This window comes from Kitasatospora sp. MAA4 (genome assembly GCF_029893355.1).
Classification (GTDB): domain Bacteria; phylum Actinomycetota; class Actinomycetes; order Streptomycetales; family Streptomycetaceae; genus Kitasatospora.
In genome coordinates, this window is sequence record NZ_JARZAI010000013.1 from 1 (window position 1) to 226146 (window position 226146).

The 226146-nt window shown below is 71.3% G+C and carries 211 protein-coding genes, 1 rRNA gene, 2 pseudogenes and 1 riboswitch (1 of these 215 only partly in view); of the genes and pseudogenes, 90 read left to right on the forward strand and 124 right to left on the reverse strand.

Annotation, left to right across the window (positions count from 1 at the left end; all coding sequences use genetic code 11):
* The 3 genes from P3T37_RS18385 to P3T37_RS18395 form a co-directional block, all read right to left on the reverse strand.
* Nucleotides 1–90: ribosomal RNA gene (locus P3T37_RS18385) — 16S ribosomal RNA — on the reverse strand; the annotation flags it as partial.
* A 662-nt stretch (nucleotides 91–752) separates the two neighbouring features.
* Nucleotides 753–2018 carry a tyrosine--tRNA ligase gene (gene tyrS, locus P3T37_RS18390; RefSeq protein WP_280724789.1) on the reverse strand — a complete coding sequence of 422 codons (1266 nt, stop codon included), beginning with the start codon at nucleotides 2016–2018 and terminating at the stop codon, nucleotides 753–755.
* A gap of 105 nt (nucleotides 2019–2123) precedes the next feature.
* Nucleotides 2124–2732 carry a DNA-3-methyladenine glycosylase gene (locus tag P3T37_RS18395; RefSeq protein ID WP_280724995.1) on the reverse strand — a complete coding sequence of 203 codons (609 nt, stop codon included), beginning with the start codon at nucleotides 2730–2732 and terminating at the stop codon, nucleotides 2124–2126.
* Between the two features lie 131 nt (nucleotides 2733–2863).
* Between P3T37_RS18395 and P3T37_RS18400 the strand changes: the two genes are divergently transcribed.
* Nucleotides 2864–3379 (forward strand): HNH endonuclease, encoded by a 516-nt coding sequence (locus tag P3T37_RS18400; RefSeq protein WP_280724790.1) that lies wholly within the window; start codon nucleotides 2864–2866, stop codon nucleotides 3377–3379.
* Between the two features lie 8 nt (nucleotides 3380–3387).
* Here the strand turns inward: P3T37_RS18400 and P3T37_RS18405 are convergent, their stop codons facing one another.
* The 7 genes from P3T37_RS18405 to P3T37_RS18435 form a co-directional block, all read right to left on the reverse strand.
* The gene (locus P3T37_RS18405) at nucleotides 3388–5163 is read right to left on the reverse strand and encodes a PQQ-binding-like beta-propeller repeat protein (RefSeq protein WP_280724791.1); all 1776 of its coding nucleotides are present in this window, start codon (nucleotides 5161–5163) and stop codon (nucleotides 3388–3390) included.
* 110 nt (nucleotides 5164–5273) lie between these two features.
* Nucleotides 5274–5576 carry a 4a-hydroxytetrahydrobiopterin dehydratase gene (locus P3T37_RS18410; RefSeq protein ID WP_280724792.1) on the reverse strand — a complete coding sequence of 101 codons (303 nt, stop codon included), beginning with the start codon at nucleotides 5574–5576 and terminating at the stop codon, nucleotides 5274–5276.
* Nucleotides 5577–5593: 17 nt separating this feature from the next.
* The gene (locus tag P3T37_RS18415; RefSeq protein ID WP_280724793.1) at nucleotides 5594–5776 is read right to left on the reverse strand and encodes a DUF1272 domain-containing protein; all 183 of its coding nucleotides are present in this window, start codon (nucleotides 5774–5776) and stop codon (nucleotides 5594–5596) included.
* Nucleotides 5777–5788: 12 nt separating this feature from the next.
* Entirely contained in the window at nucleotides 5789–6547 is a 759-nt protein-coding gene (locus tag P3T37_RS18420; RefSeq protein ID WP_280724794.1) for a sulfite exporter TauE/SafE family protein, read from the reverse strand.
* A gap of 142 nt (nucleotides 6548–6689) precedes the next feature.
* A complete protein-coding gene (locus tag P3T37_RS18425) occupies nucleotides 6690–7703 on the reverse strand; it encodes an SPFH domain-containing protein (protein WP_280724795.1) in 1014 nt (337 codons plus the stop codon).
* Nucleotides 7704–7713: 10 nt separating this feature from the next.
* Nucleotides 7714–8148 (reverse strand): NfeD family protein, encoded by a 435-nt coding sequence (locus tag P3T37_RS18430; RefSeq protein ID WP_280724796.1) that lies wholly within the window; start codon nucleotides 8146–8148, stop codon nucleotides 7714–7716.
* A gap of 86 nt (nucleotides 8149–8234) precedes the next feature.
* Nucleotides 8235–9026 (reverse strand): ABC transporter ATP-binding protein, encoded by a 792-nt coding sequence (locus P3T37_RS18435; RefSeq protein WP_280724797.1) that lies wholly within the window; start codon nucleotides 9024–9026, stop codon nucleotides 8235–8237.
* Between the two features lie 207 nt (nucleotides 9027–9233).
* Here P3T37_RS18435 and P3T37_RS18440 point away from each other — a divergent pair, with 207 nt between their 5' ends.
* On the forward strand, nucleotides 9234–10034 hold the full coding sequence (locus P3T37_RS18440) for a hypothetical protein (RefSeq protein ID WP_280724798.1): 801 nt from the start codon (nucleotides 9234–9236) through the stop codon (nucleotides 10032–10034).
* A gap of 8 nt (nucleotides 10035–10042) precedes the next feature.
* On the opposite strand, the gene P3T37_RS18445 is transcribed toward P3T37_RS18440, so the two are convergent.
* The 6 genes from P3T37_RS18445 to P3T37_RS18470 form a co-directional block, all read right to left on the reverse strand.
* Complete coding sequence (locus P3T37_RS18445; protein WP_280724799.1) at nucleotides 10043–10690, reverse strand: response regulator transcription factor; 648 nt, start codon at nucleotides 10688–10690, stop codon at nucleotides 10043–10045.
* Entirely contained in the window at nucleotides 10683–11831 is a 1149-nt protein-coding gene (locus P3T37_RS18450) for a GAF domain-containing sensor histidine kinase (RefSeq protein WP_280724801.1), read from the reverse strand. Before P3T37_RS18450 ends, P3T37_RS18445 begins: the two co-directional genes overlap by 8 nt.
* Nucleotides 11832–11975: 144 nt before the next feature.
* A complete protein-coding gene (locus P3T37_RS18455; RefSeq protein WP_280724802.1) occupies nucleotides 11976–12488 on the reverse strand; it encodes a hypothetical protein in 513 nt (170 codons plus the stop codon).
* Between the two features lie 113 nt (nucleotides 12489–12601).
* Complete coding sequence (locus P3T37_RS18460; RefSeq protein ID WP_280724803.1) at nucleotides 12602–12823, reverse strand: hypothetical protein; 222 nt, start codon at nucleotides 12821–12823, stop codon at nucleotides 12602–12604.
* Nucleotides 12824–13209: 386 nt separating this feature from the next.
* On the reverse strand, nucleotides 13210–14739 hold the full coding sequence (locus P3T37_RS18465; protein WP_280724804.1) for a UDP-N-acetylglucosamine 1-carboxyvinyltransferase: 1530 nt from the start codon (nucleotides 14737–14739) through the stop codon (nucleotides 13210–13212).
* Between the two features lie 83 nt (nucleotides 14740–14822).
* Nucleotides 14823–17435 carry an FHA domain-containing protein gene (locus P3T37_RS18470; protein ID WP_280724805.1) on the reverse strand — a complete coding sequence of 871 codons (2613 nt, stop codon included), beginning with the start codon at nucleotides 17433–17435 and terminating at the stop codon, nucleotides 14823–14825.
* A gap of 220 nt (nucleotides 17436–17655) precedes the next feature.
* Here P3T37_RS18470 and serB point away from each other — a divergent pair, with 220 nt between their 5' ends.
* Nucleotides 17656–18897 (forward strand): phosphoserine phosphatase SerB, encoded by a 1242-nt coding sequence (gene serB / locus P3T37_RS18475; RefSeq protein ID WP_280724806.1) that lies wholly within the window; start codon nucleotides 17656–17658, stop codon nucleotides 18895–18897.
* Between the two features lie 47 nt (nucleotides 18898–18944).
* Here the strand turns inward: serB and P3T37_RS18480 are convergent, their stop codons facing one another.
* From P3T37_RS18480 to P3T37_RS18490, 3 genes are all read right to left on the reverse strand, one after another.
* Nucleotides 18945–19472 (reverse strand): histidine phosphatase family protein, encoded by a 528-nt coding sequence (locus P3T37_RS18480; RefSeq protein ID WP_280724807.1) that lies wholly within the window; start codon nucleotides 19470–19472, stop codon nucleotides 18945–18947.
* Nucleotides 19473–19574: 102 nt separating this feature from the next.
* The gene (locus P3T37_RS18485) at nucleotides 19575–19697 is read right to left on the reverse strand and encodes an SGM_5486 family transporter-associated protein (protein ID WP_280724808.1); all 123 of its coding nucleotides are present in this window, start codon (nucleotides 19695–19697) and stop codon (nucleotides 19575–19577) included.
* Nucleotides 19698–19748: 51 nt separating this feature from the next.
* The gene (locus P3T37_RS18490; RefSeq protein WP_280724809.1) at nucleotides 19749–21020 is read right to left on the reverse strand and encodes an MFS transporter; all 1272 of its coding nucleotides are present in this window, start codon (nucleotides 21018–21020) and stop codon (nucleotides 19749–19751) included.
* A gap of 133 nt (nucleotides 21021–21153) precedes the next feature.
* On the opposite strand from P3T37_RS18490, the gene P3T37_RS18495 reads away from it, so the two are divergent.
* On the forward strand, nucleotides 21154–21846 hold the full coding sequence (locus P3T37_RS18495; RefSeq protein WP_280724810.1) for an FCD domain-containing protein: 693 nt from the start codon (nucleotides 21154–21156) through the stop codon (nucleotides 21844–21846).
* 58 nt (nucleotides 21847–21904) lie between these two features.
* On the opposite strand, the gene fabI is transcribed toward P3T37_RS18495, so the two are convergent.
* The gene (gene fabI, locus P3T37_RS18500) at nucleotides 21905–22672 is read right to left on the reverse strand and encodes an enoyl-ACP reductase FabI (protein WP_280724811.1); all 768 of its coding nucleotides are present in this window, start codon (nucleotides 22670–22672) and stop codon (nucleotides 21905–21907) included.
* A gap of 4 nt (nucleotides 22673–22676) precedes the next feature.
* Complete coding sequence (fabG, locus tag P3T37_RS18505; protein WP_280724813.1) at nucleotides 22677–23396, reverse strand: 3-oxoacyl-[acyl-carrier-protein] reductase; 720 nt, start codon at nucleotides 23394–23396, stop codon at nucleotides 22677–22679.
* 274 nt (nucleotides 23397–23670) lie between these two features.
* Between fabG and P3T37_RS18510 the strand changes: the two genes are divergently transcribed.
* The 6 genes from P3T37_RS18510 (at nucleotide 23671) to P3T37_RS18535 (ending at nucleotide 29464) form a co-directional block, all read left to right on the forward strand.
* Nucleotides 23671–24822, forward strand: a complete 1152-nt coding sequence (locus P3T37_RS18510) for an MBL fold metallo-hydrolase (protein ID WP_280724814.1) — start codon at nucleotides 23671–23673, stop codon at nucleotides 24820–24822.
* A 120-nt stretch (nucleotides 24823–24942) separates the two neighbouring features.
* Nucleotides 24943–26496: a TldD/PmbA family protein gene (locus P3T37_RS18515; protein ID WP_280724815.1), complete on the forward strand. Its 1554-nt coding sequence runs from the start codon at nucleotides 24943–24945 to the stop codon at nucleotides 26494–26496.
* Nucleotides 26496–27890 carry a metallopeptidase TldD-related protein gene (locus P3T37_RS18520; RefSeq protein ID WP_280724816.1) on the forward strand — a complete coding sequence of 465 codons (1395 nt, stop codon included), beginning with the start codon at nucleotides 26496–26498 and terminating at the stop codon, nucleotides 27888–27890. The genes P3T37_RS18515 and P3T37_RS18520 overlap by 1 nt, the downstream gene beginning before the upstream one ends.
* Before the next feature lie 22 nt (nucleotides 27891–27912).
* Nucleotides 27913–28476, forward strand: a complete 564-nt coding sequence (locus P3T37_RS18525; RefSeq protein WP_280724996.1) for an RNA 2'-phosphotransferase — start codon at nucleotides 27913–27915, stop codon at nucleotides 28474–28476.
* Nucleotides 28477–28584: 108 nt separating this feature from the next.
* Complete coding sequence (locus tag P3T37_RS18530) at nucleotides 28585–28953, forward strand: DUF3099 domain-containing protein (RefSeq protein ID WP_280724817.1); 369 nt, start codon at nucleotides 28585–28587, stop codon at nucleotides 28951–28953.
* Nucleotides 28954–29230: 277 nt separating this feature from the next.
* A complete protein-coding gene (locus P3T37_RS18535; RefSeq protein ID WP_280724997.1) occupies nucleotides 29231–29464 on the forward strand; it encodes a hypothetical protein in 234 nt (77 codons plus the stop codon).
* Nucleotides 29465–29469: 5 nt separating this feature from the next.
* Here P3T37_RS18535 and trxA read toward each other — a convergent pair whose 3' ends face one another.
* From trxA to P3T37_RS18560, 5 genes are all read right to left on the reverse strand, one after another.
* Complete coding sequence (gene trxA, locus P3T37_RS18540) at nucleotides 29470–29796, reverse strand: thioredoxin (RefSeq protein ID WP_280724818.1); 327 nt, start codon at nucleotides 29794–29796, stop codon at nucleotides 29470–29472.
* A 109-nt stretch (nucleotides 29797–29905) separates the two neighbouring features.
* The gene (gene moaA, locus P3T37_RS18545) at nucleotides 29906–30895 is read right to left on the reverse strand and encodes a GTP 3',8-cyclase MoaA (RefSeq protein ID WP_280724819.1); all 990 of its coding nucleotides are present in this window, start codon (nucleotides 30893–30895) and stop codon (nucleotides 29906–29908) included.
* An 85-nt stretch (nucleotides 30896–30980) separates the two neighbouring features.
* Nucleotides 30981–32603 (reverse strand): cation acetate symporter, encoded by a 1623-nt coding sequence (locus tag P3T37_RS18550; RefSeq protein WP_280724820.1) that lies wholly within the window; start codon nucleotides 32601–32603, stop codon nucleotides 30981–30983.
* Entirely contained in the window at nucleotides 32600–32992 is a 393-nt protein-coding gene (locus P3T37_RS18555; RefSeq protein WP_280724821.1) for a DUF485 domain-containing protein, read from the reverse strand. Before P3T37_RS18555 ends, P3T37_RS18550 begins: the two co-directional genes overlap by 4 nt.
* 318 nt (nucleotides 32993–33310) lie before the next feature.
* Nucleotides 33311–34354, reverse strand: a complete 1044-nt coding sequence (locus tag P3T37_RS18560; RefSeq protein ID WP_280724822.1) for a zinc-dependent alcohol dehydrogenase family protein — start codon at nucleotides 34352–34354, stop codon at nucleotides 33311–33313.
* Nucleotides 34355–34499: 145 nt separating this feature from the next.
* On the opposite strand from P3T37_RS18560, the gene P3T37_RS18565 reads away from it, so the two are divergent.
* The 3 genes from P3T37_RS18565 to P3T37_RS18575 are packed head-to-tail and all read left to right on the forward strand — an operon-like array spanning nucleotide 34500 to nucleotide 37089.
* Complete coding sequence (locus P3T37_RS18565) at nucleotides 34500–35498, forward strand: DEDDh family exonuclease (protein ID WP_280724823.1); 999 nt, start codon at nucleotides 34500–34502, stop codon at nucleotides 35496–35498.
* Nucleotides 35499–35529: 31 nt separating this feature from the next.
* Complete coding sequence (locus P3T37_RS18570; protein WP_280724824.1) at nucleotides 35530–36297, forward strand: SURF1 family protein; 768 nt, start codon at nucleotides 35530–35532, stop codon at nucleotides 36295–36297.
* Nucleotides 36298–36327: 30 nt separating this feature from the next.
* The gene (locus P3T37_RS18575) at nucleotides 36328–37089 is read left to right on the forward strand and encodes an SDR family oxidoreductase (protein WP_280724825.1); all 762 of its coding nucleotides are present in this window, start codon (nucleotides 36328–36330) and stop codon (nucleotides 37087–37089) included.
* 11 nt (nucleotides 37090–37100) lie between these two features.
* On the opposite strand, the gene P3T37_RS18580 is transcribed toward P3T37_RS18575, so the two are convergent.
* From P3T37_RS18580 to P3T37_RS18620, 9 genes are all read right to left on the reverse strand, one after another.
* Entirely contained in the window at nucleotides 37101–37742 is a 642-nt protein-coding gene (locus P3T37_RS18580) for an alkaline shock response membrane anchor protein AmaP (RefSeq protein WP_280724827.1), read from the reverse strand.
* Between the two features lie 18 nt (nucleotides 37743–37760).
* On the reverse strand, nucleotides 37761–38306 hold the full coding sequence (locus P3T37_RS18585; RefSeq protein ID WP_280724828.1) for a DUF6286 domain-containing protein: 546 nt from the start codon (nucleotides 38304–38306) through the stop codon (nucleotides 37761–37763).
* On the reverse strand, nucleotides 38303–38740 hold the full coding sequence (locus P3T37_RS18590) for an Asp23/Gls24 family envelope stress response protein (protein ID WP_280724829.1): 438 nt from the start codon (nucleotides 38738–38740) through the stop codon (nucleotides 38303–38305). Before P3T37_RS18590 ends, P3T37_RS18585 begins: the two co-directional genes overlap by 4 nt.
* Nucleotides 38740–38931, reverse strand: coding sequence for a hypothetical protein (locus P3T37_RS18595; protein ID WP_280724830.1), 192 nt, complete (start codon nucleotides 38929–38931; stop codon nucleotides 38740–38742). The genes P3T37_RS18590 and P3T37_RS18595 overlap by 1 nt, the downstream gene beginning before the upstream one ends.
* Nucleotides 38932–38964: 33 nt before the next feature.
* The gene (locus P3T37_RS18600; protein ID WP_280724831.1) at nucleotides 38965–39435 is read right to left on the reverse strand and encodes an Asp23/Gls24 family envelope stress response protein; all 471 of its coding nucleotides are present in this window, start codon (nucleotides 39433–39435) and stop codon (nucleotides 38965–38967) included.
* Nucleotides 39436–39581: 146 nt separating this feature from the next.
* Entirely contained in the window at nucleotides 39582–40400 is an 819-nt protein-coding gene (locus P3T37_RS18605) for an enoyl-CoA hydratase/isomerase family protein (RefSeq protein WP_280724832.1), read from the reverse strand.
* A 208-nt stretch (nucleotides 40401–40608) separates the two neighbouring features.
* Complete coding sequence (locus tag P3T37_RS18610) at nucleotides 40609–40842, reverse strand: helix-turn-helix domain-containing protein (protein WP_035794854.1); 234 nt, start codon at nucleotides 40840–40842, stop codon at nucleotides 40609–40611.
* A gap of 378 nt (nucleotides 40843–41220) precedes the next feature.
* The gene (gene abc-f, locus P3T37_RS18615; protein WP_280724833.1) at nucleotides 41221–42819 is read right to left on the reverse strand and encodes a ribosomal protection-like ABC-F family protein; all 1599 of its coding nucleotides are present in this window, start codon (nucleotides 42817–42819) and stop codon (nucleotides 41221–41223) included.
* A gap of 279 nt (nucleotides 42820–43098) precedes the next feature.
* On the reverse strand, nucleotides 43099–44022 hold the full coding sequence (locus P3T37_RS18620; RefSeq protein WP_280724834.1) for a hypothetical protein: 924 nt from the start codon (nucleotides 44020–44022) through the stop codon (nucleotides 43099–43101).
* 252 nt (nucleotides 44023–44274) lie between these two features.
* Here P3T37_RS18620 and P3T37_RS18625 point away from each other — a divergent pair, with 252 nt between their 5' ends.
* On the forward strand, nucleotides 44275–45558 hold the full coding sequence (locus P3T37_RS18625; RefSeq protein WP_280724835.1) for a glycosyl hydrolase: 1284 nt from the start codon (nucleotides 44275–44277) through the stop codon (nucleotides 45556–45558).
* On the opposite strand, the gene P3T37_RS18630 is transcribed toward P3T37_RS18625, so the two are convergent.
* The 9 genes from P3T37_RS18630 to P3T37_RS18670 form a co-directional block, all read right to left on the reverse strand.
* Nucleotides 45539–46687 (reverse strand): GNAT family N-acetyltransferase, encoded by a 1149-nt coding sequence (locus P3T37_RS18630; protein ID WP_280724836.1) that lies wholly within the window; start codon nucleotides 46685–46687, stop codon nucleotides 45539–45541. The genes P3T37_RS18625 and P3T37_RS18630 overlap by 20 nt on opposite strands.
* Complete coding sequence (locus tag P3T37_RS18635) at nucleotides 46684–47346, reverse strand: lipopolysaccharide biosynthesis protein (protein ID WP_280724837.1); 663 nt, start codon at nucleotides 47344–47346, stop codon at nucleotides 46684–46686. Before P3T37_RS18635 ends, P3T37_RS18630 begins: the two co-directional genes overlap by 4 nt.
* A gap of 2 nt (nucleotides 47347–47348) precedes the next feature.
* Nucleotides 47349–48497 (reverse strand): glycosyltransferase, encoded by a 1149-nt coding sequence (locus tag P3T37_RS18640; protein ID WP_280724838.1) that lies wholly within the window; start codon nucleotides 48495–48497, stop codon nucleotides 47349–47351.
* Nucleotides 48494–49282 carry a polysaccharide deacetylase family protein gene (locus P3T37_RS18645; protein WP_280724839.1) on the reverse strand — a complete coding sequence of 263 codons (789 nt, stop codon included), beginning with the start codon at nucleotides 49280–49282 and terminating at the stop codon, nucleotides 48494–48496. Before P3T37_RS18645 ends, P3T37_RS18640 begins: the two co-directional genes overlap by 4 nt.
* Nucleotides 49272–51059 (reverse strand): lipid II flippase MurJ, encoded by a 1788-nt coding sequence (locus tag P3T37_RS18650; protein ID WP_280724840.1) that lies wholly within the window; start codon nucleotides 51057–51059, stop codon nucleotides 49272–49274. Before P3T37_RS18650 ends, P3T37_RS18645 begins: the two co-directional genes overlap by 11 nt.
* Nucleotides 51056–52378 (reverse strand): O-antigen ligase family protein, encoded by a 1323-nt coding sequence (locus P3T37_RS18655; protein WP_280724841.1) that lies wholly within the window; start codon nucleotides 52376–52378, stop codon nucleotides 51056–51058. The genes P3T37_RS18650 and P3T37_RS18655 overlap by 4 nt, the downstream gene beginning before the upstream one ends.
* A gap of 5 nt (nucleotides 52379–52383) precedes the next feature.
* Nucleotides 52384–53892: a sugar transferase gene (locus P3T37_RS18660; protein WP_280724842.1), complete on the reverse strand. Its 1509-nt coding sequence runs from the start codon at nucleotides 53890–53892 to the stop codon at nucleotides 52384–52386.
* A 372-nt stretch (nucleotides 53893–54264) separates the two neighbouring features.
* Nucleotides 54265–55431 (reverse strand): glycosyltransferase, encoded by a 1167-nt coding sequence (locus tag P3T37_RS18665; RefSeq protein WP_280724998.1) that lies wholly within the window; start codon nucleotides 55429–55431, stop codon nucleotides 54265–54267.
* Between the two features lie 151 nt (nucleotides 55432–55582).
* Nucleotides 55583–56032 carry an SRPBCC family protein gene (locus P3T37_RS18670; protein WP_280724843.1) on the reverse strand — a complete coding sequence of 150 codons (450 nt, stop codon included), beginning with the start codon at nucleotides 56030–56032 and terminating at the stop codon, nucleotides 55583–55585.
* Between the two features lie 138 nt (nucleotides 56033–56170).
* Here P3T37_RS18670 and P3T37_RS18675 point away from each other — a divergent pair, with 138 nt between their 5' ends.
* A complete protein-coding gene (locus P3T37_RS18675; RefSeq protein WP_280724999.1) occupies nucleotides 56171–57052 on the forward strand; it encodes a HipA family kinase in 882 nt (293 codons plus the stop codon).
* Nucleotides 57053–57068: 16 nt separating this feature from the next.
* Here P3T37_RS18675 and P3T37_RS18680 read toward each other — a convergent pair whose 3' ends face one another.
* The 7 genes from P3T37_RS18680 to P3T37_RS18710 all read right to left on the reverse strand — a co-directional run bounded on the left by P3T37_RS18680 (nucleotide 57069) and on the right by P3T37_RS18710 (nucleotide 63531).
* A complete protein-coding gene (locus tag P3T37_RS18680; RefSeq protein WP_280724844.1) occupies nucleotides 57069–57452 on the reverse strand; it encodes a hypothetical protein in 384 nt (127 codons plus the stop codon).
* Nucleotides 57453–57496: 44 nt separating this feature from the next.
* Complete coding sequence (locus tag P3T37_RS18685) at nucleotides 57497–58627, reverse strand: hypothetical protein (RefSeq protein WP_280724845.1); 1131 nt, start codon at nucleotides 58625–58627, stop codon at nucleotides 57497–57499.
* Nucleotides 58628–59125: 498 nt separating this feature from the next.
* On the reverse strand, nucleotides 59126–59842 hold the full coding sequence (locus P3T37_RS18690) for a DUF5753 domain-containing protein (RefSeq protein ID WP_280724846.1): 717 nt from the start codon (nucleotides 59840–59842) through the stop codon (nucleotides 59126–59128).
* A gap of 61 nt (nucleotides 59843–59903) precedes the next feature.
* Nucleotides 59904–60206, reverse strand: coding sequence for a DUF6879 family protein (locus P3T37_RS18695; RefSeq protein WP_280724847.1), 303 nt, complete (start codon nucleotides 60204–60206; stop codon nucleotides 59904–59906).
* Between the two features lie 214 nt (nucleotides 60207–60420).
* Nucleotides 60421–60903 (reverse strand): GNAT family N-acetyltransferase, encoded by a 483-nt coding sequence (locus tag P3T37_RS18700; protein WP_280724848.1) that lies wholly within the window; start codon nucleotides 60901–60903, stop codon nucleotides 60421–60423.
* On the reverse strand, nucleotides 60900–62030 hold the full coding sequence (locus P3T37_RS18705; RefSeq protein WP_280724849.1) for an amidohydrolase family protein: 1131 nt from the start codon (nucleotides 62028–62030) through the stop codon (nucleotides 60900–60902). The genes P3T37_RS18700 and P3T37_RS18705 overlap by 4 nt, the downstream gene beginning before the upstream one ends.
* 4 nt (nucleotides 62031–62034) lie before the next feature.
* Nucleotides 62035–63531, reverse strand: a complete 1497-nt coding sequence (locus P3T37_RS18710; protein ID WP_280724850.1) for a glutamine synthetase family protein — start codon at nucleotides 63529–63531, stop codon at nucleotides 62035–62037.
* Nucleotides 63532–64076: 545 nt separating this feature from the next.
* On the opposite strand from P3T37_RS18710, the gene P3T37_RS18715 reads away from it, so the two are divergent.
* The 9 genes from P3T37_RS18715 to P3T37_RS18755 all read left to right on the forward strand — a co-directional run bounded on the left by P3T37_RS18715 (nucleotide 64077) and on the right by P3T37_RS18755 (nucleotide 75353).
* Nucleotides 64077–65894, forward strand: coding sequence for a 3-hydroxybutyryl-CoA dehydrogenase (locus P3T37_RS18715; RefSeq protein ID WP_280724851.1), 1818 nt, complete (start codon nucleotides 64077–64079; stop codon nucleotides 65892–65894).
* Nucleotides 65895–66070: 176 nt separating this feature from the next.
* Nucleotides 66071–66952, forward strand: coding sequence for a TetR family transcriptional regulator (locus P3T37_RS18720; RefSeq protein ID WP_280724852.1), 882 nt, complete (start codon nucleotides 66071–66073; stop codon nucleotides 66950–66952).
* Nucleotides 66953–67253: 301 nt separating this feature from the next.
* The gene (gene ccrA / locus P3T37_RS18725) at nucleotides 67254–68624 is read left to right on the forward strand and encodes a crotonyl-CoA carboxylase/reductase (RefSeq protein WP_280724853.1); all 1371 of its coding nucleotides are present in this window, start codon (nucleotides 67254–67256) and stop codon (nucleotides 68622–68624) included.
* Complete coding sequence (locus tag P3T37_RS18730; protein ID WP_280724854.1) at nucleotides 68624–70645, forward strand: protein meaA; 2022 nt, start codon at nucleotides 68624–68626, stop codon at nucleotides 70643–70645. The genes ccrA and P3T37_RS18730 overlap by 1 nt, the downstream gene beginning before the upstream one ends.
* Entirely contained in the window at nucleotides 70639–71601 is a 963-nt protein-coding gene (locus tag P3T37_RS18735; RefSeq protein ID WP_280725000.1) for a CoA ester lyase, read from the forward strand. The genes P3T37_RS18730 and P3T37_RS18735 overlap by 7 nt, the downstream gene beginning before the upstream one ends.
* A gap of 2 nt (nucleotides 71602–71603) precedes the next feature.
* On the forward strand, nucleotides 71604–72107 hold the full coding sequence (locus tag P3T37_RS18740) for a MaoC family dehydratase (RefSeq protein ID WP_280724855.1): 504 nt from the start codon (nucleotides 71604–71606) through the stop codon (nucleotides 72105–72107).
* 127 nt (nucleotides 72108–72234) lie between these two features.
* The gene (locus P3T37_RS18745) at nucleotides 72235–73437 is read left to right on the forward strand and encodes an acyl-CoA dehydrogenase family protein (RefSeq protein WP_280724856.1); all 1203 of its coding nucleotides are present in this window, start codon (nucleotides 72235–72237) and stop codon (nucleotides 73435–73437) included.
* A gap of 346 nt (nucleotides 73438–73783) precedes the next feature.
* Nucleotides 73784–74476 carry a phosphatidylserine decarboxylase gene (locus P3T37_RS18750; RefSeq protein ID WP_280724857.1) on the forward strand — a complete coding sequence of 231 codons (693 nt, stop codon included), beginning with the start codon at nucleotides 73784–73786 and terminating at the stop codon, nucleotides 74474–74476.
* On the forward strand, nucleotides 74463–75353 hold the full coding sequence (locus P3T37_RS18755) for a CDP-alcohol phosphatidyltransferase family protein (RefSeq protein WP_280724858.1): 891 nt from the start codon (nucleotides 74463–74465) through the stop codon (nucleotides 75351–75353). The genes P3T37_RS18750 and P3T37_RS18755 overlap by 14 nt, the downstream gene beginning before the upstream one ends.
* A gap of 147 nt (nucleotides 75354–75500) precedes the next feature.
* Here the strand turns inward: P3T37_RS18755 and P3T37_RS18760 are convergent, their stop codons facing one another.
* The 3 genes from P3T37_RS18760 to P3T37_RS18770 form a co-directional block, all read right to left on the reverse strand.
* The gene (locus tag P3T37_RS18760) at nucleotides 75501–77006 is read right to left on the reverse strand and encodes a hypothetical protein (RefSeq protein WP_280724859.1); all 1506 of its coding nucleotides are present in this window, start codon (nucleotides 77004–77006) and stop codon (nucleotides 75501–75503) included.
* 212 nt (nucleotides 77007–77218) lie between these two features.
* A complete protein-coding gene (locus P3T37_RS18765) occupies nucleotides 77219–78370 on the reverse strand; it encodes an alpha/beta hydrolase (protein WP_280724860.1) in 1152 nt (383 codons plus the stop codon).
* Nucleotides 78371–78447: 77 nt separating this feature from the next.
* On the reverse strand, nucleotides 78448–79140 hold the full coding sequence (locus P3T37_RS18770; RefSeq protein WP_280724861.1) for an XRE family transcriptional regulator: 693 nt from the start codon (nucleotides 79138–79140) through the stop codon (nucleotides 78448–78450).
* Nucleotides 79141–79376: 236 nt separating this feature from the next.
* Nucleotides 79377–79469, forward strand: a riboswitch (cobalamin riboswitch).
* A gap of 55 nt (nucleotides 79470–79524) precedes the next feature.
* On the opposite strand from P3T37_RS18770, the gene P3T37_RS18775 reads away from it, so the two are divergent.
* The 5 genes from P3T37_RS18775 to P3T37_RS18795 are packed head-to-tail and all read left to right on the forward strand — an operon-like array spanning nucleotide 79525 to nucleotide 86091.
* Nucleotides 79525–80499: a cobalamin biosynthesis protein gene (locus P3T37_RS18775; RefSeq protein ID WP_280724862.1), complete on the forward strand. Its 975-nt coding sequence runs from the start codon at nucleotides 79525–79527 to the stop codon at nucleotides 80497–80499.
* Entirely contained in the window at nucleotides 80496–82022 is a 1527-nt protein-coding gene (locus tag P3T37_RS18780; protein ID WP_280724863.1) for a cobyric acid synthase, read from the forward strand. Before P3T37_RS18775 ends, P3T37_RS18780 begins: the two co-directional genes overlap by 4 nt.
* A 35-nt stretch (nucleotides 82023–82057) precedes the next feature.
* A complete protein-coding gene (locus P3T37_RS18785) occupies nucleotides 82058–84082 on the forward strand; it encodes a putative cobaltochelatase (protein WP_280725001.1) in 2025 nt (674 codons plus the stop codon).
* Between the two features lie 5 nt (nucleotides 84083–84087).
* A complete protein-coding gene (cobO, locus tag P3T37_RS18790; protein ID WP_280724864.1) occupies nucleotides 84088–84693 on the forward strand; it encodes a cob(I)yrinic acid a,c-diamide adenosyltransferase in 606 nt (201 codons plus the stop codon).
* Nucleotides 84694–84705: 12 nt separating this feature from the next.
* Complete coding sequence (locus P3T37_RS18795; RefSeq protein WP_280724865.1) at nucleotides 84706–86091, forward strand: cobyrinate a,c-diamide synthase; 1386 nt, start codon at nucleotides 84706–84708, stop codon at nucleotides 86089–86091.
* On the opposite strand, the gene P3T37_RS18800 is transcribed toward P3T37_RS18795, so the two are convergent.
* Entirely contained in the window at nucleotides 86078–86803 is a 726-nt protein-coding gene (locus tag P3T37_RS18800) for an SDR family oxidoreductase (RefSeq protein ID WP_280724866.1), read from the reverse strand. The genes P3T37_RS18795 and P3T37_RS18800 overlap by 14 nt on opposite strands.
* 52 nt (nucleotides 86804–86855) lie before the next feature.
* Here P3T37_RS18800 and P3T37_RS18805 point away from each other — a divergent pair, with 52 nt between their 5' ends.
* Together P3T37_RS18805 and cobC are read left to right on the forward strand one after the other, a co-directional pair.
* The gene (locus P3T37_RS18805) at nucleotides 86856–87374 is read left to right on the forward strand and encodes a MarR family transcriptional regulator (protein ID WP_280724867.1); all 519 of its coding nucleotides are present in this window, start codon (nucleotides 86856–86858) and stop codon (nucleotides 87372–87374) included.
* 136 nt (nucleotides 87375–87510) lie between these two features.
* On the forward strand, nucleotides 87511–88935 hold the full coding sequence (cobC, locus tag P3T37_RS18810; protein WP_280724868.1) for an Rv2231c family pyridoxal phosphate-dependent protein CobC: 1425 nt from the start codon (nucleotides 87511–87513) through the stop codon (nucleotides 88933–88935).
* On the opposite strand, the gene P3T37_RS18815 is transcribed toward cobC, so the two are convergent.
* Nucleotides 88920–89579 carry a MerR family transcriptional regulator gene (locus tag P3T37_RS18815; RefSeq protein WP_280724869.1) on the reverse strand — a complete coding sequence of 220 codons (660 nt, stop codon included), beginning with the start codon at nucleotides 89577–89579 and terminating at the stop codon, nucleotides 88920–88922. The two genes, cobC and P3T37_RS18815, sit on opposite strands and share 16 nt — an antisense overlap.
* Before the next feature lie 123 nt (nucleotides 89580–89702).
* Here P3T37_RS18815 and P3T37_RS18820 point away from each other — a divergent pair, with 123 nt between their 5' ends.
* Complete coding sequence (locus P3T37_RS18820; RefSeq protein ID WP_280724870.1) at nucleotides 89703–90215, forward strand: DUF4188 domain-containing protein; 513 nt, start codon at nucleotides 89703–89705, stop codon at nucleotides 90213–90215.
* A gap of 83 nt (nucleotides 90216–90298) precedes the next feature.
* Here the strand turns inward: P3T37_RS18820 and glnII are convergent, their stop codons facing one another.
* The 3 genes from glnII to P3T37_RS18835 form a co-directional block, all read right to left on the reverse strand.
* On the reverse strand, nucleotides 90299–91321 hold the full coding sequence (glnII, locus tag P3T37_RS18825; RefSeq protein WP_280724871.1) for a glutamine synthetase: 1023 nt from the start codon (nucleotides 91319–91321) through the stop codon (nucleotides 90299–90301).
* Nucleotides 91322–91536: 215 nt separating this feature from the next.
* Nucleotides 91537–92484 (reverse strand): SCO1860 family LAETG-anchored protein, encoded by a 948-nt coding sequence (locus P3T37_RS18830; RefSeq protein ID WP_280724872.1) that lies wholly within the window; start codon nucleotides 92482–92484, stop codon nucleotides 91537–91539.
* A 964-nt stretch (nucleotides 92485–93448) separates the two neighbouring features.
* Complete coding sequence (locus P3T37_RS18835) at nucleotides 93449–94453, reverse strand: NADP-dependent oxidoreductase (protein WP_280724873.1); 1005 nt, start codon at nucleotides 94451–94453, stop codon at nucleotides 93449–93451.
* Between the two features lie 101 nt (nucleotides 94454–94554).
* On the opposite strand from P3T37_RS18835, the gene P3T37_RS18840 reads away from it, so the two are divergent.
* Entirely contained in the window at nucleotides 94555–95481 is a 927-nt protein-coding gene (locus tag P3T37_RS18840; RefSeq protein ID WP_280724874.1) for a LysR family transcriptional regulator, read from the forward strand.
* A gap of 24 nt (nucleotides 95482–95505) precedes the next feature.
* Here P3T37_RS18840 and P3T37_RS18845 read toward each other — a convergent pair whose 3' ends face one another.
* Together P3T37_RS18845 and P3T37_RS18850 are read right to left on the reverse strand one after the other, a co-directional pair.
* Nucleotides 95506–96183, reverse strand: a complete 678-nt coding sequence (locus tag P3T37_RS18845) for a uracil-DNA glycosylase (RefSeq protein ID WP_280724875.1) — start codon at nucleotides 96181–96183, stop codon at nucleotides 95506–95508.
* Between the two features lie 24 nt (nucleotides 96184–96207).
* A complete protein-coding gene (locus P3T37_RS18850; RefSeq protein WP_280724876.1) occupies nucleotides 96208–97305 on the reverse strand; it encodes an amidohydrolase family protein in 1098 nt (365 codons plus the stop codon).
* 93 nt (nucleotides 97306–97398) lie between these two features.
* Between P3T37_RS18850 and P3T37_RS18855 the strand changes: the two genes are divergently transcribed.
* Entirely contained in the window at nucleotides 97399–98478 is a 1080-nt protein-coding gene (locus P3T37_RS18855) for an aminotransferase class V-fold PLP-dependent enzyme (RefSeq protein WP_280724877.1), read from the forward strand.
* On the opposite strand, the gene P3T37_RS18860 is transcribed toward P3T37_RS18855, so the two are convergent.
* Entirely contained in the window at nucleotides 98468–99343 is an 876-nt protein-coding gene (locus P3T37_RS18860; RefSeq protein WP_280724878.1) for an EamA family transporter, read from the reverse strand. The two genes, P3T37_RS18855 and P3T37_RS18860, sit on opposite strands and share 11 nt — an antisense overlap.
* 182 nt (nucleotides 99344–99525) lie before the next feature.
* On the opposite strand from P3T37_RS18860, the gene P3T37_RS18865 reads away from it, so the two are divergent.
* The gene (locus P3T37_RS18865; protein WP_280724879.1) at nucleotides 99526–101106 is read left to right on the forward strand and encodes a TauD/TfdA family dioxygenase; all 1581 of its coding nucleotides are present in this window, start codon (nucleotides 99526–99528) and stop codon (nucleotides 101104–101106) included.
* Nucleotides 101107–101159: 53 nt separating this feature from the next.
* On the opposite strand, the gene P3T37_RS18870 is transcribed toward P3T37_RS18865, so the two are convergent.
* The 3 genes from P3T37_RS18870 to P3T37_RS18880 form a co-directional block, all read right to left on the reverse strand.
* Complete coding sequence (locus P3T37_RS18870) at nucleotides 101160–101522, reverse strand: hypothetical protein (protein ID WP_280724880.1); 363 nt, start codon at nucleotides 101520–101522, stop codon at nucleotides 101160–101162.
* 102 nt (nucleotides 101523–101624) lie between these two features.
* On the reverse strand, nucleotides 101625–102098 hold the full coding sequence (locus P3T37_RS18875) for a DUF4429 domain-containing protein (protein WP_280724881.1): 474 nt from the start codon (nucleotides 102096–102098) through the stop codon (nucleotides 101625–101627).
* Nucleotides 102099–102264: 166 nt separating this feature from the next.
* Nucleotides 102265–103083, reverse strand: coding sequence for a GntR family transcriptional regulator (locus P3T37_RS18880; protein WP_280724882.1), 819 nt, complete (start codon nucleotides 103081–103083; stop codon nucleotides 102265–102267).
* A 357-nt stretch (nucleotides 103084–103440) separates the two neighbouring features.
* Between P3T37_RS18880 and P3T37_RS18885 the strand changes: the two genes are divergently transcribed.
* From P3T37_RS18885 to P3T37_RS18920, 8 genes are all read left to right on the forward strand, one after another.
* Nucleotides 103441–104604, forward strand: a complete 1164-nt coding sequence (locus tag P3T37_RS18885) for an ABC transporter substrate-binding protein (protein WP_280724883.1) — start codon at nucleotides 103441–103443, stop codon at nucleotides 104602–104604.
* Between the two features lie 8 nt (nucleotides 104605–104612).
* Nucleotides 104613–105572 (forward strand): ABC transporter permease subunit, encoded by a 960-nt coding sequence (locus P3T37_RS18890; RefSeq protein WP_280724884.1) that lies wholly within the window; start codon nucleotides 104613–104615, stop codon nucleotides 105570–105572.
* The gene (locus tag P3T37_RS18895; protein WP_280725002.1) at nucleotides 105572–106390 is read left to right on the forward strand and encodes an ABC transporter permease subunit; all 819 of its coding nucleotides are present in this window, start codon (nucleotides 105572–105574) and stop codon (nucleotides 106388–106390) included. The genes P3T37_RS18890 and P3T37_RS18895 overlap by 1 nt, the downstream gene beginning before the upstream one ends.
* 38 nt (nucleotides 106391–106428) lie before the next feature.
* The gene (locus P3T37_RS18900; RefSeq protein WP_280724886.1) at nucleotides 106429–107529 is read left to right on the forward strand and encodes an ABC transporter ATP-binding protein; all 1101 of its coding nucleotides are present in this window, start codon (nucleotides 106429–106431) and stop codon (nucleotides 107527–107529) included.
* A gap of 8 nt (nucleotides 107530–107537) precedes the next feature.
* Complete coding sequence (locus P3T37_RS18905) at nucleotides 107538–108227, forward strand: HAD family phosphatase (protein WP_280724887.1); 690 nt, start codon at nucleotides 107538–107540, stop codon at nucleotides 108225–108227.
* Nucleotides 108228–108232: 5 nt separating this feature from the next.
* Entirely contained in the window at nucleotides 108233–108568 is a 336-nt protein-coding gene (locus P3T37_RS18910) for a multidrug efflux SMR transporter (RefSeq protein ID WP_280724888.1), read from the forward strand.
* Between the two features lie 97 nt (nucleotides 108569–108665).
* A complete protein-coding gene (locus P3T37_RS18915; RefSeq protein WP_280724889.1) occupies nucleotides 108666–109322 on the forward strand; it encodes an HAD family hydrolase in 657 nt (218 codons plus the stop codon).
* Nucleotides 109323–109378: 56 nt separating this feature from the next.
* Nucleotides 109379–109975 carry a GNAT family protein gene (locus tag P3T37_RS18920; protein WP_280724890.1) on the forward strand — a complete coding sequence of 199 codons (597 nt, stop codon included), beginning with the start codon at nucleotides 109379–109381 and terminating at the stop codon, nucleotides 109973–109975.
* A gap of 109 nt (nucleotides 109976–110084) precedes the next feature.
* Here the strand turns inward: P3T37_RS18920 and P3T37_RS18925 are convergent, their stop codons facing one another.
* Nucleotides 110085–110870, reverse strand: a complete 786-nt coding sequence (locus P3T37_RS18925) for a hypothetical protein (protein WP_280724891.1) — start codon at nucleotides 110868–110870, stop codon at nucleotides 110085–110087.
* Nucleotides 110871–110965: 95 nt separating this feature from the next.
* A complete protein-coding gene (locus P3T37_RS18930; protein ID WP_280724892.1) occupies nucleotides 110966–111538 on the reverse strand; it encodes a papain-like cysteine protease family protein in 573 nt (190 codons plus the stop codon).
* A gap of 320 nt (nucleotides 111539–111858) precedes the next feature.
* Here P3T37_RS18930 and P3T37_RS18935 point away from each other — a divergent pair, with 320 nt between their 5' ends.
* On the forward strand, nucleotides 111859–113004 hold the full coding sequence (locus P3T37_RS18935; protein ID WP_280724893.1) for a serine hydrolase domain-containing protein: 1146 nt from the start codon (nucleotides 111859–111861) through the stop codon (nucleotides 113002–113004).
* A 16-nt stretch (nucleotides 113005–113020) separates the two neighbouring features.
* On the opposite strand, the gene P3T37_RS18940 is transcribed toward P3T37_RS18935, so the two are convergent.
* Entirely contained in the window at nucleotides 113021–114052 is a 1032-nt protein-coding gene (locus P3T37_RS18940; protein WP_280724894.1) for a medium chain dehydrogenase/reductase family protein, read from the reverse strand.
* A 150-nt stretch (nucleotides 114053–114202) separates the two neighbouring features.
* On the opposite strand from P3T37_RS18940, the gene P3T37_RS18945 reads away from it, so the two are divergent.
* Nucleotides 114203–114862, forward strand: a complete 660-nt coding sequence (locus P3T37_RS18945) for a TetR/AcrR family transcriptional regulator (RefSeq protein ID WP_280724895.1) — start codon at nucleotides 114203–114205, stop codon at nucleotides 114860–114862.
* A gap of 3 nt (nucleotides 114863–114865) precedes the next feature.
* Here the strand turns inward: P3T37_RS18945 and P3T37_RS18950 are convergent, their stop codons facing one another.
* Together P3T37_RS18950 and P3T37_RS18955 are read right to left on the reverse strand one after the other, a co-directional pair.
* Entirely contained in the window at nucleotides 114866–115369 is a 504-nt protein-coding gene (locus P3T37_RS18950; RefSeq protein ID WP_280724896.1) for a hypothetical protein, read from the reverse strand.
* Nucleotides 115370–115512: 143 nt separating this feature from the next.
* Entirely contained in the window at nucleotides 115513–116796 is a 1284-nt protein-coding gene (locus P3T37_RS18955; protein WP_280724897.1) for a DUF4241 domain-containing protein, read from the reverse strand.
* A 287-nt stretch (nucleotides 116797–117083) separates the two neighbouring features.
* On the opposite strand from P3T37_RS18955, the gene P3T37_RS18960 reads away from it, so the two are divergent.
* On the forward strand, nucleotides 117084–117836 hold the full coding sequence (locus P3T37_RS18960) for an NAD(P)-dependent oxidoreductase (RefSeq protein ID WP_280724898.1): 753 nt from the start codon (nucleotides 117084–117086) through the stop codon (nucleotides 117834–117836).
* A gap of 27 nt (nucleotides 117837–117863) precedes the next feature.
* On the opposite strand, the gene P3T37_RS18965 is transcribed toward P3T37_RS18960, so the two are convergent.
* On the reverse strand, nucleotides 117864–118148 hold the full coding sequence (locus P3T37_RS18965) for a hypothetical protein (protein ID WP_280724899.1): 285 nt from the start codon (nucleotides 118146–118148) through the stop codon (nucleotides 117864–117866).
* A 27-nt stretch (nucleotides 118149–118175) separates the two neighbouring features.
* A pseudogene (locus P3T37_RS18970) lies at nucleotides 118176–118412 on the reverse strand (helix-turn-helix domain-containing protein); the annotation flags it as partial.
* 123 nt (nucleotides 118413–118535) lie between these two features.
* Between P3T37_RS18970 and P3T37_RS18975 the strand changes: the two are divergent.
* The 6 genes from P3T37_RS18975 to P3T37_RS19000 all read left to right on the forward strand — a co-directional run bounded on the left by P3T37_RS18975 (nucleotide 118536) and on the right by P3T37_RS19000 (nucleotide 123075).
* Nucleotides 118536–119201: a DUF4097 family beta strand repeat-containing protein gene (locus tag P3T37_RS18975; protein WP_280724900.1), complete on the forward strand. Its 666-nt coding sequence runs from the start codon at nucleotides 118536–118538 to the stop codon at nucleotides 119199–119201.
* 69 nt (nucleotides 119202–119270) lie between these two features.
* Nucleotides 119271–120089: an alpha/beta hydrolase gene (locus tag P3T37_RS18980; RefSeq protein ID WP_280724901.1), complete on the forward strand. Its 819-nt coding sequence runs from the start codon at nucleotides 119271–119273 to the stop codon at nucleotides 120087–120089.
* Between the two features lie 136 nt (nucleotides 120090–120225).
* Nucleotides 120226–120429 carry a hypothetical protein gene (locus P3T37_RS18985; RefSeq protein WP_280724902.1) on the forward strand — a complete coding sequence of 68 codons (204 nt, stop codon included), beginning with the start codon at nucleotides 120226–120228 and terminating at the stop codon, nucleotides 120427–120429.
* Complete coding sequence (locus tag P3T37_RS18990; protein ID WP_280724903.1) at nucleotides 120413–120928, forward strand: DUF6879 family protein; 516 nt, start codon at nucleotides 120413–120415, stop codon at nucleotides 120926–120928. Before P3T37_RS18985 ends, P3T37_RS18990 begins: the two co-directional genes overlap by 17 nt.
* On the forward strand, nucleotides 120925–121752 hold the full coding sequence (locus P3T37_RS18995) for a helix-turn-helix transcriptional regulator (protein WP_280724904.1): 828 nt from the start codon (nucleotides 120925–120927) through the stop codon (nucleotides 121750–121752). Before P3T37_RS18990 ends, P3T37_RS18995 begins: the two co-directional genes overlap by 4 nt.
* A 141-nt stretch (nucleotides 121753–121893) precedes the next feature.
* Nucleotides 121894–123075 (forward strand): methyltransferase domain-containing protein, encoded by a 1182-nt coding sequence (locus P3T37_RS19000; protein ID WP_280724905.1) that lies wholly within the window; start codon nucleotides 121894–121896, stop codon nucleotides 123073–123075.
* Between the two features lie 99 nt (nucleotides 123076–123174).
* Here P3T37_RS19000 and P3T37_RS19005 read toward each other — a convergent pair whose 3' ends face one another.
* Entirely contained in the window at nucleotides 123175–124257 is a 1083-nt protein-coding gene (locus P3T37_RS19005) for a Scr1 family TA system antitoxin-like transcriptional regulator (protein ID WP_280724906.1), read from the reverse strand.
* Nucleotides 124258–124397: 140 nt separating this feature from the next.
* Between P3T37_RS19005 and P3T37_RS19010 the strand changes: the two genes are divergently transcribed.
* The 4 genes from P3T37_RS19010 to P3T37_RS19025 all read left to right on the forward strand — a co-directional run bounded on the left by P3T37_RS19010 (nucleotide 124398) and on the right by P3T37_RS19025 (nucleotide 128422).
* Nucleotides 124398–124628, forward strand: coding sequence for a hypothetical protein (locus P3T37_RS19010; RefSeq protein ID WP_280724907.1), 231 nt, complete (start codon nucleotides 124398–124400; stop codon nucleotides 124626–124628).
* Nucleotides 124629–124715: 87 nt separating this feature from the next.
* Nucleotides 124716–124880 carry a hypothetical protein gene (locus P3T37_RS19015; protein ID WP_280724908.1) on the forward strand — a complete coding sequence of 55 codons (165 nt, stop codon included), beginning with the start codon at nucleotides 124716–124718 and terminating at the stop codon, nucleotides 124878–124880.
* 141 nt (nucleotides 124881–125021) lie between these two features.
* A complete protein-coding gene (locus P3T37_RS19020) occupies nucleotides 125022–126449 on the forward strand; it encodes an endonuclease/exonuclease/phosphatase family protein (RefSeq protein WP_280724909.1) in 1428 nt (475 codons plus the stop codon).
* An 11-nt stretch (nucleotides 126450–126460) separates the two neighbouring features.
* Nucleotides 126461–128422, forward strand: a complete 1962-nt coding sequence (locus P3T37_RS19025) for a phospholipase C, phosphocholine-specific (protein ID WP_280724910.1) — start codon at nucleotides 126461–126463, stop codon at nucleotides 128420–128422.
* A 61-nt stretch (nucleotides 128423–128483) separates the two neighbouring features.
* Here P3T37_RS19025 and P3T37_RS19030 read toward each other — a convergent pair whose 3' ends face one another.
* The 9 genes from P3T37_RS19030 to P3T37_RS19070 all read right to left on the reverse strand — a co-directional run bounded on the left by P3T37_RS19030 (nucleotide 128484) and on the right by P3T37_RS19070 (nucleotide 136448).
* A complete protein-coding gene (locus P3T37_RS19030) occupies nucleotides 128484–128726 on the reverse strand; it encodes a hypothetical protein (protein WP_280724911.1) in 243 nt (80 codons plus the stop codon).
* A gap of 13 nt (nucleotides 128727–128739) precedes the next feature.
* On the reverse strand, nucleotides 128740–129348 hold the full coding sequence (locus P3T37_RS19035) for a hypothetical protein (RefSeq protein ID WP_280724912.1): 609 nt from the start codon (nucleotides 129346–129348) through the stop codon (nucleotides 128740–128742).
* Between the two features lie 63 nt (nucleotides 129349–129411).
* Nucleotides 129412–130008, reverse strand: a complete 597-nt coding sequence (locus P3T37_RS19040; protein ID WP_280724913.1) for an NAD(P)H-dependent oxidoreductase — start codon at nucleotides 130006–130008, stop codon at nucleotides 129412–129414.
* Between the two features lie 66 nt (nucleotides 130009–130074).
* Nucleotides 130075–131925: an asparagine synthase (glutamine-hydrolyzing) gene (gene asnB / locus P3T37_RS19045; RefSeq protein ID WP_280724914.1), complete on the reverse strand. Its 1851-nt coding sequence runs from the start codon at nucleotides 131923–131925 to the stop codon at nucleotides 130075–130077.
* A 23-nt stretch (nucleotides 131926–131948) separates the two neighbouring features.
* The gene (locus P3T37_RS19050; protein ID WP_280724915.1) at nucleotides 131949–132944 is read right to left on the reverse strand and encodes an alpha/beta hydrolase; all 996 of its coding nucleotides are present in this window, start codon (nucleotides 132942–132944) and stop codon (nucleotides 131949–131951) included.
* A 186-nt stretch (nucleotides 132945–133130) separates the two neighbouring features.
* Entirely contained in the window at nucleotides 133131–133811 is a 681-nt protein-coding gene (locus tag P3T37_RS19055; protein WP_280724916.1) for a phosphonatase-like hydrolase, read from the reverse strand.
* Nucleotides 133812–133825: 14 nt separating this feature from the next.
* Nucleotides 133826–134947: a TIGR03364 family FAD-dependent oxidoreductase gene (locus P3T37_RS19060; protein WP_280724917.1), complete on the reverse strand. Its 1122-nt coding sequence runs from the start codon at nucleotides 134945–134947 to the stop codon at nucleotides 133826–133828.
* Between the two features lie 164 nt (nucleotides 134948–135111).
* Nucleotides 135112–135756 (reverse strand): phosphatase PAP2 family protein, encoded by a 645-nt coding sequence (locus P3T37_RS19065; RefSeq protein WP_280724918.1) that lies wholly within the window; start codon nucleotides 135754–135756, stop codon nucleotides 135112–135114.
* Nucleotides 135753–136448, reverse strand: coding sequence for a DedA family protein (locus P3T37_RS19070; RefSeq protein ID WP_280724919.1), 696 nt, complete (start codon nucleotides 136446–136448; stop codon nucleotides 135753–135755). The genes P3T37_RS19065 and P3T37_RS19070 overlap by 4 nt, the downstream gene beginning before the upstream one ends.
* 96 nt (nucleotides 136449–136544) lie before the next feature.
* Between P3T37_RS19070 and P3T37_RS19075 the strand changes: the two genes are divergently transcribed.
* The 4 genes from P3T37_RS19075 (at nucleotide 136545) to P3T37_RS19090 (ending at nucleotide 140514) form a co-directional block, all read left to right on the forward strand.
* On the forward strand, nucleotides 136545–136940 hold the full coding sequence (locus P3T37_RS19075; RefSeq protein WP_280724920.1) for a BlaI/MecI/CopY family transcriptional regulator: 396 nt from the start codon (nucleotides 136545–136547) through the stop codon (nucleotides 136938–136940).
* Entirely contained in the window at nucleotides 136937–137968 is a 1032-nt protein-coding gene (locus P3T37_RS19080) for a M48 family metalloprotease (RefSeq protein WP_280724921.1), read from the forward strand. Before P3T37_RS19075 ends, P3T37_RS19080 begins: the two co-directional genes overlap by 4 nt.
* Before the next feature lie 12 nt (nucleotides 137969–137980).
* Nucleotides 137981–138916 carry a carbohydrate kinase gene (locus P3T37_RS19085; protein WP_280724922.1) on the forward strand — a complete coding sequence of 312 codons (936 nt, stop codon included), beginning with the start codon at nucleotides 137981–137983 and terminating at the stop codon, nucleotides 138914–138916.
* Nucleotides 138917–139101: 185 nt separating this feature from the next.
* On the forward strand, nucleotides 139102–140514 hold the full coding sequence (locus P3T37_RS19090; RefSeq protein ID WP_280724923.1) for a helix-turn-helix domain-containing protein: 1413 nt from the start codon (nucleotides 139102–139104) through the stop codon (nucleotides 140512–140514).
* A gap of 10 nt (nucleotides 140515–140524) precedes the next feature.
* Here P3T37_RS19090 and P3T37_RS19095 read toward each other — a convergent pair whose 3' ends face one another.
* Nucleotides 140525–141025 carry an SsgA family sporulation/cell division regulator gene (locus P3T37_RS19095; protein ID WP_280724924.1) on the reverse strand — a complete coding sequence of 167 codons (501 nt, stop codon included), beginning with the start codon at nucleotides 141023–141025 and terminating at the stop codon, nucleotides 140525–140527.
* Between the two features lie 473 nt (nucleotides 141026–141498).
* Here P3T37_RS19095 and P3T37_RS19100 point away from each other — a divergent pair, with 473 nt between their 5' ends.
* The 3 genes from P3T37_RS19100 to P3T37_RS19110 all read left to right on the forward strand — a co-directional run bounded on the left by P3T37_RS19100 (nucleotide 141499) and on the right by P3T37_RS19110 (nucleotide 145687).
* Nucleotides 141499–142635: a hypothetical protein gene (locus tag P3T37_RS19100; protein WP_280724925.1), complete on the forward strand. Its 1137-nt coding sequence runs from the start codon at nucleotides 141499–141501 to the stop codon at nucleotides 142633–142635.
* Nucleotides 142636–142715: 80 nt separating this feature from the next.
* Complete coding sequence (locus P3T37_RS19105; RefSeq protein WP_280725003.1) at nucleotides 142716–143909, forward strand: TerD family protein; 1194 nt, start codon at nucleotides 142716–142718, stop codon at nucleotides 143907–143909.
* 164 nt (nucleotides 143910–144073) lie between these two features.
* Nucleotides 144074–145687, forward strand: a complete 1614-nt coding sequence (locus P3T37_RS19110; RefSeq protein WP_280724926.1) for a peptide chain release factor 3 — start codon at nucleotides 144074–144076, stop codon at nucleotides 145685–145687.
* A 13-nt stretch (nucleotides 145688–145700) separates the two neighbouring features.
* Here the strand turns inward: P3T37_RS19110 and P3T37_RS19115 are convergent, their stop codons facing one another.
* Entirely contained in the window at nucleotides 145701–147380 is a 1680-nt protein-coding gene (locus P3T37_RS19115; protein WP_280724928.1) for a hypothetical protein, read from the reverse strand.
* A gap of 66 nt (nucleotides 147381–147446) precedes the next feature.
* Nucleotides 147447–148271: a TetR family transcriptional regulator gene (locus P3T37_RS19120; RefSeq protein ID WP_280724930.1), complete on the reverse strand. Its 825-nt coding sequence runs from the start codon at nucleotides 148269–148271 to the stop codon at nucleotides 147447–147449.
* 159 nt (nucleotides 148272–148430) lie between these two features.
* Between P3T37_RS19120 and P3T37_RS19125 the strand changes: the two genes are divergently transcribed.
* Complete coding sequence (locus P3T37_RS19125) at nucleotides 148431–150122, forward strand: S53 family peptidase (protein WP_280724931.1); 1692 nt, start codon at nucleotides 148431–148433, stop codon at nucleotides 150120–150122.
* Between the two features lie 46 nt (nucleotides 150123–150168).
* Here the strand turns inward: P3T37_RS19125 and P3T37_RS19130 are convergent, their stop codons facing one another.
* Entirely contained in the window at nucleotides 150169–150624 is a 456-nt protein-coding gene (locus P3T37_RS19130; protein ID WP_280724932.1) for a MarR family transcriptional regulator, read from the reverse strand.
* A 132-nt stretch (nucleotides 150625–150756) separates the two neighbouring features.
* Between P3T37_RS19130 and P3T37_RS19135 the strand changes: the two genes are divergently transcribed.
* The 4 genes from P3T37_RS19135 (at nucleotide 150757) to P3T37_RS19150 (ending at nucleotide 155122) form a co-directional block, all read left to right on the forward strand.
* Nucleotides 150757–151566 carry an alpha/beta hydrolase gene (locus tag P3T37_RS19135; RefSeq protein ID WP_280724933.1) on the forward strand — a complete coding sequence of 270 codons (810 nt, stop codon included), beginning with the start codon at nucleotides 150757–150759 and terminating at the stop codon, nucleotides 151564–151566.
* 66 nt (nucleotides 151567–151632) lie between these two features.
* The gene (locus P3T37_RS19140) at nucleotides 151633–152160 is read left to right on the forward strand and encodes a helix-turn-helix transcriptional regulator (protein ID WP_280724934.1); all 528 of its coding nucleotides are present in this window, start codon (nucleotides 151633–151635) and stop codon (nucleotides 152158–152160) included.
* The gene (locus P3T37_RS19145; protein ID WP_280724935.1) at nucleotides 152157–152891 is read left to right on the forward strand and encodes an ABC transporter ATP-binding protein; all 735 of its coding nucleotides are present in this window, start codon (nucleotides 152157–152159) and stop codon (nucleotides 152889–152891) included. Before P3T37_RS19140 ends, P3T37_RS19145 begins: the two co-directional genes overlap by 4 nt.
* The gene (locus P3T37_RS19150; RefSeq protein ID WP_280724936.1) at nucleotides 152888–155122 is read left to right on the forward strand and encodes an FtsX-like permease family protein; all 2235 of its coding nucleotides are present in this window, start codon (nucleotides 152888–152890) and stop codon (nucleotides 155120–155122) included. Before P3T37_RS19145 ends, P3T37_RS19150 begins: the two co-directional genes overlap by 4 nt.
* A 354-nt stretch (nucleotides 155123–155476) precedes the next feature.
* Here P3T37_RS19150 and P3T37_RS19155 read toward each other — a convergent pair whose 3' ends face one another.
* The 3 genes from P3T37_RS19155 to P3T37_RS19165 form a co-directional block, all read right to left on the reverse strand.
* Nucleotides 155477–155962: a hypothetical protein gene (locus P3T37_RS19155; protein WP_280724937.1), complete on the reverse strand. Its 486-nt coding sequence runs from the start codon at nucleotides 155960–155962 to the stop codon at nucleotides 155477–155479.
* Between the two features lie 582 nt (nucleotides 155963–156544).
* Entirely contained in the window at nucleotides 156545–156796 is a 252-nt protein-coding gene (locus P3T37_RS19160) for a hypothetical protein (protein ID WP_280724938.1), read from the reverse strand.
* Nucleotides 156796–156978, reverse strand: coding sequence for a hypothetical protein (locus P3T37_RS19165; protein ID WP_280724939.1), 183 nt, complete (start codon nucleotides 156976–156978; stop codon nucleotides 156796–156798). Before P3T37_RS19165 ends, P3T37_RS19160 begins: the two co-directional genes overlap by 1 nt.
* 1 nt (nucleotide 156979) lies before the next feature.
* Here P3T37_RS19165 and P3T37_RS19170 point away from each other — a divergent pair.
* A pseudogene (locus tag P3T37_RS19170) lies at nucleotides 156980–157787 on the forward strand (site-specific integrase); the annotation flags it as partial.
* Nucleotides 157788–157910: 123 nt separating this feature from the next.
* Here P3T37_RS19170 and P3T37_RS19175 read toward each other — a convergent pair.
* Nucleotides 157911–158276, reverse strand: coding sequence for a hypothetical protein (locus P3T37_RS19175; RefSeq protein ID WP_280724940.1), 366 nt, complete (start codon nucleotides 158274–158276; stop codon nucleotides 157911–157913).
* A gap of 1 nt (nucleotide 158277) precedes the next feature.
* Nucleotides 158278–166269: a polymorphic toxin-type HINT domain-containing protein gene (locus P3T37_RS19180; protein ID WP_280725004.1), complete on the reverse strand. Its 7992-nt coding sequence runs from the start codon at nucleotides 166267–166269 to the stop codon at nucleotides 158278–158280.
* 350 nt (nucleotides 166270–166619) lie between these two features.
* On the opposite strand from P3T37_RS19180, the gene P3T37_RS19185 reads away from it, so the two are divergent.
* Nucleotides 166620–170711, forward strand: coding sequence for a LamG-like jellyroll fold domain-containing protein (locus P3T37_RS19185; protein ID WP_280724941.1), 4092 nt, complete (start codon nucleotides 166620–166622; stop codon nucleotides 170709–170711).
* Nucleotides 170712–170809: 98 nt separating this feature from the next.
* On the opposite strand, the gene P3T37_RS19190 is transcribed toward P3T37_RS19185, so the two are convergent.
* Nucleotides 170810–171520 carry a hypothetical protein gene (locus tag P3T37_RS19190; protein ID WP_280724942.1) on the reverse strand — a complete coding sequence of 237 codons (711 nt, stop codon included), beginning with the start codon at nucleotides 171518–171520 and terminating at the stop codon, nucleotides 170810–170812.
* A 66-nt stretch (nucleotides 171521–171586) separates the two neighbouring features.
* Between P3T37_RS19190 and P3T37_RS19195 the strand changes: the two genes are divergently transcribed.
* The gene (locus tag P3T37_RS19195; RefSeq protein ID WP_280724943.1) at nucleotides 171587–172351 is read left to right on the forward strand and encodes a DUF2071 domain-containing protein; all 765 of its coding nucleotides are present in this window, start codon (nucleotides 171587–171589) and stop codon (nucleotides 172349–172351) included.
* A 70-nt stretch (nucleotides 172352–172421) separates the two neighbouring features.
* Nucleotides 172422–173069, forward strand: a complete 648-nt coding sequence (locus P3T37_RS19200) for a LysE family translocator (RefSeq protein ID WP_280724944.1) — start codon at nucleotides 172422–172424, stop codon at nucleotides 173067–173069.
* 64 nt (nucleotides 173070–173133) lie between these two features.
* Here P3T37_RS19200 and P3T37_RS19205 read toward each other — a convergent pair whose 3' ends face one another.
* Both P3T37_RS19205 and pruA read right to left on the reverse strand, forming a co-directional pair.
* Nucleotides 173134–174063 carry a proline dehydrogenase family protein gene (locus P3T37_RS19205; RefSeq protein WP_280724945.1) on the reverse strand — a complete coding sequence of 310 codons (930 nt, stop codon included), beginning with the start codon at nucleotides 174061–174063 and terminating at the stop codon, nucleotides 173134–173136.
* Nucleotides 174064–174191: 128 nt separating this feature from the next.
* Complete coding sequence (gene pruA, locus P3T37_RS19210; RefSeq protein WP_280724946.1) at nucleotides 174192–175820, reverse strand: L-glutamate gamma-semialdehyde dehydrogenase; 1629 nt, start codon at nucleotides 175818–175820, stop codon at nucleotides 174192–174194.
* 186 nt (nucleotides 175821–176006) lie between these two features.
* Here pruA and P3T37_RS19215 point away from each other — a divergent pair, with 186 nt between their 5' ends.
* Nucleotides 176007–177620, forward strand: a complete 1614-nt coding sequence (locus tag P3T37_RS19215) for a helix-turn-helix domain-containing protein (RefSeq protein WP_280724947.1) — start codon at nucleotides 176007–176009, stop codon at nucleotides 177618–177620.
* A 3-nt stretch (nucleotides 177621–177623) separates the two neighbouring features.
* Here P3T37_RS19215 and P3T37_RS19220 read toward each other — a convergent pair whose 3' ends face one another.
* Complete coding sequence (locus tag P3T37_RS19220) at nucleotides 177624–178955, reverse strand: hypothetical protein (RefSeq protein WP_280724948.1); 1332 nt, start codon at nucleotides 178953–178955, stop codon at nucleotides 177624–177626.
* Between the two features lie 210 nt (nucleotides 178956–179165).
* Between P3T37_RS19220 and P3T37_RS19225 the strand changes: the two genes are divergently transcribed.
* On the forward strand, nucleotides 179166–179609 hold the full coding sequence (locus tag P3T37_RS19225) for a VOC family protein (RefSeq protein ID WP_280724949.1): 444 nt from the start codon (nucleotides 179166–179168) through the stop codon (nucleotides 179607–179609).
* A 23-nt stretch (nucleotides 179610–179632) separates the two neighbouring features.
* Here the strand turns inward: P3T37_RS19225 and P3T37_RS19230 are convergent, their stop codons facing one another.
* Nucleotides 179633–181255 (reverse strand): hypothetical protein, encoded by a 1623-nt coding sequence (locus P3T37_RS19230; protein WP_280724950.1) that lies wholly within the window; start codon nucleotides 181253–181255, stop codon nucleotides 179633–179635.
* A gap of 343 nt (nucleotides 181256–181598) precedes the next feature.
* Here P3T37_RS19230 and P3T37_RS19235 point away from each other — a divergent pair, with 343 nt between their 5' ends.
* Nucleotides 181599–182924, forward strand: coding sequence for an MFS transporter (locus P3T37_RS19235; protein ID WP_280724951.1), 1326 nt, complete (start codon nucleotides 181599–181601; stop codon nucleotides 182922–182924).
* Here the strand turns inward: P3T37_RS19235 and P3T37_RS19240 are convergent.
* The 9 genes from P3T37_RS19240 to P3T37_RS19280 all read right to left on the reverse strand — a co-directional run bounded on the left by P3T37_RS19240 (nucleotide 182921) and on the right by P3T37_RS19280 (nucleotide 190458).
* Entirely contained in the window at nucleotides 182921–183580 is a 660-nt protein-coding gene (locus tag P3T37_RS19240; protein ID WP_280724952.1) for a Uma2 family endonuclease, read from the reverse strand. The two genes, P3T37_RS19235 and P3T37_RS19240, sit on opposite strands and share 4 nt — an antisense overlap.
* A gap of 124 nt (nucleotides 183581–183704) precedes the next feature.
* Nucleotides 183705–184118: a metal-sulfur cluster assembly factor gene (locus P3T37_RS19245; RefSeq protein WP_280724953.1), complete on the reverse strand. Its 414-nt coding sequence runs from the start codon at nucleotides 184116–184118 to the stop codon at nucleotides 183705–183707.
* A 19-nt stretch (nucleotides 184119–184137) separates the two neighbouring features.
* On the reverse strand, nucleotides 184138–184590 hold the full coding sequence (sufU, locus tag P3T37_RS19250) for a Fe-S cluster assembly sulfur transfer protein SufU (RefSeq protein WP_280724954.1): 453 nt from the start codon (nucleotides 184588–184590) through the stop codon (nucleotides 184138–184140).
* A 15-nt stretch (nucleotides 184591–184605) separates the two neighbouring features.
* Nucleotides 184606–185853, reverse strand: a complete 1248-nt coding sequence (locus tag P3T37_RS19255; RefSeq protein WP_280725005.1) for a cysteine desulfurase — start codon at nucleotides 185851–185853, stop codon at nucleotides 184606–184608.
* A 29-nt stretch (nucleotides 185854–185882) separates the two neighbouring features.
* On the reverse strand, nucleotides 185883–186647 hold the full coding sequence (sufC, locus tag P3T37_RS19260) for a Fe-S cluster assembly ATPase SufC (RefSeq protein ID WP_280724955.1): 765 nt from the start codon (nucleotides 186645–186647) through the stop codon (nucleotides 185883–185885).
* A 6-nt stretch (nucleotides 186648–186653) separates the two neighbouring features.
* The gene (locus tag P3T37_RS19265; protein ID WP_035794176.1) at nucleotides 186654–186971 is read right to left on the reverse strand and encodes a bifunctional 3-phenylpropionate/cinnamic acid dioxygenase ferredoxin subunit; all 318 of its coding nucleotides are present in this window, start codon (nucleotides 186969–186971) and stop codon (nucleotides 186654–186656) included.
* A complete protein-coding gene (gene sufD / locus P3T37_RS19270) occupies nucleotides 186971–188209 on the reverse strand; it encodes a Fe-S cluster assembly protein SufD (protein WP_280724956.1) in 1239 nt (412 codons plus the stop codon). Before sufD ends, P3T37_RS19265 begins: the two co-directional genes overlap by 1 nt.
* A gap of 54 nt (nucleotides 188210–188263) precedes the next feature.
* Entirely contained in the window at nucleotides 188264–189679 is a 1416-nt protein-coding gene (sufB, locus tag P3T37_RS19275) for a Fe-S cluster assembly protein SufB (RefSeq protein WP_280724957.1), read from the reverse strand.
* Nucleotides 189676–190458, reverse strand: a complete 783-nt coding sequence (locus P3T37_RS19280) for a helix-turn-helix domain-containing protein (protein ID WP_280725006.1) — start codon at nucleotides 190456–190458, stop codon at nucleotides 189676–189678. The genes sufB and P3T37_RS19280 overlap by 4 nt, the downstream gene beginning before the upstream one ends.
* A 237-nt stretch (nucleotides 190459–190695) precedes the next feature.
* Here P3T37_RS19280 and P3T37_RS19285 point away from each other — a divergent pair, with 237 nt between their 5' ends.
* Both P3T37_RS19285 and P3T37_RS19290 read left to right on the forward strand, forming a co-directional pair.
* Nucleotides 190696–191625 (forward strand): ABC transporter ATP-binding protein, encoded by a 930-nt coding sequence (locus P3T37_RS19285; protein WP_280724958.1) that lies wholly within the window; start codon nucleotides 190696–190698, stop codon nucleotides 191623–191625.
* Nucleotides 191622–192398 carry an ABC transporter permease gene (locus P3T37_RS19290; protein ID WP_280724960.1) on the forward strand — a complete coding sequence of 259 codons (777 nt, stop codon included), beginning with the start codon at nucleotides 191622–191624 and terminating at the stop codon, nucleotides 192396–192398. Before P3T37_RS19285 ends, P3T37_RS19290 begins: the two co-directional genes overlap by 4 nt.
* Before the next feature lie 56 nt (nucleotides 192399–192454).
* Here the strand turns inward: P3T37_RS19290 and P3T37_RS19295 are convergent, their stop codons facing one another.
* Nucleotides 192455–193120 carry a sortase-dependent protein gene (locus P3T37_RS19295; RefSeq protein WP_280724961.1) on the reverse strand — a complete coding sequence of 222 codons (666 nt, stop codon included), beginning with the start codon at nucleotides 193118–193120 and terminating at the stop codon, nucleotides 192455–192457.
* Nucleotides 193121–193588: 468 nt separating this feature from the next.
* Here P3T37_RS19295 and P3T37_RS19300 point away from each other — a divergent pair, with 468 nt between their 5' ends.
* The 6 genes from P3T37_RS19300 to P3T37_RS19325 all read left to right on the forward strand — a co-directional run bounded on the left by P3T37_RS19300 (nucleotide 193589) and on the right by P3T37_RS19325 (nucleotide 197777).
* On the forward strand, nucleotides 193589–193870 hold the full coding sequence (locus tag P3T37_RS19300) for a hypothetical protein (protein ID WP_280724962.1): 282 nt from the start codon (nucleotides 193589–193591) through the stop codon (nucleotides 193868–193870).
* Nucleotides 193824–194351 (forward strand): DUF6879 family protein, encoded by a 528-nt coding sequence (locus P3T37_RS19305; protein ID WP_280724963.1) that lies wholly within the window; start codon nucleotides 193824–193826, stop codon nucleotides 194349–194351. Before P3T37_RS19300 ends, P3T37_RS19305 begins: the two co-directional genes overlap by 47 nt.
* A 31-nt stretch (nucleotides 194352–194382) precedes the next feature.
* On the forward strand, nucleotides 194383–195231 hold the full coding sequence (locus tag P3T37_RS19310; protein ID WP_280724964.1) for a helix-turn-helix transcriptional regulator: 849 nt from the start codon (nucleotides 194383–194385) through the stop codon (nucleotides 195229–195231).
* Between the two features lie 135 nt (nucleotides 195232–195366).
* Entirely contained in the window at nucleotides 195367–195540 is a 174-nt protein-coding gene (locus P3T37_RS19315; protein WP_280724965.1) for a hypothetical protein, read from the forward strand.
* The gene (locus P3T37_RS19320) at nucleotides 195537–196712 is read left to right on the forward strand and encodes a methyltransferase domain-containing protein (protein ID WP_280724966.1); all 1176 of its coding nucleotides are present in this window, start codon (nucleotides 195537–195539) and stop codon (nucleotides 196710–196712) included. The genes P3T37_RS19315 and P3T37_RS19320 overlap by 4 nt, the downstream gene beginning before the upstream one ends.
* Before the next feature lie 75 nt (nucleotides 196713–196787).
* Nucleotides 196788–197777, forward strand: coding sequence for a COX15/CtaA family protein (locus P3T37_RS19325; protein WP_280724967.1), 990 nt, complete (start codon nucleotides 196788–196790; stop codon nucleotides 197775–197777).
* Between the two features lie 66 nt (nucleotides 197778–197843).
* Here P3T37_RS19325 and P3T37_RS19330 read toward each other — a convergent pair whose 3' ends face one another.
* Together P3T37_RS19330 and P3T37_RS19335 are read right to left on the reverse strand one after the other, a co-directional pair.
* Nucleotides 197844–198176: a hypothetical protein gene (locus P3T37_RS19330; RefSeq protein WP_280724968.1), complete on the reverse strand. Its 333-nt coding sequence runs from the start codon at nucleotides 198174–198176 to the stop codon at nucleotides 197844–197846.
* Between the two features lie 116 nt (nucleotides 198177–198292).
* Entirely contained in the window at nucleotides 198293–199240 is a 948-nt protein-coding gene (locus P3T37_RS19335) for a heme o synthase (protein WP_280724969.1), read from the reverse strand.
* A gap of 324 nt (nucleotides 199241–199564) precedes the next feature.
* Here P3T37_RS19335 and tkt point away from each other — a divergent pair, with 324 nt between their 5' ends.
* The 5 genes from tkt to pgl all read left to right on the forward strand — a co-directional run bounded on the left by tkt (nucleotide 199565) and on the right by pgl (nucleotide 206438).
* Nucleotides 199565–201664 carry a transketolase gene (gene tkt / locus P3T37_RS19340; protein WP_280724970.1) on the forward strand — a complete coding sequence of 700 codons (2100 nt, stop codon included), beginning with the start codon at nucleotides 199565–199567 and terminating at the stop codon, nucleotides 201662–201664.
* Between the two features lie 88 nt (nucleotides 201665–201752).
* Complete coding sequence (gene tal / locus P3T37_RS19345; protein ID WP_280724971.1) at nucleotides 201753–202889, forward strand: transaldolase; 1137 nt, start codon at nucleotides 201753–201755, stop codon at nucleotides 202887–202889.
* A gap of 101 nt (nucleotides 202890–202990) precedes the next feature.
* Nucleotides 202991–204514, forward strand: coding sequence for a glucose-6-phosphate dehydrogenase (zwf, locus tag P3T37_RS19350; RefSeq protein WP_280725007.1), 1524 nt, complete (start codon nucleotides 202991–202993; stop codon nucleotides 204512–204514).
* Entirely contained in the window at nucleotides 204511–205656 is a 1146-nt protein-coding gene (opcA, locus tag P3T37_RS19355; RefSeq protein ID WP_280724972.1) for a glucose-6-phosphate dehydrogenase assembly protein OpcA, read from the forward strand. Before zwf ends, opcA begins: the two co-directional genes overlap by 4 nt.
* Nucleotides 205653–206438 (forward strand): 6-phosphogluconolactonase, encoded by a 786-nt coding sequence (pgl, locus tag P3T37_RS19360; RefSeq protein ID WP_280724973.1) that lies wholly within the window; start codon nucleotides 205653–205655, stop codon nucleotides 206436–206438. The genes opcA and pgl overlap by 4 nt, the downstream gene beginning before the upstream one ends.
* 63 nt (nucleotides 206439–206501) lie before the next feature.
* Here pgl and P3T37_RS19365 read toward each other — a convergent pair whose 3' ends face one another.
* From P3T37_RS19365 to uvrA, 12 genes are all read right to left on the reverse strand, one after another.
* Nucleotides 206502–207506, reverse strand: coding sequence for an ABC transporter permease subunit (locus P3T37_RS19365; protein ID WP_280724974.1), 1005 nt, complete (start codon nucleotides 207504–207506; stop codon nucleotides 206502–206504).
* A 105-nt stretch (nucleotides 207507–207611) separates the two neighbouring features.
* Entirely contained in the window at nucleotides 207612–207947 is a 336-nt protein-coding gene (locus tag P3T37_RS19370) for an RNA polymerase-binding protein RbpA (protein WP_280724975.1), read from the reverse strand.
* 183 nt (nucleotides 207948–208130) lie between these two features.
* The gene (gene secG, locus P3T37_RS19375) at nucleotides 208131–208367 is read right to left on the reverse strand and encodes a preprotein translocase subunit SecG (protein ID WP_280724976.1); all 237 of its coding nucleotides are present in this window, start codon (nucleotides 208365–208367) and stop codon (nucleotides 208131–208133) included.
* 96 nt (nucleotides 208368–208463) lie between these two features.
* Nucleotides 208464–209249: a triose-phosphate isomerase gene (tpiA, locus tag P3T37_RS19380; RefSeq protein WP_280724977.1), complete on the reverse strand. Its 786-nt coding sequence runs from the start codon at nucleotides 209247–209249 to the stop codon at nucleotides 208464–208466.
* A gap of 4 nt (nucleotides 209250–209253) precedes the next feature.
* On the reverse strand, nucleotides 209254–210462 hold the full coding sequence (locus P3T37_RS19385) for a phosphoglycerate kinase (protein ID WP_280724978.1): 1209 nt from the start codon (nucleotides 210460–210462) through the stop codon (nucleotides 209254–209256).
* 147 nt (nucleotides 210463–210609) lie between these two features.
* Complete coding sequence (gene gap / locus P3T37_RS19390; protein ID WP_280724979.1) at nucleotides 210610–211614, reverse strand: type I glyceraldehyde-3-phosphate dehydrogenase; 1005 nt, start codon at nucleotides 211612–211614, stop codon at nucleotides 210610–210612.
* Nucleotides 211615–211890: 276 nt separating this feature from the next.
* Nucleotides 211891–212871 carry a DNA-binding protein WhiA gene (whiA, locus tag P3T37_RS19395; RefSeq protein ID WP_280668784.1) on the reverse strand — a complete coding sequence of 327 codons (981 nt, stop codon included), beginning with the start codon at nucleotides 212869–212871 and terminating at the stop codon, nucleotides 211891–211893.
* Nucleotides 212862–213833: a uridine diphosphate-N-acetylglucosamine-binding protein YvcK gene (yvcK, locus tag P3T37_RS19400; RefSeq protein ID WP_280725008.1), complete on the reverse strand. Its 972-nt coding sequence runs from the start codon at nucleotides 213831–213833 to the stop codon at nucleotides 212862–212864. The genes whiA and yvcK overlap by 10 nt, the downstream gene beginning before the upstream one ends.
* Nucleotides 213834–213969: 136 nt before the next feature.
* Nucleotides 213970–214848 (reverse strand): RNase adapter RapZ, encoded by an 879-nt coding sequence (gene rapZ / locus P3T37_RS19405; RefSeq protein ID WP_280725009.1) that lies wholly within the window; start codon nucleotides 214846–214848, stop codon nucleotides 213970–213972.
* Between the two features lie 65 nt (nucleotides 214849–214913).
* Nucleotides 214914–216959, reverse strand: a complete 2046-nt coding sequence (gene uvrC / locus P3T37_RS19410) for an excinuclease ABC subunit UvrC (RefSeq protein WP_280724980.1) — start codon at nucleotides 216957–216959, stop codon at nucleotides 214914–214916.
* A 76-nt stretch (nucleotides 216960–217035) separates the two neighbouring features.
* Nucleotides 217036–217491 carry a Rieske (2Fe-2S) protein gene (locus P3T37_RS19415; RefSeq protein WP_280724981.1) on the reverse strand — a complete coding sequence of 152 codons (456 nt, stop codon included), beginning with the start codon at nucleotides 217489–217491 and terminating at the stop codon, nucleotides 217036–217038.
* 101 nt (nucleotides 217492–217592) lie between these two features.
* Nucleotides 217593–220499, reverse strand: coding sequence for an excinuclease ABC subunit UvrA (uvrA, locus tag P3T37_RS19420; protein WP_280724982.1), 2907 nt, complete (start codon nucleotides 220497–220499; stop codon nucleotides 217593–217595).
* Nucleotides 220500–220809: 310 nt separating this feature from the next.
* On the opposite strand from uvrA, the gene P3T37_RS19425 reads away from it, so the two are divergent.
* Nucleotides 220810–221571 (forward strand): maleylpyruvate isomerase family mycothiol-dependent enzyme, encoded by a 762-nt coding sequence (locus tag P3T37_RS19425; RefSeq protein WP_280724983.1) that lies wholly within the window; start codon nucleotides 220810–220812, stop codon nucleotides 221569–221571.
* A 53-nt stretch (nucleotides 221572–221624) separates the two neighbouring features.
* The gene (locus P3T37_RS19430) at nucleotides 221625–222278 is read left to right on the forward strand and encodes an MBL fold metallo-hydrolase (protein ID WP_280724984.1); all 654 of its coding nucleotides are present in this window, start codon (nucleotides 221625–221627) and stop codon (nucleotides 222276–222278) included.
* 89 nt (nucleotides 222279–222367) lie between these two features.
* Here the strand turns inward: P3T37_RS19430 and P3T37_RS19435 are convergent, their stop codons facing one another.
* The 4 genes from P3T37_RS19435 to uvrB form a co-directional block, all read right to left on the reverse strand.
* Nucleotides 222368–222571 carry a cold-shock protein gene (locus tag P3T37_RS19435; RefSeq protein ID WP_035794146.1) on the reverse strand — a complete coding sequence of 68 codons (204 nt, stop codon included), beginning with the start codon at nucleotides 222569–222571 and terminating at the stop codon, nucleotides 222368–222370.
* A gap of 234 nt (nucleotides 222572–222805) precedes the next feature.
* Nucleotides 222806–223774, reverse strand: a complete 969-nt coding sequence (locus P3T37_RS19440; RefSeq protein ID WP_280724985.1) for a TerC family protein — start codon at nucleotides 223772–223774, stop codon at nucleotides 222806–222808.
* Between the two features lie 210 nt (nucleotides 223775–223984).
* A complete protein-coding gene (locus P3T37_RS19445; protein WP_280724986.1) occupies nucleotides 223985–224566 on the reverse strand; it encodes a TerD family protein in 582 nt (193 codons plus the stop codon).
* A gap of 207 nt (nucleotides 224567–224773) precedes the next feature.
* On the reverse strand, nucleotides 224774–226146 hold the 3' portion of the coding sequence (gene uvrB / locus P3T37_RS19450) for an excinuclease ABC subunit UvrB (RefSeq protein ID WP_280724987.1). Its footprint extends 718 nt past the window's final position; the window shows 1373 of its 2091 coding nt (coding positions 719–2091); its start codon lies beyond the right edge, outside the window — the gene reads right to left on this strand; the stop codon is at nucleotides 224774–224776.

Here is a 226146-nt window from a genome sequence, read left to right on the forward strand (position 1 = left end):
CTAATCCACCCGAAGGCTTCATCGTTCGACTTGCATGTGTTAAGCACGCCGCCAGCGTTCGTCCTGAGCCAGGATCAAACTCTCCGTGAATGTCTACTCGGCCCCAACATTTAATAGGGCCGGCGAAACACCCGCGTTGAGCGGCACGACAACCACCGGAATAGGGCGGTCACGTGCACTGCGTCCTCGCTGTGTCTTACTTCAAAAGGAATCTCCAACCCCGATCAGAGATCGAGGCCGGGGATGTCAACATATCTGGCGTTGACTTTTGGCACGCTGTTGAGTTCTCAAGGAACGGACACTTTCTTCGAGCTGCTCTCGCAAGCTCTCCGAGTGTTTCGTTCAGTACTTCGTTTCGTTCTTCATTCAGCTTATCAGATCCGGCTGACTGCCTTTTCCGACTTCCTGGCTGACCAGGTCCGCCATTTCTGCGGCGACCGCCACTCTACCGTATTTCCGGACCAGGTCCGGACCATGTCGAGTCAATGCAATAAAAGACAGAGAAGCGACGTGGTTAATTCGGTAAATGTGATGGTCGCTCCGGTTGGTTCGGGCCAGCTTCTCAGCTGCCCCTTCCGTCCGACCGGTTCAGGCGACTCGTCCAACACTAGGCCAGTCAGACGGCTCCGTCAAACACCGAGGGGCCAGATCTGACCGGATCTGGCCCCTCGGGGACGTACTCCCAGCTCAACGGCTGGCGATTTCCAGCCACCTGACGGATAATCACCGTCGTCGGCGGCCGTGAGAGAACATCAGCTCGCCTGCAACTCCACCGCTGCCAGGTTGCGCTTACCGCGGCGCAGGACCAGCCAGCGACCGTGCAGCAGGTCGGCCGACGCCGGCACCGCGTCCTCGTCCGCGACCTTCGCGTTGTTGAGGTACGCGCCGCCCTCCTTCAGCGTCCGGCGGGCTGCCGAGCGGCTGGCGGACAGACCCACGGCGACCAGCAGGTCGGCGATCGGGGCCAGCTCGGTCACCGTCGCCGTCGGCACCTCGGCCAGCGCCGAGGCCAGCGTCGCGGCGTCCAGGTCGCCCAGGTCGCCCTGGCCGAAGAGGGCCTTGGAGGCGGCCACCGCGCGCTCGTACTGGTCGGCGCCGTGCACCAGCGTGGTGAGCTCCTCCGCCAGGGCGCGCTGGCCGATCCGGCCGGCAGGGCGCTCGGCGCTGTCCCGCTCCAACTCCTCGATCTCCTGCTTCGAGCGGAAGCTGAAGACCCGCAGGAAGTTGGAGACGTCCGCGTCGCTGGTGTTGAGCCAGAACTGGTAGAAGGCGTACGGGGTGGTCAGCTCGGGGTCGAGCCAGACCGTCCCGGTCTCCGTCTTGCCGAACTTGGTGCCGTCGGCCTTCACCAGCAGCGGGACGGCCAGCGCGTGCGCCGACTTGCCCTCGGCCTTGCGGATCAGGTCCGTGCCGGCCGTGAGGTTGCCCCACTGGTCGCTGCCACCGGTCTGCAGGGTGCAGCCGTAGCGGCGGTAGAGCTCCAGGAAGTCGTTGCCCTGGAGGACCTGGTAGCTGAACTCGGTGTAGCTGATCCCGGCGTCGGAGTTCAGCCGGCGGGCCACCGCCTCCTTGGCCATCATGCTGTTGACCCGGAAGTACTTGCCGATGTCGCGCAGCAGGTCGATCGCCGAGAGCTCGGAGGTCCAGTCGAGGTTGTTGACCATCCGCGCGGCGTACGGGCCCTCGAAGTCCAGGTAGCGCTCGACCTGGGCGCCCACCCGCTCGACCCAGGCACCGACAGTCTCGCGGTCGTTGAGCACGCGCTCGGCGGTGGGCTTGGGGTCCCCGATCAGGCCGGTGGCGCCGCCGACCAGGCCCAGCGGGAGGTTCCCCGCCTGCTGGATCCGGCGCATCGTGAGGATCTGCACCAGGTTGCCCAGGTGCAGGCTCGGCGCGGTCGGGTCGAAGCCGCAATAGAACGTGACCGGGCCGTCCGCGAACGCCTTGCGCAATGCGTCCTCGTCGGTGGAAAGGGCGATCAGCCCACGCCACCGCAGCTCGTCGACGATGTCCGTCACGGTCACTGTTCTCCTCGGTCCGGTCGGGCCGCGTCGGAGGCGGCCCGGCTCTGCTATCCAATCTGTCCGAGGGTACGCGGTTCGCGCCAGCGGTTTAGCCCCGGCTCAGCCCCGGCGGGGTGTGTGCGCGCGGTACGGGCTGACCGTGGGGTCGCCCTCGGTCCAGAAGCGCCAGGGGGTGTCGGCGCCGAGCGCGACGCCGGTGCGCGGGCCGCTGCGGACCAGTTCGGTGGGCGGCGGGCTGCCGGGCAGCAGGCGCAGCACCGGCCCGTGCAGGTCCACGCCGTCCTGGGCGCGGTCGATCCCGAGCGCGACGGTGAGGCGGGCCGGCCCCTGGGCCAGGTCGCTGTCGGTACGGCTGGTCGCGCGCCGCTTGCGGGCGAGCTCCAGGCCGGCGGTGATCTCACCGGCCCGCAGCAGGACGCCGCTCGGAGCCAGGCCCGGACCGCAGACCAGGTTCACGCAGAAGTGCATGCCGTAGGTGAAGTACACGTAGGCGTGACCCGGCGGGCCGAACATCGCGGCGTTGCGCGCGGTCCGGCCCCGGTAGGAGTGCGAGGCCGGGTCGTCGCCCTGGTACGCCTCGACCTCGGTGATCCGCAGCTCGACCGTCCCCTCCGGGAGGGTGCAGCTCAGGACCCTGCCGAGCAGTTCGGGCGCGACCAGGGGCGCCGGACGGTCGAAGAACGCGTGGGGCAGCGGAGCACTGGAGATCGGCACAGCGCGAGCGTAGCGGGGGCCGCCGACAACCGGGAGCGTCCGAAATCCCGTTGTCCCGCCCAGGGTCCGCCGTCCACAGTGGACGGGTCCGCCGCGTGGCGGGAGTGGTCTGGGAGGTGGCCGGGATGCGCAACACGCTGGTTCTGAACGCGAGCTACGAGCCGATGTCGACCGTGTCACTGCAGCGCGCGGTGGTACTGGTGCTCCAGGAGAAGGCCGTGGTCGAGCAGGCGCATCCGCTGCGCATGGTGCGGGCCACCGGGCTGGCGATCCCGGTGCCCCGGGTGATCAGGCTGCGGCGGTACGTCAGGGTGCCGTTCCGACAACGGGCCCCCTGGTCGCGGCGGGGTGTGCTGGCCCGCGACCAGCACCTGTGCGCCTACTGCGGACGGCGGGCGACCACCGTGGACCACGTGCAGCCCAAGTCGCGCGGCGGCGCCGACAGCTGGCTGAACACCGTGGCCGCCTGCGCCGCCGACAACCAGCGCAAGGCGGACCGGACGCCCGAGCAGGCCGGCATGCTCCTGCTGCGGCGCCCGTTCGAGCCGACTCCGGAGGCCTCACTGATGCTGGCGCTCGGCCTGCGGGCCGCGGACGCCGGCGAGCTGGCCGCCTGGCTGCCGCAGCCGGCGGCCGCGTAGGGCGCGGGTCAGCCCTTGGCCTGGTAGGCGGTGGCGAGGCCGAAGGTCGTGGAGTGCGTGGGCACCGCGATCACCTTGCCGCCGCCGGTCAGCACCCGGCCGGAGCCGAGCAGCGAGCCGGTGTCGGGCGGGAAACCGCCGCCGACGTCCTCCTGGCCGTTCGTCAGCGCGAACCGGCTGAGGTGGGCGGGCTGGCCGACCCGTTCGTCGGCGGCCAGCACCAGCGCGCCGTTGTCGATGCCGACCGCGCTGACCGCGCCCTTCTCGCTCACCGGGGTCTGCCAGAGCTGCTTGCCGGTGCTGAGGTCGTACGAGGCGACCACGGCCGGGCCGGTGCCGTCGGGCAGCAGGGTGGTGGTCATCGTGTGGCCCTGGAAGAACACCCCGGGCACCGCGTCGAAGCTGCCGTGCGCCACGTCCAGCCGCCCGCCGCCGGCCGCCACCGGGATCTCGCCGGCCGGATCTCCGGTGGGTCCCCAGCCGAACACCCGGGCGTCGGTGGGTTTGTCCCCCGTGGTGAGCACGACGGCCGGTTCGGCCGACAGCACGGTGACGGTCTTCGGCGAGTTGTTGAGCCCGCGCCACCAGAGCACCTTGCCCTCGGAGACCGACAGTGCCACCGCCTGGTCGGCCGGCGTACTGTCCGCGCAGCTGCTGTGCACCAGCACGGTGGCGCCGGACGCGCTGCCGGAGAGCGAGCAGAACTTGCCCTGGCCGGTGTACTGCCAGGCGTCCTTGCCGTCCGCGGCGGCCCAGGCGATCGCCTTGTCGTCGCCGACCGCGACGACCTTGTCGTCGGTGACCGCGACATGGGCGGCATAGGGGCCGGTGGCACCGGAGAGGGACTTGGTCCAGGCGGTCTTGCCGGTCTTGGAATCGACCACCGACAGCTGGGTGCACGGGCTGTTGGGGTCCGCCGCCGTCCGGAACAGCACGCCGCCGAGGCCAGCCGCGTTGACGGTGGGCGACAGCCCGCAGGGGACGGCGCCGGCGGCGGGCGCGGCGACGCTCCAGGTCGGCTTGCCGGACGCCAGGTCGTACGCGTGTACGCCGCTGCTGTCGGCCCGAACCAACGCGTCGGACAGCAGCCAGCTGCCGATCAGGGTGTCGTCCGCGCCCGGCTGGGCAGCGGCGGCCGGCTGGGCGGCCCAGACCTTGTTGTGCGCGATCGCGAAGCCGGTGTCGGTGGGGGCGGCGGCCGCGTTGGCCGAGGAGTGCGGCCGGGTGGCGACGAAGCCCGCCGTCACCAGCACCCCGAGTGCCGCGATGCCGGCGGCGGTACGGATCAGCAGCGTGCGCTTGGCCGGGGTCTGCTCGGACGAGAGCACCGCGCCGGCGGCCGCCTTGGCCCGGTCGAGCACGGAACCGGACGTGGAGGCAGCACCGGCGCTGCGGGAGCGCGCCGCGCGGCGGGGGGACGGGTCGGAGGTCTCCGGCGCATCGACAGGCTCATCGGCAGGCTCATCGACGGGCGCGGTCGGGTCCTCGACGGCCAGGGGCTGCGGGATCGGGTCGTAGCCGGTCTCCGGCTGCGTGTCGCCCGGGTACGGCGCGTAGTAGCCCGCCTGGTACACGGGCTCGGGCTGCTGCACATGCTGCTGCTGCGACTGGTCGTCCTGCCACTGCCACGGCTGCTGCTGGTACTGCCCGTCACCGTAGGGTTCCGGCTGGGTCTGCGGCTGCTGGGGGTACCAGGCCTGCTGGTACTCGTACCCGGCGGGCTCCTGCCCGTCGCTGCCATGGGGGTACCCCTGGCCGAAGGCTGGGGGAGGGTCCTGAGCCATACGTTCCGTCCGTCCCGACTGCGTGCTGCGACCGCCAGCATCTCACGTCGGCCGCAGCGGCCCGGCCCCTGGCCGGGACCGGGCCGCTGACGAGCGCTCAGGCAGCGCGCTCAGGCGTGCCGCGCCAGCAACTCGTCGATCCGGGCTGCCAGCTGGAGATCGAGGCTGGTCAGGCCGCCTTCGCTGTGGGTGGAGAGGGCGAAGGTCAGGGTGCGCCAGCGGATGTCGATGTCGGGGTGGTGGTCCATCTCCTCGGCCACCTCAGCAACCTCCACCACCGTGCGGATCGCCGCCGGGAAGTCGGCCGCGTCGGCGGTCCGGGTGATGACGGCGCCTTCGCGCCGCCACCCCGGCAGGCCGGCCAGCCCGGCGGTGATCTGGTCCTCGGTGAGGCGGCTGGGCCTGCTGCTCATCGCTCAACTCCATCGCGTCAGACGGTCTCCGCCCGGTGCGGCCGAACCACCAGCCCGCCCCCGCAGTTGGGGCAGGTCGAGGCCATCGAGTCGGCACATTCCGGACAGAAGGTGCATTCGTAGGAGCATATCCGGGCGTCGTCGCTCCACCCGGTCTTCGCCTGGCAGCGTTCGCAGACGGGTCGCATCTCCAGGGCCATCCGGTCCTCCAGTCAGCTGAGCAGTAGTTTGACGACCGCGACCAGGCCGATCACCACGATGACCGCGCGCAGCGCCGTCGGCCGCAGTTGGCGGCCCACCTTGGCGCCGAGCAGCCCACCGAGCGCCGAACCGGTCGCGATGAGCAGCACCGCTGTCCAGTCGATCGTGGCGGTGAACACGAAGAACACCGCGGCGACGCCGTTGACCAGGAGCGCGAGCACGTTCTTCGCCGCGTTCATCCGCTGCATCTCGTCGCGCAGCAACATGCCCATCAGTGCGAGCAGCAAAACGCCCTGGGCGGCCCCGAAGTAGCCGCCGTAGATGCCGGTGAGGAAGACGCCGGCGATCAGCGCCGGGCTGCCGTCGGGGTTGGCGGGCGCGCCGCCGCGGGCGGCGACGGCCCGGGCCACCCGGGGCTGGAGGACCACCAGCACCAGCGCCAGCAGGATCAGCACCGGCACGATCGCCGCGAAGGCGCTGCTCGGCAGCTTGGTGAGCAGGTAGGCGCCGAGCAGGCCGCCGAGCAGCGAGGCGCTGCCGAGCCGGATCAACCGGGCGCGCTGGTCGGCCAGTTCGCGCCGGTAGCCGATCGCGCCGCTGACCGAACCGGGCACCAGGCCCAGGGTGTTGGAGACGTTGGCGGTGACCGGCGGCAGGCCGAAGGCCAGCAGCACCGGAAAGGTGATCAGGGTGCCCGACCCGACGATCACGTTGATGGTTCCCGCACCGGCTCCGGCGGCGAAGACCGCGAGCCCTTCCCAGACGTTCATGAACTGCCCCAACCGTTTCGCGTGTCCACTCCCGGTCTCGGGTAGCGGCGCTCGCGATCATGCCGGACGGCGGGGCTGGCTGCCCAGCCCATTCCCGGATGTTCCAGGATGTGGGAGCGGACCGGGCAGCGGGCGGCGGGAACTACTCCTTGTCGAGCGTGGGGTACTCGCGGATCGGGTTCACCCGGGGGCGGGCCGCACCCTTGTCGTCGGTGTCCAGCGGCCGGGGGCCGGGGGCCGGGACGGTCGGGGCGGCGGCCGGGGGCGGCGGGACCTGGTTGCCGCCGTTGAGCCCACCGAAGGCGCCGCCGAGGCCCTTGAGCGCGTCGCCGACCTCGCTCGGGATGATCCAGAGCTTGTTGGAGTCGCCCTTGGCCAACTCGGGGAGCGTCTGCAGGTACTGGTAGGCGAGCAGCTTCTGGTCCGCGTCACCATCGTGGATGGCCTCGAAGACCGTCCGGATCGCCGCCGCCTCACCGTCGGCGCGCAGCACCGCGGCCTGCGCCTCACCCTCGGCGCGCAGCACGTCGGCCTGCTTCTCGCCCTCGGCACGCAGGATCGCCGCCTGCCGGGCGCCCTCGGCGGTGAGGATGGCGGCGCGCTTGTCGCGGTCCGCGCGCATCTGCTTCTCCATCGAGTCCTGGATGGAGGTCGGCGGCTCGATCGCCTTGAGCTCGACGCGGTTGACCCGGATGCCCCACTTGCCGGTGGCCTCGTCCAGCACCCCGCGCAGACCGGCGTTGATGACCTCACGGGAGGTCAGCGTCGACTCCAGGTCCATCGAGCCGATGATGTTGCGCAGCGTGGTGACGGTGAGCTGCTCGATCGCCTGGATGTAGCTGGCGACCTCGTACGTCGCGGCCCGGGCGTCCGTCACCTGGTAGTAGATGACCGTGTCGATGTTGACCACCAGGTTGTCCTGGGTGATCACCGGCTGCGGCGGGAAGGGGACCACCTGCTCGCGCAGGTCGATCCGGTTGCGCACGGTGTCGATGAACGGCACCACGATGTTCAGTCCCGCGTTGAGGGTGCGGGTGTAGCGGCCGAAGCGCTCGACGATCGCGGCGCTGGCCTGCGGGATCACCTGGATCGTCCTGATCAGTGCGATGAAGGCCACCACGACCAGAACGACCAGCACGATGAGGACGGGTTCCACGGTCTCTCCCCTAGACGACCAGGGCTGTCGCGCCCTGGATTTCAACGACATCCACCTGCTGGCCCGGCTCGTACACGCGCTCCGGGTGCAGCGCCCTCGCCGACCAGATCTCGCCGTTGAGCTTGATCCGGCCCTCCGCTCCCCCGTCCACCCGTTCCTGCACGATCGCGGTGGCGCCCTGGAGCGCCTCGATGCCCATCCGAACCTGCGGGCCCTTGCGGAGCTGCCGGTAGGCGATCGGGCGCACCAGCACCAGCATGGCGACCGAGATCGCGATGAAGGTGACGAACTGCCAGACCACGTCGGCCCCGAGCCCGGCGACCGCCGCGGCGACGGCGGCGCCGACCGCGAACATCCCGAACTCCGGCAGCGACGTCACCGCCAGTGGCAGCCCCAGCCCCACGGCGACCAGCAGCCACCACACCCAACTGTCCACAGATCCCATCCTAGGGAGGAAACATGCTCAGGTGTGGTGGCTTCCCGCAGGCAGTGGGGCCAAAACCGGGCATCCTCGCCCGACTTGCCCAACCCCTAGCCGAGCGGCAGGCCCTGGGCGGACCAGCGGTCGCCGTGCCGCTCCAGGGTCAGCGGCAGGCCGAAGCAGAGCGAGAGGTTGCGGGCGGTCAGTTCGGTGTCGATCGGGCCGGCGGCCAGCACCTTGCCCTGACGGATCATCAGGACGTGGGTGAAGCCGGGCGCGATCTCCTCGACGTGGTGGGTGACCATCGCCATCGAGGGGGCGTACTCGTCCTGGGCCAGCGCGCCGAGGCGGCGGACCAGGTCCTCGCGGCCGCCGAGGTCCAGACCGGCCGCGGGCTCGTCGAGCAGCAGCAGCTCCGGGTCGGTCATCAGGCCGCGGGCGATCAGGGTGCGCTTGCGCTCGCCCTCGGAGAGCGTGCCGAAGGTGCGCTCCTCGTAGCCGCGCATGCCGAGCCGGTCCAGCAGGGCCAGCGCACGCGACTCGTCCTGCGTCTCGTAGGTCTCCTGCCAGGTGGCGGTCATGCCGTAGGCGGCGGTGAGGACGGTCTTCAGCACGGTCTGCTCGCGCGGCACGCGGTCCAGCATCGAGGCGCCGGCCAGGCCGATCCGCTGGCGCAGCTCGAACACGTCCACCGAGCCGAGCTTCTCGCCGAGCACCGCGACCGTGCCGCTGGTCGGGTAGAGGTAGCTGGCGGCGACCTGCAGGAGCGTGGTCTTTCCCGCGCCGTTGGGGCCCAGGATCACCCAGCGCTCGCCCTCGGCGATCGACCAGGAGATGTCGCTGATCAGCGCGCGCCCTTCCCGGACCACGGATACGTCCACCAGCTCCAGCACGTCAGTCATGCCTACGCCTTCCCCAATGCAGAATGCGGACGTCCGAGGCTCCGGCGCGTCGGGGTCCTCGGGGTGCGGTCCACTCGTGTCGACAAGTCGGTGCGGGCGGGCCGCCCGCTCCACCGGCCGGATAGGCAGGGAGAGAGCGCGGCTTCTCGCGCAGCACAGGGCAAACCTACGCCACCCAGGTGACCCGATTGTCCGTAGGCTGGCCCGATGCGTGTGACTCCTGCCGACAATCCCTATCAAGAGCCCCGCTCCGGACGACTCGCCGCGTGGGGCAACTCCCTGCTGGCCGGTTTCTCGCCCCCGGACCACGTCGTGGAGGAGGTGGTGGGGACCGACGAACTGCACCGGGTGACCGGGCTTCCGGGCGACGCCCCGGGCGATCTGCACGGGCTCAGCTGGGCGCTGGGACGGCTGCGGGTGCTGGGCGCCACCGGCCTGCGGCTGGCGCTGCCGGTCGAGGGGCATCCGCTCGGGCTGACCGGTCCGGCCGCGTTCAACCACGCGGCGCTGGCCGCGGGCGAGGCGGTGGTCGCGGTCGGGCTGCCGGTCGGCCTGGTGCCGCAGGTGGACGTGCACGGACCGCCCGGGGACCAGTCGACCACCGTGCTGTGGCGCTGTCTGGAGGTCCAGGACGGGCCGCCGGCCGACGTTCCCTCGCTGCACGAGGCCGAGCGCGAGCTGGCCGAGGGGCTCTACGAGGCGACCGCGCTGCTGACCCGCCTGGACGTGGCCGGCGCCGGGCCCGACGCGCTGCGCGAACTGGACCGGTTCCGCCGGCGCGGGCACCGCGAGCTGCTGGCGCCCGGCTACCCGCCGCGCGCGGTGCGGGTGCTGGAGTCGGCGCGCCAGGTCGCGGCGCTGCTGGCGATCGCGGCGGGCGGGCACGGCGCCGCGGTCAGCGCCTCGGAGATGGCCGCCCGCACGGCGGCGCTGGCGCCCCTGCGGCGCACCACCCGCCGGGCGCAGGTGGCGGCGTACAACGCGCTGGTGGACGAGCGGCGGGACTAGGGCAGGCCCTATGCCTCGCCGTTGCGGACCGCCCAGAGCGCGGCCTGGGTGCGGTCGGCCAGGTCCAGCTTCATCAAAATATTTGATACGTGCGTTTTTACGGTCTTTTCGGACAGCAGGAGACTGCGGGCGATCTCCCGGTTGGAGCGGCCGTCGGCGAGGTAGCCGAGCACCTCGCGCTCACGTTCCGTCAGGATCCCGCCGCGGCCCTGCGGGACGTGCGGGGCGTCCTCGGCCAGCAGGGTGCCGGCCAGCTCGGGCTGGAGCAGCACGTGCCCGGCGTGCACCGAGCGGATCGCGCCGGCCAGCGCCTCGGGGTCGACGTCCTTGTAGACGTACCCGGCGGCGCCGGCCCGCAGCGCGGGGACGACCGTGCGGTGCTCGGTGAAGCTGGTGACGATCAGGACCCGGGCCGGGTTGCCCTCGTCCTTGAGCCGGCGCAGCGCCTCGATGCCGTCCACGCCGGGCATCTTGAGGTCCATCAGGACCACGTCGGGGGCGAGTTCCTGAGCCCTGGCCACGCCCTCGGCGCCGTCCGCCGCCTCGCCGACCACCTCGATGTCGTCCTGCACCTCCAGGAAGGTGCGCAGGCCCCGGCGGACCACCTGGTGGTCGTCCACCAGCAGGACACGGATCAGTGGACGGGTGTCAGGCACCGGGAACCTCCAGCTCGATGACGGTCCCGCGGCCGGGGGCCGAGGTGAGGGTGAGGCTGCCGCCGACGGTCTGCGCCCGGTCGCGCATGGAGACCAGGCCCAGGTGCCGGCCCTCGCGGCGGACGCCCTCCGGGTCGAAGCCGCGGCCGTCGTCGGTGACCCGCAGAACGGCGCCGCGGCCGGCGGTGCCGCGCAGGGTGACCGCCACCCGGGCCGCGCCGGCGTGCCGCAGCGCGTTGTGCAACGCCTCCTGGGCCACCCGCAGGACGGCGGCCTCCTGAGCGGGCGGCAGGGTGCGCACGCCGTCGGCGTCGAAGTCGACGGTGGCGGCGTGCGCCCGGTCCAGCACCTGGACCTGCGAGGCGAGGGTGGCCACCAGACCGTCCTCGTCCAGCGCGGCCGGGCGCAACTCCACGACCACGGCGCGCAGTTCGTCGGCGGCCTCGGCGGCGAGCCGGGCCACCTCGGCGAGTTCGGCGCGGGCTCGGACCGGGTCGCGGTCGACCAGGGTGGCGGCCGCCTTGGCGGTCAGCCGCAGCGAGAAGAGCTTCTGCGCGACCGCGTCGTGCAGGTCGTGGGCGATCCGGGCGCGCTCGCCGGCCAGGGTGAGTTCGCGGCTGCGCTCGTAGAGCTGGGCGTTGCGCAGCGCTATCGAGGCGTGCGCGGCCAGGATCCGCAGCAGTGCCTCGTCGTAGTCGGTGAAGCCGCCGTCCTTGTTGGCCAGGAAGATCGCGCCGAGGATCTCCTCGTCGTCCACGATCGGCATCCCGAGGAAGTCGCTCATGTCCGGGTGCGCCTCGGGCCAGCCGCCGAACGCGGGGGCCTTGCGGACGTCGGCGAGCCGGGTCGGCTCCAGCTCGTGCAGCATGGTGGCCAGCACGCCGTGCTGGCGGGGCAGCGGGCCGATCGCCTGCCACTGCTCGTCGGTGACGCCGTCCACGACGAACTGTGCGAAACCGCCGTGGTCGTCGGGCACCCCGAGCGCGGCGTACTCGGCGCCGAGCAGGGTCCGCGCGGAGGCGGTGATCCGGCGCAGCACCTCGCGGACCTCCAGGTGCCCGCTCATCGCCAGCACCGCCACGCTGACGGCCTCCAGGTCGCCCAGGCAGAGCCCGGTCAGCGGTTCGTCCTTGGTCGCCATGCCCTCACGGTACCGCCGGCCCGAGGCAGGGTGCCTCGGGCCGGCGGCGGGGTGGACGTAGGTCCTGCGGACTAGATCAGATGTCCCAAAACTCCACTACTACCTCTCCGACCGAGGAGACGAGGACCATCGTGCTTGTGGCGCTCACACGGCGACAGGAAGGCCAAGGTCGGCGAGAACCTCGACGGTCACGTGGACCTTCCGGTTCTCCACCTCATGCGCGACCCGTAGCAGGGAATCCGCGAGGACGATCTCCAGGCTCGTCTCCTCGACCTCGTCACCGAGGCTGACGAGGAAGGCGGTGATCTTCGCCCATGAGTAGAAGCTCGTCCCTGGCGTCGTCCACTCCGGCGCCGGGAATCCGCCAGGGCCTCGCTTGCCGGAGGCGAGGAGATCCAGACTGGTGCGGGTGCGGCCGGAGCGCTGGGCGGCCTCCCCAAGGGTCACCATGTCGTCGTGCCGGGCGGCGACAGCGCGCAGACCCGGGATGAGCCGGATACGGCGTGCCACGTCGGCGACAGCTTCCACCAGCGTCGGGGCTTCCACCGGGTCGCAGATCAGCTCGGTCGGCCGTCCGTCCGCAAAATCCTCGGTACTCACGTCGCCGTCGGCGAACTCGTCCAGGTGATCGAAGGTGTCGTGATCGGCGTCGGTCATGGCTCGGTTGAGTACGAGAGTGAAGCTCCAAACAGCCATGTCGCGGTCCTTTTGGTCGTTTCGGTGGGTGCGCGGGGGCTCTCCCCGCGCGGTCGTGCCGGCGATTCGATGATTCAGCAGTTCGAGTGCCTGCTGACGAACTGCAAGATCTTCTTCGCTTCGGTATCGGGATCTCGGGGGGTGCCGGCGACCTTGAAAGAACCATGACAGCCGCAGCAGATCACCCACCCCCAGCGGTGACCGTTCTTGTCCGGTCGCACCTCGAACCCGGCGCCTTTCGCCTTGTCGAGCGCGGCGGCGACGGCCGACTTCTGGTGACGACCTGGGCTGACCATGCAATGTCCTCCTCGGTGCTATGGCGCACTAACAGCATGCCCCCCAGTGTTTGATATATGCAACACCCAGGTCCGCTGTCCTTGCAGAGGTCCGGTGTTCGGCTGAACTGACAGGACCGGCAGATCCCACCAGCAAAGAGACCCCAGGCCCCGAACTGCAACGAAGCCGGGCCACCATCACTCTCCGTAGAGAACTTCAGTGGCCCGGCGTTCGATTATTTTCCTGACACTCCGCCAGCTATTCATGATCATCTTACACTTGCGCTACCCACGAGGACGAAAGACGACCGAAGTCGAAGGATGTCGCCCGAAGCTGTTTCCCCAGGCTGGAGTGCACTACTGACGCCTTTAGTCGTATGCCTGTTCTGTCAGATATGCCCAAGTTCTCAGATGTCGCGGAAGGTCTCGATCCGCGCGCCGATCGAGTTGAGGCGCTCGGCGAGCTCCTCGTAGCCGCGGTTGATGACGTAGACGTTGCGCAGCACCGAGGTGCCCTCGGTGGCGAGCATCGCGAGCAGGACCACGACGGCCGGGCGCAGCGCCGGGGGGCAGATCATCTCGGCGGCGCGCCAGCGGGTGGGGCCCTCGACCAGGACCCGGTGCGGGTCCATCAGCTGGACGTTGGCGCCCAGCCGGGTCAGCTCGGTGAGGTAGATGGCGCGGTTGTCGTAGACCCAGTCGTGGATCAGCGTGGAGCCCTGGGCGGTGGCCGCGATGGCCGCGAAGAAGGGCACGTTGTCGATGTTGATGCCGGGGAAGGGCATCGGGTGGATCTTGTCGATCGGCGAGGTCAGCTTGGACGGCCGGATGGTGAGGTCGACCAGCCGGGTGCGGCCGTTGTCGGCGGGGTACTCGGGGCTGCGGTCGTAGTCGAGGCCCATCTCCTCCAGCACCGCGAGCTCGATCTCCAGGAACTCCACCGGCGCCCGGCGGACCGTCAGCTCCGAGGAGGTGACGACGGCGGCCGCCAGCAGGCTCATCGCCTCGACCGGGTCCTCGGAGGGCGCGTAGTCAACGTCACAGGTGATGTCGGCCAGGCCGTGCACGGTGAGGGTGGTGGTACCGATGCCCTCGATCCGCACTCCCAGGCGCTCCAGGAAGAAGCAGAGGTCCTGGACCATGTAGTTGGGGCTGGCGTTGCGGATCACGCTCACGCCGTCGTGCCGGGCGGCGGCCAGCAGGGCGTTCTCGGTCACCGTGTCGCCGCGCTCGGTCAGCACGATCGGGCGGTCGGGGCTGACGGTGCGGTCGACCGAGCCGTGGTAGATCCCGGTGGTGGCGGTGACCTCCAGGCCGAACCGGCGCAGCGCGGCCATGTGCGGCTCGACGGTGCGGGTGCCGAGGTCGCAGCCGCCGGCGTACGGGAGCTTGAAGTGGTCGACGCGGTGCATCAGCGGGCCGAGGAACATGATGATGGACCGGGTCCGGCGGGCGGCGGCGACGTCCATCGCGTCCAGGTCGAGCTCGGCGGGCGGGGTGATCTCCAGGTCGCTGCCGTCGTTGATCCACCGGGTCCGGACGCCGATGCTGTTCAGCACCTCCAGGAGGCGGTAGACCTCCTCGATCCGGGCCACCCGGCGCAGCGTGGTGCGGCCGGTGGTCAGCAGCGAGGCGCAGAGCAGCGCGACGCAGGCGTTCTTGCTCGTCTTGACGTCGATGCTGCCGGAGAGCTGGCGTCCGCCGACCACCCGCAGGTGCATCGGCCCGGCGTAGCCGAGCGAGACGATCTCGCTGTCCAGGGCTTCGCCGATCCGGGCGATCATCTCAAGGCTGATGTTCTGCCCGCCGTTCTCGATCCGGTTGACGGCGCTCTGGCTGGTGCCGAGGGCCGCCCCCAGCTCTGCCTGCGTCCAGCCGCGGTGCTTGCGGGCGTCGCGGATGAGCTTGCCGATGCGCGCGAGATAGTCATCTGCCATGGGCGAGACGATATCTCATGGATGAGATACGCCGATGGCCGGTACCCCCGAACGGGGGTACCGGCCATCGGCGTGAGCGGACGTCAGCCCTTCTGCATGACCTCCGGCTCGTGACGGCGCAGCAGGCGCAGTACGAGGAAGGCGAGTCCGACCGAGATGACCACCAGCGCGCCGGCGTTGATCGCCCAGTGCAGAACGCTGTGGCTCCACATGGCGTCCCGGTGATCATTCTGCGGGTGCATCGGGTCGTGGTCGAACGGGACCATCAGGTGACCCAGGTTCAGCGTGGTGCCGACGATGCCGACGCCCCAGCGGGCCGGCATCAGCCAGGCGAACTGCTCCAGGCCGGGCTTGCTGAAGATCTGGAACAGCACACCGGTGAAGACCACCTGGATGATCGCGAACATCACCAGCAGCGGCATGGTCTTCTCGGCGGTCTTCACCAGGGCCGAGATCACCAGGCCGAACATCATCGAGGTGAAGCTGAGCAGGATCAGGCCGATGGCCATCTCGACGGCCGGCGAGCTCGCGAAGATCAGGCCCTGGGCCGGCAGCTTGCGCGGTGCGAAGCCGATCACCGCGATGATGGCGCCCTGCAGGATGCTGAACAGGCCCAGCACGATGATCTTCGAGACCAGGTAGGCCGACCTGGACAGGCCGGTGGCGCGTTCTCGTTCGTAGATCGCCCGTTCCTTGATGAGCTCGCGCACCGAGTTGGCCGCCCCGGAGAAGCAGGCGCCGATGGCGAGGATCAGCAGGATCGTGCCGGCCTGGCCGTTGAACCCCTGCGGGTTGGGGTTCGCCGCCAGGCCGAAGCTGTCCGGGATGACGGTGCTCACCCCGCCGAGGACGGCCGGCAGCAGCACCGACAGCGCCAGGAAGCCGCGGTCGGAGGCGAGCACCGACATGTAGCGGCGGATCAGCGTCCACAGCTGGGAGCCCCAGCTCTGCGGCTTCGCCGGCTGGATCTGCTCCTGCACGATCGGCGCCGCGGACTGCTGGACGGCCACCGCGTCGACGTCGGCCGAGTAGGCCTTGTAGTGCTCGGAACCGCGGTAGCGGCCGGCCCAGTCGTGCTCGGGGAAGTTCTCGAAGGCCTGGAAGACGTCCGCCCAGGTCTCGTACCCGAAGAAGTGCAGCGCCTCGGCCGGCGGGCCGAAGTACGCCACCGCACCACCCGGCGCCATCACCAGCAGCCGGTCGCAGAGCGCGAGTTCGGCCACCGAGTGGGTGACGACCAGGATCGTGCGGCCGTCGTCGGCAAGGCCGCGCAGCATCTGCATGACCTCGCGGTCCATGCCCGGGTCCAGGCCCGAGGTGGGCTCGTCCAGGAAGATCAGCGAGGGCTTGGTGAGCAGTTCGAGGGCGACCGAGACGCGCTTCTGCTGGCCGCCGGAGAGGGCGGTGATCCGGTTGTCGGCGCGCTTGTCCAGGCGCAGTTCGTAGAGCACCTCGTCGATCCGGCGGGCCCGCTCGGCCGGCTCGGTGTCACCGGGGAAGCGCAGCTGGGCCGCGTACTTCAGGCCGGTGCGGACCGTCAGCTCCTTGTGCAGGATCTCCGACTGCGGCACCAGGCCGATCCGCTGGCGCAGCTCGGCGAACTGCTTGTAGAGGTTGCGGCCGTCGTAGAGCACCTCGCCGCGGTCGGCGGGACGGTAGCCGGTGAGGGCGCGCAGCAGCGTCGACTTGCCGGAGCCGGAGGGGCCGATTACGGCGACCAGCGACTTCTCCGGCACGCCGAAGCTGACGTCGTTGAGCAGGACCTTCTTGCCACCCTTGAAGTCGACCTCGACGGTCAGGTGGTGGGCGGAGAAGGAGACCGGGCCGTTGTCGACGAACTCCTGCAGCTGGTCGCCGACCAGCTGGAACGAGGAGTGGCCGACCGTCAGCCGGTCCTGCGGACCGAGCAGCTGGCGCCGGGTCGGCTGGCCGTTGACGAAGATCCCGTTGTGCGAACCGAGGTCGACGATCTCGTACCGGCCGTCGGGCAGCTGGCGCAGCTCGGCGTGGTGGCGCGAGACCTGGAGGTCGGAGACCACCACGTCGTTGTCGAGCGCACGGCCGATCCGCACGATGTTCATGCCCGCGCTGAGGTTGCGGATCACCGTCGGGTTGCGCTCGCCCGAGGAGGGACCGGGCTGCGCGTGCTGCGGGGGTCCGGGCTGGTAGGGCGCGGGTGCGACCGGCTGGGACCCGGCGACCTGCTGGTGCGGGAAGGCCGGGCCGGCCTGCTGCGGCGCGGCCCATTGCTGCTGCTGCTGGTGCGGTGGAGCGCTCTCCCACTGCTGCTGGACGGGCGGGGCCGGCTGGTTCCAGACCGGAGCGGGCGGCGCGACGGCCGCCCGGTCGGTCTGCGCCTCGTGCCAGGCGGCCGCCGGGCCGCCGCCCGCCGGGGCCACCGCCGCCGGAGCGGCGAACGCGAGCCGGGGGCCGTTCTCGGCGTTGCCGAGGTTCACCACGGTGCCCGGCAGCAGCTGGGCCTGCAGGGTGCGGGTACCGGCCACGAACGTGCCGTTGGTGCTCCCGTGGTCCTGCAACTGCCAGGCTGCTCCGGTGAAGGAGATGGTGGCGTGCCGCCAGGAGATCCTGGCGTCGTCGAACGGGAAGTCCGACTGCGGGTCCCTCCCGATGGTGTAGGACTGTCCCGGCTCCAACGTCCGGTACTGCCCGTTGAGCTCAAGTACGAGTTGCGGCACTTTCCGCCTGCCCCGCTCTCTCGGTCCCCCGGTGGTTCCCCGTGCGGGGAGTGCTGAAAATCGCCTCTGACGGGGGGTAATCATTCCAGCTCGGGGCAATCGGCGGAAAGTCGACCCCGTGGACTGTGACCAGGCGGCAACGTTGTCACCACTTGTTCACCGTCCACGGGACGGACGCCCGCGAGCGGGGACACACACGCCAGGTAGCGTGGTCCACACCATGAACACCACTTCCCCGCAGCCCCGGACTGCCGACGACGAGCGCACTCTGCTGGTCAAGGTGTTCGGCAAGGACCGTCCTGGTATCACCACCGGCCTCTTCGCCACGCTGGCCGAGTTCGACGTCGACGTGATCGACCTCGAACAGGTCGTCACGCGTGGCCGGATAACGCTGTGCGCGCTGGTGACCCCGCCGCCCGGCGGCGGCGCGAGTGCCGAGAGCGCGCTGCGCACCACCGTGCACCGGTGGGCCGAGGGACTCAGGCTCCAGACCGAGATCATCTCCGGCACCGGCGACAACCGGCCGCGCCGCGAGGGCCGCTCGCACGTCACGGTGCTCGGCCACCCGCTCACCGCCGCCGCGGTCTCCGCGCTGGCCGCCCGGATCACCGAGGCGGACGGCAACATCGACCGGATCTTCCGCCTTGCCAAGTACCCGGTGACGGCCGTGGAGTTGACCGTCTCCGGGGTGGCCACCGAGCAGCTTCGGGCCGCCCTGGCGCTGGAGGCGGCCGTCCAGCGGGTGGACATCGCGGTGGTCGCGGCCGGCCTGGAGCGCCGGGCCAAGCGGCTGGTCGTGATGGACGTGGACTCCACGCTCATCCAGGACGAGGTGATCGAGCTCTTCGCCGCGCACGCCGGCTGCGAGGCCGAGGTGGCCGAGGTGACGGCGGCCGCGATGCGCGGTGACCTGGACTTCGCCGAGTCGCTGCGGGCCCGGGTGGCGCTGCTGGCCGGGCTGGACGCCGGGGTGGTGGAGAAGGTCCGCACCGAGGTACGGCTCACGCCGGGGGCGCGCACGCTGATCCGCACGCTCCAGCGGCTCGGCTACCAGGTGGGCATCGTCTCCGGCGGGTTCACCCAGGTCACCGACTACCTGGTGGAGCTGCTGGGCCTGGACTTCGCCGCGGCCAACACCCTGGAGGTGGAGGACGGCAGGTTCACCGGCCGGGTCACCGGGGAGATCGTCGACCGGGCGGGCAAGGCCCGCTGGCTGGCCCGGTTCGCCGAGCAGGCCCGGGTGCCGCTGGAGCAGACGGTCGCGATCGGCGACGGGGCGAACGACCTCGACATGCTGAACGCGGCGGGCCTGGGGGTGGCGTTCAACGCCAAGCCGGTGGTCCGCCAGGCCGCCGACACCGCCGTCAACGTGCCGTTCCTGGACACCGTGCTCTACCTGCTGGGGATTACCCGCGACGAGGTCGAGGCGGCCGACGAGCTGCACGGCACGCCGCCCGAGTAGCGGCGCCCCGGGGCCTGCCCGACGCGGACAGGCCCCGGGGACCGGACTCAGTCCTCCGGCGGCACGTAGAACGAGACCAGCCGTGCCACACCCGGCTCGACCGACTTCCAGGAGCCGTCGAACGCCAGAACCGCGACGGCCGCCGTGGGGAAGCCGCCCTGACGCAGCCGGGCCAGCTCGTCGCCCATGCTCTCGCCGCCGGCCAGCACCTCGGTGAGGTTCTGCACCCCCGGGTTGTGGCCCACCAGCAGCAGGTCACCGACCTCGTCGGAGGTCTCCTTGAGCACCTCGATGATCTCGCCGGCGGAGGCGTCGTAGATCCGCTTCTCGAAGACGACCTTGTGCGGCCGCTCGGGCAGCTCGTGGGCGGCCAGCTTCCAGGTCTCCCGGGTGCGCAGGGAGGTGGAGCAGAGCACGTAGTCGGGGGCGATCCCCGAGTCGGCGAGCCAGCGACCGGCGAGCGGCGCCTGATGCCGGCCGCGGTCGGCGAGCGGGCGCTCGTGGTCGGCCACCTCGGGCCAGTCGGCCTTGGCGTGCCGGAGCACAATGATCCTGCGGGACGTGTCGACGCTCATTCCGTCAGCTTCGCAGAAAACCCCGCCGGTGGCGCGGCGCTCCGGCGGGCCGCCACCCTCAGGAGTGGCGGCATGACCGGACGTCAGTTGAAGGCTCCCGGATCAGCCCATCGACTGGGCGATGGTGGCGATGATCCCGACCAGGACCAGGACGCCGAGGATCACGCCGAAGAGCTGGAGCAGCTTCTTCTGGCCGTTCGGGGGATTGGGTTCGAGAACAGGCATGGGGCGATTTTCGCATCCCGGCCCACTCCCCCGGACCGCGGGGGCGACCCCTCAGCCCACCTCGTCCTCGATGTGGCGGGCCCGGGCGGCGCGCAGGCCGATCAGCAGCTGCGGCACCAGCAGGGCGGCCAGGAAGCCGAGCGGCAGGTACCAGCCGCCGGTGCCCTGGTAGAGCAGGCCGATCAGGATCGGCCCGGGGATGGAGAACAGGTAGCCGAGGCCCTGGGCGAAGGCGGACAGCTGGGCCACCCCGCCGCTGGTCCGGGCGCGCAGGCCGATCATCGTCAGGGTGAGCGGGAAGGCGCAGTTGGAGAGGCCGACCAGCACCGCCCACAGCCAGGCGCCCCCGGCCGGGGCCAGCGCCAGGCCGGTGTAGCCGGCGATGCCGAAGGCGGCCAGCACCACCACGAAGACCCGCTGGTCACCGCGGCGGGCGGCCCAGTTGGGCAGCACGAAGGAGATCGGCACGCCGATCGCCATGGTGACCGCCAGCAGCAGCCCGGAGGTGCCGGCCGACAGCCCGGCGTCCTGGTAGATCTGCGGCAGCCAGCCCATGGTGGCGTACGCGCCGGTGGCCTGGAGGCCGAAGAAGCCGGCCAGCGCCCAGGCGGTCCGGCTGCGCAGGATCGGCAGCCGGGCGACCGCGCGGGCCGCGCCCGGCGCCTGCCGGCCGTCGCGGCGCAGCACCAGGGTGACCAGCCAGAGCAGCACCGCCAGGCCCGCGGCCGACGCCCAGATACCCAGGCCGACCCGCCAGCTGCCGCCGAGCGCGCTGGTCAGCGGCACGGTGACGGCGGCGGCCAGCGCGGTTCCGGCCGACAGGGCCATCGAGTAGAGGCCGATCATCGGGCCGACCCGGTCGGGGAAGTAGCGCTTGATCACCACCGGGATCAGCACGTTGGAGACGGCCACCCCGGCCAGCGCGACGGCGGTCAGCAGCAGGAAGACCCCCGTGCCGCCGGCGAAGGCGCGGGCCGCCAGGCCCAGCGTGATCGCGCCCATCCCGGCGGTGACCACCACGGTGGGGCCGAAGCGGCGGGAGAGCGCGGGGGCGGCGAAGCCGAAGAGCGCGAAGCAGAACGAGGGCACGGCGGTGAGCAGGCCGGCGACGGCGGCGCTCATGCCGAGGTCGGTGCGGACCCGCTCCAGCAGCGGTCCGAGGCTGGTGACCACCGGACGCAGGTTGAAGGCGGCGACGGCGATGGCGAGCGCGAGCAGCCAGCCGAGGTGCCGCACGCGGCGGTCCGTGCGCTCGGTCCGGGGCTGGAGGGTGGATGGGGTCGTCGGTGGGGTGGTGGGTTCGGTGCTCGTCGCTGTCGCCATAGAACTCATCATAGAATGATGGGATGAATTAGTGCACCATGGATGGCGACCGGCGGAAGAACACCCGAGGAGGGGGAAGATGGTCCCTGGCACCTCCGTCCGCCATGACCGTCCGCCCCGACCAAGGAGAACCATGACCCTGTCCTCGCCCCGGCGCGCCCCGCTGGCGGATCAGGTGATCGCCCAGCTGCGGGCCCAGATCATCTCGGGCGAGTGGCCGGTCGGCTCGCGCATCCCGACCGAGGTCGCGCTGGTCGAGCAGCTGGGCGTGGCCCGCAACACCGTGCGGGAGGCCGTCCGGGCGCTGGCCCACAACGGGCTGCTGGACATCCGGCAGGGCTCGGGCACGTACGTGCTGGCCACCAGCGAGCTGGCCGGCGTGATGCACCGCCGCTTCCCGGACGCCGAGCAGTCGCAGGTCGCCGAGCTGCGCTCCGCGCTGGAGGCCTCGGCGGCCGCGCTGGCCGCCGCCCGCCGTACCGACCGGGACCTCGAACTGATGGAGGCGGCGCTCGCCCGGCGCGAGGAGGCCTGGTTCGGCGGGGACCCGGAGGTGTTCGTGCAGGCCGACGCGGCCTTCCACCACAGCGTGGTGGCCGCCGCCCACAACGACGTGCTGGCCGTGCTCTACGCCGACCTCGGCGAGGTGCTGCGCGCCCATCTGCGCCAGGACATCGGTCCGGTGCTCTCCCCCGACCGCTACATCCGGCACGACCAGATCCTGGCCGCGATCCGGGCCGGCGACGCCGCGGCGGCCTCGATGGAGTCGGCCGACGTGATCGGCGCCTGCGGGCGGGCCGACTCGGCGCACGGCACGCAGTCCTGAGAACACGCCGCAGCCCCGGACACCGAGGTGGCCGGGGCTGCGGGGGCAGTGCGAGAGGTCAGGCGCCGATCGCGTGCAGACCGCCGTCGACGTGGACGATCTCGCCGGTGGTCTTCGGGAACCAGTCCGAGAGCAGCGCGACGATGCCGCGGCCGGCCGGCTCCGGGTCCGAGATGTCCCACTTCAGCGGCGAGCGCTGGTCCCAGGTGGCGGCCAGACCCTCGAAGCCCGGGATGGACTTGGCGGCCATCGAGCCGAGCGGGCCGGCCGAGACCAGGTTGACCCGGATGTCCCGCTCGCCCAGGTCACGGGCCAGGTAGCGGGAGGTGGCCTCCAGCGCGGCCTTGGCCGGGCCCATCCAGTCGTACTTCGGCCAGGCGAGCTGCGCGTCGAAGGTCAGGCCAACCACCGCGCCGCCGTCCTGCATCAGCGGCAGGCAGGCCATCGTCAGCGACTTCAGCGAGTAGGCCGAGACCTGCATGGCGGTGGCGACCGACTCCCACGGGGTGTTCAGGAAGTTGCCGCCGAGCGCGTCCTGGGGGGCGAAGCCGATGGAGTGGACGACACCGTCCAGGCTCGGCAGGTGCTCGCGCACCCGGTCCGCCAGCGAGTCGAGGTGCTCGTTGTTGGAGACGTCCAGCTCCAGCACCTGCACCGGCTTCGGCAGCCGCTTGGCGATCCGCTCGACCAGCGTGAGCCGGCCGAAACCGGTCAGGATGATCTCCGCACCCTGCTCCTGGGCCAGCTTGGCGGCGTGGAAGGCGATCGATGACTCCAGCAGGACGCCGGTGATCAGGATCCGCTTACCCTCAAGAATTCCGCTCATGTGATCAGTGACCCATGCCCAATCCGCCGTCGACGGGAATGACGGCTCCGGTGATGTACGCCGCCTCGTCCGAGGCGAGGAAGCGCGTGGTGGAGGCGATCTCGGAAGGCGTGGCGTACCGGCCAAGCGGCACTCCCGCGACGATCTCCTTGCGGCGCTCGTCGCTGAGCACCGCGGTCATGTCGGTGTCCACGAAGCCGGGGGCGACCACGTTGACGGTGATGCTGCGCGGGCCGAGCTCACGGGCCAGCGAGCGCGCGAAACCGACCAGGCCCGCCTTGGAGGCCGCGTAGTTCGCCTGCCCCGGCGAGCCGGCCAGGCCGACGACCGAGGAGATCAGCACGATCCGGCCCTTGCGCGCCCGCAGCATCTTCGCCGAGGCGCGCTTGACGACCCGGAACGTCCCGGTGAGGTTGGTGTCGAGCACCGAGGTGAAGTCCTCTTCGGACATCCGCAGCAGCAGGGTGTCCTTGGTGATGCCCGCGTTGGCGACCAGCACCTCGACCGCGCCGTGCTTGCCCTCGATCTCGGTGAAGGCCGCGTCGACCTGCGCGGAGTCGTTGACGTCGCAGCGGACCGCGAGCACGTCGTACTTGGCGAGTTCGGCAGGCACCTCGCCGGAACGGCTGGTGATGGCGACCTTGTCACCCGCCTCGGCGAAGGCTTGGGCGATGGCGAGGCCGATGCCCCGGTTTCCTCCGGTGACGAGAACCGAGCGGCTCAACGATCCACCTCTCCCTATTCGTGGTCCGCGTACGTGGGACCGTACGCACTGTGACGCTATCGGTCGCGTCCATACGGCGACGAATCGAGCTTCAACAGGTGATCCGTTGGTGTTCTGTGGCGTTCTGACAATTTCACCCGACGTCCGCCATCGGGGGTACCCTCCGCCGGGAACAACATGGCGGGGGGTACCCGTTGCCCTCTCGGTGCGGAGACCCCGCCCAGAACCCCACAGACGCCACCACCAGCAGACCACTAGCAAGGGCGGACCCCCGATGAGTGAGGCAAACCCCCGGGCCACCGGCAGCCGGGGCCGACTGCTCACCCTGACCGCGCTGGCCGCCGGGGCCGGTGCGGCGGCCTGGGCGCTGCGGGACGTCCCGGCCGCGTTCGGACGCCGTCCCGACGCCGAGCGGGACGCCCGGATCCGGACCTCCCCGCAGTACGCGGACGGGACCTTCCACAACGCACCCTCCACGCTGGCCCGCTCCACGGGCGGCGCCCCGAACATCGACCGCGCCACCGTGCGCCGGATGCTCCTCGAGCGCGAGGGCCGCACCCCGCTGCGCCCGGTGCCCACCGCCCGGCCCACCGGCGACCGCGGCCGGCCGGCCCCGCAGGGTGTGGAGATCACCTGGTACGGCCACGCCTCGGCGCTGGTGGAGATCGAGGGCGCCCGGGTGCTGCTCGACCCGATGTGGAGCGACCGCTGCTCCCCCTCCGCGCACCTGGGCCCCAAGCGGCTGCACCCGGTGCCGATGGAGCTGGAGGAGCTGCCGCCGGTGGACGTGGTGCTGATCTCGCACGACCACTACGACCACCTGGACATGGACACCGTCCGGCGCCTGGTGCGCAGCCAGTCCGCACCGTTCGCCGTCCCGCTGGGCATCGGCGGCCACCTGCGCCGCTGGGGCGTGCCGGAGCACCGCATCATCGAGCTGGACTGGAGCGAGACCTGCACGCTGGGCGACCTCACCGTCACCCTCACCTCGGCGCACCACTTCTCCGGCCGCGCGCTGACCCGCAACACCACGCTCTGGGGCTCCTGGGTGATCGCCGGACCGACCCGCAAGGTCTTCTACACCGGCGACTCCGGCTACTTCGAGGGCTATGCGGCGATCGGCGCCGAGCACGGCCCCTTCGACGCCTCGCTGGTCCAGATCGGCGCGTACGACGAGGCCTGGTCGGACATCCACATGACGCCCGAGGACGCCGTACTGGCCCACCGGGACCTGGGCGGCGGCCTGCTCGTCCCGGTGCACTGGTGCACCTTCAACCTGGGCCTGCACCCGTGGGCCGAGCCCGTCGAGCGGCTGCTCGTGGAGGCCAAGGCGCAGGGCGTCGCGGTCGCCGTGCCGCGCCCGGGCGAGCGGGTCGACGTGGCCAACCCGCCGGAGCTGGAGGGCTGGTGGGAGGGCCTGTCGTGACACGCCGCGCCGTCGGGGCCCAATCCGCTGGCCGAAACGGGACGAGCAGGACATGATGCGGTGCGGGTCCGCCCTCCGCGCGTGGGCCCGCACCGCCGACCCTCGTCTCCAGGGAGCCCGATGCCGCCGACATCCCCCAGCGCCTCGCCGGCCCACCGCGCCGTCGACCCGCTCTTCCTCGCGCTGCCGCTGCGGCAGTTGGCCGACGCGGCGCTGAGCCGGGCCCGGCAGTTGGGCGTCACGCACGCCGACTTCCGCTGCGAGAAGGTCCGCAGCGCCTCCTGGCGGCTGCGCGACGCCCGTCCGTCCGGCACCTCCGACACCGTGCAACTGGGCTTCGCGGTCAGGGTCCTGGTGGACGGCGCCTGGGGCTTCGCGGCCGGCGTGGACCTCACCCCGCAGGCCGCCGCGCTGGTGGCCGAGCAGGCGGTGGCGGTCGCCCGGCTCTCGGCCCAGGTGAGCCGGGCCGCCGGAGGAGGGGACCTCGTCGAACTCGCGGACGAGCCGGTGTACGCGGACGTCAGCTGGGTCTCGGCGTACGAGATCAACCCCTTCGACGTCCCCGACGCCGAGAAGACCGCGCTGCTGGCCGACTGGAGCAGCCGGCTGCTGGGCGCCGACGGCGTCAGCCACGTGGACGCCTCGCTGCTGACGGTGCAGGAGAACAAGTTCTACGCCGACACCGCGGGCACCGTCACCACCCAGCAGCGGGTGCGGCTGCACCCCGAGCTGGAGGCCACCGCGGTGGACGAGCGGACCGGCTCCTTCGAGTCGATGCGCACGGTCGCGCCGCCGGTCGGTCGCGGCTGGGAGTACCTGCACGGCACCGGCTGGGACTGGGCGGGCGAGCTGTCCCGGCTGCCCGAGTACCTGGCCGAGAAGGTCAAGGCACCGAGCGTCGAGGCCGGCCTCTACGACCTGGTGATCGACCCCACCAACCTCTGGCTGACGATCCACGAATCGATCGGCCACGCCACCGAGTTGGACCGCGCGCTCGGCTACGAGGCCGCCTACGCGGGCACCTCGTTCGCCACCTTCGACCAGCTCGGCACCCTGAAGTACGGCTCCGAGCTGATGCACGTCACCGGTGACCGCACCGCCGAGCACGGCCTGTCCACCATCGGCTACGACGACGAGGGGGTGGCCACCCAGTCCTGGGACCTGGTCACCGACGGCGTCCTGACCGGCTACCAACTGGACCGCCGGATGGCCAAGTTGAAGGGCCTGGGCCGGTCCAACGGCTGCGCCTTCGCGGACTCCCCCGGGCACGTCCCGGTGCAGCGGATGGCCAACGTCTCGCTGCAACCGGCTGCGGACGGCCCGGACACCGAGGGTCTCTTCGCCGGCGTCGAGCGCGGGCTCTACATCGTCGGCGACCGGTCCTGGTCGATCGACATGCAGCGCTACAACTTCCAGTTCACGGGCCAGCGCGCCTACTTGATCCGGGGCGGCCGGCTGGCCGGGCAGGTGAAGGACTTCGCCTACCAGGCCACCACCACCGACTTCTGGGGCTCGATGGCCGCGGTGGGCGGCCCGCAGACCTACCTGCTGGGCGGCGCGTTCAACTGCGGCAAGGCCCAGCCGGGACAGGTCGCGGCGGCCGGACACGGCTGCCCGTCGGCGCTGTTCGAGGGCGTCAACGTGCTCAACACGCAGCAGGAGGCTGGTCACTGATGACCGATCGGATCAAGTCGCACGAGCTGGTGGAGCGCGCCCTGGAACTCTCCCGGGCGGACGGCTGCGTGGCCCTGGTCGACGAGGACACCACGGCCAACCTGCGCTGGGCCGACAACGCGCTGACCACCAACGGCGTCACGCACGGCCGCCGGCTCACCGTGGTGGCCACCGTGGACGGCGCCGAGGGCACCGCCTCGGGCGTGGTGGCCCGCGAGGCCGTCACACCGGCCGACGTCGAGCAGCTGGTCCGCGCCGCCGAGGCGGCGGCCCGCGCCGCGGGTCCGGCCGAGGACGCCCAGCCGCTGCTCACCGGCGACCGGGTCAGCGCGGACTTCACCGAGGGGCCCGCACAGACCTCCATCGACGTCTTCCGGTCCTTCGCACCCGCGCTCGGCTCGGCCTTCGCCCGGGCCCGCGCGGCCGGCCAGGCCCTGTACGGCTTCGCCCAGCACGAGATGTCCTCCACCTACCTGGGCAGCTCCAGCGGCCTGCGGCTGCGGCACGACCAGCCGACCGGGTCGCTCGAACTGAACGCGAAGGCGGGTTTGGGATCGGCCTGGGCCGGCGCCGCCACCCGCGACTTCGCCGACGTGGACGTCCAGGCGCTGCACACCGAGCTGGACGAGCGGCTGTCCTGGGGCAAGCGCCGGATCGACCTGCCCGCCGGGCGCTACGAGACGCTGCTGCCGCCCACCGCCGTCGCCGATCTGATGCTCTGCCTGCACTGGGCGATGGGCGCCCGCGACGCCGTCGAGGGCCGGACCGTCTTCAGCCGGCCGAACGGCGGCAGCAAGATCGGCGAGCGCCTCGCACGGCTGCCGCTGACCCTCCGTTCGGACCCGGCCGCACCGGGGCTGGAAACCGCGCCCTTCCTGGTCACGCACTCCTCCCACCCCGACACCTCGGTCTTCGACAACGGCCTGCCGCTGGGCCCCACCGACTGGATCCGGGACGGCGAGCTGGCCAACCTGGTGACCAGCCGGCACACCGCCGCGCTGACCGGCCTGCCGGTCCGGCCGGGCGCCGACAACCTGACGCTGTCGACCGCCGACCAGGCCGCCGCCCCCACCCTCGCCCAGATGGTGGCCGGCACCGAGCGCGGGCTGCTGCTCACCTGCCTCTGGTACATCCGCGAGGTCGACCCGGCCACCCTGCTGCTCACCGGCCTGACCCGGGACGGCGTCTACCTGGTCGAGGACGGCCAGGTGGTCGGCGAGGTCAACAACTTCCGGTTCAACGAGTCCCCGGTGGACCTGCTGGGCCGCATCACCGAGGTCGGCCGCACCGAGCGCTGCCTGCCCCGCGAATGGTCGGACTGGTTCACCCGGGCGGCGATGCCCGCGGTCCGGGTCCCCGACTTCAACATGAGCTCGGTCAGCAAGGCGTCCTAGACGCCGTGGGGGGGAACAGATGATGGACGAGAAGCGCGTGGTCAAGACGTCGAAGCGGCTCTCCAAGGTGCTGCGGCACGACCCGGGCGCCCTCGGCCTCACGCTGGACGAGGGCGGCTGGGTGCGGGTGGACACCCTGCTCGCCGCCTTCGCCGAGCGCGGCGGGCGGCTGACCCGGGCGGAGTTGGACCACGTGGTGGAGACCAACAACAAGCGGCGCTTCGCCTACTCCGAGGACGGCCTGCGGATTCGCGCCAGCCAGGGCCACACGGTGGAGGTGGACCTCGGGCTCGCCGCCACCGAGCCCCCGCCGGTGCTCTTCCACGGCACCGCGCAGAGTTCGGTGGCGGCGATCTTCAGGGACGGCCTGCGGCCGATGGCGCGCCAGGACGTCCACCTGTCCGCCGAGACCGAAACGGCCACCCGGGTCGGCGCCCGGCACGGCCGTCCGGTGGTGCTGCGGGTGGACGCCGCCGCGATGGCCGCGGACGGACACGAGTTCCGGGTCAGCGCCAACGGCGTCTGGCTGACGGACGCGGTGCCGCCGCAGTACCTGTCGCGCGACGTCGCCCACGCGGCCGACTGACGCCGAAACGCCGTGCCCCCACTCTCGTTCGCCGGACACCTGCGGCGTACCGTGAGGGAACCGGGCGGAATCCGTGTCGCGCGGGTGGGCACGAAGGCGGCGGTAGGGATGAGCAGGAACGACGGGGTCAGGCAGGTCTTCCGGATCACCGGAGCCAGGACCAGCCTCACCGAGGACGTCCGCGGACGGCAGCGCCGGTACGTGATCTCGATGCTGATCCGCACCGTGTGCCTGCTGCTCGCGGTGGCGCTGTGGGGCGTCCAGCGCCAGGTCGCCTGGGGTGCACTGGTGGCGGCTGTCCTGCTGCCGTACTTCGCGGTGATCATCGCCAACGCCGGACGCGAGCGGGCCCCCGGACTGCCCAGCACCTTCGACCTGCCGCCGACGACCCCGCTGATGCTCGGCCCCGGCGGAACGGGTGGCGCGGGCGCTGCCACGGGCGCTGCCACCCAGGGCGAGCGCGCCTCGGAAATCTGACTCTCCGTACACAGGCCGGTCAGATCGAGATCTGATCGTCATCTAAGCCGTGTCCGATTCGCCGGGAATTATCCGTTTATGACGGATGAAAACCTCAGGGGAAGCTCAAATAAATCATGAAAGACCTAGGCACACGCCGCTCCTGCCGTGACATACTGCGTACGCGCTCCGCATCCCCCGTCGGGGCGACGGACCGACGCCGGGCGGCTCCCCCCGTGGCTGCCCGGCGTCGCCATGTCCGCAGCACGTCCCGGATGACAGACTGTCGATCATGAGCATCGACTTCTTCGGCACCGCGGCGGACGGCCCGACCGGACCCCCCAAGTGCTCGGCCAAGGCCTGCCGAGCCACCGCCGAGTGGGTCCTCGTCTGGAACAACCCCAAGCTGCACACCCCCGACCGCCGCAAGACCTGGCTGGCCTGCCCCGACCACCGCGAGCAGCTCTCCCAGTTCCTGAGCGTCCGCGGCTTCCTCAAGGAGGTCGTGGCACTGGCCGACTTCGTCGAGTAGCGCTGCTACGCGCTGATGAAATCGGCCAGGTCGCGCTCGATCGCCGCCTTCGGCTTGGCGCCCACGATGGTCTTGACGACCTCGCCGCCCTGGTAGACGTTGAGCGTCGGGATGGACATCACGCCGTACTTGGCGGCGGTCTCCGGGTTCTGGTCGATGTTGAGCTTGACGATCTCGATCTTGTCACCGTACTCGGCGGCGATGGCCTCCAGGCTGGGGGCGATCTGCCGGCACGGGCCGCACCACTCCGCCCAGAAGTCCACCAGGACCGGCTTGTCGCTCTTCAGTACGTCCTCGTCGAAACTCACGTCGGTCACGGCCTTGAGCGCCATGGGTGCCTCCGGTGTTGGCGGTTTGTTGTCCCGAACGGACACCCTCCCAGTCTGCGCCGCGCGGGCACCGCCCCACACGGGTGTGTCGGGTGAATTCCCTCCGGACGTGTCAGCCGCCGATGGCGGACATCGGGCGGTCGGGCTGGTGGAACTCGGGGTCGTCGATTCCGGCGCCGGCCTTCTTGCCCCACATCGCCGCGCGCCACAGGGCGGCCAGCTCGGCGTCCGAGGCTCCGGCGCGCAGGGCGGTGCGCAGGTCGGTCTCGCCGGTGGCGAACAGGCAGTTGCGGACCTGGCCGTCGGCGGTGAGCCGGGTGCGGTCGCAGGCGCGGCAGAACGGACGGGTCACCGAGGCGATCACGCCGACGGTGCCGGGCCCGCCGTCCACCAGCCAGCGCTCGGCGGGCGCGGCGCCGCGCTCGGCGGTGGTGTCGGGGGTGAGCTCGAAGCGGGCGGCGAGCCGGTCCAGGATCTCCTCGGCGGTGATCATCTGCGAGCGGTCCCAGCCGTGTTGGGCGTCCAGCGGCATCTGCTCGATGAACCGCAGTTCGTATCCGCGCTCCAGGCACCAGCCGAGCAGGTCGGCGGCCTCATGGTCGTTGACGCCGCGCATCAGCACGCTGTTGAGCTTGACCGGCAGCAACCCGGCGGCCTCGGCGGCGACCAGCCCGTCCAGGACGTCCTGGTGGCGGTGGCGGCGGGTGAGCGTGTGGAAGGTCTCGGGGTCCAGGGTGTCCAGCGAGACGTTGATCCGGTCGAGTCCGGCCTGGTGCAGCGCCTTCGCGGTCCGTGCCAGGCCGATGCCGTTGGTGGTGAGTGACAGTTCGGGGCGCGGTGCGAGCTGCGCGCAGGCCGCGACTATGGACACCAGGCCGGGCCGCAGCAGCGGCTCGCCACCGGTGAACCGCACCTCGCGCACGCCCAGCTCCCGCACCGCGAGGGTGACCAGCCGGACGATCTCCTCGTCGGTGAGCAGGTCGGGCTTGGCCAGCCACTGCAGGCCCTCCTCGGGCATGCAGTACGTGCAGCGCAGGTTGCACCTGTCGGTGAGGGAGACCCGCAGGTCCACGGCCTGTCGACCGAAGGTGTCGAGGAGCACGGTGCGCGCCTTTCCCGGGGTTGGGGCTGGCCCGGGCCGCCACTGCGACGGGCCGGGCCAGCTTAGACCAACCGTGCTCCCGTACTCAGTGCGCGCCGAGACCGGTCAGTGAACGAACCTCCAGTTCAGCGTACTTCGCCGGATCAGCGCTCTGCTTCGAGAGCACTGTTCCCAGCCAGCCCGCCAGGAAGCCGATCGGGATGGAGACCAACCCGGGGTTCTCCAGCGGGAACCAGTGGAAGTCGGAGTGCGGGAAGAGCGAGGTGGGCGTGCCGGAGACCACCGAGGAGAAGATCACCAGCAGCACCGAGCTGATCAGCCCGGCATAGACCGAGCTGACCGCGCCGACGGTGGTGAAGCGCTTCCAGTAGAGCGAGTACAGCAGCGTCGGCAGGTTGGCCGAGGCCGCCACCGCGAAAGCCAGCGCGACCACGGCGGCCGCGTTGAGCCGGTCCGCGAAGATGCTCAGCAGGATCGCGATGGCACCGATCGCCACCGCCGCCAGCTTCGCCGAGCCGATCTCCTCGCGCTCGCCCGCCCGCCCGCGCCGGATCACGTTGGCGTAGATGTCGTGGGCGAAGGAGGCCGAGGAGGCCAGCGTCAGTCCGGCGACCACGGCGAGGATGGTCGCGAAGGCGACCGCCGAGATCACCGCGAGCAGGATCGCGCCTCCGGTCGAGCCCGCGCCACCGCCCAGCTGCTGGGCCAGCAGCGGCGCCGCGGTGTTGCCGGCCGCGTTGGAGGCCTTGATCGTCCTGGGCCCGACCAGCGCGGCCGCGCCGAAGCCGAGCGCCAGCGTCATCAGGTAGAAGACCCCGATGATGCCGATCGCCCAGAGCACCGACTTCCGGGCCGCCTTGGCGGTGGGGACGGTGTAGAAGCGGACCAGGATGTGCGGCAGGCCGGCGGTGCCCAGCACCAGGGCCAGGCCCAGGCTGACGAAGTCCAGCTTGCTGGTGCCGGTGGCGCCGTACTTGAGGCCCGGTTCCAGGAAGGCGTCGCCCTTGCCGCTGGCGTGCGCGGCGGCGCCCAGCAGGCTGGACGGGTTGAAGTCGTACTTGGCGAGCACCAGGACCGTCATCAGCGCGGCGCCCGCGATCAGCAGCACCGCCTTGACGATCTGCACCCAGGTGGTGCCCTTCATCCCGCCGACGACCACGTACAGCACCATCAGCGCGCCGACCCCGACGATCGTCCAGCGCTTGGCGGCGTCGCCCTCGATGCCCAGCAGCAGCGCGACCAGCGAGCCCGCGCCGATCATCTGGGCCAGCAGGTAGAAGACCGAGACCACGATGGTCGAGATGCCGGCCGCGGTGCGTACCGGACGTTGTCGCATCCGGAAGGCGAGGACGTCGGCCATCGTGTAGCGGCCGGAGTTGCGCAGCGGTTCGGCGATCAGCAGCAGGGCGACCAGCCAGGCCACCAGGAAGCCGATCGAGTAGAGGAACCCGTCGTAGCCGGAGAGCGCGATGACGCCGGCGATGCCGAGGAACGAGGCGGCCGACATGTAGTCGCCGGAGATCGCCAGGCCGTTCTGGAAACCCGTGAAGCCGCGGCCGCCGGCGTAGAAGTCGGCGGCGTCCTTGGTCTGCCGACCGGCCCAGACGGTGATGCCGAGGGTGGCCAGCACGAAGACGCCGAAGAGCGTCATGGTCAGCGCGCGGTGGTCGCCGGCGGCCGTGGCCAGCGTGAGGGTCGAGCCGGTCATTCGCCCGCCTCCCAGGGGGTGACGACGGTCGGGCGGCCGTAGCGTTCGCGCAGCAGGGCGGCGGACGGGTCGAGCCGCCGCTCGGCGAAGCGCGCGTACCAGGCGGCGATGGCGAAGGTGCTGGCGAACTGCAGCAGGCCGAGCACCAGCGCGACGTTGATGTGTCCGAACAGCTTGGCGGCCATGAAGTCGTGCGCGTAGCAGGACAGCAGCACGTACAGCAGGTACCAGAGCAGGAAGCCGAGCGTCACCGGGAAGGCGAAGCTCCGGAAGGAGGCCCGCAGACCGCGGAACTCCCGGTCCTCCTCCGGTCGTTCGAGCTGCGCGGGGTCGGTCGCGGTGACGGTGCCGTCCGGCGGCGAGCCGGGCTGCTGGTGGGGATGGTCCACTCCATCTCTCCTGACGTCTTCGTGAGACAGGCCGCGCGGGCGGGGGACTTGGGACGGTCCACGCGGTGGTGCAGGGGCGGAGCACGATGATGTGAGGGGCGCCACACTGTCGTACATGCCGATGCATGCTAAGAGCGATCAGACGGTTGCGGACAGTGTTTGAGCACATCCGGCCCACTCTTCACACTGACGCGCCGTGAAACTGGCCGAATCACGACGGTCCGCGACGACGTCCGGACATGCCGAAGGGGGCGGTACCAGGTTCTGGTACCGCCCCCTCCTACCGCTCTTCGCCAGTCCAGAAGAGGCTCAGAGGGCTCAGAAGGCGATGCGGACCTTCAGCGCCGAGCGGTCGTCCATCGCGCGGTAGCCGTCCGGCACGCCGTCCAGGTCCACCGTCCGGTCGAAGACCAGACCGGGTTCGATCTTCCCCGCCAGCACGTCCGCGAGCAGCTCGGGGATGTACGCGCGGGCCGGCGCGACGCCGCCACCGAGGGCCACATTTCGGCCGAACATCTGACCGATGTCGACGCCCGCGCTGCCGCCGTGCGGCACGCCCACGTAACCGACCGCACCGCCGTCGCGGGCGATCGAGATCGCCGTGCGCATCGACTCCTCGGTGCCGACCGCCTCCAGGACGGAGTGCGCGCCCTGGCCGCCGGTCAGCTCGCGGACGGCCTCGATGGCCGCCTCGCCGCGCTCGGCCACCACGTCGGTGGCGCCGAACTTGCGGGCGATGTCGGTGCGGACCTCGTGCCGGCCGAGCGCGATGATCCGCCCGGCGCCGAGCCGGTGGGCCGCCAGCACGCCGCACAGGCCCACCGCGCCGTCGCCGACCACGGCCACCGTCGAGCCGGGGCGGACCTTGGCGGCGACCGCGGCGTGGTGCCCGGTGGCCATCACGTCGGAGAGCGCCAGCAGGTGCGGCAGCAGCGCTTGGTCGGTGGCCGCGTCCTTGGGCAGCTGGACCAGCGTGCCGTCCGCGAACGGCACCCGGACCGCCTCGCCCTGGCCGCCGTCGGAGCCGACGCTGCCCCAGAAACCGCCGTGCGGGCAGGAGGTCTGCAGACCCTCGCGGCAGTACTCGCACACGCCGTCGGACCAGACGAACGGCGCCACCACGAAGTCGCCCGGCTTGAACCCGGCCACCGCCGAGCCGACCGACTCGACGATGCCGAGGAACTCGTGGCCGATCCGCTGGCCGGCCTCGCGCGCCGCGACCCCGCGGTAGGCCCACAGGTCGCTGCCGCAGATACAGGCGTTGACCACCCGCACCACCGCGTCGGTCGGCTGCTGGATCTCCGGGTCCGGTACGTCCTCGATCCGGATGTCGTTGGGGCCGTGGATGACGGTGGCGCGCATGGGGATGTCCTTCGTGGGGAGCATGGAATGGATTCGTCCGCTTGTACGACCAATCCGCTCTCCACTCTATTCCGGGGCACCCCAGGCGGCCCTGCGGGCCCGAACGGCCCCTCGCGCAGCCAAACGCCCCTTAAGCTGGTGCACCATGCACGCGCCCCAGCCTTCGGCCCTACCGATCCCCCCGCAGCGCACCAGTGCGCCCGAGGGCCTCGAAGGCCCCGCAGGATACGCCGTCGTCGACGTCGAGACCACCGGTCTGGGCCGCTCCGACCGGGTGATCTCGGCGGGCGTCTACCGGCTGGACGCGCACGGCGAGGTGCTCGACCACTGGTACACCCTGGTCAACCCGCTGCGCGACCCCGGCCCGGTCTGGATCCACGGCCTGACCAGCGCCATGCTGGCCGACGCGCCGACCTTCCCGGAGATCGCCGACGAGCTGGGCGCCCGGCTGGCCGGCCGGGTGATGGTGGCGCACAACGCGCTCTTCGACTGGAACATGATCTCCCGCGAGTACGCGCGGGCCGGGCTGCGCGCCCCGGTGGAGCAGCGGCTCTGCACGATGGTGCTCTCGCGCGACCTCGGCCTGCCGCTGCCCAACGGCAAGCTGGCCTCGCTGGCCGAGTACTTCGGCGTCCAGCAGCGCAATGCCCACAACGCGCTGGACGACGCCCGGGTGCTCGCCGAGGCCTTCCGGCCCAGCCTGCACCTGGCCCGCAGCGGCGGCGTACCGCTGCCGCTGACCACCTGCGTCGCGGTGACCGATCTCGGCGAGGACTCCTCGACCGCCGCACCCGGTCCGATCCGCGGCTCCTGGGGCTCCTCCTACCGTCCCGCGCGCAAGCGGCCCGCCTGCCCGTACCCCAACCCCGGCCGCTGGCAGGAGGGCGGGCTGCTGGTGCAGGGCATGCGGGTGGCGATCACCGGCGACACCGCGACCGACCGCGAGGTGCTGGAGGACCGGGCGATCGCCGCCGGGCTGCACATCGCCTCCTCGGTCAGCCGGCTCACCAGCCTGCTGGTGACCAACGAGCCCAGCAGCTGGAGCGGCAAGGCCCGCAAGGCGCGCGAGCTCGGCACCCCGGTGATCGGCGAGGACGCCTTCCTCCAGCTGCTCTCGGACGTCGCCCCGCACCCCGGTGCCTGACCCGCGCCCGGCGTGGGCGTAACGTGCCGATGTGTACCGATTTATGCTCTCCCGGCGCTGGGTGGCCCTCACGCTGATCACGCTGCTGCTGATTCCGGTGATGATCCGGCTGGGCATCTGGCAGCTGCACCGGCACGAGTCCCGGGTGGCCCGCAACACCCTGATCGGCCACAGCCTCAGCGCCGATCCGGTCGCCTTCGACACGCTCTCCCCCGGCCCGGGCCTCGCCGTCCCCGGCGAGCTGACCTGGCGCGCCGTCACCTCGACCGGCTCGTACGACACCGCGCACGAGTTCGTGGTGCGCCAGCGCACCGACTCCGGCGGCGACGCCATCGGCTACTTCGTGATCACCCCGCTCACCCTCGCCAACGGGCGCGGCGACGTGCTGGTGAACCGCGGCTGGGTCCGCCCGGGCGACGACGCGACCAGCTACCCGCGGGTGCCCGCCGCACCGAGCGGCCAGGTCACGGTCACCGGCCGGCTGCGCGCCGACGAGACCACCGCCGGCAGCGGCATCCGCGAGCGCGGCGGCCTGCCGGATCGTCAGTACATGCTGATCAACGCCGCCCAGCAGGCCCGGATCACCGGCCGACCCGTCCTCGGCGGCTACCTGGAACTGGCCGCCACCAGCCCCGACCCCGGCCCCCAGGCCCAGGCCCAGCTGCTGCCCGCGCCGAACCACTCGGAGATCGGCCCGCACATCGCCTACGCACTCCAGTGGTGGCTCTTCGCCGCCCTGCTGCCGGTGGGTCTGGGGATCCTCGTCCGCCGCGAGGCCAAGGAGGCAAAGGCGGCCTGACCCCGGGGACCCGTACGGCAGGATGGCCCCATGGATCTTGGACTGCAGGACAAGGTGTACGTGGTCACGGGCGCGACCCGCGGCCTGGGCCTGGCCGCCGCCCGCGAACTGGTGGCGGACGGCGCCCGGGTGGTCGTCACCGGACGCAAGCCGGCGGCGGTCGAGGCCACCGTCGAGCTGCTGGGCGGGCCCGCCGCAGCCGCTGGTGTGGTCGCCGACAACGCGGACCCCGACACGGCCGACCGGGTGCTCGGCGCGGCCGTCGAGCACTTCGGGCGGCTGGACGGCGTGCTGATCAGCGTCGGCGGGCCGCCGCCCGGCCCGGTCGCGACGGCGACGGACGAGGCATGGCGCGAGGCGTTCGAGGGGGTCTTCCTCGGCGCCCTGCGGATCGCCCGGGCCGCAGCCGCGCTGCTGGGCGAGGGCGGGGCGATCGGCTTCGTGCTCTCCGCCTCGGTGCGCGAGCCGATCCCGGGCCTGGGGATCTCCAACGGGCTGCGCCCGGGCCTGGCGATGGCCGCCAAGTCGCTGGCCATCGAACTGGGCCCGCGCGGCATCCGGGTCTTCGGACTGCTGCCCGCGCGGATCGACACCGACCGGGTGCGGGAGCTGGACTCGCTCGCCGACGACCCGGCCGCCGCCCGCGCCCGGGCCGCCGCCGCGATCCCGCTGGGCCGCTACGGGACGCCCGAGGAGTTCGGCAAGGTCGCCGCGTTCGTCCTCTCCCCGGCCGCCTCCTACCTGACGGGCGTGATGATCCCGATCGACGGCGGCGCCCTGCGCGGGCTGTAGAGCCTGGCGCGTCAGATCACCCGCGGCCGGTGCGGGTGGCGCGGCGCGCGGGCCCGGGTCCGCGGGGGGCCGGACACCCGCAGGCGCAGGTCCAGCGGGAGTTCGGTCGACCCGCCGAGCACCGTACGGGCCTGGGCCAGCGGGCCCGCCTCCAGCTCGCCGACCGTCGCGGGCACGTCGGCCCCCGGGTCGAGCAGCAGCTGCGCCCGCACCTGTAGCCGGGGCAGGCGGCCGGCCAGCCGTACCCGCGCCCGGGCCACCTCGGGCAGCGCACCGGCCCCGGCCTCCAGCGCCTGGATCAGCGCGGCGCGGCGCAGCCGCAGCGTGAGGCCGGGCCGCTGCGGGGTCTCCAGCGCCAGTTCGGTGGGCGAGGAGCGCCGCAGCTGCGCGAGCAGCCACGCGAAGGCGAGCGCCGCGACGACGGTGAGCCCGCCGATCACCACCGGCCACCACCAGAGGCGGTTGCGCCAGCGGGTGCGCGCAGCCTCGCTGAGCACCGGCCGGTGCGGCGAGTGGAGCGGCCACCAGGACGGTTGGCCCAGGTGCCAGACCCGGTAGAGGTCGAGCCCGCCGGCCAGCACCAGCAGCGCCCCGACCAGCAGCACCAGTCCGGCCAGGCCGAGCAGCACGCGGTTGACGGTGACTCTGCTCATCAGGCGAAGCTCCTCGGGTCAGTGCATCGGCGGACGGTGCTTGGCCGGCCGGTTCCGCAGGCGCAGCCGCAGCGGGCTGGCCAGCGCGATCCGCTCCAGCTCGGCCGTCAGGGCGGCCTCGGCCCCGGCGAGGTCGGCGCTGCCGAAGAGCGTCACCCGGGCCCGGTCGCGGTTCACCCGGGCGCGGGCGTCCGCGACCATCGTCAGCTCCAGCGCCCGGGCCTCCAGCAGCGCCGCCACGCCCGCGCGGTCGATCAGCGCGCCGGGCGGCCGCATCAGCGCCAGCCAGCGCCGGTTGCCGGGGGCGACGGCCAGCCAGAGCAGCCAGCAGCCGAGCGCCGCCGCGACCCCGGCGGCGGCGAGCACCCACCCTGAGTCGAGGTGCCGGGTGGCCAGCTCGTGGGCGATCCGCACCCGCCAGGCGCCGGCCCGGTGGCCGGTGCGGACCGCGGCCACGTCGTAGAGCAGCGCCCCCGAGGCGACCAGGACGACCAGCGCGACCACCCCGGCGGCGGGGCCGCGCGCCGAGCGCGGCACCCGGTTCTCGGACGGCTCGGCGGTCACAGCTCCTCGCCCTCGCCGCCCTCAGCGCGCTCAGCGACCGGCGCCTCGGGCAGCAGCAACCGCTCCACGACCACCACCACCTCGCGCACCGGGATCCCGGTCAGCGCGCCCACCCGCTCGGCCACCGCGTCCCGGACCGCCCCCGCGAGCGCGGCCAGGTCGGACGGGAACGGGAGGTCGACCCCCACCCTGATCCGGGCGCTGCGGCCCGAGACGGAGACCGCGACCCGCGGCGGCTCCCCCGCCACCGCCGTGGGCGTGGCGGCGGTCGCGGCGGCGAGGGTGTCGCGGGCCGCCAGCCAGGCGATCCGGGCTAGCACCCGGTCGGCGATCCGCAGCCGGCCGCGCTGGGCCGGCGGAGTCGTCCGCCCGGTGTCCCGGCCCCAGCCGGCGTTGGCCCGGCGCCCCGGCCCCTGCACCGCGGGCGAGGTCATCAGCGCCGCCGGTCGCGGCTGCGCAGCAGGTCGCGGAGGTCGCCCAGGTCCACGTCGCCCTCCAGCAGCCGACCCACCACGAAGCCGACCGCGCCGAGCACGGCGACCAGCAGGAAGGCGGCGAACCCGCCGAAGTAGCCGGCGAAGCCCAGGGCCATGCCGGCCACCATGCCGATGAACGCGAGACTCACTGGTTCTTCTCCGATCGGAGCGTCGGGGCAGGCCTACTGGACTCGGGAGCGCCGCTCGGAGGGCTGCTCCTCCTCGTCCTCGTCCAGCTCATCCGGCAGATGGACGTCGTTGACGGCGATGTTCACCTCGACCACTTCGAGGCCGGTCATCCGCTCGACCGCGCTGATGATGTTGTGCCGCACCGCCGCGGCGAGCTGCGGGATGACCACGCCGTACTCGACCACCAGGGCGATGTCGATGGCGGTCTGCTTCTCGCCCACCTCGGCCTTGATCCCGCGCGAGACGCTGGAACGGCCGCCGGGCACCCGGTCGCGCATCGCGCCGAAGGTCCGGGACAGCCCGGAACCCAGCGCGTAGATGCCGGGGACCTCGCGCGCGGCCATGCCCGCGATCTTCTCCACCACACCGTCGGCGAGCGCCGTCCGTCCGCGCTCCTCGGTCAGCGGGCCGCTGTGCGCAGCGCCGCCCTTGGTGAGATCGGACGGCTTCGGGGTGTCGGGCATGGGAGTGCCTCCTGGGGTCGCGTCTCCAGCTATACCGCACTGACCCCCAACTCTGACATTTCGCCACGTACCACGCCTCCGGGCATCTTCCGGACACGGCAAAGGGCCCGGCTCCACTGGAAGCCGGGCCCTTGGGGACAGCGCAGTCAGTCGCCCAGGCCGGCGAGGTCGCGCAGGCGGCGGGCCTGCGCCGCCCGTTCGGCGGAACGCTGCTCGTCGTAGGAGCGCCCGCCGGCGCCCTGGAGCAGGGCCTTGGTCTCGATCACGGCGTTGCGCGGCGCGGCGAGCAGGGCTGCGGCCAGTTCGCGGGCCGCGGTGTCCAGCTCCTCGTTCGGCACGGCCAGGTTGGCCAGGCCGATGGCGGCGGCCTCCTCGGCCGTGACGTCCCGGCCGGTGGCGCAGATCTCCAGCGCCCGCCCGTAGCCCACCAGGTCGGTCAGCGGCTTGGTGCCGGCCAGGTCGGGGACCAGGCCGAGCGAGGTCTCACGCATCGAGAACTTCGCGTCCAGCGCGCAGATCCGCAGGTCGCAGGCGAGCGCGAGCTGGAAGCCGGCCCCGACCGCGTGGCCCTGGACGGCGGCGACGGTGATCAGGTCGGAGCGCCGCCACCAGGTGAAGGCCTCCTGGAACTCGGCGATGTAGCCGTCCAGCTGCTGGTCCGGGGCGGCGGCCAGGGCGGTGAAGCCCAGCTCGCCGGGGATGCCCTCGGGGCTGAACATCGCGCGGTCCAGGCCGGCCGAGAAGGACAGGCCCTCGGCCCGCAGCAGCACCACGCGGACGGTGCCGGGCAGCTCGCGGCCGACCGCGGCGAGCGCGCGCCACATGGCCGGGGTCTGCGCGTTGCGGCGCTTGGGGTGACAGAGAGTCACCACGGCGAGCTCGCCCTCGACCTCCAGCCGGACGCCGACCTCCTCCCAGGAGTCCGCGGAGTCCGGGGAGGGAGGGGTGGAGACGGGCGCGGTCATGGGCACCTCCGGAGACGGGCAGGGCAGGCTCCGGTGTGCCGCCCTCTACTTCTACCGGAGAGTAACTTATCCTGCCGCCCTTCGGTACCGCCCGGATCCGGACATGACGATCGGCGGCCGGACGGCATCGTCACGGTCGCCGATTCGCCTGGGCCCGCTGCTCGCGAACCGGCGGAACCTGTCGAACACCTGCTGACCTGACGGTCGGTCAGGATCCCGCCGCCGCAGCCGCTTTGGCCTTGCCGCGCGTGGCGCCGCCGCGACCCCGAAGGTTCACCCCGGACTCGCTGAGCATGCGGTGCACGAAGCCGTACGAGCGGCCGGTCTCCTCCGCCAGCGCACGGATACTCGCTCCGGAGTCGTACTTCTTCTTCAACTCGGTCGCGAGCTTTTCACGCGCGACACCAGTTACCCGGCTGCCCTTTTTCAGAGTCTCGGCCACCCGTGCCTCCTCGTAGCTGTGCTCGATCGGATTCCCATGATCACCCATCCCCCGGCTCATGGCCACCCATTCGACAAGGTCCATCGGGGCAATCGGGCGGCGGCGAGTCGTATCGCCCGCGCATCCGGGCGCTCACCCTGGGTGTGCGAGGCTCTGCAGAAAACGCCCGTAGCGGACGAAAGAGCTGATCAGCAGGGTCGTCCAGGGATCGCCGCAGAGGTGAGTCGACTAAAACGGAATCCCAGACCACTGCATTCCCGGAAGGGCCCGGGTGATGGGTTCGTCTGGGCCAGATGCAGGAGCGTGTGTCTACTCAACGCAAGCGCCCGTGACCACGGGCGCGGTCACGGGCTGTTGCGGAGCGGGTTGCTGCGAGGGTCAGGCGAGCGAGACCAGGTCGTGGTACGCCGGGGTCCACAGGTCCTCGACGCCGTCCGGGAGCAGGATGATCCGCTCCGGCTCCAGCGCGTCGACCGCGCCCTCGTCGTGGGTGACCAGCACCACGGCGCCGGAGAACGAGCGCAGGGCGCCCAGGATCTCCTCGCGGCTGGCCGGGTCGAGGTTGTTGGTGGGCTCGTCGAGCAGCAGCACGTTGGCGCTGGAGACCACCAGCGAGGCGAGCGCCAGACGGGTCTTCTCACCGCCGGAGAGCACCCCGGCCGGCTTGTCGACGTCGTCGCCGGAGAACAGGAACGAGCCGAGGATCTTTCGGATCTGCACCAGGTCGGTGTCCGGCGCAGCGGAGCGCATGTTCTCCAGCACAGTGCGCTCGGGGTCGAGCGTCTCGTGCTCCTGGGCGTAGTAGCCGATCTTCAGGCCGTGGCCGGGGATCACCTCGCCGGTGTCCGGCTTCTCGACGCCGGCCAGCATCCGCAGCAGGGTGGTCTTGCCGGCGCCGTTCAGGCCGAGCACCACGACCCGGGAGCCGCGGTCGATCGCCAGGTCGACGCCGGTGAAGATCTCCAGCGAGCCGTACGACTTGGAGAGGTCGGCCGCCGTCAGCGGGGTCTTGCCGCAGGGGGCCGGGTCCGGGAAGCGCAGCTTGGCGACCTTGTCGGAGGCGCGCACCTGCTCCAGGCCGGAGAGCAGCTTCTCGGCGCGGCGGGCCATGTTCTGCGCGGCGACCGTCTTGGTGGCCTTGGCGCGCATCTTGTCGGCCTGCGCGTTGAGGGTGGCGGCCTTCTTCTCGGCGTTGGCGCGCTCGCGCTTGCGGCGCTTCTCGTCGTCCTCGCGCTGCTGCTGGTAGAGCTTCCAGCCCATGTTGTAGACGTCGATCGCCGAGCGGTTGGCGTCCAGGTAGAAGACCTTGTTGACGACCGTCTCGACCAGGTCGACGTCGTGCGAGATCACGATGAAGCCGCCCTTGTACGACTTCAGGTAGTCCCGCAGCCAGACGATCGAGTCGGCGTCCAGGTGGTTGGTGGGCTCGTCCAGGAGCAGCGTGTCGGCGTCCGAGAAGAGGATCCGGGCGAGCTCCACGCGGCGGCGCTGACCACCGGACAGGGTGTGCAGCTCCTGGCCGAGGATGCGGTCCGGCAGGCCGAGCGCGGCGGCGATGGTGGCGGCCTCGGCCTCGGCCGCGTAGCCGCCCTTGGTGAGGAACTCGGTCTCCAGGCGCGAGTACTTCTTCATCGCGTTCTCCTGGGTGGCGCCCTTGCCGTTCGCCATCCGCTCCTCGTTCTCGCGCATCTTGCGCAGCACCGTGTCGAGGCCGCGGGCGGAGAGGATGCGGTCGCGGGCCAGCACGTCGAGGTCGCCGGTGCGCGGGTCCTGCGGGAGGTAGCCGACCTCGCCGGACCGGGTGACCGTGCCGGCGGCCGGGATGCCCTCGCCGGCCAGCACCTTGGTCAGCGTGGTCTTGCCGGCGCCGTTGCGCCCGACCAGACCGATCCGGTCGCCGGGGGTGACCCGGAAGCTGGCGGACTCGATGAGGATGCGGGCGCCGGCGCGCAGTTCGAGGGCGTTGACGGAAATCATGGCTGGAAAAGCTCCTGGGGCTGGTACGGCCCCGGTCCGCGTCATGACGTCAGGCGGCAGGGGCACAAGGGTGCGGCGGGGGTCTGGGCGGCGCCTGAACGGCGCTGGACGGGCGACGGCGGCCGAACGGCCCGCACCGCACCGGCACGGACCGAAGAGCTCGCTGCCTACCGCCGCTAGTGCCCGCGGAGAACAGCCATGTGGCCCAGTCTACCGGGCCGCCCGCGGGTGCTCGGAGACATTTCCGGCCACCGCCCCGGCAGCGGCCCTGTCCGGGCCCTAGGCCGCCGTCGCGGGGCAGCCGGTGTCCGGCTTGAGGGCGGCGAACGGCTCGGCCGGGCTGTCGCAGGGGGTCTGGGCCACACCCTGGTCGGTGTCGAAGATCCGGGTGCCGGCCAGCGGACCGTCGTCGATCTTGACCAGGTGGCCGTTGAGCGCGGTCAGCTGGACCTTGGGCCCGGCGTTCAGCTGCCAGCCGTGGCCGTCCAGCTTGAAGCCGGTGATGCCGCCCGGCAGCACGTGGCCGGCACCGTTCGTCCCGGTGCAGGTGCGCGGGACCAGGACGGCGCTGTCGGTCTGGACGGCGCGCAGCGGGTCGAAGAGGCAGCCGAAGAGCGGGCGGGAGTTGAACCGCAGGTCGCCGTCGCGGTCGCGGAAGCCCATGGTCAGGCCCGGCGTGGTGACCTGCACCCAGGCCTCGGGCGCGCTGACGGTCTGCAGTGCGGCGGCGGCCCGCTCCAGCTGGACCTGCTTGCGCTGGGCGTCGGTGCGCTGGTCGGCACCGGGCTCGCCGTCGGCGCGCAGCCACTCGGCCAGGCCCGGGACGGCGCGGTGCCAGCGGACCTCGTGGTCGCTGGTCTCGATCGAGGTGACCATGCCGTCGTCCCAGACGACGATGGCGCTGCCGCCGAGCACCGACAGGTGCAGCGCGGTCGCGCCGTCGCGCTGGTAGGTCCAGAGCAGCGCGCCGGTGGTGCGGTCGTACGCCTCCAGGCCGGGGCCGACCCGCAGGTCCAGCGCGGGTGCCCCGTCCGACTGGGCGCCCACCGGGCTGGCCTGCGCCTGGCCCGGCGCGGAGACCTGGTCGCCGAACGGGACCGGGCGGTTGGCGTGGGCGGCAGCGCCCGCGCCGAGCACCAGGAGCACGGCCATGGCGGGCAGGGCGGATCGGGGCGTGAGGGTACGTAGCGGCTTCCAGGACACCTCGGGAGGGTACCTGGCGAGAGCTGAAGCTTCAGCATGGCGGGGCCGTTTACCCAGGTTCCGTACCGATAACCAGACATTCGGACTGCGATCTGGCGCGATCACCAAGCGTCAGATTGCACGGTGGATTCGGCCATACTCGCCGCACTTGTCCACTTTAGGGTGACATTCGGCTTTTCTGACGGCTCGTAGGCTTACGGTCGGTGATGCAGGCGTGCTCGGACCGCCTCGCGAAGCCCCCGAGGAGAGAGCATGCGAATCGGCCGCCCGGCCCTGGCCGCCTCCACCCTGCTGCTGCTCATCACCGCGGGCGTCTCCACCGGCGGCCCGCTGCCCACCGCCGACCGGCTGCCCGCCCTCTCCTCCGACAGCGCCGCCCACCCGCGCGGCGCCGCCCCCAAGCCGCCCGCCCAGCGGGCCTCGCACGAGGTGCCGTTCGGCGCCTTCGTCGGCTCCTGGGACACCTACATCCCGCAGATCGCCCAGCTGGCCACCTGGCTGAACGGCGCCAACCTCCAGGTCGGCCACACCTACCTGGCCGGAAACAGCTGGAACGACGTCGAGGGCGACACCAAGGTGCTGGCGCTCTGGTCGCAGTGGCGGCAGGCCGACCCGTCCCGAATCCTGGTGCTCAACGTCCCGATGCTGGCGCCCAACGAGCCGCCCGTCCAGGACGGCGGCCAGGTGTCCACGATGCTGAAGCAGGGCGCGCGCGGGGCCTACGACCAGCACTTCCTCAAACTGGCCAGGAAGCTGGTCGCGCTCGGCGGCGGCGACACCGTGCTGGTGCCCGGCTGGGAGATGAACGGCACCACCTACACCGGCCGCTGCGAGCCCGACCCGGCCGCCTGGAAGGCCTACTGGCGGCGGATCGTCGGGGTGATGCGCTCGGTGCCCGGCCAGCGGTTCCGCTTCGACTTCGACCCCAACCGCGGGCTGGACGCGATCGCCTGGACCAAGTGCTACCCGGGTGACGACGTGGTGGACATCATCGGGATGGACACCTACGACCAGCAGCCCGGCAACACCTTCGACGACTACGTGCGCGAGCCGTACGGCCTGGAGGACCAGGTCGAGTTCGCCGCCAAGCGCGGCAAGCCGGTCTCCTACCCGGAGTGGGGGCTGTGGCGGCACGGCGACAACCCCGAGTTCGTGCGGCGGATGGTCGAGTGGACGCGCACCCACGACACCGCCTACCAGACGGTGACCGACTACTGCCCGCACGGCGTCTGGGAGTGCCGCAGCAACCCGCGCTCCAGCGCGGTCTACAGGAGTCTGCTGGCCGGGTCCAACGGCGCGGGCGAGCCGCCCTGCCCCGGGCACGGCACGGACGGACGGCCGGTCAGGCCGGTGCGGCCGAACCCCCGCTGCACGGCGGCGACGCCCGCCGCGCCGTCCCCCTCGCCGTCGGCCGCGCCCTCGGCCGTCCCGTCCACCGTCCCCGCTGTCCCGCTGCCGGGCTGGCCGTCGGTGTGGCCGCCGGCCTGGCCCTCGGTCTGGCCGACCGGCTGGCCGGTCAGCGCCGCACGGAACTGAGCAACCCGCGCAGCCGGAGCGCCGGGCCGCGCAGGTGCGGGGCCGCGGCGGTCCGGGCCCGTGCCAGGGTGAGCCGCAGCGACAGCGCCACCGCGAACCAGCGGGGCCCGAGCAGCAGCCGGTGGTTGTGCTCGCGCTCGGGCCGCCAGCGCTCCTTGTACGGCTCCTCGCCGCGCATCAGGCTGAGCTCCGGGATGCCGGCCCGGACGGCCTCCTCCAACGAGGTGCCGAAGAGCAGTCCGGCGATGTCCAGCCGCTCGCGCAGCCGCGGATGCGCGCCGTAGAGGTAGAGGCCGGCGAAGGACGGGCAGAGCAGCAGCAGGTCCACCGCCATCAGCTCGCCGTCCAGGTGGTAGCGGTAGACCACCGCCTGGCCCAGCTCGGCCAGGCCCGCCGTGGACTCCTTGAGGTGCGCGGCGAAGCGCTCGCTGACGTGCTCGGGGGTGACCGTGCGGCTCTCCCACTGGAGCGCGTGCAGGCCGAGCAGGTCGGCCATCGCCGCCGGGACCTCCGCCACCGGCACCCGGCAGGCCTGCACCCCGGCGTCGGCCAGCTTGCGCTGCTTGGCCCGGCTGCGCTGGGCGGTGCGGCCCGGCAGCCGGGCCAGCAGCTGGTCCATCGGCACCGCCGGCAGGTGCTGGCAGACCGAGTCGAGCAGCTGGTGGCGCCGGCCCGCCCAGTGCGCGTAGACCTGGTGGGCGGCCGATCCCGGCCGGACCTCGCGCAGGTCCAGGGCGTGCCAGGGGCGGTGCAGCGGCAGCGCGGCGGCCAGCCGGGCGGCGGCCTCGGCGGCGCAGGAGTCGTCCAGCAGCAGATCGGTGAAGTCGATCAGCCGGCCGCCGAGCGCGGTGAAGGTCCCGGTCCGGCTGCGCTGGAGGGCGGCCGCGCCGACCAGCAGGCCGCCGCGCCGCACCAGCAGGACGTACAGCGCGCCCGGGCGGCCGTACGCACGCCACCAGGACTGCTGCCAGGCGGCCGCCTGGAACGGGGTCGTGGTGCGGCAGCGGGAGGCCAGGCCGTCCCACTCGTCGGCGAGGTGGGCCAGCGCCCGGTCGTCGCGGCGGACCTCGGTGGTCCACTGCTCGGCGGCCACGGGGGTGCGGGTGGCGACCCGGGTTCTGGTTCTCACTTGGACCTCCCGGCAGGCGCGGGCTCAGGTTCGGGAGTCGGGACGGGCTCCGGGCTCGGGCCCGGGACGACTGCGGCCGGCTCGGCCGGCTCCCCCGTCGGAGCACTCCGGCGGCGGGTCATCATCACCAGCGACCCGACCAGCACGCCCGCGGCCGCGCCCACCGCCACGTCCAGCTGGTGGCTGGGGGTGGTCGGCGCGGCCGGATCGGCGGCCGCGGCCAGCGGGACCAGCTTGACGCCGGTCTCCTTGCTGCTGGTGTTGGCGAAGGCCACCAGCGACCTGGCCACCGCGTCGGCGGAGCGCACGGCGTCCTGCGGCCGGCCGCCGGTGCCGTCGATCTCGATCACCGGCGCGTCCGGCGAAGTGGTGCCGGTCACCAGGCTCGCCAGCTCGGCGCTGCTGCGCCCGGCGTCCGCGGCGGCACCGATCAGCACCTGCGGCTGCCCGGCCAGCCGGCCGTACGCCTGCGCGAAGTTGACCGCCAGCGCGCCGTCACCGCCGCTCTCCGGGACCACCACCACATAGGAGTTGGCGGAGTAGACCGGCGGCGTGAGCACCGCGTAGCCGGCCCCGGCCACCGCGCCGAGCGGCACGGCGATCGCCACCGGCCACCAGATCCGGGCCAACTTGCGGGCACTGTTGCGTAGTTCTGACATCTCTAGGACTCCCTCGGTCCGATCCGGACGGGCGTCTTCGCGCCACGCCCCAACCGCTGGTACAGAACGGCCAGTTCGGCGGCCGTGCGGGCAATGTCGTAGTGCGCCACGGCGGGTGGCTGCGGCAGTGCGGTGCTGCGCCTGGCGCCGAGGGTGGAGAGCGCGGCCAGGTAGGAGGCGGCGTCCGAGGGCACCTTGAGCGCGCCCGGCGCGGCCTGCGCGGGCAGCTCGTCGAGCGCGGGGCAGGCGCTGTGGCAGACCGGCAGGCCGGCCGCCAGGCCCTCCAGCACGGCCACCCCGAAGGTCTCCTCGACCGACGGCGCCGCCAGCACGTCCATCGCGGTCATCAGGTCGCGCACGTCGTCCCGCTCGCCCACGCAGATCAGCCGGTCGGCGACGCCGAGCCGGGCCGCCTGCCGTTCCAGGGCGGCGCGCTCGGGGCCCTCGCCGACCAGCAGCAGCCGCGCGTCGCGCTCGGCGGGCAGCCCGGCCAGCACGTCCACCAGCACCGAGAACCGCTTGCCCGCCACCAGCCGCCCCACGCCGCCTAGCACCCAGGCCTCCGGCGGTACGTTCAGCGAGGCCCGGACGGTCTGGCGCAGCGCGGCGCGGGAGGCGGTGGGCAGCGCGTAGCGGGCCGCCTCGATGCCGTTCGGCAGCACGTGCACCCGCTGCCGGGGCACCCCCCACTCGGCGAGCGTGGCGGCGACCTGTCCGGAGACCGCGACGGTGCTGCCGCCGAGCCGCTCGGCCGCCAGGTAGAGCGACTTGACGCCGGCGCCGACCGGACGGCCCTCGATGGTCCCGGCGTGCAGCGAGTGCTCGGTGGCGAGCACCGTGCGCACCCCGGCCAGCCGGGCGGCCAGCCGGCCGTAGAGCCCGGCCCGGTAGAGGTGGGTGTGCACGATGTCGTAGCGCCCGCGCCGGATCAGCCGGGTGAGCCGGGGCAGCACCGTGAGGTCGCGGTTGCCGCGCATCGCCAGGTCGTGCACGGTGAAGCCCTCGGCGCGCAGCGCGTCGGCCACCGTGCCGGGGTTGGTCAGGGTGGCCACCTCGCTGTGGTAGCCGCGCGGCAAGTGCCGCAGGGTGAGCAGCAGTTGGCGCTCGGCGCCGCCCGCTGCCAGCCCGGTGATGATGTGCAGTACCTTCATCGCTCGATTCCCTTTCCGGCCCTGCGCAGTTCGGTCACCACGTCGCGCAGCCCGTGTCGGCCGCGTTTGGCGCGCAGGCGCCAGGCGCCGTCCCGGTCGCCCACGTAGCAGCGGGGCAGCGCGAAGCGGCCCGCCAGCACGCTGTGGCCGATCGCCACCGCGTAGTCGTAGCCCGCCGCGGCGACGGCCCGGGTGGCGGGCTCGTCCACCGCGCCGTACGGGTAGCAGAAGCCGGTGACCGGTCCGCCGACCAGCTCCTCCAGCGCCCGCCGGCTGTCCCGGACCTCCGCGTGCAGCACGTGCGCGGGGACCCCGGGCAGCGCCCGGTGGCTCAGCCCGTGCGAGCCGATCTCCCAGTCGGAGCCGGCCAGTTCGCGCACCTGCTCGACGGTCAGCAGCTGCTTGCGCGGGCCCTTGACGTCCCAGCCGTTGTCGCCGCCGAGCCGGTCCGCGACGACGTACGCGGTGGCGGTGAACCCGTAGCCGCGCAGCACCGGGACGACGTGCCGGGCGAAGTCCGCGTACCCGTCGTCGAAGGTCAGGCCGACCAGGCGGCCCGGCTGCCCGGCCGCCTGCGCGGCCAGCAGGTCGCGCATGCTGACGCCACGCCAGCCGCGGCTGGCCAGCCAGCGCATCTGGGCGGCGAACCGCTGCGGACTGACCGTGAGCAGGTACGGATCGTCCTCCTCGTCGGCGACCGAGTGGTACATCAGGACCCAGGGAGCCCCGTACCGGCGTCCGGCGCTCTGCTGCGGCAGGCGCAGGTGGCTGAGTTCAGCGGCCATCGGGCAGTGTTCCTTCCTCCGGGAGGTCTCGGGAGCCGGCCTGGCGGGCGGCGAACGGCACCGCGTCGGCAGGCTTCGAGCGGGGCCCGGCGGGGCGGAACCGGCGGACCGGGTCCAGCACTTCGCGGGCGCCGAGCAGTGCGCCGAGGACGGCGTAGGCCACCACGACCGCGAGTCCGCCGGCGGCGATCGACAGCAGCGGCTGGGCGCTGGCCCGGGCCGCGATCGTCCCGGCCGCCGTCGCCCCCACCCCGGCCGCCAGCAGCCGGGCCTGGCCCGCCAGCACCTGGCGCATCCGCAGCGCGATGCCGCGCATCGGCAGGCCGCGCAGCAGCAGGGCGGCGGTGCTGGTGATGCCGGCCGCGTTGCCGGCCGCCAGGCCGAGCGCCCCGAAGCGGGGCATCGCCAGCAGGCTGACCAGCGTGGTGACCAGCAGGCCGACGGCCATCGAGGCGACCGGGTACCAGTCGAGCAGCTGGCGCCCCCCGGCGTCCGGCCGCGGGTCGTCGGCGCGCCGGACGGCCGGGCGCATCGAGAAGAACGGCCGCACCAGCACCCCCGTCAGCGCCTGGGCCAGCAGGCCGAGGCTGTAGACCTGGATCACCTGGGCGGTGGCCGCGGTGTCCTCGGGGCTGAAGGCGCCGCGCTGGAAGAGCAGTTCGACCACGGCCGGCGCGCAGGAGATCAGGAAGGAGGTGCCGACCAGGACCACCGCGGCGGCCTGGCCGAGGTCCTTCTCCACCCGGTCGCGGGCCGCCAGCAGGTCGCCGGCCGCCAGCGCCCGCGCCACCAGCGGGAAGGTCACCGTGCAGATCAGGATCGCGGTGGTCATCGCGAGCTGGGAGACCTTGGTGGCGTAGTTGAGGTGCGAGATGGTGCCGGGCGGCAGCGCCGAGCCGAGGTAGCGCTCGATGAAGACCTGCGACTGGCGGCTGAGCGTGAAGGCCGCCACCGGCAGCAGGGCGAGCGGGCTGAGCACCAGGGGCCGCGGCCGGGCCGGCACGGCCCTGGTGCGCGGGCGGCCGGCCCGCAGCCGGCGGGCGAACGGGACGATCAGCACCCCGGCCATCAGCAGGCTGCCGAAGGCCACCCCCAGCGCGGCGGCCCGCACCCCGAGCCTGCCGTGGCCGAAGCTCAGGACGCCCAGGATGCCCAGGTTGTACGCCACGTAGATGGCGGCGGGGGCGGTGAAGCGGTGGTGGGCGCGCAGTGCGGCGCCCAGGTAGCCGGCCACCCCGAAGGGCAGGATCGTCACGGCGGTGATCCGGGTGCAGGTGACCGCGAGCGGCGCGTCGGCCAGCCCGGGGGCCAGCGCGTGCACCACGGCCGGCGCCCAGAGCGCGGTGGCGCCGGACAGCGCGCAGAGCACGGCCAGCAGCCAGGGCAGCGTGGCGGCGGTCAACTGCCGTACCGGGTCGGGCCCGTCGGGCTGCTCCTCGCGCAGCACCAGGGCCAGGCTGAAGGCCGGGACCATCAGGAACGCCATCGCGTCCTCGATCAGCAGCGGCGCCGCGGTCTCCGGGACGGTCCAGGAGACCAGGAAGGCGTCGGTGCCCTCGTCCGCGCCGAAGAACCGGGCCAGCAGCAGGTCGCGCAGCAGGCCGAGCGCCGAGCCGACCGCGCTGAGCACCGCTGTGACGCCGAAGGCGCGGGCCAGGAACGAGCCGGTGCGCGGCGGCTGGGGCGGCTCGGCGCCGGTCGGCGGGACCGGTGCCGGTGGAGCGGTGACGCTCTGGTCGGTGGTCACGGCGTCGGTGGTCACAGCGTCGGTGGTCACAGCGCGCGGCCGTCCGTACGGTCCGGCAGCGCCCACCAGGCCGCCACGCCCAGGATCACCGAGGTCAGCACGGTGGTGGTGCCCCCGATGTCCGCGTACAGGAAGTCGACCAGCACCCAGCTGAGCAGTCCGACGGCGGCCGGTCCGGCGTCGCCCGAGCGGCGCAGGCAGCCCAGCAGCAGGGCGAGGAAGAGCGCGCCGTACGCGACGATGCCGACCAGGCCCTGCTCGCTGAGCACCAGGAAGTACATGTTGTGCGGGGAGAGCAGCGGCTCGCGCTCGAAGCCGATCGTGGAGTCGGCCGCGTCGCTGCCCGAGGAGAGCCGCAACGGCGCGTGCGAGTCCCGCAGTTGCGGGAAGCTCTTGGGGCCGGCCCCGGTCACCGGGTGGTCCGCCCAGATCGCCGCGGCGGTCGCCCACAGGTCGTAGCGGTCGCTGACCGAGTGGTCCTCGTTGCCGCCGGAGACCGAGCCGATGCTGTCCAGCCGCTCGGCGACCCCGCCGCCGCCCAGACCCAGACCGCCGACCAGGACGACCGCGGCCGCCAGCCCGATCACCGCGCTGCGCACCGCCAGCCGGGCGTCGGCCCGCAGCATCAGCACGGTGACCGCGACGCCGCAGGCGATCCAGCTGCCCCGGCTGAAGGAGACCGCGAGCGGGAAGACCAGGAAGGCCGCCGCCGCGAACAGGGCGCGGCGCAGCAGCGGGTTGCGGCGCTCGGCCAGCGCCAGGGCCAGCGCGGCCAGCAGGCCGAAGCTGACCACCCCGGACATCGCCATGACGTCCAGCGCGCCGAAGGTGCCGACCGCCCGGATCGGCTCGCCGGTGTAGGAGGCGCCGGTGCCGGTGAGGTACTGCTCGGCGCCGACGCCGCCCTCGATCAGCGCGGCCAGCACGAAGGCGCCGAGCACCAGGCGCAGATCCCTGCGGTCGCGCAGCGAGCAGAGCACCGAGGCCGGCACCAGCACGAAGATCTGCACCAGCCGGACGAACCCGGTCAGGCTGGCGGACGGGTCGATCGAGGTCACCGTGGCGGCCGCGGCCGCGCAGACCACCCCGCAGAAGACCGCGCAGGCCTGCCGGCCGAGCGCCAGCGGCCGTCCGCGCAGCAGATCCAGGGCGATCAGTGCGACCAGGCCGAGCGAGGCCAGGTCGGCCGCGGTGATGTGGACGGCGGCGGTGACGTCCTTCTCGCCGGTCGGCACGCAGACCAGCAGGATGGTGGCCGCGGCGAGCAGGCTGGGCCGGGCCAGCAGCAGCTGCCAGGGCCGTCGTAAGGCCGCACCGCGTGCGGCGGACAGTGGGAGGGCGATCGCCACCGGTGTCAGCTCCCGTCCGGATGCAGCATCAGGGCGGCGGTGCGCAGCAGGATCTTGACGTCCTGCCAGAGGCTCCAGCTCTCGATGTAGCGGTTGTCGTAGCGGATCCGGTCCTCGATCGAGGTGTCCCCGCGCAGGCCGTTGACCTGCGCCAGGCCGGTGATGCCGACCGGTACCCGGTGGCGGTCGGCGTACTCGGGGTGGGTCTGGGCGAAGCGCATCACGAAGTACGGGCGCTCCGGGCGCGGGCCGACCAGGCTCATGTCGCCGCGCAGCACGTTCCACAGCTGCGGCAGCTCGTCCAGCGAACTGCGGCGCAGCAGGCGGCCGACCGGGCCCATCCGGTTGTCCTCGGAGATGCTCCAGCGGGTCGCCGACTCGTGCTCGTTGCTGGGGCGCAGGGTGCGGAACTTGAGGACGGTGAAGACCTTGCCGTCCAGACCGGTGCGCTGCTGGCGGAAGAGCACACCGGGGCCGGTGTCCCAGCGCACCGCGATCGCGCAGACCGCCAGCACCGGGGCGACGGCGATCAGGCCGAGCCCCGAGGCGACGACGTCCAGGGCGCGCTTGGCCGCCCAGCCCGGGCGGCGCAGCGCCGGGCGGCCCAGCCGCAGGCACGGGAAGCCCCAGAGGTGGTCGGCGCAGCGCCGGACGGCCGGCTCCAGCGAGCCGTACTCGCGCAGCGCCGGGACCAGCCAGACCTGGCAGCCGAGCCGGGTGGCCTCGCGCAGCGCGGCGGTGGTCTCCGCCTCGTTCGCGGCGCCGGCGGTGGCGAGCACATGGCGCACGCCGTGCCGGCGGACCTCGCGTTCCAGCACCTCGCGGCCGCCGAGCACCGGCAGCGGCGAGTCGCCGGGCAGCAGCACCGGATCCGGGTCCAGGTAGCCGACCGGGCGCATGCCGTACTCCCGGCGCTCGCGCAGCACCGCGGCCACCCGCTGGCCGAGCGGGCCGGCGCCGAGCACCAGGACGGGCACCGGACGGCGGCGGCGGACCCGGCGCAGCGCGCCGTACAGCGCCGCCCGGCCGAGCGCCGCGGTGAGCAGCAGCACGCCGAGCAGGGCCAGCAGGCGCAGCGGGGTGGCCGGGCCGCAGGAGGGCCAGTGGCCGGAGAGCGCGGCTGCCAGCGTGACGGCGAAGGCCAGTGCGACGGCGGCCCGGCCAGCCAGCGCGGGCAGCTCGTCCAGCGCCGAGGGGGTCATCCGGATGCGGTACAGGCCGCCGGCCAGGTTGAGCGGCAGCAGCACGGGGAGGACGGCCGCCGCTCCGGCCAGCGGGTGCGCCGGGTCCACCGCGCAGACCGCGGCGGCGCCGCAGCCGGCCAGCGCGTCGACCATGAGCAGGCCGACCGGCAGGACGAGGCGGGAGCGCAGGCCCCGGCGGTGTCGGCCGAGCGGCGGCGCGGACCGCGACTGGGCCGGCCGGGTGGGCCGGTCCAGGACCTCGGTCGTGGTCCGCCGTACCCCGGCCGTGGACCGCCCGGGTCGCGGCACACTCTCGTGGTCAATGGTCATCAGCGCACGAACTCCCCTGCTGTGTGCCCCTGGCGTCGGGTTCCCGGATCCGGTTGCCCGGCACCGGGATCCCGGTCCATGGGCGCGGTCCGGGTAGCACCTGCTACCGCGCTGGCGGCTCTCGATCACATGTGCACAAGGACTTGGTCGAGGATCTCGCGCAATACGAATGAAGCAGGCAATATCAGACATTACCGAACGCTGGCTAAAATTCCGGAAGTTGACTTGCCATTTCATTCCACCCGCCCATTAATAGTAATTTCCGACTTAGTTGATGCGAATGACCTTTCGACACGGGGGCAGCATTCCTGTGGTGGAGATGATTCTCACGACCGGCGTTCCCATGGCAGGCACTCACTGCCTGAGAAACGATCAGATCCCCGCGGGGACACGGGGAGTCCTGCGCCCGCCGGTGATCAACTCGTGGTAGAGCTCCTGGTACAACTCGGACACCCGCGCGACGACCGAGCGCACGTCGTGCCGCTCGGTCACCCACGCGCGCGCCTCGACCCCGCGGCGCTCGCACTCCAGCGGATCGGCCAGCGCCTCGGCCAGCGCGTCGGCCAGCGCGTCGGTCAGCGCGGCCGGGTCCTGCGGCGGGATCAGGGAGTCCGCGCGGTGCGCCTCGGGCAGCTGCTCGCGGGCGCCGGGCACGTCGGTCAGCAGGACCGGACGGGCCATCGCCATCGCCTCCAGCGGCGCCAGGGCCATGCCCTCCCAGCGCGAGGGCAGCACCACCAGGTCGGCCGCCGCCAGCCAGGGCCGCGGGTCGGCCACGTCGCCGGTCAGCCGGACCCTGTACGGCTCGGGCAGCGCTCGGGCCTGGGCGGCCAGCGCCTGCGCGTCCGGACCGCCGCCGACCAGCGCCAGCCGGGCGGTGGGCACCCGGCGCAGCACCGCCGGCCAGGCGGCGAGCAGCACGTCCTGGCCCTTCTGCCGGCACAGCCGCCCGACGCAGACCGCCAGCGGCTCCGAGAGGTCCAGGCCGAGTGAGAGCCGGGCGGCGCGGCGCTCGGCGGGCGCGTAGTGGCGCAGGTCCACGCCGTTGGGGACGACCGCCCAGTCGGCGCTGATGCCGACCGCCTCGCCGTCCGCCCGCTCGTGCTCGCTGACGCACAGCACCGTCGACGTCCACCGGGTCGCGTACCGCTCCCAGCGGCAACTGGCCGTGGCGAGGGCGCCGGTGGCGGCGGCGAAGGACCAGGCGTGCGGCTGGAAGACGGTGGGCAGCCGGCCGCGCACCGCCAGCCGGCCGGCCAGGCCGGCCTTGGCGCTGTGCAGGTGCACGAGGTCGGGGGCGGCCGACCGCAGCAGCCGGCGCAGGCGGCGGACCTCGGCGGGGACGGAGTGGCCCGGCGAGCGCCGGGCCGGCCAGTCCAGCACCTCGGCGCCGACCGCGGCCGCCTCGGGCCCGAGCCGGCCGCCGGGCGGGCAGGCCACCAGTACCCGGTGCCCGGCGGCGCGCTGGCCGCGGACCAGGTCGGTGACCACGCGGGCCACGCCGCCGTCGACGGGCTGGGAGATGTGAAGGATCGTCAGATGCACGGCCGCGAGCCTAGGGTTGCGGACCGCGGCGGCTCGCCTGCTGTCACCCGCCCGGGGACGGGGTCCACCCGTACGGCTGGTGGCTCGTACGGGTGTCCCGTGCGGCTGTCGTGCTGCCGTTACACCAGGGTGCTACTTCAGGGTGCTACTTGAGGTTGTCGGCGAGCTTGGCGAGCACCTCGTCGTGGATCCGGTTGAGGCCCTTGGGGGCGAAGGTCCGCTCGAAGAAGCCGCCGATGCCGCCGGCGCCCTGCCAGGTGGTCTCGATCTGCACCTTGGTCTGGCCGGCGCCCGCCTGGGCGTCCTGGCTGACGGTCCAGGTGATCACCATCGAGGAGTTGGCGTCGGTCTCCACCAGCTTGCCGGCGCTCGGCGCGCTGACGGTGAAGAGGCAGTCGCGGACCCGCTTCTCGGTGGCCTGCAGCTTCCAGTGCACCTGGGTCCCGGCGCCGAAGCCGCCGGCCCGCACCTCGTACTCGCTGTACTGCGCGGGCAGCAGCTGCGGACGGACCACCTTGTAGTCGGCAAGGGCCTCGTACACCTGCTCGGGGGTGGCGGGGTAGGTCCGCTCGGTGCTGGCGTAGACCTGGGCCATGGCTGCTCGTCTCCTCATGCGATCGCTGTGCGCGTTTGTGATCACTGCTCTCGAATGTGATCACTGCGCGTGGTGACGGCCAGCCAATCACACGTCACGGGTGGGTTTTCACGGGGTCGGTTTAGGCTGGCCAGTGTGCTGAAACAGCTGAACCAGGTGAAGGCTCTGCGGTATCTGGACGCACTGCGGGCGGGAGGTTCGGTGCCCGGGGTCGTCGAGACGGACGACCTGGGTACGTACGTGGTCAAGTTCACCGGCGCCGCGCAGGGCCGCAAGGCGCTGGTCGCCGAGGTGGTCGTCGGCGAGCTGGCGCGGCGGCTCGGGCTGCGGGTGCCCGAGCTGGTGCTGGTCGACTTCGACCCGGCGGTGGCCGCGCACGAGGAGGACGCCGAGATCCAGGACCTGCTGCGGGCCAGCGCCGGCGTCAACCTGGGGATGGACTACCTGCCCGGCGCCCGGGACTTCCGGCCCGCGCTGCTCCCGAGGGACACCGTGGAGATCGACCCGCTGGAGGCCGGCCGGGTGGTGTGGCTGGACGCGCTGACGGCCAACGTCGACCGCACCCGCAGCAACCCGAACCTGATGGTCTGGCACCACCGCCTCTGGCTGATCGACAACGGCGCCGGGCTGGTCTTCCACCACCGCTGGTCCAGCGCGGCGGACGCGGTGGCGAAGGCGTACGACTTCCGCGGCCACGCGCTCGGCGGCTACCGTCCCGACGTCGCGGCGGCGGACGCCGAGCTGGCGCCGCTGGTGACGGAGCAGCTGCTGCACGAGGTGCTCGCCCTGGTCCCCGACGCCTGGCTCGCCGACGAGCCCGGCTTCGCCGGCGTGGCCGAGCTGCGCGCGGCGTACGTCCGTCACCTCGCGGCCCGCGCGGCGCTGTCGCGGCAGTGGCTGCCGCAGGAGTTCGCGACGGAGGAGCAGCTGCGCGCGGCCGAGGCCGCCCGTATCGCCAGGGCCCAGGCGGGCCGCCCGGCCTGGCTCAAGCACGTACCCGACCTGCACGGGCCGAAGTAAGCCGCCCGGCGGCCGCTCAGCTCCGAATGCCGTGGAGCACGAAGACCCCCTCAGCGAGCGCCCCGGCCAGCGCGCCGAGCCAGAGCGTGGCCAGCGGCACCCGCCGCCGCCCACGCTCGCGCCGCACGGCGGGCACCAGCAGCGGAAAGCCCCCGAGCAGCGCCCCGACGACCGGCCCGGCGAGCGGAAGGAGGAAGAACCCGACCAGCAGCAAGCCCGGAATCCGCGCGCCGCCCATGACCACGACAATCAGCGTGACAGCGTAAAGAGCCGACAACAACAGCCCGGTGAGCGCGACCGACACCCACATGACCGCGACCCACCCCCGCCCCCCGCCGTCCACCGACGGGCGGTCAGGCACCTGGAACCACGGCTGGGCGGGCACTTCCTGCTTCTCCATGCCCCTACCCTGGCCCACCGACCCACCCCCGCGCATGAGTACGGCTACTCAGAGCCGAGCGGTCCGGGACCGCCCAGCCATATGGTCTGCGTGCCGTCTGCCGCGACCGTGAGACCGAAGTCGGTCAAGCCGGGCTTCCCCTCCTCCAGCCACCGCAGCCGGGCGACAGTGATCTCATCCCAGATCCGGCGTGGTCCGGCCTGGTGCACCGAGCCTTTGTCGTCCCAGCGCTGGAGCCGCGCGGACGCCCACGATCCGGCGTCGTCGGAGAGGACCATCCGATACGTACCGGTCGGGTCCGCCTCGTCCCAGGTGTGGCTGTACCGGACGCCCGGCACGCACAGGCCGATGGCGAAGGCAGCGTTCACGTTCTCCACCGCGAGGTCCGGATCCATCCGGGAGGCTCCCAGGGACTCCGCCACTCCTGCCGGGACCGCAGTGTGGGGTCGCTGCGCTCGTGCCCACATGAAGCTGACGTTGCCGACGAACCGACCATGCGACTCCTGGCCGGCTTCTCCGACTTCCAGGCGCAGCAACGCGGCGTTGGCGTACGGCGTCCCCCACGGGGTCACGATGACGCCGCCGGGCTTCGTCTGCTCGATCCATGCTGCGGGTACTCGCTGAACGGCGGCCGTGGAGTGGATACGGTCGAACTGGACCCCGCCGGGCCGACCGAGCAGGCCGTCGCCGAGATGGATCGCGGGACTGAACCCGGCTGCCGCCAGGTGCGTCGCGGCCTGCGCGCATACCGCGGAATCGACCTCAACCGTCGAGACCGACTCGTCGCCGAGCCGGGCACAGAGCAGGCCGCTCGTCCAGCCCGTGCCTGTACCGACGTCCAGCACCGACTGACCGGGCCGAACGTCCAGGTGGCCGAGCATTTCAGCGACCAGCGACGGCATCGACGCCGACGACGTGGCAACCCCGGGTCCGTCAGCTGCACCATCGTCCAACTGCGTCACCACCACAGCATTGGAATGGACTTGCGCCCACCAGGTGTCGGGCTCGGCGGTGCGTGTGACCCTGCGATAGCCGTTCGGGGCATCCCCGTCCGGGGTCCACACGGCGTCCGGAACGAAGGCAGAGCGCGGGGCGCGCTCGAACGCCCCCCGCCACTCCTCGCCCAGTGCGCCCGACTCGGCCAGTTGGTCGAGCAACTGCGCGTACGTGTCCATTAGTTCTCGCTCACCCGCTCACTTGCTCGGCGGGGGGACCGGCTTGGTCCACTGGCCATCGGATTCCTTCGGCGACTGCTGCTTGTCTCCCTCGGAACCGCCCTTGCCGTCTCCATGACCACCCACGGTCAACCTCCTGTATGGGCTTCCCGACTGCCGGTCGACAGCCGGACTACTCGGTGTTGCGGGCTCGGCGTCGACCGATAGTGCTGCCGTACGGGCCGAACCGCGTCACGACGTACCGGTCCCCTACCAGCACCAAGGGCCTGCAGTGTTCCTCCTTGTTCTCTACCGCCTGCTGCCGAGGGGTTGTCACCTGGCGCGCCAGAGCTTGCACCCCCGGCACTCACAGACTGCGAATACCGCATCCTTGTGCCGGTCGGCGTTGACCGCCCTTGACGCTGCCGCTGATGGCGAGCGGTATTCGAGTGGTTACGATTCAGAGCGTAGGGAGGCCGTCACGGACGGTGCCACAATCTTGCACCGTCTTGCACGGATTCACCCGAGAGCGTCAATAGCCTCTCGGATCAAAGCCTTTGCGGCCGGGCCGTAGACAGCCATTCCCGCCAGGATCTTGAACGCCTTGGCGTACGTTGCGATCTCACCCGGCGTGGAGATGGCGACCAGCGCTGACAGAAGCTCGGCCTCAACCAGCCGGTCATCGAACATGTAGAAGGCCTCAAGCGGCCACATCTTGCGCTTCGTACCGAACGGGATCACCCCGAGGCTCACCCGGGGGAGGGCCATGACATCCAGCAGATAGCAGAGTTGATCCCTCATCTCCGCTGACTCGCCGAACGGGTACCGCAGCACCGCCTCCTCCAGCACCAGGGCGAACGTCCGGCTGCCCTCGCGCAGGTACCGGCCGCGTGCGAGTCGGCTCTCCACGGCGTCGCTCACATCATTAGGCGTGCCCTGGAACTCCGTGATGACGGTCATCAAGTCGCGGGCGTAACCGCGCTGCTGAACCATGCCGGGCATGACGTTGGAGCAGTAGACCCGGAACTGTCGCGTCTGCTCGAACAGGGAAACGGCATCCTCCTGGACGCGCCTCATCCCGTCGCGGTGGAGCTGCTTCCACTGCACGTACATCTGGCCGGCCTGCCGGTTGGCCGCAACCAGGTCGGCGGCCTGGTCCTCCGCATCGCAGGCCGAGCACCAAGCACGGATATCGGAGTCCGAAGGCGGAGTCCTGGCATTCGCGATACGCGACACCTTGGACTCACTCCAGCCCGACGGAGATAGGGGCATGATCCGGCTATCTGATGAGGCGCGGTCAGACCGAGTACCTGTCGTGCGGAACTGCCCGCTCCCATACCGCTTCGAAGGCGGTGGCGCACAGAGCAACTACGTCAGGGCCTGTCTGGAGCTCCTGCTTCGGAGTGGCCCAGTTGCCGTTGCCGTCAAAGAAGTTCACCAGCACGGCCGTCCCGTCGAACAGCCGGACCACCGACTCTCCGCCGGGGATCGTGTTCGAGTGGTCTTCTCCGTGGCCGGCCTCAAGGATGCGGACCAACAGCTCCCCATCGGCGTCCCACCCCTGAAAGACGATCTCTCGATTGTCCTCGTCCAGCCACACGGTAGGGGACCCCTCCTTGCCCGTCTCGGGGTCAATACCCACGAACCGTACTGGCATGGCCATCCTCCGCTCACATCGCTTGCGCGATCTTGCAGAACTTGTTGTCGTGGACAACAGCATTCCCCGTCGGGGACACCCCTGTCTGGCATTTGGGGTTCTGATGAACTGCCATCTGCTGGACCCTGACGCGACGCGGTCCAACCCGACTGTCCGGCTACGGCAGGTCGATCTTGTAGGAGATGAAGCCGTGGTGGGTGGCGACCTGGTCGTAGAGGCGGCGTGCCCGGGTGTTGGACTGGTGGGTCATCCAGTAGAGGCGTGAGCAGTCCTGCTCCCGCGCCCAGTCGGTCACCGCGGCGATCAGTGCGCGGGCCACGCCCTGGCCGCGGGCGTCGGGGGCGGTGAAGAGGTCCTGGAGGTAGCAGACGTCCGGGGCCGAGGTGTTGGCGTGGACCAGGAAGTGGGTGATGCCGACCAGGCGGCCGTCCAGCTTCGCACCGAGGGCGTGCATGCGGGTGTCGTCCTGGAAGGCGTCCCAGGCGCGGTCGTACATGTGCTGCGGCAGGGTGCGTTCGTAGAACTCGAGGTACGAGCGGAAGAGGGCCTCCCACTGCGGACGGTCGGCCGGAACGAGCTTGGCTATGGCGACCACGGGGTTCCCTTCGTCGGCGGCGACACGTCGGGCGAGTTTGATCATCGTAGGCCGTACAGGCGGCGGGCGTTGGCGAAGGAGAGGAGACGGGTGAGGTGGGCGGCGTCGGCGGGGGTGCAGGCTCCGGCGCGCTGCCAGTCGCCCAGCAGGGTGGCCAGGGCGTGGCGGAACTGCGCGGCGCCGACCAGGTAGAGCTCGGGGAGGCCGTAGGCGTCGGTGGAGAACAGCACCTTGCCGAACGGCGCCAGTTCGAGCAGTTCGCCGAGGACGGTCGCGGCGCGGGCGCCGGTGTAGCCGACGGTCAGGCCGATGTCGGCGTAGACGTGTGGGAACGCCTGGGCCAGCCAGCCGACTTGGCGGTGGTAGGGGTAGCCGTGCAGCAGCACCAGGGGGACGCCGGTCGGTTCGACGGCGCGGATGAACGGGGTGAGCAGCGAGGGGTCGGCCCGGTGCAGGGTGAGGTCCGGATCGCCGAAGCCGGTGTGGAGTTGGAGCGGTAGGGGCGGGGTGCGGCGGGCGCAGAGGTCGACGGCGGTCCAGAGCAGCTGGCGGAGCAGGACGGGGTCGGCGAGCCTGGTGGACGGTCCGGCGAGGAAGCCGGCCGCGGCGCGGGCGGCTTCGGCGTCGGTCGGCCGGGTGGCGGGGATGTCGAGGCCGTAGCGGTAGGCGAGGACGGACTTCACGGCGACGGCGTCGGCGTCCGCCAGCGCGGCGGCGAGCGCGTCCCGCAGGGCGGCCGGCCAGTCGGCTGCGGTCGGCGCCCGGGCGGCCAGTGCCTCGGCGACGTTCTCCAGGCGGACCACTTCGCGCACCTCGGCCCCGGCGAGGCTCGCCAACCGGGCGGTCGGGAGCAGGGGGTGCTCGGCTGCCGCGGTCAGGCCGGTGTCCACGAGCAGGGTCCGCAGGCCGGCGGCCGCGAGCAGTCGGCGGGTCGACTCGGCCGGTCCGAGCGTGCGCCGCCGGGCCAGGTAGTCGGCAGCGGTGGCATGGGCGGGCAGGCCGAGTGCGGGCGGGCACCAGCGGCGCAGCGCCAGGCCGAGCGAGCTGTCGAACGCCGAAGTGCCGGGCGCGGGCGGCCGGTCGGACTCGGTCAGCAGCGAGCCGAAGGCGTCGTCGTCGAGGTCGGCGACGACGATGCTGTGGCAGTGGTGGTCGAACAGCGACGCGGACACGGTGTCAGTAGCGCCAGCGGGTGGCGGCGGCGACCTCCTGGTCGGTGCGGCCGGCGAAGAGTTCGCACTCGCCGCGGCGGACGGCGAGCACGGCCTCGTACAGCGGGTCGCCGAGCGCCTCGCGCAGCATGGTGGAGGACTCGAAGGCCGCCACCGTCTCCAGCAGGCTCCCGGGCAGTCGCGGCACCTCGCCGGTCGCGGAGTCGTCGGGAGCGCCGGCCGGGTCGCCGGGGACCTCGGGCGGCAGGGCGAGCCCGGCGTCCAGACCGGCCAGGCCTGCGGCGATCACCGCGCCGACGGCCAGGTAGGGGTTGGCGGCGGCGTCGAAGCACTTGATCTCGGCGTTGGCCGCGCCCTGTCCCTCGTCGGGCGGGCCGGGGATCAGCCGCAGGGCGGCCTCCCGGTTCTCCATCCCCCAGCACTGGTAGGCGCCGGCCCAGCGCTGCGGGCGCAGCCGCAGGTAGCTGGCGACGCCGGGCGCGCCGAGGGCGAGCAGCGCGGGAAGCTCGGCGAGGACGCCGGCCAGGAAGGACTCCCCCTCGGCGGTCAGCCCGTAGGGGCCGGGACCACCCTGGAACAGGTTGCGCTCACCGCCGTCCGGACCGCCGCGCCAGAGCGAGAGGTGCAGGTGGCCGCCGTTGCCGACCCCGCCGGGCTCGACCGCCGGGGCGAAGGAGACCCGCAGGCCGTGCCGGCCGGACACCGCCCTGATGGTCTGCCGGACCAGCACCGTGGTGTCGGCGGCGCCCACCGGCCCGTCGGCGGCGAGCGAGACCTCGAACTGACCGGGCGCGTACTCGGGGTGCAGTTGCAGCACGGTCAGGCCCTGCTCGGCGAGGGCGCGGAGCAGATCGCGCAGGTACTCGGAGAGGTCGGTGAGGCGGTGCATGCCGTAGGCCGGGCCGTGCGTGGGGTAGACGGGCGGATCGTCGGGGGCGCCAGCCAGGGCGACCACCCACTCGATCTCGATGCCGGCCCGCAGGGTGAGACCGCGTTGGCGGGCGGCCTCGGTCATCCGGCGGGCGAAGAGTCGCTGGCAGCCGGGGTGCGGGCTGCCGTCCTGCGCGTAGCGGTCGGCGGGGGCCCAGGCCCAGCCGGGCTGGGCGGCGAGCCGGACCAGCCGGTCCACGTCCGGGATCAGGCGCAGGTCACCGGCCGGGCCGCCGATCCAGCGGCTGGTGGTCATCGAGTCGTCGACCAGGAAGACGTCGAAGCAGGGAGCCGCGCCGACGCCCCAGGCGGCGGCGTGCTCCAGGCGGCGGACCGGGACGGTCTTCACCCTGGTCAGGCCGGAGTTGTCGACCCAGCCGAGGACGACGCCGTCGACGCCCTCCGCGCCGAGCCGGGCGGCGACCGCCCGCGCCCGGGCGGCCCGCTCGGATCGGGCGGCGGCGGCCGCGGCGGCGTCCGGGACGGCGGACGCAGCAGCGGCAGCGGCGGCAGAAGCCCGGCCGGGCGGTGGCTCGGCTGGGAGCTGGGGTTCGGCGAGGGTGGTACTCACACGACCCATGCTGCCCGCAGCCGACCGCCGTGGGAACTCCCCGGACGAGTGTTCGTAGCGGCGGCAGATTGACCGAACGGACCCCTTCCTACCTCCCGGTAACTTCGCTACAGTGACCGCACGCACCACCGCTGGGCTTCGGGAGCCGCACCAGCGGGGGCCATCCTCCATGAGGGTGTGCGGTGCGTACGTTCCGGTTCCGGGGCCGACCTGCCCGCAGAGCCGCTTACTTCCCTTTGCACGCGGCATCACCGCATCACGGCCGGAGCGGACCGGCGAGATCACGGATGCCGCAGTTGTAGTCCCCCATGCCTCGCTTCTGCGGGCTCCCCGTTCCATCGAAACGCGGAGCCCCTGAAGCGCACCAGGCGAATCTCCTGACCAACCGACTAGGAGTCAGGCACGTGACTCCTCCCCCGCACGGACTGCGGGGGCTTCTCACTCAACCGCTGAAGCGGCCTCATGACGGCCAAGCCCTGACCGGCTCCAGAAGAGCACCGGAAGCCTAGCAGCCACGGTCAGGCCTCCCCGGAAGGACGAGCACTATGCAGGCTCCCGAGAACCCGACCTCCCAGCCCGATTCCCGAGTCGAGCGTCCCTTTCCCACCGTCGCCGTCGTCGGCCTCGGCACCATGGGCGCCGGCATCGCCGTCGCCATCGCGCGCAGCGGCCGCCGGGTGCTCGGCATCGAGGCCGACTCCGCTGCTGCGGACCGGGCGCTGGCCCGGATCCAGGAGGCCACCGCGCACGCCGTCGAGCGCGAGCGGCTCACGTCGCGGGAGCGCACCGAGCTGCTCGAGCTGATCACCGTCGGCGAGCGGCTGGACGCTGCCGCCGCGGCCGATCTGGTGATCGAGGAGGTTCCCGAGCAGCTGGAGCTCAAGCGGGAGATCTTCGCCGAGCTGGACCGGATCTGCCCGCCGCAGACCGTGCTGGCCACCGGCACCACCTCGCTCTCGGTGACCCGGATCGCCGCCGCGACCGGCCGCCCGGAGCGGGTGCTGGGCCTGCACTTCTTCAACCCGGTGCACGCGATGAAGCTCGTCGAGGTGGTCCGCACCGTTCTGACGGCCAGTCAGGTCGCCGACGAGGCCGCCGCGTTCGCCCGCGAGCTGGGCAAGGAGCCGGTGGCGGCGGGCGACAAGGCCGGGTTCATCGTGAACGGCCTGCTGTTCGCCTACCTGAACCAGGCCGCGGCGATGTACGAGTCGCGCTACGCCACCCGCGAGGACATCGACGCGGCGATGCGACTGGGCTGCGGCCTGCCGATGGGCCCGCTGGCGCTGCTCGACCTGATCGGGATCGACACCGCCCGCACCGTCCTGGAGGCGATGTACGAGCAGTCCAAGGACCGGCTGCACGCCCCCGCCCCGATCCTGGGCCAGCTGGTCGCGGCCGGGCTGCTGGGCCGCAAGACCGGCCGCGGTTTCTACAGCTACGAGGCGCCGGGCTCGTCCCGGACGGTCGCCGAGGCCGGCGCCGCGGGTGCGGCGGCGGTCGCCGGGCGCGACGTGCGCTCCGTCGGGGTCTGCGGCTCGGGGACGATGGCCACCGGCATCGCCGAGGTCTTCGCCAAGGCCGGATTCCCGGTGACGCTGGTCGCCCGCAGCCAGGAGAAGGCCGACAAGGCCAAGGGCCAGCTGGCCCGTTCGCTGGAGCGCTCGGTGGAGAAGGGCCGGCTGACCGCCGACCAGCGGGACGCCGCGCTGACCCTGGTCACGCCGTCCGGGCAGCTCGCCGACCTGGCCGGGGTGGACCTGGCGCTGGAGGCGGTGGCCGAGGACCTGGCGGTCAAGCGGGAGCTGTTCGCGAGCCTGGACAAGATCTGCAAGCCGGGCGCGGTCCTGGCCACCACCACCTCCAGCCTGCCGGTGATCAGCTGCGCCACCGCGACCTCGCGGCCGCAGGACGTGATCGGCATGCACTTCTTCAACCCGGCGCCCGCGATGAAGCTGGTCGAGGTGGTCTCCACCGTGCTGACCTCGGCCGATGTCACGGCGACGGTGCTGGGGCTGTGCGCCACCGTGCGCAAGCACCCGGTGGAGTGCGGGGACCGGGCCGGGTTCATCGTGAACGCGCTGCTCTTCCCGTACCTGAACGACGCGGTGCGGATGCTGGAGGAGCACTACGCCACGGTCGACGACATCGACACCGCGATGAAGCTCGGCTGCGGCTACCCGATGGGCCCGTTCGAGCTGCTGGACGTGGTCGGCCTGGACGTCTCGCTGACCATCGAGCGGGTGCTGCACCAGGAGTTCCGCGAGCCGGGCCTCTCCGCCGCACCGCTGCTCGAACACCTGGTCGCGGCCGGCTGCCTGGGCCGCAAGACCGGCCGCGGCTTCCGCGACCACGCACGCCGATGATCGGCGGCGAGCCCCGAGCGCCGATGCAGCCCGAGCCGGTGACCCGGCCCGCCTGGGGTGCCGGGGCGGTCTCCTCCCGCTGGCCGCGCCCCGCGGTGAGCCCGGGAACGCCCCTTCGGCAGCCGATGCCGACGAGGGCTGCAACCGGGGTCGGCCGGGCGTGTAGCGTTCCGGGCATGGATCGGGATCAGTCTTCCGCCGGGCAGGACACTGCACGCCCGGCCGCCGAACCGGGACCGGGCAGCCGCCGGGCCGCGGCGCAGCGCCAGCAGATGCGTCAGGACCTGGCGGCCTCGGCGATGGAACTGTTCGCCACCCAGGGGTACGAGGAGACGACGGTCGATCAGATCGCCGCCGCCGCCGGGGTGGCCCGGCGGACCTTCTTCCGCTACTTCCGGTCCAAGGAGGAGGCGATCTTCCCGGACCACGACGACACCCTGGTCCGGGTGGCCGACCTGCTGGCCAGCTCGGCGCCCGACGAGCACCCGCTGGACGTGGTCTGCCGCGGCATCAAGGAGGTGCTGCGGATGTACGCCTCCACCCCCGGCGTCTCGGTGGCGCGCTACCAGCTGATCCGCCAGGTGCCCGCGCTGCGCGAGCGCGAGATCGCCGTGGTCGCCCGCTACGAGCGGCTCTTCACCCGCTACCTGCTCGGCCGCTTCGACGCGGCCGAGGACATCCCGCCGAGCTGGCAGCGCGGCGGGGACGACGACTCGATGCTCGCCGAGGTGTCGGCGGCGGCGGTGGTCGCGGCCCACAACCACGTGCTGCGGCGCTGGCTGCGGGCCGGCGGGCGCGGGGACGTGGAGGCCCAGCTCGATCACTCGTTCGAGGTCATCCGGGGCACCTTCTGGGCGACCACGCCGCGCAGCGTCCGGCGGCGTGGCACGACTGTGGCACCCGGTGCCAACGGGGACACCGCGACGGGCCTGGAGTCCGTGGCCACGAGCGCACTGAGTGCCACCCCGGCCGGTGAGGTACTCATCACAGTGGCTCGCACCGATGCCCCGCTGGAGATCGTGCTGGACAGCATCAGAGCGGCCCTGAGCAGGTCGTAAACGCAGAATCAAGGCCCGTTCCGGTACGCCGGGGCGGGCCTTTCGGCTACCCGGGAGGGGATCCGCGGCCGGTCGGAAATTCATGGCACCCAGTGTCTTTACGAGTGGCACAGGGTGCCAGTAGCTTGTTACTCACCAGTCGCGGCGCCGCGGCTCCCCACCTCGGCGCGCCGTAGTCAGGCGTCCCCACACCCCGGGGGCGAGACCACCCCACCCCGACCCTCAGCGAAGCCGGTGTCCGCTCCCGGCTCCCCCAGACGCCCTGTGCGCCCTCGACACAGGTACGCCTTCGGAGGCAGCCATGCAGGAAATCCTCGACGCCATCCTCAGCAACAACGCCACCTCGGCGGACTACGCGGCCCTGAAGCTGCCGGAGTCCTACCGCGCGGTGACGCTGCACAAGGACGAGGAGCAGATGTTCGCCGGCCTCGACAGCCGCGACAAGGACCCTCGCAAGTCCCTTCACCTCGACGACGTCGCGCTCCCCGAGCTCGGCCCGGGCGAGGCCCTGGTCGCCGTGATGGCCAGCGCGGTGAACTACAACACCGTGTGGAGCTCGATCTACGAGCCGGTCTCCACCTTCGGGTTCCTGGAGCGCTACGGCCGCCTGTCGCCGCTGACCAAGCGCCACGACCTGCCGTACCACGTGCTCGGCTCCGACCTCGCGGGCGTGGTGCTGCGCACCGGCGCGGGCGTCAACGCCTGGAAGCCGGGCGACGAGGTCGTCGCGCACTGCCTGTCCGTGGAGCTGGAGAGCTCGGACGGCCACAACGACACGATGATGGACCCGGAGCAGCGCATCTGGGGCTTCGAGACCAACTTCGGCGGCCTGGCCCAGCTCGCGCTGGTGAAGACCAACCAGCTGATGCCCAAGCCCGCCCACCTCACCTGGGAGGAGGCCGCCTCCCCCGGTCTGGTCAACTCCACCGCCTACCGGCAGCTGGTCAGCCGCAACGGCGCGGGGATGAAGCAGGGCGACAACGTGCTGATCTGGGGCGCCAGCGGCGGCCTCGGCTCGTACGCCACCCAGTACGCGCTGGCCGGCGGCGCCACCCCGATCTGCGTGGTCTCCAGCGAGCAGAAGGCCGACATCTGCCGGGCGATGGGCGCCGAGGCGATCATCGACCGCAGCGCCGAGGGCTACAAGTTCTGGAAGGACGAGAACACCCAGGACCCGCGGGAGTGGAAGCGCCTGGGCGGGCGGATCCGCGAGCTGACCGGCGGCGAGGACGTGGACATCGTCTTCGAGCACCCGGGCCGCGAGACCTTCGGCGCCTCGGTCTACGTCACCCGCAAGGGCGGCACCATCGTCACCTGCGCCTCGACCTCCGGCTTCATGCACCAGTACGACAACCGGTACCTCTGGATGTCGCTCAAGAAGATCGTCGGCTCGCACTTCGCCAACTACCGCGAGGCCTGGGAGGCCAACCGGCTGGTCGCCAAGGGCAAGATCCACCCGACCCTCTCCAAGGTCTACCAGCTGGAGCAGTCCGGCCAGGCCGCGCTCGACGTGCACCAGAACCGCCACCAGGGCAAGGTCGGCGTGCTCTGCCTGGCCCCGACCGAGGGCCTGGGCGTGCGCGACGAGGAGCTGCGCGCCAAGCACCTGCCGGCGATCAACCTCTTCCGCGAGCTTGACGAGCGGAACATCAAGCACAGCCGGGACATCTGATGCCCGCCCAGAAGCGCGACCGCCCCTGGCTGATGCGGACCTACGCGGGCCACTCGACCGCGAGCGACTCCAACGCGCTGTACCGCAAGAACCTCGCCAAGGGCCAGACCGGCCTCTCGGTCGCCTTCGACCTGCCCACCCAGACCGGCTACGACTCGGACCACATCCTGGCCCGCGGCGAGGTCGGCCGGGTCGGCGTCCCGGTCGGGCACGTCGGCGACATGCGCACCCTGTTCGACGGCATCCCGCTCGAGCAGACCAACACCTCGATGACCATCAACGCCACCGCGATGTGGCTGCTGGCGATGTACCAGGTGGTCGCCGAGGAGCAGGGCTCGGACGTCTCCAAGCTCACCGGCACCACCCAGAACGACATCGTCAAGGAGTACCTGTCGCGCGGGACGCACGTCTTCCCGCCCGGCCCGTCGGTGCGCCTGATCACCGACATGATCGCCTACACGGTCGGCACCCTGCCCAAGTGGAACCCGATCAACATCTGCAGCTACCACCTCCAGGAGGCCGGGGCGACCCCGGTCCAGGAGATCGCCTTCGCGATGTGCACGGCGATCACCGTGCTGGACGCCGTCCGCGACTCCGGCCAGGTGCCGGCCGAGCGGATGGGCGAGGTGGTCGGGCGGATCTCGTTCTTCGTGAACGCGGGCGTGCGGTTCATCGAGGAGATGTGCAAGATGCGCGCCTTCGCCCAGCTCTGGGAGAAGGTCACCACCGAGCGCTACGGCATCCAGGACCCCAAGCAGCGCCGGTTCCGCTACGGCGTACAGGTCAACTCGCTGGGCCTGACCGAGGCGCAGCCGGAGAACAACGTCCAGCGGATCGTGCTGGAGATGCTCGCCGTCACCCTCTCCAAGGACGCCCGTGCTCGCGCTGTCCAGCTGCCCGCCTGGAACGAGGCGCTGGGCCTGCCGCGGCCGTGGGACCAGCAGTGGTCGCTGCGGATCCAGCAGGTGCTGGCCTACGAGTCGGACCTGCTGGAGTACGGCGACATCTTCAACGGCTCCGCCGTGATCGAGGGCAAGACCGCCGAGCTGCTGGCCGGCGCGGAGGCCGAGATCGCCAAGGTGATGGAGATGGGCGGGGTGATCCCCGCCGTCGAGAGCGGCTACCTGAAGTCCGCCCTGGTCACCTCGCACGCCGAGCGGCGGGCCCGGATCGAGGCCGGCGAGGACAGCATCGTCGGGGTGAACTGCTTCGACACCACCGAGGTGAACCCGCTCACCGCCGACCTGGACGCCGCCATCATGGTGGTCGACCCGGCCTCCGAACAGGCCGTGCTGGCGGGCCTGAAGGCGTGGAAGGCCGATCGGGACGAGGCCGGCGTACTGGCCGCGCTCGACCACCTCAAGGCGGTCGCCCGGACCGACGAGAACCTGATGGCAGCGACGCTGGCCTGCGCGCGGATCGGGGTGACCACCGGCGAGTGGTCCTTCGCGCTGCGCGAGGTCTTCGGCGAGTACCGCGCCCCCACCGGGGTGGGCGGCGCGCCGGTCGCGGTGGCGGCCGAGCCGGGCGGCGAGCTGGCGGCCGTCCGCGAGGCGGTGGCCGCCACGGCCGCCGAGCTGGGCGCGGGCAAACTGCGGCTGCTGGTCGGCAAGCCCGGTCTGGACGGCCACTCCAACGGCGCCGAGCAGATCGCCGTGCGGGCCCGCGACGCCGGGTTCGAGGTGGTCTACCAGGGCATCCGCCTGACGCCCGAGCAGATCGTCTCGGCGGCGGTCGCCGAGGACGTGCACTGCGTGGGCCTGTCGATCCTCTCCGGCGCCCATCCGGAACTGGTTCCGGACGTTCTGCGGCGACTGCGCCGCGCGGGGGTGGAGGATGTCCCGGTGATCGTCGGTGGCATCATCCCAGCTGCCGACGGCGAGGCCCTGAAGGCCGCCGGCGTCGCCGCGGTGTTCACCCCGAAGGACTTCGGCATCACCACCATCATCGGCCGGATCGTGGACGAGATCCGGCTCGCCAACAGGCTCAGCCCCTTCAAGAAAGAGACCCTCACATCGTGACAGTGAACCGTCTCCGCCCCCGCCGTTCGTGCCTGGCCGTGCCCGGGAGCAACCCCCGCTTCCTGGAGAAGGCCCAGGGCCTGCCCGCCGACCAGGTCTTCCTGGACCTTGAGGACGCCTGCGCCCCGCTGGTCAAGGAGAGCGCCCGGCACAACATCGTCGACGCGCTGAACAACGGCGACTGGGGCAAGAAGACCAAGGTCGTCCGGGTCAACGACTGGACCACGCACTGGACCTACCGCGACGTGGTCACGGTCGTCGAGGGCGCCGGGCCGAACCTGGACTGCATCATGCTGCCCAAGGTCCAGGACGCCACCCAGGTCAAGGCGCTGGACCTGCTGCTGACCCAGATCGAGAAGACCATGGGCTTCGAGGTCGGCAAGATCGGCATCGAGGCGCAGATCGAGAACGCCAAGGGCCTGGTGAACGTCGACGAGATCGCCGGCGCCTCGCCGCGGCTGGAGACCATCATCTTCGGCCCGGCCGACTTCATGGCCTCGATCAACATGAAGTCCCTGGTGGTCGGCATGCAGCCGCCCGGCTACCCGGCGGACGCGTACCACTACATCCTGATGCGCATCCTGATGGCGGCCCGGATGCACGACCTGCAGGCCATCGACGGCCCGTTCCTGCAGATCCGCAACACCGACGGCTACCGCGAGGTGGCCGGCCGCGCCGCAGCGCTCGGCTTCGACGGCAAGTGGGTGCTGCACCCGGACCAGGTCGGCGCCGCGAACGAGATCTTCTCGCCCTCGCAGGAGGACTACGACCACGCCGAGCTGATCCTGGACGCCTACGACTGGTGCACCTCGGAGGCAGGCGGCGCGAAGGGCTCGGCGATGCTCGGCGACGAGATGATCGACGAGGCCTCGCGCAAGATGGCCCTGGTGATCGCGGGCAAGGGCCGGGCGGCCGGCTTCCAGCGCACCTCCAAGTTCGAGATCCCGGAGGCGTAGTCATGCAGTTCGGACGCACCTACGAGGAGTTCGAGGTCGGCGCGGTCTACAAGCACTGGCCTGGGAAGACCGTCACCGAGTACGACGATCACCTCTTCTGTCTGCTGACCATGAACCACCACCCGCTCCACATGGACACCAACTATGCGGAGAAGACCACCGACTTCGGCAAGAACGTGGTGGTCGGCAACTACATCTACTCGCTGCTGCTGGGGATGTCCGTGCCGGACGTCTCGGGCAAGGCGATCGCCAACCTGGAGATCGAGTCGCTGCGGCACATCGCGCCGACCTTCCACGGCGACACCCTCTACGGCGAGACGCTCGTGCTCGACAAGTGGCCGTCCAAGTCCAAGGACGACCGCGGCATCGTCTACGTCGAGACCAAGGGCTACAAGCAGGACGGCACGGTCGTCTGCATCTTCCGCCGCAAGGTGATGGTGCCGACCGCGACGTACACCACGGCCCGCGGCGGCGAGCAGCCCGGCCGCCCGGAGCCGCTCTCCTAGACCACCGGTCGGAGGGGCCGCCGTCATCGGCCGCTCCCACCGGTCGGGGCTCCGCGAACGTCACGCTTCGCGGAGCCCCCCACCCTCTTCTTCGCTCTTCCCTCTTCTAGACATTCGGAGCCGCACGATGGGACGCCTCGCACAGACCGACGGCCTCACCGAGATCCAGCGGGACATCCTCGCCACCGTGCGGGACTTTGTCGACAAGGAGATCATTCCGGTCGCCACCGAGCTGGAGCACAAGGACGAGTACCCGACCGCGATCGTCGAGGGGATGAAGCAGCTGGGCCTCTTCGGCCTGACCATCCCCGAGGAGTTCGGCGGACTCGGCGAGTCGCTGCTCACCTACGCCCTGGTGGTCGAGGAGATCGCCCGCGGCTGGATGTCGGTCTCCGGCATCGTCAACACCCACTTCATCGTGGCGCACATGATCAACGCGCACGGCACCCAGGAGCAGAAGGAGTACTTCCTTCCGCGGATGGCCGCCGGCGAGATCCGCGGCGCGTTCTCGATGTCGGAGCCGGGCCTGGGCTCGGACGTCGCGGCGATCTCCACCAAGGGCGTGAAGGACGGCGACGACTACGTCCTGAACGGCCAGAAGATGTGGCTGACCAACGGCGGCACGTCGACCCTGGTCGCGGTGCTCTGCAAGACGGACGAGGGCGGCAACACCCCGTACCGCAACATGACCACCTTCCTGATCGAGAAGACCGCCGGGTTCGGCCCGAACCCGACCGTGCCCGGGCTGACCGTGCCCGGCAAGATCGAGAAGATGGGCTACAAGGGCGTCGACACCACGGAGCTGGTGCTCCAGGATGTGCGAATTCCGGCCAATCGTGTGCTGGGCGGAGTCCCCGGCAAGGGCTTCTACCAGATGATGGACGGCGTCGAGGTGGGCCGGGTCAACGTGGCCGCGCGCGGCTGCGGCGTCGCCCGGCGCGCCTTCGAGTTGGGCATCTCCTACGCCCAGCAGCGCTCCACCTTCGGCAAGAAGATCTGCGAGCACCAGGCGATCCAGTTCAAGCTGGCCGAGATGGCCACCAAGGTCGAGGCCGCGCACCAGATGATGGTGATGGCCGCCCGCAAGAAGGACAGCGGCGAGCGCAACGACCTCGAGGCCGGAATGGCCAAATACCTCGCCTCCGAGTACTGCAAGGAGGTCGTCGAGGACGCCTTCCGGATCCACGGCGGCTACGGCTTCTCCAAGGAGTACGAGATCGAGCGGCTCTACCGCGAGGCCCCGATGCTGCTGATCGGCGAGGGCACCGCGGAGATCCAGAAGATGATCGTCGGCCGCCGCCTGCTGGAGGAGTACAAGCTCGCCGAGTAGCGGTTCGCCGGGGTACCAGCAGGTCACAGGGCTCGTGTCGGGGGACACGCGCCCTGTGGCTGCTTCCGCACGCCCCCGCGCTTCACCCGTGGGGCTGAGAGATCGCTCACGGATCTTGGCAGACCCCTTGGGGACGGGACGCCGGGCGGCTACGGTCGTATACATAGCGCGCGCACAGCGGCCCGGCTGCGGACAGTTGAACGAGCAGGCGGGTTGCCCACCCACCACCTGCTCCCGATAGCATCCACCGGGACAGCAGCTGTCCCTTTCTCACCCGATCCCCGCGGTGGCCCCCGTGCAGCGGCCATACTGTGCCAAGCCCCAGGGCCCGCGACAAAGGTCTTCGATGCCCATCAGCCCGTCCCCTCACACCTCCGTCACGGATCGCGATGCCCTCGCCCCCGAGACGGCCGGCCGGCGACCCCGCGTGACCATCGCGCGCGGAGCCACCCCCTGGTTCGTCCCGACCCTGGCCACCGCAGCCCTCACCACCGCTCTCACCAGGCGGAACGGCAAGTGGGCCGTGGCAGCGGTCCCGGCCTGCGCGCTGAGCGCGGGCATGCTGTGGTTCTTCCGCGACCCCGAGCGTGAGATCGGCACCGGCAGAGTGATCTCGCCGGCCGACGGAGTGGTGCAGAGCATCGACGCCTGGCCGGACGGCCGGACCCGGGTCGCGATCTTCATGAGTCCGTTGAACGTCCACGTCAACCGGGCCCCGCTGCCCGGCACGGTGACCTCCGTCGAGCACATCGCCGGTGGTTTCGTGCCCGCGTTCAACAAGGACAGCGACCGCAACGAGCGCGTGGTCTGGCACTTCGACACCGAGCTCGGCGACATCGAGATGGTGCAGATCGCGGGCGCCGTGGCGCGCCGGATCGTGCCGTACACGGCCGCCGGGACCAAGGTCGAGCAGGGCGAGCGGATCGGTCTGATCCGCTTCGGCTCCCGCGTCGACACCTACCTGCCGGCCGGCGTCGAGGTCGGCGTCACGGTCGGCCAGAAGACCACCGCGGGGGTGACACGCCTTGACCGTGACTGATCCCGAAACACTGGTCGGACTGAGCGAGTCGGACGAGACCGAGCTGCGTCGGCGCCGCTGGGCGCGCGACCGCGAGCTGCGGGCTCCCCGCTCGCCGCAGACCCTGTCGACGGCCGATTTCCTGACCCTCGGCAACGCCGTCTGCGGCTTCCTGGCGATCTACTCGATCACCACGAACATGCTCATCCCGCACATCAACGGGAGCGACGGCTCGGCCGGCGGGGTCGTCCGGCACGGCGCGGCCACGGCCGTCACGCTGCTGCTGCTCGGCTCGATGTGCGACCTCTTCGACGGCCTGGTGGCGCGCAAGCTGCGCTCCTCCGCGCTCGGCGCCGAGCTGGACAACCTGGCCGACCTGATCAGCTTCGGGATCGCGCCGGCCTACTTCGTCGCGGTCTGGGGCATCGTCTCGCCCGGCGGCAAGCAGGGGCTGTCCGCGTTCATCGCGCTCACCGTGCTGCTGGCGGTGGTGCTGCGGCTGGCCCGGTTCTCCACCGTCAAGATGCGTCCCGGGGTCTTCCAGGGCATGCCCTGCCCGATGGGCGCGATGACGGTGATCGCCATCGTGCTGCTCGACCCGCCGTTCCTGGTCGGCCTGCTGGCGATCTTCGGCGTGGCGTACCTGATGGTCAGCCAGGTCGAGTACCCCAAGCCGCAGGGCCTGCTGGCCACCGCCACGCTGGCCTGGATCGTCGTGTCGATCGGCTGCCTGGCCGCCTGGGCGACCGGTCTGCCGGGCGGCGACGTGCTGATGCACGTCGGTGCCGTCGCGCAGATCGCGCTGGCCGCGATGGCGCCGCTGCTGGTCATCCGCCGCAAGGTCGGCCAGAAGGTCGGCGACGTGCGCGCCCGCCGCGCCGAGAACCGCGGCTGCTGATCACGCGTTCCAACGCGAAGTGCCCCGCCGGATCCTGGATCCGGCGGGGCACTTCGCGTTGCGGCGTCGGCGGGGCGCTGAGAGGGCTGGTGGCTCCCGGTTCGGCCCCGCACCCCACCCGCGTGCGCGGGGGGCGTGCAGAGGCCCTCAGGCGCCGCCGCGGTGGACGCTGAAGGCGGAGCGGCGGGCGGCCCGGGCGACCGCGGCGTCCGGGTGCACCCCGGCGACCGCCGTCAGCACCGAGGCCGCGCGGGCGTGGCCGGACTGCCGGGCCCGGGCGAACAGCCGAACCGGGTCGCCGGCGCTGGCACCCTCCACGTGGCCCACCAGCAGCTCGGTCTCCCCGTGGTCGAGCACCGCGGCGGCGGTGTCCACCCAGAGCCAGGCCGCGTCCTCGGCGCTCAGCACGTCGGACGGCACCACGCCGCCCTCGTCCAGCTGCTCGGCCAGCCAGAGCAGCGCGTACGGGCGCAGCACGGCCTCGTCCACCGCGGCCCGCACCCCCTGCTCGGCCGTCCCGCCGGCCACCCGCAGGGCCTCGAAGGCGAGGCCGCGCAGCAGCGCGTCGTCGCCCCGGGCGGCCTCCAGGAGCTCGGCCACCGCGCGGTCCACCGGCCGGGCCGCGACCCAGGCCCGGTACTCGGCGCGGGCCGGCCCCGGCGAGTAGTTGGCGCAGGCGTCCAGCAGCTCCAGCGCGCTCTGCTCGATGTGCCCGGCGGCGGTCTGCGCGACCGTGCAGATCTCCTCCAGCTTGGCGCGCACCGCCCAGTGCCCCAGCGGGGAGAGCTCGGCGGCCTCCGCCGAGCGGACCACCGCGCCGACGGCCGCCAGGCCGTCCAGCATCCAGTCCAGGACGGCGGCGATGTCCGAGGGCGCGGGCGGGGTGTCGATCTGCGGCTCGCGGCAGGTGCCGCGGACGGCCGAGACGGCGGAGGCCGCGTGCGGGACGGGCGAGAGCGTCGCGAAGCCCGTACCGGCGCCGTGCCGGCGCTCGTCCAGGCCGCGGCGCAGCAGCTCCATCAGCTCGCCCTCGGCCACCGGGCCGTCCACCAGGTGCAGGAAGGACAGGAGTTGCGGTGCCTGGTCGACGGCCTGGCCGGCGAGCACCGCGAAGACGCCGCGCAGGGCGGCGGGCGGGACGGGGGCGAGCAGCGTCCAGGCGTCGAAGAGCGCGGACCAGCCGCGCAGGACGGCCTCGTCGTCGCGCTCCCAGGCGTGCAGGCGCCAGCCGGGGGCGGCGCCGCCGTCGCGCGGCTCGACCAGGCCGACCAGCAGAGCCTGGCCCCAGGCCTTGGCCGCGGCGCCGACCGTCATGGCCAGCGCCCGGCCGGCCGCCCGGGCGTCATCGGGCAGCAGTTCACCGCGCTTGTCGACGGCGTCGAGTTCGCCGGCCCAGCGCGCGATGCGGACCGCGTCGGCCAGCATCCGGCGCGCCAGCGGCGCGAGTTCGGCGGGTACGGGGAAGCCCTCGGGCACCGGGACCCGGCCGCGGCCGGGGGCGGGCCTGGGGGTTCGGCGTCGGGGTACGCCGGGACCGGCCGGCAGCGCGGTATCCGCGCGGGGGGCCGTACCGGGTAGACGGGTCACCGTCGCGCCGGTACCCATGGTCGGCGGGAGCGGGGCATCACGGTCGCGCGGGTTCCGAGACGTCACGCCGTGCAGTCTTCCCCGTGCACGGGGCTTCTGTCACATCGAGTTCGGCGCGTCTTTGGCAGCCGGTGACAACCGATGGGCGGAGATGGGGCAAGTGCGCCCAAACCGGGCTGTCCGATCCGCGTGACCTGTGCACGACATTAACATGGCGGAACCGTGTGTGGTCAAGAGGTGACTGACCGCGTGCAGATTCGGAGCGGGTGCACACCCGTTCAGAGAATAGGCGTCAGGAAGCGACGCAGACTCTCCTCGTAACCGGCCGGATCGGCGTTCCAGAGCGCCGCGTGCTCCGCTCCGGGGACGGCGTGCAGGCTCACCAGGTCCGAGCGGCGGTGAGCGAGCCTGGCGGCGTCGTGCCAGGGAGCGATGCCGTCCTGCGGGCTGTGCAGCAGCAGGGTCGGGCCGGGCAGGTCCGCGCCGTCGGCGAGCCGGGCGAAACCGGCCACGTCCACGCCGGTGCGGCCCTCGGCCGCCAGGGCTCCGAGCCTGGCCGCCCCGGCCGGCACGCCCGCGCGGGCCGCCCGGCCGCGCACCGCCGCCGCCGGGTCGAGCACCGGGGAGTCCAGCACCAGGCCGGCCAGCTCCGCGCGGTGCTCCGACCGGGCGGCGGCCCGCAGCACCGTCGCCGCCCCCAGCGACCAGCCGTACAGGATGATCCGGCCGGCACCGGCCTCCTTGGCGAACTGGATCGCCGCCTCGACGTCGTGCCACTCGGTCTCGCCGAAGTGGCCGAGACCGTCCGGTGAGGGCGGCGCACCCTGGTCGCCGCGGCAGCTGACCACCAGCGCCGGCAGGCCCAGCCGATGGAGGACGGGCAGCGCGGGCAGCGCCTGGCGGCGGTCGGCCTCGGGATCGTGCACCAGGATCACCCACGTGCCGCGCAGCGCCGGGACGTACCAGGCGGGCAGCGGGCCGAGCTCGCCCTCGACCAGCACGTCCATGTAGTCCAGGCCGCAGGCCGAGCCGGGATCCCCGCGCAGCACCCGCGGCGTCAGCTCGACCTGCGCGCCGACCGCCGGCGGGCTGCCGGCGCTGAGCTCCAGGCGGCGGGTGACACCCTTCGGGCCGCTGCGCAGCACCTCGCCGACCACCGCGTGGCCGCCGGGCCACTCCAGCGCGTACCGGCCGCGGCGCTCGCTCGCGGCGGTGCGGGTCAGCGTGACGTCCGCCGCGCCGATCGCCTGCACCCGCAGCGGCTGGTCGGCCGAGCGGGCTGCCGACCGGGCGGTCGAGCGAACGGTCGGCTCGGCTGCCGGACCGGACTGGACCGCGAGGCTGGAGACCCGCCGCCCGACGATCAGGACGACGGCCCCCGCTCCGGCGGCGACGGCGGTACCCGCGGCGACGACGATTCCCCAACGCATGGCTCTCCCCGGGGTGGTGAGGGGTTGCTTTCCCCTCAGTTCACCCTGTCGGCGGGCAGGCGGCCACCGCAGCGCCGCTAGACGGGGATACCCGTTTCCGTCGCGGCCAGCAGGGCCCAGAAGCGGCGCTCCAGCGGCTCGGTCGGCTGCTGCGGGTCGTCCGGGGCACTGGAGCCCCAGTACGAGTTGACCTGGTACTCGCCCTGCAGGGCGGCCAGCACGGTGGAGAGCGCGGCGCGCGGCGCCGGGACGAGCCGACCGACCGCCTTCAGCTGCGCCTGCCACCGCCCGTCCACGCACTGGCGCAGCCGCTGCTCCAGCTCCTCGGTCGCCCCGGTCACCTGGACCAGGTCGCGCAGGGTCAGGCCGAGCACCTCGGCCAGCGCCTGGGTCTGCGCCTCGTCGCCGGTCCAGCGCCCGCTGAGCTCGGCCTGCTCGTACGACTTCAGGCCGATCCCGACCTGACGCGCCGTCTGCTCCCGGCCGAGCTCGCGGGCCACCCGGAAGTCGCGCAGGCTGCCCGGGCGCACCCCCATCAGCTGGACCGCCGGGCACCAGAGCGCGCGGGCCAGGGCGATGAACTCCTCCTCGGTGGGGCGCATCTCGCCGCTCTCCCAACCCAGCACGTGGGTCGACAGCAGGCGCACGCCGTGCGCGGCCATCCCGGCCGCGACCTGTTCGGGGGTGAGGCCGAGCCCGGCGCGGTGGGACCGGGCGGCTTGGGGGGAGAACGGGACCGGGGTGGGGGCCGGCTGTCTACTGCGTCGCATGACTTGACGCTAGGGGCGGGAGGGGTGCGGCCCCAGCCGCCGAACGCACGAAGCCGGGGAGCAGGCCCTGAGCGGGCGTTGGATGATTCACCAACGCCGGGCGCGCGGGAGCGGGGGCTACTCGGAGGTAACGACGGTTTCGCTCGCAAGCGGTGGGTGTGATCAAGCACTCCGGGGCGCTGGTTGACTGTCGGTTCCGGCGCGTGATGGGATCCTGGGGCCAATCGGAGGCAAGCAGAGGAAGCCGGTGCGAGTCCGGCGCGGTCCCGCCACTGTCACCGGGGAGCACGCCGCCGAGCGTGTGTCAGGACCCGGAAGCCAGGAGACTCTCGCCCCCGTTACGTCGATCCAGGGCGCGGACCCTGAGTGAGGACACGCACGCCCATGCCGGCAGCCGTTCGCCGCATTTCTCCGAACGTTCGCCGCACCCTTCCCTACGCCACGGGCGCGCTGGCCGGCTATGCCGCCGACGCCCGTTTCGGCGATCCCCGGCGGGGCCACCCGGTGGCCGGCTTCGGCCGGGCGGCCGGGCGGGCCGAACAGGCGCTGTGGCGCGACCACCGCGGCGCCGGGAGCCTCTACACCGCGCTGTGCGTGGGCACCGTGGCGGGCGCGGCGCTGGCCGCCGACCGGGTCGCCGGGCGCGGACGGGTGATGCTTACCGCCGCGGCCGTCTGGACGGTGCTCGGCGGGACCTCGCTCACCCGGGAGGCACGGCTTATCGACAGCGCGCTGCGGGCGGGCGACCTGACGGCCGCTCGGGAACGCCTGCCGCACCTGTGCGGGCGCGATCCGCGCTCCCTGGACGAGCAGCAGATCGCCCGCGCGGTGGTCGAGTCGGTGGCCGAGAACACCGCGGACGCGGTGGTCAACGCGCTGGTCTGGGGCGCCCTGGCGGGCACCCCCGGGCTGCTCGCCTTCCGGGCCGTCAACACGCTGGACGCCATGGTGGGCCACCGTTCGGAGCGCTACCGGCGGTTCGGCTGGGCCTCGGCCCGGCTGGACGACGTGGCCGGCTGGCCGGGCGCCCGGCTGACCGCGCTGCTCACGGTGGCCGCCGCTCCCTCGCCGCGGACCGCCTGGCGGATCTGGCGGCGGGACGGCTCCGCGCACCCGAGCCCGAACGCCGGGCAGGCCGAGTCGGCGTTCGCGGGCGCGCTGGGCGTCCGGCTGGGCGGCACGCTGCGGTACGGCTCCCGCGTGGAGGAGCGGCCGGTGCTGGGCGCCGAGTTGCCGGCGGTCGCGGTGGACGACATCGAACGGGCCTGCGCGCTGTCGCGCCGGGTCGGACTGCTGGCGCTGGGGGTCACGGTGGCCGGACGGTTCGCCGTGTCGGCTCTGCGGAGGGGACGGATATGAGCAACGCACTGCTGGTCGCGGGGACCACCTCGGACGCGGGCAAGAGCGTGGTGACGGCCGGGATCTGCCGCTGGCTGGCCCGGCAGGGGGTGAAGGTCGCGCCGTTCAAGGCGCAGAACATGTCGCTCAACTCGATGGTCACCGCCGACGGCGCGGAGATCGGCCGGGCGCAGGTGATGCAGGCCGCCGCCGCGCGGGTGGAGCCCGAGGCGGCGATGAACCCGGTGCTGCTCAAGCCCGGGGCGGACGGCCGCAGCCAGGTCGTGCTGCTCGGACGGCCGGTCGCGGAAGTCGGCGCGCTCGACTACCGGGAGCGCAAACCCTATTTGCTGGAGCGCTCGCTGGAGTGCCTGGCAGAACTGCGCCGCCGCTTCGACGTGGTGATCTGCGAGGGCGCCGGCTCTCCCGCCGAGATCAACCTGCGCGACCGCGACATCGCCAACATGGGCCTGGCCCGGGCCGCCGACCTGCCGGTCGTGGTCGTGGGCGACATCGACCGCGGCGGCGTCTTCGCCGCGATGTTCGGCACCCTGGCGCTGCTGAGCGCCGAGGACCAGCGGCTGGTGGCGGGCTGGCTGGTCAACAAGTTCCGCGGCGACGCACGGCTGCTGAAGCCCGGCCTGGACATGCTCCACGAGCTGACCGGCCGTCCGGTGCTCGGCACCCTGCCGATGCTGAAGGGCCTGTGGCTGGACGCCGAGGACTCGCTCGACCTCTCCACCGCGGTGGACCGCGAGGACCTCGAAGGTCCGTACGGCGCCGAGGTGTTGCGGGTGGCCGTGCTGCGCTTCCCGCGGCTGTCCAACTTCACCGACCTGGACGCGCTGGCGCAGGAGCCGGGCGTGCTGGTCCGCTGGGCGACCCGTCCCGAGGAGCTGGCCGACGCCGACCTGGTGGTACTTCCCGGCACCCGGGCCACCGTCGCCGACCTGGCCTGGCTGCGCGAGCGCGGCCTGGACCGGGCGCTGCGCGAGCGGGTGGCGGCCGGGCAGCCGGTGCTCGGGGTCTGCGGCGGCTACCAGATGCTCGGACACGAGATCGTGGACGAGGTCGAGTCGAAGGCCGGCGCGGTCGACGGGCTCGGGCTGCTGCCGGTGCGGGTGCGGTTCGGCGCCGAGAAGGTGCTCGGCCGACCGGTCGGCGAGGCATTCGGCGAGCGGGTCGAGGGGTACGAGATCCACCACGGGGTGGTGACCGTGGAGGGCGGGGAGGCGTTCTTGGACGGGTGTCGGCAGGGGTCCGTGTGGGGCACCACCTGGCACGGCGCGCTGGAGAACGACGGCTTCCGCCGGGCCCTGCTGCGCGAGGTCGCGGCGCTGGCCGGGCGGCGGTTCGTCCCCTCCCCCGGCACCTCCTTCGCCGCGGCCCGCGAGGCCCGGCTGGACCGGCTGGGAGATCTGATCGAGGAGCACGCGGACACCGACGCGCTGTGGCGGCTGATCGAGGGCGGCGCCGGCGACGGCCTGCCCTTCGTCCCGCCCGGTGCGCCGGCCGCCCGCGCTATGGAAGGTGAGCGCCTGTGAGCGACGTCCGATACCCCTTCACCGCCATCGTGGGGATGGCCGACCTGCGGCTCGGGCTGCTGCTGAACGCCGTCTCGCCGGCGGTCGGCGGGGTGCTGGTGCGCGGCGAGAAGGGCACCGCGAAGTCGACCATGGTGCGCGCGCTGGCCGGGCTGCTGCCGTCGATCGCGGTGGTCGGCGACTGCCGGTTCGCCTGCGACCCGGCCGCGCCGGACCCGCAGTGCCCGGACGGGACGCACCCGCAGGCCGCCTCGCTCGACCGGCCCGCGCAGCTCGTCGAGCTGCCGGTCGGCGTGACCGAGGACCGGATCGTCGGCTCGCTGGACCTGGAGCGGGCGCTGGCCGAGGGCGTCAAGGCGTACGAGCCCGGGCTGCTGGCCCGGGCGCACCGCGGCGTGCTCTACATCGACGAGGTCAACCTGCTCCAGGACCACGTGGTGGACCTGCTGCTGGACGCGGCGGCGATGGGCCGCTCGTACGTCGAGCGCGAGGGCGTGTCGGTGCGGCACGCGGCGCGGTTCCTGCTGGTCGGCACGATGAACCCGGAGGAGGGCGAGCTGCGGCCGCAGCTGCTCGACCGGTTCGGGCTGACCGTGGAGATCGCGGCCACCCGGGATCCGGTGGAGCGCGCCGAGGTGGTCCGCCGGCGGCTGGCGTACGACGCCGACCCGGCCGGCTTCGCGGCCCGCTACGAGGCCGAGGAGCGGGCGCTCGCCGAGCGGATCACCACCGCCCGGGCGCTGCTGCCCTCCGTCGAGCTGGGGGACCCGGCGCTGCGCCAGATCACCGCGGTCTGCGCGGCGTTCGAGGTGGACGGGCTGCGCGCGGACATCGTGATGGCCCGCACGGCCGTCGCGCTGGCCGCCTGGGACGGGCGGACGGCGGTGGCCGAGGAGGACGTCCGCAAGGCCGCGCAGCTGGCGCTGCCGCACCGGCGCCGGCGCAACCCGTTCGACGCGCCCGGGCTGGACGAGGAGCAGCTGGACCGGACGCTGGAGGAGCACGCGGAGCCGGAGCCGTCGCCGTCTCCGGAAGACGGGCCGGAGGACGGGCCGGAGGATGACGGGCCCGGTGATGGTGGGCCGGACGGTGGCGGTGGCGGTGCTCCCTCGGACCCGACGCCCGACCCCTCCTCGGATCCTGGTGAGACGCCTTCGCAGGACGCTCCCCCCTCCCCGCAGATCCCGAAGCCCGGCTCGTCGCGCGAGTCCGCCCCCGTGGCGGCCGGCGACCCGTACCGGACCCGGCTGTTCAAGGTCCCCGGCACCGGCAAGGGCGCCCAGGGACGCCGCTCCCCCGCGGAGACCGACGGCGGGCAGACGGTCCGCTCGCGCCGCCCGGCCGGCCAGTTGACCCGGCTGCACCTGGCCGCGACCCTGCAGGCCGCGGCTCCGCACCAGGTGGCGCGCGGACGGGACGGTCGGGCGCTGGTGCTGCGGCACGACGACTTCCGCGAGCAGGTGCGCCAGGGACGGGAGTCCAACCTGGTGCTCTTCGTGGTCGACGCCTCGGGCTCGATGGCCGCCCGGCAGCGGATGACCGCCGTCAAGGGCGCGGTACTGTCGCTGCTGATGGACGCCTATCAGCGCCGCGACAAGATCGGCATGATCACCTTCCGCGGCGCCGGCGCGGAGCTGGCCCTGCCGCCGACCTCCTCGGTCGAGGTCGGGGCCGCCCGGCTCGAACAGCTGCCGACCGGCGGCCGCACCCCGCTGGCCGCCGGGCTGCTGCGCGCCCACGAGGTGCTGCGCCTGGAGCGGCTGCGCGATCCGCACCGGCGCCCGCTGCTGGTGGTGGTCACCGACGGCCGGGCCACCGGCGGGCGCGCCGCGCTGGCCGAAGCCGGGCAGGCCGCCGCCCTGTTGGCCGCCCAGGGCACCGCCGCCGTGGTGCTGGACTGCGAGTCCGGCCACGTCCGGCTCGGCCTGGCCCGCACGCTGGCGGGCCAACTCGGCGCCACCGCCGTCACCCTGGACGAACTGCGGGCCGAGGGCGTGGCAGCCCTGGTGCACGCCCACCGCCCCTCCGCCTCCTCCCAGCCGCGTCGAAAGGCAGCGTGACACCCATGCCGCAGGGCCAGCCCTCCACCGTCCCCGAGGACGGTCTGACGACCCGTCAGCGCCGTACCCAGCCGATCACCGCCGTGCACACCGGTCCTGGCAAGGGCAAGTCCACCGCCGCCTTCGGGCTCGCCCTGCGGGCCTGGAACCAGGGCTGGCCGATCGGGGTGTTCCAGTTCGTCAAGTCCGCCAAGTGGAAGGTGGGCGAGGAGAACGCGCTGAAGGTGCTGGGCGCCTCCGGCGAGGGCGGCACGGTGGCCTGGCACAAGATGGGTGAGGGCTGGTCGTGGATCCAGCGCTCGGCCGAGGCCGAGGTGACCAGCGAGGAGGCCGCCAAGGAGGGTTGGGAGCAGGTCAAGCGCGACCTCGCCGCCGAGACCTACCGGCTGTACGTGCTGGACGAGTTCACCTACCCGATGCACTGGGGCTGGGTGGACGTGGACGAGGTGGTGTCGGTGCTCAGGGACCGCCCGGGCTCGCAGCACGTGGTGATCACCGGCCGCTACGCGGCCGAGCCGCTGCTCGAACTCGCCGACCTGGTCACCGAGATGACCAAGGTCAAGCACCCGATGGACGCCGGCCGCAAGGGCCAGCGCGGGATCGAGTGGTAGGCCTCTAGCACCATGGACATCCCCCGCCTCGTCATCGCCGCGCCCTCCTCGGGCGCGGGCAAGACCACCGTGGCCACCGGGCTGATGGCGGCACTGGCCGCCCGCGGCCTGGCGGTCTCGCCGCACAAGGTCGGCCCGGACTACATCGACCCCGGCTACCACGCGCTCGCCACCGGCCGGCCGGGCCGCAACCTGGACGCCTTCCTGTGCGGCCCGGAGCGGATCGCGCCGCTCTTCCTGCACGGCGCGGCCGGAGCGGACGTGGCGGTCGTCGAGGGCGTCATGGGGATGTTCGACGGGGCTTCCGGGCGCGGCGAGTTGGCCTCCACCGCGCACGTCGCCAAGCTGCTGCGGGCACCGGTGGTGCTGGTGGTGGACGGCTCCTCGCAGTCCCGCTCGGTGGCCGCGCTGGTGCACGGGTTCGCGTCCTGGGACCCGCAGGTGCGCCTCGCCGGGGTGATCCTCAACCGGGTCGCCTCCGACCGGCACGAGCAACTGCTGCGCGAGGCGCTGGAGGAGGGCTCGGGCGTCTCCGTGCTGGGCGCGGTGCGGCGCACGGCGGCGGTCGCGACGCCGTCCCGGCACCTGGGCCTGGTCCCGGTGGTGGAGCGCTCGACGCAGGCCGTCCAGGCGGTCCGCGACATGGGCGAACTCATCGCCGCCTCGGTGGACTTGGACGAGATTCTGGCGCTGGCCCGGTCGGCGCCGCCGATCCACGACGAGCCCTGGGACCCGGCGGCGGAGGTGACGGCAGTGGCGGCGACCGCGAACGGACGGCGGCCGCGGATCGCGCTGGCCGCCGGGGCGGCGTTCTCCTTCTCGTACGCGGAGAACGCCGAACTGCTGACGGCGGCCGGGGCCGAGGTACTGCCGTTCGACCCACTGCACGACACGGCACTGCCTGACAGCACGTCAGGACTGGTGATCGGCGGCGGATTTCCCGAGGTCTACGCGGTCGAGCTGAGCGAGAACGCCGGACTCCGCTCCGCCGTCGCCGAGTTGGCTGCCTCCGGTGCGCCGATCGCCGCCGAGTGCGCCGGACTGCTCTACCTGGGACGGGAGTTGGACGGCCGCCCGATGTGCGGCGTGCTGGACACCACGGCCACCATGACCGAGCGGCTCACCCTCGGCTACCGCGAGGCCGTCGCCCTGCACGACAGCCCCCTCGCGACCACCGGCACCCGGGTGCGCGGCCACGAGTTCCACCGCACCGCCTGCACCCCCGCCGCCGGCCCCACCCCCGCCTGGGCCTGGCGCACCCCCACCGGCACCCCGCACACCGAGGGCTTCGCCACCCCCACCGTGCACGCCTCCTACCTGCACGTCCACTGGGCGGGAGCGCCGCAGTTGGCGGAGCGCCTCGTCCAGCAGGCCGCGACCTCCGTCATCTACCGCTGAAGCTACCGCCGTTGACGTGGATGGTCTGGCCAGTGACATGCGAGGCGGCGGGCGAGGCGAGGTAGAGCACGGTGCCGGCGATGTCGGCGGGGGTGCCGGGGCGGTTGTTGAGGGCCTGGGAGACGTTCCAGGCGCGGCGCGCCGGGGCGATGCCCTCGCCGAAGAAGTCGGTGTCCTCGATGTAGCCGGGGGCGATCACGTTGGCGGTGATCCGGCCCGGCCCCAGCTGCTGCGCGAGGGTGAGGTTCCAGGCCTCCACGGCGGCTTTCGAGGCGCCGTAGGAGCCGGAGCCGCCGCGGTGTGCGGCGATCGAGCTGAGGCTGACCACGGCGCCACCTCGGGCGAGCCGGTCACGCAGGGCAGTGGTGACCAGGACCGCGGAGAGCAGGTTGGCGTCCAGGTTGGCCCGCCAGGCGGCGGCGAGACCGGTGAGTCCCTCGGTCGGCTCGGCACCGATGTCGGTGTTGCCGCCCGCGTTGTTGACCAGGACGTCCACCCGGTCGGGTAGTTCGGCGAGGGCGGCCTCCACCTGGGCCGGGTCGGCGGCATCGAAGGCGACGGCCCGCACCAGCGGGCCGAGCGCGGCGGCGGTCTGCGCCAGCACGTCCTTGCGGCGACCGGTGACCACCACCTGGTCGCCCTGCTCCGCGAAGGCGGCCGCGACGGCCCGGCCGATGCCCGTACCCCCACCGGTGACGACGATCTGGCGCATGCGCTCTCCCCGTTTCTCGTTTAGGCCTAAACGTGTGTGCCAGACTAGCAGGATGACGGAACACGGGCAGGACCGGCAGCACGACCTCGCCGCGCGGATCGCCGCCGCCTGGCAGCGCGAGCAACCGCACCTGCCGGTCGGCTCGATCGGCATCCTGACCCGGATCCGGCAGGCCGCCAAGCTGCTCACCGACGACCGCCGCCGCACCCTCACCCGGGTCGGGATGGACGCCGCCACGCTCGACCTGCTCAGCACCCTGCGCCGCGCGGGCGCGCCGTACCGGCTCTCCACCCGCGAGCTGGCGGCGCGATCGCTGATCACCCCGGGCGCCGTCACCCAGCGCGTGGACCGGGCGGTGCGGGACGGGCTGGTCCGCCGACTGCCCGCCGAGAGCGGCAGCCGGGCGGTGCCGGTCGAGCTGACACCGGTCGGACACGCGCAGGTGGAGGCGGCGGTCGCCGACCTGCTGCACTACGAGCAGGAACTGGTGGACCAGGCACTGGACGCCGACGAGCAGGCCGAACTCGCCCGGATGCTAGCGAAGTTGCTCGCCGCGCTGCCGCGTTCCTGAACCCACCGGCCGGCCGCTTCCTGGATGGGCCAGCGCACGACGCTCACCTCGATTGACTCGCTCTCGCGGCGCGTGGTGGGATTCCCGGGGCGCTGGGCCCGGAGTCCTGGGTCCCGGGTGCAGAGGGAGTGAAGCAATGGCGAGCGGCGTGCGGGTGGTCGTCGGTGTGGGCGCGAGCAGCGGTGTGGGCGAGGACGAGGTGCTCGGCCTGATCACCGCGGCGCTCGCCGAGGCGGGCACCGCGGTGGACGCCGTGGCCCGGCTCGCCACCGTCGAGGGCCGGGCCGCCGAGCCCGGGCTGCTCGGCGCCGCGCGCAGACTGGGGGTCCCCCTGGTCGGGCACCCGGCCGCGGAGCTCGCCGGGATCACCGTGCCGCACCCGTCGGCAGCGGTGCTGACCGCCACCGGCACGGCCAGCGTGGCGGAGGCCGCAGCCCTGCTCGGCGGCGGTGAACTCCTGCTGCCGAAGCGGAAGTCGGCGCTGGCGACGGTCGCGCTGGCGGTCGACGCACCGGGCGAGCCCGATCTTCGCCATCACGGCGACGCCGAGGTGCGGGCCGCCGGACTGGTGGACCTCGCCGTCAACGTCCGCACCGGAACCCCGCCCGAGTGGCTGCGGACCCGCCTCGCCGCCACCCTCGCCGACCTCGCCGCCTACCCCGAGCAGAGCGCCGCCCGCGCGGCCGTGGCCGCCCGGCACGGACGTCCCGTCGAGGAGGTCCTGCTCACCTCCGGTGCCGCAGAAGCCTTCGTGCTGCTCGCCCGCACCCTGCGGGCGCGCCACCCGGTCGTCGTGCACCCGCAGTTCACCGAACCCGAGGCCGCACTGCGCGACGCCGGACACACCGTGCGGCGGGTGCTGCTCTCCCCCGCCGACGGTTTCCGGCTCACCGCGGACGCGGTGCCCGAGGAGGCCGACCTGGTCGTGGTCGGCAACCCGACCAACCCGACCTCGATCCTGCACCCGGCCGCCTCGCTGATCGAACTTGCCCGCGAGGGAAGGACGTTGGTGGTGGACGAGGCCTTCATGGACGCCGTCCCCGGCGAGCGCGAGTCGCTGGCGGGCCGGCGCGGACTGCCCGGGCGGGTGGTCGTGCTGCGCAGCCTCACCAAGACCTGGGGCCTGGCCGGCCTGCGGATCGGCTACCTGCTCGGACCGGCCGAGCTGATCGCCGAGCTCAGCCGCGCCCAGCCACTCTGGCCGGTCTCCACCCCCGCCCTGGTCGCCGCCGAACTGTGCAGCGCCCCGGCCGCGTTGGCCGAGTCCGAGGCCGCCGCCGTGGCGACCGGCGAGCACCGGGAGCACCTGCTCAAGGGCCTGGCCGCCTTCGACGACATCCGGGTGCACGGCGAGCCGGCCGCGCCGTTCGTCCTGATCGAGCTGCCCCGCGCGGCCGAGGTGCGGGACCGGCTGCGCGCGACGGGCTTCGCGGTGCGGCGCGGGGACACCTTTCCCGGGCTGGGGACTGACTGGCTGCGGATCGCCGTCCGGGACACCGCGACCACGGACCGGTTCCTGGCCGCGCTGGGCGCCGTACTCGGGGGCTACGAGAGCGTCTGACGCGCGGGGGCCTGCCCCTGGGGCATCGAGCCGGAGACGTGGGCATGCGCTATCCGCCGCAGGGCCAGCAGGACCGGCTCGTTGAGCACGGTGAGCGCCACCACCGCCTCCAGGCGCTCGTCACCGGCCGGATAGCGGCCGACCACCTCCAGGTCGAACCGGGCCACCGGCTCGACCGCCGCCGCGTACGGGCGCAGTTGGGCCAGGTCGCAGGGGTAGCCCAGCCGTTCCAGTGAGGCGACCGCACCCACCAGCATCCAGTAGGCCGGGATGTTGCCGCACTGCTCCCAGCCGAACTCCGCCAGCAGCTCGTCCACCGTCTCCTGGGCCTTCGCCCCCGGCTCCAGCGCCACGCCCTGCGGACCGCCGCCGCCCATCAGCGCGACCTGGGCGGCGCCGAACTGCTCATGCTGGTCCAGGGTTTCGTCCTCGGCCGCCCGCAGCACATCCTTGGTCCGGGCCACCGACATGCCGCCCACCTGGATCAGCGAGCGGACCAACCGCAGCCGGCGCAGGTGCGCCTCGCCGTATTCGGAGCGTGAGGCGGACAGCCGCTCCCCCGGCGGCAGCAGCCCCTCACGCAGGTAGTACTTGATCGTCGCGGTCGGCACCCCGCTGCGGGCGCTCAGCTCGGACAGCCGCATGGCGTGACGTCCTTTCGGAAACCGTTGACCGAAGACCGCCGGGCCCTGGACAGGATCGAGGAGATAGTGCCACTATCCTAACAGGGGATAGTGAAGCTATCCCACAATGCTTCGGAGGTCACCATGCCTGCCCAGCCGGCCCAGTCCGCTCAGCCGAACCGGTCCAGAGTCACCGACACGCACGACGGCGAGGTGGTCGTCTTCCTGATCGGCATGCGGATCAACCGCCTGCGCGCCGTCCGCCAGTGGTGGCCGACCGCCCTGGCGATGCCCCGCATGCTGAAGGAACTGTTCGCCGACCCCGGCTCCGGCCTGCTCGGCGCGCGCACGATGGTCGGCGGCGGGTTCCGCGAGATCACCGTCGTCCAGTACTGGAAGGACGCCGACCACCTGCTCGCCTACGCCGGCGCCGCCGACCGCGCGCACCGCCCCGCCTGGCAGGCGTTCAACCGCCAGGCCCGCAGCAACAACGGCGCCGTCGGCATCTGGCACGAGACCTACGTCGTCCCGGCCGGCGCCCACGAGACGGTCTACGTCAACATGCGCCCCTTCGGCCTCGGCCAGGCCTCCGGTACCCAGCCAGTCGCCTCGCGCGGCGAGCACGCGGCGCAGCGGCTGAACCCTGCGGCGGAGTGAACGCACAGAAGCGCCCGCCCGGTCCCGGGCGGGCGCTCAGTGCTCAGCGCTCAGTGCTCAAGCAGTTAGGCGGGGCAGGCTGTTCAGACCTGGCCGGCCTTCTCCAGCGCGGTGCAGCAGGTGTTGACCAGCAGGCGGGTCACCACGTACGGGTCGACGTTGGCGTTCGGGCGACGGTCCTCGATGTAGCCCTTCTTCTCGACCTCGACCTGCCACGGGATGCGGACCGAGGCGCCGCGGTCCGAGACACCGTAGGAGTAGACGTTCCACGGGGCGGTCTCGTGCTGGCCGGTCAGGCGGGACTCGATGCCGAAGCCGTACTGCTTGACGTGCTCGAGAACGATCTCCTGGCTGGCGCCGAGCGACTCGCAGGCGGTGATGATGGCCTCGTAGCCCTCACGCATGGCCTTGGTGGAGAAGTTGGTGTGCGCGCCCGCGCCGTTCCAGTCGCCGCGGACCGGCTTGGCGTCCAGGGTCGCGTCGATGCCGAACTCCTCGGCGGTGCGGTAGAGCAGGTAGCGGGCGACCCAGAGGTGGTCGGAGACGGTCAGCGCGTCGACCGGGCCGATCTGGAACTCCCACTGGCCGGGCATGACCTCGGCGTTGATGCCGCAGAGCGCGAGGCCGGCCGCGAGGCAGCGGTCCATGTGCAGCTCGACGATCTCGCGACCGAAGACCTCCTCGGCGCCGACGCCGCAGTAGTAGCCGCCCTGCGGGGCCGGGAAGCCGCCCTCGGGGAAGCCGAGCGGGCGCGAGCCCTTGAAGAAGGTGTACTCCTGCTCGATGCCGAAGATCCCCTCCTGCGCCGCGAACTTCTCGGCGATCGGGCGGAGCAGGGCGCGGGTGTTGGAGACGTGCGGGGTGCCGTCGGTCTCGTTCACCTCGCAGAGCACGAGGATGTTGTCGCCGCCGCGGATCGGGTCCGGGAAGGACGCGACCGGGGCGAGCACCCGGTCCGAGGCGTGGCCCTCGGCCTGGCTGGTGGAGGAACCGTCGAAGCCCCAGGTCGGCAGCTTGTCAGCGTTGGCCAGGATCCGAGTCTTGGAACGGAGCTTGGCGGTCGGCTGGGTGCCGTCGATCCAGATGTACTCGGCCTTGATTGCCACGGCGGTTACCTCGCAACTTGAGTGGTGGGTGCCCGCGTAGCGTCGCAAGCCGCCGTTTCCCCGTTGTTCCTCTCATGTAACCAGCATGTGAACCAACTGTCCGAAATGGCACCCTCACGCTGTGAGAGTGCCAGCGGACATGACAGGTGGCAGCTGACGGGTGACGGCTGACGGCTGACAGGTGACAGGTGACAGGTGACAGATTCTGTCAGCGCTCAGTGCTTGTGCGCCGCAGAACGACGGCGCCGGGTCAGCCAGAGCGCACCGCCGCCCGCGGCAAGCAGCGCGGCCGCGCCGCCCGCGATCGTCCCGGTGCCGCTGCTCCCTGTGAAGGCGAGCGACTGGCCGGTCGATGCCTTGGCAGGGGACGCGGACGCGGACGCCGGCGCGGAGGCAGAAGTCGAGGTGTCCGCCACCGCGGCGACGGCAGGCGCGGCAGGCGCGGACGCGGACCCCGAGGTCGGCGCCGACGCCCCTCCCGTCGGCGCCCCCGTCCCACCCGGCTTCACGCAGCTGACCGAGGCGATCGTGATCGTCCCGTCCACCTTCGCCACATTGAGCTGCAGCGGGTTCAGCGCGACGTTCACCACCAGCGCCGCGGCCGCCGCCGTGGTGGACGTCGTGGTGTGCGGGGAGTAGCTGATGTCCACGCTGCCGATCCCCGGCACCGCGACATGCGTCGACCCGTACAGGCTGAGCGTGACGGACTTGCCCAGCACCGTCAGCTTGGCCGGGGCGGTCACCTTCGCCGTGGGCGGCCCGTCCACCGGGCAGCTGACCTCGCTGCTGAGCGCCTGGAGGCCGAGCAGCGTGCTCAGCGGCAGGCCCGGGGCGTGCACGTCGGCGTTGACCAGCTGGACGGAGGCGGCGGCCCCCTGGGCGTCGACGTGGGTGACCGACTTGCCGATGTCGGCCTTGACCAGGGTGACCGGCCCCTGCTGGTCGACGCCGTCCACGTTCGCGGTCAGCATCGAGCCGCTGTGCTCGGCCGGGGACTGCACCTTGTTCAGCGCGATGTCCACCGGGACCTGCACGGCACTGTTCAACAGGCTGACGTTCAGGGCGAGTTCGGCGGTCACCGCGGCGGCCTGGCCCCGGTCGGGCGCAGCGCTCGCCGGGGCGGGCAGCGCCAGCAGGGCGGTGGCAGCGGTCGCGGCGAGCACAGCGGAAGCGGTACGGGTCGAACGGGCACTACGGGTGCTACGGGTGCTACGGATGCTACGGGCGCTACGGATGGAACGAACAGCGGACGGCACGGTGGAACCCCCACGAGTGGTGATGAGAGCGCGCCGCAGAAACGTCACCCCACCGGCGGCCGTCGGCCGCACGAGAACCGGGGGAAGGCTGCGCTCTCGACTGCCGCCATCCTCGGGCGAACGACCCGTCTCAGGAGCAACTCCCGCCCCCGGTTCACTCGTTGGAGTGAGGTTCCCTCCGTTCCGGACTCACGGGCTCACGGGCTCGGGACCTCCGGAGCTCACGGGCTCAGAAGCTCAGGGAAGCCGCCCCCAGCGTCTTGGCCGCCCGAGGCCCTGACCGGCCAGGACCGTGGCAGCGAACACGTCAGCGCCGAACTGATCCGCATCCGTCCCCGCACGATCTTCACCTGGGGTGGTGAACCCGACGCCACCGGTATAACTTCGCGCTTCGCACCTGGATCATCGAACATCTGGGTCCTGACACCGACCGAGACTGGGATCCCGGTGTCGTCGCCGCCGACACGTTGGCAGCGCTCACCCTCGATCCCGGCCAGGCCATCGCGCTATCCCGGAGCTGGCGCGACCTCCCGATCGAACAGATCGGCGAACTACGTCGGCGCAAGAACCTGACGACTCACCTGGACCAGCTCTTGGGCCATCTGGCGCCGGGACCGGACAGAGACCGACTCATCTCCTGGGCCGAGGTGCGCAAGCACTTGCCGTGAGCCATCGCCCCGAAGGTACTCGCGGCACCTGATCTCGAAGTTCAGAGAATGCGCAAGCGCGTTGCCTCGTGACCGGAACCCGCTACTGGCATCGTCAGTGACGGCAAGTCAGATCGGCACGGAAAGTGATCCAGGACCAAAACTCAGCCGCCGCCGACATGCCCAGCCGGCCCTCGCTGGGGTGCCGGGCGCGCCCCGGTCCGTCAGGCGTCCGCCTCGGCCGCCCGCACGATGAGCTTGCCCTGGTTCTCGCCCCGCAGCATCCCCAGGAACCCGTCCACGATGCCGCCGAAGCCCTCAACCACGGTCTCATCGAGCGTGACGCGTCCACTCTGCAGGTGCGGCACGACGAACTCGTACAACTCCTCCTGCACGTCACGGTAGTTGCTGACCAGGAAGCCCTCCATGCGCAGGCTCTTCCCGACAATGTCAGGAAGATTGCGCAGGGCGTAGGGCGTGTCGGTGCTGTTGTACTGGGCGATCGTGCCGATCCGCACGATCCGTCCGTACTCACGCAGCGAGGAGATCGCAGCTTCGAGCTGTTCGCCACCGACATTGTCCATGTAGAGGTCGATCCCGTCAGGCGCAGCCTTGGCGAGCAGCTCGGCTGCCGGGCCCGAGTGGTAGTCGAAGACCTCGTCGTAGCCGACGTGTTCGGTCAGGTAGGCGGCCTTCGCCGCCCTGCCCGCGCTGCCGACCAGCCGTCCCGCGCCCATCAGCCGGGCGAGCCGCCCGGTGGCCGTGCCCACACCGCCGGCTGCCGCCGAGACGAACACGTCCTGCCCCTCGCGGAGTTCGGCGATCCGGGTGAGACCGACGTAGGCGGTCAGGCCGGTGCCGCCGAGGATGCTCAGGTGCGCGGAGAGCGGTACGCCGTCGAAGTGGGGGACGGCACGTGCCTGTTCGGGGGTGACGACAGCGTGGGTGCGCCAGCCCTGCCGGTGGAAGACGATCTCGCCCTCGCGGAGCGCCGGGTCGCGGGAGTCCACGACCCGGCCGACAGTGCGGCCCTCCAAGGGGGCGTTCAGCGCGAAGTCCCCGTCCATCATTTCGCGGTGGTAGGGGTCCACCGACCAGTACAGGTTCTCCACCAGCGCCGTTCCCGGTCCGGGTTCCGGCATCGCGGACTCAACGAAGGCGAAGTGGTCGGGGGTGGGGAAGCCAACAGGGCGGGCGGTCTGGTGCACGGTGAGCGCGGTCTCGGTCATGACGGTGACCGTACGGAGGAATGCGGAGGCTGGGGAGAGGGTTGCGCTCATGGAACGGCCCGATCCATGAAGAGCCCTCATAGAAGCAGGCGGGACCCCCTATGACAGCCGCAGCCCCCGCAGCGCCCGTAGCCCCTGCAGCCCCCGCACCAACCTCGGCTGCCGCCACCGACCTCGCCCCGCACGAGCTCCGCGTCCTCGTGGCCGTCGACCGCGAACGCGGGTTCTCGGCGGCCGCCAAAGTCCTCGGACTGACCCAGTCCGCAGTCTCGCACTCCATCCGCGGGACGGAACGCAAGGTCGGAGCGGTCCTCTTCGAGCGGGGCCGCAAGGGCGCGACGCCCACCGCGGCCGGTGTCGCCGCTGCCGCCCACGCCCGCCGGGTCCTGCGGCTCCTGGACACCCTGGCCGCTGAGGCCCGCAGCGCCGAGCGGGGCACGGTCGCCGGCCCGCTACGCATCGCCGCCTTCCGTAGCGCGGCCCTCTACCTGCTGCCGCCCGTCCTGGAACGCCTCACCGCACGCCACCCCGGCATCGAACCGGAAGTCCGTATCGTGCGCGAGCTGGGCGCGGGCACAGCCGGCGAGGTCGCCCAGGGACGCGCGGACGTGGGCATCGCAACGATCGGCGCCACCCTGCCCGCTGGGCTCATCGGCGGCGTGCTCATCGAGGAGCCCTACGCGTTGGTGCACCCCGTCGGCCACCCCGACCCGCGCTCCCTGCCGCTGGTGGACTGGCACGAGAACTGCGGCTCCTACACCCGCCAATGGTGGGCCGGGCAGGACTGGATTCCGAAGGCGACCTTCCTGACCGAGGACGACGGAGCGGTGCTCTCGATGGTGAGCAGACGACTCGGCATGGCGATCATGCCCGCGCTCTCGCTGAACGAAGCGCCGGACGGCATCGAGATCACCGATCTCGGACCCGAGCGCCCGACCCGTTCCGTGGGCTACATCACCACCCCGGAGCTGGCCTCCAGCGTCTCCGTCCGCGCCCTGATCCGCGAGCTCAGAGCAGCCCGTCAGTGAACCCGGGACGAGCGATCCGCCCGTTTACGGGAGGCGCCAGTCCACCGGCTGCGCGCCCTGCTGGGCCAGCAGGTCGTTGGCCCGACTGAAGGGTCGGGAGCCGAAGAAGCCGCGGTCGGCCGACATCGGGCTGGGGTGCGCCGACTCGATCGCCGGTACCTGGCCGAGCAGCGGGCGCAGGTTGCGGGCGTCGCGGCCCCACAGGATCGCCACCAGCGGGGTGCCGCGGGCCACCAGGGCGCGGATCGCCTGCTCGGTGACCTCCTCCCAGCCCTTGCCCCGGTGCGCCGCCGGCTTGCCGGGCGCGGTGGTGAGGGCCCGGTTGAGCAGCAGTACGCCCTGCGCCGTCCAGGGCGTCAAGTCCCCGTTGGAGGGCGGCGGGTAGCCGAGGTCCTGGCCGTACTCGCGGTAGATGTTGACCAGGCTGCCCGGGATCGGCCGGACCTCGGGCGCGACCGAGAAGCTCAGCCCCACCGCGTGCCCGGGCGTCGGGTACGGGTCCTGTCCGACGATCAGCACCCGGACGTCGGCGAACGGCTGCTGGAAGGCCCGCAGCACGACGGGTCCGGCCGGCAGGTACGTTCTGCCGGCGGCCAGTTCGCCGCGTAGGAAGTCACCCATGGCGGCGACCCGCCCGGCCACCGGCTCCAGGGCCTGGGCCCAGCCGGGTTCAACGATCTCGTTCAGCGGACGCGGTGCCATGTCCGCCACTCTATCGGCCCAGCGTCAGGCGACCGGGCGGCCCCGCAGGACCACCAGCTGGGGGTCCGCCAGGACCCGGACGTCGGCGCGCGGGTCGCTCGCGTAGACGACCAGGTCGGCCGATGCCCCCTCGGTCAGGCCGTCCCGGCCCAGCCACCCGCGGGCGCCCCAACTGGCCGCCGAGAGTGCGGCGGTGGGCGTCAGGCCGGCCTTGACCAGTTCGGCCACCTCGTCCGCGACCAGGCCGTGCGCGAGCGAGCCGCCGGCGTCCGTCCCGACGAAGATCGGCACGCCGGCGTCGTTCGCCGCGCCGACGGTGTCGTAGCGGCGTTCGTGCAGCCTGCGCATGTGGGCCGACCAGGCGGGGAACTTGGCCTCGCCGCCGTCGGCCAGGGCGGGGAAGGTCGCGATGTTCACCAGGGTCGGCACGATGGCCACCCCGCGCTCGGCGAACTGCGGGATCAACTCCTCGGTGAGGCCGGTGGCGTGCTCGACGCAGTCGATGCCGGCGGCCAGCAGGTCCGGCAGCGACTCGGCGGCGAAGCAGTGCGCGGTGACCCGCGCGCCCTCGGCGTGCGCGGCGGCGATGGCGGCGCGCAGCGCGTCGGCGGGCCAGCAGGCGGCCAGGTCGCCGCGGTCGCGGTCGATCCAGTCGCCGACCAGCTTGACCCAGCCGTCACCGCGCCGGGCCTCCTGGACCACGTACTCGGCCAGCACCTCCGGCTCGATCTCGTGCGCGTAGTTGCGGATGTAGCGGCGGGTGCGGGCGATGTGGCGGCCGGCCCGGATGATCCGCGGCAGGTCCTCGCGGTCGTCGATCCAGCGGGTGTCGGCGGCGGAGCCGGCGTCGCGGATCAGCAGCGTGCCGGTGTCGCGGTCGGTGAGGGCCTGCTTCTCGCTGGTCGCCTCGTCCACCGCGCCGTGCGCGTCCAGGCCGACATGGCAGTGCGCGTCCACCAGGCCGGGCAGCACCCAGCCGCTGACCGTACGGACGTCGGCGGCAGCGGCGCCGGCCGGGCGGTCGTACGTCACCCGGCCGTCCACGACCCAGAGTTCGTCCCGGACGTCCTCGGGGCCGACCAGCACCCGGCCCTTGATGTGCAGCACCGCGGCATCGTTCATGGGCGAACTCTACGACGCGCGGTCGCCGGGCGTGAGGCGGGTCTGCGGCAGACTGGGTCAGCAGCCGTGTCCGCCCCGCGAAAGGCCTCACCCGTGACCGAGTTCCTCGACCTCCCGCCGCTCACCGCCGCGCGTTTCGCGGCGATCGAGGACCGGGTGGCGGCTCTGCTGCGGACCCGCAACGACGTGGTGGTGATGCAGGGCGAGGCGCTGCTCCCGCTGGAGGCGGCGGTCAGGGGCGCGGCGCACCCGGGCAGTACGGCGCTGAACATCGTGACCGGCCCGTACGGCCAGACCTTCGGCGGCTGGCTGCGCGACGGCGGGGCCAAGGTGGTCGACCTCGCCGTCCCGTTCGACACCGCGGTCACGGCCGAGCAGGTGGACCAGGCGCTGCGCGACCGCCCGGAGACCGACTTCGTCTCGCTGGTGCACGCCGAGGCGGCCACCGGGAACACCAATCCGGTCGCCGCGATCGCCGCCGTGGTCCGCGAGCACGGCGCGCTGCTGATGCTGGACGCGGTCGCCTCGGTGGCCGCCGAACCGCTGCTGACGGACGCCTGGGGCGTGGACCTGTGCGTGGTCGGCGGGCAGAAGGCGATGGGCGGTCCGGCGGGGGTCTCGGCGGTGGCGGTGAGCCCGCGCGCCTGGGAGCGGATCGCCGCCAACCCGGCCGCGCCGCGCCGCTCGTACCTCTCGCTGCTGGACTGGCGCGAGCGGTGGACGGCGGCCGGACGCACCGTCCTGCCGCACGCACCGGCCCAGTTGGAGATGCTGGCGCTGGAGGCCTGCCTGGACCGGATCGACGCGGAGGGCCTGGACGGCGTGCTGGCCCGGCACCGCGCGGCGGCGACGGCGCTGCGTGCGGGTGTGCTCGCGCTCGGCACCCTGACGCCGTACGTCCGGCGGGCCGAGGACGCCGCGCCGGTGGCCACCACGCTGCGCACCCCGCCCGGCCTGGACGCGGCCGCCCTCGCCGCCGACGTGCTGCGCGCCGACCCGGGCGTCCCGGTGCAGGCGGCGGGCGGTGCACTGGCCGGCGAGGTGCTGCGGGTGAACCACTACGGCCCAGCCGCCGCGCCCGAGACCGTGCGGCGCACGCTGGCCGCGCTGGCCACCGCTCTGCGCGGGCGCGGGCTCCCCGCCGACACGGCAGCGGCGGGGATTACAGGCTGACCAGCACGATGCCGCCGGTGACGATCACCGCGCAGACCAGGCGGTGGCGGCCGAAGGCCTCCTTGAAGAAGAGCGCACCGATGCCGGCGGCCAGGATGATGCTGGTCTCGCGCAGCGCCTCGACCCGGGCGACGTCGCCCAGGGACAGTGCCGCCAGCATCAGGGCGTAGGAGAGCAGCGCGGCCAGGCCGCCGAGCAGGCCGGTGCGCCAGGTGGTGCGCAGGTAGTCCAGCACCCGGCGGCGGCGGACGGCCACGGCGATCACCGGCATCGGGACGCTCTCCACGAGGAACAGGTAGACGGTGTAGCTCAGCAGGCTGCCCGAGCCGGCCGAGCTGTGCAGGCCCGCGACGGCCGCCGCGTGCAGGCCGGCGGCGTCGGAGGCGGTGTAGCCGGCCACGCACAGGCCCGCGACGAGCGCGTACGCGATGGGCAGCGGACGGAATCCGGCCCGTCCGCCGGTCAGCACCAGGCTGGTGATGCCCGCGGAGATCAGCACAACTCCCGTCCAGGCCAGGGCGGTCAGCGACTGGTGCAGCAGCAGCACCGCCAGCACGGCGACGACGAGCGGGGAGACCCCGCGGATGATCGGGTACATCTGGCCGAAGTCGCCGAGCTGGTAGGCCCGTACGAGGCAGAGCCGGAACACCGTGTTGAGCGCGAGCGAGACGGCGATGAAGGCCCAGGCGGCAGCCGACGGCGGTGCGGTGAAGGGCGCCGCGGCCGCGCAGATCACCAGGGCGGTCGCGTCGACCACCCCCACCGCGGTCAGGCGGTCGCTGCCGGACTTCACCGCCGCGTTCCAGGAGGCGTGCATGAGCGCCGAGGTCAGCGCGAGGACGGTTGCGAGCAGTGAGCTGGACACGAAGGCCGACGCTACACGAGGAACGGCCAAGTTGTCTGTACAACTTTGCCCATCGAGACGCCGGCCGGAACTGTTTCCGCACCCTTCACCTACCCGACACCCGCGCCTCACCGGAGCCCGGCACGGTGGCCCAACCGGACCTAGTTGGCTATACAACTTGGCCTCGCCCTGGAAGGATCCCCATGCCGTTCCCGCCCTACTGGCTGCGCGACAACTGCCCGTGCACCAACTGCCGCGACCCGCGCAACGGGCAGAAGCTGTTCCAGATCACCGACCTGCCGGATGACCTGACGATCACTCACCACGTGACTGGTGACGGGCAGTTGGAGGTCGAATGGTCCGACGGACACCGCTCGAACTACCCGCTGGAGTGGCTGGACGAGCCGCAGCAGCCGGACCACCGCACCGAGCAGGGCAAGCGCCTGTGGCAGGCCGCCGACTTCGCCGCCGGGATCCCCGAGGCGCAGTGGGACGCCTACCTGGCCGACCCGGCCGAACAGGCGGCCGTACTGCGCGCGGTGCAGCGCCTCGGGTTCGCGGTACTGCGCGCGGTGCCGACCGTCGAGCGCCAGGTGCTGGCGGTGACCGAGACCTTCGGGTACGTCCGGGAGACCAACTACGGCGAGCTGTTCGACGTCCGGGTCGAGCCCGACCCCAACAACCTGGCCTTCACCAGCTCCGCTATCGCCCCGCACAGCGACAACCCGTACCGCGACCCGGTACCCACCCTGCAACTGCTGCACTGCCTGGAGAACGCGGCGGTCGGCGGCGACTCCGGACTGGTCGACGGCTTCCGCGCCGCCGACCTGCTGCGCACCGAGGCGCCCGAGGACTTCGCGCTGCTGACCCGCACCCCGGTCCCGTTCGCCTTCCGCGACCGGCACACCGAGCTGAGCGCCGACCGGCCGCTGATCGAGACGGACGCCGTCGGGCGGATCCGCGAGATCCGGTTCAACAACCGCTCGATCGGCACGCTGCGGCTGCCCGAGGCCGAACTGGACGCCTTCTACGCCGCCTACCGCCGGTTCGCCGCGATCACGCTGCGAGCAGAACTCCAGCTGGAGTTCCGGCTCGGCCCCGGCGACTGCCTGATCTTCGACAACGTCCGCCTGCTGCACGCCCGGACCGCCTTCGAGCAGGACGGCCGCCGCCACCTCCAGGGCTGCTATGCCGACCTCGACTCGCTCGCCTCCACCCTCGCCGTCCTGGACCGCCGGCTCGCCGCCCTGGACACCCTTCAGCAGCTCTTCGAGGGCGAGGGCGCCGGCGAGTACCTCGGCGAGGAGGTCACCATGGCCGAGCACATGCTCCAGGCGGGCATCCTCGCCGAGCGCGCCGGCGCGCCGGACGCACAGATCGCCGCCGCCCTGCTGCACGACGTCGGCCACTTCCAGGGCGCCGTCACCGGACGGCAGTTGATGACCGGAACGGACAACCGCCACAGCGACACCGGCGCCGACTGGCTGGCCCAGTGGTTCGGCCCCGAGGTCACCGAGCCGATCCGCCTGCACGTCGCCGCCAAGCGCTACCTCTGCGCCGTCGAGCCCGACTACCGCGCCTCACTCTCCGCCGCCTCCGAGTACACCCTCCAGGTCCAGGGCGGCCCGATGACCCCCGACGAAGCCGCCGCCTTCGCCGCCCTCCCCGGCGCCCAGGACGCGGTGGCGGTCCGCCGGTTGGACGACCAGGCCAAGGTCGCGGACGCGCAGACACCTACCTTCGAGCACTTCCGCCCGCTACTGGCCGCTTTGCTCGCCCGCTGACACGCCGAACGGGCGGTGCCGAGAAGCTCGGCACCGCCCGCACAGCACCGCTCTCACCCGACGAGCTCCTCGATCCGCTCGAAGATGTCCGCGTCCGTCTCCTGCTGCCAGGAGGGCAGTTCGGACCAGTCGGCAACGTAACCCGGCTTCGGGTCCTCGATGTGCTTGTGGATCTGCGCGATCCAGCACAACGCGACGAACCGCCCCTTCTGCTCCCGCGTCAACCTGGCGGTACTGCCACCACTGACCACGACGAAGTCGCGCACCTGCCCGTAGACGGCCGCCGCGCACTGGCGTTCCCAGTCGGGCGTATCGGCCCACGGCGCGACGTACCCGGGCTTCGGCTCGCCGGGGAAGTGCTTCGTGACGCCGGCGATCCACGCCTCACGGAAGATTCGGCCCTCGTCGTCCGTCATGATTCCCTCTTAGGTGTACGCAGGCTTTGCCGTCGGACAACGCGACGCGGGGATGCCGGCCATCGTTGGCAACCGCGGCCTTCTGGCGGTTTGGTCGTGACCCTAGTACCCGAGCAGTCGCGCCTTTGCGGCCTCGAAGTCCTGCGGCGAGATGATGCCCTGCTGTACCAGGGCGCCCAGCTTGGCAAGTTCGTCCGCGACGGACAAGGGCACCTGTGCGGGCACCGCGTGAGGGGCGGCATGCTGACGGGCCATGGCGTCGTCGAGGGCCTCGCGCAGCCTTTCAAAGGAAGGCTGCTGGGCCCTGCTGAACACTACGCAGTTCTCGTCCCGGATGGCCGCGTTGCCCTGGCGACGCATGGACCCCTTGAGTTCACGCGCGCCCGGGAACGTGAACTGGATGAATCCATTGACGGCGAACGCGGCCGGCTTCCACTGGACCGCGGCGATCTGGGCTATGTGCAGACGCTTCTCGCCCTTGCCGATGATGGATCGAGCCCGGAAGCCGTTGCGCGTGATGGTCACGTACTGGCCGTCAAAGTGGACCTGCCCGGTCTTGCCGACAGCGTCGATCATTCTTCCCCCAGCGTGTGGATGATGCTGGCGCCAGCCTCCCAGGCCGTAGATCATCAGCGCAACGAGCTGGGGTCGAACGGGCCAGGCTCGTTGGGGTTGATCTGCCGTCACCGCGCTCCGTCACCTTTCCGGCAGGCTGCCGGACGCGACGGTTGAGGGTCGACGGTCAGTCGTCCGCGCGGGCGTGGCGGGAAAGGGCGGAGGTGGCCAGGGAGTTGTGGACGCTGAAGGCCACTGTGCCGGGGAGGTAGCGGTCCTGGGACCACTCGACCGGGCGGCCGGTGGGGTCGGTGGTGCGGCGGCGTTCGCGGAGGAGGGGGGCGCCGCGGCGGCAGCCGAGGAGTTTGGCGTCCTCGGCGTTGGCGGTGACCACGTCGATGGTGTGGTCGGCGTCGGTGAAGAGGATGCCGTGCTCGCGCAGCTGCTCGGTGTGGGAGACCACGTCGGGGGGCAACTGGGCTACCAGCTGGCCGACATGGGAGGGGTAGACGGTGCGCTCCACCATCACGGGGACGTCCGAGAGGGTGCGCAGGCGCAGCGTGACGTACACCTCGGCGCCCGGTTCCAGGCGCAGTTGCTCGCGTTCGGCGGCGTCGGCCGGGCGGCGGATCAGTGACTCCAGGCGGCCGCCGGGCTCCTCGCCCATCGAGCGGGCCCAGTGGGTGAAACTGAGCAGTTCGGAGAAGCTCTGCACGCGCGCGTTGCCCAGCACCACCCGGCGGGTGCCGCGGCGTGAGGTGACCAGCCCGTCGGCCCGCAGGACCGCCAGCGCCTGCCGGACGGTGCCGCGCGACACGCCGTACCGCTCGGCCAGCGCGCCCTCGGCGGGCAGCCGTCCGGCCTCGCCGTACGCGCCGGTGGTGATCGCCTCCCGCAGGTCTGCGGCGACCTGGCGGTAGAGGGCGCCTCCGGCGTCCTGCGCTGCGGCTGCGTTCTCGGTGCCCGCGTCCTGCGCACCCGCGTCCTGCGCACCAGTCGTACTCAAGGCCCTTCCCACCGGTCCCTCCCAAGTCGGTGTCCTGTGCACGGATCCGGCCGAGGACGGTTCGACCTTATCGGCATCCCCGAGGTCGTTCGTGCAGCTCTGGGTCCGGTTTCCACCATCCGGACTCGACCGTTCCCGCAGCCGACCCCTGTTCTGGGTCGCCCGTTCACCTCCCGGACACCCGGATCCGGCGTACTTACCCCCGTCAGCAAAAGTTGGCTGGCCAACTTGATCTGACCTTCTCTCACCAGAAGCTCCCCGAGATCACTCGAAGATCACGCACCTGCCGGTGCACCCCGCAAAGCCCTGCCGCACCCCTTGCAGCACTCTGCCGCACCCCGACCAGGAGACTCTCCCGTGACCGTGCACCGTGCCCGTACCGCCGCCATCGCGGCCGTGCTGACCGCCGCCGCGCTTTCCCTCACCGCCTGCGGTTCCGCCGGATCGTCCACCACCGCCGGCACCACGGCCGGGGGCAAGAGCGCGAAGACCGCGACCTCGGCCGCCGACCTCGGCGGCATGGACGCCCTGGTCGCCGCCGCCAAGAAGGAGGGCACGCTCAACGCGATCACCCTCCCGCGTGACTGGGCCAACTACGGCGCCATCATGGACGCGTTCACGGCGAAGTACGGCATCAAGATCCAGGACGAGAACCCGGACGGTTCCAGCCAGGACGAGATCAACGCCATCACCTCCCGCAAGGACCAGGACCGCGCCCCCGACGTCGTGGACCTCGGCAGCGCCTTCGCGCTGAGCGCCGCGAGCCAGGGCCTGCTCGCCCCGTACAAGGTCACGGACTTCGACAAGATCCCGGACAGCATGAAGGCCCCCGACGGCGCGTCCTACAACGACTACGGCGGCTACATGTCGATCGGCTGCGACGCCAAGAAGGTCGCCGTCTGCCCGAAGACCTTCGCCGACCTGCTGAACCCGGCCTACAAGGGCATGGTGGCCCTCAACGGCGACCCGACGAAGGCCGGTGCCGCCTTCGGTGCCGTCTACGCCGCCGCGCTGGCCAACGGTGGCTCGCTGGACAACATCCAGCCCGGCATCGACTTCTTCGGCAAGCTGAAGAAGGCCGGCAACTTCAACCCGGTCGAGGTCACCCCGGCCACCATCCAGAAGGGCGAGACCCCGATCTCGGTCGACTGGTCGTACCTGAACGCCGGCTACACCGACAAGTTCGCCTCGCAGGGCATCCAGTGGCAGGTGTCGATCCCCTCGGACGGCAGCTACGCGCAGTACTACAACCAGGCGATCAACAAGTGGGCGCCGCACCCGGCCGCCGCTCGCCTCTGGGAGGAGTACCTCTACAGCGCCGACGGCCAGAACGGCTTCCTCAAGGGCTACGCCACCCCGGCCCTCTTCGACGCCATGAAGACCGCCGGCACCCTGGACCCGACCGCGGTCTCCAAGCTGCCGACCGTGGCCGTCCCCTTCACCAACTTCCCGAGCCAGACCCAGACTGACGCGGCCAAGAAGGTCGTCACGCAGAACTGGGCCGCGGCGATCGCGGGCTGATAACCACCATGAACGACACCGCACCCACCCCGGTGCCGTCCCCCGCCGCCGCTGACCTCGTCAGCGGCGGCGGGGGGGCCGTCAGCACCGTGCGCTCCACCCCCACACCCGCCAAACGGCTGCGACCGCGCGGCGGTGCCTGGCTGGCCACCGTCCCGCTGCTGGTCTTCTTCGCGATCGGGTTCGGCCTGCCGGCCGTCGCCATCGCGATCGGCGCCTTCACCACCTCGGACGACTCCCCCGGTGGCGGCGGCACCTTCACCCTGGACAACATCACCGGCTCGGTCCAGGGCGCCTACTGGACGGCCCTGCTCGGCAGCCTCAAGCTCGCCGCGCTGACCGCCCTGATCGGCACGATCGTCGGGCTGCCGCTCGCCCAGGCGATCGCCACCTCCCGCTTCCGCCTGGTGCGCGAGTTCGTGCGCTCGGGCTCGGGCGTGCTGGCCAACTTCGGCGGCGTACCGCTGGCCTTCATGTTCGTCGCGACGCTGGGCAACGCGGGCGAGGTCACCCAGAAGCTGGACCTCACTAAAGATGGCTGGAGCCTCTACAGCTTCACCGGCCTGAGCGTGGTCTACCTCTACTTCCTGATCCCGCTGATGATCCTCACGATCACCCCGGCCCTGGAGGGCCTGCGCGCCCAGTGGCGCGAGGCGGCGGCCAACAACGGCGCCACGACGCTCCAGTACTGGCGGCACGTGGGTCTGCCGATCCTGCTGCCCTCGCTGCTCGGCGGCTACGTCCTGCTGTTCGGCTCGGCCTTCGCCGCGTACGCCACGGCGGCCGCGATGGTGGGCGCCTCGGTGCCGCTGATCAGCCTGCAGATCTCCAACGCGCTCTCCGGCAACGTCCTGGTCGGCCAGGGCAACCTCGCCCTCGCGCTCGGTCTCGACATGATCGTGGTGGCCGTCCTCGTGATGGCGATCTACCTCCCCCTCCAGCGCCGGAGTGCCAAGTGGCTCAGCTGATCTCACGTTTGCGCCTGTGGCGCGGGTTCGTCCTGCTGCTCGCCGGGATCTACTTCGCGGTGCCGCTCGGCGCGTCGGTGCTGTTCAGCGTCGACAACCCGATGACCAAGACCTGGAGCCTGCGCGCCTACACCCAGCTGCTGGGCGCCCCGGGCTTCACGGACAGCCTGCGGCTCAGCCTGGAGCTGGCCGTGGTGACCGTCGCGATCCTGCTGCTCCTGCTGGTGCCGGCGATGGTCGCGACCCGGCTCGGCGCGCCCAAGCTGCGCCCGGTGCTGGAACTGATCTGCTCGATCCCGCTGGTCGTCCCGGTGGTCGCGCTGACCACCGGCATCATCGGCGTGCTGCGCTGGGGCCCGGACTACCTGTCCAACACCCCGCTGTTCCAGACCATCCTGGCCATCCAGAACCCCACCTTCCCGGTGGTGCTGGTGATCGCGTACGTGCTGATGGCGCTGCCCTTCGCGTACCGGTCGATCGACGCCGGTCTGGGCGCGGTGGACGTCAAGACGCTCGTCGAGGCGGCCCGCAGCTGCGGGGCGAGTTTCCCGCGCGCGGTGTTCTCGGTGGTCGTCCCCAACCTGCGCACCGCGTTGCTGAACGCCTCGGCGCTCACCGTCGCCCTGGTGCTCGGCGAGTACACCACCGCCTCGATCCTCGGCTTCACCCCCTTCACGGTGTGGATCGCCGCGAACGGCAAGAACGACGGCCAGATGTCGGTCGCGGTCTCGATCCTGAGCCTGATGATCGTCTGGATCGTGCTGCTGCTGATCTCCGCCGCCGGTCGCGAGCGCGGCCGCAAGTCCGCCGCTTCCTGATCCACCGCGTCCCCCCGTTACTCCAGGAGTTCACCCCCATGACCACCACCCCGCTCCCCGCCCCGCCCACCGGAGTGCCGCTTCACCCGGGCAGCGCGACCGTCGAGTTCCGTTCGCTGCGGAGGGCGTTCGGAACGACCACGGCGCTGGACGGGCTCGACCTGACGGTCCACCCGGGCGAGCTGCTCGCCCTGCTCGGCCCGTCCGGCTGCGGCAAGACCACCGCACTGCGGATCCTGGCCGGTTTCGAGAGCCACGACTCGGGCGAGGTGCTGGTCGACGGGGAGGACGTCACCAAGATCCCCGCGCACAAGCGTGACGCGGGCATGGTCTTCCAGTCGTACAGCCTCTTCCCGCACCTGACCGCCGCCGAGAACGTCGCCTTCGGCCTCAAGATGCGCGGCAGCAGCAAGGCCGACCGGCGCAAGCGCGCCATGGAGCTGCTGGAGCTGGTCGGCCTGCCGCAGCGCGCCGAGCACTACCCGCACCAGATGTCCGGCGGCCAGCAGCAGCGCATCGCGCTGGCCCGCGCGCTGGCCCTGCAGCCGCGCGTCCTGCTGCTCGACGAGCCGCTCTCCGCGCTGGACGCCAAGGTGCGGCTCAACCTGCGCGAGGAGATCCGCCGGCTCCAGCAGGACCTCGGCATCACCACCCTGTTCGTGACGCACGACCAGGAGGAGGCGCTGTCGATGGCCGACCGGGTCGCCGTGCTGCGCGCCGGGCGCCTGGAGCAGTGCGCCACGCCGTCCGAGCTGTACGCGCGCCCGACCACCGCGTTCGTCGCGGAGTTCGTCGGCACCATGAGCCGGATCCCGGCCACCCGCTCGGGTGACGGCGTCGAGGTGCTCGGCCGCCGCCACGCCGTGGACGGAGTCGTGCCCGCCGACGGCGAGCTGGAGGTGTTGGTCCGCCCGGAGAACGTCGGCCTGACCGCTGCGGCCGCCGGCTCCGCCGTGGTCGTCGGCGCCAGCTTCCTGGGTGCCGTCACCCGGCTCACCGTCCGGCTGCCCGAGGGCACCGAGGTGAAGGTCGACCTGGCCACCGAGCAGGCCGCGCTGCTGCCGGTCGGCGGCAATGCCGAGCTCACCCTGCCGGACCGTCCCGTCCTGGTGGACCGTCGCACGAACTCCGGGCAGTGATCACCCAGATGCCTACTGTGAAGAACCCCGCCGCCGTGCTCTTCGACATGGACGGCACGCTGGTCGACACCGAGCACCTCTGGTGGGAGGCCAGCGCCGAGGTGGCGGCCGAGCTGGGCCTCACCCTCGGCGACAGCGACGTCCCGGAGGTGCTCGGCCAGGCCGTCGAGCACACCGCCGCGCACCTGCACCGGGTCACCGGGACCTCCCGCAGCGAGGCCGAACTGGCCGCCCGACTGGCCGAGTTGTTCACCGGACGGGTGGCCTCCGAGGTCGTCCCGCGCCCCGGCGCGCTGGCTCTGCTGGCCGCGCTGGAGGAGGCGAACGTGCCGACCGCGCTGGTCTCCGCCTCGCCGCGCCAGGTGGTCGACCTGGTGCTGCGCACGCTCGGCACCCGGTGGTTCACGGTGACCCTGGCCGCCGAGGACACCCCGCGCACCAAGCCCGAGCCGGACCCGTACCTGGCCGCCGCCGCGCGCCTGGGCCTGGACCCGGCCGACTGCGTCGCCGTCGAGGACACCCCCACGGGCGTCGCCTCGGCGCACGCGGCCGGCTGCGCCGTGCTCGCGGTCCCGTCCTCGGCCGTGCCGATCGCGGCCGCACCGCGGATCACGCTGCTGGACAGCCTGGTCGGCGTCGACCTGGCGCTGCTGGGCTCGCTCACCGGTTCGACCGGCCCGACCGGCCCGGCAGAATAGTCGACATGCCCCTGCCCCTGCCCCCGTACCTGCTGCTCACCTTCGCCATCCTGAGCGAGGTGTGCGCCACCAGCTGCCTCAAGCTCACCGACGGCTTCAGCAAGCTGTGGCCCAGCATCGGCGTCGGAGTGGGCTACGTCCTCTCCTTCCTGCTGCTCGGCCAGGCCCTGAAGCACATCCCCGTCTCGGTGGCCTACGCAGTCTGGTCGGGGGCCGGCACGGCCGCCGTCGCCGCGATAGGAACGGTCGCCTTCGGCGAGCAGCTGGGCAAGCCCCAGCTGCTCGGCATCGCGCTGATCATCGCGGGCGTGGTGCTGCTGAACCTGCGCTCCTCGCACTGACCCCGCACCGTCAGGGCACGCTGAACTCCCTCCCCGGGAGGGCCTCGGCCGAGGGGAGCCTCCGCGGCCTCGCACCAGGCGGCCCTATGCTGCGGAGATGATCAAGCCCATTGAACTGGTGATATTTGACTGCGACGGAGTACTGGTCGACAGCGAACGCATAGCCGCACGCGTGCAGGTGCTGCTCGGCGCGGAGTTGGGCTGGCCGCTCAGCGAGGGCGAGGTCGTCAAGCGGTTCATCGGGCGTTCCAGCGCCTCCATCAGCGCGCAGGTGGCCGAGCGGCTGGGCGAGGAGACCGCTGTGCTGTGGCGGGAGCGGTTCGAACAGCTCCACCGCGAGGCCGTGGACGCCGGGCTCGCCCCCGTCGAGGGACTGCCCGAGGCGCTCGATGCGATCACCCTGCCGACCTGCGTGGCCTCCAGCGGCTCCCACGAGAAGATGCGCCACACCCTGGGCCGCACCGGCCTCTACGGACGGTTCGCGGGCCGCATCTACAGCGCCACCGAAGTCGCCCACGGCAAGCCCGCCCCCGACCTGTTCCTGCACGCCGCACGGCAGATGGGTGTCGACCCCGCCGCCTGCGCGGTGGTCGAGGACAGCCGGCCCGGCGTCCAGGCCGCCCGCGCCGCAGGTATGCGCGCCTTCGGCTACGCCGGTGGACTCACCGCGGCCGAACAGCTCGAAGGCAGTGACACCCTCGTCTTCCACGACATGCGCGACCTGCCCGCTCTGCTGGCCGGGGTAGCGGCGTAGCCAACCGAAGCAAAAACCCGTTGCCGCAGCGCCGTTGAGGCACCGAGAATCGGTCGGTGAACGAGACTCCGCTCGCCGACTTCACCCTCAAGCCCACCCTCACCGGCTCCGCCGTGCGACTGCGCCCCTTCGAGCCGACCGATGTGGCGGCCCTCGGTCCCGTCTTCGAGGACCGCGAGCTGCTGCGCCTGATCGGCAGCGCGAACCGCTCCGACGCTCCGCTCAGACCCCAAGTCGCCGAGCGCTCCGAGCAGTTCCGCCAGTGGCGGAACGCCCAGCCGGACCGGCTCGACCTCGCCGTCGTCGACCTGGCCAGCGGGGCGTGCGTCGGCGAGGTCGTCCTCAACGAGTGGGACGCGGCCAACCGAAGCTGCAACTTCCGTATCCTGCTGATCGCTTCGGGTCAGGACCGGGGTCTCGGCACCGAGGCCGCCCGCATCGTCCTGGCCCACGGCTTCGAGCAACTCGGCCTGCACCGGATCGCGTTGGAGGTGTACGCCTTCAACCCCCGGGCCCGCCGCGTCTACGAGAAGCTCGGCTTCGTCGCCGAGGGCACCCTGCGCGACGCCCTGCACTACGACGGCCAGTGGGTCGACGCCACCGTCATGTCCATCCTCGCCCCCGACTGGGCCCGCCACCGGGGTCGCCCCTGACCGGCGGCGCCGCCCTGGGCGCCCGGACACCGGGGTAGCGGTCGCAACGCCGAGGCCCCGGCCGTACCTGGGGCGGGTACGGCCGGGGCCAGTCTGCATCATCTGCGGCTCAGTCAGAGGTGATGCGCTTGCGGCGGCGGAGCCGGAAGGCGCCGAAGGCCAGGGCGAGCGCGGCGGCGCCCGACCCGCCGGCGATCATGGGCTCCGAGGACTGCGACGACGACGGCCGCACCGGAGCGCCGGTTTTGAAACCGCCGGCGAGGCCGCCCTGGTCGTACGCGGAGCCCGGGCCCTCATCGGCATAGCGGGCCTTGACCAGCCCCTGGTAGTCGGTCAGGGACACCGAGTCCGCGCCGCCGAGGCCCTGCCGTGCGGCGTCGTTCAGCGGTGCGACGGTGTCGCGGCTCAGCTGGTAGAAGGCATCGAGCTCCTGCTCGGAGAACACCGTCGTCTCCGCGTCGCCCTTTCTCGCCAAGGTGACCTCGTCATCACCCGCCTCGACAGCGGCCAGGTGCCAGGCGGTCGTGTGGCTCGTGTCGGTCGGGGCCAGCATGGCGGTAGCCGTACGCCCGCCGGAGAACGTCACCTCGGCCAGCGCGTAGCTGAGCTTGATCGCTTCCGCGGCCACCGGCCGGGCCGTTCCGGCGACGAACTCCGGTGTGATCTCGTTCAGTGCCACCGGATCGCTGATGCTGAAGGACGGCACGCCCTCGCACGGGTCGGCCTTGTCCGGGATCTGCACCTCGTCTCCTGGCGATTCGTCGGGGACCGGCTCGTCGTAGAAGTTGCAGAGAGAGCTGCGGGTGTCGGCCGAATTCAGCGTGTCGATGGCCGCCTGACGGTTCGGCAGGTCGGTCGGGCTGTTCGCCGCAGCCGGGCCGGTCGTGGCCAGCAACGCGGGCGCGCTGACAGCCATGACGGTGATCAGACGAAGGAGTCGAGTGGTCCACCGCGTGATGGACGTTGTTTGGTCGCGCATGCCACCCGTCCTTACTTTGAGATGCCGAGGCCGGAATGGGTCCACTTGAACGCCTTGTTGCTGACGTAGTCGTCGTATTTCCACCACGTATATGTCGTGGTGCCCGGCCACGGGTCAGCCACCGCGATGGTCTTGTTCGACGTGTTGAAGCCGAAGACGACGTTCATGTGGCCGCCGCCGGTGGTCCAGCCGATGCGCACCGCAACGGGCCGGGAGGCTTTGACCTCACTGGTGATCTCTGCGAAGGACGCCGCCCTGCTCAGGCCATAGCCAGGGTGAGTCATGCCCAGATCGGACCAGGCGGAGGCCATATTTCCAAGCGTGGCGGGCTTGTTGTCGCAGCTCAGGGATTTGTCGTACTTCGCCGCCCGCTGACAGAAGTCAGCCTGCGTCGACCCGTACCCCTGGAACTTGGCGATCGCCAGCCCGGACGCCGCCCAGCACCACTGCTGCTTCTGCTGCTGGAACATGGTGATTTTGTCGTAACCCGTGTCCGCACGAGCCGTGCCCGCAGCAGCAGCGAGAACCATGGAAATCACCACTGCCAGGACCGATGCGGTGGTCGTACGGTTTAATCTGCTCATAGTCCTGCCTCTTCCTGTAATGGATGAGAGTGGATGAGAGTGGTTGTCAGGATCTTCGGGATCCGCAATGGAGAGCTCACGAAGCGCATCTCTGACCTGCGGCAATTCGGAGCCTATCGGTCTCTGATGGCGGGTTACGCCCGTTTCTGTACCTCGTCCGAGTGGAATTGCGGGACGCCGTCCCGCCGCCGCGTTCTCACCCGGCCTCCCCCGTGCGAGCGAGGCGCCGGTTCCCTCGCACCGGCGATCCCCGGCGGGCTTCCAGCGAAGAGGATCTTCCTTGTCGAGATCCAGAGATCGCCCCGGAAGGACCCACCGCCGTGACCACCGTGACCCGCTCCGCCGCTCGCTTCGTCACCACCCTGCTCGCCGCCGCGGCGCTGCTGCCGCTGGCCGGCCCGGCCTCCGCCGCCCCCACGACCGCCAATGCCCCTGCGGACCGGGCCGCGTTGCAGCAGGCGCTCGGGCAGCTGGTGGCGGACGGCATCCCGGGCGTGACCGCCGAGGTGCGTGACGGCGCGGGCACCTGGCGCGGGACGAGCGGCGTGGCCGATCTCGCCGACGGGCAACCGGCGGCTGCCCAGGACAGGTTCCGGGTCGGCAGCGTGACGAAGAGCTTCGTCGCCACGGTCGTCCTCCAGCTGGTGACTGAGGGCCGGATCGGCCTGGACGACCCCATCGACCGCGATCTGCCGGGCGTGGTGGCGAACGGTCAGCACATCACGGTCCGTCAGCTGCTCAACCACACCAGCGGTCTGTACGACTACCTCAACGTGGTGATGTCCCAGCCCGACCCGATCCGCACCGCCCGGACCGCCGGCTACACCCCGCAGGACCTGATCGCCCTGTCGGCAGCCCACAGCCCGCAGTTCGCACCCGGGACCTCCTGGGCGTACTCCAACACCAACTACGTGGTCCTCGGCCTCCTGGTCGAGCACCTCACCGGGCGGCCCCTCGGCGAGGAGATCACCCGGCGCATCGTCCGGCCCCTCCACCTGCGCGACACCTCGTTCCCGACCACCGCGCAGCTCTCCGGCCCGCACCTGGACGGCTACGAGTGGCTCGACGGCCCCGCCGCCGCACCGACCGACCTCACCGAGTTCAGCCCCTCGGCGATCTGGGGCGCCGGCACGATGATCTCCACCGCCGACGACCTCAGCCGCTTCTACCGCGCCCTCTTCGCCGGCGCGCTCCTCCCCCAGGACCTGCTGAACCAGATGCGCACCCCGCACCCCATCGACGACAGCGGCCGCGCGTACGGCCTCGGCCTGGAGAGCCGCACGTACTGCTCCGGCACCCCCGCCTGGGGCCACAGCGGCAGCGTCGCGGGCTACGAGACCTTCAGCTTCACCACCGCCGACGGCGCCCGGCAGATCACCCTCGCCCTCAACCGCAACCTCACCGCCTCCCCCAAGGCCGACGACGACATCAACCGCGTCCTCACCCTCGGCCTCTGCAACAGCTGAGCACGAGCACGCGTCCCTACGGGTTCAGTACGACCTTGCCCGCGACAGTGCCGGACTCGGCCAGCCGGACGGCCTCCGCGACGCGGGTGAGCGGCAACTGGGCGGCGATCTGCGCGACGACGTCACCGCGCTGGAGCGCCGCGAAGACCTGGGTGAGGTCGGCGCGCAGCCGGGCCCGGAACCGGTCCTTCGACAGGGCCCGTCCGGCCCAGACGTTGAAGAAGTACGCGTGGCGGCCGTTGGGCAGCGCGTTCCACAGCCAGACCCGGCCGAGCAGCTTGAGCACGGGCCACTGCTTGGAACCCTCGTCGTCGCGGGTCGACGCGCTGCCGTAGGACACGAGCGTGCCGCCGGGTGCGAGGAGCCGCCAGGAATCGACCAGACCGCGGCCGCCGACGTGGTCGAAGACCGCGTCCACACCGCCCGGGGCGAGCTCGCGGACCTGCGCGGCGACATCGGACGCGCGGTAGTCGACGGGGAGGACGCCCAGCTCCCGCAGGGCGTCATGGTGGCGCCCGGACGCCGTGCCGATCACCTTCGCCCCTGCGGCCTGGGCGAGTTGGACCAGGACCGAGCCGACGCCGCCGTTCGCGCCGTGCACCAGCACGGTCTGCCCCGCGCGGACCCGGGCCTTGCGGTGCAGCATCTGCCAGGCGGTGACGCCGTTGACCACCACGGTCTCCGCCTCCGCCGCGCCGACGCCCTCGGGCACCGGCACCAGGTCCGCCGCGTCGACGACGACGTGGCTGGCCCAGCCGCCGACCTTGAGCAGCGCGGCCACCCGGCTGCCGACCAGACCCGTCTCGACGCCCTCGCCGGTCGCGAGGACCGTGCCGACGAGGTCGTAGCCGGGCACGAACGGGAACGGCGGCTGGTCGTAGTAGCGGCCGCGGCGCATCTGCTGCTCGGCGAAGGAGACGCCGGTCGCCTCCATCCGGATCACGACCTGACCGGGTCCTGCGGTGGGGACGGCTCCGTGCCGGAGCTCCAGCCCTTCCGGCTCGACCTTGCCCGGCAGGACGACCTCGACGAGTCCCTGAGCGTTCATGACGACCTCCGTGTGTGTCGCTGTCGTTACTTGGTTTCGCTTTCGTTAGAAGTTGTAACTCCTCGGCGGCGGGAGCGTCAAGAGCTCTCGTGATAGGTTCTAACTAAATCTTGATGATGTAGCATCGCAGCCACGGAAAGGCGGCAGGCCATGGCGGAGACGGGCTCACAGACGGGCTCACAGACCCCGCGCGAGCGCTACCGCGCCCAGGTCCGTACGGAGATCAAGAAGCACGCGTGGGAGCAGATCGCCACAGCGGGAGCCTCCGCGCTCTCCCTCAACGCGATCGCCAAGCAGCTGGGCATGAGCGGACCCGCGCTCTACCGCTACTTCGACAGCCGCGACGAACTGATCACCGCACTCATCAGGGACGCCTACCAGAGCCTCGCCGACACCTTCCGCGCGACCGCCCGGTCCGGCGCCGACCCGGTCGCGCTGGCGCACGCGCTGCGCCGGTGGGCCCTGGAGGACCCGCAGCGCTACCTCCTCGTCTACGGCACCCCCGTCCCCGGCTACCACGCACCCGAGGGCATCACCGCGATCGCCGCCGAGATCATGGCGACCCTGCTCGACGCCTGCGCCACACTGCCCGCCAACCCCGCACCGACGCCGTTCGACCCCCACCTCGACGCACACCGCACCTGGGCCGACGGCCACCCCGCACCGCCCGCAGTGCTCCACCGCGCCCTGACGTTCTGGACCCGCCTGCACGGCGTCCTGTCCCTCGAACTCGCAGGCCACTTCACCGGAATGGGCTTCGACCCCGCCCTGCTGTACACAGCCGAACTGGACGCCCTGCTGACACACTGAGGATCACAGCGCGGCCGAAGCCTTCTCCTCATGGACTCCGGTCCACCCGGGGAACTGCCGGTCCAGGACGGTACGGGCCTTGTCCAGGTCCCCGTCTATCCCGACCTCGATCCTCCGGTCCCCGGCGATCCGGGTCGAGCTGACCACGAACCCGTCGCCCGTGGTGCGGTTCACCCAGTACTGCACCACAAGCTCCTGCGGGGTGTGCCCGCCGCCGTCCCCAGCGCGGTAAGCGACCGGCACCGTCCGACCGGGGAACCGCGCGTCCAGCACCGCACGCGCCTTGGCCAGGTCCCCGCACACCATGACGTCGAACAGGCCGACTTTGCGCTCGCCGACCCCGCAGATGGTGAAGCCCTCGCCGGTGACGGACATGATCTGCCCTTCGGTGTCACCAGGCGAGGGCGTCGGCATGACCAGCGACGAGGCCCCGCGAGCGGAACCGCACCCCGCGAGAAGCAGTGCGGCCAGCACGAGGGCTGCGGCGCGGGCTGCGGTTCGTGTCACGTGACTCTCCTCATCCAGGTACCCGCCGACGTCATGTTGGTAGCGCCACCCCTCCGTCAGGTGCGGGCAGGCGTCCCAGTCCTCGCAGAGGCTGTGGACAGGCGCGGTTCCGTCCTCGATCCACCAGCCGTCGAGCGAAGCGATCACTCGTCCAACGGCTCCAGGTAGCCGACTTCGAAGCTGTTCGCCACCACGACAGCCGTGACCTCACCTGAGGCGTCGCGTCCCACCCAGACCGGGTGGACGCCGTCTCCGCCCAACATGAAGGTGACCAGCTCGGCCCCGGTAGCGTCGTCGGTCACCTTGCTGTAGCCGTCGTCGGTGCCGTGGACGTCTTCGCCACCGCCGGAGGTGAGAGCCCGCACGTAGCGGCGGCCCAGCTCGGTTCGAGCGGTGGGGTCGACGAAGCAGCCCGTGGCGGAGTCGACGCCGAAGCCGAAGCACTGGCCGTCACGCAGCAGCCTCGCGTCCTCGCCCGGCGGGATTGCCATCGTCCAGCTGACAGTCGGCTTCTGGCTCACCAGCAGACGCACGGCATACGTGTCGCGGGCGGTGAAGCGGTCGCCGAACATTTCGTCCTCGTAGCTGGCGCCGGTCTCCTGCACCGGGTAGACAACGCGCGGAACTTCGATCACCAGCGGGTCACCCTCCTGGCCGTCGGGCAGGTAGGAGGGGTCACAGACTGCCAGCCGTCCGCTGGGCAAGGAAATGTCGATCACCGTTCGAACCGGCTCGATGGTGAGCGGCTCCGACCGATGCCGGTGCACGAACCTGAATCCGGGAGTGAACAACTCGTCAGGCCAGGGCGCGGTCGCCGGCACCGGCGGCCGCCAGCCGAAAGGCTCTGCCGCACCAGTGGTCGATTGCGGTGCGATGTTCGCAGTCTCCTCGACGATCTCGACCGTCCCATGCAACCCTAACTGGCCTGCTGCCAGCAGGTGTTCCCAGCGCCCGAATTCCGGGACCGGCAGCCACCACAGGTCGCGCGGCAGGTCGACCAGGGTATGCGTCGAGCCGCCGAGTCGGCCACGTGGGTACAGGCCCCGGCTGTTCTTCCCGTCCGGGTACAGATCGACGGTCCACCTCAGGGCTTCATCCGAGCGATCAGGGAGATCCTGCTGCTCGTATCGCCACTCCGCCAGGTGACGCAGGAACAGCCGCCCCGGCTCCAGCCTGCGCAGGTCGGCTTCGAACACTCGGCGACCCGAGGAGTCGAACCGCCAGAAGCCCAGGTACTGCTCGCTCCACGCGACATGCAGCACTGCCATGGGAAGCTCCTGCCCGAGGGCGGTGAACACGACGGCGTACGGCTCGCCTGCCGCGTCTCGGCGAGCGGCTTCCTCTCGGGGGATCGGGCGGACCGTCGAACGATTCGAGGGGTCCCATCCGTCGCCGTAGACCGCTTCGACGAGCACTTCGCTGTGCACCTCAGCCGTCCCTGCCCTCCATCGAGCCACCTGCTCCGTGGACCACCCTAGTGACCGCCTCCGACGGAAGATCATCTCGAGCCGGGCGCGCGTCACACGGCTCCGCCGACGGCCGCCAGCAGCCGCCGGCCCGGCACGCCGTCGGGGCGGGCCGGAGTGGGTTGGTGAGCGACTCCGAGGTGATCACATAGCCCGGTGGCACGGGCGAACTCCCGCAGACGGTGGCCGCCTGTACGCTGCCCGCGAGCCAGACGACCCCGCCGGCGAGGAGTGCCAGCGTAGGCTCCGTGGTGCGCGATGCACTGCGCGCGCACGCCGAAAGCCTGGTCCTGCTCGACCGGATCCCGCTCCAGCCGGTGTCGGCGAACGAGGTGACCCACACCGTCGACCTGCTCGATTCGGCCGCGGTGGAGGCGGCGCTCGCCGGGGTGGACGCTGTCGTCCATCTCGGCGGGCTGCCGGACGAGGCACCGCTGCCGGACCTGCTAGCCGCGAACGTGCTGGGCACCCACCACGTGCTGGAGGCTGCCCGCCGACTGGGCATCGGGCGTGTGGTGCTGGCCAGCAGCAACCGTGTCACCGGGTTCCACCTCGTGTCGAGCCTGACCGACACGAGGGCACCGGTGCGCCCGGACGGCCTCTACGGGGTGAGCAAGGTGGCCGTCGAGGCGCTCGGACAGCTGTACGCGGACAAGTTCGGGCTCTCGGTCATCTGCCTGCGGATCGGCAGCTTCGAGGAGGCTCCGGCGGAACGCAGGCACCTGGCGACCTGGCTCAGCCACCGGGACGCGGTCGGCTTCGTCCGGGCCGCCCTCACCGCGTCGCCCGCCACCGGGTTCGCCACGGTGTACGCGGTCTCCGCCAACTCCCGCCGGTTCTGGGAGCTTCCGGACGCCTCGACGCTCGCGTACACACCGCTCGACGACGCCGAGGAATACGCCTCGCGGATCCCGGAGGGACACCTGCGCCTTGACCCCCGCAGCCCCCAGGCCGGCCCGTTCGCCGACCCCGAATTCACCCTCAGACACCTCCAGCACTGACGCCTGAACCTCGGGCATCCCTTGTCATCACCCTGTCGGTGCCGGGTCCGGAGTGCTGCTCACCCAGCCCTCGTTGGCGTCCAGCGTCGCGAGCGGGGTGACGGAAGTCCCTCCCGCGGTGCCGAACACGGCGCAGACCGGGACCGAACTGTCGATCTGCACCAGCGGATTGCGCGGGCCGGAGTCGAGTTTGGCGAGGAGGAGCAGGGTGCCGCCGACCGTCTGCGCCGGGTCGCCCGGCTGGACCGTCGCGGAGCGGTGCCAGGCCAACTGGCCCCAGGTGATGGTGAACGCCTCCTCGTACTCGCGCACGGCCGCGTCGTCGCGTCCGTGGGCCTAGGCCGGCGTGCCCTGGCCGCGGGGTGCGGCCTGCCGGTGCCGGTGGGCGCGGCGTTCGGTGGCGCGGTAGGTGGTGGGGCCGCCGTTGCGCAGCACCTCGCGCGTGATCGTCGAGGTGGGACGGTCGAGGCGTCGGCCGATCTCCCTTCACGCTTCTCTGATGCCGCGAGCATAGCGTTCACTCTCCACCCAATGCAACGAGGAAGCCGGCTGACGTTGCGTTAGAATCAAAACCATTGCAACGATAATGGGGGTTCTACCTGCGCTGATGCCGAATATACGCAACGAGCTTGTTGCCACATCCTTGAACGCAACGTAGCGTTTCTCAAGTCAGAAACAGAAGCGCACAAGGAGAGCACGATGCAGAAGTTCGACACCCCCACCCCGATCTCCGCCGTCCTCGACATCGCCGCCGGGCGCATCCAGTTCATCGCCGCCGACCGCACCGACACCACCGTCGAGGTCCGGCCCGCCGACCCCTCCAAGGGCCGCGACCGCAAGGCGGCCGAGCAGACCACGGTCGAATTCGCCGACGGCGTCCTGCGGATCCGCACCGCCGAGCCCGGGAACCAGTACTTCGGCCCCTCCGGATCCCTGGAGGTCACCGTCCAGCTGCCCGCCGGCTCCCACATCGAGGCCCACACGGCCGCCTGCGAACTGCGCGGCGTCGGCCGCCTGGGCGACGTCGCCTTCGAAGGCGCGTACCGGCACATCAAGATCGACGAGGCCGCGAGCGTGCGTCTCACCGCGGTCGACGGCGACGTCGAGGTCGGCCGGCTGGGCGGCCCCGCGCAGATCACCACCGCCAGGGGCGCCATCCGGATCGGCGAGGCCGCGCGCGGCGCGGTCGTGCTCCGCACCCAGATGGGCGACATCTCGGTCGCCGCCGCCCCTGGCGTCTCCGCCGCCCTGGACGCCGGAACCGGCCACGGCCGCATCAGCAACGCCCTCAAGAACGACGGCGCCACCGCACTCGACATCCGCGCCACCACCGGCCAGGGCGACATCACCGCCCGCAGCCTCTGAAGGCAGCACGTGCAAGGCCCGGAGAAAACCGAAGCCGTCCAGGACACCCAACGCGACCAGGTGGAACAGATGACGAAGAACAGCACTTCCTCGACCAGCTCGACGTGGACCGGCATGGTGCCGGTCGACGACACGGCCCTGGCCGTCACCGACACCGGCGGCCCCGGCATCCCCGTGGTCTACCTCAACGGCCAGTTCGCCACCCAGGGGTACTGGCGGCAGACCATCGCCCAACTGGGCACCGGGTGGCGGCACATCACCTACGACGAACGGGCCCGCGGCAGGAAATCGCAGCGTTCCGCGGACTACTCCTTCGAGGCCGCCGTCCGGGACGTCGACGCCGTCCTCGCCGCCAGGGGCGTGGACCGGGCACTGGTGGTGGGCTGGTCCTACGGGGCGTTCGTCGCGGCGCACTGGGCCAGCCGCAACCCGGAGCGTGCCCTGGGCGCGGTCCTGGTCGACGGCGCGTACCCCTACGACTGGCTCGACGATGCCATGGAGCAGCGGATCCGCAAGCTGTTCCGGCGGATGGGCTGGTTCACCCCGCTGCTGCGCCCCACCGGCCTGACCCCGCGGATGACCGCTGAACAGCAGGCCGACAGCAACATCGAGCTCGGCAGGCTCTCCCGCGAGCGCGAACTGGGCCCGGTGCTGGACAGCATCACCGTCCCGGTGCGGTACGTGGTCGCGTCGGGGGCCTCCCTCGGAAGCCGCGGAGACGAGCAGGAACGGATCCGTACCAGCCTCGACGCGGTCACCGCCCGCAACCCGAACATCCGGATCAGCGCGAAGGTCGCCAGCAACCACGGCGCGATCCTCAAGAAGGACGCCCCGGCCATCGCCGAAGCCGTACGCGAGGTCGCCGCCCTCGACCGCGACCGGCGCTGAAGACACGACCACGCACTCGCGCCTGAGCTTCCCTCGGCGACCTTTCCCGTCCTGGAAAGCCACGGTCCTTGACGGTGCGCCGGACGAGTCGGGAGCATCGGACCGGACAGGCGACGCGACCGAGGAGGGGAAGTCCGTGGCACTGGAGAAGCTGGTCAGCGACTGCCGCGAGGGGCCGTGCCCGACACTGTGGCGCACCGAGGAAGGGCGGTACATCGTTCAGGGCTACAAGGTGCTCGACGCCGACCGCCTCGCCCAACTCGGCCTCCCGGAGAACGAGACGGCCGTGGAGGTCACAGCAGAACTGCTGGAGGGGTTCTTCGGTGCTGCTCACGGGTGACGAATTCAATCGACTGTTCCAGACATTCGAGTCGTCGGCTTTCAAGATGGAGACGAGAGACCGTTACGACGTCGAGGGTGAGCGCGAAGAGTTCCAAGCCTTTCTCGACGGCGCGGACATGCCCGAGGACTGGGAGGACAGCCCTTGGGTACGGTCGATGACCGGAGCGGGCAAGCGCCTGCAACGAGTCCACATCCTTCGGTCCCCACTCAACGACTACCTCCGGTTCGAACTCGGCTGGGGCTACGTCGGAAACGTGAGGGCCGGCGAGGACATCCGCATCATCGACCTCGCCGACCGCGAGATCGACGGTTTGCCGGAGCACGACTTCTGGCTCTTCGACGACGCCCGGGTCTACCGCATGCACTACGGCGAGGATGACGAGTTCCTGGGGGCCGAACCACTGGGCGAGGAATCCCTGCCGAAGTACCGGGCGTACCGTGACGCGTCGTGGAAGCTGGCCGTCCCCTACGTCGAATACTGGCAGCAGCAAGCTTGACCGAGAAGGACAATCTGGACCTGGGAAAAGCCCTGCGGGCGCTTCGGACAGCATCGGGACTGACCGGTGAAGTCGTCGCCCGTAGAGCTGTCATGTCGTCCGGCAAGCTCAGCAAGATCGAGAACGGTCGAACACTGCCGACCGTCACCGACGTCGAGCTGATATTGACCGCCCTCGGCGTCTCCGAGGACGCCAAGGCCGCGTTCCTGGCGCAGGCCAGGGCAGCGGTTACCGAAGTGACGGCCTGGCGAGTACTACGCCGCATGGGGTCGTGGAAGCATCAACAGGCGATCAAGGCCATCGAGGCGCAGACAACCGTGCTCAGGATCTTTCAGGGCCAGCTGATCCCTGGCCTGCTCCAGACGCCGGAATACATGTCGGCGGTCTTCTCGCTTCTCCCCGGACAATCGGTTGAGTCCAGAGCAAAGACTGTGGCTGCCCGGATAGAACGGCAGGCGATCCTCTACGAGCCTACTGGCTCCTTTCATTTCCTGATCTGCGAACATGTCCTGCGATGGCTGATCTGCGACCAACTGGTCATGGCAACGCAGCTCGATCGCCTGATCTCACTCTCGCGCCTGCCGAATGTCGCTATCGGCGTACTTCCACTGATCCGGCGTATGCCAGACTTTCCGATGACCTGTTTCAGCCTGTACGACGACCGCCTGGTGATCGTGGAAACGTTCCACTCCGAGGTCACCACGCGAGATCCGAAGGACATCGGAACATACGTGAGAACGTTCGACCAGTTCGCATCGGTCGCCGTCTACGGTGACGAAATGCGGAGCTTGACCGAGAAGATCCGGGACCAGTTCTTGCCGTGACGGGAAAGCCCATGGCTTGCGGTCCCGGCTGCCTCTAGCTTGGTGGCTCACCCGGAGAAACCGAGACGTCCCGGGAGAGACCGACATCTAGAGGAGACAGCTCATGGGATGGGGAACCGGCAAGGGCGGCGGCAAGCACAAGTGACGACCATCCAGCACCAGCCGGAGCAGGCCGCCATGCGCGGCCTGCTCCAGGCCGTCAGCGACACCCTCGGCCACGCGGTGGCCCCCGAGTGGGTCGAGGCCGCGCATGCCACGCCTCGCCATCAATTCCTGCCGGAGCGGATCTGGTTGAACGACGGCAACGACACGTACATCCCCTGCGACCTCCAGGACAACCCGTCCGGGTGGTTCGCCGCCGCGTACGCCAACGCACCTGTGGTCACGCAGGTCTGTGACGGCCGGGAGCCGGAGGACGGCGAGGTGTGGCCGTCCTCCTCGGCGTCCGCGCCCTCGATCGTCCTCCAGATGCTCGAAGCCCTGGACGTCCAGGACGGCATGACGGCGCTGGAGATCGGTACGGGCACCGGGTGGAACTGCGCCCTGCTGTGCCACCATCTCGGCGACGCCAACGTGGTCAGCATCGAGGTGGATCCGGAGGTGATCGCGGGGGCCCGTACCAGTCTGGCCAACGCCGGTCGCCACCCGGAAGTCGTCTGTGCCGACGGCAGCCGGGGGTGGGAGCTCAGGGCGCCGTACGACCGCGTCCTGTTCACCTGCTCGGTGCGCCGCCTCCCGCTCCCGGTGCTCCAGCAGACCAAACCGGGCGGCGTCATCCTCACCCCCTGGGACAACCCGTGGATGACATGGGGGCTGCTCAGGCTCGCTGTCGGTGAGAACGGCACGGCGGTGGGCCGGTTCTCTCCGGACTCCGCGTTCATGACGATCCGACAGCAGCGCACCGACCTGCGGATCTTCCGGGACGTCGTATCCGAGGACCACGTTCCGGATCAGTCGGAGACGACGCTTGCGCGCCGGTGCGTGGTCGCGGGTGACGCAGGTTTCAGCGTCGGCATGCGCCTCGGCGATGTCTGGCACGCCTGGCAGGACTCGCCCATCGAGGGCGTGCACGACCGGTTGTGGCTGGCCACCACTGATGGCACGTCCTGGGCCGCCGTGGACCACGACGGGGGCGAGGAGGACAGGTTCACCGTCTACCAGTACGGTCCGCGCCGGCTCTGGGACGAGGCCGAAGCGGCGTACGCCTGGTGGGTGGAGAACGACCGCCCAGGTCCCGCGCGGTTCGGGATGACGGTGGTCCCCGACGGCAGCCACCGGGCGTGGCTGGACCGGCCGGCGAACGACTGGCAGTTGCGGGGGTAGGGCGGCCACGTGACTGGTGTTCACCTGCGGGCTGCTGGGGCACCGAAGCGGCCGGCCCTGCCCGCCGTGAGGGCAGGCCGGACCAGGGTGCGCACGTGCTCAGACGGTGCCGAACTCGTCGGTGGCGACGGCGTGGGTGAACGCGGACCAGGCGGCGGGGGTGAACGTCAGCTGGGGGCCCTGGCGGTCCTTGCTGTCGCGCACGGGAACCACGCCCTCGGGGGTGGCGAGGTTGAGGGCCACCTCAACGCACTCTCCGCCGTTGCCCTGGCTGTAACTGCTGGTCCGCCAAGCCGCCTTGCGGTTCGGGTACTGGACTGGCCCTGCTTGGCTGGTGATGGTCACGTTGCTGAGCCCTCTCATGACGCGGCGAATCAGGCGGGCGGAGTCCGGTGCGGACAGCACCTCTGACCTGAGCCGATCATAGAACCGGGAGTACCCCATGAGGACTTCTGGATCACTGACGAAATGGCCACGGCTCAGACTCTCCGAGTAGCCCCACTGCTCTCCGCGCGGCAGGCTCAGGAGGATCACGCCACCGTCCATGCCAGTGCGCTCGCCCAGCTCGAACTGGGCGATCTGGATGACGATGTTGGGGTGCCGCTCGCCGATCGTGAGCAGGCGTTCCAGCTGATCACGCATCACCAGCCTGCCGCCAACGTGGCTACGAATCGTGCCCTCGTCGAGGATGGCCACGACCTGCGGCCCACCCGGTACGAGGAAGCGCTTCTGTCGGCTCATGCGGGCAGCGACGCTGTTGGCGATGTCCCGATCGTCGGCGTCAGGCATAGCGAACCTGAAGAGCGTTCGGGCGTAGGCCGGGGTCTGCAACAGACCGGAGATGCGCTCGACGTGGTATCCCCGGATCAGCTCCGCTTGCGCCTCCAGCCGCGCGTACAGCTTGAACCAGTCCGGGTGCACCACCTCCCGCTGCCAGTCCACGTCCTTCCACGCCCGCACCAGCGCGCCGTCCGCCAGCAGCACCTCGTCCAGCCGCTCGACGTACTCCAGGCGCGGCACCCGTTCCGCCGCCTCGAAGCGGGACAACAGCGAGGCATCGCACGGCACTTGGCGCGCCAGGGCGGCGCTCGTCCAGCCCCGGCGCTCGCGCCAGTCGCGCAGTAGCCAGCCCCAGGCCTCCGGGGTCAGCGGGGGGTGTTCGCTCGAACGCCGTGGTGCCATGTCCCCACCTCTCGTCCGGATCCGTGACGCGAATCGCTGTCACGAGATCGATCTTTTCAAGCTACTACGCACTGCCGATGCTTGGTAGCAGAAAGCTACGAAAGGAGCGGGTGATGAACACCCCCAGCAATGATTCAAGATTGGCCGCGATCACGGCCCAGCTGCGCGAGGAGGCGCTGCGCGCCCTGGAGGACCTGCTCGCGGTCCTGCGCGCGGCCGGGATCACGCTGCCCTCGCTCGGGCTGGACACCGTGTCCGGGTTCACCGGGACGGTCCTGATCGAACTCGGGCGGGCCCGGCCCGACGTGGTGGCCGCCATCACCGCGCTGCTCCGCGACGGATTGAACGCACGTGCGCAGCAGCAGAGTTGAGCGCACCATGGGCCTGGTGGAAGCGCCGGCCCCAGCCCTGTCCGCTCGGCTGGCCGAACTGCCCGATCTGCCAGGGGAGCTGAGCCGGTGAGCCGGATGACACTGCGGGTCTACCGGGTCACCGCGGCCGGGCAGCGGGTGGAGCTGCGGCCCGAGGCAGCCGTGCGCCACTCGTCGCCCTGGGAGATCCGCAACACCCTCACCTGGCCTCCCTGCGCGTGCCGCCGGTGCCACCCGACTACTGCACGGTAGCTGGTTGCCCGTCAGCGAGTTTGGCGGATTCCCGACCCCAGGCCATGCGCTGTTCATGTGAAGTCCGTCAGCGGCCGGATGAATGAGGACATAGTTGTTCAGCCAACTCCCCTCACCCAGCCCCTGGCGGACAGGAACCCCGTGGCCTCCGGCAGCTCCCTCACCCTGACCACCCCCGGCAGTCTCACCGAAGGCGAGAAGCTCTCCTTCCACTGGACCACCGATGCCACCGACGCCAAGAACTGGGTCGGGATCTACGACGGCACCCGGCAGCCCGGTACCGGCTCCTCGCTGCTCTGGCAGTACACCCCCGGCGCCTCGGGCGACCTCACGCTCGACACCTCGGCGCTGACCGGCGGCCCGTACACCGCCTACCTGCTCGCCAAGGACGGCTACGGAATCCTGGCCCAGAGCGCGCCGTTCAGCTTCCAGCCGAAGCCCGCGGTGACCCCGCCGCACAGTGCGGTGGACGCGCTGACCAGCACGCAGGTCGCCCCCGGCGGCGCGGTCAGCGTCAAGCTCGGCGGCCTGTGGTCGCGGCCGGCCGGCAACCCGGCGGGCAGCGCGACGTTCCGCCGGGTCGGCGCGAGCTCCTGGCTGAACGTGGCCGCCGACGGGACCGTCACCGGCACCGCGCCCAGCTCGCCGCTCTCGCGGCCGGCCGTGCTCACCGTCGCCGTCAAGGACAGCACGGGCGCCACGGACACCGTCACCGTGCAGGTCCCGGTCGTCGACCCGAAGGCCCAGGCCAAGCAGACGCTCAAGGTGGCCAGTTGGAACCTCTGGGACGCCGGCACGCACAGCACCGACGCCCTGGAGAAGCAGCTGCGGGTGATCCTGGTCGAGGGCCTGGACGTGCTCGCGCTCCAGGAGACCGCCGGCACCAACGCCACGCTGCTCGCCGACGCACTCGGCTGGTACGCCTACCAGAGCCCGGGCAGCGTAGGCCTGTTGAGCCGCTACCCGCTCACCGCCGTCACCCCGGTGACCGCCGCGCTGCCCGCCGCCGGCGCCACCGTGCAGCTGCCGGGCGGCCGCAGCGTCCGCGTCTGGGCCGCGCACCTGGACGAGAACTCCTATGGCCCGTACGCCTTCCAGGACGGTCAGAGTGCCGCCCAGGTGACCGCCGCCGAGAGCGCCTCGCTGCGCTACCAGCAGACCCAGGCGCTGCTGGCCGCGATGAAGGCCGATCTGGCGGGCAAGGTCCCGGTGATCCTGGCCGGCGAACTGTCCTCGCCCTCGCACCTGGACTGGACCGTCGCGGCCCGCGGCACCCAGCTCAACTGGCCGGTCACGGAGGCACTTCAGGCCGCCGGGCTGACCGACGCCTTCCGCGAGGACCACCCGGACCCGGCGAGGATCCCCGGCAACACCTGGTCGCCGATCCGCAAGGTGCGGGGCAGCAAGCCCGAGCCGCAGGACCGGATCGACTACGTGCAGTACTCCGGCCGGCTGGAGCTGGTCGAGGCGCACACGCTGGTCACCGGCTGGCCCGCCGCCGACCCCAACTCTTCTGCCAACGGCTGGCCTTCGGACACCGCCGCCGCCGTCGCCACCTTCACCCTCTGAGAGGCCCCGACATGTCCGAGCTCAACCGCCGTACCTTCGTGGGCGCCGCGGCAGCGGCCGGAGCCGCCGCCGTCGTCGGCCTGCCCACCACCGCCGAGGCCAACTCCCCCAAGACTTCAGGCATAGCCGACGTCAAGCACGTGGTCATCCTGATGCAGGAGAACCGCAGCTTCGACCACTACTTCGGCTCGCTGAACGGCGTGCGCGGCTTTGGCGACAAGCAGGCGCTGCGCTTCCCCAACGGCGACTCGGTGTTCCGCCAGCCCGACGCCGGGCGCAGCGACGGCGGCGCGATGCTGCCGTACCGGATGGACACAACCAGGTACAACGCGCAGAACGCGGGCGGCCTCGCGCACGACTGGGCGACCGGCCACCAGGCGATCAACAACGGCGCGATGAACAAGTGGGTGGCCGCCAAGGGCGAGCGCACCATGGGCTACTTCACCCGCGCCGACATCCCTTACCAGTACGCGCTGGCCGACGCGTTCACGCTGTGCGACGCGTACTTCTGCTCGCTGGCCGGCCCCACCGACCCCAACCGGCTCTACCTGTGGACCGGCACCTCGGGACCGGGCAGGGACGGCACCACCGGTCCGTGGATCGACAACACCCCGGTGACGCAGAACCCGGTCGCCGACTGGACGACGTACGCCGAGCGCCTGGAGGCCGCGAAGATCAGCTGGCGGGTCTACCACAACCCCAGCGAGGACGACCGCACCGGCGACTACGACGACAACGCCCTGTCGTACTTCAAGCAGTTCCACAACTTCCCGACCACGGACCCGCGTTACATCAACGCGATGACCAAGTTCGACCTCACCGCCTTCGACGCGGACTGCAGGGCGGGCACGCTGCCGACCGTCTCCTGGATGGTCGCGCCGTACCTGTTCTGCGAACACCCCAACGCCAGCCCGGACTACGGCGCCTGGTGGGTCAACTCGGCGCTGCAGTCGCTGATGTCGAACCCGGAGGTGTGGAAGCACACCGTCTTCCTGGTGATGTACGACGAGAACGACGGCTACTTCGACCACATGGTGCCGCCCACCCCCGAGCCCGGCACCGCCGAGGAGTTCACCCAGGGCCGGGCGATCGGCCTGGGCAACCGGGTGCCGCTCTGGGTCGCCTCGCCCTGGTCGCGCGGCGGGTACGTCAACTCGCAGGTCTTCGACCACACGTCGGTCCTGCGCTTCCTGGAGGTGGTGACCGGCGTCCAGGAGCCGAACATCTCGCAGTGGCGCCGGACCGTCTGCGGCGACCTCACCAGCTGCTTCGACTTCACGAAGCCCGACTACTCGATCCCCGCCCTGCCCGACACCAACGCCCTGATGGCCAAGGCCGACGCCGGCGCCTCGCTGCCGCCCGTCGCGCTGCCCGCGCCGGGTGCTCAGTCACTGCCCGTCCAGGAGAGCGGCACCCGCCCGCACCGGCCGCTGCCGTACCGCCCGTGGGCGGACGTGGACGTGGACCGCGAGAGCGGCAAGGTGACCTGCACACTGACCAACTTCGGTTCGGCGGGCTACCACTTCACGGTCTACCCGAACATCGCGCAGCCGTTCGCCGGCACCCCGTTCACCGTGCCGGCCGGCGCCAGTCGGACCTACGTCTGGGACGCCTCCACCACCGACGGCCGCTACGACTTCACCGTGCACGGCCCCGACGGCTTCGTCGCCGCCTTCGCCGGCACGGTGACCCGGCTGGAGCAGGAGGACGTCCCCGTCCCGATCGTCAGCGCCGACCTGCGCGACCCCAGGACGATCCGCCTGATCCTCGCCAACGACGGTGAGGGCCCGGTCAGTTTCACCGCGAGCCCGAACGACTTCGCCGGCACCGTTCAGACCGTCTGGGTCGACTCCGGTCGCACCACGAAGATCGACTGGCCGCTCGACGCCACCGGCCACTACGACGTCACCGTCACCGCCGGCACCGGCACCCGCTTCGCCCGGCGCTACGCGGGCACGGCCCACAGCTCCTGACGCACAGCGCGCTGAGTCGGCCCTGCCCTTCCCACACCCCAGCGGAAAGGGCCGGGCCGGCTCAGCTCCGCTGCCCGAAGACGGCGGCGATGACGAAGACCAAGCCCCCCAGCACCACTCCCCACCCCACCTGGCGCGGGTCTCCGGAGTCCGGGCCGAACATGCCCCGCAAGCCCCCGCGTTGCCGCGACGCGTCCGCCTGCGCCTTCATCCTGGTGCTGATTCCGCGGTAGTCCCAGGCCAGGAGCAACCCGAGGCCCATCACGGCCGTTCCGGCCAACGCGAACACCACCCGCAGCAGCATGAGCCACCAGCTCTCAGAGGTTGATGTCGATCTCGATGTCGGGCCGCCAGAAGGCCTGCCGCTGCGCGATCGCGCCGTCGCCGATCTCGTTCCAGTACGGGTCGATGTCGTGGCAGTTGGGCAGGCCGACGCCGACCAGCCAGGTGAGCAGCAGCTTGTCGCCGTGCACCCCGGGGATGGCGTCGCGGGCGGCGGCGGCCTTCAGGGCGTCGTAGTTGCTCTTCAGGCCGCCCTTCTTGGCGAAGCCGGACCCGGCTCCGACGGCGACCAGCGGGTGGTGCTTGTACTTGGTGACGAATCCGGCGGCGATCGCCTCGTGGGAGCCGTTGAGGACGGTGGTGACCGTCTTCCCCTTCTCGCAGAACACCATGTACAGGTAGCCCTTGGCGCTCGCGTAGGCAGCGATCGCGGGGCCCTTGGTGTCCCGGGACATGGTCTGGGCGATGACGTCCATGGCGCCGGGGACGTCGAGCTTCGATTCGAGCATCCGCCACCCCCCGCCGAACTCGTACTCCTCGCCCGTGTTGCCCGCCGTCAGCGGCAGCTGGCCGATGGGCAGGTCGGACTTGACGATGATGAAGATGGTGTCGGTGAGGTCGATCTCTCCGTCGGTCTCAGTCATGGCCGCATGCTACTGAGAATGATCATGTTTTGATAGATCGTCAGGAGTGATTCGCCCCAGCACTCACTTGCCGTACGGCTGCTCGGCCCGGGCCTGCCGCAGCGCCTCGCCCCACCAGGTCAGCTGGTTCAGCATGCCGGTGGCGGCGCCCTCCGCGACGGTGGAGTCGACCAGCTCGCCCTGCGCGTCGAAGCGCTCCCACACGGAGTGGAAGCTGACGCTGTCCCGCACGGTCATGGCGTGCAGCTCGGCGAAGATCAGCCGCAGCTGCTCGACGGCGCGCAGGCCGCCGCCGAGGCCGCCGTACGAGACGAACCCGACCGGCTTGGCGTGCCACTGGACGTTGTGCAGGTCGATGGCGTGCTTGAGCGCGGCGGGGAAGCTGTGGTTGTACTCGGGGGTCACCACCACGAAGGCCTCGGCGTCGGCGAGCCGCGCCGTGAGGTCGGCGAGCACGGCCGCCTGCTCGGGTGCGTGGGTGCCGCCCATGATGGCGGGCAGCGGGTGCTCGCCGAGGTCGCCCAGGTCGATGAAGTCGATCTTGAAGTCGCCGCGCTGCTCGGCGAAGCGAGTGAACCAACGGGCCACGATGGGGCCGAAACGGCCCTCGCGGTTGCTGCCGAGTATGACGGCGAGGCGCAGCGGAGCGTCGACGGACATGGTTCTCCCCCTGAAGCTGACGGTTGACGAACAACGTACAACGATCACGGGGATGGGGACAACGCCTCACAGCTCCAGGCGCACCGGGTACTGCCGCAGCCAGGAGTCCATGGCCAGCACCAGTTCGGCTGCCTGCCGCGAACTCTCGGCCGCACCCTCGTCCTTGACGGCCAGCCGGACGGCCTCGACGTCGAGGAGCGCGTGCAGCGGGGAGTCTGCGCGGTCCAGGACCGCGCCCAGGCCCTGGCGCAGCGTCCTTGCGTAGCCAGGGTCCTGGGTCAGCGGGTAGGGGCTCTTCACCCGCTCGGCCACCGCCGCGGGCAGCAGGTCGGCGGCGGCAGCGCGCAGCAGGCTCTTCTCCCGCCCGTCGAAGGTCTTCATCGACCAGGGGGTGTTGAAGGCGTACTCCACGAGGCGGTGGTCGCAGAACGGCACCCGGACCTCCAGCCCGCAGGCCATGCTGAGCCGGTCCTTGCGGTCGAGCAGGAAGGGCACCGACCGGGTGAGGTGCAGGTGGCAGAACTCGCGCATCCGGCGCTCGGGGGCCGACTCGCCCTCCAGGCGCGGTACGGCCCGCAGCGCCTCGCGGTAGCGCGCGGCGCGGTAGCCGTCGAGGTCGAGTTCGCGCAGCAGACCCGGGGCGAGGAACGCCTCGCGCGGAGCGGTGCCCGGCGGCGAGGCCAGCCGCAGGGCGGCCAGCCAGGGGAAGTCGGCGGCGGCGGTGACCTGGGGGTGGTGGAACCACCAGTAGCCGCCGAAGAGTTCGTCGGCGGCCTCGCCGGAGAGGGCCACCGTGGAGTGCTGCCGGACCTGTTGGAACAGCAGGTAGAGCGAGGTGTCACTGTCACCGAGCCCGATCGGCAGGTCGCGGGCGCGGATCACCGCGTCCCAGTGCCGCGGGTCGGTGAGCGCGGCGGTGTCCAGGACGGCTTCGCTGTGCAGGGTCCCGGCGTGGGCGGCCAGCGCGCGGGCGTACGGGCCGTCGGGGCTGGCGCGCTGCGGGTCGGGGGTGAAGTTCTCGGTGTGCTGGACGAAGTCCAGGGCGAACGACCGCAGTTGGCCGCCGCCCTGCCGGTACAGGTGCCGGGCGGCCAGCGCGGTGATGACGCTGGAGTCGAGGCCGCCGGAGAGCAGCGTGCTCAGCGGGACGTCGGCCACCAGCTGCCGGGCCACGATGTCCTCCAGCAGCGCGCGCACGGTGGCCACCGTGGTGTCCAGGTCGTCGGTGTGCTCGCGGGCCTCCAACTCCCAGTACGGCTGCTCGCGCAGGCCTGCGCGGGTGACCAGGACGGTGTGCCCGGGCCGGACTTGGCGCATCCCGCGGTAGACGGCCCGGCCGGGGGTCACGGTGAACCCGAGGAGTTCGCGCAGCCCGTCGAGGTCGACGGCGGCCTCGACCTCGGGGTGGGCCAGCACCGCCTTGGGCTCGGAGCCGAACAGCACGCCGTCGGCGGTGGGATGGTAGTAGAGCGGCTTGATGCCCAACCGGTCGCGGACCAGCAGCAGTTCCTGGGCCCGCGGGTCCCACAGGGCGAAGGCGTACATGCCGTTCAGCCGGGTGACACAGGAGTGCCCCCACTCCAGGAAGGCCCGCAGCACCACCTCGGTGTCGCTGCGGGTGCGGAAGTGGTGGCCCAGGGAGCGCAGTTCGGCCCGCAGCTCCTGGTGGTTGTAGACCTCGCCGCTGTAGCTGAGCACGAGCAGCGTGCGGCCGTCCTGCTCGGCGGTCATCGGCTGGGCGCCGCCGTCCGGGTCGATGACGGCCAGCCGGCGGTGGCCGAGGGCGGCGTGCGGCCCGTTCCACAGCCCGCCGGCGTCCGGCCCGCGCGGGGCCAGCGAGGCGGTCATGGCGGCGATCTCCTCGGTCCGGGCGCTCAGGTCCCGGTCGAAGGAGATCCATCCGGCGATCCCGCACATAGCGGTCCCCTCGTCAACGTGGTTCAGGAATGCAGGAGTTCGGGCCGCAGCAGGGTGCCGAGGCGCTCGACCGGATTGGTGTACGGGAGTTCGTCGATCGACTGGCCGGTGCAGAAGCGGGCGAGCAGGTCGGCGAGGTCGTCGGGCCGCTCGACGGGGGCCAGGTGGTCGGACTCGGTGATGGTCAGAAAGCGCGCGTCGGCGAGCTGGGAGGCCATCTGGCGTCCCATCACCGGCGTGCAGAGGGTGTCGTACTCGCCGGTCACCACCACGCTCGGCAGCGCGGTGATCGGCTCGGGCCGGTACCACTCGTGGCGCATCAGGCGGGTGTTGTGCTCGGCCGACATGCGCATCTGCTCGGCGTTCTGGCCGGCGATCTGCTGGTAGACCAGCCGGGCGACGGCCGCGTGGCGCCGGACCGGCCCGGTGCCCGGCGGGGACATGAAGCGGTCGGTCAGCTCGCGCGCGATCGGGGCGGTGTCACCCCGTTCGATCATGCCCGCCCAGCGCTCCATCGCCTCGGTGTAGTCGTCCGGGATGCGCGCGGTCATGCCGACCAGGGCCAGCCGCTCGACCAGTTCGGGGTAGTGCTGGAGGAAGCGCAGCCCGATCGCGCCGCCGTAGCAGACGGCCACCAGGTTGATCCGCGGGATGGCGAGTTCCGCCAGCAGGTGGCGGACGGTCGCGGCCAGGAAGTCGATCCCGTACTTCGCGGGCAGGAAGTCGGCACTGCCGTAGCCGGGAAGGTCGACGGTGATCACCGTCGCCAGCGGGCCGAGGCGCTTCTCGTAGCGCAGCCAGGAGTAGAGGTCCTGGGAGGAGCCGCCGAGGATGAGTACCGGCTCGGTCCGCGGGGCGCTCTGGTGCACCAGGCGGCAGCGGTAGCGGAAGCCGTCGAAGCTGAAGTCCCGTTCCTCGATCCCGCGTTCACCCGCACCCGGGGACGCTGCCCGCCCGGGAGACGGCAACGGGATCCGGGCGCCCTCCGGTTCCGTAGCACTGCATGCATCAGCTGCCATGGCCTGACTCCAGATACTCGGGGCGGGCCTACATTCTCACGTCCCCCGACGCACCCGGCGGCGAACGCTGACGGCTCGTCCGGGCGAACCCGAACCCCAATTATCGGAACAGGCTTGCGAATTGCGGCAGCCCTTGCGAGCAGCGGTGCCCGGGGCGACCACCGCCCCGGGCACCGACCGAACGGGCTACTGCGCCAGCAGCGCCGGGAGTTCCGCGATCGAGGCCAGCACGTGGGTGGCGCCGTCGGCGCGCAGCCGCTCGGCGTCGTGCGCGCCGGTGAGGACGCCCGCCACCACGGCGGCGCCGGCCCGGACGCCGGTCAGCATGTCGTAGCCGGTGTCACCGGCCACCGCCATCTGGTGGACCGAGTCGGTCCCGGTGCGCAGCAGCGCGGTGAGCGCGAGGTCCGGGTACGGGCGGCCGCGGCCGGCGTCGGCCGGGCAGAGCGACAGGTCGGCGATCTGCTGCCAGTTCAGTGCCTTGAGGATCTGGTCCTGGGTCGCCCGGGAGAAGCCGGTGGTGAGGACCACCTTGCGGCCCTGCGCCCGCAGTTCGGCGATCGCCTCGGCCGCGCCCGGCAGCGCCTCGCAGTGCCCGGCGTCGACCAGGTCGTGGTAGGCGGCCTCGAAGGCCACGTTGGCCTGCTGGGCGCGCTCCTCGGCGCCGAACAGGTGGCGGAAGACGGAGATCTTGGACTCGCCCATGGTGGCCCGGACGTGCTCCAGCATGCGCTGGTGCTCGGGGCTGCCGGCCTCGACGCCCAGCGCGTCGGAGGCGGCCTGGAAGGCGCGCTCGACGAGACCGTCGTCGGCCACGGTGGTGCCGGCCATGTCCAGGACGACCAGGCGGATGTCAGTGCTGCTCATGATGGTGACTGCCCTTACAGGTTGATGAGTTCGGCGGTGGTCTCGGCGATCGCCGGCGAGCAGGTCATACCGCGCCCGCCCGGGCCGGTGACCAGCCAGACGCCGTCGCGGACCTGCTCGCGGTGCACCACTCGGGTGGTGTCGGTGCACTGCGCGTACACCCCGGCCCAGCGGCGGCGGATCCGCGGCAGCGGCCGGCCGAGCAGCTCCTCCGCCACGCCCGCCAGGTGCTCGTACGGCTCCTCGTCCACGTCGAAGGAGAACGGGTGCTCGTACTCGTGGGTGTCGCCGATGGTGAGCCCGCCGTCGCGGCGCTGGACCATCAGGAGCTGCATCTTGTGCTCGGCGGCCACCGGCGGCTGCGGCTGGGCGGCCTTCAGCTGCTCCAGCGCGTCACCGGCGAAGGCGGGGTAGTAGCGGAAGCTGTCGCCGTCGGCGACGGCGGTGGTCAGCGGCTCGTCCAGCGGGTCGGTCTGCATCATCTGCAGCCGGACCCGGCGCACCGGCAGCTCGGGTACCAGCTCGCGGACCAGGCCGCCCAGCCAGGCGCCGGTGCAGAGCAGCACGACGTCACCGGTGTGGACCTGGCCGTGGTCGTCGCGGACCGCGTTCTCGCCGACCACCTCGCGCACCTCGCGCCCGGGCAGGAAGGTGTAGCGGCCGCTGGCCAGCAGCGCCTCGCGCAGCGCGGGCTGGGCGGTGCGCGGCTCGACCGCGCCGTCCCGCTCGCACCAGAGCGCGCCGAGCAGCTTGCCGCGCAGCGCGGGGTTGACGGCGCGCGTCTCGGCCGCGTCCAGCAGCTTGAACCCGCGGGCCTCGGCGTCCTCGCGCAGCAGCGCCTGCTCGGCGACGGCGAGTTCGGCCTCGGTGCGGATCGCCGTCAGCGACCCGGCCGCGCGGAACCCCAGCGCCGGCACCTTCTCGCCGATCCGCTCCCACAGCTCGCGCGCCCGCAGCGCGGTGGCCAGCTCCTCGCCGCCGGAGCGCCCGCTGACCCACACCAGTCCGAAGTTGCGAACGGAGGCGCCGCGCGCCTCGGCCTCGCGCTCCAGGTGGACGACCTCATGACCGCGCTCGACGGCCTGCCAGGCGTGCATGGTTCCGAGGACGCCGGCTCCTACGACAATGACTCTCATGGCGACCAGGCTGCGTGGCGCGGGTTGCCGAAGGGTGACCGGACGGCGACGTCCAGGCCAACACTCGCCAAGTTGTACAGACAACATCGACTCAACAGGCCTCCGGAAACGACAGAACCGGGCCGGTCCGCCGTAGCGGAACCGACCCGGTTCAACCGGATGTGTCAGCGGCCCTGGGCCACCGCGACGGCCGGACCAGCTCCCAGGAACGGGCCCAGCGCCCCAGCGCGCGCCCGTTCCACCAGCGGCGCGGCCCGTCCGGCCGCCAGCGCCAGCGGGATCGCGACCAGCACGCCGACCAGCATGCCGACCAGCACGTCGTGCGGGTAGTGCACGCCCACCCAGACCCGGGAGGCGCCCATCAGCACAGCGGCGAGCAGCGCGATCCAGGCAAGTCGCCGGTAGGCGAACCAGAGCGCCACGGCCGCCGAGAAGGCGATCACCGTGTGGTTGCTGGGGAAGGACCAGTCACCGACGGCCGGGCAGGGGTCCAGCGGCACGCTGCCGGCGATCTGCTGGCACGGCCGGACCTCGTGGACCAGGCTCTTGAGGACCGAGTTGACGACATAGGCCGCCACCACGACCAGCGGCGAGGCCAGCACCCGGGCCATCACCACCGAGTCGGCCGCCCTGGCCTGCCACCAGGCCCAGAGCATGAAGAGGGCGAAGACGCCCAGGCCGACGTTGGACCAGGCCTTGATGATCTGGTCCAGCCAGTTCGGCGCGTCGGCCGCCCAGTGGGTGACGGTGGTGTAGAGGCCGCCGTCGATGCCGCTGCCGTCGTAGGCGAGCAGGGTACGGAGCGTCATCGCTTGTCGCCCCCGCCCTGGCGGTCATGGCCTTCGGCGCGGGCCGCCTTGCGGGCGCGGAGCAATTCGAGAGCAATCGGGATCACGGACACAACTACTACCAGACCAATGATGGGTAGCAGATAAGTGTCGATACTGGGAACAGTCGATCCGAGCCCGTAGCCGGCCATCACGACGCCGACCGACCAGATCGTGCCGCCCAGCACCTGCCAGAACGTGAAGGTGCGCACCGGCACCTCCAGCACACCGGCCAGCGGGTTGAGCACCGTGCGCACCACCGGGATGAAGCGGGCGAGCACGATGGCCTTGCCGTAGCCGTACTTGGCCAGGATCTCCTCGGCCCGCTCGACGCCGTGCTGGAGGCTCCTGCGCTTCGAGCGCTGGAGCAGCGGACGGCCGCCGCGTGCGCCGATCACGTAGCCGACCTGGGCACCGGCCAGTGCGCCGACCAGCGCGGCCGGGATCACCTGCCACAGGTGCAGCTGGGGTCCGCTCATCGCGCCGGGGACGCAGAGCAGCCCGGCGGTGAAGAGCAGCGAGTCGCCCGGCAGGAAGAAGCCGACCAGCAGGCCGGTCTCGGCGAACAGGACGACGGCGATGCCGAGCGCTCCGAAGGCGGAGAGCAACGACGAGGCGTCGAGCACGTTGACCGCGAGAAGGGTGGACGAAGGCAAGGTTGGCGGACCTCCCATACTGGTGGAGGCGGTCCTGCGGAAGGGCGCCCCGACCGTCTACAGTGACGTAGACGGTCTACACGACTGTAGACGACGACTGGAGGTCACGTCGACATGCCAGAAGTGCCCGCCGCGCGCCGCCCGTCCGGAGAGCTGGAGGCCCAGGTGCTCGCCGCGCTCTGGGCCGCCCACCAGCCGCTCACCCCGCAGGACGTCCAGCTCGCCCTCGGCGGCGACCTGGCCCGCACCACCATCGCCACCATCCTGGCCCGCCTGCACGACAAGGGGACGGTGGCGCGGACGCGAGTCGGCCGCGCGTACGCCTACACCCCCACCGTGCGGGACCCCGCAGGCCTGGCCGCCCGCCGGATGCGCACCGAGCTGGACCGCGAGGAGGACCGCTCGACCGTGCTGGCCCGCTTCGTCTCCGACCTCTCCGACGACGACGAGCGGCTGCTGCGCGAGCTGCTGGGCGAGCAGCCCGACACCCGGGAGGTCAACGGTCCGTGATCTTCGCCGTCTGGGCCCCGTTCCTGGTCCCCTTCCTCGCCGCACCGGCCGCCCGCAAGCTGGCCGACGCACTGCACCCGCGCGCGGCCGCCTGGGTGCTGACCACCACGACGGTGGCGCTGGCCGCCGCCAGCACCGTCTCGCTCGGGCTGCTCGCAGTCGCCGGGCTGCTCCGGATCCCGCTGGTCGCCGCCCTCGGGCACCTCTCGCTGCCCTGGCTCAGCCACGCCTCGCCGGCCGCCGAGCTACTGGCCGGCCCGGCCGCCGCCGCCCTGCTGGCGGCCGTCGCGCTGGCGCTGCGCACCGCACACCTCCAGGTCCGCGAGCTGCGCCGGGCCCGCGCGGCCGTCGCCGGAAGCGCGATCGAGGACGCACCGCCGACCCGAGCGGCCCGGCTGCCGCTGCGCGTCCAGCTGCGCCGCGCACTGCGCGAGCTGGTCGCCCTGGACGACCACCCGCTCGCCGTACTGGACGACGACCGCGCCGACGCCTACGCGCTGCCCGGGCGCCCGGGCCGGATCGTGGTCACCGCCGGGATGCTGCGGGCCCTGCCGGCCCCCGAGCGGGCCGCGCTGCTCGCCCACGAGCGAGCGCACCTGACCTGCCGCCACCACCTCTTCCTGGCCGCCGCCGCCTACGCCGCGGTGATCCACCCCGCGCTGCGCCAGCTGCGCGCCCCGCTCGGCTTCCACCTGGAGCGCTGGGCGGACGAGTGCGCGGCGCGCGCCGTCGGCGACCGGGCGGTGACCGCCCGCGCGGTGGGCCGGGCCGCGCTGGCCGCCGCCCGCGCGCCGCGTCCGGCCCGCCCGTTCCTGGCCCCGGCCGCGGCGGCCGGCCCGGTGCCCCGGCGGGTCGCCGCGCTGCTCTCGCCGCACCCGGGCACCGGCGGACGGCGCCGGGCGGCGGCGGCCCTGGCGCTGGCGGCCTGCCTGGCCGTCACCGCGACCGCCACCCTGGACGCCACCACCGACCTGCACCGCTCGGTGGAGACCGCGCAGGCCTCGGCGGAGCACGCCACTCACTCATAACGCGGGGGAAAGTTGAGCATCACCGTGCTCGGCGAGTGTGTCGCCGACGCCTTCGTGCAGCCGGGCGCGCCCGGCGAACTCGGGCTGCGGGTCCTGCCCGGCGGCGGCCCGGCCAACACCGCCACCGCGCTGGCCCGCCTCGGCACCCGCACCCGGCTGCTCGCCCGGCTCTCGACCGACCCGTTCGGCGCGCTCTTCCGCGAGCGGCTGACCGCCGCGGGGGTGGACCTGGCCGACTGCCCGGCGGCCGCCGAGCCGTCCACGCTGGCGATCGCCGCGCTCGACCCGCAGGGCCGGGCGGGCTACTCCTTCCACGCCGAGGGCACCGCCGACTGGCAGTGGCAGCCGTCGGAGCTGGCGGCGGTCGACCTCACCGGCACGCACGCCGTGCACACCGGCTCACTCGCGCTGGTGCGCGCCCCCGGCGGACAGGTGGTGGAGGAGTTCCTGGCCCGCGCCGGAGCGCACGCCACCATCTCGATCGACCCCAACCTCCGCCCGCTGCTGGTCGACCCCGAGCGCTACCGGGAGCGCATCGCGCGCTGGTGCGCGCTCGCCGACGTGCTGCGTCTCTCCGCCGACGACCTGGCCCTGCTGAGCCCGGGCACCGACCCCGAGCAGGCCTGCGACACCTGGCATATGCAGGGCGTTCGGCTGGTGGTGCTGACCCTCGGCGAGGACGGCGCGCTGGCCTCACTGGACGGCGAGCGGGTGCGCGTTCCAGCCGTTCGTACACGGGTCGTCGACACCGTGGGAGCCGGCGACGCGTTCACCGGAGGACTGCTGCACCACCTGGAACGACGCGGGCTGCTGGGCGGCCGGCTGACCGGCCCGACCCTCGACCAGGTCGCCGAGGCCTGTCGGTTCGCAGCCGCAGTAGCGGCGCTGACCTGCGCCGTCGCGGGCGCCGAGCCACCCGGCGCGGACCAACTGCCGCCGCTCGACTGATCGACAGCAGGGCATTTCCCGACGGACCGTCAGAAACTGGTGCGGCAGAACCCGAGCCCTGCGCCCGGCACCCGTGCAAGGATCGCCCGCCCGGACGCTCACGAGCACCCGTACGCTGTGGGCGACAGGGTCGCGCGGCCCTGCCCCGGCCGAGCGGGACCGGACTGCGGCGAGGGGAGCACACCATGCGGGACTCCGCACACCTGGGCCGGACCGGCGAGGTCTCGCGCGAGGCCACCGAGCAGCTGACCCGGGCCCACGAGCAGGCCGTCACCGGGAACATCCCCCGGCAGCTGCCGCGCCCCGAGATCGGCGACTCCTGGGAACGGGTGCGCCGGCTCGGCCTGGACCCCGAACACGGCCGCGCCCCCGAGCACCTGAGCACCGCCGAGGTCGAGCACCGCCGCCGCTCCAGCGGGCTGGACGCGGTGCTCCCGACGCTGCGCCAGACGCTGCTCGACCCGACCACCGACCTGCCGCTGATCCTCGCCGTGGCCGACTCGCAGGGCGACGTGCTCTGGCACGAGGGCCCGCGCCAACTGCGCCGCAGCGCCGACCTGATCGGGTTCATGACCGGCGGGCGCTGGGGCGAGGAGTCGGTCGGCACCAACGGCATCGGCACCGCGCTGCGCACCGGCCGGCCGCTGCGGGTGCACTCCGCCGAGCACTACGTGCGCAACCAGCACGCCTGGACCTGCGTCTCCGCCCCGGTCCGCGACCCGCGCACCGGCCGGCTGGCCGGCGTGGTGGACCTCAGCGGCCCGGCCCGCGGCGTCCACCCGCAGCTGCTGGCGCTGGCCGTGACGGCCGCCAGGCTGGCCGAGACCGAGCTGCGGGCAAGCCAGTTGGAGTCGCTGCACCGGCTGCGGACGGTCGCCGCGCCCGTCCTCGCGCAGTCCCCGAGCCCGGCGCTGGTGGTGGACCGGGACGGCTGGACGGCCGCCACCGCGGGCCTGCCGCCGGTCAACCGGCTGCGGCTGCCCACCGACGGCTGGGGCTCGGCGCCGGTGCACTGGCTGCCCTCGCTCGGCGAGTGCGCGGTCGAACCGCTGGCCGACGGCTGGCTGGTGCGCCCGCTGACCGGCTCCCCCGAGGCGGTCAACGAGCAGTCCGAGGGCGCCCGGCTGGTGCTCGACCTCAGCCGCTCCGACCGGCCCGAGCTCTTCGTGCGCGGCGGCGCGGGCAGTTGGTCGCACGCGCTGAGCCCGCGGCACGCCGAGCTGCTCCTGCTGCTGGCCACCCACCGGCCCGGCCGCACCGCCGCCGAACTGGCCGAGGGCCTGTTCGGCGAGCCCGCCCGGACGGTCACCGTACGGGCCGAACTCTCCCGGCTGCGCCGCTACCTGGGCGCACTGCTGGAGCACCGGCCGTACCGTTTCGCCGGATCGGTGCACGTCGAGGTGGTCGGGCCGACCGACCCGTACCAGCTGCTGCCGTCCTCCTCGGCGCCCGGGATCAGGCGCCTGCGGGCGCTGCTGGACGGCGGATCGGTTCTGCTGCCCGGCTGCCGCGCGATGGGGACGGCCCAACCCGGGGACGCACCGGGCCGGGCCGTCCCCGGACCGCGCAGACAGCCGGACGACGCGCTGACCGTCTGAGAGTGCTCCGTCAGAAGTCGCCGAACAGGAACTGCGAGAGCTGCGCGTCGGTCGGCCCGCAGTCCGGCTCGGTCCCCTCCGGGACCTCCGCGTAGGTGCGCGCCAGCCAGTCCCTGATCCTCGGCGCGGACGCCTCCAACAGGGCACTGCCGTACGGGGACTCCAGCGCCAGGTGCAGGGTTGCGCCGTGGCAGGGGCAGTGCGCCGGCCAGAGCCGGACGTCGCCGTGCCCGGTCAGGCCGCGCAGGCCCTCGCGGAGCAGCTCCCGGGAGAACACCCAGTCCACCTCGTCGGGGCGGCCGAGGTGGAAGGTGACCAGGACTTCGTAGGGCCGCTGCGGCTCGTAGCGGAACCGGGTGGGCACGGTGCCCACCTTGTCGCGCCCGAGGGCGATACGCAGCGTCAGGACGTCTTCCACCGGCGCGGCTCGGCGCAACGGCAGCACGGGTGGCGCACCGGGCGTGACCGAGTGCGGGGCTTGGGGACTGGCGGACAGTGGATCGCGCGGCATGGCAGATTCTCCGGGGGGAGGCGGGACCGGGCCAGCGTGCTCCGCCGCCGCCGGGGCCGCAAAGGTTGCACGGGGTTGCAACGTGGCGCCGCTCCGCGCCCGGCAAACCCCCCGCCCGCCCCCGCGAACCCGACGGTACGTCAACTCCTCGGCACCGGCAGGCGATCGGCGTTATTGATCTGCTGCCAGGCCGTTGATCTCCTTCCGGCCACCCCGGTCACTTCCCGGCCCGCCGCTGGTACTCTCGTGCCCCTGCCGATACCGGTGTGCGCGCGGGGGCGCCAAGACCGACCGGCACATGGTGGGCGGAGGTAGGAGCGGCGTCCGGGCCGAGTCTGGGCGGTGCCGACGAGGGAGTCCATGCGGAGCATCGGCGACCGAGGAGAAGCCGTCCAGGGGAGAGTCCGGGCGTCGCGACGCCGCCCACCATGTGCCGGTCGGTCAAGACGCCGGATCCGAACGAAGGGAGTCCGGTGGTCCACCGGGAGGGCGCCCCCGCGGTGGGGCACCGTGCGAGTGAGCAGCCGCAGCTGAGCGGCCCGCACGGCAGGCACGGGCGGCCGAAGCCGCTCGGCGGGCAGTTCCGACTGCCCGCGTTCAGGGTCTCCGGCGCCGCGATGGCGATGTCCACCGTGGTCGGGATCAGCATCGCGACCACGGTGCTGATCAACGAGCAGCAGCGGGTCGCCGCCGACGTCCGGATAGCCGGCGCCAGCGTCACCCCGACCCCGCCCCCGCCGCCCGGGCCGCCGCCGGCCTCGCCGGCCAACGCCGGTGCGGTGCGGTCGACGGCCCCGATCAGCTCCCGCTCCGCCACGCCGTCCACGCCGTCCGCGCCCGCGAGCTCGCTCGCCCTCGCCGCGGCGAGCCCGCCGTACAGCCCGCAGACCTCGCCGACGCCGACGCCCTCGGCGAGCGTGACGCCGTCCCCCTCGGCCTCCGCCACCCCGACCGCGACGGCCGACCCGGCGCCGAGCGCGCTGCCGCCGTTCACACCGGGGACCACCGTCAGCGCGCCACCGCAGGCCCCGACGGCACCGCCCACCTCGCCGTACAAGCCCGGCGCCACCCACCAGCCCACCACTCCTCCGCCTACGCCCGCGCCGACGCCCACTCCTGTCCAGACGCCCGCCCCGGTGCAGACCCCCGCCCCCGGCGACGCCCTCACCGACGCGGCCGGCACCATCACGCCGGTCGCCCCTGCCGGTTCGCGCGGCGGTTCGCGCGGCGGCGCCGCCGTCGACCTCGGCATCCAACGCACCCTCAAACTGACGGTGACCGAGCCGCTGACCGCCGTCGAGGTCGACTTCCGGCTGGACGCCGCCGACACCGGCGCCGCCACCGCAATGGCCTGGACCACGCTCCCCGGCGCCCGGGTGACGCTGGAACAGGAGGACGACGGGTCGGTGCTCTACCGCTTCGCCCTGGCACCGGGCGAGGACGTCCAGCCGGGCACGTACAGCTTCACCGTGCAGGACGTCGGCCCGCCCGCCGGCCCCGAGGCGACCGACGGCGACAGCTGGACCGCCTCCGGCTTCGCGCCGGCGCCGGCCGACCCGCGCGCGGTGGCCGTTCACGGCGCCTTCGTGCGCTCCACACCTCTGGGCTGATCCCCCGGGCGGGGTGTGGTGGATAGGGTGGGCTGGTACATCCGTGCCGCCCAGTTGAGGAGGACACCGTGACCACGGCCCTGACCCCGGGCGGCAACGCCCCGCTCACCGCAGCCCGGGTGACCATCGAGGTGACGGCCCCCAAACGCCTGGACGTCTCGGGCCTGCTGCTCACCCCGGCGGGCAAGGTCCGTTCGGACGCGGACTTCGTCTTCTTCAACGCGCCGCAGGGTCCCGGCGTGACCCACCGGCCGGCCGCCGGCGGCTCCCCCGACGCGATCGTGGTGGACACCTGGGCCGTCCCGGCGGGCATCGCGAAGATCCTGGTGACCGCGAGCCTGGACGATCCGGGCGCCACCTTCGCCGGCACCGAGCCGACCGCGACCGTCCGGGACGCCGACAGCGGCCAGGTGCTGGTCACCTTCACCCCGCCCAAGTTGAGCCGGGAGACGGCGCTGCTGGTGGTCGAGGTGTACCGGCGCGGCGCGGAGTGGAAGATCCGCGCGGTCGGCCAGGGCTACGCCGACGGCCTGGCGGGCATCGCCACCGACTTCGGCGTCTCGGTCGAGGAGCCCGCTGCCGCGCCCGCGGCGCCCGCTGGCCCGCCGATGCCCTCGTACGCCCCGCCCGCCCCTGCGCCCGCCCCTGTGGCCGCCCCGCCCGCGCCGCCGGCCGCGCCCCCCGTGGCCGGTCCGCCGAAGGTCACCCTGGACAAGGGCCGCGTCTCGCTGGTCAAGGGCGGCTCGGTCTCGCTGGTGAAGAACGGCCGCCCGCTCCTCACCTCGGTCCGGATGGGCCTGGGCTGGGAGCCCGCCAGGCACGGCCGCAACATCGACCTGGACGCCTCCTGCATCGCGTTCGACGCCAAGCGCGAACGCCTGGAGACCGCCTGGTTCATGAAGCTCCAGATCTTCAACGGCTCGATCCAGCACAGCGGCGACAACCTCACCGGCGCCGGCAGCGGCGACGACGAGTCGATCACCGTGCACCTGGACGGCCTGCCGCCCGAGGTCTGCGGACTGGTCTTCGTGGTCAACTCCTTCTCCGGCCAGACGTTCACCGAGATCAAGGACGCCTACTGCCGGCTGCTCGACGCGGGCTCCGGCGCGGAGCTGGTGCGCTTCGACCTCACCAACGCCGAGCCACACACCGGCGTGGTGATGTGCAAGCTGGTCCGGCAGTTCTCCGGTGAGTGGGTGATGACGGCGATCGGCGAGTACGTGGACGCCAAGACCGCCCGCGGCATGGTGAAGCCGGCCGCCGCGATGCTCTGAGTCCCATCGGAACCCGCTGAAACCATCCGAACCGGGGAAGCCGTGCCGTTCCTCTTGCCGGGCCCATTAGAATCGATCCTTGGGCCTGCGGAGAATGCACGCGGCTCAGCAGGCCCGGAGCGGCATCACCGGCCTGGTGCCGATCGGTATCCCGAGGGAACACGTTGAGCAACGAACTGTCCGCCACCACGATCCAGGTCCTCAACGAGGCCGGCCGCCGCCGGACCTTCGCCGTCATCAGCCACCCCGACGCGGGCAAGTCGACGCTGACCGAGGCGCTGGCGCTGCACGCGCACGCGATCACCTCGGCCGGCGCCGTCCACGGCAAGGGCGGCCGGCGCGGCGTGACCAGCGACTGGATGGAGCTGGAGCGCGACCGCGGCATCTCGGTGACCTCGGCGGCGCTGCAGTTCGACCACCGCGGCCACGTGATGAACCTGGTCGACACCCCCGGCCACGCCGACTTCTCCGAGGACACCTACCGGGTGCTCGCGGCCGTGGACTGCGCGATCATGCTGGTCGACGCCGCCAAGGGCCTGGAGGAGCAGACCCGCAAGCTCTTCGCGGTCTGCCGCCACCGCGGCGTCCCGGTGATCACCTTCATCAACAAGTGGGACCGCCGCGGCCGCGAGGCGCTCGCGCTGCTCGACGACATCGAGACCCACCTGGGCATCACGCCGGTGCCGGTGGTCTGGCCGGTCGGTGACGCCGGCAACCTGCGTGGTCTGGTGCAGGCCGAGAACACCGAGCAGATGCTCCGCTTCACCAAGGTCCCGGCCGGCACCCACGCCGCCATCGAGGAGACCCTCACCGCCGAGCAGGCCGTCGAGCAGGAGGGCGAGACCTGGGAGAACGCCCTGGAGGAGCTGGAGCTGGTGCTCTCCTCCGGTCCGGGCTACGACCAGGAGGCCTTCGAGGCCGGCAAGATCAGCCCGGTCTTCTTCGGCGCCGCGCTGACCAACATCGGCGTCAAGCTGCTGCTGGACGCCGTGGTCGACCTGGCCCCGGCGCCCGGCCCGCGCCCGCTGGCCAAGGGCGGTGCCCGTGAGGTGCAGTCCGAGTTCTCCGGTCTGGTCTTCAAGATCCAGGCCAACATGGACCCGGCGCACCGCGACCGGATCGCCTTCGTCCGGGTCTGCTCGGGGATCTTCGAGCGCGGCATGAACGTCACCCGCGCCGCCAGCGGCCGCTCGTTCGCCACCAAGTACGCGCACACCGTCTTCGGCGCCGAGCGCACCGTGGTCGACACCGCCTACCCCGGCGACGTGGTGGGCCTGATCAACGCCGGCGCGCTGCGGGTCGGCGACACCCTCTACACCGGCAAGAAGGCCGAGTTCCCGCCGCTGCCGGCCTTCGCCCCCGAGTACTTCGCGGTCGCCCGCCCCAAGGACATCAGCCGCTCCAAGCAGTTCCGCAAGGGCGTCTCGCAGTTGGACGAGGAGGGCGTGGTCCAGGTGCTGGTCTCCGACCGGCGAGGCGACCAGGCACCGGTGATGGCGGCGGTCGGCCCGATGCAGTTCGACGTGGTGCTGCACCGGATGGAGCACGAGTTCTCCTCCCCGATCACCCTGGACCACCTCTCCTACCGACTGGCCCGGGTCACCGACGCGGCCGGCGCCGCCGAGCTCGCCAAGGCCCGCCTGACGGACGGCGAGGTGCTCACCCGCCGCTCGGACGACGTCCTGCTCGCCCTGTTCGCCGACAAGTGGCATCTGAACGCCTTCCAGCGCGCCAAGCCCGACCTCAAGCTGGAGCCGCTGATCGCCACCGCCGACTAGGCGGTACGGGCGGTCAGTTGCGGGTGAAGGTGCGGCCGGCCGTCCCGGCGATCGCGATGCCCAGCGTCCAGCCGAGGATCGTCAGCACGACCGTGACGACGGCCGGAGCGCCGTGGTACTGCCAGACGTCCGACTGTCCGAAGTGGATGACCGGGATCAGGTGGTCGGCGGTGTACAGCACCGGGTTGAACACCGAGGTGTCCTCGGAGCTGACGCGCTGCGGCCGCACCTGGGCGAAGTACACGCTGCCGGCCACCAGCAGGGCGATCGCCCAGCCGATCGCCCGAAGTGGCCGGTAGCCGTAGCCGACCAGCAGATCCAGCAGGCGGCCGGATATTCGCTGCCACCACGGCAGTTGGGCGCGCAGGGCGCGCTGCTTGGCCAGCAGCACCGTGCGCGCCTCGCCGTCGCTGCCCAACGAGCGGTAGTAGCCGGCCAGTTGCTCGTACGGCTGGGCACGGAACCCGCCGATCGTGCCATCGGAGCGGCGGATCTGACGGCTGATCAGCAGCAGCCGCTGGTGCGCGTCGAGGTAGTCGCTGAACGGGCCGTAGCTGAGGCCGTCCAGGTTCAGCCGGTTCGGCCAGGAGGCGGCGTCGTCGCGGATCCCGCCCTCGGCGGTGGCCGCGTGCAGGCTCAGCAGGGCGTTCGGGCTGGCCATGCCGACCAGGTCGAGGTGGCCGGTGATCCGCGCCCCGGTCAGCCGAAGCTCGCCGTCGGTGCGCAGGCCGCCGCCGAGCAGCAGGTTGCCCTCGACGACGATGCGGGCGGCCCGCAGCGCCGGGCGGTCCTCCTTCGGGGTGAGCCGCGCCCCGCGCAGGTCCAGGCCGTTGCCGAACTTCGCCCCCGGCACCCGCACGGTGCCGAGCGCCGTGAAGGGCTGCTCGTCCTCCCCCGTCCCGCGCGAGCGGAAGACCGCCTCGCTGGCGACGGTGAGCGAGTCGGCGTGCAGCGCGGTGCCGCCGAGGCCGTCCAGCACGGCACCGTTCAGGTGCAGCGAGCTGCCGATGTGCGCACCGGGCATCCGCAGCTCGCCCCGGGTCTCCAGACCCTGCGCCAGCAGGCTGCGACCCAGCCGCATACCACCGGCGTTGAGCGCTTCGCCGTCGGGCGCGGTGCTGCTCAGCTTGGCGTCGATGAACTTGGCCCGGCCGCTGATCTGCGCGTTGATCAGGCTGAACGAGCCGGTCACGGTGGCGCGTTCGGCCGAGAGGTTGCCCTCGATCCGGATCCCGTCCGCGTTCACGGCCTGCTCGCCGCCGGTCACCACCGTGTCGTTCAGGTCCAACGTGCCGCGCACCAGCGTGCCGTACGCGCTGAGCATGATCAGTCGGGACCCGCTCAGGTCGATCGACTCGGTGACGGCGCCGTCGAGGTCGATCGTCCCGTCGAAGCGGCAGCCCTGCAGGATGAACGGGGAGGCGACCTGCCCGTGGGTGAGCCGCAGCCCGCCGGTGATCCGCGCCCCGGTCAGCCGGACCACGGCCACCGCTCCGGGCGCGGCCGGGCAGGCGCCGAGCAGCAGTGCAGCGAGCACCTCGCCGCGCACCGAGCGCTCGGCGGGCCAGCGGTCGGCCTGCGCCGGATCGTCCAACGCCGGGTCGCCGACCCGCAGATCGACGGCCTCCCCCTGCGGGAAGGCGCGCCAGAGCCGGCGTTCGGTGGCGGTGAGGGTGCCGAGGCGGCGTGGCACGTCGGAACTGAAGAGAGCGGAAGCACGACCCATGGCGATCATCCTGCCGCAGGTGCTGCCGGTCCGTCAGTCCTTCCGGCGGTCCGCCCGACCATCCTTGCGGCGGTCCGTCCGACCAGGCGTCCGGCGGTCCGCCCGACCGCTCGTCCGGCGGTCCTTGCGGACGTCCTTCCGGCCGTCCTTCAGATCTGCTGAACTCGTCAGCCGGTCCAGGATGGTGTCGAGACCGGCCGCGACCTCCTCGGTGGGGTCGTGGTCGGCCAGTTGCGCGGCGAGCGCGCGCAGCCGCGGGTACTTCGCGACCGGCAGCCGGTGCAGCCCGAGCCTGAGCAGCGGATCGGACTCGTCCGGGTTGTCGATCACCTGCCGCTTGTCGACCAGCAGATAGCCGAGCACCCAGCCGACGAAGGCACGGTAGGCGCGCAGGGTGGTGCGGTCGTCCAGGTCGGCCCGGTCGAGCACCGCCAGCACGTGCTCGTTGAGCTGGAGCATCGGCGTGGAGCGGCGGGCCAGCGGGAGGGTCAGCGGGCGGGTGACCACCAGCGGGAACACCTCGGGGTGGACGTCGGCGACCCGGCAGAAGACCTGGGCCACGCTGTGCAGCTCGGCGCGCCAGTCCTCCCCCGCGTTCCCTGCCTGCCGCAGGCCCTCGTTCACCTCGGCGTAGAAGACCTCCACCATGCCGTCCAGCAGGGCCTGCTTGCCGGACGCGTAGCGGTAGAGCGCCATCGGCTCCACGCCCAGGTCGGCGGCCAGGCTGCGCATGGTCAGGTGATCCAGGCCCGCGCGGTCGACCAGGGCGACGGCCGCGTGCAGCACCTTCGGCCGGGAGAGCCGCGCCCGCCCGGCGCCGCCGGCCGCGGGTGCCGCGGCGTCCCGATGGTTTCCCACGGCCACCTCCTGAGCCTTGACTCACCCCTGCGCCGAGCGCAGGGTAGTAAGTATACAAGGTACATATCCGGCATAAGCGTACGTATGCCGCGTGAGTCGTACACGCGCGCCCAGACCTAGACCTCAGTGGTCGCAACCGTCGCAACCGTTGGAGAGATCATGTTCCGCAGTCACTACGTGGCCCTTCCGGACAGCGAACGCGTCCCGCTCCGCGGGGCCCGCGCCCTCGGGCCGCCCGATCCGAACGAAAACCTGACCGTCAGCGTCTACCTGCGCCGCGACCCCGGCGCCCCGGCGCCGATCGACGTCAACGCCCTCGGACTCACCCCGCCGACCCACCGCCGCCCCGCCGACGACGCACAGATCCTCGCCGACAACCAGGCCGCCGGCGCCGACCTCGCCGCGGTCGAGAAGTTCGCCGCCCAGCACGGCCTGCGCACCGTCGCGACGAACGAGGCCGCCCGCTGCGTCCAACTGAGCGGCACCGCCGCCAAGCTGGCCGACGCCTTCCAGGTCACCCTGTCCCGCTACCAGTACCAGACACCCGACGGGCGCCGGCGCAGCTACATCGGCCGCGAGCACGCCGTGAACGTCCCCGAGGAACTCAGCGGCATCGTCACCGCCGTCCTCGGCCTGGACAACCGGCCGCTCGGCGCCAACCTGCTGCGCCGCACCCCCGCCCGCACCGAACCGCCGCCGATGGCCAAGGCCCAACCGCAGATCCCCGCAGGCACCTTCCTCCCGAACCGGCTCGGCGACCTGTACGCCTTCCCGCAGCAGACCGACGGCACCGGGCAGTGCATCGCCGTCCTCGCGTTCAACGGCATGACCCAGCCCGGCACCCCCTCCGGCGGCTACAAACTCGGCGCCCTGACCACGTACTTCGAAAACGTCCTGGGCCAGAGCACCCCGAGCATCACCGACGTCGTGGTGCACGGCCCCGGCAACGACTGCGGACGCGACGACCGGCAGGCCGACCCGCAGGACACCACCGGCGAGATCATGCTCGACCTCCAGGTCATCGGCGCGCTCGCGCCGAAGGCGAACATCGTCGTCTACTTCACCGTCTTCACCGAGCAGGGCTGGGTGGACGCGATGAACGCCATCGTCACGGACACCACGAACAAGCCGAACGTCGTCTCGTGCAGCTACGGCAACCCCGAGGACAGCCCCGGCAGCGCCTGGACCGCGGCCGGCATCAGCCAGGTCGACCAGGCGTTCGCCACCGCGGCCGCCCGGAACATCACCATCTGCTGCGCCTCGGGCGACGACGGCTCGCAGGACCAGGGCACCGGCATCCGCGCCCACGCCGACTTCCCCGCGTCCAGCCCGCACGTGCTCGGCGTGGGCGGCACCACCCTGGTGGCCGCCGCAGCCCCGGGCAACACCATCACCAGCGAGACGGTCTGGGACGACGGCCCCGGCAGCGCCACCGGAGGCGGCGTCAGCCGGCTGTTCCCGGTGCCGCCGTGGCAGGACAACGCCCACGTGCCGCTCTCGGCCAACCCGCCGCACAGCGCCGGCCGCGGCGTGCCCGACGTCTCGGCGCTGGCCGACCCGCAGACCGGCGTGAACATCATCAGCGTCGACGGACAGCACCTCATCCCGATCGGCGGCACGAGCGCCGCGGCCCCGCAGTGGTCCGCCCTGATCGCGCGCGTCAACCAGGGACTGGGCGCACCGGTCGGCTACCTCAACCCGCTGCTCTACACCAAGCTCTCGTCCGACCTGCGCGACATCACCCAGGGGAGCAACGGCGCCTACGCCGCCGGCCCCGGCTGGGACGCGTGCAGCGGCTTCGGCAGCCCGAACGGCCAGGCCCTGCTGAACGACCTGAAGGCCATGGCCTGAGCTTCCTCCATGCTCGCCTGAACCTCCGGCGTACTGGACGGGGGTTTCAGGCGTCCTCGGCGGCCAACTGCGCGGAGCAGCGGCCCAGCAGCGCGATCAGCTGCGCCCGCTCCGCCGCCGAGAGCCCGGCGCCCATCCGCCGCTCGACCGCGACGGCGGCGGCGTCCGCCACCGCTAGGGCCTGCCGGCCCTGCTCGGTCAGGTGGGTTTCCAGCACGTTGCGGTGCCAGGGGTGCTGGGTGCGCTCGACCAGCCCCTTGGCCTCCAGGTTCGCCAGGATCGTCGACATCGTCTGCGGAGTGACCAGGCACCCGCGGGCCAGCGCAGCACCCGAGATCCCCGCCTGGCCGTCGAGCATGAAGAGCGCCGTGTACTGCGGCACGGTCAGCCCCGAGGGCTTGAGCGCGGCGTGCTTGAGCGCCATCAACTCCTGCTCCACGCGCTTGACGTGGAAGCCGAGGCGTTCTTCCGCCGGCAGGCCCGCAGCCGATTCCGTACCCATGCGGCGAGTCTATCTCCCGGCTCGAATGATTGCCTGACATCTGATGGTCATCGCATCTTGTCTCATCATCAGAACTCTTACTATGCTCTCCTTTCGGATGATCCACCGCCCGCTCCGAAAGGCCATACCGCCATGCCCACCACCGACACCGTCCTCTCCACCGGCCCCGCCACCGTCGAGTACCTGGCCACCGGCACCGGCCCCGGCGTCCTGCTGGTGCACGGCACCGGCGCCGACGCGCAGAGCAACTGGGGCCCGCTCACTGAGGCGATCGCCGACCGGTTCACGGTCGTCGCGGTCAACCTCCCCGGCGCCGGAGCCACTGCCGACGCGGGCGGCCCGCTCACCGTCGAGGACCTGGCCGCCCTGACGGCAGCCGCCGCCGAGGCCGCCGGACTGGACGGCTACCACCTGGTCGGTCACTCGCTCGGCGCGGTGGTGGCCACCGCCGTCGCCGCCGCACAGCCGGACCGGGCGCGCTCGCTGCTCGTCCACGGCGGCTGGGCCACCACAGACCCGCGCCTCGCCTTCCAGTTCGAGCTCTGGGCGCGCCTGCTGCGCACCGACTCGGAGCTGCTGGCCCGACTGCTCCAGCTCACCGTGTTCAGCCCGGCCACGCTGGCCGCGCTCAGCACCGAGGAGTTCGAGGCCGCCGCCCAGGGCTTCGGCGCGATGCTCGACCCGCGGATCCTGCGCCAGGTGGAACTGGACGCCCGGGTCGACATCGCCGACCTGCTCCCCACCCTCCACCTGCCCACCCTGATCGTGGCCAGCGCCTACGACCAGGTCATCCCCACCACCCACCAGCGGGAGTTGGCCGCCGCGATCTCCGGCGCCGAGTACCTCGAACTCCCGGCCGGCCACGCCCTGCCGTTCGAGGCCCCGACCCTCTTCGTCTCCACCGTCACCGGCTTCCTGGACAAGCAGGAGCACGCCGCCTGACGCTCTCTTTTCCATGCCCCCAGCGGGTATAGACGCCGAGTATACGCTGAGAGTACAGTCGCTCTCATGAGCGTTCCCCTTACCCTGCTCGGCCTGCTCGAACGCGAGCCCAGCCACGGCTACGACCTCAAGCGCGACTACGACGCCTTCTTCGGCAAGGGCAAGCCGCTGCCCTTCGGCCAGGTCTACGCGACCCTCGGCCGACTGGCCCGCGACGGCAAGGTGGTGGTCGGCGAGGCCGAGGCCGGCTCCGGCCCCGACCGCAAGCGCTACGTCATCACCGACACCGGCGCGACCGAGTTCGAGACCTGGCTCGTCGAGCCCGTCGAAGCCGAACCGCACCTGCAGACACTGCTGTTCACCAAGGTCGTGCTCGCCCTGATGCTGGGCCGCGACGCCGAGGCGTACCTCGACACCCAGCGCGCCGCCCACCTGCAGCGGATGCGCGAACTGACCGCCATCAAGCGCAGCGGCAGCCTGGTGGACGCGCTGCTCGCCGACCACGGCCTGTTCCACCTCGAATCCGACCTCCGCTGGATCGACCTGACCGCAGCCCGACTCGACGCCCTGGCAGCAGAGGTGGCCCGCCCGTGAACTCGCCCTCGCCGTCCCCCGAACTCTCCGCCGTACCAACGTCTTCATCCCCGCTGCTCGAAGCGCGGGACATCACCCTGTCGTTCGGTCAGACGCCCGCGCTGCGCGGCGCCGGATTAACGGTGGAGGCCGGCGAGGTCCTCGCCATCATGGGTCCCAGCGGCTCGGGCAAGTCGACCCTGCTGCACTGCCTGGCCGGGATCCTCACCCCCGACTCCGGCGAGGTCCACTTCGACGGCCGCCGGGTCGACACCCTCGGCGAGACCCAGCGCAGCACCCTGCGCCGGGACCGCTTCGGCTTCGTCTTCCAGTTCGGCCAGCTGGTCCCCGAGTTGACCGCCGAGGAGAACGTCGCCCTGCCGCTGCTGCTCGGCGGCGTCCGCCGCGCGCCCGCCCTCGAACAGGCCCGGGCCTGGTTCGAACGCCTCGGCCTGGACGGGCTGGAGCAGCGCCGGTCCGGCGAGCTCTCCGGCGGCCAGGCGCAGCGCGTCGCCCTCGCCCGCGGCCTGGTCGCGAGCCCCGAGGTGCTCTTCGCCGACGAGCCGACCGGCGCCCTCGACTCGCTCACCGGCGAACAGGTGATGTCCCTGCTGGTGGCCGCCGCGCGCGAACAGGGCACCACCGTCATCCTGGTCACCCACGAGCCCCGGGTGGCCGCGTACGCCGACCGCGAGGTCGTCGTACGCGACGGAAAGGTCAGGTCCCTCACCGCCGGCCGGGTCGCCTCATGATCCGCCTCGGCCTGCGCCTCACCGTCAGCGGCGGTCGCGAAGCCATCGCCCGCCTGCTCATCACCGCGGCCGCCGTGGCCCTCGGCGTCGGCCTGCTGCTGACCACCCTCGCCGCGATCAACGCCACCAACGCCCAGAACTCCCGCTACGCCTGGCTCAACAGCGGCGTCGACAGCCGACCCGTGAACACCTCGGCCGACCCGCTCTGGTGGCAGATCCGCGGCGGCTACTTCCAGGGTCACATCCTCGGCCGCGTCGACGTCGCCGCCACCGGACCGCACGCCCCCGTCCCACCGGGCGTCCCCCGCCTGCCCGGGCCCGGCGAGTACTACACCTCGCCGGCGCTCGACAAGCTGCTCGCCACCACCCCCGCCGCCCAACTCGCCGACAGCTTCCCCGGACACCGGATCGGCACCATCGCCAACTCGGCCCTGCCGGCCCCGGACACCCTGATCGTCCTCGTTGGCCAGACCCCCGAGCAGCTGTCACAGGCTCCCCACGCCAAGCGGGTCACCAGCATCGCGACCACCTCGCCCAGCAGTTGTTCGGACTGCGTCGTCGGCATGAACGCTGACAGCATCGACCTCATCCTCTCGGTCGTCACCGGCGCGCTGATCTTCCCGGTGCTCATCCTGATCGGCACCGCCACCCGCCTCTCCGCGACCCGCCGCGAGCAGCGCTTCGCCGCGATGCGGCTGGTCGGCGCGACGCCCCGGCAGATCTCGGTGGTCTCGGCCGTCGAGTCGACCGTCGCCTCGATCGCGGGCGTAGCCGTCGGATTCCTGCTCTTCTTCCTGCTCCGCCCGTCCGTGGCGACGATGTCGCTGACCGGCAGCCCCTTCTTCACCGGCGACCTGTCGCTCAACCCCGCCGACGTACTGCTCGTCGCCCTCGGCGTCCCGGTCGCAGGCGCGGTGGCGGCCCGGCTGGCGCTGCGCCGCGTGCAGATCTCACCGCTCGGCGTCACCCGACGGGTCACCCCCAAGCCCCCGCGGGCCTACCGGGCGATCCCGCTCGTCCTGGGCATCGCCGAACTCGCCTACTTCGTCGGCCGGCGCCCGGCGACCACCGCCGGCCAGACCCAGGCGTTCCTCTCGGGATTCCTCCTCATCATGGCCGGACTGATCATCGCCGGTCCCTGGCTGACCATGGTCGGCTCCCGGCTGATGGCCCGGCGCACCGACAGCCCCGCCGTCCTGATCGCCGGCCGCCGCCTCTCGGACAACCCCAAGGCCGGCTTCCGCGCCGTCAGCGGACTCATCCTCGCCCTCTTCGTCACCAGCGCCACCCTCGGCGTGATCACCACGATGAGCGACGAACGCAGCATCCCGCCGGACGGCCCCGCGCTGAGCAACGTCGTGACCCAGAACTTCGCCCACGGCTGGTCCGACTCCGGCGCGCTTCAGGGCGGTGTCGCGCCGCCCTCCGACGCCCTCCTGACGCAGCTGCGCTCGATACCGGGGATCAACAGCGTCACCGAGCTCCACACCAATCCGCTCGGCACCGTCCTCTCCCACACGGCCGACCACCGCCAGGGCGCCCTCGCCTCCTGCGCCCAGCTCACCGCCCTGCCGGGCTTCGGCCACTGCGCCCCCGGCGCCGCCGTCGCGACCGTGGACCCGTACGTCACCGGCTTCGGCCAGGCCGACGAAGTCTGGTCGGCCGCCGACCTCTCCCCCGAACGCCTGCAGACCCTCCCGGTCGTGACGCTCGCCCTGGGCACCGACGGCTCCACCGCCGCCATCGAACAGGCCCGCACCGCCCTCACCATCGCCTACCCCGGCCAGCTCCTCCCCGCCACCATGCGCGAGGAACTCTCCGCCCGCAGCGCGGAACTGACCGGCTACCAGCAACTCGCCGACATCGTGGTCCTCGCCACCTTCCCCATCGCCGGCTGCAGCCTCGCCGTCAGCGTCGCCGGCGGCCTCAGCGAACGCAAGCGCCCCTTCAGCCTCCTCCGCCTCACCGGAGTCCCCCTCCGCCTCCTACGCCGCGTCGTCCTCCTCGAAAGCGTCGTCCCCCTCCTCATCATCGCCGCCCTCGCCATCTCCACCGGCTTCCTGGCCGCCCACCTCTTCCTCCGAGCCCAACTCAACTACTCCCTCCACTTCCCCGGCCCCGCCTTCTACCTCACCACCGCCGCCGGCCTAGCCGCCTCCATCGCCATCATCACCGCCACCCTCCCCCTCCTCACCCGCCTAACCGGCCCCGAAACCGCCCGCAACGAGTAACCCCCGACCCCGCGAGCCCGACACCTCGATCCCCACCCCGATCGAGGTGTCGCCGCGTGTCACACCAACGAGCCGCAAGCGGAAGTCCCTTCCCCTCACGTGGCCGTGAGCGGCCGCGTCCGCCGCCAACTCCCAGTCGCTCAACTGCTCCGCGGAGGCGAGCAGCGCGGCGAACTGTGTAGGACCGCCACCCCGGGGCAATCCCGTGATCTCGCAGCACCAGCCGGCCACTTACATCCGATCGACCACTGACAGAAATCTGCCTCGCGCACTCATGCTGGCAGTTGCCGTTGAGGTCTTACCGGCCATGGCCGGTAAGACCTCAACGGCATGCTACTTGCAATTCTTGGTCACCTAAAAGGAGCCGAAGAATCGGTCCCACCAAGTAGGTGTCCCTGAACCGTGGAAATGCAGGTGTGCGGCCCCGTCGTAGTGCGTGGTGAGAAGCTCTTCTGGCGCCACCGCATACCCCAGACCCACAAGAGCCTGCTTCAGCTTCTCAAGGTCACCGCCATCGAGTTCGCCTTCAGCGCACGCATCGTCCGTACCGAAGAACGCACCAGGGTTGTCCGCTGCCACCATGGCCAGGGGTTCGAACTTACTTACAAGGACAACAATCCTTGTCCCACAAACTGTCGACTCTGCCGGTACCTCAACTCGCCCATGCTGGGCAGAGTCTTGAATATACCGGTCGACTTCGCAATGTGCCGAGAAGTCAGAATTAATTTTAGCCACTAGTCGATCGAATTTCTTCGCCGATTCCGCCCGACTATAGCCAGCTGGAAATTCCAACCACTCAGGATCATCTAGCTGGCGCAATGTTTCCAGATATTTATCCATCACACTCCGATCGCATCGGACAAGCCATACACGGAACAGAATTTCGCCTCACTGCGGAAAAGCCGTGAGCACCTTCCCGGTGAGAGGCTCGTAACGCACCTTGATCGTCACCCCTCCTACCCTTCCGATGACATCCTGCACTGCGGGATCTCCCGCCTTAGTCTTCAGAGTTCTCTCAGCGTGCACAGCAGACCCCTTGTACCAAGTCCTTTGACTGTCCGGACTTGTGACCACGTCAGCCACAGCATCCAGGATCTGGTCATCAGACCAATCCTCCGGGAAGGCATCCTTCCCTCCCAGTCCCGGATACCTGTGGCCATCAAGGATATGATTCGATGTTTCATCGCCGATGAGCTCACGGCCAATGCCGCAATTGGAATTGTGGACCAAGATCGGCGTGCTGCCTGCGAGGACATAGTACGTGTGCTACGCGACCCCTCTCCACCTGCTTTTTCGCAGGTCAGCGGTGGTTTGACGGTCCGTCGATGTCCGTGGATGTGCGCTGAAGTCCGTGCTTGTTGCCGTCGCTACTGCCGTCAGAGGTGTAGACCAGTTGTGCTGTCGCCGGGTGCGCGCGTGATCCTACTGCCATGCACCGGGCTCGGCCCGGACGATGGTGCGCGTGGTCTGCTCGTACGACTGGTGACCGGTCTGCGCGCAGTGTCCGGCGATCCAGCGCGTCAGCTCCTCGGGGGTGTGCAGCTCGCCGGACGCGGCAGCGCAGTCCCGTTCTTCGCCGGTGACGCAGACCGCCTCGAAGGTCGGCAGCGCCAAGGGATCGATCACGGTGGTCACGTGGTACTCGCGGAAGCGGTAGCGGCTGGTCTTGCCCATCACCTTTCCCCGTCCTGCTCCTGCGGCGCCGGGATGCGCTGCCCGCGTGAGTCCGCGACTCTGAGCGCATCCGACAGGGCCTCGGTCAGCCGGCAGGCCAGCCACCGATACTCGACGCTCGACGGCACCCGCTGTCCCGCGTCCAAGACACCCCGGGCGTACTCCAACAGTTCCTCGCCCATGCTGAGCTGCATCGTCTCGATGGCGTCCGCGAGCGTCGAGAGGTAGCCCTCACGCCGTCCGCGAGGAAGAGATCCCGCGCAACGTCGCGCGCAACGTCCGCACCGGCACACCCCGGCCCCGCCGGTTCGAACCGCTCACCGCCGAGGAGGCCCGCGCCTTCCTCACCGCCACCCAGGGTCACCGGCTGCACGCGCTGTTCGAACTCGCCCTCCGCACCGGACTCCGCAAGGGCGAACTCCTCGGCCTCCGCTGGGAGGACCTCGACCACGACAGTGGCACCGCCAGCATCCGCCGCACCCTCCAGCGCACCCGCACCGGCGGCCTGACCACCCTCCCCACCAAGACAGTCAGCTCCGAACGCCGCATCGCCCTGCCAGCCCCCTGCCTGCTCTCACTCCGCGCCCACCGCCAGCAGCAGGCCCAGGAGAAGGAGAACGCCGGCGCGAGCTGGGTGGACAACGGCCACGTCTTCACCCGGCCCGACGGCCACCCCATCGAACCCGCCACCCTCACCCGCCACTTCAACGCGCTCCTCCGCCGCGCCCACCTCCGCCAGATCCGCTTCCACGACCTCCGGCACTCGACCGCGACACTCCTCCTGGAACAGGGCGTCGAACTCGTCGTCATCAAGGAACTCCTCGGCCACGCCCACATCGGCGTCACCGCCACCGTCTACGCACACGTCCGCCTCCGCCTCCAACGCGACGCCATCGACCTCCTCGGCCACACCCTCGGCAAGGCCTCACAGACCGCCACCGACCCCGACGACCGCGACGACCCACCGCTTGATGCAGCACCCGTCCGCTGACGTTGCCGTCAACTACTGCCGTCAAACACCACGGAGGCCCCACCGGAGCACCATTCCGGTGGGGCCTCTGCACTCCTAAGAAGGCGCCTCGAAAGTCCCTAGCGCCAACAATCTATTCGATATCTAGATTTCGTCAGCCATGGCGGACAGTCGTGCCTCCATGTAGAGAGATTCGGTCCACGGTTCGCGGTCCATGAATGCCTCCCAGAATCCAGGGATTCGCAACTTTTCAGACCCGAATACCAGAAGATCAATCCCGATCTCCGTCACGCACCAATCACTGGGAAGGCGGGCGGAGGCGACCGTGAACAACCGCGAGTCGAACAGGGCGGGAATTTCTCCGGCTGAATATTCGATGCGGTACTGCACGGAGCCGTTGCGCCTGACGTAGATTTCAATCACATGATAGAGAGAACCGATCTTCAGCGCCGAAGCGCCACGTGAGGCACGCTCGTCAAGGTCGCTAGCACCAGCGAATCGGACCTGCATACTACCTCCGGTTCATGACTACCTTGTAGTCATAGTTGAAGACCTCGCCGGTTTCCTCGTTCATGTAGAAGTGAACCTGGAAGGGGCCGTAGGGACTCTGGTAGGTCTCCGTGGTGTACTTACCCCACTGCGAAGCACCGCCATTGACATCGAAGTACCCACGCACATTCGGATTATTTATCTCATCCCCAGGGATGATCTTCTTCGCCCCTCTGATCGCTCCTTGCGAGAGAGTCCCATCCTCATTGAAGACAGAATTTGCAGATTCTATGCGCAGCTGATCAGCGAGATTCTGCCCACTTTCCGAACCCGAGATGACGTTTCCGTTTGCATCTTGGCCACCACCGTCACGAGGGGTTATTCCACAGCCATTGGAATTGTGCACCAAGATCGGCGTGGACCCGGCGAGTACATAGTACGTGTGGAGCGTGTCAACGGTGAGATTATAGCGGTTAGCCGCACCTGGAGTGCTCTTGACGGCTGCGACACGAACAGTTGCATCTTCGAGACTCTGCAGCCTGTCACCAATTGGCAGGTCTCCCGCTGCAACCCACGCATACTTGGTGGCGTCCCAAAACGGATGCTTGCTGGTGGTCTGCAGAGTATTTAGGTGACCGCCACCTGTATCCACAACCAGGTCGACCAAGTCATTGTCGTGGTTGATGTGAATAGCGGTAACCGCTTCAGTGCCTTGATGCTTCCCAGTAGTCGGATCAGCAGCTTCGACTTTGTCACCCGGTGCAATCTTGCCAATCGACTTAGACCCACCCCCCGCCAGCAAAACGGGCGTATCGGGGGAGAAGCTACAAGCAGAGGCGCCGCCAGAAGAGCCGGCGTCTTCCAGGCCCTTCTCAGTTCCGTCAACAACGTCATTAAGGCCCTTGCCAGCAACCGCTGCCCCCACTCCCGCAAGGCCGAATCCGCCAGCCATAGCCAAAGCGCCCTCAGGACAGAAGACTCCGACGCTAGCTACACAGGCCACCCCTCCTGCCGCCACCGCGCCATAGCCCGCGTCGGCCATGAGGCCGCCGGCCACGGTTTCCAATGCCCCCGTCCAAACCTTCGGCTGCACAAATATGGCCTTGGCATTGGACCAGCTGGACTGGGCAAAGTCGCTAAGGCTATCGAAAATACTCCTCTTTTTGTGAGGAACGGTCGGCTGAGCTGGCACGCCGCCGCCGTCCAGGTTGTCAGGGTCTTCCGGGCCGGTTTCGACGTAGCGGGTGGGGTTGCTGGGGCTGCTACCGGTGCCACCGATGGGGGTTCCGACACCGCAGATGTCAGGTGGGCACAGGCCGGTGGGGTCGGAGAGGTCGACCGGACTGTTGTTGCTGTAGGCGTAGCCGTTCCACTGTTGGGGGTCGGTGGCGTTCAGGAGTGGGTCGGGGTTGAGGAAGCGGCCGTGGATGGGGTCGTATTCGCGGGCGCCGAGGTTGGTGAGGCCGGTGGCTGGGTCCTGGGTGCCGCCGACGAAGCCCTTGTCGCCGGCCCAAGTGCCGGCAGTGGGCTGGGTGCCGCGGGGGTTGCCGAAGGGGTCGGTGGGGCGGCGGGTTTCGGCGAGGGTGGTGGCGTCGATGGCGAGGGTGTTGGTGCCGTGCGGGTCAGCGATCTGGTAGACGAGTCCGTTGGTGCCGACCCGGACGGCGGTGATGCCGTTGGGCATCGGGTAGTAGCGGGTACCGGTGAGAGTCTTGGTCGTGGTGTTGTAGGTGAGTTCGTCGCTGCCGATGTTGACCGTCGTGGAACCGGGGTCATGGCGGACGAGTTGGTTACCGTCGGCGTCGTAGACGTAGCTGGTGCTACCCGCGGTGCCGGGGGGCACAACCTGGTTGAGCTTGTCCTCGGCGTCCCAGCTGAGCTTGGTGGTACCGGCGGAGCTGGCGGTGGAGGTGGTGTTTCCGATCGCGTCGTACTGGTTGGTGGTGTAAGAGGTGCCGTTGGGGCTGGTGCTGGTGGTGCCCAGCAGTGCGTGCGGGCCGCCGGTGCCGCCGCCGGTGGTGGGCGTGTTGACCGTGCCGGGAGCCGGGTAGTTTGACGTGGTGACCGTGTCGCGGCTGACGCCCTGGTTCATCACGGACCAGGGGGTCCAGCCCTGGGTGCTGCCGTCCCGCTTGGTGTAGTTGAGCTGGCCCGACCCGACCGTGAGGACCTTGAGGTCGGCTCCCGACGCTGCCGCTGCGAGGACGTAAATCGGCTGGAGGGTGCCGGCTGCACCGGTGACGTCGCCCCAGCCCGACCAGGAGCCGCTGGAGTTGCGAAGGACGTTGAAGGGCTTGCCGTTGGCGATGGCCATGACCTCCAGGCCCCCGGTGGTTCCGGCCAGCGCGAGCTGGTTCGGACCCGTCGCGATACCGGACAGCACGCCGGTCGCGCCGAAGACATCGCCCCAGCCGATCGACTGCCAGGTCCCGTCGGGGTGACGAACGGTGTGCCAGAGCTTGCCGCCGGAGCCCACCATGAGCTCAAGTCCAGAGGGAGTGGCGGCTGCGGCGATCTGATCGGTGGAGGTGAGGGTGCCGACGTTGGCGAAGACGTCACCCCAGCCGATCGTCTGCCAGGTCCCGTCGGAGTGACGGATGGTGTGCCAGAGCTTGCCGCCAGAGGTCGTCAGGACCTCAAGTCCGGAGGCGGTGGCGGTGAGGGAGAGCTGGTTGGGCGAGGGGAGGCTGCTGCCCACGGCCGCAAAGACGTCGCCCCAGGCCTGCCAGGTTCCGTCGGAGTGGCGAATGGTGTGCCAGAGCTTTCCTCCGGCGATCGCCATGACCTGCACCTGGCCGTTGCTGACAGCCGCCGAGACGGAGGTGACCGCAGCCAGCGGGCCCGCCTGGGTCATCAGGTTACTGAAGGAGGCCCAGCTGCCGTCCGCGTTCTGCGAAGCGGTCCACACCGCTCCGTTGGCCACCGTCACGCCCCAGGTCTGGGTGCCGTCCGAGGCCGTGGAGACCTGACTGACCTGCGAGGGGTCCAGCGTCGGGGCCCCGGTCGTGTTGTGGGAGGTCAGGCCGGTCCGGTTGCCAGTGGCGTCATAGCTGTAGTCCTGCCAGTACGGGTTGGGGCCGCCGACAGTGTTGGTGTTGGGGGCGGTGGCACCGCTGGTGGGGGTGCTGTTGCTGCAGGAACCCTGGGAGAGGACCCGGTGCAACGACGGGTCCGGCGATGTGACGGTGCCGGTGTCGGTCCAAGCCGTGGTCAGGCGCCCCAACGTGTCATAGGTGAAGCACTGACGGTCGGTGGCACTGGGAGTGTTGTTGGGGATGTCGGAGACAGAGGTGACCTGGCCGGCAGGGTTGTAGGTGTAGCCGGTGATCTGAGTCTGTCCCTTGGTGGCGCTCTGCTTATCGACGTACTGGGTGTGGACCTGGCCGGTCCCCTGGTCGTAGTCGGTGGTGGAGACGACCTGGGTGGCAAAGGGGTTGGCAGCGGTGCGGATCGGGCGCCCGTACGGGTCGTAATCGGTGTTGAGGTCGTAGGTGCCCATGGTGCTCTTGTAGTCGGTCATCAGACCGTACAAGTCGTGGGCGTACAGCATGGTCTCGGCCGGCAGACCGCCGTTCGCGGGCAGAGTCGCGTTGTCGAGATTGCCAGTGAACTGGTCATAGTTGCTGACGGTGTTGTAGGAGAACGCCGTGCCCTGGCCGACCTCGGAGCCGGGAATGGTGACAGTGCTACTGACAGCGCGATAGGCGTCGTCGTAGCTCTGTACGGACGTGGTATAGCTCCCGCCGGTGGCGTAGCGGGTGGAGGAGGCGGGGTGGCCGAGGCCGTTGGGGACGCTATCGAAGCTCCAACCAGCGAGCTGAGTGCCGTTGAGGTTGCCCGTGTACTCACCGGTCTTGCGGCCTAGCAGATCGTAGCTGTAAGCCAACGTGCTGTTGCGGGCGTCGGTGGTGCTGGTGAGGCGACCGTCGTTGTCGTAGGTACTGAGGGTGATGCCGGTATCCGGGTCGGTGGCCTTGACCTGGCGGCCGAGCAGGTCGTAGCCGTAGCTCCACGTGTTGTTGGCCGCATCAACGCGGCTGCTGGGCTTGCCGTCCGGGGTGTAGGTGTAGGTGGTGACGGTGGCGTCGCCGGGGTTACCAGTGGGGGTGGGGGTCTTGTACTGCCACAGCTGGCTGGTGTGGCCGCGGGCATCGGTGACCGTGGTGGTTGGCCAGGCACCGCTGGGCGGGGTGACATCCGTGCGGTCCACGCCCGGGTAGGCGGTGGTGGTGGTCGACTGGTCGATGCCGAGAGAGACGAAAGTCGAGGCGGTCTGCCTGCCCTGACCGTCGAACGCCAGACGGGTCGCGGACGGGACCTGGTTGGTGCCGTCCTTGGGATTGACCGCAGGAGCCACCAGAGTGCCGCTGGGAGGCGCATCCGCGTTGTACCAGGGTGCATAGGTCAGGTAGGCGCGCCCCTGGGTGTCGTAGAAGGTGTCGGAGATCGTGCGACCGGTCAGGCCGGAGTAAGCCGCGGTGTACTGCGTCTGGCGCGGTCGGCCGTAACCGTCCATGATCTGGATGCTGGTGGTGTAGGTCGGGCTGTTGCCGCTCGGGCTGTCGCCCTTGAGGGTGTTGGTGGTGACCGCAGCCGGCGTGGCCCGGTTGATGTCGAGCGTGTAGGTGAAGGTCTGGTTGGCGTTCTGGCTGGTGGTGCGGCCCGGTGCCCAGACGCTGGTGATGCGGCCGAGCGCGTCGTAGGCCTCGCTCGTGGTCTTCTTGTTCGGGTCGGTGACGCTCAGCGTCAGTCCGCGTCGAACGTCGAACGCGGTGATGCTGTCCCACGTACCTGTGGATGCGCCGGGTACGGGCGCATGGGTGGTGACGGTGGCCGGGAGTTCACCAGCCTGTGCCGGAGCGTAGGTCGTGGTGGTGGTCGCGCCTGCCGGGTGCTGCGTGTCAGTACTGTTCGGGTCGGTCACGGACGTCGGGCGGCCGTAGCCGTCGAAGACGCTGGTGCCAGTGGTGATGTACTGCGCGGTGCCCGAGCCGTCGTAGGAGCTGAGCTTCTGCGTGGAGCTGGGGTCCCCGATGGTCCCGGCCTGCCCGAAACCGAGGTTGTCGTAGAGAACACGCGCATCGGAGACAGTGTTCACCGCGGTGGGCGTGGCAGTGCAGGCGCCGGTTCCGGAGACGACCATGGTCTCGTCGGCCAGGTCGGTGGTGTGCGCGTCCGCTCCCGTCGCGTAGAAGGTGCGGGTGCACAGGTCTGACAGGCCGTCGGCCTGGCTGAGGGACGTGATCGGGCGGTTGTTGTTGGCGGGGTCCGTCGTCGTGGTCGTCTTGGTCGTGCGCCAGTCCGGGTGGCCCGGCGTCGAGTCGGCCTTCAGCGCGCGGGTCGTTGTGGTGCTGGTGGTGGCGCTGTAGCGAGCGACGAGAGCCGGCAGAGCACCGCGACTCTGGGTGGCGGTAGGGACTGGACCGGTGAGCCGGTTGACCGTCTGGCTGGTGACGGTCGAACTGCCCGCCTGGTCGAAGGTTTCCGTCTGGAGGACGTCGCCGGCCAGCCAGTCGTCGTCAATGACCCATTCGCCGAGGTCGTCGGCTACCTCGACCGTGCCGTTGCCAGGGTCCATACCCTGAAGGTACGTGGTCGTGGTCTGGCCTGCGGGGAAGTCGGCGCCGTTGCCCGTCACCGTCTTGACATGGGCGTAGCCGCGGAATTCGCCCCAGGTGCGGTTCTTGTCGTCGGTCAGGGCGCTGTCGTCGTGGTGCCAGGCCGGGTTGGAGTAGGTGTACGCGGTGACCTGCTGCTTGCTGTCACCGCCATCGACCGGGTCGACCGTGGTCAGCTTGTTGACCGTGTAGTGGTTGAACCAGTCCAGTACAGGCGGATCGGTGGGCAGGGCGCCGGGAGGGGACCACTTGACCGGGAAGCAGGACATGGAGTCGCTGCTCTCGCTCGGCATGATGTTCTTCACCCGTGAGCAGCCGGGCAGGTCCCCGTCCCAGTCGACGGTGGTGGTCGCGCCGGTCTCGTTGGTGATGCTGGACATCCGCGGCCGGTAGAACTGGGGGAACGTGGCGCCGTTGCTGCTGGAGACGATGCCGTCCACGCGGTTGGGCAGCATCTCGAACGTGAACGTCACCAGGGGAAGAGCGACGTTGGGGCTGCCGGTCTTGCCGGTCCGCTGGATGGAGTTGAGCCACAGCGTGCGCTGGCTGGTGTCGGTGCTGACGTTGACAGGGGGAAAGGACTGGGACAGCGCGTAGGAGTCAACGTCCTGCCAGACGTTGTTGGAGCGGACCCCCGTGGTGATGGTGGTGAGCTTCTGTGTGGTGAAGAAGGTCGGACTGACGCTGGAGCAGGGGGACGCCGAGCACTCCTGGTCAGTGGGGACGTCGTACCAGGTGCCGGAGTCACTGCGGTCGGCGGTGGTGAAGACGACGCGCGCGGCCGACTGGAGGGGGGATGCGCCCGCTGCAATCTGGGCGTCCAGGTTCTGGCCGTAGTCGATCTCGTGAATCGGGTTGGCCCGCGTGTAGGAGACGAAAGCGCCGCTGCCGTTGTTCTGACCGCCGCCCTGGGAGTACCAGTTGGTCTCGGGGGCGTAGGTGTAGGTGGTGAGGTTGTGGTGCGGGTCGACGACGTAGTCCAGCGCCCAGCGGCTGGCCATCACGCACGAGGAGCCCTGACCCTTGCCGCTGTCGTAGCAGGGGTCACCGGGGTTGGGCGAGTAGACGGGCACGGTGGAGACCGAGTTGCTGGCGTTTCCGGTGTGGCCTGCGTCGGGGAGGTGACCGAGGCCGAAGTAGTAGATCGTGCCGGAGGTGTCGGTGACCTTGACGTACTCGTGGTTGTCGGTGTTGTTCGCGACGCCGATGGTGTTGTTGAGGGTGTCGATGGAGTTGGCCACGTCGGTCTCGAACTCGACCTTGGTGCCGTCGTCACCCTGCACCCGCCACGCGCCCGTCGCGTCGTCACGCACCAGCGGGCCCGAATGCGCGCCCAGCGAGAGGGTGGCGTTGAAGCCGCCCCAGCACAGGTCGCCGGAGTTGGTGATGCCGTCCTCCGAGCACGGCTTGTAGCTGCGCTCGATGAAGCCGGGGCTGTAGTTCCAGCCGTCGCCGATCCAGGAGGCCTGGCTGTTGCTCGCGGAGGTCTCGCCGTCCACGGAGGACGAGTCGTACGCCAGGCTCACGCTGGGAGCGGCACCGCCAAGGGCGGGCGGCATCTGGATCGGGTAGCTGTAGGTCATGCCACCACTGGAGCCACCGGCGGCCCACTGCGAGGAGGGGTTGAGGCTGGTGGCCTTGTAGCTGCCGCCGGCGCCGGAGGAGGTGTCGGCGGCGGCGATCAGCAGCGGAGCGGCTGCCGCCTGCGCGGGGGCCGCGGTGAGAGCACGCGACGCGTCGGCACTGCCGGCGGCGGGTGCAGCGGCAGGCAGGGTGACGTCAGCGACGATGTGGTGGGTGGCCGCGTCGTAATGCGTGGCCAGCGGCGTCTTGGTGCGGCACTCGGGTGCGCCGGGAGTCGTCAGAGCACAGGCGGGCAGGGTGACGAGCTGTCCGCGGTTGGAGAAGTCACCCCTGGTGGCCGCGTCCAGGGCCGCGACGTCGAGAGACACCTGGGCCCGACCGCCGGCGGGGGCGGTGGTGGTCGGCTCGATTTTCAGCAGCAGGCCGGTGGCGCCGCTTGCCTGGATGGCCTTGGCGTCTGCCTGAGTGACGGTCACCGACCCGCTGTCAGCCGGCTTGAGAGGTCCGGGTGCTGACGATGGAGCCAGCCACACGGGCAGAGAGCCGGCCTTCTTCGGTGCGTCCGACTTCGTTCCAGCCAGGTCGACGCTGCCGCTGCCGGCCGCGATGGGCGCGACGGGAGCCGGTGGGGCGGACTTCACCGAGGACTGCGGCTTGACGCCGGTTCCGTGCGCCACGGGGACGGCCTTGATCGACGCCGTCTTGGGAAGCGGGGTGTTCGGTGGGCTCCACAACTTGCCCGGGGCCGGTGAGGCGGTGGCCACGCTGACAGGACCCAGCACGGTGGCCAGGACCGCGAGGACGCTGATCACCGCCAACTGTGGGCGCCCCCAACGGGAGCTCCCAGATATTGGGATGAAACGGACGGGACGAACAGGCACCAAGAACCCCCACATTGACGGCACAGCACATGCCCATCCGCCAGAAGGATCAGATGGGCCGCAGGAACTCTAGAGGCACACTGACAGTAAGGGGAATGTGACGAAACGCAATCGTTACCAGTGAGGCACATCACCGCTGCGGATATCCAACAAATCCTCTACAACCCGGACAAGCCGAGAAATGCAAACCTTTATTCAACCCTTGCGCTCTGCGATGATTCTGTCGCGCTCTGCACATTTTTTGCGCCCATAACTCTTGACCACCCCTGGGGGGCTTTGCCATGCCCGCACAACCAGCCGCCAGACGACGACGCAGTACGCTGCGCCGACTGGCTGCACGCACCACCGTCCTCGCGTTGACCGTCTCCCTCGCCGCGCCTCTCGCCCATGCCGACGCCCCCACCGCAGCGGCTCTGACCGACAGCCAGGTCGCCGCGGCGCAGGCTGCCCGGTTGGCGGAGCTGCCGCCTGGCGACGATGCCGACGCCGCGATCGCCAAGGCCAAGGCCTCCGGCGTCAACGTGCCCATCCCGTCCCTGACCACGGCGTTCAGCGAGACCCTCGCCACCCCGGCGGGACACTTCCTGCAGACCAGCCACCCCGACCAGCAACGGGTGAAGCAGAACGGCTCCTGGGTGCCCCTGGACGCCACCCTGGTGGTGAACCCGGACGGCACCTACTCGCCCAAGGCAGTCCCCAGCGGCGTGACCCTCTCCGCCGGCGGCAGCGGTGCACCGCTGGCCACCCTCAGCAATGCCGACGGTGCGAAGCTCTCTCTCAACTCCCCCTTCCCACTGTCCAAGCCGACGGTCGACGGCGCCTCGCTGCTCTACCAGGTCGCCACCGACACCACCCTGAAGGTGACCGCCACCAAGTTCGGCGGCCTGAGCACCGTCATCATCCTCAACTCCGCTGCCGCAGCGGCGAATCCCGCTCTGAAAACGCTGCACTTCGACACCACGACCCAGGGCGTCGCCGTCAGTTCCGACAGCGCGAACAATCTGACCGCCAAGTCCCCTGACGGCACGGCGCAGTGGAGCGCACCGGCCCCCCGCATGTGGGACAGCAGCACTTCGGGCACCGCGGCGCCCGCACCGGCCGCCGCAGCAGCTCCAGCCGCGAAGACGCTGCGCGCCAAGGCCGCAGCAGCACCCGCATCCGACAGCGCGAGCCCCGGCCCAAGCGTCGGTTCGGGAACCGCGCCTGCCACCAGCAGCGCCGACGGCCCCGGCGCCGGCGCCCAGGTCGCGACCATGCCCGTCACCGCCACCGCGAGCGGCATCGACCTGACCCCCGACCAGCAGATCCTGTCGGGCGGGGTCGGGCCCTGGTACATCGACCCGGCGTGGATCCCCATGCCGACCAAGACCGCCAACGCCTGGACCTGGGTCCAGTCGGGCCAGCCGTCCTCCAACAACTACAACCGCACTGGCAGCAGCGACTCCGACTACCCCGGCGTGGGCACCTGCGGCTCGTACCCCAACGGCGGCAGCTGCTCACCGCCGTCCACGTACCGCACGTTCTTCCAGTTCGACACCAGCAACCTGGCCGGCACCGTCATCAACTCCGCGGTCATGAACCTGCAGGAGTACGAGTCCGCCGACTGGGCCTGCGGCGACGCCTACCTCGTCGACCTCTACCTGACCACCGCCATCGCAGATGGCATCAACTGGGGCAACCAGCCGGGGAACGTCGGCGGAAACCTGGGCCGCGACTGGGTCGGCGGAGCTGGCCACGGCGTCTGCCAGAACAACCTCCCCATCGCCTTCGACGTCACCCCCACCTTCAAGACGTACGCCCCGACCTACAGCACCCTCACCTTCGGGCTGGACGCGGACGACGAGTCCAACGCCTACGCTTTCAAGCGCATGAATCCCCAGCCCACCCTCGACATCCAGTACGACAAGGCGCCCAACGCCCCGTCGAACCCCAACGTGACGCCCGCCGACCCCATCACCAACATCAACACGTCGCCCGTGACCCGGAACGGCTCCTGCGGCAACGGCACGATGAGCAGCTGGGGTTGGTTGGGGGCAGGGTCCGGAGCGCCTGGGGCCGTCACCCTCAACGCCACCGTCTCTAGCCCTGTCCAGGACAAGGTCGCCATGTGGTGGCACATCTGGGACTACAACCAGCCCGGCACGCCCGATGTGGACTCCGGTACCACCGGACAGGTCAACAGCGGCGGTGTCGCCCAGGCAACCGTGAAACCCGGCGTCATCCTGGACGGCCACGCCTACAGCTACAGCATGTTCACCACGGACCAGCTCCCGGGCGTCTCCTGGGCAGGGCCCACACCTGCCTGCAGCTTCCGCGTCGACATGACCCCGCCCACGCTCAGCACGCCGGGCATGAACGGCACCAGCAACCAGGTCTCCGACCCCAGCACGCAGTTCCCGCCGTCCGGCAACGGCCAGGTCACCCAGCTGCACGTCGGCCAGACCGGCTACCTCCCCTACACCGCCGTCGACAACCCGCCCGCCGCCGGCCTCAACGCCTCCGGCATCGCCGCCGTTCGCTGGGGTTTCGACCCCAACCTGCCCGCCGGCAGCACCACCAACGTCGCCACCGCCCCCAACCTCCCGAGCCAGTTGCCGGTCACGCCCACGCACTGGGGCACCAACATCGCGTACATCCAGGTCGAGGACAACGCGGGCAATCTCACCCAGGTCACTCCGTACTCCTTCTACGTCCCGTGGTCCCCGACTCCGCTCGCCTACGGCGATGTGTCCGGAGACGGGCGCCCCGACGTCCTGGCCGCCGATCCCACCAGCGGTGACCTCCTCGACTACAGCCAGGCCCTGACCTTCACTGCGCCTCCCGGGGTACCGGCCGCCGGCGGCAAGCCCGTTGCCCCTCGCGTAGCTGCCACCGCCGCCCAGGCGCCCGACCACGCTACCAACGGTCTCACGTGGAAGGACTTCCGCATCAGCCACCGCGGCGGGTTGAACCCTGAGTCGAATGTCGACGATCTGTTCGCCCACCAGGACGGCGGAGACAACCTCTACTACCTTCGCAACGACCTTACGAACAACGGCGCTTACGACAAGGGGGCCAAATACGACACCACAAACCGTCCGGCCTGTGTCATCTCGTCAACCGCCGACTGCACCAACTACGGAAGCACCTGGAAGAACGTCAGCCAGATCACCCCGATCGGATCTTCCACTACGGTCCTGACCCCGAGCAGCAGCACCAAATACTCCACCGGCCTCCTCGCAGTCCAGAACGACAATCTCTGGTACTACCCACCGGGCGCCACCGTCAACGGGACCCTGAGCAGTTCCTTCGGCACTCCGATCGAGCTGACCACGACCGGCGGCTGGGGTAGCTACGATCTGATGATCCCCGGCGACGCCCTCAAAACCGGGCATCCCGCTCTGTGGGTGCGCGCCCGCAACACAGTCGGCACCATCAACGCAGGCGACATCTACCAGTACGCCCTGACGTTCGACCCGACCACCCAGAGCATCACCGCCCTCACCCCCAACTCCGCGACCCACATCGGCAGCAACCTCAGCGTCCAGAACTGGCCCACCATCGGCGCGGTCGGCGACCTCACGGGCGACAACATCCCCGACCTGTGGGGCACCACCAGCACCGGACGGATCACCGTCTGGGCCGGCGTAACGGTCGACGGAACCTCGAACACTGCAGTCAACGGCTTCACCGGCGCCGACGACCAGTGGCTCCTGACCCCGACCAACCCCATCCAGGGCGAGGACGCCTCCGGCCTCAACAACGCGACCAGCGCCGGCACCGCCCTCGTCGGTCAAGACAAAACCGCCCTATCCACCGCAATTGGCACAGCCCTCACCGGTTCCGCACGATTCGACGGCAACAGCGTCCTCATGACCGGACATCAGGCCGTCACCACCACCGGCAGCTACAGCATCAGCGCCTGGGCGAAGGTCGACGACGGCAACGGTTTCTACACCATCGTCTCGCAGACGGCCAACCAACGCAGCCCCTTCTACCTCCAGTACAGCAAGGCATTCAACAACTGGGCATTCATCGGCACCTCCCAGGACGACGCCGCCAACACCCTCTACTACTCAGCCGCCGCCAACCCGACCAACGACAAGACCATCCCTGGCTACCCTGCCAACGTTCCCCAGTTCGGTGCCTGGACCCATCTCGTCGGCACCTACGACGCCGGCACCCACATCATGACCTTGTACGTCAACGACAAGATCGTGGCCTCCGTCAACGACCGCTCAGCCTGGTCCAGCACCACCCCCCTCACCATCGGCGGCAACCACAACGCCGACGGAACCTGGGACAACCAGACCCACGGCAACATAGCCGGTGTCCAGACGTACCCCTACGTCCTCACCTCCGACCAGGTGGACAGCCTCTACCACAACGAGTAACCGTCACCCGGACCAGACCGCTCGGGCCCGCAGGCACCCGCCTGCGGGCCCGAGCGGCTTTGCGGGGCTCGCCAATCAGCGCCGAGGGTCTCCGGGCCTCAGGCGGACCGTCGGCGGCGGAGCAAGGCGAGCAGCCACAGCAGGGCTCCCGCTGCCAGCGCACCCCCGTAGCCGCCCAACACCAGGTGCATGCTCTGCAGTTGCTGCCCGAAGCCGATGGCGAGTTCGGCGGCGGCCACCACCGTCACCGCCAGCGTGACGCTGGTGCCGCGCACGCCGAGGCGGTCGCCGCCGCGTAGGAGGATGCGGGTGCCGGCCCAGGCGAGGGGGAGGCCGAGGGCCAGGAGGGGGGTGGCGGCTTCCAGGTACTCGAAGAAGGCGCCGGCTGGGACGGGGTCGGCGGGGGCGCTGTGTCCCGATTCTGCGATGGAGACGGGGTGGCCCTCCCAGCTGGTTACTTGGAGGGAGTCGCCGGCGGAGAGGCGGGAGATCGCCGAGTCCGGCGGGCCGTGCAGGGTGATCGTGCGTGCTCCGGCGGGACCGGTGCTGATGCGTACCCAGTTGTCGTTGTGGCTGAAGTTGGTGTCCTCGAGCTGGTACGTCTCGGTGGACAGGCAGCTGACGCGGGCGGTCGCGGAGCAGGGGACGGCGGCGTAGTAGCGGTCTGCCGCGCCGAACGTCCGGGGCAGCTGGGCTGCCAGAGCGAGCGCCAGGGCGAGCGTCGCCAGGCCGAGGGCCAGCATCAGCGCACCGTTGAGTGGCGTCCACTCGCGCCCCGCCGCACCCTGTCGTTTCTGCTGACGCCCCATGGCGATCTCCCCTCCACCTGCTCGGCCGCGATGCTACAGGGGCTGGTCGGCTCATATGCTCGGCGTATGGCCCTGCCCTCGCTCCCGCCGGAACCCGTCACCACCGAACCCGCGCGGGCCGTGGGCGGGTCGCTGCTCACGCAGTCCTGGCTCGATCTCACCTTCCTGCACTGGCCGGCGGACCCAGCGGACGTGGCGCCGCTGCTGCCGCCCGGGACCAGGCCGGACGTCCTCGACGGGGTGACGTACGTGGGACTGGTGGCGTTTCGGATGCATCGGGTGGGGTGGTTCGGACTGCCGGGGGTGCCGTATCTGGGGACGTTTCCGGAGACCAATGTGCGGCTGTACTCGGTGGACGGGCACGGGCGGCGCGGGGTGGTGTTCCGCTCGCTCGAAGCTTCCCGGCTGCTCCCGGTGGCGACGGCGCGGTTGGGGTTCCGGCTGCCGTACGTGTGGGCACGGATGGGGATAGGGCAAACAGGCGACAGCATCACGTACACCAGTGAGCGCCGCTGGCCGGGTCCGCGTGGGGCGCGCAGCCGGGTAGTGGTCCGGATCGGTGAACCGGTCGAGGAGCCAAGCGAGTTGGAGCACTTCCTGACGGCCCGCTGGGGGATGCACAGCAGCTTCTTCGGCCGTCAGATGTACCTGCCGAACACCCACCCGCGCTGGCCGCTGCACCGCGCCGAGTTGGTCGAGTGCACGGAGGACCTGGTGGTCGCGGCGGGGCTGCCGAAGCCCGTCGGGGCGCCGGTCAGTGTGCTCTACTCCCCCGGGGTCCCGGTGCGGTTCGGCTGGCCGGCCAAGTCAGGTGGTAGATCAAATCGTTAGCAGTGCTGAACAGTGAGGGAAAGAAACCCGAGCTGGTGCTGAAGACTGCTCTCCCCCGACGATTGACATCATGATCGGAACGAACGCGGTACTCGGCGTCTCAGCGGTGGCTCTCGGCATGGTCCTCACCCCGGGCCCCAACATGATGTACCTCGTCTCCCGCAGCATCACCCAGGGCCGCCGCGCGGGCGCGGTCTCGCTCGCCGGTGTCGCAGTCGGCTTCCTGGTCTACCTGAGCGCCGCCAACCTCGGGCTCTCGGTGGTGTTCCTGGCGGTGCCCGAGCTGTACCTGGCGGTGAAGCTCAGCGGCGCCGGCTATCTCGCCTGGCTGGCCTGGAAGGCGCTGCGGCCCGGCGGGACCTCGCTCTTCACGCCCCAGCAGCTGAAGCCCGACACCTCCTGGACCCTGTTCAGCATGGGGCTGCTCACCAACCTCCTCAACCCGAAGATCGCGGTGATGTACCTCTCCCTCATCCCGCAGTTCATCGACGTCCGGGCCGGGCACGTGCTGCTCCAGGGGTTCGTCCTGGGCGGCGTGCAGATCGGCGTCAGCCTCGCCGTGAACCTGACGCTCGTGCTCACCGCCGGAACCATCGCCGCCTTCCTCACCGACCGCCCGGGCTGGATTCGCGCGCAGCGCTATCTGATGGGAACCGTTCTGGGGGCGCTGGCCGTCAAGTTGGCGACAGATCACGCGGCCTCGGCCCCGGCGGCCTGACACGGAAAACGGCCCGTACGCCGGGGGGCGTACGGGCCGTCACCAACCAAGAACGAGAACGGGCTCAGCCCCGGGTCGCCATCGCGCGCAGGAAGAACGTCAGGTTGGCCGGACGCTCCGCCAGGCGGCGCATGAAGTACCCGTACCACTCCTGCCCGTACGGCAGGTAGACGCGCATCGCGTTGCCGGCCTCGGCCAGCCGCAGCTGCTCCTCGGGGCGGATGCCGAAGAGCATCTGGTACTCGAAGCTGTCGGCCTTGCGGCCGTTCCACTCGGCCAGCTGGCCGGCGATCTTGATCATGTTCGGGTCGTGCGAGGCGATCATCGGGTAACCGTCGCCCGACATCAGCACCTTGAGCGCCCGGACGTACGCGAGGTCGACGTCGCGCTTGCCCTGGAAGGCGACCGACTCGGGCTCCTTGTAGGCACCCTTGCAGAGCCGCACGCGCGAACCGGCCGAGGCGAACTCCTTGCAGTCCGCCTCGGTGCGGCGCAGGTAGGCCTGCAGCACGACGCCGAGCCACGGGAAGTCCGCCCGCAGCTCGCGGGCGATCGACAGGGTGGAGTCGGTGGTGGTGTGGTCCTCCATGTCCAGGGTGACCGTGGTGCCCGCGTCGGCGGCGGCGGCGCAGATCCGCCGGGCGTTCTCCAGCGCGATCTTCTCGCCGTCCACCGGCAGGAACTGGCCGACGGCCGACAGCTTGACCGAGACCTCGGCGTTGGCGGCGAGCCCGGTGTCCTTGAGCGCGGCGAGCAGGTGCTCGTACGCCTCGGCGGTGCCGGCGGCCTGGGCCGCGTCCTTGGTGTCCTCGCCGAGGTGGTCGAGGGTGACCTTGCGGCCGGTGGCGACGAGGTCGTCGCAGGCCGTCACGGCGTCGTCGAGCAGCTCGCCGGCGACGAAGCGCTCGACTATCGCGTGGGTCGGCGGGAACTTCTCGACGACGGTGCGCACCTGCGGGGAGCGCGAGGCGGCAAGAAGGGCGGAACGGAGCATCGGTACTCCTGGCGAGGAACGTGAAGTGTGGGGGGGAGGAGGTGGGGTGGGCGGCTGAGGGAGGCCACCCACCCCGGGGAGAATGGACTGACAGAGAGCGACTGACAGCTGACAGATAACAGAAAATGTCAGCCCATGTGCGGGTAGCGGTAGTCCGTCGGCGGCACGAAGGTCTCCTTGACCGACCGCGTCGAGCTCCAGCGCGCCAGGTTCTGCTTGGCGCCGGCCTTGTCGTTCGTCCCCGAGGCTCGGCCGCCGCCGAACGGCTGCTGGCCGACGACCGCGCCGGTGGGCTTGTCGTTGATGTAGAAGTTGCCGGCCGCGAACCGCAGCTTGTGCATCGCGTCCTGGGCGGCCGCGCGGTCCTGGGAGATGATCGCGCCGGTCAGGCCGTAGGAGGAGACCGACTCCATCTGCGCGAGCATCTCGTCGTACTTCTCGTCCTCGTAGACGTACACGGCGAGGATCGGGCCGAAGTACTCGTCGCGGAAGTACTCGGACGCCGGGTCCGAGCAGACCAGCACGGTCGGACGGACGAAGTAGCCCACCGAGTCGTCGTACGTCCCGCCGGCCAGCACCTCGACCGACGGGTCGGCCTGGGCGCGGTCGATCGCGGCCTTGTTCTTGGCGAACGAGCGGTCGTCGATCACGGCGCTCATGAAGTTCGCCAGATCGGTGACGTCACCCATGGTCAGGCCCTCGACCTCGGCCTGGAACTCGTCCTTCAGGCCGGCCCAGATCGACGCCGGGACGTACGCCCGCGACAGCGCCGAGCACTTCTGGCCCTGGAACTCGAAGGCGCCGCGGGTCATCGCGGTCTTCAGCACGGCCGGGTCGGCGGACGGGTGGGCGACCAGGAAGTCCTTGCCGCCGGTCTCGCCGACGATCCGCGGGTAGCTGCGGTAGCCGGCGATGTTGTTGCCGACCTCGCGCCACAGGTGCTGGAAGGTCGGGGTGGAGCCGGTGAAGTGGATGCCGGCCAGCGCGGGGTGCTTCAGCGCGACCTCGGAGACGGCCAGGCCGTCGCCGGTGACCATGTTGATGACGCCCTTGGGCAGGCCGGCCTCCTCCAGCAGCTCCATCAGCAGGTGCGCGGAGAACTGCTGGGTGGGGGACGGCTTCCAGAGCACCACGTTGCCCATCAGGGCGGGGGCGGTCGGGAGGTTGCCGGCAATCGCGGTGAAGTTGAACGGCGTGATCGCGTAGACGAAGCCCTCCAGCGGGCGGTGGTCGCTGCGGTTCCACACGCCGTCGGAGGAGATCGGCTGCTCGGCGATGATCTGCCGGGCGAAGTGCACGTTGAAGCGCAGGAAGTCGATCAGCTCGCAGGAGGAGTCGATCTCGGCCTGCTGCGCGGTCTTGGACTGGCCGAGCATGGTGGCGGCGGCCAGCGTCTCGCGCCAGGGGCCGGCCAGCAGGTCGGCGGCCTTGAGGAAGATCGCGGCGCGCGAGTCGAAGGAGAGTGCCTGCCAGGCCGGGGCGGCGGCCAGGGCAGCATCGATGGCGTCCTGCGCGTCGGCCTGGGTGGCGTTGCGCAGGGTACCGAGCCGAGCCGCGTGGTTGTGCGGCTGGACGACGTGGATCTCGGCGCCGGCGCCCATGCGCCGCTCACCGTTGATCGTCATGGTCAGCTGGACGGGCTCCTGGCCCCCCAGCTCCTTCAGCTTGGCCTCCAGACGAGCCCGTTCCGGGCTGCCGGGGGCGTAGCTGTGGACCGGCTCGTTCACCGGCGCGGGGACCTGGGTTACAGCATCCATGAGCGCGCGCTCTCCTTCGAGTCGTGGGGGTGTCCAGTCGCGACTGGGCAGCCGGCCTGGGTCGCAGGCTGGCCGCGGGATCACGGTATGCCGCGCGACCGGTCCACTTGGTTGGCCAGGCGGCTAAAGTCATCCCAACGGAGTTGTCCGAGCGTACGAACAGGTCCCCGGCGAACAGGTCTTCAGGTGTCAGAGCTGTCAGAGCCGTCCCCCGCAGGAATCCCGCTGCGGCAGTTGCTGATGTCGCTCGGCGAGCCGCTGGTCGAACTGCAGGCCGCGCCCGCCGGTCTCGACGTCCTGGTCCGGGACGTCGCCATCCTGGACCCGGAGGATCCGGCCACCGCCGCCCCCGGCGAGCTGGTGCTGGCCATCGGCGCACGCGGCCGGGCCGCGCTGCCCGCCCTGCGCGCCGCCGGACGGGCCCGGGCCGCCGCCGTCGCCGTCAAGCTGGACGGCCCCGGCCAGGCCGACGCGCTGCGCGAGGCGGCCGCCGAGGCCGGGGTGGCGCTGCTCTCGGTCCGCCGCGAGACCCGCTGGGAGCACCTGGACGCGCTGGCCCGCGCGGTGATCGGCGGCCCGGACGCGCCGGACACCGCGGACCACAACGTCGGCGACCTCTTCTCGCTCGCCCAGACCACCGCCGTGCTGACCGGCGGGATCGTCTCCATCGAGGACACCTCCAGCCGGGTGCTGGCCTACTCGCGCTCCTCGGACAGCGACGAGGTGGACGACCTGCGCCGGCTCTCCATCCTCGGCTGGCAGGGGCCCGAGCCGTACCTCTCCAAGCTCCGCGAGTGGGGCATCTTCCAGCACCTGCGCACCTCGGACACCGTGATCGCGGTCGAACCGCACCCCGAGCTCGGGCTGCGCCGTCGGCTGGCGATCGGCATCAGGGCGGGCGCCCAGCCGCTGGGGACGATCTGGGTGCAGGAGGGCGCGCAGCCGCTGGCACCGCTCGCCGAGCAGGCCCTGGTCGGCGCGGCCCGGGTGGCGGCCGGTCAACTGGTGCGCCGGCGGCGGGAGTTGTCGGCGGACGTCCGGCTCACCCGGACCCTGCTGACCGGCCTGCTGGAGGGCAGCACCGGCCCGCAGTCGCTCGCCACCCACCTCGGCCTTGACCCGCACCGGCCGGCCACCGTGCTGGCCTACTCGGCGCAGGGCTCGGACGTCACCCGCTCCGAGGTGACCGGCCTGATCTCGGTGCACACCGCCGCCCGGCACCGCGGCGCGCTGCTCGCCCCGGTCGACGCGCGGATCTACGTGCTGCTGCCCGAGCTGCCGCCCGGCCTGCCGATGGCCACCGTCCGGGACTGGGCGCAGGAGGTGGTGGACGCCGCCCGCGACCACCTCGGCGTGGTGCTGCGGGCCGCGATCGGCAGCACCGTGCCGGGCCTGGCCGCGGTGCCCGGCTCGCGCGCGCAGGCGGACCGGATCCTGGACGCGATGGGACGCGGCGGGGTGGTGCCGGAGGTCGCCGCGCTGATCGACGTGCAGGCGGAGGTGCTGCTCAGCGAGGTGCTGGCGCTGCTCCAGGAACGCCCGGCGCTGCGCGACCCGCGGTTGGCCGCGCTGGCGGCGTACGACCTGCGGCACGGCACCCGGCTCGCCGAATCGGTGCTGGCCTGGCTGGACGCGCTGGGCGAGGTTCGGGTGGCAGCGCAGGCCCTGCACATCCACCCGAACACGCTGCGCTACCGGGTCCGCCGGGCCGAGCAGCTGACCGGCCTCGACCTCGCCCAGCCCCACCAGCGGCTGCTGGCCATGCTCCAGCTCCGCCTGCCACCGGAACCCGACCACTGAGGACTACCACGAGCGCTCGCGCCGCCACTGCTCCCAGGAGCAGAGCCAGTGCTGCTCGGCCTGGCTCAGCTTCTCCTGCTCGGCCTCCCAGCTCAGCCCGCCGAGCGGCTCGCCATCCCCACTCAGCCCGCCGAGCGGCTCGCCATCCCCACTCAGCCCGCCGAGCGGCTCGCCATCCCCACCCAGCACCGCGAGCGGGTCCCCGTCAGCGAACGACACCAGCGAGCCGGCCGCATCCGAGGACGGCTCGGAGTCGACCGCGCACCCCGCCCAGAGCTGCTCCCAGGCCCGCTGCGCCGGCAGGCTCGGCACCTGGCTGGCGAAGGCCGTGTAGCGGACCACCTCCTCCACCGCCGCCTGACCGTCCGGTGTGCCGACCGCCCAGTCGGTCTGCTCGGCCAGCCGGGTCAGGTGGTTGACCATCGCCGTCACCGCGGCATCCGCCTCCTCGCGGGTCTCCGAGGCGAGCCGCATCTGCTGGCGGACGGCGGCCTCCCACCTCTGGAGGCGGTCCTCGCCGCGCAGCCGGCGCGGCAGCCGGACCGGTCGCCGGGCGAGCAGTTGGGCCCGCACGGCCACCGCGTGCTCCACGCTGTAGGCGACGATCGCGCGGTGCGCGTCCAGGCCGGTGGCGTTCAGGCCGGCCTGCTCGCTCAGCGCCTCCTGGCCGGCCCGCCGCAGCGCCAGTGCGCGCAACAGGTCGGTGCGGCCCAGCACGTAGCGGCCGAAGTCCTCGACCCGGGTCAACTCGACGCCGCCCGGCGGCACGCCCCGCCCGCAGACGGTGACGGTGATGCCGTGCACCCGCAGCCGGCCGGCCCAGACGGACTGGCTGTCCGCGCCGGGCTCGCACTCGGCCCGGCGCTCCTCGTGGATCTGGACGGCGGTCGGCTCGCCCTCGACGGTGATCCACTCGCGCAGCGCGCGGACCCGTCCGGGGCACTCGCCCTCGTCGACCCCGATCTGCTCGTAGATCCGGTCGCGCTCGTCCTCGACCACGTCCTCCAGCTCGGGCAGCGGGTGGCTGCGCTCGGCGCCGGGGCGGTAGGTGCGGACGGTGACGTAGGGGCCGTCCACCGAACTCCAGTCCCCGGAGCGGAGTTCGACCCAGCTGAGCTCGCCGTTGTGGGTCTCGAACGCGCTCAGCGCGTCGCTGTCCACGGGGGCCACCCGGTCCGGGTCGTGCGCCGGCGCCGCGCCGCGGGCGCCGTTTCCGGAGCGGTCCACGCCGAACACCGGGAAATCGGCCTCGTCCAGGACCTGGCGACAGCGGCCTTCCTGGTCGTCGAAGAAGTCCTCGGGCTCCGCGGTCCAGCCTCCGCTGCTGAATCTCATCCTCTGCCGCACCCCCGGGTCACACCGTCGTCGGTCGGCGGCCGACGGGGCGGGGTCGCCCGGGATCGCCGGACCGCGTCCGACCCACGATACGTGGGCCGGACCTGCAGAGCCATCAGCATCCCTCGTACGAATGGCAGATCGTCGGTCCGCACCCCGACACGGGCCCGTCGGACTATGGTTGTCGGCGCCACTCCCTACGCTGCACCCATGACCACAGACCGCGGGGTACCCGCCCGGATCAGCATCGTCACCCTCGGGGTGGCGGACGTGGCGCGCAGCGCCGAGTTCTACACCGCGCTCGGCTGGAAGCGCTCGACGGCCTCCAGCCCGGAGATCGTCTGGTTCCGCACCGCCGACTCGGTCCTCGGCCTGTTCGGCGTGGACGAGCTCGCCGCCGACGCCGGCATCCCCCCGACCGGCGAACCGTCCTTCCGCGGGGTCACGCTCGCCGTCAACCTGGAGTCCCGCGAGCTGGTGGACGCTGCGCTGGGGACGGCCGTGGAGGCCGGCGCGACGGTGGTCAAGCCGCCGGCCGAGACATCCTGGGGCGGCTACTCCGGCTACTTCGAGGACCCGGACGGCCACCTCTGGGAGCTGGCCCACAACCCGTTCTTCCCGTTCACCGAGGACGGGCAGTTGGACCTCCCCTGAGGTCCAACTGCCCGAGGCACCCGCTACTTCTTCGAACGCGCCTTGAACGCGGCCTTGCGGGCCTCCTTGGCCACCTGCCGGTCCAGGTGCAGCTCGCCGACCGCCTCCAGCACGTCGGCGGTGTACGGGTGGTCCACCCGCCACAGCTCGCCGAAGAAGCTCGCCGGGTTGTCCGTCACCGGCAGCCCGCCGATCAGCTCGCGCAGCAGCTCGGCGTCGCCCTCGTTGTCCAGCAGCTGGGCGGCGAAGGTGTCGACCATGGTCCACAGCACCATCTGCCGCTCGGGCGCCTGGATGTCGGTGCGGCCCTGTGACACCAGCCAGGCCCGGGCCCCGCCGCCCAGCTCCGGGTCCTCCAGCACCTCGCGCACGGCGGGCTCGGCCGGCTCGCCCAGCTCGCTGAGCGCCAGCTGGCAGAGCATCCGGCGCAGCGGGGCGATCCGGTCGGCGCCGCGGGCCGCGTCCAGCAGCTCACGGGCGGCGGCCAGCGGCTCGCGCCCCTCCAGCCAGACCCGGATCTCCTGCTCGGGCAGCACGTTGGCAGCCTCGGCGACGCCCTGCAGCAGCGCCGCCGCGTCGCCCTGGGCGAGCTCGCCCACCAGCGGCGCGTCGTAGCCCTCCTCCAGCAGCCACTGGCGGATGCCGTACTGGCCGAGCGGGGTCAGCCGGACCAGGCCGAAGCGGGCCGCCTCCTCGTCGTCCAGCGGCGCCGACGGGTCGGGCAGTTCGGCGCCCTCGCCGTCCTCGTCCTCGTCGAAGAGCTCCGGGTCGATCGGCTGGTAGTCCAGCAGGCCGATCTCGGCGAGGTCGGCGAGCATCGGGTCCAGCGCGACCATCACGTCGGTGATGTCGCCGAGCATATCCTCGTCCGGCTCCTCGCCGTCCGGCACCACCAGCAGCGCGGCCAGCACGCCCAGCGGCATGGTCTCCTGGCCGGGCTCGGCGAACGCGGTGGCCTCGTAGAGCACCTGGAGGGCCTCGTCCAGCAGCTCGGCCGCCTCCTCCTGGACCTCCTCGTACTGGGCCAGCAGCTCCTCGGCCCGCGCCTCGTCGGCGTCCTCGCCGGCGTCGGGCTCGGCATCCAGCGGCTCGATCTCGACGGCCAGCTCAGCGACCACGTCGGCGGCGGTCAGCCAGAGTTCCAGGACGGACTCCGGGTCCCCCGCCTCGATCGGCGCCAGCTCGTCGCTGGGCGCGGCGACCCGGCGGCCGTCCTCGCCGGTGGCCAGCAGCACCAACTCCAGGTCGCTGGCGAGCGACCAGGCGCGCATCGCCTCCAGTACGTCCTCCTCGGCGACCTCGCCCTCGGCCGGGGCCAGGCCCAGGTGGCGGGCGGCCTCCTCGCGGTCGGCGTCCAGCAGGTCGCCGAGCTCGTCCACCGGGCGCTGCGGCGCGCTCCAGCGGGCCAGCCGGACGGCGCGCTGCACGAGCGGCACGGCGAGGGCGGCGGCGGCGAGTTCGGCCTCCGGCAGCAGCCGGACCGGCGGAACCAGGACGGCGGCGTCCTCCTGGTCCTCCTCCTCGGAGCCGTGCGCACCGTAGAGGTCGGCCAGGTCGAAGTCCGCGGGCAGCAGACTCTCGGCCGGCAGCGCCCCCGGTCCGGTCGCCGACGGGTTGTCAGTGTTCTTGCGGCGTCGTCCGGCCATGGTGGCGCGATCTCCTAGCGAAGCTGAGCGAGCTGAGCGTGATCAGAGCGGTCTGCACTGCGATCAGCGTATCGGCCGCGGGCCCGACGGCGCCCATCCTGCCGGGGGCGCGCGCCACTCGTGCGCGCCGTGTGCACACCACCACGTATCCTTCCTCTCGGCTCCCTGCACCACACGCTGCGGAACCGATCCGGGCACCCTCGCCCACTCAGCCAGCACACCTGCCCCACCTCGGACTCCTCCCGCACCACGGCCACCACCCTGCGCCACCGGACGGGCACGTCGACAGACCCATCGGTCCCGGTCGGCCCGAGGCGGTGCCCGGCCACAGGAGACCCCTGCCATGGCGGACCTCTCCCCTGCCGGTTCCGGCCTGCCCACAGCGCAGTCGCCCGGTACCCGGCTCTCGGAGGCCCTGCACACCCTGGAGCTCGCCCCGCGAACCCAGCTCCAGCTCGCCGCGCTCAGCCGCTGGAACGCGATGCGCGGCATCCGCGTCGGCCTCTGCGCCGCCGCGCTGCTCCTGCTCCTGATCGGGGCCAACCTCGCCACCCCGGTCTACCCGCTGCTCCAGGCCCAGCTCGGCCTGACCGCCTTCGACACCACGCTGCTCTTCACCGTGTACATCTTCGCGCTGGTGCCGGTGCTGGCCGCCGTCGGGCACTGGTCCGACCTGCTCGGCCGGCGCGCGCTGATCCTGCCCGCCGTCGCCCTCGCGGCCAGCGGCGACGCGATCTTCGCCACCGCGAACAGCTTCGGCCAGCTGGCCGCCGGACGGGCCGTCCAGGGCATAGCCGTGGCGCTGGCCACCGGCGCCGCCGGGGCCGCGCTCGGCGACCTGCTGCCCGACCGGCCCACCCTGGCCGCCAAGCTCACGCTGGCCTGCTCGGCGGGCGGGGTCGCGCTCGGCCCGATCGTCGGCGCCTCGCTGGCCGGCGGCGCGCACCCGCTGCTGACCCCGTTCCTCGCGCACGCGGTGGCCCTGCTGGTGCTCTGCGTCCCGCTCTCCCTGGTGCACCCCCGGATGCCCGGTGCCCGCCGCCCGGCCACCGCGCCGCCGCGCGTCACCGCCCCCGTCCACCTGCGGCCGCGCCGCCTGGCGCTGCCCGCGCAGGGCCGCCGGGAGTTCCTGCTCGCGGCGGGCACCGGATTCATCTCGTACGCGGTCTTCGGCGTCTTCCTGAGCCTGGCACCGGCCTTCTCCGCCGGTCTGCTGCACACCCACTCACGGATGGTCGGCGCGGTCGTCGCCGCCCTGCTGCTGGGCTCCTCGGCCGTCGCCCAGCTGCTCGTCCCGCCCACCCGGGACCGCCGACTGGTGGCCCTGGGCATGACCGGACTGGCGCTGGGCCTCGCCCTGGTCGTGGTCGCGCAGTACGCACAGGTGCCGGCCCTGCTCTTCGCCGGCAGCGTCATCGGCGGCGCCTGCCAGGGCGTGGCGTTCCGCTCGCTCTTCACCACCGCCGTCGCCGCGATGGACCCGTCCCGCCGCAGCAGCGAGATGAGCGCCCTGTGGGTGATCGTCTACATGGGCAGCTCGCTCCCCATCGTCGCCGTCGGCGCCCTGTCGCGGACCTACGGCCTGCTCCCGGCCGTCAGCGGCTTCGCCGTGCTGGCCGCCACGGCCTGCCTGGGCCTGGCGGGGGCGGTGCTACGAAGGCGGAGTTAGTCGGACCAGGGGCGCCAGAGCTCGGTGGAGATCTCGACGCCGAACGGCTCCGGCAACGCTACGACGTCGCCGAACTTCCAGGCGCTGAGCGTCCGGTAGGTACCGGCCAGGTGGTCCGGCTCACCGAACAGGGTGACGCCGGGCCGCCCCGGATCCCGGTCCACCAGCAGGTGGTAGGGAACCCGTGCGCGCGCGTAGCCGCTCCACTTGGTGGCCTGCTGACGACGACCGAAGACCGGCTCGCGGTCGTTCTGAGCGTTGGACTTCGAGGTCACCTCGACGACCAGGTCCAGCTGATGGGGGTACAGGTGGAGCGCCTCGGCCGCACGGCTCCGGGCCGCGGTTTCGACAGGCAGCACGACCAGGTCCGGGATGTACCCGTCACCGATCTCGACGACGTCGAGGTTGATCGCCTGCACCGCCTGCCAGGAGAAGCCAGGGTCCCTGAACCTGGCATAGGCGAACGCCTCCGCGATGTCGGTCAGAATCGCGGCATGCGGAAACACCGGTGCAGGTGACACGACGAACTCCCCTCCGACCACCTCGACCCGCGTACCGTCGTCCGGGAGCCGCAGGTACTCGGCGAGCTCTCCCCGGGCCCACATGGCGTACGGCGAGTCGGGCAGTGTCCACTGTCCGAAAGCAACCACAGACATCTCGGCACTCCTTCCACGGTCGCGGGACCAGCTTGGCCCAGGGTAGGCACATACACCGCTGCCGCGTGGATCATTCCCCCGAAGGAGTGGATCCACGCGGCAGCGGGTAACGCTCAGCGCCGACTCAGACGTTGAAGCCCAGGGCGCGCAGCTGGTCGCGGCCGTCGTCGGTGATCTTGTCCGGGCCCCACGGCGGCATCCAGACCCAGTTGATCCGCAGATCCTGGACGAGGCCCTCGGTGGCGGTCTTGGCCTGGTCCTCGATCACGTCGGTCAGCGGGCAGGCCGCCGAGGTGAGGGTCATGTCGATGGTGGCCACGTCGGACTCGTCGATGTGGATGCCATAGATCAGACCCAGGTTGACCACGTCGATGCCCAGCTCGGGGTCGACGACGTCCATCAGGGCCTCGGTGAGGTCCTCGACGGAGACGGTGCCGGCCGTGGTGCCGACGATGACGGTCGGTCCCTCGGACGCGACGGCCGGCGTTTCGGCTTCGGAGCCGGTGTCCGTTCCGGCGTCGGTTTCGGTGTCGCTCATGTGTGGGTTCCTCTTGGTTTCAGTCGTTGACGACCGGCTGGCCGGCGAGCGCCTTGGCGGTGGCGTCCTTCCAGGCCATCCAGCTCAGCAGTGCGCACTTCACTCGGGCCGGGTACTTGGAGACGCCGGCGAACGCGACGGCGTCCTCCAGGAGTTCCTCGTCGCCCTCGCCCTGGCCCTTGCTCTGCATCAGCTCCAGGAACGCCTCCTGGATGGCCTGCCCGTCGCCGACCGTCCGGCCGACCACCAGCTCGTTCAGCACCGAGGCGCTGGCCTGGCTGATCGAGCAGCCCTGTGACTCGTAGCTGATGTCCGCGACGACCGCGCCGTCCAGCCGTACCCGCAGTGTGATCTCGTCGCCGCAGGTCGGGTTGACGTGGTGCACCTCGGCGTCACCGTCCCGCAGCCCCTTGCCGTGGGGGTTGCGGTAGTGGTCCAGGATGATCTCCTGGTACATGGAGTCGAGCTTCATGCTTCAGGCACCGCCTCAGCCGAAGAAGTTGCGGACGTGGTGCAGGCCGTCGATCAGCTGGTCGACCTCGGCCTGCGTGTTGTACAGGTAGAACGACGCCCGGGTGGTCGCCGGAATTCCGTACCGCAGGCAGACCGGCCGCGCGCAGTGGTGGCCGACGCGCACCGCGATGCCCTGCTCGTCGAGCACCTGGCCGACGTCGTGCGGGTGGATGTCGCCCAGCACGAAGGAGATCGCCGCACCGCGGTCGACGGCCGTGCGCGGGCCGATGATCCGCAGGTCGGGGACCTCCTGCAGGCGCGCCACCGCGTACTCGGTGATGGCGTGCTCGTGCGCGGCGATCTTGTCCATGCCGATGTTCGCCAGGTAGTCGATGGCCGCGCCGAGTCCGACCGCCTGGGCGATCGGCGGGGTGCCGGCCTCGAACTTGTGCGGCGCCGGGGCGTAGGTGGAGGAGCCCATCGTGACGGTCTCGATCATCTCGCCGCCGCCCAGGAACGGCGGGAGGTCCTCCAGCAGCTCCTGACGGCCCCACAGCACGCCGATCCCCGTGGGGGCCAGCATCTTGTGGCCGGTGAAGGCGACGAAGTCGGCCTCCAGCGCCTGGACGTCCAGCACCATGTGCGGGGCGGCCTGCGAGGCGTCGATCAGCACCAGCGCGCCGACGTCCTGCGCGCGGCGGACGATCGTCTCGACCGGGTTGACCGTGCCCAGCAGGTTGGAGACCAGCGTGAAGGAGACGATCTTCGTCTTCTCGGTGATCAGCTCGTTGATGTTGCTCAGGTCCAGCCGGCCGTCGTCGGTCAGGCCGAACCACTTCAGCTTCGCGCCGGTGCGCTGCGAGAGCAGCTGCCACGGGACGATGTTGGAGTGGTGCTCCATCTCGGTGATGACGATCTCGGCGTCGGCGTCCACCCGGTAGGGCTCGTCGGCCCAACCGAGCATGTTGGCCACCAGGTTGAGCGACTCCGAGGCGTTCTTCGTGAAGATCACCTCGTCCCGGCTCGGCGCGTTGATGAAGGCCGCGACCTTGTCGCGAGCACCCTCGTACAGCGCCGTGGCCTCCTCGGCCAGGACGTGGACGCCACGGTGCACATTGGCGTTGTGCTGCTCGTAGTAGGCGTTCAGCGCGTCCAGCACCTGACGGGGCTTCTGCGAAGTCGCCGCGTTGTCCAGGTAGACCAGGGGCTTGCCGTCGTGCAGCACGCGCTGCAGGATCGGGAAGTCCTTCCGGATCGCGTCGGTGTCGAGGAGACCGGTCAGCGCTGTGAACGCCGAGCCAGAAGTGGTTGTCACTCGGAAGCGCCGCCCTTCACGTAAGACTCGTAGCCCTCGTTCTCCAGCTTGTCCGCGAGCTCGGCGCCGCCGGACTCCACGATGCGACCGGCCGAGAACACGTGCACGTAGTCGGGCTTGATGTACTTCAGGATGCGCGTGTAGTGGGTCACCAGCAGGGTGCCGACCTCGCCGCTGGCGGCGACCCGGTTGATGCCCTCGGAGACCTGGCGCAGCGCGTCGACGTCCAGACCGGAGTCGGTCTCGTCGAGGATCGCGATCTTCGGCTTGAGGAGCTCCAGCTGGAGGATCTCGTGGCGCTTCTTCTCGCCGCCGGAGAAGCCCTCGTTGACGTTGCGCTCGGCGAAGGCCGGGTCCATGTGCAGGGCCGCCATCGCCTCCTTGACCTCCTTGACCCAGAGCCGCAGCTTCGGGGCCTCGCCGCGCACGGCCGTGGCCGCGGTGCGCAGGAAGTTGGAGACCGAGACGCCGGGGACCTCGACCGGGTACTGCATGGCGAGGAAGACGCCGGCGCGGGCGCGCTCGTCGACGGACATCGCCAGGACGTCCTCGCCGTCCAGCAGCACCTGGCCGCTGGTGACGTTGTACTTGGGGTGGCCCGCCAGCGAGTACGCCAGGGTCGACTTGCCGGAGCCGTTCGGGCCCATGATGGCGTGCGTCTCGCCCTGCTTGACGGTCAGATCGACGCCGCGCAGGATCTCGCGGGGACCGCCCTCGGCGTTGACGGAGACGTGCAGGTCACGAATTTCAAGGGTTGCCATGGGGACTCAGGACTCCTGGGTGACGGAGACGAGCACATCGTCCCCTTCGATCTTGACGGGGTAAACGGGGACCGGCCGGGTGGCGGGCAGTCCCGACGGCTTGCCGGTCCGCAGGTCGAAGCTGGAGCCGTGCAGCCAGCACTCGATCATGCAGTCCTCGACCTCGCCCTCGGACAGCGAGACGTTCGCGTGCGAGCAGATGTCGTTGATCGCGAACACCTCGCCCTCGGTGCGGACGACCGAGACCGGCACCCCGTCGAGCTCGACGCGCTTGGGGGTGTCCTCGGCCAGGTCGCTCAGCGAGCAGACGCGCAGGAATGCCATCAGACGTTGGCTTCCAGCTCGGCTTCGATCTTCTCCATCAGGTGGTCGTGCAGCTCGGGGACCCCGATCTGCTGGACCAGCTCGGCGAAGAAGCCGCGGACCACCAGGCGCCGCGCCTCGTCCTGCGGGATCCCGCGGGACTGCAGGTAGAAGAGCTGCTCGTCGTCGAAGCGGCCGGTCGCCGAGGCGTGCCCGGCACCGACGATCTCGCCGGTCTCGATCTCCAGGTTCGGGATCGAGTCGACCCGGGCGCCGTCGGTGAGCACCAGGTTGCGGTTGTGCTCGTAGGTGTCGGTGCCCTCGGCGGCGGCGCGGATCAGCACGTCGCCGACCCAGACCGCGTGCGCGTCCTTGCCCTGCAGGGCGCCCTTGTAGACCACGTTGGACCGGCAGTGCGGCATGTCGTGGTCGATCACCAGGCGGTGCTCCAGGTGCTGGCCGGCGTCCGCGAAGTAGAGGCCGAACAGCTCGGCCTCGCCGCCGGGGGCCGCGTAGGTGACCCGCGGGTGGATCCGGACCAGGTCGCCGCCGAAGGTGACGACCACGGACTTGAGCGAGGCGTCCCGGCCGATCAGCGCGGTCTGCTGGACGGCGTGCACCGCGTCGCGGTCCCAGTCCTGGATGGAGACGAAGGTGAGCTTCGCGCCGTCGCCGACCAGCAGTTCGACGTTGGCGGCGCGGGTGCCGGTGCCGGTGTGGTTGATCACCACGACGGCCTCGGCGAACGGCTTGACGTCGATCACCACGTGGGCGAAGCGGGTGCCGCCCTCGCCGTGCACGTCCACCTTGACCGGCTCGGTGAGCACGGCGTCCTTCGGAACGGTGATGACCAGCGCCTGCTGGAAGGCGCTGTACGCCTGCGCGGCGACCCGGTCGACCGGCTTGCCGGCCTTGCCGAGCCGGGCGTCCTCGCGGCCGACGGTCTCGGCGGTGACGCCGTCGGGCAGGCTCAGTTCGAGCTTGTCCTCACCGGTCGCGGCGGCTGCGGCGGTGCCGTCGTGCAGACCGGCGAGGCGGTGCATCGGCGTGAACCGCCAGTCCTCCTCGCGGCCGGTCGGCACCGGGAAGTCGTTCACGTCGTACGAGGGCTTGACCGCGACGCGGGCGTCGATCGGCTGCTGCACGGTGGCCCGGCCGGTGCCGGGGCCGGCCAGCTGCGCGCCAGCGCCGGCCGTGCCGACCTCGATCGAGCCGGCCGTCGTGGAGCCGGTGCCAGTGGGGGTGTTGACGTCAGCCATGGCTGTCGTAGTGCTCTCTTCCTAAAGTTCCGGACTGGACTGCGTGCGGCTGGATCAGCCGACGGAGCCCTCCATCTGCAGCTCGATCAGCCGGTTGAGCTCCAGCGCGTACTCCATCGGGAGCTCACGGGCGATCGGCTCGACGAACCCGCGGACGATCATCGCCATCGCCTCGAACTCGGTCATGCCGCGGCTCATCAGGTAGAAGAGCTGGTCCTCGCTGACCTTGGAGACCGTCGCCTCGTGGCCCATCGACACGTCGTCCTCGCGGACGTCCACGTAGGGGTAGGTGTCCGAGCGGGAGATCGTGTCGACCAGCAGGGCGTCGCAGAGCACGTTGGACTTGGCGCCCTTGGAGCCCTCGCCGATCTCGATCAGACCGCGGTAGGAGGTACGGCCACCGCCACGCGCCACCGACTTGGAGACGATGTTGGAGGAGGTGTTCGGCGCCATGTGCACCATCTTGGCGCCGGCGTCCTGGTGCTGGCCCTCGCCCGCGAAGGCGATCGACAGGGTCTCGCCCTTGGCGTGCTCGCCCATCAGGTAGACGGCCGGGTACTTCATGGTGACCTTGGAACCGATGTTGCCGTCGATCCACTCCATGGTCGCGCCCTCGTACGCCACGGCGCGCTTGGTGACCAGGTTGTAGACGTTGTTCGACCAGTTCTGGATCGTCGTGTAGCGGCAGCGGCCGCCCTTCTTGACGATGATCTCGACCACGGCGCTGTGCAGCGAGTCCGAGGAGTAGATCGGCGCGGTGCAGCCCTCGACGTAGTGGACGTAGGCGTCCTCGTCGACGATGATCAGCGTCCGCTCGAACTGGCCCATGTTCTCGGTGTTGATCCGGAAGTAGGCCTGCAGCGGGATCTCGACCTTGACGCCCTTGGGGACGTAGATGAACGATCCGCCGGACCACACGGCCGTGTTCAGCGAGGCGAACTTGTTGTCGCCGACCGGGATCACGGTGCCGAAGTACTCCTGGAAGATCTCCGGGTGCTCCTTGAGCGCGGTGTCCGTGTCCATGAAGATCACGCCCTGAGCCTCGAGCTCGGCGTTGATCTGGTGGTAGACCACCTCGGACTCGTACTGCGCCGCGACACCGGCCACCAGCCGCTGCTTCTCGGCCTCGGGGATGCCCAGCTTGTCGTACGTCGCCTTGATGTCGGCGGGCAGGTCCTCCCAGGACTCGGCCTGCTTCTCGGTGGAGCGCACGAAGTACTTGATGTTGTCGAAGTCGATGCCGGAGAGGTCGGAGCCCCAGGTCGGCATGGGCTTCTTGCCGAACAGCTTCAGACCCTTGAGACGCAGGTTGAGCATCCACTCCGACTCGGACTTCTTCGCCGAGATGTCGCGGACGACCTCCTCGCTGAGGCCTCGCTTGGCCACCGAGCCGGCCGCGTCGGGGTCCGACCAGCCGTACTCGTAGGTGCCCAGACCGTCGAGCTCCGGGTGGGAAACGGTGTCAGTCATGCGGGGTTCCTCCGCGCGGACGTAGTCGGTGGTTCGGTGGACGTCGTACCGGCAGTCGGCGCTGCATCGGAGTCCGCCCGCGGGGCGGGGGACGACGATGCGGCACCGGATGCCGGCACATAGGTGGTGCAGACCCCGTCGCCGTGGGCGATGGTGGCCAGTCGCTGCACATGGGTGCCCAGGAGCTGGGAGAAGACCTCGGTCTCCGCCTCGCAGAGCTGCGGGAACTGCTCGGCGATGTGCGCGACCGGGCAGTGGTGCTGGCAGAGCTGGGCGCCGGCCGGTGCGCTGGCACTGGCGGCGGACGGGACACGCCGCACAGTTGCAGCGTACCCGTCGGCACTCAGCGCTTCGGCAAGTGCCTCGGTGCGCTGGCCGGCCGCGGCCTGCTCCAGCGCGCTGAGGTACCGCTCGCCCTGCTTGCCGAAGCGGGCCCGCGCGAACGCGGCCACCGCCTCCTCGCCGGCCTCGCCGCCCCCGACCGCCGCGGCGATCCAGTGCAGCGCGTCGGCGGCGAGCTGGTCGTACGCCTGGTAGAAGGCGTCCCGGCCGGACTCGGTGAGGGCGAACACCTTGGCCGGGCGACCCCGGCCGCGGCTGCCGTAGACCCGCTGTTCGCGGGAGTCGACCAGGCCGGCGGCCAGTAGGCCGTCCAGGTGGCGGCGAACCGCCGCCGAGGTGAGCCCGAGGCGGCTGGCCAGGTCGGCGGCGGAGGAGGGACCGTGGTCCAGGATGGAACGGGCGACCCGGTCCCGGGTGGCCCGATGGCCGTCCAGCATCACCTCTGCCGAGGTCGCGGGCACCGGAAAGCCGGGGGCCGACTCGGCCTCCAGCTCCTGCGGGTGCTCGCGCATGTTTTTCACAACACCATTGTTGCGTAATTACTTCCGGACGGACAACCCGTGACGGACGCCTCAACGGTGGCTTCAGTCACGCAGGCAAGGCTTACCTGAGCTGGCGGACAGGGGTCGAGGGCGCGTCCGACTCCGGCATCCGGCCCTCTTAGACTCGCCGGTATGCAGAGCGAACCCCCCGCGGTCGAAGTGGCCGGCCTGGTCAAGCGGTACGGAGCCAAGGTCGCGGTGGACGGCCTCGACCTGGTCATCGCGCGTGGCAGCGTCACCGCCGTGCTCGGCCCGAACGGCGCCGGCAAGACCACCACCATCGAAACCTGCGAGGGATACCGCCGCCCCGACGCCGGCACCGTGCGGGTGCTCGGCCTCGACCCGGTGGCCGACTCGCAGCGGCTGCGCCCGCGGATCGGCGTGATGCTCCAGTCCGGAGGCGTGTACGCGGGAGCGCGCGCCGTCGAAATGCTCCGGCACACCGCCAAGCTGCACGCCGACCCGCTGGACGTGGACGCCCTGGTCGAACGCCTCGGTCTCGGCTCCTGCGGCCGCACCACCTACCGCCGGCTCTCCGGCGGCCAGCAGCAGCGCCTCGCGCTCGCGATGGCCGTGGTCGGCCGCCCCGAACTGGTCTTCCTCGACGAGCCCACCGCCGGCCTCGACCCGCAGGCCCGCCGCGCCACCTGGGACCTGGTCCGCGACCTGCGCCGGGACGGCGTCACCGTCGTGGTGACCACCCACTACATGGACGAGGCCGAGCAACTCGCCGACGCCGTCGCCATCGTGGACCACGGCCGGGTGATCGCGAGCGGCAGCCCCGAGGAGCTCTGCCGCGGCGGCGCCGAGAGCAGCCTGCACTTCGCCGGCCCCGCCGGGCTCGACCTCGGCTCACTCGCCAAGGTCCTGCCCGACGGCGCCGCGGCCGTCGAACTCTCCCCCGGCTCCTACCGGGTCCAGGCCCCGATGGACCCGCGCCTGGTCGCCACCGTGACCACCTGGTGCGCCGACGCCGGCGTGCTGCCCGAGAAGCTGACGGTGCAGCGGCGCAGCCTCGAAGACGTCTTCCTCGAACTGACCGGACGGGAGCTGCGCTCATGACCACCTCTCAGGGGGCTTATGCCCCGGCCCCGGGCGCCGCCCCAATCGGGCGGATGCTGCTCGCGCAGACCGCCTTCGAGACGAAGATGCTGCTGCGCAACGGCGAGCAGCTGCTGCTCACCGTCATCATCCCGACCGTCCTGCTGGTGCTCTTCAGCTCCGTCGACGTGGTCTCGGTGACCGGCCCGGGCAACCGGGTCGACTTCCTGGCCCCCGGACTGCTGGCCCTCGCCGTGATGTCCACCGCCTTCACCGGCCAGGCCATCGCCACCGGGTTCGAACGCCGCTACGGCGTACTCAAGCGCCTGGGCGCCAGCCCGCTGCCGCGCTGGGCCCTGCTCACCGCCAAGACCGGCTGCGTGCTCGTCACCGAGGCCCTCCAGGTGACGCTGCTCTCGGTGATCGCCCTGGCCCTCGGCTGGTCCCCGCACGGCAACCCTCTGACGGTCGTCGCTCTGCTGGTCCTCGGCACCGCCGCCTTCTCGGGCCTCGGCCTGCTGATGGCCGGCACCCTGCGCGCCGAAGCCACGCTGGCCGGCGCCAACCTGGTCTTCATCCTGCTGCTGCTGGCCGGCGGGGTGATCGTGCCGCTGACGAAGTTCCCCTCCGCCGTGCGCGGCGCCCTGGAGCTGCTGCCGATCAGCGCCCTCTCCGACGGCCTGCGCTCAGTGCTTCAGACGGGCGCCGGCGTCCCCTGGTCCGACCTCGCCACCCTGGCCGTCTGGGCCGTCCTCGGCCTGGCCGCGGCAGCCCGCTTCTTTCGCTGGGAGTAACGGCGCAACGCGAAGGGCGGGGATCACGGTGACCCCCGCCCTTCGCCGTTCACTTGCTAGTGACGACCGGCCTTGCGACGGCGGGTGAAGAACACCAGCCCGCCGCCGAGGACGACGACAGCGCCACCCACCCCGGCGATCATCCCGGAGTTGCCGCCACCACCGGTGAAGGCCAGCGACGGCGATGTGCTGGACGCCTTCGGCGTCGGGGTGGGAGTCGGCTTCGCCGGGGTGGGCGTGGGCACGGGAGTGGTCGGCGCCGGCGTGCTCGGCGTGGGCGAAGCCGTGGTCGGCGTCGGCGAGGGCTTCGGCGGCGTCGGAGTGGGCGTCGGAGTGGGCGTCGGAGTCGGCGAAGGCGACTCGCAGACCGGTACGGTCACCGGCCACTCGCCACCCCAGCCGTGGGTGTGCTTCGGGTCGTCCGACGTGTAGACGTCGAGGAGCCCCTTCACCGGTGCCGAGTGAGCGGCCACCGGGAAGACCTGGTGGAAGGTCGTCGTGAAGGCCTTGTGGTCGACCAGGACCTTGCCGTCGATGGTCACGGTCACCGTGTTCTGGGCGTCCGCGCTGTAGTCCTTGAGGTCGACGGTGACCTCACTGCAGGTCGCCGTGATCGAGGGGACGTGCGCCGAGGCGCTGCCGGCCAGTGCGCCGGTGGCGACCACCGCGAGCGCTGCCGCTCCGACGAGCATTCGCCCGGGTATCCGCACGTGTCGCGCCATAACAAAGATCCTTCCGAACGAGACGGTGCAGCACGGCCGTTGAATGATCCGTAAGCGACCGGCTACAGCTGGTTCGGGGACTCTACCGGCTTTGAGACCGGTATCCCCCACGAATGAACGGCCTGATGACACCTGGCGGTTCAGCCCCCAACGTGCTCGCACCGCCGATCAGCCTCCCCACCTCCCATGACGCAGACTTTGCCCACACCCCATCGATTCCCGCACATCTCCTGGAACACTCCAGCCCCCCGCGATCGAAACGCGTCACGAGAAGCCCGACCATCCGTCAGCCAATGCGTCACCAGGCGCACTGAGGCTCACCACGGAGCCACTGGCCTCGGCGACGCCCCTCCTGTGACTGATCGTCATCACTTCGTGGCACCAAGTTGCCTGAATCGCTTGACTGTCATTCGACACTGAGGAACGGTGGCGCAAGGACCCGCAACCAGCTTGGTAGGAGGGGTAGTCATGGCGCTACGGTTCAGCGGCATCGACCCGGACACACCCAATGGAGGCTCGCCCACGGTCTGGATCGAGGATGAGGACAAGGAGATCTACATCCAAGGCTGGAAGGCCGACCAGAAGCGGCACGCCACGATCAGCGAAACCGAATGGGTGCCGGGCCACGACACTGGAATCCCCGACCACGAGTACGTGGTACGGATTCCGATGCGGATGATCCCGATCTTGAGGAAGGCATGCGATGACGCAGAGCGCGCCGGACTTTACCGCCCTGATGCGGAGCGCTGAACGCTCAGCGGTCCACCTTGAGATGCGCGACTCCTATATGGACGACCCAGTGTTCGCCGACTGGCGATCGGGGAAGCCCGTCGGTCGGCCGGAGCAGTACGTGCTGCCCGAGGAGTACCAGGAGTGGGCCGGCCTCGTGCGGGAGACCATCGGCCGTGGTGTTGTCATGCGCCGTGCGCGGGTCGTGTCCGAGCCGGTCACCGACTACATCCGGTGGGAGCACACGATCACCGAGCGGCACAATATCGCACTCGGCGAACAGGTCCGCTGGCTCCCGCGCCGACTGGCCTCCGACCTCGCGCTACCCGGCAACGACCTCTGGCTGATTGACGACCGCCTGGTCCTGTTCCACTGGTTCACCGGTGACGGCGACTGGGCCGGCCACGAGTTCAATGAGGACCCCGCCACCGTGAAGATGGTGTCCACCGCGTTCGAGGCGGTCTGGGACCGCGCCGTCCTGCACGGGCAATTCACCATCTGATCCGCCAACCACCCACCGGGCAGCCAGCGTCATGTCTTCGACCCCGTCGTCCAGCGTCATCGAGGCGCGCAAGGCCATCGCCAACCGTCTGGTCGAAATCCGCAAGGACGCGGGGCTCAACGGGGACGAGCTGTCTGCCCGGTGCGACTGGCACGCCGCCAAGACCAGCCGCATCCAGAGCGGCAAGTCCGCGCCCTCCGAGACCGACATTTGCACCTGGTGCACCGCGTGCGGAGCCGAGGACCAGATCCCGGACCTGATCGCCGCCGCCCGCGCAGTCGAGTCGATGTACACCGAGTGGCGCAGGATGGAACGCACCGGCCTGCGTGCCGCTCAGGAGTCCGTCGCCGCCCTCTACCAGCGGACCAGGCTGTTTCGCGTGTACGCCAGCCGCGTCATGCCGGGGATGGTGCAGACCCGCGAGTACACGGCCGCCGTCCTGCGGTCCATCCAGCGCGAGCGCGTCGCCGTGGACGACGTCGAAGAGGCCGTCGAGTCCCGCATGGAGCGACAGCACGCACTGTTCTCCGGCCGGCACCGTTTCGGCCTGCTCATCGAGGAGTACGTCCTGCACAGCGCGGTGTGCGACCCGGAGACCATGGCAGGTCAGCTCGGCCACCTGATCGCGGTCAGCGCCAGCCCGTATGTCAGCCTCGGCATCATCCCGACCGGAACCGGTCGCCCGCACTTGCCCGTCGAGGACTTCTACATGTTCGACGAGGCCGAAGTCGCGGTCGAGTTGACCTCCGGATACCTGCGGATCACCCAGCCGGGCGAGATTGCAGCATACGTGCGGACGTTCACCGGGCTGGCGGAGATGGCGGTGCACGGGGCGAAGGCTCGTGCACTGATCACGGCGGCCATCGACGCTCGCGGGTGAATCCGCGCAAGAAGGCGCAATCTCGTTGAGACCGTGGGCGGTTGCTCCCTACCGTCGAATCAGTCGCCCGGAGTGACGGACCAGATACCCGGCCTCGCATGGGAACCGGGCGGCTCAGAGTAGAGGGAGACATCCATGGCATGGGGAACCGGCAAGGGCGGCAGCGGAGGAAAGGACGGCGGCGGCCAGGGTGGCGGCAAGGGCGGCAACGACGGCGGGGTGGGCAAGCACGCGGGTAACAAGGACCCGGGCGCCGACAAGTCCACCGAGGACACCCAGAGCGGCAAGGGCGGCGGCAAGCACAAGTGACGACCATCCAGAACCAGCCGGAGCAGGCCGCCACGCGCGGCCTGCTCCAGGCCGTCAGCGACACCCTCGGCCACGCGGTGGCCCCCGAGTGGGTCGAGGCCGCCCACGCCACGCCTCGCCATCAATTCCTGCCGGAGCGGATCTGGTTGAACGACGGCAACGACACGTACATCCCCTGCGAACTCCAGGAAGACCCGTCCGAATGGTTCGCCGCCGCGTACGCCAACGCACCCGTCGTCACCCAGGTCAACGACGGCAAGGAACCCGAAGACGGCGGCGTGTGGCCGTCCTCGTCCGCCTCCGCGCCGTCCATCGTTTTCCAGATGCTCGAAGCCCTGGACGTCCAGGACGGCATGACGGCGTTGGAGATCGGTACGGGCACCGGCTGGAACTGCGCCCTCCTGTCACACCGCCTCGGCGACGCCAACGTGGTCAGCATCGAGGTGGACCCGCAGGTGACCGCACGGGCGCGTACCAACCTCACCAACGCCGGGCTGAGCCCCGAGGTCGTGTGCGGTGACGGTGCAAAGGGCTGGGGCCTCAAAGCCCCGTACGACCGTGTCCTGTTCACCTGCTCCGTGCGGCGCGTCCCGCACGCGGTCATCAAGCAGACCAAGCCCGGCGGGATCATCCTCACCCCGTGGGACAACCCCTGGATGACCTGGGGACTGCTCAGACTGGCCATCGGCGAGAACAACACGGCGGAGGGCAGGTTCAGTCCGCACTCGGCATTCATGACGATGCGGCAGCAGCGCACCGACCTGCGGATCTATCGCGACGTGGTCTCCGAGGACCACGTCCCGGACCAGTCGGAGAGCACGTTGCCGCGCCGGTCCGTAGTCGGGGGCGATGCCGGGTTCACTGTCGGCCTGCGTCTGGGTGATGTCTGGAACACCTGGCAGGACGCGCCGATCGAGGGCGTCCACGATCGGCTGTGGCTGGCCACCACGGACGGAACGTCCTGGGCCGCTGTGGACCACGACGGGGGCGGGGAGGACAAGTTCGCCGTGTACCAGCACGGCCCGCGCCGACTGTGGGACGAGGTCGACGCGGCGTACGGCTGGTGGGTGGAGAACGGCCGGCCGGGCCCAGACCGCTTCGGGCTGACGGTAGCCACCGACGGTAGCCACCGGGTCTGGCTGGACCGCCCCACCAACGCCTGGACGATCTGAGGACCGCGACACGGTCGCCGCGCGGCGGGGCGGCCCCGCCGCAAGATCGCCAATGTCGCAACCTAGGATCAATGCGTGCGTACTCCCTTCTCCCTGCTTGCCGAACGCTGGCACCCGTCGGCCGCCGTCGTGCGGCGGGCCGCGCTCAGCGCGCTGGTGATGAGCGTGTTCATCGTGGTGACCGGCGGGGCGGTGCGGCTGACCGGCTCCGGTCTCGGTTGCCACACCTGGCCCACCTGCACCGCGGACAGCATCACGCCGACGCCGGCCATGGGCGTGCACGGCATCATCGAGTTCACCAACCGGATGCTGACGTACGTGCTCTGCGCGGCGGTCGGCTGGGCGATCCTGGCGGCGCGCTGCGCGCAGCCCAAGGGGGCCCCCCCGGCCGAAGGCTGGGGGCGCCGCAGCCTGACGCGGCTGGGCTGGGCGCAGTTCTGGGTGGTGATGAGCAACGCCGTGCTCGGCGGGATCACCGTGCTCACCGGGCTCAACCCGTACATGGTCGCCGTGCACATGATCGCCGCGATGGCGCTGGTCTGGGTCGCGGTGGCGACCTGGGAGCGCAGCAAGGAGGGCGACGGGCCGACCCGGCTCGTGGTCGCCCGTCCGCTCCAGCAGCTGGCGTACGTGCTGGTCGGGGTGACCGGCGCGCTGGTGGCGGCGGGGACGGTGGTGACGGGCGCGGGGCACCACCCCGGTGACTCCAGCGACGTCTACCGCATCCCGCTGAACTACGACCGGCTGGCGCAGCTGCACGCCGACCTCGCCTTCGTCACGGTCGGCCTCTCGCTGGCCGTGATCTTCGTGCTGGCCGCCGTCAAGGCCCCGCCGGCCGCCCGCGCCCGGGCCCGGGAGCTGTTCGTGGTGCTGCTCGCCCAGGGCGTGATCGGCTTCGTGCAGTACTTCACGGACGTGCCCGAACTGCTGGTCGGCGTGCACATGCTGGGCGCCGCGCTGGTCTGGATCGCCGTCCTGCGGATCCCGCTCGCGCTGCGCACCCGCGACGCCGCCGACGAGTCTGCGACCGCACTGCCCGCCGCCAAGGAGACCGCGACGGTCTGACGACCGGACGTACGACGACGGCCCTGTTCCCCCACCTCACCGGGGGAACAGGGCCGTTGTCGTAGATCAGATCTGGATGCCCGCCATCCGCTTCCACTCGTACGGGCCGGTCCGCACCTTCAGGGCGAGCTCGCCCTCGAACGAGTCGTGCAGCGTCAGGCCGGCCAGCTCGGCGGCGCGGCGGCCGACGGCGTAGCTGGGCGCCACCTGGTCGCCCCAGGCGCCGTCGGCGCCGACCACGACGATCCGGGTGGCCACCTGGCCGACGTACTCCACCACGCCGTCGGCGCTGCCGCCGTGCTGGCGGGCGAAGGAGGTCAGGTGCTTGGCGATGCGCTTGGCGCGGCGCTCGGCACGGGCGTTGGGCGCGGCGGGGGCGAGGGTCTCTGCGCTGCTCATGCCCGCATGCTACCCACGGGTAGAGGCTTCGGCGACGGCAGGGGCGTGTGCCGCGGACCACAGAAAGCAGGAAGGCCCCGCCGCCTCCAGGAGGCAGCGGGGCCGGCGCACAACTACTAGCGAACGAACGGGTCCACCGCGATGACCACCATCAGCAGCGTCAGGTAGGTGATCGACCAGTGGAACAGCCGCATCTCCTTGAGAGCCGCACCCACCACGCCGGCCTTGGCGCGCGAGTGCAGCCCGTGCGCCTCCTTCAGCCAGAGTGCGCCGAGCACCACCGCGGAGACGGGGTACAGCAGGCTGGTGTGCGCCAGCGGCCAGAGCGCCAGCGAGACCGCGACCATCACCCAGGAGTACGCGACGATCTGCCGGGCCACCGCCAGGTTGCCCTTGGTGACCGGGAGCATCGGCACGCCGGCCTTGGCGTAGTCCTCGCGGACCTTCATCGACAGCGGCCAGTAGTGCGGCGGCGTCCAGAAGAAGATCACCAGGAAGAGCACGAACGGCGCCCAGCCCAGCGAGTTGGTGACGGCGGCCCAGCCGACGAGCACCGGCATGCAGCCGGCGATGCCGCCCCAGACGATGTTCTGCGTGGTCCGCCGCTTCAGGCCCAGCGTGTAGACGAACACGTAGAAGAGGTAGCCGGCCAGCGCCAGCCCGGAGGCCAGCCAGTTGACCAGCAGTCCGAGCCAGACCGTCGAGATGACGCCGAGCGCGATGCCGAAGACCAGCGCCTCGCGCGGCGCGACCATGCCGGTCACCAGCGGCCGGCGCTCGGTGCGCGACATGACCGCGTCGATGTCGCGGTCGATGTACATGTTGAGCGCGTTGGCGCCACCCGCGGAGAGGTAACCGCCGAGCACCACGTAGAGCACCAGCAACGGGTCCGGGACGCCGCGCTGAGCCAGGAACATCACCGGAACGGTGCTCATCAGCAGCAGTTCGATGATCCGAGGCTTGGTCAGTGCGACAAATGCCCCGACACGGGCCCCGAACGGCCGGTGCGCGGGGGTCGCCCCGAGGACCCCGGCGGGGCGGGATTCGACGGCGGTCACGAACACCCCAACTGAAGATGAATCTTCGCAGCCGCCCACGGCTCGATTGCTCGTGAATCCGTTCACGCTGCGCGTACCACGCCACCTTAGACGGTGCATATCTCCCGATCCGCCCCGGGGTCCACTGACGGGGCCCAACCGCTACACACGCGGGTGAACTCCTCCAACCCATGTCCCGGAGGGCAGGCCCCTACATGGACGGTAGGCTCGCACAGAGAAGCGGGATCAACCCTCCGTGACCGGAACCGCCGAAGCGTCTGGTCCACAACGACGTGGCCGACACGGTCCCCTTCACGGGAGCACTTCACTACGGAAGGAGCCCTGAGAAGGGTGAGCACGAAGCCGACGAACGCATTCGAGTGGACCGAGCTGGACGAGCGGACGGTGGACACTGCGCGCGTGCTGGCCATGGACGCCGTCCAGAAGGTCGGAAACGGCCACCCGGGCACGGCCATGTCGCTGGCCCCCGCGGCCTACCTGATCTTCCAGCGTTTCCTGCGCCACGACCCCACCGATCCGTCCTGGGTGGGGCGTGACCGCTTCGTCCTCTCTCCCGGCCACACCAGCCTGACGCTGTACACCCAGCTCTTCCTGTCCGGCTACGGCCTGGAGCTGGAGGACCTGAAGGCCTTCCGCGTCTCCGGCAGCCGCACCCCGGGCCACCCGGAGCACGGCCACACCGCGGGCGTGGAGACCACCACCGGCCCGCTCGGCCAGGGCATCGGCAACGCGGTCGGCATGGCGATGGCGGCCCGCTACGAGCGCGGCCTGTTCGACCCGGAGGCCGAGCCGGGCACCTCCCCGTTCGACCACACCATCTGGGCGATCGTCTCCGACGGCGACCTGGAGGAGGGCATCTCGGCCGAGGCGTCCTCGCTCGCGGGCCACCAGCAGCTGGGCAACCTGGTCGCGCTGTACGACGACAACCACATCTCGATCGAGGGCGACACCGCGACCGCCTTCTCCGAGGACGTGCTGGCCCGCTACGAGGCATACGGCTGGCACGTCCAGCGCGTGGCGCCCAAGGGCAACGGCGACGTCGACGTGCACGCCATCGCCGAGGCGCTGAGCGCCGCCAGGGCGGAGACCTCGCGCCCGTCCATCATCGCGATGCGCACGATCATCGCCTGGCCGGCGCCGGACGCGCAGAACACCGGCAAGGCGCACGGCTCGGCGCTGGGCGAGGCCGAGATCGCCAAGACCAAGGCGGTGCTGGGCTTCGACCCGGCGAAGACCTTCGAGGTCACCGACGAGGTCCTGGCGCACGCGCGCCTGGTCATCAAGCGCGGCAAGGCCGCGCGTGCCGAGTGGGAGCAGTCCTTCGCCGCCTGGCGGGGCGCCGACGCGCAGCGCGCCGCCGAGTTCGACCGGATCCAGTCCGGCGCGCTGCCGGAGGGCTGGCTCAAGCAGCTGCCGACCTTCCCGGCCGGCAAGGACGTCGCCACCCGCAAGGCCAGCGGCGAGACGCTCAAGGCGCTCGGCGCGGTGATCCCGGAGCTGTGGGGCGGCTCGGCCGACCTCGCGGAGTCCAACCTCACCACGATCGACGAGGACAGCTCCTTCCTCCCCGCGGGCAACCCGCTGAAGTCGGCGAACCCGTACGGCCGGACGATCCACTTCGGCATCCGCGAGCACGCCATGGGCTCGGCCATGAACGGCATCGCCCTGCACGGGAAGACCCGCGTCTACGGCGGCACCTTCCTGGTCTTCGCCGACTACATGCGCCCGGCCGTGCGCCTGGCCGCGCTGATGAAGCTGCCGGTCACCTACGTCTGGACGCACGACTCGATCGGCCTGGGCGAGGACGGCCCGACCCACCAGCCGGTCGAGCACCTGGCCTCGCTGCGGGCCATCCCGGGCCTGTCGATGGTCCGCCCGGCCGACGCCAACGAGACGGCGGTCGCCTGGCGCACCGTCATCGAGCGCTACACCAGCCACCCCGGCCCGGTCGGCCTGGCGCTCACCCGGCAGAACGTGCCGACCTACGACCGCGAGGTCTTCGGCTCGGCCGACGGCACCGCCAAGGGCGGCTACGTGCTGGCCGAGGCGAGCAACGGGATCCCGCAGCTGATCCTGATCGGCACCGGCTCCGAGGTGCAGCTCGCGGTCAAGGCCCGCGAGGTGCTGGAGGCCGAGGGAATCGCCACCCGGGTGGTATCGATGCCGTCGATCGAGTGGTTCAACGAGCAGGACCAGGCGTACCGCGACAGCGTGCTGCCGCCGGCCGTTCGGGCCCGCGTCTCGGTCGAGGCGGGCATCGCCCAGGGCTGGCGCGAGCTGGTCGGCGACCACGGCCGGATCGTCAGCCTGGAGCACTTCGGCGCCTCCGCCGACTACCAGGTGCTGTTCCAGGAGTTCGGCATCACCGCCGAGGCCGTGGTGGCGGCGGCGCACAAGTCGCTCCGCTCGCTGGCCGACGCGCACCGCTAGCACCCCTGGGCCGCGCATCCGGTCTTCCCCCGGATGCGCGGCCCGCACCGACGTGCACGACATTCCATGAACAGAGGGACTGAGCAGCATGACTGACGCACTGAAGCGCCTCAGCGACGAGGGCGTGGCGATCTGGCTGGACGACCTCAGCCGCACCCGGCTGAACTCCGGCAACCTGGCCGAGCTCGTGCAGAGCAAGCACGTGGTCGGCGTGACCACCAACCCGACCATCTTCCAGAAGGCCATCGGCGGCGGGGACTCCTCCTACGACGCGCAGCTGCGCGACCTGGCGACCCGCAAGGTCACCACGGACGAGGCGATCCGCATGATCACCACCTCGGACGTCCGCGACGCGGCCGACGTGCTGCGCCCGGTCTACGACGCCAGCAACGGCCGCGACGGCCGGGTCTCCATCGAGGTCGACCCAAGCCTGGCCCACGAGACCGCGGCCACGGTGGCCGAGGCCAAGCAGCTGTGGTGGCTGGTGGACCGCCCGAACGTGTTCATCAAGATCCCGGCCACCAAGGCCGGCCTGCCCGCGATCGCCGAGGTGATCGGCCGGGGGATCAGCGTCAACGTCACGCTGATCTTCTCGCTGGACCGCTACAGGGCCGTCATCGACGCCTTCCTGACCGGTCTGGAGCAGGCCAAGGCCAAGGGCCTGGACCTCTCCTCGATCGAGTCGGTGGCCTCCTTCTTCGTCTCCCGGGTCGACACCGAGATCGACAAGCGGCTGGACGCGCTGGGCGCCAAGGAGCTGCGCTCCAAGGCCGCGCTGGCCAACGCCCGGCTCGCCTACCAGGCGTACGAGGAGGTGTTCGGCTCGGTCGACGGCAAGCGCCCGGCCGGCGAGCGCTGGAAGGCCCTGGAGGCGGCCGGCGCCAAGCCCCAGCGCCCGCTCTGGGCCTCCACCGGTGTCAAGGACCCGGCCCTGCCGGACACCCTGTACGTGACCGAGCTGGTCGCGCCGGGCACCGTCAACACCATGCCCGAGGCCACCCTGGACGCCACCGGCGACCACGGCACCATCACCGGCGACACCATCACCGGCAACTACGCCGACGCCCAGGCCGTGATGGACGCCATCGCCGCCGCCGGTGTCGACTACGACGACGTGGTGCAGGTCCTGGAGGACGAGGGCGTCTCGAAGTTCGAGGTCTCCTGGGTGGAGCTGCTCGACACCGTGACCGCCTCGCTGGCCTCCTTCGCGGCCGGCGAGAAGTGATCCCTGCTCACACCACGCACTGAGAGCGGAGCCCACCAGTGAGCAATCCACAGGCCTTCCCTGATCTGGAAGGGACGGACGGACAGCAGAGCGAGAGCACGCTGCCGCCCTCGAACCCGCTGCGCGACCCCGCGGACCGCCGGCTGCCCCGCATCGCGGGTCCGTCCGGTCTGGTCATCTTCGGGGTCACCGGCGACCTGTCCCGCAAGAAGCTGATGCCGGCCATCTACGACCTGGCCAACCGCGGTCTGCTTCCGCCGGGCTTCTCCCTGGTGGGCTTCGCCCGCCGCGAGTGGGAGGACGAGGACTTCGCCCAGGAGGTCCACGACGCCGTCAAGGAGCACGCCCGCACCCCCTTCCGCGAGGAGGTCTGGGAGCAGCTCGCCAAGGGCATGCGGTTCGTCCAGGGCACCTTCGACGACGACGCGGCCTTCGAGACCCTGCGCGAGACCATCGAGGACCTCGACAAGGCGCAGGGGACCAGCGGCAACTTCGCGTTCTACCTGTCGGTGCCGCCGAAGTTCTTCCCCAACGTGGTCCAGCAGCTGAAGAAGCACGGGCTGGCCGACCCGCCCGCGGGTTCCTGGCGCCGCGCGGTGATCGAGAAGCCGTTCGGCCACAACCTGGAGAGCGCCCAGGAGCTGAACAAGGTCGTCCACGAGGTCTTCCCGCGTGACGAGGTCTTCCGGATCGACCACTACCTCGGCAAGGAGACCGTCCAGAACATCCTGGCGCTGCGGTTCGCCAACTCGATGTTCGAGCCGATCTGGAACCGGTCCTACGTGGACCACGTGCAGATCACCATGGCCGAGGACATCGGCATCGGCGGCCGGGCCGGGTACTACGACGGCATCGGCTCGGCCCGTGACGTGATCCAGAACCACCTGCTCCAGCTGATGGCGCTGACCGCCATCGAGGAGCCGGCCTCGTTCCACCCCAAGGCCCTGGTCGCCGAGAAGCTCAAGGTGCTCAGCGCCGTCAGGCTCCCCGAGGACCTGGGCAAGCACACCGTGCGCGGCCAGTACGCGACCGGCTGGCAGGGCGGCGAGGAGGTGGTCGGGTACCTGGACGAGGACGGCATCAACCCCAAGTCCAAGACCGACACCTACGCGGCCGTCAAGCTGGAGATCAACAACCGCCGCTGGGCGGGCGTCCCGTTCTACCTGCGGACCGGCAAGCGCCTGGGCCGCCGGGTGACCGAGATCGCGGTGGTCTTCCAGCGCGCGCCGTACCTGCCGTTCGACTCCTACGCGACCGAGGAGCTGGGGCAGAACGCCCTGGTCATCCGGGTCCAGCCGGACGAGGGCGTCACCGTGCGGTTCGGTTCCAAGGTGCCGGGGACCTCCTTCGAGGTCCGGGACGTCACGATGGACTTCGCCTACGGCGAGTCGTTCACCGAGTCCAGCCCGGAGGCCTACGAGCGGCTCATCCTGGACGTGCTGCTGGGCGACGCCAACCTGTTCCCGCGGCACCAGGAGGTCGAGCTCTCCTGGGAGATCCTCGACCCGATCGAGAAGTACTGGGACGAGCACGGCAAGCCCGCGCAGTACCCCGCGGGCACGTGGGGCCCCGCTGAGGCCGACGAGATGCTCGCACGAGACGGCAGGAGCTGGCGCCGGCCATGAAGATCGACCTGACGGACACCACGTCCAGCAAGATCAACAGTGCCCTGATGGACGCCCGCCGGGCCAGCGGTTCCACCGCGGCCGGCATGGTGCTCACCCTGGTCATCGTGGTCGACGAGGGCAGCGCGTACGACGCCCTCAAGGCCGCCAACGACGCCTCCCGCGAGCACCCCTCGCGGATACTGGCCGTCATCAAGCGGGCCGGGCGCTCCCCGCGGGCCCGGGCCGGGGCCCGGCTGGACGCCGAGATCCTGGTGGGCGCCGACACCGGTTCGGGTGAGACGGCGATCCTGCGGATGCACGGCGAGCTCGTCTCGCACGCGCAGTCCGTGGTTCTGCCGCTGCTGCTCCCGGACGCCCCGGTGGTGGTCTGGTGGCCCGAGAACGCGCCCGCGCACCCCGCGCAGGACCCGCTCGGCGCCATCGCCCAGCGCCGGATCACCGACGCGGTGACCGCCGAGTCGCCGGTCGACCAGCTGGCGCTGCGGGCCCAGAGCTACACCCCCGGCGACACCGACCTCGCCTGGACCAGGATCACCGGCTGGCGCTCCATGCTGGCCGCCGCCCTGGACCAGCGGCCCACCAAGGTCACCAGGGCCGTGGTCGAGGGCGAGTCCTACAACCCCAGCGTCGAGCTGCTCGGGCTCTGGCTGACCGACCGGCTGAACGTGCCGGTCGAGCGGGTCGTCACCGACGGCCCGGGCATCACCGCGGTGCGGATGCTCAGCGCGGACGGCGAGATCGTCCTGGACCGCCCGGACGGCCTGATGGGCACGCTCTCCATCCCCGGCGCGCCGGACCGGATGGTGGCGCTCAAGCGGCGGGACACCGCCGAGCTGATCGCCGAGGAGCTGCGCCGGCTGGACGAGGACGCCATCTACGCGTCGGCCGTGCGCACCGGCGTCGAGCGGCTCAACCAGCCGTCCGCGCAGGTGCACGCCAGCGAGGCGGCGGCCGCGGAGGCGGAGGCCGAATCCGAGGCGCACACCGCGGAGGCGGTCGAGGCGGCCGTGGAGGCCGCAGTGGCCGGCCCCCGGGTGACGGCAAAGGTGTCTGCTGCCAAGGAGCCTGCGGCCAAGAAGGCGCCGGCCGCGAAGAAGGACGCCAAGAAGGCCGCTCCCCGCAAGCGGAGCGGCGCATGAGTCCCGTCCCGCAGCTGGTCGTGCACCGCGACAAGGAGCTGATGGCCCAGGCTGCCGCTGCCCGGCTGATCACCAAGATCGTCGACGCGCAGGCCGCCCGGGGCACCGCCTCCGTGGTGCTCACCGGCGGGCGCAACGGCAACGCGCTGCTCGCGGCCATCGCGGCGTCCCCCGCGCGGGACGCCGTGGACTGGTCGCGGCTGGATCTGTGGTGGGGCGACGAGCGCTTCGTCCCCGCCGCGAACCCGGAGCGCAACGCCGTGCAGGCCGCCGACGAGCTGCTGTCCCGCGTCCCGCTGGACCCGGCCCGGGTGCACTGGATGCCCGCCTCGGACGGCGCTGACGGCGCCGACGTGGAGGCCGCCGCCGAGCGGTACGCCGAGGAGCTGGCACGGGCCGCGGGTCCCGAGGACCGCGCCCGGGTGCCCGCCTTCGACGTGCTGCTGCTCGGCGTCGGCCCGGACACCCACGTGGCCTCGCTCTTCCCCGAGCACCCGGGCGTTCGGGAGAACGCCCGCACGGTGGTCGGGGTGCGCGGCGCGCCGAAGCCCCCGCCGACCCGGGTCTCGCTGACCCTGCCGGCGATCCGGGCGGCCCGCGAGGTCTGGCTGCTGGCGGCCGGCGAGGACAAGGCCGACGCGGTCGCGCTGGCGCTGTCCGGGCCGGGCGAACTGCTGGCGCCGGCCTCCGGCGCGTACGGGACCAGTCGCACGCTCTGGCTGCTCGACCGGGCGGCCGCGGCGAAGATCCCGGCGGCGCTCTATCCGCCGGCTTCTGCCTGACGGACGGGCAACACGACGGTGGGGGTGGCGAGTTGATCGCCACCCCCACCGTCGTATGCGGGCTCAGCCGAATCGGCGGGCACTCCAGCGCAGCGTGAAGAGGACCAGCGCCGCGGCCAGCACCAGGCAGATGCCGCACTCGACCAGTTGCAGCGGCCAGTAGTCCGCCGCGTGGTGCACGTCGGTGAACTCGCGTACGTCCGCCCCGCATCCGGCGACGTCGTTGCCGCCGCACGGGTCGCCGTAGGGCAGCCGGGTGCCGTCCGGCCGCAGGTAGCCCTGGGCGATTCCCCAGACGCTGTTGGGCAGTTCGGACATCGGGACGATCTCGGTGTGCCACGGCCACAGGTAGGGCCGCACGCTGGAGAGCGCGACCTGAAGCGCCACCAGCACGGCCAGCGTGGCGCCCATCGCCGGCACCACCCGGCGCACCAGCGCGCCCGCGGCCACCCCGACCGCCAGGGCCAGCAGCACGCCGGCGACCAGCAGCGGGCCGCCGGAGGCCACGAAGCTCGTGCTGAACCAGGAGATGCCCGAGACCTCGTTGGCCGAGGGCTGCCAGACCCAGCGGAAGAGCAGCGCCAGCACGGCGGAGCCCAGCGCGCAGAGCAGCCCGACCCGCAGCAGCTTGGCCGCCAGCCAGCGCCGGGCGGAGTACGACTGGGTCGCCACCAGCCGCCAGGTCCCGCCCTCCAGTTCGCGTGCCAGCAGCGGCGCGCCGACCAGCACCCCGAGCACGGTCGGCAGCAGCCGCAGCAGCCACCCGATGCCCTTGAGCGAATCGCCGTACGTCATCCGGAAGCGGTCGACGGCCCCCTGCACCGCCTCCCCCTGGCAGTTCGGGTCGTTGCTGATCTCCGCACAGCCGGCGATGTGGTGGCTGTCGATGTAGGAGACCATCGCGCCGCGCAGGAACGGGAATCCGACGACCGCCACCAGGACGGCGGCCAGCCAGAACCAGACCAGCGCCCGGTGCTGGCGCCACACCAGCCAGCCGAGGCCGCGCGGACGCAGCCGAGTGCGCTCGTCGAGGCCGATAGCCTCCACCGCGACGTGTTGCCCGATCATGCCGTCCCCACCCATCAGCACCACCATTCCACTAAGTACTTAGTGGAATGGTGGTCCAAAAAAGTCCCCTCGTCAAACTCGTTGACGGGGGGACTTTCGGGACGGTCAGATCTCGCCGCGCAGCTTGGCCAGCGCCTCGGCCAGGATCGCCTCGCCGTCGGCGTCGCTGCGGCGCTCGCGGACGTACGCGAGGTGCGTCTTGTAGGGCTCGTTGCGGGACGGCGCCGGCGGGTTGTCCTCGTCCTGCCCGGCCGGGAACCCACAGCGCGGGCAGTCCCAGGTGTCCGGGATGACGGCCTCGGCGGCAAAGCTGGGGCGCGTCTCGTGCTTGTTGGCGCACCAGAAGGAGATCCGGTTTCGGGGGGCGGACTCGCCGCGTTCCGCCTCACCCATCGGGCCGGCCCCGACCCTGCTGCCACGGATGGCGTTGCCACTTGCCACGGTCTGACTCCCTGCGTGCCGCTATACCGCCTGGGACTGCCCAGGTGTTGTCGACCGTGCCCCGAGGGCCGGCCCCACATCCGCCCGCCGACCGGCCGCCCGCTGCGGACCGTGTTGGCAAGTTGTCCTAGTGTACGGAGCGGATAAGGATCTGTCCGCACCGCCTCCGGGACTGAGGAAGGGTCAGCTCTTGACCTTGATCAGCAGGCCGAGCACCACGATGCAGGCGAACCAGCCGAGGCCCACAAGGATGGTGATGCGGTCGAGGTTGCGCTCCGCCACGGCCGAGCCGCCGCCGGCGGACATCGAGCCGCCGCCGAACATGTCGGACAGGCCGCCGCCCTTCCCCTTGTGCAGGAGCACCAGGAGGATCATCAGCAGACTGAAGATGATCAGGGCAATCGAGAACCCGAGAACCACGGCGGGACCAACTCTCTCGTACGGTTGGGTCATGGGCGAGGGGCCGGGCCGCCCGAAAGGCGGTCCGGCCCCAAAGACTACGTTGCTGTGAGGGCGTTAGCCTACTGCCTGCTCGCGGTAACGCACGATCTTGACGAACTCGTCGGCGTCAAGGGAGGCCCCGCCGATCAGCGCGCCGTCCACGTCGGGCTTGGCCATCAGGCCGGCCGCGCTGGAGGACTTCACCGAACCGCCGTACAGCACGCGGACCTTGTCGGCCAGCTCGGCCGAGTACAGCTCCGCCAGCCGGCCGCGGATCGCCGCGCAGACCTCCTGCGCGTCCTCCGGAGTGGCCACCTCGCCGGTGCCGATCGCCCAGACCGGCTCGTACGCGACGACGATCCGCTCGACGTCCGAGGCCGGGACGGCGGTCAGCGCGCCGTCCAGCTGGGCCAGCGTGTGCGCGACGTGCGTGCCGGCCTTGCGGACCTCCAGCGGCTCGCCGATGCACAGGATCGGCACCACCCCGTTGCGGTAGGCGGCCTTCACCTTGGCGTTGACGATCTCCTCGTTCTCGCCGTGGTACTGGCGGCGCTCCGAGTGGCCGATCACCGCGTAGGTGCACTTGAGCTTGGACAGCATCGGGCCCGAGATCTCACCGGTGTAGGCACCGGAGTCGTGCGCCGAGATGTCCTGCGAGCCGTACTTGATCTTCAGCTTGTCGCCGTCGACCAGGGTCTGCACCGAGCGCAGGTCGGTGAACGGGACCAGGACGGCGACCTCGACCGCGTCGTAGTCCTTGTCGGCCAGCGCGAAGGCCAGCTTCTGGGTGTGCTGGATGGCCTCGAGGTGGTTGAGGTTCATCTTCCAGTTGCCCGCCATCAGCGGGGTGCGGTCAGTCATCTGCTCAGCCTTCCAGGGCGGCGAGACCGGGGAGCGTCTTGCCCTCCAGGTACTCCAGGCTCGCGCCACCGCCGGTCGAGATGTGCCCGAACTTCGTCTCGTCGAAGCCCAGGATGCGGACGGCCGCGGCGGAGTCCCCGCCGCCGACCACGGTGAACGCGTCGGTCGCCAGCAGCGCCTGTGCGACGGCCTTGGTGCCGTTGGCGAACTCCGGGTGCTCGAAGACGCCGACCGGGCCGTTCCAGAAGACGGTGGCCGCGTCGGCCAGCTTCTCGGCGAAGAGCGCGCGCGACTTCGGGCCGATGTCCAGGCCCTCCTTGTCGGCGGGGATCTTGTCGGCGTCGACGATCTCGAAGTCCGCGACCGGCGCCTTGGTCTTCAGGTCGGGGAACGTCGCGGAGACCGCGATGTCCACCGGCAGGACGAACTCCACGCCGTTCTTCTTCGCCCGCTCCAGGTACTCCAGGACGGTCGGGATCTGGTCCTTCTGCAGCAGCGAGATGCCGACCTCGTGGCCCTGGGCCGCGAGGAAGGTGTACGCCATGCCGCCGCCGATCAGGATCCGGTCGGCCTTGCCCAGCAGGTTGTCGATCACGCCGACCTTGTCGGAGACCTTCGAGCCGCCCAGCACCACCACGTACGGGCGGGCCACCTCCTCGGTGAGCCGCTTGAGCACGGCCACCTCGGTGGCGATCAGGTCGCCGACGGCGTGCGGCAGGCGGGCTGGCAGGTCGTAGACCGAGGCGTGCTTGCGGTGCACCGCACCGAAGCCGTCGCCCACGTAGAGGTCGGCCAGGGCGGCGAGCTGGTCGGCGAAGGCGCCACGCTCCGCGTCGTCCTTGCTCGTCTCACCCGCATTGAAGCGCAGGTTCTCCAGCAGCGTGACCTCGCCGTCGGCCAGGGCGGCGACGGTGGCCTTCGCGCTGTCGCCCACGGTGTCGGTGGCGAAGGCCACCGGCTTGCCGAGGATCTCGCCGAGGCGGACGGCCACCGGCGCGAGCGAGAACTGCGGGTCCGGCTCACCCTTGGGACGGCCGAGGTGCGAGGCGACGATCACCTTGGCGCCACGCTCCAGCAGCTTGGCGATCGTCGGGGCGACGGCGCGGATCCGGCCGTCGTCGGTGATGGTGTCGCCCGAGAGCGGCACGTTGAGGTCGGCGCGGACGAAGACCCGCTTGCCGTCCACAGCACCGAGTTCGTCGATGGTCTTCACGATTTCGTTCTCCTGGAAGGGGGGTGGCGCTCGTAGCGGCACTGCTCCGGGCCGCCGAAGGGAGAGGGTGGGCAGGCCCCGGGGCCCGCACGGCGAGTCGTGCGCCGTACGGGCCCCGGTCCTCACATCACGTCAGCTCCCGCTGCGTCAGAGCTGGCCACCGACGAGCGTGGTCAGGTTGACGAGGCGGTTCGAGTAGCCCCACTCGTTGTCGTACCAGCCGAAGACCTTGACCTGGTCGCCCTGGACCATGGTCATCAGCGAGTCGAAGATCGTGGAGAACGGCGAGTTCACGATGTCGGAGGAGACGATCGGGTCCTCGGTGTACTGCAGGATGCCCTTGAGGCTGCTCTCGGACGCCTTCTGGAAGGCGGCGTTGACCTCCTCGATGGTCACCTCGCGCTCCAGGGTCACCACGAGGTCGGTGATCGAACCGGTCGGGACCGGGACGCGCAGCGAGGTGCCGTCCAGCTTGCCCTTGAGCTCCGGCAGGACCAGCGCGGTGGCCTTGGCGGCACCCGTCGAGGTCGGGATGATGTTCAGCGACGCGGCACGGGCACGGCGCAGGTCCTTGTGCGGGAAGTCCAGCGTGACCTGGTCGTTCGTGAACGCGTGCACCGTCGTCATCATGCCCTTGACGATGCCGAAGTTCTCCAGCAGCACCTTGGCCAGCGGCGCCACGCAGTTCGTGGTGCAGGACGCGTTGGAGATGATGGTGTGCTTCGCGGCGTCATACTTGTCGTCGTTGACACCCATGACGATGGTGATGTCCTCGCCGGTGGCCGGCGCGGAGATGATGACCTTCTTGGCACCGGCGGTGACGTGCTTCTTTGCAGCGTCGGCGCTGGTGAAGATACCGGTGGACTCGATCACGACGTCGGCGCCGAGCTCGGCCCAGGGAAGGTTGGCCGGGTCACGCTCGGCGATGACCTTGAAGGTCTTGCCGTCGACCGTGATGCTGTCAGCGGTGTGGCTGATCTCGCCCTGGAAGGTGCCAAGGATCGAGTCGTACTTGAGCAGGTGAGCCAGGGTCTTGGTGTCCGTCAGGTCGTTGACACCGACGATCTCGATGTCCGCGCCCTGAGCCTTGACCGCACGGAAGAAGTTGCGGCCGATGCGGCCGAATCCGTTGATGCCTACCCGGATCGTCACGAAACCGATCTCCTCTGAGCTACGCCGGGCTATGCCGACGGGGTGGAAAAGGGATGTCCCCGACCACCAGTGACCCTACCTCTCCCGCGCAGGAGGGGGCACATCCTGTCCAGCCCCGAAGCCTTGGCGTGGCGCGGTTCCGGGCACCTGCGCGAGCCGGCTCACCACCCGCGTACGGCAGTTGGCAGCGGGCGCGGAAACGGCTCGGCGGAGCGAGAAAAGCGCCGCCCCGGACTCCGCGGAGTCCGGGGCGGCGCAGGATACGCGACGAACGCCTCAGCTGAGCGCCATCTCCTCGGTGAGATTCGCCTCGGTGCTCGGCAGGCCGAGCTCGGAGGCGCGCTTGTCCGCCATCGCCAGCAGCCGGCGGATCCGCCCGGCCACCGCGTCCTTGGTGAGCGGCGGATCGGCGAGCGCGCCCAGCTCCTCCAGCGAGGCCTGCTTGTGCTGCATCCGCAGCTGGCCGGCCGCGGCGAGGTGCTCGGGGACCTCGTCGCCGAGGATCTCCAGCGCCCGCTGCACCCGGGCCCCGGCCGCGACGGCCGCGCGGGCCGAGCGGCGCAGGTTGGCGTCGTCGAAGTTGGCCAGCCGGTTGGCGGTGGCCCGCACCTCGCGGCGCAGCCGGCGCTCCTCCCAGGCCAGCACCGACTCGTGCGCGCCGAGCCGGGTCAGCAGGGCGCCGATCGCGTCGCCGTCCCGGATCACCACCCGGTCCGCGCCGCGCACCTCGCGGGCCTTGGCCGGGATGCCCAGCCGGCGGGCCGCGCCGACCAGCGCGAGGGCCGCCTCGGAGCCGGGGCAGGTGATCTCCAGCGAGGAGGACCTGCCCGGCTCGGTCAGCGAGCCGTGCGCCAGGAAGGCCCCGCGCCAGGCCGCCTCCGCGTCGCAGGTCGCGCCGGAGACCACCGCCGGGGGCAGCCCCCGGATCGGGCGTCCTCGCCCGTCCACCAGGCCCGTCTGCCGGGCCAGCAGTTCGCCGTCCTTCACCACACGGACCACGTACCGACTGCCGCGCCGCAGGCCGCTGGGGGCCATCACCACCAGATCCGAGGAGTGCCCGAAGATCTCCAGCAGGTCCTTGCGCAGCCGTCGCGCCGCAACGCCGGTGTCCAGCTCCGCCTCGATCACGATGCGGCCACTCACAATGTGGAGTCCGCCCGCGAATCGCAGGATCGCCGATACCTCAGCCTTGCGGCAGCAGGCCCGGGTGACAGGGAGCCGGCTGATCTCGTCCTTCACCGCTGCCGTCATCGCCATGGGCCGATCCTTCCATGTGTCCGGAAAATCCGGTCGTACGCCGCGGCCAGAAGCTCCGGGTCGTGTCGCGCCGTGCCGTCGGACGCCGCCACCTGGTCCAACACCAGCGCCGCGCCCATCCGCCCGGCGGCCTTCTCCAGGCCGGCCAGGTCGGCCACCCCGAAGGCGCCGCCGGTCACCGCGCGCTCGTCCACCAGGATGGCATCCACCACGAGCTCGGGAGCGTGGTCGGCGATCACCTCCAGGTGGCGCTGCGGGGTGAAGCCCTCGGTCTCGCCCGGCTGGGGGGCGAGGTTGAGGGTGAGCAGGCGCCGGGCCTTGGTCTGGGTCAGCGCCTTCGCCAGCTCGGGCACCAGCAGGTGCGGCAGCACGCTGGTGAACCAGGAACCGGGTCCGAGCACCACCCAGTCCGCCTCCAGCACCGCCGAGACGGCCTCCGGAACGGCCGGCGGCTCCTCGGGCAGCAGCCGCACGGACTGGACGGTGCCGGGGGTGACCGCCACGTCGGCCTGGCCGCGCACGGCGGTGAGCTCGCCCGGGCGGGCCGGGTCGTGCCCGCGCACCATGGCCTCGATGTCCAGCGGGACGGCCGACATCGGCAGCACCCGGCCCTGCACGTTGAGCAGCCGCCCGACCCACTCCAGCGCGGCGACCGGGTCGCCGAGCTTCTCCCAGAGCGCCACGATCAGCAGGTTGCCCACGGCGTGCCCGCCCAGCTCACCGGTGCCGGTGAAGCGCTGCTGGATGACCTCGGACCAGGTGCGGCCCCAGTCGTCGTCGCCGCACAGCGCGGCCAGCGCCTTGCGCAGGTCCCCCGGCGGCAGCACGCCCAGCTCGGCGCGCAGCCGGCCGCTGGAGCCACCGTCGTCGGCGACGGTGACCACGGCGGTGAGGTCGCTGGTGAGCCGGCGCAGGGCGGAGAGGGAGGCCGACAGGCCCTGCCCGCCGCCCAGTGCGGTGATCTTCGGGGCAGTGCCGCGTGACTTCGCTGCGCCCGGGGAGCCCCGCTCGGCGGCCTTGTGCTGGAGCTGCCGCCCTGGCGAGTATCCCGTCACACCTACCCCACGTTTCTCTACTGCCGGCGGTGCAGGCCCGCCGTCACTCCCGTCCCATATCGCGGTGCACCAGCACCGTTTCCACGCCATCGGCGATCAGACGCTTGGTCAACCGCTCCGACATGGCCACGCTGCGATGCTTGCCACCGGTGCAGCCTACGGCAAGCGTCATGTACCGCTTGCCCTCCCTGCGGTAACCCTCCGTGACAATTCGCAGCAGCTCAGCGTAGCCGTCCAGGAACTCCTTGGCCCCGGGCTGCTGGAACACGTAGTCGGCGACGTCGCTGTCCGTGCCGGTTCGGGCCCGCAGCTCCGGAACCCAGTGCGGATTGGGCAGGAAGCGACAGTCCACCACCAGGTCGGCGTCGACCGGCAGCCCGTACTTGAAGCCGAAGGACATCACGGTGGCGCGCAGCTCGGGCTCGTCCCGGTCGGCGAACTGGGCGTCCAGCTTGGCCCGCAGCTGGTGGACGTTGAGGTCGGAGGTGTCGATCACCAGGTCGGCCTCGCCGCGCAGTTCGCGCAGCAGGTCGCGCTCCTGGGCGATGCCGTCCACGATCCGGCCGTCGCCCTGCAACGGGTGCGGCCGCCGCACACTCTCGAAGCGGCGCACCAGCGCGGCCTCGGAGGACTCCAGGTAGACCACCCGCAGCCGGATCCCGCGCTTCTCCAACTCCTCCAGCGAGGCCCGCAGATCGTCGAAGAACTGCCGGCCGCGGACGTCGACCACCACACCGATCCTGGCGACCGCGCCCTGCGAGCGGGCGCCGAGGTCGACCATGGTGGGGATGAGGGCCGGCGGCAGGTTGTCGACGACGAACCAGCCGAGGTCCTCCAGGCACTTGGCCGCGGTGCTGCGGCCGGCTCCGGACATGCCGGAGATGATCACCAGCTCCGGGGCGGTTTCTCCCACATCGGACACTGTCACTTCGATTCCCCGCTCTCAGTGCTTCTCTACCAGTGGAGAACGCGCTCGGCCCCCGGCCGTCACGGTGTCTCCGGGTTCTGCCGGCCTTCTTCCAGCCGATCGGCGCTGTCTTCCATGATCTCGCCCGTCGCGGTGTTCACCGCGAATGCCGGAGATGGACGGGAGGACAACGCCGCGACAACAGTCTCCGCAGTGCGCCGACCGATCCCCGGGACCTCGCAGATCTCCTCGACCGTGGCGGCGCGCAGCTTCTTGACCGAGCCGAAGTGCTTGAGCAGCGCGGTGCGCCGGGTCTCGCCGAGCCCCGGCACCGCGTCCAGCCCGCCGCTGGTGAACCGCTTGGCGCGCTTGCTGCGCTGGTAGGTGATCGCGAAGCGGTGCGCCTCGTCGCGGACCCGCTGGAGCAGGTAGAGGCCCTCGCTGCTGCGCGGCAGCACGACCGGGTCGTCCTGGCCGGGGAGCCAGACCTCCTCCAGCCGCTTGGCCAGCCCGCAGAGCGCGACGTCGTCGATGCCCAGCTCGTCCAGCGCCCGGCGGGCGGCGGCGACCTGCGGCTGCCCGCCGTCGACCACCAGCAGCTGGGGCGGGTAGGCGAAGCGGCGCGGGCGGCCCGTCTCGGGGTCGACCGGGCCGTTCGGAGCGGGATCCTCCTCCTCGGGCACCGCCCACTCGCCGGTCTGCTCGCGCTCCTGGAGGTAGCGGCGGAACCGCCGGCTGATCACCTCGTGCATCGAGCGGACGTCGTCCTGTCCTTCGCTGCGTGAGATCTGCTCGCCTTCGGCAAGACCCTTGATCTGGAAGCGGCGGTACTCGCTCTTGCGGGCCAGGCCGTCCTCGAAGACCACCATCGAGGCCACCACGTCGTCACCCTGGAGGTGCGAGATGTCGAAGCACTCGATGCGCAGCGGGACGGAGTCGAGTTCCAGCGCGTCGGCGATCTCCTGAAGGGCCCGGCTACGGGTCGTCAGGTCCGAGGCGCGCTTGGTCTTGTGCAGCGCCAGCGCCTGCTGGGCGTTGCGCTGCACGGTGGCCATCAGGTCCTTCTTGTCGCCGCGCTGAGGGATCCTCAGGTCGACCTGGGCGCCGCGCAGGCCGGCCAGCCACTCGCGGACCGGGGCGACGGGCTCGGGCAGCGCGGGCACCAGCACCTCGCGCGGGACGGACTCGGCGGTGCCGCCGTAGAGCTGCTGGAGGGCGTGCTCGACCAGGGCCGCGGTGTCCACGTCCTCGACCTTGTCAGTGACCCAGCCGCGCTGGCCGCGCACCCTGCCGCCGCGGACGTGGAAGATCTGGACGGCGGCCTCCAGCTCGTCCTCGGCCAGGGCCAGCAGGTCGGCGTCGGTGCCGTCGGCGAGCACCACGGCGTTCTTCTCCATCGCGCGCTTGAGCGCCTCGATGTCGTCGCGCAGCCGGGCCGCCTTCTCGTACTCCAGTTCGGCCGCCGCCTCGCGCATGCCGTCCTCCAGACGGCGCAGGTGGTTGCCCGTGCGCCCGGCCATGAAGTCGCAGAACTCCTCGGCCAGCTCCAGGTGCTCCTGCGGCGAGACCCGGCCGACGCAGGGGGCCGCGCACTTGCCGATGTAGCCCAGCAGGCAGGGCCGGCCGACCTGCTGGGCGCGCTTGAAGACGCCGTTGGAGCAGGTGCGCACCGGGAAGACCCGCAGCAGCAGGTCGACGGTCTCGCGGATCGCCCAGGCGTGCCCGTACGGGCCGAAGTAGCGCACGCCCTTCTTGTGCGCCCCGCGCATCACCTGGACCCGGGGGAACTCCTCGTTGAGGGTGACCGCGAGCTCCGGGTAGCTCTTGTCGTCGCGGTACTTCACGTTGAAGCGCGGGTCGTACTCCTTGATCCAGGAGTACTCCAGCTGGAGCGCCTCGACCTCGGTGCCGACCACCGTCCACTCCACCGAGGCCGCGGTGGTGACCATCGTCGCGGTGCGCGGGTGCAGGTTCGCGATGTCCTGGAAGTACGAGGAGAGCCGCGGGCGCAGGCTCTTCGCCTTGCCGACGTAGATCACCCGGCCGTGGGCGTCCCGGAACCGGTACACCCCGGGCGAGATGGGAATCGCCCCGGGTGCCGGACGGTAGGTGGACGGGTCAGCCATGTCGGTCCCCCTCGTGCGGCTGTGACACCGCAAACCCTAGCGCTCTGCGCCACCGCCCGGAGGGGACACCCGCAGGTCAGGTGGTGACCTGGAATGCGCCGTTCGTCACGGTGACCTGGTACTCCGGCAGCGGGGTCGGCGCGGGGCCGTCCGCGACGGAGCCGTCGGTGATGTTGAACCTGCTGCCGTGGCACGGGCACTGGATCACGTTGTTGGCCACCTGGTCGACCAGGCAGCCCGCGTGGGTGCAGGTGGCACTGAAGCTCTTGTACTGCCCGGCGGTCGGCTGGGTGACCACGATCTTCTGGTCCCGGTAGACCTTGCCGCCGCCGACCGGCACGTCCGCCACCGCGCCGACCGTGACCGGGGTGGCCTTCGCCGTGGACTGGGCGTCGGTCGAGCCGCCGGCGCCGGACCCGCCGGAGCTGGAGCAGCCGGCCACACCGAGCGTGGCACCGCCTGCGGCGAGCACAGCGGCGCCGCAGAGAAGGGTGCGGCGGGTGGTGGCGGGGCGGTCGGCGGCCTCGGACACGATGCGCTCCTGGAATGCGAGACGACGGATGGTCGGCCCGCAGTCTAACCACGCTGCATGAGCCCGGGGGCGCGCTTGCACGCCGCCCCCGGGCCGCACGCCTACTTCTTGACCACCGCGCGCTTGCGGGCCGCCCGGGGCGCCGGGACCGGCGCCTCGTCCGTCACCCGGTCGCCCAGGATGTCCCGCAGGAACTTGCCGGTGTGGCTGGCGGTGACGGCGGCGATCTCCTCCGGCGAGCCCTCGGCGACCACCATGCCGCCGCCGTTGCCGCCCTCGGGGCCCATGTCCACGACCCAGTCGGCGGTCTTGATCACGTCGAGGTTGTGCTCGATGACGATCACCGTGTTGCCCTTGTCGACCAGACCGGTCAGCACCTTGATCAGCTTGCTGATGTCCTCGAAGTGCAGGCCGGTGGTGGGCTCGTCGAGCACGTAGACGGTCCGCCCGGTGGAACGCTTCTGCAGCTCCGAGGCGAGCTTGACGCGCTGCGCCTCGCCGCCGGAGAGGGTCGGCGCGCTCTGGCCGAGCCGGACGTAGCCGAGGCCGACCTCGTTCAGCGTGCGCAGGTGCCGGGCGATCGCGGGGACGGCCTCGAAGAACTCCAGGCCCTCCTCGATCGGCATGTTGAGCACGTCGGCGATCGACTTGCCCTTGAAGTGCACCTCCAGGGTCTCCCGGTTGTACCGCGCACCGTGGCAGACCTCGCACGGGACGTAGACGTCGGGCAGGAAGTTCATCTCGATCTTGATCGTGCCGTCGCCCGAACAGTTCTCGCAGCGCCCGCCCTTGACGTTGAAGGAGAAGCGGCCGGGCAGGTACCCGCGCACCTTCGCCTCCACGGTCTCCGCGAAGAGCCGCCGCACGTGGTCGAACACCCCGGTGTAGGTGGCCGGGTTGGAGCGCGGGGTGCGGCCGATCGGCGACTGGTCGACGTGCACCACCTTGTCCACCAGGTCCGTCCCGGTGACCCGGGTGTGCCGCCCGGGCACGCTGCGCGCGCCGTTCAACTCGCGGGCCAGGTGGGTGTAGAGGATGTCGTTGACCAGGGTGGACTTGCCGGAGCCGGAGACACCGGTGATCGCCGTGAAGACGCCGAGCGGGAACCCGACGGTGACGTCCTGCAGGTTGTGCTCGCGGGCGCCGTGCACGACGATCTGGCGCTTCTTGTCACGCGGTCGTCGGACCTCGGGGATCGGGATCGAGCGCTTGCCGGAGAGGTACTGGCCGGTCAGCGACTCCTTGTTGTGCAGCAGCTCCTTGAGCGAGCCGGAGTGCACCACCTTGCCGCCGTGCTCGCCGGCGCCCGGGCCGATGTCGACCACCCAGTCGGCCATCTTGATGGTGTCCTCGTCGTGCTCCACGACAATCAGGGTGTTGCCGATGTCCCGCAGCCGGACCAGGGTCTCGATCAGGCGGTGGTTGTCGCGCTGGTGCAGGCCGATCGAGGGCTCGTCCAGCACGTAGAGCACGCCGACCAGGCCGGAGCCGATCTGGGTGGCGAGCCGGATCCGCTGGGCCTCGCCCCCGGAGAGGGTGCCGGCCGCGCGGTTCAGCGAGAGGTAGTCCAGGCCGACGTCGACCAGGAACCGCAGCCGCTCGTTGACCTCCTTCAGCACCCGCTCGGCGATCTGCTTGTCCCGCGCCTTGAGCTTCATCGCGCCCAGGAAGTCGGCGCAGTCGCTGATCGACATCGCCGCGACCTCGGCGATCGACTTGCCCTGCACGGTGACCGCGAGCACCACCGGCTTGAGCCGGGTGCCCTGGCAGGCCGGGCAGGGCACCTCGCGCATGTAGCCCTCGAAGCGCTCGCGGCTGCTGTCCGTCTCCGCCTCGGTGTGCCGGCGCTGGACGAACGGGATCACGCCCTCGAACCCGGTGACGTACGAACGCTCGCGCCCGTAGCGGTTGTTGTAGCGCACCTCGACCTGCGCCTTGTGCCCGTAGAGCAGCGCCTTCTTGGCCCGGGCCGGCAGCCCGGCCCACGGGATGTCGGTGCGGAAGCCCAGTTCGGCGGAGAGCGCGGTGATCAACCGGCCGAAGTACTCCCGCATGTGGCCGCCGGACCAGGGGTGGATGGCGCCCTCGTCCAGCGACTTCTCCTCGTCGGGGACGACCAGCTCCGGGTCCACCTCCATCCGGGCGCCCAGGCCGCTGCACTCGGGGCAGGCGCCGAACGGCGAGTTGAAGGAGAACGAGCGCGGCTCCAACTCCTCGAACGACACGTCGTCGTACGGGCAGTAGAGGTGCTCGGAGAACATCCGCTCGCGCTCGGGGTCGTCGTCCGGCAGGTCGACGAAGTCCAGCACCACCATGCCGCCGGCCAGCTTGAGGGCCGTCTCGACCGAGTCGGTCAGCCGGCGCTTGGCGCTCTCCTTGACGGTGAGGCGGTCGATGACCACCTCGATGGTGTGCTTCTCCTGCTTCTTGAGCTTGGGCGGCTCGGTCAGCTGGATCGTCGCGCCGTCCACCCGGGCGCGGGCGTAGCCCTTGGACTGGAGGTCGGCGAAGAGCTCCACGAACTCGCCCTTGCGCTCGCGCACCACCGGGCTGAGCACCTGGAAGCGGGTGCCCTCGGCGAGTTCGAGCACCCGGTCCACGATGGCCTGCGGCGACTGCCGGGCGATCGGGCGGCCGCAGTGCGGGCAGTGCGGCTCGCCGATCCGGGCGAAGAGCAGCCGCAGGTAGTCGTACACCTCGGTGATCGTGCCGACCGTGGAGCGCGGGTTGCGGTTGGTGGACTTCTGGTCGATCGAGACGGCCGGGGAGAGGCCCTCGATGAAGTCCACGTCGGGCTTGTCCATCTGGCCCAGGAACTGCCGGGCGTAGGAGGACAGCGACTCGACGTAGCGGCGCTGGCCCTCGGCGAAGATCGTGTCGAAGGCCAGCGAGGACTTGCCGGACCCCGACAGCCCAGTGAAGACGATGAGGGAGTCCCGGGGCAGGTCGAGCGAGACGTTCTTGAGGTTGTGCTCGCGAGCACCGCGGACGATGAGGCGGTCGGCCACTGCTACTGGCGCCTTTCTCCGGGAATGGGCTGCTGGGAGGGTAACGAGCGAGATGGGGGGTTTTCTTCCGGCTTCTGCCAGCTTCCTCCGGCTTCGACGCCCAGCGTATAGCTCAGGCGTTCGATTATCGACCTTGTCCAGCCGGAACCACCTGAACGAGTGAAGCCCCACTCTGCGGCCCCATCCGGTCTGCCGCGAAACGCCCTGTTCAGCGCCTCGATGGGCGATAGCCTCGCCAGAGAGCCTGAACCCCAAGTGTCCAACGAGCCCGCGCCGTCCAGGCAACGCTCACATCACCGGAGGCCCAGAGATGACCGACCTGCGAGCCGACTCGGCCTTCGCCACCCGCACCCTGCGGACCGTGGCCGAGAGCACCGACCACCTGCTGCGCACGGCCGCCGCACTCTCACCCGACGCTGTCGCGGCCCCCAGCGCGCTGCCCGGCTGGTCCCGCGGCCACGTGCTGGCCCACGTCAGCCGCAACGCGGACTCGCTGATCAACCTGCTGGAGAGCGCCCGCACCGGCCGCGACATCCCGCAGTACGCGAGCGAGAGCGCCCGCGACGAGGGCATCGAAGCGGGCGCCGGGCGCCCGCTCGCCGAGCAGCTGGAGGACCTGCGCGACTCCGCCGAGCGCCTGGCCGCCGCCGCGGCCACGCTGCCCGAGGACGCCTGGTCGGCGCAGCTGCGGCACCGGCACGGCTACCTCTTCCCCGCCGCCGAGCTGCCCTGGAAGCGCCTGGAGGAGCTCGAGTACCACCACGTCGACCTGGACGCCGGCTACACCCCGGCGCACTGGCCCGCCGAGTTCGCCGTCGTCGAGTTCGGCAAGCTGACCGACGCCTTCGCCGAGCGCACCGAGCTCCCGGCCCTGGAGCTGGTCAGCGAGGACACCGCGGACCGCGCCCGGCTCGGCGAGGGCGCCCCGCAGCTGGTGGTCGAGGGCCCGGTGCGCGCGCTGACCGCCTGGCTCTCCGGCCGCTCGGACGGCGACGGCCTCCAGGTGCACCGCGACGGCGTCCAGCTCACCGACCCGCGCACCGCCCTGCCGAAGCTCCCCCCGATGAGGTGAGGAGTCACGATGGTAGGAGCGACCGGCAGTACGACACCAGAGGAGCAAGTCCCTTGAGCTACCACGGAGCGGTCAGGGTCGGCGGCCCGCCGGACGTCCGCGAACTCGCGCACCTGATCATCACCAAGGTCGCGGTCGGCCCGTTCGACAACAACGCCTACCTGCTGCGCTGCCGGGCCACCGACGAGCAGCTGCTGATCGACGCGGCCGCCGACGCCCCGGCCCTGCTGGAGACGGTCGGCCCCCAGCTGGCCACGGTGGTCACCACACACCGCCACCAGGACCACTGGGACGCGCTGGCCGAGGTGGTCGCCGCCACCGGCGCCCGGACCGCGGCCGGACGCTTCGACGCCGAGGCCATCCCGGTCCCCACCGACCTCCTGCTCTCCGACGGCGACACCCTGCGGGTGGGCGCGGTCGAGCTGACGGTCCGCCACCTGGTGGGCCACACCCCGGGCGCGATCGTGCTGATCTACGACGACCCGGAGGGCCACCCGCACGTCTTCACCGGCGACTGCCTGTTCCCAGGCGGCGTCGGGAACACCTTCAAGGACCCGAAGGCCTTCCAGAGCCTCTACCGGGACGTCACCACCAAGATCTTCGACGTGCTCCCGGACGAGTCCTGGGTCTACCCCGGCCACGGCAAGGACACCACGCTGGGCGCCGAGCGCCCCCAGCTCGGCGCCTGGCTGGAACGCGGCTGGTAGCCCGCACACCCCCGTGAACACGGAAGAGCCCGGCCCCCGCAAGGGGAGCCGGGCTCTGTTCATTCCGGGTTCAAACCGACCTGAGCAGGTCAGATGACGCGGATGTTCTCCGCCTGCGGGCCCTTCTGGCCCTGCGTGACGTCGAACTCGACCTTCTGGCCCTCGAGGAGCTCGCGGAAGCCCTGCGCGGCGATGTTCGAGTAGTGAGCGAACACGTCAGCGCCGCCACCGTCCTGCTCGATGAAGCCGAAGCCCTTCTCGGCGTTGAACCACTTCACGGTACCGGTAGCCATATTTTTCTCCTTCTCAGGGAAGTGCTCGGGTATCGCACGGTGCGAAACCCGGAGGTGATCGCCTGGTCCGGAGAGGCGCTGAACAGCAAGAACGCCCGCGGCAATGTCACCGCGGACGAACAGACTTCGGAACCACGACTGCTTGATCACTACGCTACTCCTTGTCCGGCCCCCCGGCTAGGCAATAGCCCACCTCGGTCGTCAGAGCGCCATCAGGATCGCCCGCCAATCGGCCTACCGGGCCGCCTCGACGGCCTGCTGATGCCTCTTCGAGGCGACCAGGCTGGTGACCGTGGTGACCGCCAGGACCAGCACGATGAAGCCCAGCGAGAACGGGATGCCGATCTGCGGGACGTGCACCCCGCTCTCGTGCAGGGCGTGCAGCACCAGCTTGACGCCGATGAAACCGAGGATCACCGAGAGCCCGTAGGAGAGGTGGACCAGCTTCTTCAGCAGTCCGCCGATCAGGAAGTACAGCTGACGCAGCCCCATCAGGGCGAAGGCGTTGGCGGTGAAGACGATGTACGGCTCCTGGGTGAGGCCGAAGATCGCGGGGATCGAGTCCAGCGCGAAGAGCACGTCGGTGGTGCCGATGGCCAGCATCACGATCAGCATCGGCGTCATCAGCCGGCGACCGTTCTCCCGGACGAAGAGCAGGGTGCCGTGGTAGACGTCGGTCGAGGGCACCCGCCGCTCGATGGCCCTGAGCAGGCGGTTCTCCTCGAACTCTTCCTCCTCCTGGTCGGCCCCGGCCTCCTTGATGAGCTTCCAGGCGGTCCAGACCAGGAACGCTCCGAAGAGGTAGAAGACCCAGGAGAAGGTGGTGACCAGGGCGGCGCCGCCGGCGATGAAGACCGCGCGCAGTACCAGGGCGATGATCACACCGACCATCAGCACACGCTGCTGGTAGATCCGCGGCACGGCGAACTTGCCCATGATCAGGATGAAGACGAAGAGGTTGTCGACGCTCAGCGACTTCTCGGTGATGTAGCCGGCGAGGAACTCACCGGACGGCTGCGAGCCGTACTGCCACCACAGGAAACCGCCGAAGATCAGCGCCAGGACCACCCAGACCACGGTCCAGGCGCCGGCCTCCTTGAGCGAAACCTCGTGCGGCTTGCGTCCTCCGATGAAGAAATCGGCGGTGACGAGTGCGGTCAGCACTGCGATGGTGGTGATCCACAGGGTCAGGGAAACGTCCACTTGCTGCTCCTCCGGCAGGTCGGCGGGACATGCGTCCGGCTGCCGGAGGTCTCTTCCGCCCCTGCCTGAGCAGGGACCGGTGAACCCGGGTGGACCGACTGAGCGGTCACCGTGCTGACGGGAGCACCGTAAGGGGAATACTCCCCTCCGATTCACAAGAAGAGTACCAGGGAGCACCAAGAGAAGGTAAAGAGATCTTTCTGCTGCCCCTTACAGGAACGGCTCGATCGCGGGCAGCAGGTCCTGGAAGGTGCGAGCCGTGGCCGGCGCGCCGATCGCCCGCATCCCCCAGCCGCCGGCCTCGTCGCGGAAGACCTTGGCCATGATCTGGCCGGTGTGCGCGCCGCCGCCGTCCAGCTCGTAGCGGGCCAGCTCCTGGTCGGTGAGCTCGTCGACCAGTCGGCAGTGGGCGTGCCGCACCTCGGCGAAGGTCTGCCCGGTGTAGGAGCTGACGGTGAAGACCACCTGGGTGATCTGCGCGGGGATCCGGGTCAGGTCGACCACGATCGACTCGTCGTCGCCGCCCGCGCCGGCCCCTCCGACCAGGTTGTCCCCGGTGTGCCGGATCGAGCCGTCCTTGCTCACCAGCTGCTGGAAGAAGACCACGTCCGCCGGGGTCCGCTCGGCGTAGAGCAGCGCGGAGGCGTCCAGGTCGATCTGCCGGGTGCGGGTGCCGAACAGCCCGCGCTTGGGGGCCGCCCGCCAGCCAAGGCCCATCCGGACCACGCTCAACGATTCACCCGAGGCCTTGCGCAGGCTGACCTGCTGACCCTTGGCCAGATTCACCGACACGGTGCTGTCCTCTCTCTTCGTCCGGCGTCCGCTGTTAAACGTGCGCCGACCACGATTCGGATCACCCCGGTGCCGTCCCCCGGCTGAGGCCCCCTGTTGGTGTGGGTCCAACTCGACGTCTGTCTCGTACCCGCCCCAAGCCTAGGGCCTGCCAGGGGCCCGGACCAGGGACGGCCGGACCGCTGACAGGCCCGGACGGGCGCCGGCCTAGGCGATCCCGGCCTCCCGCATCTGGCGCAGCTCCTTCTTCAACTCACTGACCTCGTCGCGCAACCTGGCGGCCACCTCGAATTGCAGCGAGGTGGCGGCCGCGTGCATCCGCTCCGTCATCTGCTGGATGAGATCGGCGAGTTCGGCGGCCGGCAGGCTCTTGGCCGGCTTGCGGGAGGCGCCCAGCGCGGGCACCGGCGCGCGGCCCTTGCCGGCGTCCCGGTAGCCGGTGGCGAGCAGCTCCTCGGTGTCCAGCTCCTCGCGGGAGAGGGTGTCCAGGATGTCGCCGATCTTCTTGCGCAGCGGCTGCGGGTCGATACCGTGCTTGGTGTTGTACGCCCGCTGGACCTCCCGGCGGCGGTTGGTCTCCTCGATCGCCTTCTCCATCGCGGGCGTGATCCGGTCCGCGTACATGTGGACCTGGCCGGAGACGTTACGGGCGGCGCGGCCGATGGTCTGGATCAGCGAGGTGCCCGAGCGCAGGAAGCCCTCCTTGTCGGCGTCCAGGATCGCCACCAGCGAGACCTCGGGCAGGTCCAGGCCCTCGCGCAGCAGGTTGATGCCGACCAGCACGTCGTACTTGCCGGCCCGCAGCTCGCGCAGCAGCTCGACCCGGCGCAGCGTGTCGACGTCGCTGTGCAGGTAGCGGACCCGGATGTCCAGACCGAGCATGTAGTCGGTCAGGTCCTCGGCCATCTTCTTGGTGAGGGTGGTGACCAGGATCCGCTCGTTCTTCTCGATCCGGGTGCGGACCTCGTGCACCAGGTCGTCGATCTGGCCCTCGGTCGGCTTGACGATCACCTCGGGGTCGATCAGGCCGGTCGGGCGGATGATCTGCTCGACGGCGCCGTCGCCGCGGGAGAGCTCGTACTTGCCGGGGGTGGCGGAGAGGTAGACGGTCTGGCCGATCCGCTCCAGGAACTCCTCCCACTTCAGCGGGCGGTTGTCCATCGCCGAGGGCAGCCGGAAGCCGTGCTCGACCAGGGTGCGCTTGCGCGAGGCGTCGCCCTCGTACATCGCGCCGATCTGCGGGACGGTGACGTGCGACTCGTCGATCACCAGGAGGAAGTCCTCCGGGAAGTAGTCGATCAGCGTGTTGGGGGCGGTGCCCGGCGCGCGGCCGTCGAAGTGCATCGAGTAGTTCTCGACCCCGGAGCAGGTGCCGATCTGGCGCAGCATCTCGATGTCGTAGGTGGTGCGCATCCGCAGCCGCTGGGCCTCCAGCAGCTTGCCCTGCTTCTCCATCCGGGCCAGCGTCTCGGTCAGCTCCGCCTCGATGCCGTTGATCGCCCGCTCCATCCGCTCGGGGCCGGCGATGTAGTGCGAGGCGGGGAAGACGTAGATCGAGTCGTCCTGGCTGATGATCTCGC

Excerpts from the sequence above, each read along its gene's own strand:
- P3T37_RS18400 (WP_280724790.1), top strand. The coding sequence starts at position 2,864 with ATGCGCAACACGCTGGTTCTGAACGCGAGCTACGAGCCGATGTCGACC.
- P3T37_RS18405 (WP_280724791.1), bottom strand. The coding sequence starts at position 5,163 with ATGGCTCAGGACCCTCCCCCAGCCTTCGGCCAGGGGTACCCCCATGGC.
- P3T37_RS18410 (WP_280724792.1), bottom strand. The coding sequence starts at position 5,576 with ATGAGCAGCAGGCCCAGCCGCCTCACCGAGGACCAGATCACCGCCGGG.
- P3T37_RS18415 (WP_280724793.1), bottom strand. The coding sequence starts at position 5,776 with ATGGCCCTGGAGATGCGACCCGTCTGCGAACGCTGCCAGGCGAAGACC.
- P3T37_RS18420 (WP_280724794.1), bottom strand. The coding sequence starts at position 6,547 with ATGAACGTCTGGGAAGGGCTCGCGGTCTTCGCCGCCGGAGCCGGTGCG.
- P3T37_RS18430 (WP_280724796.1), bottom strand. The coding sequence starts at position 8,148 with ATGGGATCTGTGGACAGTTGGGTGTGGTGGCTGCTGGTCGCCGTGGGG.
- P3T37_RS18435 (WP_280724797.1), bottom strand. The coding sequence starts at position 9,026 with ATGACTGACGTGCTGGAGCTGGTGGACGTATCCGTGGTCCGGGAAGGG.
- P3T37_RS18440 (WP_280724798.1), top strand. The coding sequence starts at position 9,234 with ATGCGTGTGACTCCTGCCGACAATCCCTATCAAGAGCCCCGCTCCGGA.
- P3T37_RS18450 (WP_280724801.1), bottom strand. The coding sequence starts at position 11,831 with ATGGCGACCAAGGACGAACCGCTGACCGGGCTCTGCCTGGGCGACCTG.
- P3T37_RS18455 (WP_280724802.1), bottom strand. The coding sequence starts at position 12,488 with ATGACCGACGCCGATCACGACACCTTCGATCACCTGGACGAGTTCGCC.
- P3T37_RS18460 (WP_280724803.1), bottom strand. The coding sequence starts at position 12,823 with ATGGTCAGCCCAGGTCGTCACCAGAAGTCGGCCGTCGCCGCCGCGCTC.
- P3T37_RS18465 (WP_280724804.1), bottom strand. The coding sequence starts at position 14,739 with ATGGCAGATGACTATCTCGCGCGCATCGGCAAGCTCATCCGCGACGCC.
- serB (WP_280724806.1), top strand. The coding sequence starts at position 17,656 with ATGAACACCACTTCCCCGCAGCCCCGGACTGCCGACGACGAGCGCACT.
- P3T37_RS18480 (WP_280724807.1), bottom strand. The coding sequence starts at position 19,472 with ATGAGCGTCGACACGTCCCGCAGGATCATTGTGCTCCGGCACGCCAAG.
- P3T37_RS18485 (WP_280724808.1), bottom strand. The coding sequence starts at position 19,697 with ATGCCTGTTCTCGAACCCAATCCCCCGAACGGCCAGAAGAAGCTGCTC.
- P3T37_RS18490 (WP_280724809.1), bottom strand. The coding sequence starts at position 21,020 with ATGGCGACAGCGACGAGCACCGAACCCACCACCCCACCGACGACCCCA.
- P3T37_RS18495 (WP_280724810.1), top strand. The coding sequence starts at position 21,154 with ATGACCCTGTCCTCGCCCCGGCGCGCCCCGCTGGCGGATCAGGTGATC.
- fabI (WP_280724811.1), bottom strand. The coding sequence starts at position 22,672 with ATGAGCGGAATTCTTGAGGGTAAGCGGATCCTGATCACCGGCGTCCTG.
- P3T37_RS18510 (WP_280724814.1), top strand. The coding sequence starts at position 23,671 with ATGAGTGAGGCAAACCCCCGGGCCACCGGCAGCCGGGGCCGACTGCTC.
- P3T37_RS18515 (WP_280724815.1), top strand. The coding sequence starts at position 24,943 with ATGCCGCCGACATCCCCCAGCGCCTCGCCGGCCCACCGCGCCGTCGAC.
- P3T37_RS18520 (WP_280724816.1), top strand. The coding sequence starts at position 26,496 with ATGACCGATCGGATCAAGTCGCACGAGCTGGTGGAGCGCGCCCTGGAA.
- P3T37_RS18525 (WP_280724996.1), top strand. The coding sequence starts at position 27,913 with ATGGACGAGAAGCGCGTGGTCAAGACGTCGAAGCGGCTCTCCAAGGTG.
- P3T37_RS18530 (WP_280724817.1), top strand. The coding sequence starts at position 28,585 with ATGAGCAGGAACGACGGGGTCAGGCAGGTCTTCCGGATCACCGGAGCC.
- trxA (WP_280724818.1), bottom strand. The coding sequence starts at position 29,796 with ATGGCGCTCAAGGCCGTGACCGACGTGAGTTTCGACGAGGACGTACTG.
- P3T37_RS18550 (WP_280724820.1), bottom strand. The coding sequence starts at position 32,603 with ATGACCGGCTCGACCCTCACGCTGGCCACGGCCGCCGGCGACCACCGC.
- P3T37_RS18560 (WP_280724822.1), bottom strand. The coding sequence starts at position 34,354 with ATGCGCGCCACCGTCATCCACGGCCCCAACGACATCCGGATCGAGGAC.
- P3T37_RS18565 (WP_280724823.1), top strand. The coding sequence starts at position 34,500 with ATGCACGCGCCCCAGCCTTCGGCCCTACCGATCCCCCCGCAGCGCACC.
- P3T37_RS18575 (WP_280724825.1), top strand. The coding sequence starts at position 36,328 with ATGGATCTTGGACTGCAGGACAAGGTGTACGTGGTCACGGGCGCGACC.
- P3T37_RS18580 (WP_280724827.1), bottom strand. The coding sequence starts at position 37,742 with ATGAGCAGAGTCACCGTCAACCGCGTGCTGCTCGGCCTGGCCGGACTG.
- P3T37_RS18590 (WP_280724829.1), bottom strand. The coding sequence starts at position 38,740 with ATGACCTCGCCCGCGGTGCAGGGGCCGGGGCGCCGGGCCAACGCCGGC.
- P3T37_RS18600 (WP_280724831.1), bottom strand. The coding sequence starts at position 39,435 with ATGCCCGACACCCCGAAGCCGTCCGATCTCACCAAGGGCGGCGCTGCG.
- P3T37_RS18605 (WP_280724832.1), bottom strand. The coding sequence starts at position 40,400 with ATGACCGCGCCCGTCTCCACCCCTCCCTCCCCGGACTCCGCGGACTCC.
- abc-f (WP_280724833.1), bottom strand. The coding sequence starts at position 42,819 with ATGATTTCCGTCAACGCCCTCGAACTGCGCGCCGGCGCCCGCATCCTC.
- P3T37_RS18625 (WP_280724835.1), top strand. The coding sequence starts at position 44,275 with ATGCGAATCGGCCGCCCGGCCCTGGCCGCCTCCACCCTGCTGCTGCTC.
- P3T37_RS18635 (WP_280724837.1), bottom strand. The coding sequence starts at position 47,346 with ATGTCAGAACTACGCAACAGTGCCCGCAAGTTGGCCCGGATCTGGTGG.
- P3T37_RS18640 (WP_280724838.1), bottom strand. The coding sequence starts at position 48,497 with ATGAAGGTACTGCACATCATCACCGGGCTGGCAGCGGGCGGCGCCGAG.
- P3T37_RS18645 (WP_280724839.1), bottom strand. The coding sequence starts at position 49,282 with ATGGCCGCTGAACTCAGCCACCTGCGCCTGCCGCAGCAGAGCGCCGGA.
- P3T37_RS18660 (WP_280724842.1), bottom strand. The coding sequence starts at position 53,892 with ATGACCATTGACCACGAGAGTGTGCCGCGACCCGGGCGGTCCACGGCC.
- P3T37_RS18670 (WP_280724843.1), bottom strand. The coding sequence starts at position 56,032 with ATGGCCCAGGTCTACGCCAGCACCGAGCGGACCTACCCCGCCACCCCC.
- P3T37_RS18680 (WP_280724844.1), bottom strand. The coding sequence starts at position 57,452 with ATGGAGAAGCAGGAAGTGCCCGCCCAGCCGTGGTTCCAGGTGCCTGAC.
- P3T37_RS18685 (WP_280724845.1), bottom strand. The coding sequence starts at position 58,627 with ATGGACACGTACGCGCAGTTGCTCGACCAACTGGCCGAGTCGGGCGCA.
- P3T37_RS18700 (WP_280724848.1), bottom strand. The coding sequence starts at position 60,903 with ATGATCAAACTCGCCCGACGTGTCGCCGCCGACGAAGGGAACCCCGTG.
- P3T37_RS18715 (WP_280724851.1), top strand. The coding sequence starts at position 64,077 with ATGCAGGCTCCCGAGAACCCGACCTCCCAGCCCGATTCCCGAGTCGAG.
- P3T37_RS18720 (WP_280724852.1), top strand. The coding sequence starts at position 66,071 with ATGGATCGGGATCAGTCTTCCGCCGGGCAGGACACTGCACGCCCGGCC.
- ccrA (WP_280724853.1), top strand. The coding sequence starts at position 67,254 with ATGCAGGAAATCCTCGACGCCATCCTCAGCAACAACGCCACCTCGGCG.
- P3T37_RS18730 (WP_280724854.1), top strand. The coding sequence starts at position 68,624 with ATGCCCGCCCAGAAGCGCGACCGCCCCTGGCTGATGCGGACCTACGCG.
- P3T37_RS18740 (WP_280724855.1), top strand. The coding sequence starts at position 71,604 with ATGCAGTTCGGACGCACCTACGAGGAGTTCGAGGTCGGCGCGGTCTAC.
- P3T37_RS18745 (WP_280724856.1), top strand. The coding sequence starts at position 72,235 with ATGGGACGCCTCGCACAGACCGACGGCCTCACCGAGATCCAGCGGGAC.
- P3T37_RS18750 (WP_280724857.1), top strand. The coding sequence starts at position 73,784 with ATGCCCATCAGCCCGTCCCCTCACACCTCCGTCACGGATCGCGATGCC.
- P3T37_RS18765 (WP_280724860.1), bottom strand. The coding sequence starts at position 78,370 with ATGCGTTGGGGAATCGTCGTCGCCGCGGGTACCGCCGTCGCCGCCGGA.
- P3T37_RS18770 (WP_280724861.1), bottom strand. The coding sequence starts at position 79,140 with ATGCGACGCAGTAGACAGCCGGCCCCCACCCCGGTCCCGTTCTCCCCC.
- P3T37_RS18775 (WP_280724862.1), top strand. The coding sequence starts at position 79,525 with ATGCCGGCAGCCGTTCGCCGCATTTCTCCGAACGTTCGCCGCACCCTT.
- P3T37_RS18780 (WP_280724863.1), top strand. The coding sequence starts at position 80,496 with ATGAGCAACGCACTGCTGGTCGCGGGGACCACCTCGGACGCGGGCAAG.
- P3T37_RS18785 (WP_280725001.1), top strand. The coding sequence starts at position 82,058 with ATGGCCGACCTGCGGCTCGGGCTGCTGCTGAACGCCGTCTCGCCGGCG.
- cobO (WP_280724864.1), top strand. The coding sequence starts at position 84,088 with ATGCCGCAGGGCCAGCCCTCCACCGTCCCCGAGGACGGTCTGACGACC.
- P3T37_RS18795 (WP_280724865.1), top strand. The coding sequence starts at position 84,706 with ATGGACATCCCCCGCCTCGTCATCGCCGCGCCCTCCTCGGGCGCGGGC.
- P3T37_RS18800 (WP_280724866.1), bottom strand. The coding sequence starts at position 86,803 with ATGCGCCAGATCGTCGTCACCGGTGGGGGTACGGGCATCGGCCGGGCC.
- P3T37_RS18805 (WP_280724867.1), top strand. The coding sequence starts at position 86,856 with ATGACGGAACACGGGCAGGACCGGCAGCACGACCTCGCCGCGCGGATC.
- cobC (WP_280724868.1), top strand. The coding sequence starts at position 87,511 with ATGGCGAGCGGCGTGCGGGTGGTCGTCGGTGTGGGCGCGAGCAGCGGT.
- P3T37_RS18815 (WP_280724869.1), bottom strand. The coding sequence starts at position 89,579 with ATGCGGCTGTCCGAGCTGAGCGCCCGCAGCGGGGTGCCGACCGCGACG.
- P3T37_RS18820 (WP_280724870.1), top strand. The coding sequence starts at position 89,703 with ATGCCTGCCCAGCCGGCCCAGTCCGCTCAGCCGAACCGGTCCAGAGTC.
- P3T37_RS18835 (WP_280724873.1), bottom strand. The coding sequence starts at position 94,453 with ATGACCGAGACCGCGCTCACCGTGCACCAGACCGCCCGCCCTGTTGGC.
- P3T37_RS18840 (WP_280724874.1), top strand. The coding sequence starts at position 94,555 with ATGACAGCCGCAGCCCCCGCAGCGCCCGTAGCCCCTGCAGCCCCCGCA.
- P3T37_RS18845 (WP_280724875.1), bottom strand. The coding sequence starts at position 96,183 with ATGGCACCGCGTCCGCTGAACGAGATCGTTGAACCCGGCTGGGCCCAG.
- P3T37_RS18850 (WP_280724876.1), bottom strand. The coding sequence starts at position 97,305 with ATGAACGATGCCGCGGTGCTGCACATCAAGGGCCGGGTGCTGGTCGGC.
- P3T37_RS18865 (WP_280724879.1), top strand. The coding sequence starts at position 99,526 with ATGCCGTTCCCGCCCTACTGGCTGCGCGACAACTGCCCGTGCACCAAC.
- P3T37_RS18870 (WP_280724880.1), bottom strand. The coding sequence starts at position 101,522 with ATGACGGACGACGAGGGCCGAATCTTCCGTGAGGCGTGGATCGCCGGC.
- P3T37_RS18875 (WP_280724881.1), bottom strand. The coding sequence starts at position 102,098 with ATGATCGACGCTGTCGGCAAGACCGGGCAGGTCCACTTTGACGGCCAG.
- P3T37_RS18890 (WP_280724884.1), top strand. The coding sequence starts at position 104,613 with ATGAACGACACCGCACCCACCCCGGTGCCGTCCCCCGCCGCCGCTGAC.
- P3T37_RS18900 (WP_280724886.1), top strand. The coding sequence starts at position 106,429 with ATGACCACCACCCCGCTCCCCGCCCCGCCCACCGGAGTGCCGCTTCAC.
- P3T37_RS18905 (WP_280724887.1), top strand. The coding sequence starts at position 107,538 with ATGCCTACTGTGAAGAACCCCGCCGCCGTGCTCTTCGACATGGACGGC.
- P3T37_RS18910 (WP_280724888.1), top strand. The coding sequence starts at position 108,233 with ATGCCCCTGCCCCTGCCCCCGTACCTGCTGCTCACCTTCGCCATCCTG.
- P3T37_RS18915 (WP_280724889.1), top strand. The coding sequence starts at position 108,666 with ATGATCAAGCCCATTGAACTGGTGATATTTGACTGCGACGGAGTACTG.
- P3T37_RS18930 (WP_280724892.1), bottom strand. The coding sequence starts at position 111,538 with ATGAGCAGATTAAACCGTACGACCACCGCATCGGTCCTGGCAGTGGTG.
- P3T37_RS18940 (WP_280724894.1), bottom strand. The coding sequence starts at position 114,052 with ATGAACGCTCAGGGACTCGTCGAGGTCGTCCTGCCGGGCAAGGTCGAG.
- P3T37_RS18945 (WP_280724895.1), top strand. The coding sequence starts at position 114,203 with ATGGCGGAGACGGGCTCACAGACGGGCTCACAGACCCCGCGCGAGCGC.
- P3T37_RS18975 (WP_280724900.1), top strand. The coding sequence starts at position 118,536 with ATGCAGAAGTTCGACACCCCCACCCCGATCTCCGCCGTCCTCGACATC.
- P3T37_RS18980 (WP_280724901.1), top strand. The coding sequence starts at position 119,271 with ATGACGAAGAACAGCACTTCCTCGACCAGCTCGACGTGGACCGGCATG.
- P3T37_RS19005 (WP_280724906.1), bottom strand. The coding sequence starts at position 124,257 with ATGGCACCACGGCGTTCGAGCGAACACCCCCCGCTGACCCCGGAGGCC.
- P3T37_RS19025 (WP_280724910.1), top strand. The coding sequence starts at position 126,461 with ATGTCCGAGCTCAACCGCCGTACCTTCGTGGGCGCCGCGGCAGCGGCC.
- P3T37_RS19030 (WP_280724911.1), bottom strand. The coding sequence starts at position 128,726 with ATGCTGCTGCGGGTGGTGTTCGCGTTGGCCGGAACGGCCGTGATGGGC.
- P3T37_RS19035 (WP_280724912.1), bottom strand. The coding sequence starts at position 129,348 with ATGACTGAGACCGACGGAGAGATCGACCTCACCGACACCATCTTCATC.
- P3T37_RS19040 (WP_280724913.1), bottom strand. The coding sequence starts at position 130,008 with ATGTCCGTCGACGCTCCGCTGCGCCTCGCCGTCATACTCGGCAGCAAC.
- asnB (WP_280724914.1), bottom strand. The coding sequence starts at position 131,925 with ATGTGCGGGATCGCCGGATGGATCTCCTTCGACCGGGACCTGAGCGCC.
- P3T37_RS19050 (WP_280724915.1), bottom strand. The coding sequence starts at position 132,944 with ATGGCAGCTGATGCATGCAGTGCTACGGAACCGGAGGGCGCCCGGATC.
- P3T37_RS19055 (WP_280724916.1), bottom strand. The coding sequence starts at position 133,811 with ATGAGCAGCACTGACATCCGCCTGGTCGTCCTGGACATGGCCGGCACC.
- P3T37_RS19060 (WP_280724917.1), bottom strand. The coding sequence starts at position 134,947 with ATGAGAGTCATTGTCGTAGGAGCCGGCGTCCTCGGAACCATGCACGCC.
- P3T37_RS19065 (WP_280724918.1), bottom strand. The coding sequence starts at position 135,756 with ATGACGCTCCGTACCCTGCTCGCCTACGACGGCAGCGGCATCGACGGC.
- P3T37_RS19070 (WP_280724919.1), bottom strand. The coding sequence starts at position 136,448 with ATGGGAGGTCCGCCAACCTTGCCTTCGTCCACCCTTCTCGCGGTCAAC.
- P3T37_RS19075 (WP_280724920.1), top strand. The coding sequence starts at position 136,545 with ATGCCAGAAGTGCCCGCCGCGCGCCGCCCGTCCGGAGAGCTGGAGGCC.
- P3T37_RS19090 (WP_280724923.1), top strand. The coding sequence starts at position 139,102 with ATGCGGGACTCCGCACACCTGGGCCGGACCGGCGAGGTCTCGCGCGAG.
- P3T37_RS19095 (WP_280724924.1), bottom strand. The coding sequence starts at position 141,025 with ATGCCGCGCGATCCACTGTCCGCCAGTCCCCAAGCCCCGCACTCGGTC.
- P3T37_RS19125 (WP_280724931.1), top strand. The coding sequence starts at position 148,431 with ATGTTCCGCAGTCACTACGTGGCCCTTCCGGACAGCGAACGCGTCCCG.
- P3T37_RS19130 (WP_280724932.1), bottom strand. The coding sequence starts at position 150,624 with ATGGGTACGGAATCGGCTGCGGGCCTGCCGGCGGAAGAACGCCTCGGC.
- P3T37_RS19135 (WP_280724933.1), top strand. The coding sequence starts at position 150,757 with ATGCCCACCACCGACACCGTCCTCTCCACCGGCCCCGCCACCGTCGAG.
- P3T37_RS19140 (WP_280724934.1), top strand. The coding sequence starts at position 151,633 with ATGAGCGTTCCCCTTACCCTGCTCGGCCTGCTCGAACGCGAGCCCAGC.
- P3T37_RS19150 (WP_280724936.1), top strand. The coding sequence starts at position 152,888 with ATGATCCGCCTCGGCCTGCGCCTCACCGTCAGCGGCGGTCGCGAAGCC.
- P3T37_RS19155 (WP_280724937.1), bottom strand. The coding sequence starts at position 155,962 with ATGGATAAATATCTGGAAACATTGCGCCAGCTAGATGATCCTGAGTGG.
- P3T37_RS19160 (WP_280724938.1), bottom strand. The coding sequence starts at position 156,796 with ATGGGCAAGACCAGCCGCTACCGCTTCCGCGAGTACCACGTGACCACC.
- P3T37_RS19165 (WP_280724939.1), bottom strand. The coding sequence starts at position 156,978 with ATGGGCGAGGAACTGTTGGAGTACGCCCGGGGTGTCTTGGACGCGGGA.
- P3T37_RS19175 (WP_280724940.1), bottom strand. The coding sequence starts at position 158,276 with ATGCAGGTCCGATTCGCTGGTGCTAGCGACCTTGACGAGCGTGCCTCA.
- P3T37_RS19185 (WP_280724941.1), top strand. The coding sequence starts at position 166,620 with ATGCCCGCACAACCAGCCGCCAGACGACGACGCAGTACGCTGCGCCGA.
- P3T37_RS19190 (WP_280724942.1), bottom strand. The coding sequence starts at position 171,520 with ATGGGGCGTCAGCAGAAACGACAGGGTGCGGCGGGGCGCGAGTGGACG.
- P3T37_RS19195 (WP_280724943.1), top strand. The coding sequence starts at position 171,587 with ATGGCCCTGCCCTCGCTCCCGCCGGAACCCGTCACCACCGAACCCGCG.
- P3T37_RS19200 (WP_280724944.1), top strand. The coding sequence starts at position 172,422 with ATGATCGGAACGAACGCGGTACTCGGCGTCTCAGCGGTGGCTCTCGGC.
- P3T37_RS19205 (WP_280724945.1), bottom strand. The coding sequence starts at position 174,063 with ATGCTCCGTTCCGCCCTTCTTGCCGCCTCGCGCTCCCCGCAGGTGCGC.
- pruA (WP_280724946.1), bottom strand. The coding sequence starts at position 175,820 with ATGGATGCTGTAACCCAGGTCCCCGCGCCGGTGAACGAGCCGGTCCAC.
- P3T37_RS19220 (WP_280724948.1), bottom strand. The coding sequence starts at position 178,955 with ATGAGATTCAGCAGCGGAGGCTGGACCGCGGAGCCCGAGGACTTCTTC.
- P3T37_RS19225 (WP_280724949.1), top strand. The coding sequence starts at position 179,166 with ATGACCACAGACCGCGGGGTACCCGCCCGGATCAGCATCGTCACCCTC.
- P3T37_RS19230 (WP_280724950.1), bottom strand. The coding sequence starts at position 181,255 with ATGGCCGGACGACGCCGCAAGAACACTGACAACCCGTCGGCGACCGGA.
- P3T37_RS19235 (WP_280724951.1), top strand. The coding sequence starts at position 181,599 with ATGGCGGACCTCTCCCCTGCCGGTTCCGGCCTGCCCACAGCGCAGTCG.
- P3T37_RS19240 (WP_280724952.1), bottom strand. The coding sequence starts at position 183,580 with ATGTCTGTGGTTGCTTTCGGACAGTGGACACTGCCCGACTCGCCGTAC.
- P3T37_RS19245 (WP_280724953.1), bottom strand. The coding sequence starts at position 184,118 with ATGAGCGACACCGAAACCGACGCCGGAACGGACACCGGCTCCGAAGCC.
- sufU (WP_280724954.1), bottom strand. The coding sequence starts at position 184,590 with ATGAAGCTCGACTCCATGTACCAGGAGATCATCCTGGACCACTACCGC.
- sufC (WP_280724955.1), bottom strand. The coding sequence starts at position 186,647 with ATGGCAACCCTTGAAATTCGTGACCTGCACGTCTCCGTCAACGCCGAG.
- P3T37_RS19265 (WP_035794176.1), bottom strand. The coding sequence starts at position 186,971 with ATGGCATTCCTGCGCGTCTGCTCGCTGAGCGACCTGGCCGAGGACACC.
- sufD (WP_280724956.1), bottom strand. The coding sequence starts at position 188,209 with ATGGCTGACGTCAACACCCCCACTGGCACCGGCTCCACGACGGCCGGC.
- sufB (WP_280724957.1), bottom strand. The coding sequence starts at position 189,679 with ATGACTGACACCGTTTCCCACCCGGAGCTCGACGGTCTGGGCACCTAC.
- P3T37_RS19280 (WP_280725006.1), bottom strand. The coding sequence starts at position 190,458 with ATGCTGGACGGCCATCGGGCCACCCGGGACCGGGTCGCCCGTTCCATC.
- P3T37_RS19285 (WP_280724958.1), top strand. The coding sequence starts at position 190,696 with ATGCAGAGCGAACCCCCCGCGGTCGAAGTGGCCGGCCTGGTCAAGCGG.
- P3T37_RS19290 (WP_280724960.1), top strand. The coding sequence starts at position 191,622 with ATGACCACCTCTCAGGGGGCTTATGCCCCGGCCCCGGGCGCCGCCCCA.
- P3T37_RS19295 (WP_280724961.1), bottom strand. The coding sequence starts at position 193,120 with ATGGCGCGACACGTGCGGATACCCGGGCGAATGCTCGTCGGAGCGGCA.
- P3T37_RS19300 (WP_280724962.1), top strand. The coding sequence starts at position 193,589 with ATGGCGCTACGGTTCAGCGGCATCGACCCGGACACACCCAATGGAGGC.
- P3T37_RS19305 (WP_280724963.1), top strand. The coding sequence starts at position 193,824 with ATGACGCAGAGCGCGCCGGACTTTACCGCCCTGATGCGGAGCGCTGAA.
- P3T37_RS19310 (WP_280724964.1), top strand. The coding sequence starts at position 194,383 with ATGTCTTCGACCCCGTCGTCCAGCGTCATCGAGGCGCGCAAGGCCATC.
- P3T37_RS19315 (WP_280724965.1), top strand. The coding sequence starts at position 195,367 with ATGGCATGGGGAACCGGCAAGGGCGGCAGCGGAGGAAAGGACGGCGGC.
- P3T37_RS19330 (WP_280724968.1), bottom strand. The coding sequence starts at position 198,176 with ATGAGCAGCGCAGAGACCCTCGCCCCCGCCGCGCCCAACGCCCGTGCC.
- tal (WP_280724971.1), top strand. The coding sequence starts at position 201,753 with ATGACTGACGCACTGAAGCGCCTCAGCGACGAGGGCGTGGCGATCTGG.
- opcA (WP_280724972.1), top strand. The coding sequence starts at position 204,511 with ATGAAGATCGACCTGACGGACACCACGTCCAGCAAGATCAACAGTGCC.
- pgl (WP_280724973.1), top strand. The coding sequence starts at position 205,653 with ATGAGTCCCGTCCCGCAGCTGGTCGTGCACCGCGACAAGGAGCTGATG.
- P3T37_RS19365 (WP_280724974.1), bottom strand. The coding sequence starts at position 207,506 with ATGATCGGGCAACACGTCGCGGTGGAGGCTATCGGCCTCGACGAGCGC.
- tpiA (WP_280724977.1), bottom strand. The coding sequence starts at position 209,249 with ATGACTGACCGCACCCCGCTGATGGCGGGCAACTGGAAGATGAACCTC.
- whiA (WP_280668784.1), bottom strand. The coding sequence starts at position 212,871 with ATGGCGATGACGGCAGCGGTGAAGGACGAGATCAGCCGGCTCCCTGTC.
- uvrC (WP_280724980.1), bottom strand. The coding sequence starts at position 216,959 with ATGGCTGACCCGTCCACCTACCGTCCGGCACCCGGGGCGATTCCCATC.
- P3T37_RS19425 (WP_280724983.1), top strand. The coding sequence starts at position 220,810 with ATGACCGACCTGCGAGCCGACTCGGCCTTCGCCACCCGCACCCTGCGG.
- P3T37_RS19435 (WP_035794146.1), bottom strand. The coding sequence starts at position 222,571 with ATGGCTACCGGTACCGTGAAGTGGTTCAACGCCGAGAAGGGCTTCGGC.